The sequence below is a fragment of the Chromohalobacter canadensis genome (assembly GCF_029544075.1).
GTDB classification, from domain to species: Bacteria; Pseudomonadota; Gammaproteobacteria; order Pseudomonadales; family Halomonadaceae; genus Chromohalobacter; species Chromohalobacter canadensis_A.
In genome coordinates, this window is the sequence record NZ_JAJQJH010000003.1 from 1 (window position 1) to 222,222 (window position 222,222).

General features: G+C 59.9%; 244 protein-coding genes, 4 tRNA genes and 1 riboswitch (1 of these 249 only partly in view). Of the genes, 138 read left to right on the top strand and 110 right to left on the bottom strand.

What is annotated here, in order from left to right; all coding sequences use genetic code 11:
* Window positions 1–2 precede the first annotated feature (2 nt).
* The 8 genes from LUN51_RS06015 to LUN51_RS06050 all read left to right on the top strand — a co-directional run bounded on the left by LUN51_RS06015 (window position 3) and on the right by LUN51_RS06050 (window position 8,993).
* Window positions 3–77: transfer RNA gene (locus LUN51_RS06015), tRNA-His, on the top strand.
* Between the two features lie 33 nt (window positions 78–110).
* A tRNA-His gene (locus LUN51_RS06020) sits at window positions 111–185 on the top strand.
* A gap of 276 nt (window positions 186–461) precedes the next feature.
* Window positions 462–1,814, top strand: coding sequence for a trigger factor (gene tig, locus LUN51_RS06025; protein ID WP_040241501.1), 1,353 nt, complete (start codon window positions 462–464; stop codon window positions 1,812–1,814).
* Window positions 1,815–1,910: 96 nt separating this feature from the next.
* The gene (clpP, locus tag LUN51_RS06030) at window positions 1,911–2,531 is read left to right on the top strand and encodes an ATP-dependent Clp endopeptidase proteolytic subunit ClpP (protein ID WP_277810545.1); all 621 of its coding nucleotides are present in this window, start codon (window positions 1,911–1,913) and stop codon (window positions 2,529–2,531) included.
* A gap of 89 nt (window positions 2,532–2,620) precedes the next feature.
* Entirely contained in the window at window positions 2,621–3,901 is a 1,281-nt protein-coding gene (gene clpX / locus LUN51_RS06035) for an ATP-dependent Clp protease ATP-binding subunit ClpX (RefSeq protein ID WP_040241497.1), read from the top strand.
* 171 nt (window positions 3,902–4,072) lie between these two features.
* A complete protein-coding gene (gene lon / locus LUN51_RS06040; RefSeq protein WP_277810546.1) occupies window positions 4,073–6,481 on the top strand; it encodes an endopeptidase La in 2,409 nt (802 codons plus the stop codon).
* 176 nt (window positions 6,482–6,657) lie between these two features.
* Entirely contained in the window at window positions 6,658–6,930 is a 273-nt protein-coding gene (locus tag LUN51_RS06045) for an HU family DNA-binding protein (RefSeq protein ID WP_040241491.1), read from the top strand.
* 254 nt (window positions 6,931–7,184) lie between these two features.
* Window positions 7,185–8,993, top strand: a complete 1,809-nt coding sequence (locus LUN51_RS06050) for a SurA N-terminal domain-containing protein (protein WP_246894492.1) — start codon at window positions 7,185–7,187, stop codon at window positions 8,991–8,993.
* Between the two features lie 99 nt (window positions 8,994–9,092).
* On the opposite strand, the gene LUN51_RS06055 is transcribed toward LUN51_RS06050, so the two are convergent.
* The 8 genes from LUN51_RS06055 to LUN51_RS06090 form a co-directional block, all read right to left on the bottom strand.
* The gene (locus LUN51_RS06055; protein WP_246894493.1) at window positions 9,093–9,353 is read right to left on the bottom strand and encodes a YkgJ family cysteine cluster protein; all 261 of its coding nucleotides are present in this window, start codon (window positions 9,351–9,353) and stop codon (window positions 9,093–9,095) included.
* 48 nt (window positions 9,354–9,401) lie between these two features.
* On the bottom strand, window positions 9,402–10,241 hold the full coding sequence (locus LUN51_RS06060) for a 6-pyruvoyl trahydropterin synthase family protein (RefSeq protein ID WP_040241486.1): 840 nt from the start codon (window positions 10,239–10,241) through the stop codon (window positions 9,402–9,404).
* On the bottom strand, window positions 10,241–10,885 hold the full coding sequence (gene queE, locus LUN51_RS06065) for a 7-carboxy-7-deazaguanine synthase (RefSeq protein WP_040241483.1): 645 nt from the start codon (window positions 10,883–10,885) through the stop codon (window positions 10,241–10,243). Before queE ends, LUN51_RS06060 begins: the two co-directional genes overlap by 1 nt.
* On the bottom strand, window positions 10,885–11,640 hold the full coding sequence (gene queC, locus LUN51_RS06070) for a 7-cyano-7-deazaguanine synthase QueC (RefSeq protein WP_277810547.1): 756 nt from the start codon (window positions 11,638–11,640) through the stop codon (window positions 10,885–10,887). Before queC ends, queE begins: the two co-directional genes overlap by 1 nt.
* Before the next feature lie 132 nt (window positions 11,641–11,772).
* On the bottom strand, window positions 11,773–12,810 hold the full coding sequence (locus LUN51_RS06075) for an asparaginase (RefSeq protein ID WP_277810548.1): 1,038 nt from the start codon (window positions 12,808–12,810) through the stop codon (window positions 11,773–11,775).
* Between the two features lie 45 nt (window positions 12,811–12,855).
* Window positions 12,856–13,344, bottom strand: a complete 489-nt coding sequence (locus LUN51_RS06080) for a hypothetical protein (RefSeq protein ID WP_277810549.1) — start codon at window positions 13,342–13,344, stop codon at window positions 12,856–12,858.
* Window positions 13,345–13,374: 30 nt separating this feature from the next.
* Window positions 13,375–13,989 carry a CBS domain-containing protein gene (locus LUN51_RS06085; protein ID WP_277810550.1) on the bottom strand — a complete coding sequence of 205 codons (615 nt, stop codon included), beginning with the start codon at window positions 13,987–13,989 and terminating at the stop codon, window positions 13,375–13,377.
* A gap of 72 nt (window positions 13,990–14,061) precedes the next feature.
* Window positions 14,062–14,562, bottom strand: a complete 501-nt coding sequence (locus tag LUN51_RS06090; RefSeq protein ID WP_277810551.1) for a hypothetical protein — start codon at window positions 14,560–14,562, stop codon at window positions 14,062–14,064.
* A 248-nt stretch (window positions 14,563–14,810) separates the two neighbouring features.
* On the opposite strand from LUN51_RS06090, the gene fliD reads away from it, so the two are divergent.
* From fliD to LUN51_RS06205, 23 genes are all read left to right on the top strand, one after another.
* Entirely contained in the window at window positions 14,811–16,184 is a 1,374-nt protein-coding gene (gene fliD, locus LUN51_RS06095) for a flagellar filament capping protein FliD (protein WP_277810552.1), read from the top strand.
* Between the two features lie 10 nt (window positions 16,185–16,194).
* Window positions 16,195–16,593: a flagellar export chaperone FliS gene (fliS, locus tag LUN51_RS06100; RefSeq protein ID WP_246894496.1), complete on the top strand. Its 399-nt coding sequence runs from the start codon at window positions 16,195–16,197 to the stop codon at window positions 16,591–16,593.
* A 1-nt stretch (window position 16,594) separates the two neighbouring features.
* On the top strand, window positions 16,595–16,978 hold the full coding sequence (gene fliT / locus LUN51_RS06105) for a flagellar protein FliT (protein ID WP_246894497.1): 384 nt from the start codon (window positions 16,595–16,597) through the stop codon (window positions 16,976–16,978).
* Window positions 16,975–18,195 carry a flagellar hook-length control protein FliK gene (locus tag LUN51_RS06110; protein WP_246894498.1) on the top strand — a complete coding sequence of 407 codons (1,221 nt, stop codon included), beginning with the start codon at window positions 16,975–16,977 and terminating at the stop codon, window positions 18,193–18,195. The genes fliT and LUN51_RS06110 overlap by 4 nt, the downstream gene beginning before the upstream one ends.
* Window positions 18,188–18,496, top strand: a complete 309-nt coding sequence (locus tag LUN51_RS06115; RefSeq protein WP_246894499.1) for an EscU/YscU/HrcU family type III secretion system export apparatus switch protein — start codon at window positions 18,188–18,190, stop codon at window positions 18,494–18,496. The genes LUN51_RS06110 and LUN51_RS06115 overlap by 8 nt, the downstream gene beginning before the upstream one ends.
* A 342-nt stretch (window positions 18,497–18,838) precedes the next feature.
* Window positions 18,839–19,168: a flagellar transcriptional regulator FlhD gene (gene flhD, locus LUN51_RS06120; RefSeq protein ID WP_246894500.1), complete on the top strand. Its 330-nt coding sequence runs from the start codon at window positions 18,839–18,841 to the stop codon at window positions 19,166–19,168.
* Window positions 19,169–19,179: 11 nt separating this feature from the next.
* The gene (gene flhC, locus LUN51_RS06125) at window positions 19,180–19,791 is read left to right on the top strand and encodes a flagellar transcriptional regulator FlhC (RefSeq protein ID WP_246894501.1); all 612 of its coding nucleotides are present in this window, start codon (window positions 19,180–19,182) and stop codon (window positions 19,789–19,791) included.
* Window positions 19,792–19,947: 156 nt separating this feature from the next.
* A complete protein-coding gene (gene motA, locus LUN51_RS06130; RefSeq protein ID WP_040241460.1) occupies window positions 19,948–20,829 on the top strand; it encodes a flagellar motor stator protein MotA in 882 nt (293 codons plus the stop codon).
* 2 nt (window positions 20,830–20,831) lie between these two features.
* Window positions 20,832–21,827 (top strand): flagellar motor protein MotB, encoded by a 996-nt coding sequence (gene motB / locus LUN51_RS06135; protein ID WP_277810553.1) that lies wholly within the window; start codon window positions 20,832–20,834, stop codon window positions 21,825–21,827.
* A 24-nt stretch (window positions 21,828–21,851) separates the two neighbouring features.
* Window positions 21,852–24,029 carry a chemotaxis protein CheA gene (gene cheA / locus LUN51_RS06140; RefSeq protein ID WP_277810554.1) on the top strand — a complete coding sequence of 726 codons (2,178 nt, stop codon included), beginning with the start codon at window positions 21,852–21,854 and terminating at the stop codon, window positions 24,027–24,029.
* Window positions 24,026–24,520: a chemotaxis protein CheW gene (locus tag LUN51_RS06145; RefSeq protein ID WP_040241454.1), complete on the top strand. Its 495-nt coding sequence runs from the start codon at window positions 24,026–24,028 to the stop codon at window positions 24,518–24,520. The genes cheA and LUN51_RS06145 overlap by 4 nt, the downstream gene beginning before the upstream one ends.
* Before the next feature lie 69 nt (window positions 24,521–24,589).
* Window positions 24,590–26,806: a methyl-accepting chemotaxis protein gene (locus tag LUN51_RS06150; RefSeq protein ID WP_277810555.1), complete on the top strand. Its 2,217-nt coding sequence runs from the start codon at window positions 24,590–24,592 to the stop codon at window positions 26,804–26,806.
* The gene (locus LUN51_RS06155) at window positions 26,803–27,675 is read left to right on the top strand and encodes a CheR family methyltransferase (RefSeq protein WP_040241451.1); all 873 of its coding nucleotides are present in this window, start codon (window positions 26,803–26,805) and stop codon (window positions 27,673–27,675) included. The genes LUN51_RS06150 and LUN51_RS06155 overlap by 4 nt, the downstream gene beginning before the upstream one ends.
* 97 nt (window positions 27,676–27,772) lie before the next feature.
* The gene (locus LUN51_RS06160; RefSeq protein WP_075369674.1) at window positions 27,773–28,837 is read left to right on the top strand and encodes a protein-glutamate methylesterase/protein-glutamine glutaminase; all 1,065 of its coding nucleotides are present in this window, start codon (window positions 27,773–27,775) and stop codon (window positions 28,835–28,837) included.
* 76 nt (window positions 28,838–28,913) lie between these two features.
* A complete protein-coding gene (locus LUN51_RS06165; RefSeq protein ID WP_277810556.1) occupies window positions 28,914–30,620 on the top strand; it encodes a methyl-accepting chemotaxis protein in 1,707 nt (568 codons plus the stop codon).
* 114 nt (window positions 30,621–30,734) lie between these two features.
* Window positions 30,735–31,124: a chemotaxis response regulator CheY gene (cheY, locus tag LUN51_RS06170; RefSeq protein WP_075369676.1), complete on the top strand. Its 390-nt coding sequence runs from the start codon at window positions 30,735–30,737 to the stop codon at window positions 31,122–31,124.
* A 22-nt stretch (window positions 31,125–31,146) separates the two neighbouring features.
* On the top strand, window positions 31,147–31,836 hold the full coding sequence (gene cheZ / locus LUN51_RS06175; protein WP_261507178.1) for a protein phosphatase CheZ: 690 nt from the start codon (window positions 31,147–31,149) through the stop codon (window positions 31,834–31,836).
* A gap of 199 nt (window positions 31,837–32,035) precedes the next feature.
* Window positions 32,036–33,205 (top strand): flagellar biosynthesis protein FlhB, encoded by a 1,170-nt coding sequence (flhB, locus tag LUN51_RS06180; RefSeq protein ID WP_261507176.1) that lies wholly within the window; start codon window positions 32,036–32,038, stop codon window positions 33,203–33,205.
* On the top strand, window positions 33,202–35,286 hold the full coding sequence (flhA, locus tag LUN51_RS06185) for a flagellar biosynthesis protein FlhA (protein WP_277810557.1): 2,085 nt from the start codon (window positions 33,202–33,204) through the stop codon (window positions 35,284–35,286). Before flhB ends, flhA begins: the two co-directional genes overlap by 4 nt.
* Entirely contained in the window at window positions 35,283–37,484 is a 2,202-nt protein-coding gene (gene flhF / locus LUN51_RS06190; RefSeq protein ID WP_277810558.1) for a flagellar biosynthesis protein FlhF, read from the top strand. Before flhA ends, flhF begins: the two co-directional genes overlap by 4 nt.
* Window positions 37,485–37,491: 7 nt before the next feature.
* The gene (locus LUN51_RS06195; protein ID WP_277810559.1) at window positions 37,492–37,929 is read left to right on the top strand and encodes a hypothetical protein; all 438 of its coding nucleotides are present in this window, start codon (window positions 37,492–37,494) and stop codon (window positions 37,927–37,929) included.
* On the top strand, window positions 37,926–38,357 hold the full coding sequence (locus tag LUN51_RS06200) for a flagellar protein FlhE (RefSeq protein ID WP_277810560.1): 432 nt from the start codon (window positions 37,926–37,928) through the stop codon (window positions 38,355–38,357). Before LUN51_RS06195 ends, LUN51_RS06200 begins: the two co-directional genes overlap by 4 nt.
* 135 nt (window positions 38,358–38,492) lie before the next feature.
* On the top strand, window positions 38,493–39,191 hold the full coding sequence (locus tag LUN51_RS06205; RefSeq protein ID WP_097024068.1) for an RNA polymerase sigma factor FliA: 699 nt from the start codon (window positions 38,493–38,495) through the stop codon (window positions 39,189–39,191).
* A 3-nt stretch (window positions 39,192–39,194) separates the two neighbouring features.
* Here LUN51_RS06205 and LUN51_RS06210 read toward each other — a convergent pair whose 3' ends face one another.
* The 5 genes from LUN51_RS06210 to LUN51_RS06230 form a co-directional block, all read right to left on the bottom strand.
* Complete coding sequence (locus LUN51_RS06210; RefSeq protein ID WP_277810770.1) at window positions 39,195–40,265, bottom strand: sensor domain-containing diguanylate cyclase; 1,071 nt, start codon at window positions 40,263–40,265, stop codon at window positions 39,195–39,197.
* A complete protein-coding gene (locus LUN51_RS06215; RefSeq protein WP_277810561.1) occupies window positions 40,183–40,920 on the bottom strand; it encodes a GAF domain-containing protein in 738 nt (245 codons plus the stop codon). Before LUN51_RS06215 ends, LUN51_RS06210 begins: the two co-directional genes overlap by 83 nt.
* A 121-nt stretch (window positions 40,921–41,041) precedes the next feature.
* On the bottom strand, window positions 41,042–41,611 hold the full coding sequence (locus tag LUN51_RS06220) for a PqiC family protein (protein WP_277810562.1): 570 nt from the start codon (window positions 41,609–41,611) through the stop codon (window positions 41,042–41,044).
* Between the two features lie 74 nt (window positions 41,612–41,685).
* On the bottom strand, window positions 41,686–43,329 hold the full coding sequence (pqiB, locus tag LUN51_RS06225; RefSeq protein ID WP_261507164.1) for an intermembrane transport protein PqiB: 1,644 nt from the start codon (window positions 43,327–43,329) through the stop codon (window positions 41,686–41,688).
* On the bottom strand, window positions 43,322–44,704 hold the full coding sequence (locus LUN51_RS06230) for a PqiA/YebS family transporter subunit (protein ID WP_431355563.1): 1,383 nt from the start codon (window positions 44,702–44,704) through the stop codon (window positions 43,322–43,324). Before LUN51_RS06230 ends, pqiB begins: the two co-directional genes overlap by 8 nt.
* Before the next feature lie 235 nt (window positions 44,705–44,939).
* Here LUN51_RS06230 and LUN51_RS06235 point away from each other — a divergent pair, with 235 nt between their 5' ends.
* Complete coding sequence (locus LUN51_RS06235) at window positions 44,940–45,914, top strand: calcium/sodium antiporter (RefSeq protein WP_277810563.1); 975 nt, start codon at window positions 44,940–44,942, stop codon at window positions 45,912–45,914.
* A gap of 24 nt (window positions 45,915–45,938) precedes the next feature.
* Here the strand turns inward: LUN51_RS06235 and LUN51_RS06240 are convergent, their stop codons facing one another.
* The 3 genes from LUN51_RS06240 to LUN51_RS06250 are packed head-to-tail and all read right to left on the bottom strand — an operon-like array spanning window position 45,939 to window position 48,960.
* Entirely contained in the window at window positions 45,939–46,880 is a 942-nt protein-coding gene (locus tag LUN51_RS06240) for an ArsA family ATPase (protein WP_277810564.1), read from the bottom strand.
* 42 nt (window positions 46,881–46,922) lie between these two features.
* A complete protein-coding gene (locus tag LUN51_RS06245) occupies window positions 46,923–47,219 on the bottom strand; it encodes a cory-CC-star protein (protein WP_052444949.1) in 297 nt (98 codons plus the stop codon).
* Window positions 47,206–48,960 carry a carbon starvation CstA family protein gene (locus tag LUN51_RS06250; protein ID WP_277810565.1) on the bottom strand — a complete coding sequence of 585 codons (1,755 nt, stop codon included), beginning with the start codon at window positions 48,958–48,960 and terminating at the stop codon, window positions 47,206–47,208. The genes LUN51_RS06245 and LUN51_RS06250 overlap by 14 nt, the downstream gene beginning before the upstream one ends.
* Before the next feature lie 324 nt (window positions 48,961–49,284).
* Here LUN51_RS06250 and LUN51_RS06255 point away from each other — a divergent pair, with 324 nt between their 5' ends.
* The 4 genes from LUN51_RS06255 to cydC are packed head-to-tail and all read left to right on the top strand — an operon-like array spanning window position 49,285 to window position 55,136.
* Complete coding sequence (locus LUN51_RS06255; protein ID WP_277810566.1) at window positions 49,285–50,706, top strand: cytochrome ubiquinol oxidase subunit I; 1,422 nt, start codon at window positions 49,285–49,287, stop codon at window positions 50,704–50,706.
* Between the two features lie 3 nt (window positions 50,707–50,709).
* Entirely contained in the window at window positions 50,710–51,711 is a 1,002-nt protein-coding gene (cydB, locus tag LUN51_RS06260) for a cytochrome d ubiquinol oxidase subunit II (RefSeq protein ID WP_277810567.1), read from the top strand.
* Window positions 51,712–51,714: 3 nt separating this feature from the next.
* A complete protein-coding gene (gene cydD / locus LUN51_RS06265) occupies window positions 51,715–53,430 on the top strand; it encodes a thiol reductant ABC exporter subunit CydD (RefSeq protein WP_277810568.1) in 1,716 nt (571 codons plus the stop codon).
* A gap of 14 nt (window positions 53,431–53,444) precedes the next feature.
* Window positions 53,445–55,136: a thiol reductant ABC exporter subunit CydC gene (gene cydC / locus LUN51_RS06270; RefSeq protein ID WP_277810569.1), complete on the top strand. Its 1,692-nt coding sequence runs from the start codon at window positions 53,445–53,447 to the stop codon at window positions 55,134–55,136.
* 23 nt (window positions 55,137–55,159) lie between these two features.
* Here cydC and glpK read toward each other — a convergent pair whose 3' ends face one another.
* From glpK to glpD, 3 genes are all read right to left on the bottom strand, one after another.
* Entirely contained in the window at window positions 55,160–56,668 is a 1,509-nt protein-coding gene (gene glpK / locus LUN51_RS06275; protein ID WP_277810570.1) for a glycerol kinase GlpK, read from the bottom strand.
* A gap of 49 nt (window positions 56,669–56,717) precedes the next feature.
* Complete coding sequence (locus LUN51_RS06280; protein WP_261507143.1) at window positions 56,718–57,446, bottom strand: MIP/aquaporin family protein; 729 nt, start codon at window positions 57,444–57,446, stop codon at window positions 56,718–56,720.
* 180 nt (window positions 57,447–57,626) lie between these two features.
* Window positions 57,627–59,147 carry a glycerol-3-phosphate dehydrogenase gene (gene glpD, locus LUN51_RS06285; protein WP_277810571.1) on the bottom strand — a complete coding sequence of 507 codons (1,521 nt, stop codon included), beginning with the start codon at window positions 59,145–59,147 and terminating at the stop codon, window positions 57,627–57,629.
* 242 nt (window positions 59,148–59,389) lie between these two features.
* Here glpD and LUN51_RS06290 point away from each other — a divergent pair, with 242 nt between their 5' ends.
* Complete coding sequence (locus tag LUN51_RS06290) at window positions 59,390–59,521, top strand: hypothetical protein (RefSeq protein WP_277810572.1); 132 nt, start codon at window positions 59,390–59,392, stop codon at window positions 59,519–59,521.
* A gap of 13 nt (window positions 59,522–59,534) precedes the next feature.
* Here LUN51_RS06290 and LUN51_RS06295 read toward each other — a convergent pair whose 3' ends face one another.
* The 8 genes from LUN51_RS06295 to LUN51_RS06330 all read right to left on the bottom strand — a co-directional run bounded on the left by LUN51_RS06295 (window position 59,535) and on the right by LUN51_RS06330 (window position 66,789).
* Entirely contained in the window at window positions 59,535–61,280 is a 1,746-nt protein-coding gene (locus LUN51_RS06295; protein WP_277810573.1) for a SulP family inorganic anion transporter, read from the bottom strand.
* 231 nt (window positions 61,281–61,511) lie between these two features.
* A complete protein-coding gene (locus LUN51_RS06300) occupies window positions 61,512–61,886 on the bottom strand; it encodes a flagellar protein FlaG (RefSeq protein WP_277810574.1) in 375 nt (124 codons plus the stop codon).
* Between the two features lie 87 nt (window positions 61,887–61,973).
* Window positions 61,974–62,453, bottom strand: coding sequence for a hypothetical protein (locus tag LUN51_RS06305; RefSeq protein ID WP_277810575.1), 480 nt, complete (start codon window positions 62,451–62,453; stop codon window positions 61,974–61,976).
* A gap of 120 nt (window positions 62,454–62,573) precedes the next feature.
* Window positions 62,574–63,158, bottom strand: coding sequence for a hypothetical protein (locus tag LUN51_RS06310; RefSeq protein ID WP_277810576.1), 585 nt, complete (start codon window positions 63,156–63,158; stop codon window positions 62,574–62,576).
* A gap of 94 nt (window positions 63,159–63,252) precedes the next feature.
* A complete protein-coding gene (locus LUN51_RS06315) occupies window positions 63,253–63,603 on the bottom strand; it encodes a hypothetical protein (RefSeq protein ID WP_277810577.1) in 351 nt (116 codons plus the stop codon).
* A 196-nt stretch (window positions 63,604–63,799) separates the two neighbouring features.
* Window positions 63,800–65,530, bottom strand: a complete 1,731-nt coding sequence (locus LUN51_RS06320; RefSeq protein WP_277810578.1) for a PilZ domain-containing protein — start codon at window positions 65,528–65,530, stop codon at window positions 63,800–63,802.
* Between the two features lie 432 nt (window positions 65,531–65,962).
* Window positions 65,963–66,457: a type II toxin-antitoxin system YhaV family toxin gene (locus LUN51_RS06325; protein WP_277810579.1), complete on the bottom strand. Its 495-nt coding sequence runs from the start codon at window positions 66,455–66,457 to the stop codon at window positions 65,963–65,965.
* Window positions 66,454–66,789, bottom strand: coding sequence for a type II toxin-antitoxin system PrlF family antitoxin (locus LUN51_RS06330; RefSeq protein ID WP_277810580.1), 336 nt, complete (start codon window positions 66,787–66,789; stop codon window positions 66,454–66,456). Before LUN51_RS06330 ends, LUN51_RS06325 begins: the two co-directional genes overlap by 4 nt.
* A gap of 204 nt (window positions 66,790–66,993) precedes the next feature.
* On the opposite strand from LUN51_RS06330, the gene LUN51_RS06335 reads away from it, so the two are divergent.
* From LUN51_RS06335 to LUN51_RS17435, 5 genes are all read left to right on the top strand, one after another.
* A complete protein-coding gene (locus LUN51_RS06335; protein WP_277810581.1) occupies window positions 66,994–67,248 on the top strand; it encodes an AbrB/MazE/SpoVT family DNA-binding domain-containing protein in 255 nt (84 codons plus the stop codon).
* Window positions 67,248–67,580, top strand: coding sequence for a type II toxin-antitoxin system PemK/MazF family toxin (locus LUN51_RS06340; RefSeq protein ID WP_277810582.1), 333 nt, complete (start codon window positions 67,248–67,250; stop codon window positions 67,578–67,580). The genes LUN51_RS06335 and LUN51_RS06340 overlap by 1 nt, the downstream gene beginning before the upstream one ends.
* Before the next feature lie 252 nt (window positions 67,581–67,832).
* Entirely contained in the window at window positions 67,833–68,066 is a 234-nt protein-coding gene (locus LUN51_RS06345) for a DUF4258 domain-containing protein (RefSeq protein ID WP_277810583.1), read from the top strand.
* 2 nt (window positions 68,067–68,068) lie between these two features.
* The gene (locus LUN51_RS06350) at window positions 68,069–68,260 is read left to right on the top strand and encodes a DUF2283 domain-containing protein (protein WP_075368643.1); all 192 of its coding nucleotides are present in this window, start codon (window positions 68,069–68,071) and stop codon (window positions 68,258–68,260) included.
* A complete protein-coding gene (locus LUN51_RS17435) occupies window positions 68,250–68,567 on the top strand; it encodes an integrase core domain-containing protein (RefSeq protein WP_431355564.1) in 318 nt (105 codons plus the stop codon). The genes LUN51_RS06350 and LUN51_RS17435 overlap by 11 nt, the downstream gene beginning before the upstream one ends.
* 43 nt (window positions 68,568–68,610) lie before the next feature.
* Here the strand turns inward: LUN51_RS17435 and LUN51_RS06355 are convergent, their stop codons facing one another.
* The 5 genes from LUN51_RS06355 to LUN51_RS06375 form a co-directional block, all read right to left on the bottom strand.
* On the bottom strand, window positions 68,611–68,928 hold the full coding sequence (locus LUN51_RS06355) for a hypothetical protein (protein ID WP_277810584.1): 318 nt from the start codon (window positions 68,926–68,928) through the stop codon (window positions 68,611–68,613).
* A 14-nt stretch (window positions 68,929–68,942) separates the two neighbouring features.
* Window positions 68,943–69,632, bottom strand: a complete 690-nt coding sequence (locus LUN51_RS06360; RefSeq protein WP_277810585.1) for a hypothetical protein — start codon at window positions 69,630–69,632, stop codon at window positions 68,943–68,945.
* Between the two features lie 146 nt (window positions 69,633–69,778).
* Window positions 69,779–70,405 (bottom strand): adenylyl-sulfate kinase, encoded by a 627-nt coding sequence (gene cysC, locus LUN51_RS06365; protein WP_277810586.1) that lies wholly within the window; start codon window positions 70,403–70,405, stop codon window positions 69,779–69,781.
* A gap of 86 nt (window positions 70,406–70,491) precedes the next feature.
* Complete coding sequence (locus LUN51_RS06370; protein ID WP_277810587.1) at window positions 70,492–75,747, bottom strand: FkbM family methyltransferase; 5,256 nt, start codon at window positions 75,745–75,747, stop codon at window positions 70,492–70,494.
* A 192-nt stretch (window positions 75,748–75,939) separates the two neighbouring features.
* Window positions 75,940–77,214, bottom strand: coding sequence for a FliC/FljB family flagellin (locus LUN51_RS06375; RefSeq protein ID WP_277810588.1), 1,275 nt, complete (start codon window positions 77,212–77,214; stop codon window positions 75,940–75,942).
* Window positions 77,215–77,482: 268 nt separating this feature from the next.
* On the opposite strand from LUN51_RS06375, the gene LUN51_RS06380 reads away from it, so the two are divergent.
* From LUN51_RS06380 to LUN51_RS06415, 8 genes are all read left to right on the top strand, one after another.
* The gene (locus LUN51_RS06380) at window positions 77,483–77,725 is read left to right on the top strand and encodes a DUF2835 domain-containing protein (RefSeq protein WP_261507124.1); all 243 of its coding nucleotides are present in this window, start codon (window positions 77,483–77,485) and stop codon (window positions 77,723–77,725) included.
* Between the two features lie 82 nt (window positions 77,726–77,807).
* Window positions 77,808–78,086, top strand: a complete 279-nt coding sequence (locus tag LUN51_RS06385; protein WP_097023593.1) for a transcriptional regulator — start codon at window positions 77,808–77,810, stop codon at window positions 78,084–78,086.
* Entirely contained in the window at window positions 78,079–79,371 is a 1,293-nt protein-coding gene (locus tag LUN51_RS06390; RefSeq protein WP_277810589.1) for a type II toxin-antitoxin system HipA family toxin, read from the top strand. The genes LUN51_RS06385 and LUN51_RS06390 overlap by 8 nt, the downstream gene beginning before the upstream one ends.
* Window positions 79,372–79,707: 336 nt before the next feature.
* Window positions 79,708–81,213 (top strand): COG3014 family protein, encoded by a 1,506-nt coding sequence (locus LUN51_RS06395; RefSeq protein WP_277810590.1) that lies wholly within the window; start codon window positions 79,708–79,710, stop codon window positions 81,211–81,213.
* A 68-nt stretch (window positions 81,214–81,281) separates the two neighbouring features.
* On the top strand, window positions 81,282–81,884 hold the full coding sequence (lpoB, locus tag LUN51_RS06400; protein WP_277810591.1) for a penicillin-binding protein activator LpoB: 603 nt from the start codon (window positions 81,282–81,284) through the stop codon (window positions 81,882–81,884).
* 13 nt (window positions 81,885–81,897) lie between these two features.
* Window positions 81,898–83,433, top strand: a complete 1,536-nt coding sequence (locus LUN51_RS06405; protein WP_277810592.1) for a DUF6844 domain-containing protein — start codon at window positions 81,898–81,900, stop codon at window positions 83,431–83,433.
* The gene (locus LUN51_RS06410; RefSeq protein ID WP_277810593.1) at window positions 83,433–84,734 is read left to right on the top strand and encodes a CsgG/HfaB family protein; all 1,302 of its coding nucleotides are present in this window, start codon (window positions 83,433–83,435) and stop codon (window positions 84,732–84,734) included. The genes LUN51_RS06405 and LUN51_RS06410 overlap by 1 nt, the downstream gene beginning before the upstream one ends.
* Window positions 84,735–85,090: 356 nt before the next feature.
* Window positions 85,091–86,098 (top strand): adenosine deaminase, encoded by a 1,008-nt coding sequence (locus LUN51_RS06415; protein WP_431355565.1) that lies wholly within the window; start codon window positions 85,091–85,093, stop codon window positions 86,096–86,098.
* Window positions 86,099–86,724: 626 nt separating this feature from the next.
* Here the strand turns inward: LUN51_RS06415 and LUN51_RS06420 are convergent.
* From LUN51_RS06420 to flgA, 3 genes are all read right to left on the bottom strand, one after another.
* Window positions 86,725–87,177, bottom strand: coding sequence for a flagella synthesis protein FlgN (locus LUN51_RS06420; RefSeq protein ID WP_277810594.1), 453 nt, complete (start codon window positions 87,175–87,177; stop codon window positions 86,725–86,727).
* 64 nt (window positions 87,178–87,241) lie between these two features.
* Window positions 87,242–87,532 (bottom strand): flagellar biosynthesis anti-sigma factor FlgM, encoded by a 291-nt coding sequence (flgM, locus tag LUN51_RS06425; RefSeq protein WP_277810595.1) that lies wholly within the window; start codon window positions 87,530–87,532, stop codon window positions 87,242–87,244.
* A 138-nt stretch (window positions 87,533–87,670) separates the two neighbouring features.
* Window positions 87,671–88,399 carry a flagellar basal body P-ring formation chaperone FlgA gene (gene flgA, locus LUN51_RS06430; RefSeq protein ID WP_277810596.1) on the bottom strand — a complete coding sequence of 243 codons (729 nt, stop codon included), beginning with the start codon at window positions 88,397–88,399 and terminating at the stop codon, window positions 87,671–87,673.
* A gap of 217 nt (window positions 88,400–88,616) precedes the next feature.
* On the opposite strand from flgA, the gene flgB reads away from it, so the two are divergent.
* The 11 genes from flgB (at window position 88,617) to flgL (ending at window position 99,082) form a co-directional block, all read left to right on the top strand.
* Window positions 88,617–89,039: a flagellar basal body rod protein FlgB gene (gene flgB / locus LUN51_RS06435; RefSeq protein ID WP_075369200.1), complete on the top strand. Its 423-nt coding sequence runs from the start codon at window positions 88,617–88,619 to the stop codon at window positions 89,037–89,039.
* Window positions 89,040–89,045: 6 nt separating this feature from the next.
* Window positions 89,046–89,453 (top strand): flagellar basal body rod protein FlgC, encoded by a 408-nt coding sequence (flgC, locus tag LUN51_RS06440; RefSeq protein WP_277810597.1) that lies wholly within the window; start codon window positions 89,046–89,048, stop codon window positions 89,451–89,453.
* An 11-nt stretch (window positions 89,454–89,464) separates the two neighbouring features.
* On the top strand, window positions 89,465–90,172 hold the full coding sequence (locus LUN51_RS06445) for a flagellar hook assembly protein FlgD (RefSeq protein WP_277810598.1): 708 nt from the start codon (window positions 89,465–89,467) through the stop codon (window positions 90,170–90,172).
* A 52-nt stretch (window positions 90,173–90,224) separates the two neighbouring features.
* A complete protein-coding gene (locus tag LUN51_RS06450) occupies window positions 90,225–91,397 on the top strand; it encodes a flagellar hook protein FlgE (protein ID WP_277810599.1) in 1,173 nt (390 codons plus the stop codon).
* A 63-nt stretch (window positions 91,398–91,460) separates the two neighbouring features.
* Window positions 91,461–92,225, top strand: coding sequence for a flagellar basal body rod protein FlgF (locus LUN51_RS06455; protein WP_277810600.1), 765 nt, complete (start codon window positions 91,461–91,463; stop codon window positions 92,223–92,225).
* Window positions 92,226–92,280: 55 nt separating this feature from the next.
* Window positions 92,281–93,063, top strand: a complete 783-nt coding sequence (gene flgG / locus LUN51_RS06460; RefSeq protein ID WP_277810601.1) for a flagellar basal-body rod protein FlgG — start codon at window positions 92,281–92,283, stop codon at window positions 93,061–93,063.
* Window positions 93,064–93,119: 56 nt separating this feature from the next.
* Window positions 93,120–93,806: a flagellar basal body L-ring protein FlgH gene (locus tag LUN51_RS06465; protein ID WP_277810773.1), complete on the top strand. Its 687-nt coding sequence runs from the start codon at window positions 93,120–93,122 to the stop codon at window positions 93,804–93,806.
* Between the two features lie 17 nt (window positions 93,807–93,823).
* Window positions 93,824–94,933 (top strand): flagellar basal body P-ring protein FlgI, encoded by a 1,110-nt coding sequence (locus tag LUN51_RS06470; RefSeq protein ID WP_277810602.1) that lies wholly within the window; start codon window positions 93,824–93,826, stop codon window positions 94,931–94,933.
* Complete coding sequence (gene flgJ / locus LUN51_RS06475; protein ID WP_277810603.1) at window positions 94,933–96,012, top strand: flagellar assembly peptidoglycan hydrolase FlgJ; 1,080 nt, start codon at window positions 94,933–94,935, stop codon at window positions 96,010–96,012. Before LUN51_RS06470 ends, flgJ begins: the two co-directional genes overlap by 1 nt.
* A gap of 119 nt (window positions 96,013–96,131) precedes the next feature.
* Complete coding sequence (gene flgK / locus LUN51_RS06480) at window positions 96,132–97,751, top strand: flagellar hook-associated protein FlgK (RefSeq protein WP_277810604.1); 1,620 nt, start codon at window positions 96,132–96,134, stop codon at window positions 97,749–97,751.
* A 92-nt stretch (window positions 97,752–97,843) separates the two neighbouring features.
* Complete coding sequence (gene flgL, locus LUN51_RS06485) at window positions 97,844–99,082, top strand: flagellar hook-associated protein FlgL (RefSeq protein WP_277810605.1); 1,239 nt, start codon at window positions 97,844–97,846, stop codon at window positions 99,080–99,082.
* An 87-nt stretch (window positions 99,083–99,169) separates the two neighbouring features.
* Here flgL and fliR read toward each other — a convergent pair whose 3' ends face one another.
* From fliR to fliF, 13 genes are all read right to left on the bottom strand, one after another.
* Window positions 99,170–99,955 carry a flagellar biosynthetic protein FliR gene (gene fliR, locus LUN51_RS06490; RefSeq protein WP_277810606.1) on the bottom strand — a complete coding sequence of 262 codons (786 nt, stop codon included), beginning with the start codon at window positions 99,953–99,955 and terminating at the stop codon, window positions 99,170–99,172.
* A 6-nt stretch (window positions 99,956–99,961) separates the two neighbouring features.
* Window positions 99,962–100,231 carry a flagellar biosynthesis protein FliQ gene (fliQ, locus tag LUN51_RS06495; protein WP_097023610.1) on the bottom strand — a complete coding sequence of 90 codons (270 nt, stop codon included), beginning with the start codon at window positions 100,229–100,231 and terminating at the stop codon, window positions 99,962–99,964.
* A 64-nt stretch (window positions 100,232–100,295) separates the two neighbouring features.
* Window positions 100,296–101,030: a flagellar type III secretion system pore protein FliP gene (gene fliP / locus LUN51_RS06500; protein WP_245846457.1), complete on the bottom strand. Its 735-nt coding sequence runs from the start codon at window positions 101,028–101,030 to the stop codon at window positions 100,296–100,298.
* 38 nt (window positions 101,031–101,068) lie between these two features.
* The gene (fliO, locus tag LUN51_RS06505; RefSeq protein ID WP_277810607.1) at window positions 101,069–101,545 is read right to left on the bottom strand and encodes a flagellar biosynthetic protein FliO; all 477 of its coding nucleotides are present in this window, start codon (window positions 101,543–101,545) and stop codon (window positions 101,069–101,071) included.
* Window positions 101,542–102,117 (bottom strand): flagellar motor switch protein FliN, encoded by a 576-nt coding sequence (gene fliN / locus LUN51_RS06510; RefSeq protein ID WP_277810608.1) that lies wholly within the window; start codon window positions 102,115–102,117, stop codon window positions 101,542–101,544. The genes fliO and fliN overlap by 4 nt, the downstream gene beginning before the upstream one ends.
* Window positions 102,110–103,126, bottom strand: a complete 1,017-nt coding sequence (fliM, locus tag LUN51_RS06515) for a flagellar motor switch protein FliM (protein WP_097023613.1) — start codon at window positions 103,124–103,126, stop codon at window positions 102,110–102,112. Before fliM ends, fliN begins: the two co-directional genes overlap by 8 nt.
* 6 nt (window positions 103,127–103,132) lie before the next feature.
* A complete protein-coding gene (gene fliL / locus LUN51_RS06520) occupies window positions 103,133–103,606 on the bottom strand; it encodes a flagellar basal body-associated protein FliL (RefSeq protein WP_277810609.1) in 474 nt (157 codons plus the stop codon).
* A gap of 157 nt (window positions 103,607–103,763) precedes the next feature.
* A complete protein-coding gene (locus tag LUN51_RS06525; RefSeq protein ID WP_277810610.1) occupies window positions 103,764–105,152 on the bottom strand; it encodes a flagellar hook-length control protein FliK in 1,389 nt (462 codons plus the stop codon).
* Window positions 105,153–105,164: 12 nt separating this feature from the next.
* Complete coding sequence (gene fliJ, locus LUN51_RS06530; protein ID WP_277810611.1) at window positions 105,165–105,662, bottom strand: flagellar export protein FliJ; 498 nt, start codon at window positions 105,660–105,662, stop codon at window positions 105,165–105,167.
* A 34-nt stretch (window positions 105,663–105,696) separates the two neighbouring features.
* Window positions 105,697–107,103, bottom strand: a complete 1,407-nt coding sequence (gene fliI, locus LUN51_RS06535) for a flagellar protein export ATPase FliI (protein WP_277810612.1) — start codon at window positions 107,101–107,103, stop codon at window positions 105,697–105,699.
* Window positions 107,096–107,866 (bottom strand): flagellar assembly protein FliH, encoded by a 771-nt coding sequence (locus tag LUN51_RS06540; protein ID WP_277810613.1) that lies wholly within the window; start codon window positions 107,864–107,866, stop codon window positions 107,096–107,098. The genes fliI and LUN51_RS06540 overlap by 8 nt, the downstream gene beginning before the upstream one ends.
* On the bottom strand, window positions 107,859–108,854 hold the full coding sequence (gene fliG, locus LUN51_RS06545; RefSeq protein ID WP_277810614.1) for a flagellar motor switch protein FliG: 996 nt from the start codon (window positions 108,852–108,854) through the stop codon (window positions 107,859–107,861). The genes LUN51_RS06540 and fliG overlap by 8 nt, the downstream gene beginning before the upstream one ends.
* The gene (gene fliF, locus LUN51_RS06550; protein ID WP_277810615.1) at window positions 108,847–110,643 is read right to left on the bottom strand and encodes a flagellar basal-body MS-ring/collar protein FliF; all 1,797 of its coding nucleotides are present in this window, start codon (window positions 110,641–110,643) and stop codon (window positions 108,847–108,849) included. Before fliF ends, fliG begins: the two co-directional genes overlap by 8 nt.
* A 279-nt stretch (window positions 110,644–110,922) precedes the next feature.
* Between fliF and fliE the strand changes: the two genes are divergently transcribed.
* A complete protein-coding gene (gene fliE / locus LUN51_RS06555) occupies window positions 110,923–111,246 on the top strand; it encodes a flagellar hook-basal body complex protein FliE (RefSeq protein WP_277810616.1) in 324 nt (107 codons plus the stop codon).
* A gap of 104 nt (window positions 111,247–111,350) precedes the next feature.
* Here fliE and LUN51_RS06560 read toward each other — a convergent pair whose 3' ends face one another.
* A complete protein-coding gene (locus tag LUN51_RS06560; protein WP_277810617.1) occupies window positions 111,351–112,505 on the bottom strand; it encodes an NAD(P)/FAD-dependent oxidoreductase in 1,155 nt (384 codons plus the stop codon).
* Window positions 112,506–112,544: 39 nt separating this feature from the next.
* Window positions 112,545–113,492 carry an EamA family transporter RarD gene (rarD, locus tag LUN51_RS06565; RefSeq protein ID WP_277810618.1) on the bottom strand — a complete coding sequence of 316 codons (948 nt, stop codon included), beginning with the start codon at window positions 113,490–113,492 and terminating at the stop codon, window positions 112,545–112,547.
* A 121-nt stretch (window positions 113,493–113,613) separates the two neighbouring features.
* On the opposite strand from rarD, the gene LUN51_RS06570 reads away from it, so the two are divergent.
* Together LUN51_RS06570 and rsuA are read left to right on the top strand one after the other, a co-directional pair.
* Window positions 113,614–114,417: an amidohydrolase gene (locus tag LUN51_RS06570; RefSeq protein ID WP_277810619.1), complete on the top strand. Its 804-nt coding sequence runs from the start codon at window positions 113,614–113,616 to the stop codon at window positions 114,415–114,417.
* Window positions 114,418–114,426: 9 nt separating this feature from the next.
* The gene (gene rsuA / locus LUN51_RS06575) at window positions 114,427–115,134 is read left to right on the top strand and encodes a 16S rRNA pseudouridine(516) synthase RsuA (protein WP_277810620.1); all 708 of its coding nucleotides are present in this window, start codon (window positions 114,427–114,429) and stop codon (window positions 115,132–115,134) included.
* A gap of 76 nt (window positions 115,135–115,210) precedes the next feature.
* Here rsuA and LUN51_RS06580 read toward each other — a convergent pair whose 3' ends face one another.
* The 6 genes from LUN51_RS06580 to gloB all read right to left on the bottom strand — a co-directional run bounded on the left by LUN51_RS06580 (window position 115,211) and on the right by gloB (window position 123,064).
* Window positions 115,211–116,806: an ABC transporter ATP-binding protein gene (locus LUN51_RS06580; protein ID WP_277810621.1), complete on the bottom strand. Its 1,596-nt coding sequence runs from the start codon at window positions 116,804–116,806 to the stop codon at window positions 115,211–115,213.
* Window positions 116,796–117,899, bottom strand: a complete 1,104-nt coding sequence (locus LUN51_RS06585) for an ABC transporter permease (protein ID WP_277810622.1) — start codon at window positions 117,897–117,899, stop codon at window positions 116,796–116,798. Before LUN51_RS06585 ends, LUN51_RS06580 begins: the two co-directional genes overlap by 11 nt.
* Window positions 117,899–118,966 (bottom strand): microcin C ABC transporter permease YejB, encoded by a 1,068-nt coding sequence (locus LUN51_RS06590; protein ID WP_277810623.1) that lies wholly within the window; start codon window positions 118,964–118,966, stop codon window positions 117,899–117,901. The genes LUN51_RS06585 and LUN51_RS06590 overlap by 1 nt, the downstream gene beginning before the upstream one ends.
* A 10-nt stretch (window positions 118,967–118,976) precedes the next feature.
* A complete protein-coding gene (locus LUN51_RS06595) occupies window positions 118,977–120,812 on the bottom strand; it encodes an extracellular solute-binding protein (RefSeq protein ID WP_277810624.1) in 1,836 nt (611 codons plus the stop codon).
* A gap of 105 nt (window positions 120,813–120,917) precedes the next feature.
* Entirely contained in the window at window positions 120,918–122,249 is a 1,332-nt protein-coding gene (locus LUN51_RS06600; RefSeq protein ID WP_277810625.1) for a LysM peptidoglycan-binding domain-containing protein, read from the bottom strand.
* Between the two features lie 47 nt (window positions 122,250–122,296).
* Complete coding sequence (gene gloB, locus LUN51_RS06605) at window positions 122,297–123,064, bottom strand: hydroxyacylglutathione hydrolase (protein WP_097023631.1); 768 nt, start codon at window positions 123,062–123,064, stop codon at window positions 122,297–122,299.
* A 105-nt stretch (window positions 123,065–123,169) separates the two neighbouring features.
* Here gloB and LUN51_RS06610 point away from each other — a divergent pair, with 105 nt between their 5' ends.
* Genes LUN51_RS06610 through nudC form a run of 4 tightly spaced genes read left to right on the top strand, consistent with a single transcriptional unit; the run spans window position 123,170 to window position 126,016 of the window.
* Window positions 123,170–123,973: a methyltransferase domain-containing protein gene (locus tag LUN51_RS06610; protein ID WP_097023632.1), complete on the top strand. Its 804-nt coding sequence runs from the start codon at window positions 123,170–123,172 to the stop codon at window positions 123,971–123,973.
* Window positions 123,974–123,992: 19 nt separating this feature from the next.
* On the top strand, window positions 123,993–124,460 hold the full coding sequence (gene rnhA, locus LUN51_RS06615) for a ribonuclease HI (RefSeq protein WP_246922222.1): 468 nt from the start codon (window positions 123,993–123,995) through the stop codon (window positions 124,458–124,460).
* Between the two features lie 3 nt (window positions 124,461–124,463).
* Window positions 124,464–125,225 (top strand): DNA polymerase III subunit epsilon, encoded by a 762-nt coding sequence (dnaQ, locus tag LUN51_RS06620; protein ID WP_277810626.1) that lies wholly within the window; start codon window positions 124,464–124,466, stop codon window positions 125,223–125,225.
* Complete coding sequence (gene nudC, locus LUN51_RS06625; RefSeq protein ID WP_277810627.1) at window positions 125,222–126,016, top strand: NAD(+) diphosphatase; 795 nt, start codon at window positions 125,222–125,224, stop codon at window positions 126,014–126,016. Before dnaQ ends, nudC begins: the two co-directional genes overlap by 4 nt.
* 36 nt (window positions 126,017–126,052) lie before the next feature.
* On the opposite strand, the gene LUN51_RS06630 is transcribed toward nudC, so the two are convergent.
* Window positions 126,053–126,370: an SCP2 sterol-binding domain-containing protein gene (locus LUN51_RS06630; protein ID WP_277810628.1), complete on the bottom strand. Its 318-nt coding sequence runs from the start codon at window positions 126,368–126,370 to the stop codon at window positions 126,053–126,055.
* A 100-nt stretch (window positions 126,371–126,470) separates the two neighbouring features.
* Here LUN51_RS06630 and sohB point away from each other — a divergent pair, with 100 nt between their 5' ends.
* Window positions 126,471–127,523 (top strand): protease SohB, encoded by a 1,053-nt coding sequence (sohB, locus tag LUN51_RS06635; RefSeq protein ID WP_277810629.1) that lies wholly within the window; start codon window positions 126,471–126,473, stop codon window positions 127,521–127,523.
* 17 nt (window positions 127,524–127,540) lie between these two features.
* Here the strand turns inward: sohB and LUN51_RS06640 are convergent, their stop codons facing one another.
* Entirely contained in the window at window positions 127,541–127,864 is a 324-nt protein-coding gene (locus LUN51_RS06640; protein WP_246922011.1) for an ArsR/SmtB family transcription factor, read from the bottom strand.
* A gap of 494 nt (window positions 127,865–128,358) precedes the next feature.
* On the opposite strand from LUN51_RS06640, the gene LUN51_RS06645 reads away from it, so the two are divergent.
* Both LUN51_RS06645 and LUN51_RS06650 read left to right on the top strand, forming a co-directional pair.
* Window positions 128,359–129,033 carry a 7-cyano-7-deazaguanine/7-aminomethyl-7-deazaguanine transporter gene (locus tag LUN51_RS06645; protein ID WP_246922010.1) on the top strand — a complete coding sequence of 225 codons (675 nt, stop codon included), beginning with the start codon at window positions 128,359–128,361 and terminating at the stop codon, window positions 129,031–129,033.
* A gap of 51 nt (window positions 129,034–129,084) precedes the next feature.
* Window positions 129,085–129,852, top strand: coding sequence for an alpha/beta fold hydrolase (locus LUN51_RS06650; RefSeq protein WP_246922008.1), 768 nt, complete (start codon window positions 129,085–129,087; stop codon window positions 129,850–129,852).
* A gap of 52 nt (window positions 129,853–129,904) precedes the next feature.
* Here LUN51_RS06650 and LUN51_RS06655 read toward each other — a convergent pair whose 3' ends face one another.
* From LUN51_RS06655 to LUN51_RS06665, 3 genes are all read right to left on the bottom strand, one after another.
* Window positions 129,905–130,891: an ABC transporter substrate-binding protein gene (locus LUN51_RS06655; RefSeq protein ID WP_246922006.1), complete on the bottom strand. Its 987-nt coding sequence runs from the start codon at window positions 130,889–130,891 to the stop codon at window positions 129,905–129,907.
* A gap of 118 nt (window positions 130,892–131,009) precedes the next feature.
* Window positions 131,010–131,777 (bottom strand): ABC transporter permease, encoded by a 768-nt coding sequence (locus LUN51_RS06660; protein ID WP_246922005.1) that lies wholly within the window; start codon window positions 131,775–131,777, stop codon window positions 131,010–131,012.
* Window positions 131,774–132,535 carry an ABC transporter ATP-binding protein gene (locus LUN51_RS06665; protein WP_246922003.1) on the bottom strand — a complete coding sequence of 254 codons (762 nt, stop codon included), beginning with the start codon at window positions 132,533–132,535 and terminating at the stop codon, window positions 131,774–131,776. The genes LUN51_RS06660 and LUN51_RS06665 overlap by 4 nt, the downstream gene beginning before the upstream one ends.
* A 33-nt stretch (window positions 132,536–132,568) precedes the next feature.
* A riboswitch (TPP riboswitch) is annotated at window positions 132,569–132,673 on the bottom strand.
* Between the two features lie 85 nt (window positions 132,674–132,758).
* Here LUN51_RS06665 and LUN51_RS06670 point away from each other — a divergent pair.
* The 4 genes from LUN51_RS06670 to LUN51_RS06685 all read left to right on the top strand — a co-directional run bounded on the left by LUN51_RS06670 (window position 132,759) and on the right by LUN51_RS06685 (window position 136,420).
* Window positions 132,759–133,601 carry a hypothetical protein gene (locus LUN51_RS06670; protein ID WP_277810630.1) on the top strand — a complete coding sequence of 281 codons (843 nt, stop codon included), beginning with the start codon at window positions 132,759–132,761 and terminating at the stop codon, window positions 133,599–133,601.
* Between the two features lie 66 nt (window positions 133,602–133,667).
* Window positions 133,668–135,377 (top strand): potassium/proton antiporter, encoded by a 1,710-nt coding sequence (locus LUN51_RS06675; RefSeq protein WP_277810631.1) that lies wholly within the window; start codon window positions 133,668–133,670, stop codon window positions 135,375–135,377.
* A gap of 81 nt (window positions 135,378–135,458) precedes the next feature.
* Complete coding sequence (locus tag LUN51_RS06680) at window positions 135,459–135,710, top strand: zinc ribbon domain-containing protein (RefSeq protein ID WP_097023645.1); 252 nt, start codon at window positions 135,459–135,461, stop codon at window positions 135,708–135,710.
* A gap of 44 nt (window positions 135,711–135,754) precedes the next feature.
* Window positions 135,755–136,420, top strand: coding sequence for a metallophosphoesterase (locus tag LUN51_RS06685; RefSeq protein WP_277810632.1), 666 nt, complete (start codon window positions 135,755–135,757; stop codon window positions 136,418–136,420).
* 101 nt (window positions 136,421–136,521) lie between these two features.
* Here the strand turns inward: LUN51_RS06685 and LUN51_RS06690 are convergent.
* The 24 genes from LUN51_RS06690 to LUN51_RS06805 all read right to left on the bottom strand — a co-directional run bounded on the left by LUN51_RS06690 (window position 136,522) and on the right by LUN51_RS06805 (window position 150,281).
* Window positions 136,522–136,612, bottom strand: a tRNA-Ser gene (locus LUN51_RS06690).
* A gap of 288 nt (window positions 136,613–136,900) precedes the next feature.
* On the bottom strand, window positions 136,901–137,908 hold the full coding sequence (locus tag LUN51_RS06695) for a tyrosine-type recombinase/integrase (protein ID WP_277810633.1): 1,008 nt from the start codon (window positions 137,906–137,908) through the stop codon (window positions 136,901–136,903).
* On the bottom strand, window positions 137,905–138,129 hold the full coding sequence (locus tag LUN51_RS06700; RefSeq protein ID WP_277810634.1) for a DUF4224 domain-containing protein: 225 nt from the start codon (window positions 138,127–138,129) through the stop codon (window positions 137,905–137,907). The genes LUN51_RS06695 and LUN51_RS06700 overlap by 4 nt, the downstream gene beginning before the upstream one ends.
* Window positions 138,130–138,291: 162 nt before the next feature.
* Complete coding sequence (locus LUN51_RS06705) at window positions 138,292–138,462, bottom strand: hypothetical protein (RefSeq protein WP_277810635.1); 171 nt, start codon at window positions 138,460–138,462, stop codon at window positions 138,292–138,294.
* A complete protein-coding gene (locus LUN51_RS06710) occupies window positions 138,459–139,025 on the bottom strand; it encodes a hypothetical protein (RefSeq protein WP_277810636.1) in 567 nt (188 codons plus the stop codon). Before LUN51_RS06710 ends, LUN51_RS06705 begins: the two co-directional genes overlap by 4 nt.
* The gene (locus tag LUN51_RS06715) at window positions 139,022–139,348 is read right to left on the bottom strand and encodes a hypothetical protein (RefSeq protein WP_277810637.1); all 327 of its coding nucleotides are present in this window, start codon (window positions 139,346–139,348) and stop codon (window positions 139,022–139,024) included. The genes LUN51_RS06710 and LUN51_RS06715 overlap by 4 nt, the downstream gene beginning before the upstream one ends.
* 8 nt (window positions 139,349–139,356) lie before the next feature.
* A complete protein-coding gene (locus LUN51_RS06720; RefSeq protein WP_277810638.1) occupies window positions 139,357–141,054 on the bottom strand; it encodes a DNA cytosine methyltransferase in 1,698 nt (565 codons plus the stop codon).
* Window positions 141,055–141,062: 8 nt separating this feature from the next.
* Complete coding sequence (locus tag LUN51_RS06725) at window positions 141,063–141,314, bottom strand: glutaredoxin domain-containing protein (RefSeq protein ID WP_277810639.1); 252 nt, start codon at window positions 141,312–141,314, stop codon at window positions 141,063–141,065.
* Window positions 141,311–141,928, bottom strand: coding sequence for a hypothetical protein (locus tag LUN51_RS06730; RefSeq protein WP_277810640.1), 618 nt, complete (start codon window positions 141,926–141,928; stop codon window positions 141,311–141,313). The genes LUN51_RS06725 and LUN51_RS06730 overlap by 4 nt, the downstream gene beginning before the upstream one ends.
* A gap of 17 nt (window positions 141,929–141,945) precedes the next feature.
* A complete protein-coding gene (locus LUN51_RS06735) occupies window positions 141,946–142,881 on the bottom strand; it encodes a recombination-associated protein RdgC (RefSeq protein WP_277810641.1) in 936 nt (311 codons plus the stop codon).
* Between the two features lies 1 nt (window position 142,882).
* Window positions 142,883–143,119, bottom strand: coding sequence for a hypothetical protein (locus tag LUN51_RS06740; protein WP_277810642.1), 237 nt, complete (start codon window positions 143,117–143,119; stop codon window positions 142,883–142,885).
* The gene (locus LUN51_RS06745) at window positions 143,116–143,442 is read right to left on the bottom strand and encodes a hypothetical protein (RefSeq protein WP_277810643.1); all 327 of its coding nucleotides are present in this window, start codon (window positions 143,440–143,442) and stop codon (window positions 143,116–143,118) included. Before LUN51_RS06745 ends, LUN51_RS06740 begins: the two co-directional genes overlap by 4 nt.
* Before the next feature lie 10 nt (window positions 143,443–143,452).
* Window positions 143,453–143,716, bottom strand: a complete 264-nt coding sequence (locus LUN51_RS06750; RefSeq protein ID WP_277810644.1) for a hypothetical protein — start codon at window positions 143,714–143,716, stop codon at window positions 143,453–143,455.
* Window positions 143,717–143,886: 170 nt separating this feature from the next.
* A complete protein-coding gene (locus tag LUN51_RS06755; protein ID WP_277810645.1) occupies window positions 143,887–144,384 on the bottom strand; it encodes a single-stranded DNA-binding protein in 498 nt (165 codons plus the stop codon).
* A gap of 12 nt (window positions 144,385–144,396) precedes the next feature.
* Window positions 144,397–145,293 (bottom strand): hypothetical protein, encoded by an 897-nt coding sequence (locus LUN51_RS06760; RefSeq protein ID WP_277810646.1) that lies wholly within the window; start codon window positions 145,291–145,293, stop codon window positions 144,397–144,399.
* Window positions 145,286–146,053, bottom strand: a complete 768-nt coding sequence (locus tag LUN51_RS06765; RefSeq protein ID WP_277810647.1) for a Rad52/Rad22 family DNA repair protein — start codon at window positions 146,051–146,053, stop codon at window positions 145,286–145,288. Before LUN51_RS06765 ends, LUN51_RS06760 begins: the two co-directional genes overlap by 8 nt.
* A gap of 74 nt (window positions 146,054–146,127) precedes the next feature.
* Window positions 146,128–146,370 carry a hypothetical protein gene (locus LUN51_RS06770; protein WP_277810648.1) on the bottom strand — a complete coding sequence of 81 codons (243 nt, stop codon included), beginning with the start codon at window positions 146,368–146,370 and terminating at the stop codon, window positions 146,128–146,130.
* On the bottom strand, window positions 146,367–146,699 hold the full coding sequence (locus tag LUN51_RS06775; protein ID WP_277810649.1) for a hypothetical protein: 333 nt from the start codon (window positions 146,697–146,699) through the stop codon (window positions 146,367–146,369). The genes LUN51_RS06770 and LUN51_RS06775 overlap by 4 nt, the downstream gene beginning before the upstream one ends.
* A gap of 1 nt (window position 146,700) precedes the next feature.
* Window positions 146,701–146,931: a hypothetical protein gene (locus tag LUN51_RS06780; RefSeq protein ID WP_277810650.1), complete on the bottom strand. Its 231-nt coding sequence runs from the start codon at window positions 146,929–146,931 to the stop codon at window positions 146,701–146,703.
* Complete coding sequence (locus LUN51_RS06785; RefSeq protein WP_277810651.1) at window positions 146,928–147,155, bottom strand: hypothetical protein; 228 nt, start codon at window positions 147,153–147,155, stop codon at window positions 146,928–146,930. Before LUN51_RS06785 ends, LUN51_RS06780 begins: the two co-directional genes overlap by 4 nt.
* Before the next feature lie 157 nt (window positions 147,156–147,312).
* Window positions 147,313–147,453 (bottom strand): hypothetical protein, encoded by a 141-nt coding sequence (locus tag LUN51_RS06790; RefSeq protein ID WP_277810652.1) that lies wholly within the window; start codon window positions 147,451–147,453, stop codon window positions 147,313–147,315.
* 481 nt (window positions 147,454–147,934) lie between these two features.
* Window positions 147,935–148,252, bottom strand: coding sequence for a DUF551 domain-containing protein (locus LUN51_RS06795; protein WP_277810653.1), 318 nt, complete (start codon window positions 148,250–148,252; stop codon window positions 147,935–147,937).
* Between the two features lie 916 nt (window positions 148,253–149,168).
* Window positions 149,169–149,543 (bottom strand): hypothetical protein, encoded by a 375-nt coding sequence (locus LUN51_RS06800; protein ID WP_277810654.1) that lies wholly within the window; start codon window positions 149,541–149,543, stop codon window positions 149,169–149,171.
* A gap of 66 nt (window positions 149,544–149,609) precedes the next feature.
* Entirely contained in the window at window positions 149,610–150,281 is a 672-nt protein-coding gene (locus LUN51_RS06805; RefSeq protein ID WP_178998760.1) for a LexA family protein, read from the bottom strand.
* Between the two features lie 84 nt (window positions 150,282–150,365).
* Between LUN51_RS06805 and LUN51_RS06810 the strand changes: the two genes are divergently transcribed.
* The 48 genes from LUN51_RS06810 to LUN51_RS07040 all read left to right on the top strand — a co-directional run bounded on the left by LUN51_RS06810 (window position 150,366) and on the right by LUN51_RS07040 (window position 186,587).
* Window positions 150,366–150,545, top strand: coding sequence for a Cro/CI family transcriptional regulator (locus tag LUN51_RS06810; protein WP_178998759.1), 180 nt, complete (start codon window positions 150,366–150,368; stop codon window positions 150,543–150,545).
* Between the two features lie 57 nt (window positions 150,546–150,602).
* On the top strand, window positions 150,603–150,929 hold the full coding sequence (locus tag LUN51_RS06815; protein ID WP_277810655.1) for a hypothetical protein: 327 nt from the start codon (window positions 150,603–150,605) through the stop codon (window positions 150,927–150,929).
* A 19-nt stretch (window positions 150,930–150,948) separates the two neighbouring features.
* The gene (locus tag LUN51_RS06820; protein ID WP_277810656.1) at window positions 150,949–151,161 is read left to right on the top strand and encodes a hypothetical protein; all 213 of its coding nucleotides are present in this window, start codon (window positions 150,949–150,951) and stop codon (window positions 151,159–151,161) included.
* Between the two features lie 194 nt (window positions 151,162–151,355).
* Window positions 151,356–152,183: a replication protein gene (locus tag LUN51_RS06825; RefSeq protein ID WP_277810657.1), complete on the top strand. Its 828-nt coding sequence runs from the start codon at window positions 151,356–151,358 to the stop codon at window positions 152,181–152,183.
* Window positions 152,180–153,568 (top strand): replicative DNA helicase, encoded by a 1,389-nt coding sequence (dnaB, locus tag LUN51_RS06830; RefSeq protein WP_277810658.1) that lies wholly within the window; start codon window positions 152,180–152,182, stop codon window positions 153,566–153,568. Before LUN51_RS06825 ends, dnaB begins: the two co-directional genes overlap by 4 nt.
* A gap of 1 nt (window position 153,569) precedes the next feature.
* Window positions 153,570–153,785: a hypothetical protein gene (locus tag LUN51_RS06835; RefSeq protein WP_277810659.1), complete on the top strand. Its 216-nt coding sequence runs from the start codon at window positions 153,570–153,572 to the stop codon at window positions 153,783–153,785.
* A complete protein-coding gene (locus LUN51_RS06840) occupies window positions 153,785–154,093 on the top strand; it encodes a hypothetical protein (RefSeq protein WP_277810660.1) in 309 nt (102 codons plus the stop codon). Before LUN51_RS06835 ends, LUN51_RS06840 begins: the two co-directional genes overlap by 1 nt.
* A complete protein-coding gene (locus LUN51_RS06845; protein ID WP_277810661.1) occupies window positions 154,090–154,338 on the top strand; it encodes a hypothetical protein in 249 nt (82 codons plus the stop codon). Before LUN51_RS06840 ends, LUN51_RS06845 begins: the two co-directional genes overlap by 4 nt.
* Window positions 154,335–154,589: a Lar family restriction alleviation protein gene (locus LUN51_RS06850; RefSeq protein WP_277810662.1), complete on the top strand. Its 255-nt coding sequence runs from the start codon at window positions 154,335–154,337 to the stop codon at window positions 154,587–154,589. The genes LUN51_RS06845 and LUN51_RS06850 overlap by 4 nt, the downstream gene beginning before the upstream one ends.
* On the top strand, window positions 154,586–154,840 hold the full coding sequence (locus tag LUN51_RS06855) for a hypothetical protein (RefSeq protein WP_277810663.1): 255 nt from the start codon (window positions 154,586–154,588) through the stop codon (window positions 154,838–154,840). The genes LUN51_RS06850 and LUN51_RS06855 overlap by 4 nt, the downstream gene beginning before the upstream one ends.
* Window positions 154,837–155,085 carry a hypothetical protein gene (locus tag LUN51_RS06860; protein ID WP_277810664.1) on the top strand — a complete coding sequence of 83 codons (249 nt, stop codon included), beginning with the start codon at window positions 154,837–154,839 and terminating at the stop codon, window positions 155,083–155,085. The genes LUN51_RS06855 and LUN51_RS06860 overlap by 4 nt, the downstream gene beginning before the upstream one ends.
* Window positions 155,082–155,522: a recombination protein NinB gene (locus tag LUN51_RS06865; RefSeq protein WP_277810665.1), complete on the top strand. Its 441-nt coding sequence runs from the start codon at window positions 155,082–155,084 to the stop codon at window positions 155,520–155,522. The genes LUN51_RS06860 and LUN51_RS06865 overlap by 4 nt, the downstream gene beginning before the upstream one ends.
* Window positions 155,522–155,653, top strand: coding sequence for a hypothetical protein (locus LUN51_RS06870; protein WP_277810666.1), 132 nt, complete (start codon window positions 155,522–155,524; stop codon window positions 155,651–155,653). Before LUN51_RS06865 ends, LUN51_RS06870 begins: the two co-directional genes overlap by 1 nt.
* 47 nt (window positions 155,654–155,700) lie before the next feature.
* On the top strand, window positions 155,701–156,072 hold the full coding sequence (locus tag LUN51_RS06875) for a DUF968 domain-containing protein (RefSeq protein WP_277810667.1): 372 nt from the start codon (window positions 155,701–155,703) through the stop codon (window positions 156,070–156,072).
* Window positions 156,069–156,299 carry a DUF3310 domain-containing protein gene (locus tag LUN51_RS06880; RefSeq protein ID WP_277810668.1) on the top strand — a complete coding sequence of 77 codons (231 nt, stop codon included), beginning with the start codon at window positions 156,069–156,071 and terminating at the stop codon, window positions 156,297–156,299. Before LUN51_RS06875 ends, LUN51_RS06880 begins: the two co-directional genes overlap by 4 nt.
* On the top strand, window positions 156,296–156,478 hold the full coding sequence (locus LUN51_RS06885; protein ID WP_277810669.1) for a hypothetical protein: 183 nt from the start codon (window positions 156,296–156,298) through the stop codon (window positions 156,476–156,478). Before LUN51_RS06880 ends, LUN51_RS06885 begins: the two co-directional genes overlap by 4 nt.
* Window position 156,479: 1 nt before the next feature.
* A complete protein-coding gene (locus LUN51_RS06890) occupies window positions 156,480–156,860 on the top strand; it encodes a hypothetical protein (RefSeq protein ID WP_277810670.1) in 381 nt (126 codons plus the stop codon).
* Window positions 156,857–157,213: a hypothetical protein gene (locus LUN51_RS06895; protein WP_277810671.1), complete on the top strand. Its 357-nt coding sequence runs from the start codon at window positions 156,857–156,859 to the stop codon at window positions 157,211–157,213. The genes LUN51_RS06890 and LUN51_RS06895 overlap by 4 nt, the downstream gene beginning before the upstream one ends.
* A gap of 71 nt (window positions 157,214–157,284) precedes the next feature.
* Window positions 157,285–157,902, top strand: coding sequence for a hypothetical protein (locus LUN51_RS06900; RefSeq protein ID WP_277810672.1), 618 nt, complete (start codon window positions 157,285–157,287; stop codon window positions 157,900–157,902).
* 107 nt (window positions 157,903–158,009) lie between these two features.
* Window positions 158,010–158,468, top strand: coding sequence for a hypothetical protein (locus LUN51_RS06905; RefSeq protein WP_277810673.1), 459 nt, complete (start codon window positions 158,010–158,012; stop codon window positions 158,466–158,468).
* Complete coding sequence (locus tag LUN51_RS06910; RefSeq protein WP_277810674.1) at window positions 158,465–158,842, top strand: DUF1870 family protein; 378 nt, start codon at window positions 158,465–158,467, stop codon at window positions 158,840–158,842. The genes LUN51_RS06905 and LUN51_RS06910 overlap by 4 nt, the downstream gene beginning before the upstream one ends.
* 1 nt (window position 158,843) lies before the next feature.
* The gene (locus tag LUN51_RS06915) at window positions 158,844–159,407 is read left to right on the top strand and encodes a hypothetical protein (RefSeq protein WP_277810675.1); all 564 of its coding nucleotides are present in this window, start codon (window positions 158,844–158,846) and stop codon (window positions 159,405–159,407) included.
* A gap of 442 nt (window positions 159,408–159,849) precedes the next feature.
* Window positions 159,850–160,416 (top strand): glycoside hydrolase family 24 protein, encoded by a 567-nt coding sequence (locus tag LUN51_RS06920; RefSeq protein WP_277810676.1) that lies wholly within the window; start codon window positions 159,850–159,852, stop codon window positions 160,414–160,416.
* Window positions 160,417–160,487: 71 nt separating this feature from the next.
* On the top strand, window positions 160,488–160,736 hold the full coding sequence (locus LUN51_RS06925) for a hypothetical protein (RefSeq protein ID WP_178998744.1): 249 nt from the start codon (window positions 160,488–160,490) through the stop codon (window positions 160,734–160,736).
* Entirely contained in the window at window positions 160,736–161,323 is a 588-nt protein-coding gene (locus LUN51_RS06930) for a 3TM-type holin (RefSeq protein WP_277810677.1), read from the top strand. The genes LUN51_RS06925 and LUN51_RS06930 overlap by 1 nt, the downstream gene beginning before the upstream one ends.
* 33 nt (window positions 161,324–161,356) lie before the next feature.
* Window positions 161,357–161,629: a hypothetical protein gene (locus LUN51_RS06935; protein WP_277810678.1), complete on the top strand. Its 273-nt coding sequence runs from the start codon at window positions 161,357–161,359 to the stop codon at window positions 161,627–161,629.
* Window positions 161,630–161,748: 119 nt separating this feature from the next.
* Window positions 161,749–162,342: a hypothetical protein gene (locus tag LUN51_RS06940; RefSeq protein ID WP_277810679.1), complete on the top strand. Its 594-nt coding sequence runs from the start codon at window positions 161,749–161,751 to the stop codon at window positions 162,340–162,342.
* A complete protein-coding gene (locus LUN51_RS06945) occupies window positions 162,335–163,051 on the top strand; it encodes a terminase large subunit domain-containing protein (RefSeq protein ID WP_277810680.1) in 717 nt (238 codons plus the stop codon). Before LUN51_RS06940 ends, LUN51_RS06945 begins: the two co-directional genes overlap by 8 nt.
* Window positions 163,048–163,386 carry a hypothetical protein gene (locus tag LUN51_RS06950; protein WP_277810681.1) on the top strand — a complete coding sequence of 113 codons (339 nt, stop codon included), beginning with the start codon at window positions 163,048–163,050 and terminating at the stop codon, window positions 163,384–163,386. The genes LUN51_RS06945 and LUN51_RS06950 overlap by 4 nt, the downstream gene beginning before the upstream one ends.
* Window positions 163,383–163,577: a hypothetical protein gene (locus tag LUN51_RS06955; RefSeq protein ID WP_277810682.1), complete on the top strand. Its 195-nt coding sequence runs from the start codon at window positions 163,383–163,385 to the stop codon at window positions 163,575–163,577. The genes LUN51_RS06950 and LUN51_RS06955 overlap by 4 nt, the downstream gene beginning before the upstream one ends.
* Window positions 163,578–163,906: 329 nt before the next feature.
* The gene (locus tag LUN51_RS17440; protein ID WP_431355566.1) at window positions 163,907–164,218 is read left to right on the top strand and encodes an HNH endonuclease; all 312 of its coding nucleotides are present in this window, start codon (window positions 163,907–163,909) and stop codon (window positions 164,216–164,218) included.
* Window positions 164,146–164,868 carry a hypothetical protein gene (locus LUN51_RS06960; protein WP_277810683.1) on the top strand — a complete coding sequence of 241 codons (723 nt, stop codon included), beginning with the start codon at window positions 164,146–164,148 and terminating at the stop codon, window positions 164,866–164,868. Before LUN51_RS17440 ends, LUN51_RS06960 begins: the two co-directional genes overlap by 73 nt.
* A 1-nt stretch (window position 164,869) precedes the next feature.
* A complete protein-coding gene (locus LUN51_RS06965) occupies window positions 164,870–167,023 on the top strand; it encodes a portal protein (RefSeq protein ID WP_277810684.1) in 2,154 nt (717 codons plus the stop codon).
* Window positions 167,016–167,213, top strand: a complete 198-nt coding sequence (locus tag LUN51_RS06970; RefSeq protein ID WP_277810685.1) for a hypothetical protein — start codon at window positions 167,016–167,018, stop codon at window positions 167,211–167,213. Before LUN51_RS06965 ends, LUN51_RS06970 begins: the two co-directional genes overlap by 8 nt.
* Before the next feature lie 55 nt (window positions 167,214–167,268).
* Window positions 167,269–168,231 carry a hypothetical protein gene (locus tag LUN51_RS06975; protein WP_277810686.1) on the top strand — a complete coding sequence of 321 codons (963 nt, stop codon included), beginning with the start codon at window positions 167,269–167,271 and terminating at the stop codon, window positions 168,229–168,231.
* A 19-nt stretch (window positions 168,232–168,250) separates the two neighbouring features.
* Window positions 168,251–169,243, top strand: a complete 993-nt coding sequence (locus tag LUN51_RS06980; protein ID WP_277810687.1) for a N4-gp56 family major capsid protein — start codon at window positions 168,251–168,253, stop codon at window positions 169,241–169,243.
* A gap of 81 nt (window positions 169,244–169,324) precedes the next feature.
* Window positions 169,325–169,741 carry a hypothetical protein gene (locus LUN51_RS06985; RefSeq protein ID WP_277810688.1) on the top strand — a complete coding sequence of 139 codons (417 nt, stop codon included), beginning with the start codon at window positions 169,325–169,327 and terminating at the stop codon, window positions 169,739–169,741.
* Window position 169,742: 1 nt separating this feature from the next.
* Window positions 169,743–170,375, top strand: coding sequence for a hypothetical protein (locus LUN51_RS06990; RefSeq protein ID WP_277810689.1), 633 nt, complete (start codon window positions 169,743–169,745; stop codon window positions 170,373–170,375).
* Complete coding sequence (locus LUN51_RS06995; protein ID WP_277810690.1) at window positions 170,372–171,853, top strand: hypothetical protein; 1,482 nt, start codon at window positions 170,372–170,374, stop codon at window positions 171,851–171,853. The genes LUN51_RS06990 and LUN51_RS06995 overlap by 4 nt, the downstream gene beginning before the upstream one ends.
* Window positions 171,846–172,913: a hypothetical protein gene (locus tag LUN51_RS07000; protein WP_277810691.1), complete on the top strand. Its 1,068-nt coding sequence runs from the start codon at window positions 171,846–171,848 to the stop codon at window positions 172,911–172,913. The genes LUN51_RS06995 and LUN51_RS07000 overlap by 8 nt, the downstream gene beginning before the upstream one ends.
* On the top strand, window positions 172,910–173,470 hold the full coding sequence (locus LUN51_RS07005; RefSeq protein WP_277810692.1) for a hypothetical protein: 561 nt from the start codon (window positions 172,910–172,912) through the stop codon (window positions 173,468–173,470). The genes LUN51_RS07000 and LUN51_RS07005 overlap by 4 nt, the downstream gene beginning before the upstream one ends.
* Window positions 173,471–173,482: 12 nt before the next feature.
* The gene (locus tag LUN51_RS07010; RefSeq protein WP_277810693.1) at window positions 173,483–174,127 is read left to right on the top strand and encodes a hypothetical protein; all 645 of its coding nucleotides are present in this window, start codon (window positions 173,483–173,485) and stop codon (window positions 174,125–174,127) included.
* 34 nt (window positions 174,128–174,161) lie between these two features.
* Window positions 174,162–175,223 carry a hypothetical protein gene (locus tag LUN51_RS07015; RefSeq protein WP_277810694.1) on the top strand — a complete coding sequence of 354 codons (1,062 nt, stop codon included), beginning with the start codon at window positions 174,162–174,164 and terminating at the stop codon, window positions 175,221–175,223.
* An 8-nt stretch (window positions 175,224–175,231) separates the two neighbouring features.
* Entirely contained in the window at window positions 175,232–175,567 is a 336-nt protein-coding gene (locus tag LUN51_RS07020; protein WP_277810695.1) for a hypothetical protein, read from the top strand.
* A gap of 347 nt (window positions 175,568–175,914) precedes the next feature.
* Window positions 175,915–176,634 (top strand): hypothetical protein, encoded by a 720-nt coding sequence (locus tag LUN51_RS07025; protein WP_277810696.1) that lies wholly within the window; start codon window positions 175,915–175,917, stop codon window positions 176,632–176,634.
* A 23-nt stretch (window positions 176,635–176,657) separates the two neighbouring features.
* Window positions 176,658–177,281: a hypothetical protein gene (locus LUN51_RS07030; protein ID WP_277810697.1), complete on the top strand. Its 624-nt coding sequence runs from the start codon at window positions 176,658–176,660 to the stop codon at window positions 177,279–177,281.
* The gene (locus LUN51_RS07035) at window positions 177,281–178,261 is read left to right on the top strand and encodes a hypothetical protein (RefSeq protein ID WP_277810698.1); all 981 of its coding nucleotides are present in this window, start codon (window positions 177,281–177,283) and stop codon (window positions 178,259–178,261) included. Before LUN51_RS07030 ends, LUN51_RS07035 begins: the two co-directional genes overlap by 1 nt.
* Window positions 178,262–178,283: 22 nt before the next feature.
* Window positions 178,284–186,587, top strand: coding sequence for an LPD38 domain-containing protein (locus LUN51_RS07040; RefSeq protein WP_277810699.1), 8,304 nt, complete (start codon window positions 178,284–178,286; stop codon window positions 186,585–186,587).
* Here LUN51_RS07040 and LUN51_RS07045 read toward each other — a convergent pair whose 3' ends face one another.
* The 4 genes from LUN51_RS07045 to LUN51_RS07060 form a co-directional block, all read right to left on the bottom strand.
* Window positions 186,588–186,809, bottom strand: a complete 222-nt coding sequence (locus LUN51_RS07045) for a hypothetical protein (RefSeq protein WP_277810700.1) — start codon at window positions 186,807–186,809, stop codon at window positions 186,588–186,590.
* Window position 186,810: 1 nt separating this feature from the next.
* Window positions 186,811–187,407, bottom strand: coding sequence for a hypothetical protein (locus tag LUN51_RS07050; protein ID WP_277810701.1), 597 nt, complete (start codon window positions 187,405–187,407; stop codon window positions 186,811–186,813).
* A gap of 86 nt (window positions 187,408–187,493) precedes the next feature.
* Window positions 187,494–187,745: a hypothetical protein gene (locus LUN51_RS07055; protein ID WP_277810702.1), complete on the bottom strand. Its 252-nt coding sequence runs from the start codon at window positions 187,743–187,745 to the stop codon at window positions 187,494–187,496.
* Window positions 187,746–187,901: 156 nt separating this feature from the next.
* A tRNA-Ser gene (locus tag LUN51_RS07060) sits at window positions 187,902–187,991 on the bottom strand.
* Between the two features lie 170 nt (window positions 187,992–188,161).
* On the opposite strand from LUN51_RS07060, the gene LUN51_RS07065 reads away from it, so the two are divergent.
* The 6 genes from LUN51_RS07065 (at window position 188,162) to LUN51_RS07090 (ending at window position 191,670) form a co-directional block, all read left to right on the top strand.
* A complete protein-coding gene (locus LUN51_RS07065; protein WP_246921993.1) occupies window positions 188,162–188,833 on the top strand; it encodes a Bax inhibitor-1/YccA family protein in 672 nt (223 codons plus the stop codon).
* A gap of 729 nt (window positions 188,834–189,562) precedes the next feature.
* A complete protein-coding gene (tusD, locus tag LUN51_RS07070) occupies window positions 189,563–189,955 on the top strand; it encodes a sulfurtransferase complex subunit TusD (protein WP_277810703.1) in 393 nt (130 codons plus the stop codon).
* Window positions 189,956–189,991: 36 nt separating this feature from the next.
* A complete protein-coding gene (gene tusC, locus LUN51_RS07075) occupies window positions 189,992–190,372 on the top strand; it encodes a sulfurtransferase complex subunit TusC (RefSeq protein ID WP_277810704.1) in 381 nt (126 codons plus the stop codon).
* A gap of 53 nt (window positions 190,373–190,425) precedes the next feature.
* Complete coding sequence (gene tusB / locus LUN51_RS07080; RefSeq protein ID WP_246921984.1) at window positions 190,426–190,716, top strand: sulfurtransferase complex subunit TusB; 291 nt, start codon at window positions 190,426–190,428, stop codon at window positions 190,714–190,716.
* Complete coding sequence (locus LUN51_RS07085; protein WP_261507060.1) at window positions 190,716–191,069, top strand: TusE/DsrC/DsvC family sulfur relay protein; 354 nt, start codon at window positions 190,716–190,718, stop codon at window positions 191,067–191,069. Before tusB ends, LUN51_RS07085 begins: the two co-directional genes overlap by 1 nt.
* 46 nt (window positions 191,070–191,115) lie before the next feature.
* Entirely contained in the window at window positions 191,116–191,670 is a 555-nt protein-coding gene (locus LUN51_RS07090; RefSeq protein ID WP_277810705.1) for an ACP phosphodiesterase, read from the top strand.
* Window positions 191,671–191,688: 18 nt separating this feature from the next.
* Here the strand turns inward: LUN51_RS07090 and LUN51_RS07095 are convergent, their stop codons facing one another.
* The 11 genes from LUN51_RS07095 to LUN51_RS07145 all read right to left on the bottom strand — a co-directional run bounded on the left by LUN51_RS07095 (window position 191,689) and on the right by LUN51_RS07145 (window position 202,384).
* Window positions 191,689–192,879: a molybdopterin molybdotransferase MoeA gene (locus LUN51_RS07095; protein ID WP_277810706.1), complete on the bottom strand. Its 1,191-nt coding sequence runs from the start codon at window positions 192,877–192,879 to the stop codon at window positions 191,689–191,691.
* Complete coding sequence (moaB, locus tag LUN51_RS07100; protein ID WP_097023654.1) at window positions 192,872–193,396, bottom strand: molybdenum cofactor biosynthesis protein B; 525 nt, start codon at window positions 193,394–193,396, stop codon at window positions 192,872–192,874. The genes LUN51_RS07095 and moaB overlap by 8 nt, the downstream gene beginning before the upstream one ends.
* Window positions 193,393–193,713: a DUF1244 domain-containing protein gene (locus tag LUN51_RS07105; protein ID WP_246921980.1), complete on the bottom strand. Its 321-nt coding sequence runs from the start codon at window positions 193,711–193,713 to the stop codon at window positions 193,393–193,395. Before LUN51_RS07105 ends, moaB begins: the two co-directional genes overlap by 4 nt.
* A 115-nt stretch (window positions 193,714–193,828) precedes the next feature.
* Window positions 193,829–194,872, bottom strand: a complete 1,044-nt coding sequence (locus LUN51_RS07110) for a formate dehydrogenase subunit gamma (protein WP_261507053.1) — start codon at window positions 194,870–194,872, stop codon at window positions 193,829–193,831.
* An 11-nt stretch (window positions 194,873–194,883) separates the two neighbouring features.
* Window positions 194,884–195,534, bottom strand: a complete 651-nt coding sequence (fdh3B, locus tag LUN51_RS07115; protein ID WP_075369252.1) for a formate dehydrogenase FDH3 subunit beta — start codon at window positions 195,532–195,534, stop codon at window positions 194,884–194,886.
* Between the two features lie 58 nt (window positions 195,535–195,592).
* Window positions 195,593–198,454: a formate dehydrogenase subunit alpha gene (locus LUN51_RS07120; RefSeq protein WP_277810707.1), complete on the bottom strand. Its 2,862-nt coding sequence runs from the start codon at window positions 198,452–198,454 to the stop codon at window positions 195,593–195,595.
* 33 nt (window positions 198,455–198,487) lie between these two features.
* Window positions 198,488–198,706, bottom strand: a complete 219-nt coding sequence (locus LUN51_RS07125; protein ID WP_277810708.1) for a twin-arginine translocation pathway signal — start codon at window positions 198,704–198,706, stop codon at window positions 198,488–198,490.
* 63 nt (window positions 198,707–198,769) lie between these two features.
* Window positions 198,770–199,477: a TorD/DmsD family molecular chaperone gene (locus tag LUN51_RS07130; RefSeq protein WP_277810709.1), complete on the bottom strand. Its 708-nt coding sequence runs from the start codon at window positions 199,475–199,477 to the stop codon at window positions 198,770–198,772.
* 2 nt (window positions 199,478–199,479) lie between these two features.
* Window positions 199,480–201,138: a 4Fe-4S binding protein gene (locus LUN51_RS07135; protein WP_277810710.1), complete on the bottom strand. Its 1,659-nt coding sequence runs from the start codon at window positions 201,136–201,138 to the stop codon at window positions 199,480–199,482.
* Window positions 201,139–201,333: 195 nt separating this feature from the next.
* On the bottom strand, window positions 201,334–201,954 hold the full coding sequence (locus tag LUN51_RS07140) for a DUF3306 domain-containing protein (protein ID WP_277810711.1): 621 nt from the start codon (window positions 201,952–201,954) through the stop codon (window positions 201,334–201,336).
* Window positions 201,955–201,958: 4 nt separating this feature from the next.
* The gene (locus LUN51_RS07145; RefSeq protein ID WP_277810712.1) at window positions 201,959–202,384 is read right to left on the bottom strand and encodes a DUF3305 domain-containing protein; all 426 of its coding nucleotides are present in this window, start codon (window positions 202,382–202,384) and stop codon (window positions 201,959–201,961) included.
* Between the two features lie 159 nt (window positions 202,385–202,543).
* Between LUN51_RS07145 and LUN51_RS07150 the strand changes: the two genes are divergently transcribed.
* The 3 genes from LUN51_RS07150 (at window position 202,544) to LUN51_RS07160 (ending at window position 206,002) form a co-directional block, all read left to right on the top strand.
* The gene (locus LUN51_RS07150) at window positions 202,544–203,431 is read left to right on the top strand and encodes a formate dehydrogenase accessory sulfurtransferase FdhD (RefSeq protein WP_277810713.1); all 888 of its coding nucleotides are present in this window, start codon (window positions 202,544–202,546) and stop codon (window positions 203,429–203,431) included.
* Window positions 203,428–204,351, top strand: coding sequence for a helix-turn-helix transcriptional regulator (locus LUN51_RS07155; RefSeq protein ID WP_277810714.1), 924 nt, complete (start codon window positions 203,428–203,430; stop codon window positions 204,349–204,351). Before LUN51_RS07150 ends, LUN51_RS07155 begins: the two co-directional genes overlap by 4 nt.
* 202 nt (window positions 204,352–204,553) lie before the next feature.
* The gene (locus LUN51_RS07160) at window positions 204,554–206,002 is read left to right on the top strand and encodes an APC family permease (protein WP_277810715.1); all 1,449 of its coding nucleotides are present in this window, start codon (window positions 204,554–204,556) and stop codon (window positions 206,000–206,002) included.
* Window positions 206,003–206,064: 62 nt separating this feature from the next.
* Here the strand turns inward: LUN51_RS07160 and LUN51_RS07165 are convergent, their stop codons facing one another.
* Together LUN51_RS07165 and LUN51_RS07170 are read right to left on the bottom strand one after the other, a co-directional pair.
* Window positions 206,065–206,697: a helix-turn-helix domain-containing protein gene (locus LUN51_RS07165; protein WP_277810716.1), complete on the bottom strand. Its 633-nt coding sequence runs from the start codon at window positions 206,695–206,697 to the stop codon at window positions 206,065–206,067.
* Between the two features lie 84 nt (window positions 206,698–206,781).
* A complete protein-coding gene (locus LUN51_RS07170; RefSeq protein WP_277810717.1) occupies window positions 206,782–207,720 on the bottom strand; it encodes a histone deacetylase family protein in 939 nt (312 codons plus the stop codon).
* A 207-nt stretch (window positions 207,721–207,927) separates the two neighbouring features.
* Between LUN51_RS07170 and LUN51_RS07175 the strand changes: the two genes are divergently transcribed.
* The 4 genes from LUN51_RS07175 (at window position 207,928) to LUN51_RS07190 (ending at window position 214,068) form a co-directional block, all read left to right on the top strand.
* Window positions 207,928–210,675, top strand: coding sequence for a bifunctional acetate--CoA ligase family protein/GNAT family N-acetyltransferase (locus LUN51_RS07175; RefSeq protein ID WP_277810718.1), 2,748 nt, complete (start codon window positions 207,928–207,930; stop codon window positions 210,673–210,675).
* 350 nt (window positions 210,676–211,025) lie between these two features.
* Window positions 211,026–212,234, top strand: a complete 1,209-nt coding sequence (locus LUN51_RS07180; RefSeq protein WP_246895042.1) for a quaternary amine ABC transporter ATP-binding protein — start codon at window positions 211,026–211,028, stop codon at window positions 212,232–212,234.
* Complete coding sequence (locus tag LUN51_RS07185) at window positions 212,234–213,079, top strand: ABC transporter permease (RefSeq protein ID WP_277810719.1); 846 nt, start codon at window positions 212,234–212,236, stop codon at window positions 213,077–213,079. Before LUN51_RS07180 ends, LUN51_RS07185 begins: the two co-directional genes overlap by 1 nt.
* 104 nt (window positions 213,080–213,183) lie before the next feature.
* Window positions 213,184–214,068 carry a glycine betaine ABC transporter substrate-binding protein gene (locus LUN51_RS07190; RefSeq protein WP_277810720.1) on the top strand — a complete coding sequence of 295 codons (885 nt, stop codon included), beginning with the start codon at window positions 213,184–213,186 and terminating at the stop codon, window positions 214,066–214,068.
* 119 nt (window positions 214,069–214,187) lie between these two features.
* Here the strand turns inward: LUN51_RS07190 and pdxH are convergent, their stop codons facing one another.
* The 5 genes from pdxH to arsC all read right to left on the bottom strand — a co-directional run bounded on the left by pdxH (window position 214,188) and on the right by arsC (window position 217,730).
* Entirely contained in the window at window positions 214,188–214,835 is a 648-nt protein-coding gene (gene pdxH / locus LUN51_RS07195; RefSeq protein ID WP_261507020.1) for a pyridoxamine 5'-phosphate oxidase, read from the bottom strand.
* Window positions 214,836–215,061: 226 nt separating this feature from the next.
* Window positions 215,062–216,330 (bottom strand): hypothetical protein, encoded by a 1,269-nt coding sequence (locus LUN51_RS07200; protein WP_277810721.1) that lies wholly within the window; start codon window positions 216,328–216,330, stop codon window positions 215,062–215,064.
* A gap of 3 nt (window positions 216,331–216,333) precedes the next feature.
* Complete coding sequence (locus LUN51_RS07205) at window positions 216,334–216,729, bottom strand: DUF2069 domain-containing protein (protein ID WP_261507017.1); 396 nt, start codon at window positions 216,727–216,729, stop codon at window positions 216,334–216,336.
* A complete protein-coding gene (gene wrbA, locus LUN51_RS07210) occupies window positions 216,726–217,355 on the bottom strand; it encodes an NAD(P)H:quinone oxidoreductase (RefSeq protein WP_246895047.1) in 630 nt (209 codons plus the stop codon). Before wrbA ends, LUN51_RS07205 begins: the two co-directional genes overlap by 4 nt.
* A 27-nt stretch (window positions 217,356–217,382) precedes the next feature.
* On the bottom strand, window positions 217,383–217,730 hold the full coding sequence (gene arsC, locus LUN51_RS07215; protein ID WP_277810722.1) for an arsenate reductase (glutaredoxin): 348 nt from the start codon (window positions 217,728–217,730) through the stop codon (window positions 217,383–217,385).
* Between the two features lie 63 nt (window positions 217,731–217,793).
* Here arsC and LUN51_RS07220 point away from each other — a divergent pair, with 63 nt between their 5' ends.
* Window positions 217,794–219,014: a YihY family inner membrane protein gene (locus LUN51_RS07220; RefSeq protein WP_277810723.1), complete on the top strand. Its 1,221-nt coding sequence runs from the start codon at window positions 217,794–217,796 to the stop codon at window positions 219,012–219,014.
* 70 nt (window positions 219,015–219,084) lie between these two features.
* Here the strand turns inward: LUN51_RS07220 and LUN51_RS07225 are convergent, their stop codons facing one another.
* Window positions 219,085–219,510 carry a gamma-glutamylcyclotransferase family protein gene (locus LUN51_RS07225; protein ID WP_277810724.1) on the bottom strand — a complete coding sequence of 142 codons (426 nt, stop codon included), beginning with the start codon at window positions 219,508–219,510 and terminating at the stop codon, window positions 219,085–219,087.
* Window positions 219,511–219,660: 150 nt separating this feature from the next.
* Here LUN51_RS07225 and smrA point away from each other — a divergent pair, with 150 nt between their 5' ends.
* Complete coding sequence (gene smrA / locus LUN51_RS07230; RefSeq protein ID WP_277810725.1) at window positions 219,661–220,254, top strand: DNA endonuclease SmrA; 594 nt, start codon at window positions 219,661–219,663, stop codon at window positions 220,252–220,254.
* 83 nt (window positions 220,255–220,337) lie between these two features.
* On the opposite strand, the gene LUN51_RS07235 is transcribed toward smrA, so the two are convergent.
* Together LUN51_RS07235 and LUN51_RS07240 are read right to left on the bottom strand one after the other, a co-directional pair.
* Window positions 220,338–220,835, bottom strand: a complete 498-nt coding sequence (locus tag LUN51_RS07235; protein ID WP_277810726.1) for a DUF934 domain-containing protein — start codon at window positions 220,833–220,835, stop codon at window positions 220,338–220,340.
* Window positions 220,828–222,222, bottom strand: partial view of a nitrite/sulfite reductase gene (locus tag LUN51_RS07240; RefSeq protein ID WP_277810727.1) — the 3' portion only. It continues 258 nt past the right edge of the window; 1,395 of the gene's 1,653 nt are visible here — the last part of the coding sequence; the start codon falls outside the window, past its right edge; its stop codon occupies window positions 220,828–220,830. The genes LUN51_RS07235 and LUN51_RS07240 overlap by 8 nt, the downstream gene beginning before the upstream one ends.

Sequence of the window (222,222 nt, forward strand, 5' to 3'; positions counted from 1 at the left end):
TGGTGGATGTAGCTCAGTGGTAGAGCCCCGGATTGTGGCTCCGGTGGTCGTGGGTTCGATCCCCATCATCCACCCCACGCTTGAATAGGCTGCAACAAATCGTCGTCGTGGTGGATGTAGCTCAGTGGTAGAGCCCCGGATTGTGGCTCCGGTGGTCGTGGGTTCGATCCCCATCATCCACCCCAGCGATGGTTTCTTCCTTTTGTCCCCCGTGTTTGTTTCTCCCTTGGTATAATCTCCTTTTCGTGGTTCGCACTCCGCACGCATGTGCCGAGGTGCCTCGTTTGGCTTTCTTACGTCGTCACGATGACTATTCGCCCTTTTTTCGCGTTTTCTCCCTTGTAAGATGAGGCATACAGCCCCATAAACTTTGCAGTGCGCTTGCCAGCGCGAATGGGGATTCATAGAATCCTCGTCTTATACGTATTTTCAGAACGCCCCCAGTCGGTAGAGGATCATTCATGCAAGTTTCCGTTGAGTCGACTTCCCAGATCGAACGTCGTGTCACCGTCCAAGTGCCGGCTGCCGAAGTCGATCAAGCCGTGGCTACCCGTCTCCAGGAAACCGCCAAGAACGTGCGGCTGAACGGCTTTCGGCGTGGCAAGATTCCGCAGGCGGTCGTGCGTCAGCGTTTCGGCCAAGAAGTCCGCAACGAAGTGGTGGGCGAAATGATGCGCCAGCACTATGTGCAGGCGATCACTCAGGAAAGCCTCAACCCGGCGGGTTCTCCGCAGGTCGAGCCGACCGTCGACGAAGACGGTAAGGACCTGGAGTTCGTCGCGACCCTTGAGGTATATCCCGAGTTCGAGCTCAATACGATCGAAAACACCGAAATCGAGCGCCCACAGGCAGAGGTGACCGAAGCCGATGTCGATCAAATGATCGACACGCTGCGTTCACAGAATGCCGAGTGGGAAACGGTCGAGCGTGCCGCGGCCGATGGCGATCAGGTGACCGTCGATTTCCAAGGGTTCTTGGGTGATGAGCCGTTCGAAGGTGGCGCCGCCGAGGGCCATGAGCTGGAACTGGGGTCCAATAGCTTCATCCCCGGTTTCGAAGAGCAGCTGGTGGGTGCTCAGGCCGGTGACGATCTCGAGATCAAGGTGACCTTCCCTGAAGATTACCAGGCGGAACACCTGGCAGGTCAGGAAGCCACCTTCAAAGTGAAAGTACACAAGGTGGCCGGCAAGCAGCTGCCCGAAGTCGATGATGAGTTCATCAAGCGCTTCGGTATCGAAGAGGGCGGTGTCGCTGCCTTCCGTGCCGACGTGCAGAAGAACATGGAGCACGAGCTATCTCAGGCCGTGACCAATCGCGTCAAGCAGCAGGCGCTTGAAGCGTTGCAGCAGGCCAACGACATTCCGGTCCCGCAGTCATTGATTCAGCAGGAGACCGAGGGACTCAAACGCCAGGCCGCGCAGCAGTTCGGTTTGGGGGAAGACTTCGATGTTTCCCAACTGCCTGACGAGCTGTTCGCCGACCAGGCGAAGAAGCGCGTTCAGGTCGGTCTGCTGCTGGCCGAAGTCGTCAAGGTCAATGAACTCGACGCCAGCGACGACGAAATCAAGGCACGCGTCGAAGAGCTGGCGCAGCAGTATCAGCAGCCTGAGCAAGTGGTTGAGCATTACCTCAAAAACGAGGAAATGAAGAACCAGGTCAAATCCTCGGTTCTAGAAGACAAGGCGGTTGACAAGCTGCTGGAGCAAGCTCAGGTTAAGGACGTCGAGATGTCCTATGAGCAGGCTTTGCAAGCGGCACAACAGCAGCAAGAAGCAGATGATGAGGACGAAGCGCAGGAAGAGACCAGCGCCTAAGCGTTCTCCCGCGTGCCGTCGCAAGTGCCTGGACCCGGCTACGGCCGGGTCTCTAGTCACTGGAGCAATCAGTCACCGAATTAAGGAAGCCACGCAATGGGCAACGAGTTCGATATCAGCAACGCCGGCGGTTTGGTCCCCATGGTGGTGGAGCAAAGCGCGCGTGGCGAGCGGTCCTACGACATATACTCTCGCCTGCTCAAAGAGCGCGTTATCTTTCTGATTGGCCCGGTCGAGGACTATATGGCCAATCTGGTGGTGGCTCAGTTGTTGTTTCTCGAATCCGAGAACCCCGACAAGGACATCCACCTTTACATCAATTCGCCGGGCGGCTCTGTGACGGCAGGGATGTCTATCTATGACACCATGCAGTTCATCAAGCCTGATGTGTCTACCGTGTGTGTCGGCCAGGCCGCCAGCATGGGCGCTTTGCTGCTTGCCGGCGGCGCCGAGGGCAAGCGCTACTGCCTGCCGCACTCACGGATGATGATTCATCAACCGTTGGGCGGCTATCAGGGTCAGGCCGCGGATATCGAGATCCACACCAAGGAAATTCTAAACATCCGCCAGCAGCTCAACGAGATTCTCGCCAAGCATACCGGCCAGGATGTGGAAACGGTCGCACGAGATACGGATCGCGATAATTTCATGAACGGCGCCCAGGCGACCGAGTACGGCCTCATCGACGCCATGCTGGATAAGCGCCCTGTATCCTGATAGCGTTTAACCAAACATGGTAGCGATTAGCGGGACATGCATTTATTACCGGCGGTTCGTCAGGGCCGCCGCTATTACGAGGTACACGAATGGCTGACGGCAAAGGCAAAGACGAGAGCGGCAAATTGCTGTACTGCTCGTTCTGCGGCAAGAATCAGAACGAAGTGCGCAAGCTGATCGCGGGTCCTTCCGTCTACATCTGTGACGAATGTGTCGACCTATGCAACGACATCATTCGCGAAGAAGTGCTGGAGGCCGATGCCGAGGGCGATGACGAGCGCCTGCCGGCACCGCGCGAGATCCGTTATACATTGGATGATTATGTCATCGGGCAGGACCGTGCCAAGCGGGTGCTGTCGGTGGCAGTCTACAACCACTACAAGCGTCTTCGTGCTGATGTGAAGACCGACGATGTCGAACTCGGCAAGTCGAACATTCTCCTGATCGGCCCGACCGGTAGTGGTAAGACTTTGCTGGCCGAAACCATGGCCCGACTGCTTAACGTTCCGTTCACGATCGCTGATGCGACGACTCTCACCGAAGCCGGTTATGTGGGTGAAGACGTTGAGAACATCATCCAGAAGCTGCTGCAGAAGTGCGAGTACGATGTCGACAAGGCGCAGCGTGGGATCGTCTATATTGACGAGATCGACAAGATTTCGCGCAAGTCGGACAATCCCTCGATTACGCGCGATGTCTCCGGTGAAGGCGTCCAGCAGGCCCTACTAAAGCTGATCGAGGGCACGACAGCCTCGATACCGCCGCAGGGTGGTCGCAAGCACCCCCAGCAGGAATTCCTGCAGGTCGATACCAGCAACATGCTGTTCATCGTCGGCGGGGCGTTTGCAGGGCTGGAGAAAGTGATCCGTGACCGTATCGAGAAAGGTGGCATCGGCTTCAATGCGGAGGTGAAGAGCAAGGACTCCGAAAAATCGATGGGGGATGTCCTCGCTGGCGTTGAGCCTGAGGACCTAGTCAAGTTCGGCCTGATTCCTGAATTCGTGGGCCGTGTTCCGGTCATCGCGACGCTGACCGAACTCAGCGAAGAGGCCTTGATCCAGATCCTCACCGAGCCCAAGAACTCGCTGATCAAGCAGTATACGCACCTGTTTTACATGGAAGGTGTCGAGCTAGAGTTTCGCGAGGATGCTCTGCGGGCCGTGGCCCATAAGGCCATGGAACGCAATACTGGTGCGCGTGGCTTGCGTTCGATTCTCGAGTCCGTGCTGCTCGATACCATGTACGAGGTGCCATCGTTGGAGGATGTCACCAAGGTGGTCATCGACGCCTCGGTGATCACTGGGGACAGCGAACCACTACTGATTTATTCCCAGCAGGAAGAAAGCAAGGTGGCTGGCAAGGACGGTTGAACCTAGCTGAGTCACCGTGGGGGCCTAAGGGCCCCCTTTTCGTATGCGTCCCTGCCTTGAGCCATGAAACCGACGGGCTGCACGGTTGCATCATGCTGGATGCGCCCCCATTTCTCTGGCATTAGTGCCGTCTCGCGGCCCATCCACCGAATTTGTTGAGGAACGTCTGCGATGGAGCAGAACGCTGAACAGACCTTGAGTCTTCCCCTTTTGCCGCTGCGGGACGTGGTTGTCTATCCGCAGATGGTGATTCCGCTGTTCGTGGGGCGCGAGAAGTCGATTCGCGCACTCGAGACGGCCATGGAAAACGACAAGCGGATATTGCTCGTTGCCCAGCGTGAGGCCGGTCAGGACGACCCGGAATTCGGCGATCTCTTCGATGTCGGCACGGTGGCTGAAATCATGCAGCTACTGAAGTTGCCCGATGGTACCGTCAAGGTCTTGATCGAAGGCGATTACCGTGCCGATGTCCGCGATATTCATGAGAACGACGCAGGTTACGTCTCGGCCGAGGCTCTGCGCCGCGAAAGCGAGACGTTGACCGAACGCGAGCAGGAGTCGCTGGTGCGTGTGCTGCTCAACCAGTTCGAGCAGTACGTCAAGCTGTCCAAGAAGGTCCCTAACGAAGTCCTTAATTCGTTGTCCGGAATTGAGGATCCCAGTCGCTTGGTGGATACCATCTGTGCCCACCTGTCGCTCAAGATCGGCGACAAGCAGGAATTGCTCGAGATGGATCGTGTACGTGATCGCATCGAGCACCTCATGGCGCTGATCGAATCCGAGATCGATTTGCTGCAGGTGGAGAAGCGCATCCGCTCGCGCGTCAAGGATCAGATGGAGAAGTCGCAGCGCGAGTACTATCTCAACGAGCAAATGAAAGCCATCCAGAAAGAAATGGGTGAGCTTGAGAATGCGCCCAACGAGGCCGACAAGTACGAGCAACTGATCGAGTCCACGGGCATGCCCAAAGAAGCGGCTGAGAAGGCGCGTCAGGAACTGGGCAAGCTCAAGATGATGGCGCCGACCTCGGCCGAGGCGACGGTGGTGCGTTCGTACCTTGATTGGTTGGTGGCGGTGCCCTGGAAAAAGCGCTCACGTGTTAAGCACGACTTAGTGCATGCGCAGAAAGTGCTCGATGAAGACCACTATGGCCTGGAAGAGGTCAAGGAGCGGATCCTTGAGTATCTTGCCGTCCAGAAGCGCGTCAAGAAGCTCAAGGGACCGGTGCTCTGTTTGGTAGGCCCCCCGGGGGTCGGTAAAACTTCGTTGGGGCAATCGATCGCGCGGGCTACCAACCGGCGCTATGTGCGCCTGGCATTGGGCGGGATTCGCGATGAGTCGGAAATTCGTGGCCACCGGCGTACCTATATCGGCTCACTGCCGGGCAAGATGATTCAGCGCATGAGCAAGGCCGAAGTGCGCAACCCGCTTTTCCTGCTCGACGAGGTCGACAAGATCGGTATGGATCACCGTGGCGACCCATCGTCGGCTCTTCTCGAAGTACTCGACCCCGAGCAGAACAATAGCTTCAGCGATCATTATCTGGAGCTGGATTACGACCTGTCTGATGTCATGTTCATCTGCACCGCGAACTCGATGAACATTCCCGAGCCGCTGCTCGACCGCATGGAGATCATTCGTCTGCCCGGTTACACGGAAGACGAGAAGCTGGCGATTGCCAAGCGGTATCTGGTACCCAAGCAGCTTAAGGCCAATGGTCTCAAGGAGGAAGAGCTCAGCTTCTCCGACGAGTCGCTACTGGAGCTGGTGCGCTATTACACGCGTGAAGCGGGCGTACGCGAACTGGAGCGCCAAATCGCCAAGGTCAGCCGTAAGGTACTGCGCGAGCGTGTCGAAGCCGAGAAGCAGCAAGGCGCGCAAGGCCCTCAATTGCTTGCCGCATCGGATATCGAAGCCTACGCTGGCGTACGCCGCTTCAGCTATGGTCTGGCCGATCAGCAGGATCAGGTGGGGCGTGTCACTGGGCTTGCCTGGACATCGGTGGGCGGTGAGTTGCTCAATATCGAATCGGTGGTGTCCCCAGGCAAAGGACGGCTCAACAAGACGGGCTCGCTGGGTGATGTCATGAAGGAGTCCGTGGATGCCGCGCATACCGTGGTGCGGGCGCGTGCCAAAGCGCTGGACATCGATCCTGATCGTTTCGAGAAGGAAGACCTGCACATTCATGTGCCGGAAGGGGCGACACCCAAGGACGGACCCAGTGCTGGCGTCGCCATGGTCACTGCGATGGTCTCGGCATATACCGCTCGCCCGGTCCGTTGTGACGTGGCGATGACCGGTGAAGTCAACCTGCGTGGGGAGGTGATGCCGATCGGCGGTCTCAAGGAGAAATTGCTGGCGGCGCGACGCGGTGGTATAAAGACGGTGCTAATACCGGAAGAAAACCGCCGGGATCTCAAGGAAGTGCCGGACAATATCAAGGATGCGTTGGATATCCGGCCCGTTAAATGGATTGATGAAGTTCTCGATGCGGCGCTGGTCGGAAAGGCAGAGGTTGAAACCGGGGATTCCCTAGCGGAAACTAGTCAGCCTTCGCGTTCCAATATCAGTACGCATTGACAGAATTTAGCGACCATGTCGTGGTATGAACCCGCGCATGGCGCGGCTCGGCGCGAAGCTTTCTTGACAAGAGTTTCGTGGCATTGCTATAAATTCCAGCCTTTGTTGTGACGCTTCAGGAAGTGGAAGTTTCGCGCCGATTTCCAGTCATTACCGAAACAGTCAAGGGGTGAAGTGTGAACAAGTCCGAGCTGATCGAAGCCATTGCTGCATCTGCCGACATTCCCAAGGCGGCTGCAGGCCGTGCGCTCGATGCCATGGTTGAGACCGTCTCCGATAGTCTGAAAAAGGGTGATTCCGTTGCACTGGTTGGCTTCGGCACATTCTCCGTCAAGGAGCGTGCCGCGCGTACTGGTCGTAACCCTCAGACAGGTCAGACGATTGAAATCAGCGCCGCTAAGGTGCCGACGTTCAAGGCAGGTAAGGCGCTCAAGGATTCGGTCAACTAAGACCGGTCGAGCGGGACCGAGGTGGTCGTCATGAGCGCGACGCATGATGAAAGCCGTGTCTAAAGCGAGATGTCGTGTCGGTTCGGTCCAGCCAAAGAGGCGTATCGCGTAAGCGGTGCGCCTTTTTCATGCCGGTGGCTGTGCTGGTCATGCCGGTGGCCGTGCTGGTAGTGTGAGCCCATTTTGACCGGGACACACTCGATGCCGGTATAATCCCCGTTGGTTTCAAGAATCTCCATCACGTCGAGGCAAGCATGCTGCAACGAATTCGAGAGGGTTCCCAAGGGTGGGCCGCCAAAATGATCGTCGGCGCGATCATCGTGACGTTCGCACTCTTCGGGGCCGAGTCCCTGGTCGGGGTCTTCACCTCCGGCAGTAATGACGCCGCGACCGTGAACGGCGAATCGATCGGCAAGCGAGCGGTCGAGATGCAGGTCCAGCGTGCGATTCGTTCTGGGCAAGTACCGCCCGACCAAGAGCGCGAGCTACGCAAACAGGTCACCGACCAACTGATCTCTACGGAATTGCTGGATCAATACGCCGAGGAAGGGGGTATGCATCTCTCCGATGCCCAGATTGATCAGCTCATCGTCAGCCGTCCCGAGTTCCAGGATTCGGAAGGAAGCTTTTCCCAAGACGTCTTCTCCAACCGTCTTTCGCAAGCAGGCTACACGCCGTTGTCGTTTCGCAGGGAACTGCGCAGGGACATGAAGCGTCAGCAGCTTCAGCAAGGTTTGGCGTTGTCGACCTTTGTTCTACCTAGCGAAGCGAATCGCCTGCAGGCTCTCCAGAACCAGACGCGTGACTTCCGCTATGCTGCACTGACTGAGGAGGATCTCGATGCCCCGGTCGAGGTGGGCCAAGACGACATGCAGGCCTATTACGACGCGCATCAAGATCAATATCAACGGCCTGAGCAGGTCAAGGTCGCCTACGTCGTGCTGGATCAGCAAGAAGTGGCCCAAGATGTTGACGTCGATGAGCAGCAATTGCGAGACGCTTATGCAGAAGAGCGCCAGGACGCTCCTCGCGAAGTCGCACACATCATGGTCGATTACGGCGATGAGCGTTCTCGCGACGAAGCCATGACACGTATCGAGGAAGCTCAGAACAAGCTTGACGACGGTGCAGACTTTGCAGCGGTGGCGGCTGAATACTCTGACGACTCGGCCTCTGCGGACCAGGGCGGTGATCTCGGCGTGATCAATCGTGGTTTCTTGGGCGAAGCATTCGATAACGCCGCTTTCTCGCTGGGTGAAGGCGACGTGTCGTCGATCGTCGATGGCGGCGATGGCTTGCATCTTATCAAAGTCACCGACATCGATTTCCCCAGTTACGATGAAAGGCGCGATCAGCTCGCCGAGCAAGTGCGTCTCGACAACTCCAGTGATGCGTTTAACGAGCGCGTACAGGCGCTGGAAGACCAAAGCTATGCGGCAGAGGACTTACAGAGCGTTGCCGACGAGCTCGGTCTTGAGATGCAGACGAGCGACTGGGTCTCCAGAGACAGCGTCGATGGCGTACTCGCTGAGCCTGGTGTGATGGATGCCGCCTTCAGCGAGGATGTTCTGGAAAATGGCTATAACAGTGATGTGCTGGAACTCGACGACCAACGTCGTGCCGTGGTGCGTGTCACCAATCATCGTGACGCCACGACCTTGCCGCTCGATGAGGTGAAAGGCCAGGTGCGTGAAGCGACCCAGGCCGTCAAGACACGCGAAGCGCTTGCAGCCCGTGCCCAAGCATTGATCGAGGCGCTCAAGAAAGGGGAAACAGTGTCACTCGACTGGCAGAGCGTTGTAGATGCCACGCGCGACGGAAACGACGCGCCCGACGGCGTGCTGCGCCAGGCTTTCCGCTTACCGCATCCCGATCAGGGGAGCAGCTTCGGGCAAGCTCCTACCGATGAGGGGGTCGCCATCATCGAGTTGACCGACGTACGTGACGGCGATACCGGTGGCGCGAGTGACAGCACGCAAATGACCCAGCGGTTGCGTGCTCAGGCCGCGATCCAAGGCTTGACCGAGACATTGCGCGAAGAAGCTGATATCGAGCGTCATTGATCGACACCCACGGGTAAAGATAAAAAGCGCGACTCTAAGAGTCGCGCTTTTTTATTTGTACAGGATATTGCCTATAGATTGCCGATCAAGGCAAGAGGCTTAGCAAGACGTGCCAGTATGTCGTTCCAGATCCTCGAGAATGGTCAGCGCCTCTTCGCGACTATCGCCACAAACAGCGCGGTCGTAATCGAAGGAATGGCAAACGCTGGGCCGTCGAGGATCACCGAAAAGGCGGCAGCGATTATCTTCATCGAGTTGAGCGCAGCGCACGCCCGCCGGTTTGCCGTTGGGCATGCCGGGAATAGAAGAGCTGATAGTCGGCGCAATACAACACGCGCCGCAACCGACGCGGCAAGACATGGAGGTGTTCCGTATAGCAAATAATGGGGGGTGTGTTTGACGTCTCGGTCACGTTGACTCGGCGATGGCACCCTTGTCGATTCCCTCGAAAGCCTGCACGCGAATTCGGCTGTGCGTCTCTTCGGCGATCTTCTCCGCCAGCCATGCGGCGATATGTTCGATGGTCGTGGGCGTGGAGAGCAGATGGCAGCGCTCGCTGGGGAGTGTCAGATGAAAGCGCCCCTGATCGGCGCGATAGGCAACACTCAGCGTATCCAGAGACTCATCGCCTTGCGGCGCGAGATCTTCGTCGTGGATCAAGTAGGAGGCATCCAGTGACTGTGCCCATTGGCGCTCCAGTTCGGGAGCGCGTTGACCGTCCTGCCAGATATGCAGGCGCGAGCGGTGGCCGTGGGCGATACGCTGGCAATTGCCTGCATGGTGCTTGAGCCCATGGCTGTAAGTATAGGCAGCCGTCTCGATGTCTTCATCGCGCAAACGCAGGCGAATCGTCTCTACCTTGGCGGGTGGTCGACGGCTGAGTTCGGCGGAGAGGTGCGTGGCCAATTGCTCTGGGGTGATCTCTGACCAGGGCAGCAAGGTAAAGCTTTGACGTGGGCCCCGAAGCTCCATGGGGTAGGGGAATTGCGTGCGCAGGCAGAGCCCCTCAGTGCAGTCGAATACCTGGATCCCTGGTGCTTCGGTCGGTACTAGCAAGGTATGGTCCAGGCCCTCGTCGAGCCGTGATTTGATCCAGGGTTTAACCTCTCCGAAGTCGAACAGCATGCCATCGGAGCCCAGCTCACCATCGAGTTCGGCATCGACATGCCAGCTGGCGCCCATCAGACCGTGTGTGGGCGACCACAGCGACGCGTCGATGTGAGTGAGGTGATTGACGAAAAGGGTCATCAGTCGATTCCCGCGATCTTGTGGGTTTGCAGCGCGAGGCGCCACTGCGGATGATCAAGGCAGTAGGCGACGGTGTCCCGCATGGTCGTACCTTGTCCGCCGCGTGGCGCGAGATCCATCGGCTGCAGGAAGAAATGCCTGAAGGCGAGATGCGTGAAATGCTCGGGCATCGCATCAGACTGCGGAAACACCAGCTTCAGCTCATCGCCTTGAGTGATGCGTAACGTTGCGTCGCCTTTTGGGCTGACGCATAACCAATCGATGCCGCCGGGCGGTGGGAGCGTGCCATTGGTCTCGACGGCGATCTCGAAACCTTGAGCATGCATGGCCTCGATAAGTGGGGTGTCAAGCTGGAGCAGCGGCTCGCCGCCGGTAAATACCACATAGGGCACGGCGGCCTCTTGCGCGTGAGGCCAGAGGCTCATGAGATGCGCCGCCAAAGCTTGGGCATTCTCGAAACGTCCCCCGTTCTGCCCGTCGGTGCCGACGAAGTCGGTATCGCAAAAGCGGCAGTGGCTAGTGGCGCGGTCGCGTTCACGTCCCGACCAGAGGTTGCAGCCCGTGAAGCGGCAGAACACGCTCGCTCGCCCAGCGCGGGCGCCTTCGCCCTGGAGCGTATAGAAGGCTTCCTTGACGCTGTACATTACGACATCTTCTCCGGTGCGGCATAGGTCAGGGGATCATCGACTCCCTGCTCGGCGAAGGCCGCCAGACGTTCTCGGCAGCTACCGCATTGTCCGCAGGCGTACTCGCCTCCCAGGTAGCAGGTCCAGGTCTTGGCGTAATCGAGTCCCATTACCAGACCGTCGGCCAGGATGGCGCGCTTGCTGGCGTGCAAATAGGGGGCGGCGACGCGTACGGGATTGAAGTCGGCGATGGCCGCGACGTCATTCACCCGCTCGACGAATTCGGGACGGCAGTCGGGATACAGCACGTGATCGCCGCCGTGGGCGCCATAAAAGCAGACATTGGCCCCGATGTTGATGGCGTGACCGATGGCCAACGAGAGCAGGATCATGTTGCGATTGGGCACCACCGTGGCGGCCATGTTGTCGGCGTCGTAATCGCCTCCGGGCATGTCGCGATCGGCATCGGTAAGGGCGGAATTGCCGATCAGACCGTGAATGGCGCGAATGTCGACCACTTGATGGGCGACGCCCAGTTGCTGACAGACCCGGCTTGCGGTCTCGAGTTCACGCGAGTGACGCTGGCCGTAGTGGAACGACAAGGCGTGGACATCGAAGCCGGCCCGCAAGGCGCGATGCAGAACGGTATAGGAGTCCATTCCGCCGGAGTATATGACCACGGCCTTGGCGGTATCGTCGGGTGTGGTGAGCGCGGTCAGGGCGCTTGCCTCAGTGCCGGAGGGCTGAGGTGCATGGTGCGGTGTGTCGGTCATGAGATTTGTCCTGAGCGGAGAATTTGTAGCCTCTCGCAAGTGTCGTGACTCTTGCGAGAGGCACGCCCGGGATCCGGTCCGGACGAAGCGCGCACAGTGTAACCGGCGAACCCTTCACCGGCCAGCGTGGCATCAAGCCAGTGCGCTGCGCTCGCCGCATAACGAGGTCAGGAACTGGCGGCGGCGCTGGGCCTCGGGCAGCGATTGTGAGACCAGGTGGACGAGCTTGGTAAAGGCTGCTTCTGGCGTCATGTCGTCGCCAGCGAGCGCGCCGATATCCTTGAGCACATTGCCGCTGGCATATGTGCCTAGCGTCACGGGGCCGTGCGGGCATTGACTAATGACGGCAAGCAACATGCCACGGCTGCTGGCGGTAGCCAGTTCGCCTGCCAGAGCGTTGTTTTCAGGAATATTACCGCTACCCCAACTTTCGAGAACGGCGCCATGTATCGTGTCGTCGTCGAGCAACTGCGCGATCTGGCGTGCCTTAATGCCAGGCCACAATGGCAGGCGTATGACCGCCGACGTGGGTGCCAAGTCGGGGAGCTCGAAGCGTGGCGCGCCAGCGGGTGAAAGACATCGCGCGGCATAGAGGACCGGCTCGTCATCGATGATCTCGCCCAGCAGCGGCCAGTTGGGGGTGTGAAAGGCATCGAACGCTTGAGTATCCCATTTGCGGGTGCGGCAGCCGCGCATGAGTTTGCCGCCGAAGGCGATGGCGACTTCAGTGAGATCCGTCCGAGCAGCGAAACGTAGCGCCGTTTCGACGTTGTCGAGTGCATCGCTGTGGGGCGCTTCCAGCGGTTTCTGCGCCCCCGTGACAACGACGGGTTTGCCTAGGCCCTGTAATTGGAAGGCTAGGCTCGAAGCCGACCACGCCAACGTATCGGTGCCATGCAGCACCACAAAGCCGGCGTAGTCCGCATAGCGGTCGGCAATGTCACGTGCCAGGCGTTGCCAGTCGGCGGGCGTGGCGCTGCTCGAGTCGATGGGCGTCGTGTATTCGAGCATTTCAAAAGGTGGTATGGCATCGCGCCGGTACGCTGCGAGGTGCGTGAAGGCTTGGCGCAGACGCGCCTCGAAGTCGCTACCGGGGCGAAGTCCTTGAGGCCCATCGAACATGCCGAGGGTGCCGCCGGCATAAAGGACGAGAACGGTGTTGGAAGTCATGGTGTCACGGGTGTCCGGAAAGATATCGATATGGCGCGATGATAACTAGTCGTCGTCTCGTGCGGCCAGTGACCACCCATCGGCGTTGCGCGATGGCGTTGTCGAGGCGCTCGGGGTGGTGGTCTTTTCGCGTATCACAGCGACGTCTTCATGGCTGACGAAGCGCAATTTGCCGTCGTTGCGCTGGGGGTGAGAAATCAGTGGGCCCTGGAAGCGCCAGCAACGCTCGGGGACCCAGGAAACGTGGTAACGACGACCGGCGTACTCGGCTTCACGGTCATCGATCAAGCGTAATTCGTCGCGTAGCGGTAGCCATGCGAAAAGATTGGAGTGCAAGACCTCGTGGTGCTCACCGATGCGCACTGGCCCCACGAAAGTGCCGCGGCCCAATGCGCGTCGGCGACGCGACACTCGCTCCGTTCCCTCTGCCAGCCCCTTGCCGCAAAGATGCAAGGTCGTATCGTCGACTTGTTTGACGACCCAGATGGCAATGCCTTGTTGGCGAGACAGGCGATCTTGCAACCACTCGAGCATGCACAGCTCCTTCGACCGGTGGGGCGTGCGTTACAGATCGTGCCCGAGAATGACTTGGCAAATGGCGGCGAAGCTACGCGCTTCCGGTGGGTGATCGAGGTCGATCCCTAACGCCCGGCTGATATCTGAGGCCGACACCAAACCGCGTATGATCGGCCCCTCTTCTCCGGGCGCGGTAATCAGCAAGTGCTGGTCGCCGGATGCCTTGAGCGTCTCCACGAGATCTCCGACGCGTGCGGTTTCCAATTGTGCTAGTGACAGTGAGTGCAACTGCGCGCGCGGTGTCTGGATCATATCCACGGTGACTTCCTCGCGCGGCACGTCATGGTTCTGCATGGCGATGGTGATCTTGCGTCCTCCGACCAGTTCGCGGGCGTTGATGACACCGGTGAATCGCCCGTCCGAGCCCATCACCATGAGCAAGCGCACGCCTGCCTGCTTCATGGTGTTGAGGGCCTGTGAAATGGTATTGGAGGTCAAGATGGTCTGGGCGCGCTGAGTGCTGAAATCGGTCAAGAGCCGCGCCGCCGGGCTGTCTAGCGTCAGTTTGTGCTGGGTAGCGCGCGGCTGAGCGATGCCGGTGACGCTGTCGAGCTCCGACAGGGTCAGCGTGGAATAAAGGCGCGGGGAGGGAGATGTTGTCATGGTGAAGTGCCTCGCTTGCTGAGCCGCCAGGCCGTGTCGGCAATCGTGGGACGAGGCCTGGGCGACAAGGGTTCACATGTGTTGGCGAAGATCGCCACGTACACTGTCGAGAAACGTAATGAAATGGAGGTCTCTATCATCGTCCTGGCGGTCGATGCGGCACCCCATCTTCATGGTGCGTTTGACGAGAATTTCATCGTAAATATCCAGCGTGACCTTGAGCGCTGGCTTGTCGCCAGGTGTGAGGCTGCCATCTTCGAGTGTGAAACTTTCAAGCAGCGTCCCGCGTACGCGCGTAATACCGCCTTCTGAAAGCACGCGGCGTACGAAGAGCCAGCCTTCGCATGTCAGCCAGGTTTCATGGGGGCGCTGGCGTAGAAAGAGAGTACGGTAACAAGCGCCCTCGGAGGCACCTTTTTCCGCCATGCTGCGGTAGCCCTCGGCGACACGCGACGCCATTGCGCCTGACTCGGCCAGTTTGCGCACGGCAGCGTTATGTTCGCGATGGAGCTGGTCTTGACGTTGAAAGCGTTGCCAGCGTGCGTAGTCGGCGAAAAGTGATGTCGAGTCCATCGTGGCTGTGGCTCCTGGGGTCTATTCGAATTGCCTATCATGGCCCATCGAGGAGTGATATTGCCAGCGTCGACGGGCGTGCGAGACGCGTCGCCTTGCCTCAAGCCGTGCGAAATGATGACGAGTAAGGGCTAAAGTTTACGCCCCAGAGGCCGATGTATGAATAACGCTCGTAAAGTTAGTCTTTTCGGCGCTAGCGTCGACGAGCCTCATGGTAAAAAGATCAACCTATTCGCTGAGGGCATGTCATGCCAACGATTACTTCCCTGGGGGTTGGCTCGGGGCTGGATTTGAGTGGCTTGCTGGACGAACTGGAAGAGGCCGAAAGCGCGAAGCTAGAGCCGATCACAGAACAGAAGAAAAGCTACGAAGCCAAGCTGTCAGCCTTTGGCCGCCTGGAAAGCGCACTGGATTCGCTGCGTGAGTCGGCGACTGCGCTCAATGATCCCGAGACCTTCCAAGCGCTGAGCAGCAAAATGCAGGGTGATGCCGTCAGCGTGTCGACCGATAATACGGCTGTCCCGGGGCGTTACCAGGTTGAAGTCAGCGCCTTGGCCCGGTCACAGACGCTTGCTTCTGTGGGATTTGCAACAGAGGCCGAGCTCGACATCGGCGAGCTTTCTTTCAACGTTGGCGACGAGGCGTTTTCCATTACCCTCGACGATAGCAACAACACCTTGGAAGGCTTGCGGGACGCAATCAATGCAGAAGACGCCGGCATCAGCGCCTCGATTATCAACGATGGCAGCGATACCCCGCAGCGTCTGGTGCTGACGGCCACCGAGACGGGCGAAGCGAATCAAATCGCGATCTCCTCCGCAGAGGCCGGGTTGCAGGCGGCGTTCGGTTTTGACGCCGCCGCCCCCGAGGCCAGCGACATGCGTCAAACGGTGGCCGCACAGGATGCACAGTTGAGCGTGAATGGTATCGCCATCACCAGTGCGTCGAACCATGTCGAGGGGGCGCTGCAAGGGGTGACCTTCGACCTGCAGGCGACCAATGCAGGCGAGTCGGATGCGCTGACGCTCAGTCGCGACGACGGCGCGATCAAGGATTCCATCAATGATTTCGTCAAAGCCTACAATTCGCTGCAAGAGAGCATGTCGAGCTTGACGTCGTTTGATGCTGAGTCCGGAGTAGCAGGGGAGTTGCTCGGCAACTCCACCCTGCGAGGTGTGGAATCACAACTGCGCAATGCCATGGGGCATGTCGGGGACGGTGATTTTGCGTTGCTGTCCAACATGGGAATTTCCTTGGCGCTCGATGGAACGCTTGAGGTAGACGACGAGGCCTTGGACGAAGCGATCGAAGGCAATCTCGAAAGTGTCAGCGCGTTTTTCGTCGGCGATGAAGAAAGTGACGGATTCGCCGCCAGTCTGGACACGGTGTTGGGCAACCTGCTGGATGAGGGAGGAACGCTGGATACGGCTACCAGTGGTATCGATACCTCTATCGAACGTCTCGGCGAGCGTTATACCAGTATGCAAGCCTCCATTGATGCGACGGTAGATCGCTACCGCACACAATTCGCCGATCTGGACGCACTGGTATCGCAAATGAACTCGACGAGTTCTTATCTGACCCAGCAATTCGACAGCTTGAACGCACAAATGAACCAGTAGGGGAACTATCATGAATATGATGCGAGGCGCCCAGGCCTATGCCCGTGTTGGCGTCGAATCCGGGGTGATGTCGGCCAGTCCCCATCAGTTGATCGTGATGCTTTTCGACGGCGCGCAAGCCTCTATCCGGGCCGCTAAGATGCACATGGAGGATGGCAATATCTCTGCCAAGGGACAGGCAATTTCCAAGGCCTTGAATATCGTCAACAACGGGTTGGCGGCGGCGCTTGATCATGAGCGAGGCGGTGAACTCTCGGAGCGCTTGGGAAGTCTGTACGACTATATCGCGCGGTTACTGCTGAGAGCCAACTTGCGCAACGATCAAGCCGCGCTCGACGAGGCCGCGCATCTGTTGGAAGATATCGGTTCGGCCTGGCGCGAAATCGCCCCGCAAGTGGATGGATCGTGACATGAGCAAGGCGTCGGAGCGTCTGGACATCTATGAGAATATGCTCGAGCTTTCTCGGGCAATGCTCGAAAGCGCACGTCACCAAGAGTGGGATGCGCTGATCCAGCAGCGTGCCCGCTATGTGGCCGATGTCGAGACATTACGGCGCGCACCTCAAGGCGAACAGCTCAATGCGCAAGAGCGTCAGTATTGCGCACGCATGATCGAGGAAATTCTCGAGCACGATCACGCCATTCGTGACCAGCTCGATGCCCGCTGCGAGGAACTTACGCAATTGATCGGCAGCTCTCGGCGCCAACAAGCGGTGGTACGTGCCTATAATCAAGGGCAGGGCACGCTATCACAGCGCACGCGCCCCTCTCGGGGCACTGAAGGGCACACGTGAGTAGCATCACGCCCATTATCGACACGCTGCTCCATCAGGTGCTGGGACAGCGTATCGACGCGCCTCGAACGAGCGACCTGCCCGCACCGGTCAAGCCTGTGCTCTCTAGTAATGCCGTCGAATCATTGACCCGTGAAGGCGGCGGTTTTCAGCAGCGAGGCTCCTCACAAGCCGAGTTCATCTCGGCGCGTGCCTCGGCGCTTCTCGAATCTGGCGTGTCTTCAGGCAAGGCGGGAGAGCATACGGCGACGACGCCCGGTTCATCCACGACGCATTTCAGTACCGCCGCGCGCACCATTGCCGATGTGCTGGCGCGTTTTCCCGCGCCGCCGTCATCGATTACCTCTCCGCAGCCGTTACTCCAGGAGGGAGAGGCGTCGCCGAGGCTTCTAGCGTCTCAGTTACAGCAAAATATTCAACAAAGTGGCGTGTTCTACGAGTCGCATCTGGCGCGTTGGCTGAAGGGCGAATGGTCGACGGCTGCGTTGGCGCGCGAACCGCAGATGGCGTTGGCGCCGCGTATGTCGGCGGCAGCCGGTCTTGCCACGGCCGAAACGCCTCATGCGGCGCGTATGGGGGACGCGGGACCGCCCGCTTCACGTGCGGCTATGGCTGAGATGGCATCACCGGTCACGTTGACTTCCTTGCGCCCCGCGACCGCTGTCAATCGTTTCGCCGAGGCGCCCTTGCTCGCTCAGCAAGGCGCTTCTCCTGAAGTGCTGTCGGCGCGCGGGGAAATGCTGGGGAGCGAGCGGCGCCATTCCCTGGCGAGTTCCGTCTTGCAGCAAATCGGTACGGATCAAAGCGATACCTTGCAGTCTGTTGTCCGCCATCAACTAGAGATGTTGGTGACGCCGACACTACGTTGGGAAGGCATGCTGTGGCCGGGCATCATGCTAGCCATGACCCTGCAGCAATGGTCGGGAGGCGACGGCCAGGATGCCGACGGCCAGGAGCAATCGCCGGGGCATGACACATCGCCCTGGCATAGTGAGATGAATATTTCCTTGCCGCATCTCGGTGATGTGCATATCGCCATGACGCTGCGTGCCGAACAGGCCTCGTTGTCGATCTCGGCGCCTGAAGGGACGGCGTTGGAGCGCCTTTCTGAACAGGCGTCGGCGTTGCATGAGCGCCTGGATGCCCTAGGGGTACAGGCAGTGATCGACGTGCATCGTACGCCTGACAACGACCCAAGTGAGGAGCGTCATGAATGATACGCCCGACGAAAGGCGACGCGCCGTTGCGTTAGCCTATCAAGATCCCTCGGCGGCGCCTGTGGTGGTGGCCAAGGGGTACGGTGACCTGGCTGAACGTATTGTCTCGACGGCCAAGAATGATGGCATTTTCGTGCATGATGCCCCCGAGTTGGTGGCACTTTTGATGCAGGTCGATCTGGATTCTCAAATCCCGCCCATGCTGTATCAAGTCATTGCCGAACTGCTGGCCTGGGTCTATGACCTGGAGCGTGAAGAGGCGAGCTTGAATATCGAGTCAGGAACGCCCGCACGTCGTTGAATTGCGACGAAGGGATGCGGTTTATTGACGCACCTCGTGTTACATAGCTTGTTAATAATTAACCTGCTGTGGCAGGCCTTCAATCCACCGGCAACCCTTGCCGTTCGCGTGTTACCGCCCCTTGAGCATGGTCGATGCCGTACTAATGGGTGAGTAACCTCATTCCTTTTTTGTAAGTTTTTGTTGGTTTCCATGTAGGAGATGTTGAATCTTTTCATAGAAACGTCTCAAAATGATGCGACAGTAAGAATCGAGTCAGCCGAAAAAAGCAAAAAACTGGCTCATCGGAGAGAGGCCGCAGAAGCCTCCTTCGCCACAATAACGTCGTACGCAGGGAATTATATGGAAACCGATAGCCTTCTGGATGATATCCAAGATATCAACCTGTCCTACCTGCTGCTTACGCAGCGCATGATCAGCGAAGATCGCACCACTGCGCTCTTTCGTCTCAAGATGGACGACGAAATGGCGGATCTCATCGCTTCCTTGTCGATCAAGCAACTGACACAACTCGCGCGAACGAATCAACTGCTCTGCCGGCTTTGCTATGACGAGCCGGAGCAACTGCGCAAGCTGACCCACAATCAGCGGGAGCAGGGGTTGGGGCAGACGCATGCTGCCCTGTTGATGGCGAGCGCACATAACGAGTGCCCGTCCGTCTCTTCGAACTGAGGAGTATCGTCGTGAGCGAGAAAAGTCTAGTGGGCGAAATGCTGCAGGTGCAGCTCGCCATCGAATTGATCGATCTAGGGGCACGCCTACAGGTGCTCGAGACCGAGACGGATTTGAGCCGTGGGCGCTTGATCAAGCTCTATAAAGAAGTGCGCGGCATGTCGCCCCCCAAGGGCATGCTGCCGTTTTCGACTGACTGGTTCATTACCTGGATGCCGAACATCCACTCCTCGTTGTTTTACAACATTTACTGGAGTCTTCTCGAAGACTGCGGTTGCGAGCGAATGTCGGCCTTCGTCAAGGCTTTCAAGCTTTATCTAGAGCAAGTCAGCCTTGAAGCCGGGGAGCCGGTGCTGGGGTTGACGCGCGCCTGGACGCTCATTCGCTTCTTCGAAAGCGGCATGATGCAACTCTCGGCTTGCACCAGTTGCGGTGGCCAGTTCGTCGCCCACGCGTACAGTCCCGATCACGACTTCGTGTGTGGTATTTGTCAGCCGCCTTCGCGTGCTGGCAAGACACGCAAGAAACGTCAGGCCGAAGAGCGGGTGACAGTCCCGCGTCCTCAGCCTGTGTCGGCTTCTGAGGCGGATGGTATGACAGCGCGACGTCTCGTCGCTAGGTAGGCGTTTTCGTCTCTAGTGTCGTCGCGATTGCCGGGGTAACGACCGAAACCGGGAAGCGATACGCGCATTTCTGCGTTTTTTCATTCAAGGCGTGTCGCTTCCTGCCGATAGAGATATCAACGGGCCAGTCATGCATGCCGCTAGGAGCGTTCTGCTGTGTTGATTCTAATCGGCTATTTGGTTGTTATCGCATCGATCGGGGGCGGTTATACCCTCGTCGGGGGCCACTTCGGTGCGCTATTCCAGCCATCCGAAATTCTCATGATCGTCGGTGCCGCCGTAGGCGCCTTCATCGCCGCCAATAATGGCAAGGCGATCAAGGCTACCCTACGGACATTCTCGAAGCTCAGACGTACCAATAAGTACAACAAGACGATGTACATGGAGCTGATGGCATTACAGTACCGCTTGCTGGCCAAGGCACGGCGAGACGGCATGCTGGCCATCGAGCGCGACATCGATGCCCCTGAGGATAGTGCGATTTTTGCGGACTATCCGAAGATCTCCAATGACCCTCTGATCATGGCGTTTATCACTGACTACTTGCGCCTGATGGTGAGCGGCAATATGGATCCCTTTGAGATCGATACGCTCATGGAGCACGAGATCGACACCTTTCAGCACGAAGCGGAAATCCCCGTGCATTCCTTGCATAGTGTTGGCGATGGCTTGCCTGCGTTCGGCATCGTGGCAGCCGTCATGGGTGTGGTACATGCTCTGGGCGCGGCCGATCAAGGCGCCGCAGCGATGGGGCAAATGATCGCCCAGGCGCTGGTGGGGACTTTCCTGGGGATCTTGCTCGCGTACGGGTTCGTGCTTCCCGTTTCGCAACGTTTGCAGTTGCAAGTCACCGAAGCGATCAAGATGTTGCAGTGCGTCCGCGTGACACTCATGGCAAGTCTCAACGGCATGGCGCCGCAGTTGGCGGTAGAGTTCGGGCGTAAGGCACTGTTCATTGCCGAACGCCCCTCGTTTACCGAGCTCGAGGAGCACGTTCGAGCCGAGGGTAGTGCCACGCGCGGCACCGGGACGGGATAAGCATGAGCAGCGAGCGTCGCCCGATCATCGTCAAACGCAAGAAAGTGGTCAGCAAGGGACATCATGGCGGTAATTGGAAGATTGCCTACGCCGATTTCATGACCGCATTGATGGCGCTCTTTCTGGTGCTCTGGATTTTGTCGATGGTGCCTAAAAACGAGCTCAACCATATCGCCGAGTATTTCCGCACGCCTTTGGCGGTGGCAATGACAGGCGGCGACAAGTCGACAGCAAGTACCAGCGCGATCCCCGGTGGCGGAGCGGACCCCACTTTCTCTGAAGGCGAAGAGCGGCGCCTGGACATTCGCCAGCAATCCCGCCCCAGTGACGAGATGCGCCGTCTGAGGGTGCTTCGCGACCGTTTGGAACGCCAGGTCCGCGAAGATCCGAACCTGCGTCAGATGAGCTCGCAGTTGAGAACAGACTTCATTCCCGAGGGTCTGCGTATTCAACTCGTCGATACTGACAAGCGACCCATGTTCGAGTTGGGCAGTGCCCGTCTCGCTCCTTATATGCGTGATCTCTTGCAGGCTTTGGCGCCGGAGCTCAATACGGTCCCCAATGCGATTAGCCTCACCGGGCATACGGATGACCTGCGTTACGCCGGCGGCGAAGCTGGATACAGCAACTGGGAACTTTCCGCCGACCGGGCCAACGCGTCGCGTCGCACCCTGGTCGCGGCCGGGCTCGATTCCGGCAAACTGCTGCGTGTCGCAGGCATGGGGTCGCGCGTCAACCTGGAAGGTACAAAGCCCAGTGATGCTGTCAATCGGCGTATCAGCATCGTCGTGTTGTCGGAGCACGCCGCCGAGCAGATCCGCGATCAGGGCGAGGCAGGCTCGGCATCTCCTGAGGCGATAATCGGCAGTACAGGTGACACGCAGCGAGAAGGGTTGTCGCCGACGCAGGGCGCTGACTCATTAATGCGTAACGCACTCCCGCAAGTGTATGAACGCACCACTGGTGGCGGTGAAGGGCAAGATCAGCCATCGCCCTAACGATCACGATCACGTGGAACGAGCATGGATATAACAGAATTCTACGAGACCTTTTTCGAAGAGGCCGAAGAGCTACTGGGCGACATGGAGCGCCACCTGCTCGAGCTGGATCTCGACGAGCCGGATCCGGAGCAACTCAACGCCATTTTTCGTGCCGCGCATTCGATCAAGGGTGGCGCGGGCACCTTCGGATTCAGCGTGCTGCAAGAAACCACGCACATGCTCGAAAATCTGCTGGATTATGCCAGGCAGGGCGAGCTCATCTTGCGCACGGATATTGTCGACCTCTTTCTGGAAACCAAGGATATGCTTCACGACCAGCTTGATGCCTACCGCAATGGCGCCGAACCGGATCCGGAAGCCTATGCCCGCATTTGTCAGACGCTGAAAAAGCTAGCGCTGGAGGAGCTGGGGCATGGTGTGGGTAGCGAGCCCGAGGCCGACATCGCGCCCTCTGAGCAGGTGGCGGATGAAGCCGAAAACTCGGGTGCCGGGAGTACGGTTGGCGAGGGCGCGTCGGAGCATCAGGCACAGGAAAGTCAGGCCGCCGACGCCGATAGCGGCTGGTTGCGTGTCGTGCTTTTGAACGTATCCGACAAGGACCTTGAACTCCTTGTTGAGGAACTCGGAAACCTGGGCACCGTGAAAGAGCAGCACGGGGATGCCAAGCGTTATGAAGTGGTGCTGGAAAGCGCCTCGAGCCGCGACGATATCGAAGCAGTGATGTGCTTCATCGTCGAGCCTGAGCAACTAGACATCGCTGCGATCGCTGCCCCGACCGAAACGACACAGGAAGTTGCCGAGGCTGTCTCGGTGCCTACCGTGTCGCAGGGCGATGCATCGGCATCCGAGGCGCCCCCTGCCGAGCAGGCGAAGGCTCCCGCAGAAAAAGCACCGGCCCAGGCAGCGACCGACGACAAACCTGTGAATACGACGCCAGGGAACAAGGGCGGCGGTGCCAAGAAAAAGGCGGGCGGGGAATCGGCGACGATTCGCGTGCCGGTGGAAAAGGTCGATCAGATCATCAACCTTGTCGGTGAGCTGATCATTACCCAGTCCATGCTCGATCAAACCGCCAGTGAACTCGACGTGGCCGCGCATGGGCCGCTGGTCAATGGCATGAACCTGCTACAGCGCAACGCGCGTGACTTGCAGGAGTCGGTGATGTCGATCCGCATGGTGCCGATGGACTACGTGTTCAGTCGCTTTCCTCGCTTGGTGCGCGATCTTACCGGCAAGCTGGGCAAGGACATCGAGCTGGTCACTGAGGGCAAGTCCACTGAGCTCGACAAGAGCCTGACCGAGCGCATCATCGATCCTTTGACGCACCTCGTGCGCAATAGCCTCGACCATGGCATCGAGATGCCTGATGCGCGCGAGGCCGCCGGCAAACCGCGCACCGGCACACTGACGCTTTCCGCCCAACACCAGGGTGGCAACATCCTCATCGAAGTGAAGGACGATGGCGGCGGTCTCAACCGCGACAAGATCCTCGCCAAGGCGGCCCATAACGGGCTGACCGTTTCCGACAGCATGAGCGACGACGAGGTTTGGCAACTTATCTTCGCGGCGGGTTTTTCGACTGCCGATCAGGTCAGCGACGTCTCCGGTCGTGGCGTGGGCATGGATGTCGTCAAGCGCAATATCCAGGCCATGGGCGGCCACGTCGAGATTCAGTCCTGGCCCGGGAAAGGCACCACGACCCGCGTGGTATTGCCGCTGACTCTGGCCATCCTCGATGGCATGTCGATCAAGAGTGGGCCGGAAATCTTCATCCTGCCGCTCTCGGCAGTGCTCGAGTCACTACAGCCCAGTAACGATGATATCTACTCAATGGCGGGCAACGACAAGTTGCTCAAGGTGCGCGACGAGTACCTACCGCTGATCGCCTTGCACGATATCCTGCACATCGACGGCTCCGAGCAAGACCCGACCCAATGTATCGCGGTCATCCTGCAGGCCGAAGGGCGGCGCTATGCCTTGTTGGTCGACGATCTCGTCGGTCAGCAACAAGTGGTGGTCAAGAACCTCGAAACCAACTACCGCAAGGTGCCGGCTATCTCCGCAGCGACGATTCTCGGGGATGGCAGCGTGGCGCTGATTCTCGACGTCGCCGATGTCAACCGCTTGCACCGTCAGCGTGCCAATTCCCCCAAGCACGCCGAACTAACCGCATCACGCCAGGAGGACGTAGTTTCATGAGTGACATGACCCAGGCCGCCGAAGCGGCTATCGATACGCAAAGCCAGGAATACCTGGTGTTCTCGCTGGGTAGCGAGGAATACGCCGTCGATATCCTGAAAGTGCAGGAAATCCGTGGCTACGAAAACGTGACGCGCATCGCCAATGCCCCCGATTTCATCAAAGGTGTGACCAATTTGCGTGGCGTGATCGTGCCGATCGTCGATCTTCGCATCAAGTTCCATCTCGATAAGATCGAATACGAAGGACAGACCGTGGTGATCGTGGTCAACGTCGCCGACCGGATCGTGGGCATCGTGGTTGATGGGGTATCCGATGTCATGACGCTTACCTCCGACCAGATCAAGCCCGCGCCCGAGTTCGGTGAGACGTTATCCGCCGATTATCTCAGTGGCCTGGGCAGTCTTGAGGACCGCATGCTGGTCATCGTCGATATCGAGAAACTGCTGACCAGCGAGGAAATGGCATTGGTCGAGCAACAAGCACAATAACGCTGTCGCGAGGCGTCACGAGAAAACGCCAACGCCAACCAATAAAAACGAACACCAGGGAACCGTATCATGCGCAATAACCAGCCCGTTACTCAGCGCGAGCATGAGCTCTCGGATGAAGATTACCTGTTGTCCCGCACCAATTTGAAAGGGGTCGTCACCTACGCGAATCCGGCTTTCGTCGAGATCAGCGGCTTTAGCTATGAAGAGCTCGTGGGGGCGCCACACAATCTCGTACGTCATCCGGACATGCCGCCGGCGGCGTTCGAAAACCTTTGGGTCACTCTGAAGAAGGGAGAGATCTGGAGCGGGGTGATTAAGAACCGTTGCAAGAATGGTGATTTTTATTGGGTACATGCCACCGTGACGCCGATTTTCGAAGGCGGCGAGATCGTTGGCTATACCTCGGTGCGCGTCAAACCCACTGCCAAGGCCCGCGCCGATGCGGAGCGCACCTATGCGGCCATGTCGGCGGGCAAGCGTCGTGGGGTCAAGCTCGAGCGTGGCCAGATTCAGCATACCGGTGTCTTGGCTCGCCTCAAGGGCCTCAAGCTCAACACCTTCAAGGGCCGTCTAGTGACCATGATCGTCGCGGCGGTACTGATGCTGGCGGTCAGCAGTGTCCTATCCATGGTCAGCTTGCAGCGCGCCGGTGACAAGCTGCAGGCACTGTCCGAGCAGGGTCTGGAAGACGTCGCCCGTTTGCAGCAAATCGATCAATTGATGTCCAGCGGTCGAAACCTGGTCGACAAGCCCGTGAGCAACCCAATGTCGGGTGACATGGAGGCGGTAACGGCCGAGGCCGAAGGACTGATGACCAGGCTTTCCGAAACCTGGAGCGCGTATTACGACGGTCGTCCTGCCAATCATAGTGACGCCGCAGAAAGCTTCGATGCCTCCGTCCAGCGTTACTTGGACGATGGGTTGCGGGTGGTGTTGGATACCCTTAATTCTGGCGACTTCTATGAAGCTTATGTGGCCTACAACGATATTCTGGAAGGCGAACGTGATGAGGTTAGCGATCAGCTCAATAGCCTGGTCGCTGAAAAGCGCAACGATGCCATGAGCATGGCCCAAGAAGCGGCCGAGACGCAGCATGACATGCTGCTGTGGCAGGCAGGTGTCTTCATCTTCGGGCTCGTCATGCTGGTGGTGCTGGGGATCATTACGGTGCGCTCGACGCTGCGTCCGGTGCGCGAGGCCCTGGACTTTTCGCTACAGATTGCGGCCGGCAACCTCGGCGCCAGCCTCAAAGGCGGCAAGCAAGATGAAATTGGGCGCCTCACCCAGGCGCTGGATACCATGCGTCGCAGCCTTGGCAATATCGTCAAGGAGGTCAACGAAAACGTGGGCGTTGTGACACCGGCGACCCGTAACATTGCCGAAGGCAACGAAGATCTTTCTTCGCGGACCGAGCAGCAAGCCGCATCGCTTGCCCAGACGGCTTCCAGCATGGAAGAAATGACCGCCACCGTGAAACAGAACGCCGACAATGCGCGTCAGGCCAGCCAGCTCTCGAGCACGGCGAGCGAAACAGTACGGCAGAGCGGCGAGGTCATGGGGCAAGTGGTCAGCACCATGGGGCGCATCCGCGATAGTTCGCATGAAATGTCCGACATTATCGGGATGATCGACTCGATTGCCTTTCAGACCAATATCCTGGCCTTGAACGCTTCCGTCGAAGCCGCCCGCGCGGGTGAGCAGGGGCGTGGTTTCGCCGTCGTCGCCGGCGAGGTACGCAATTTGGCGAGTCGCAGTGCCCAGGCATCAAAGGAAATTCGTGCACTGATCGATAACTCCACGAAGGAGGTCGAAGGCGGTACCGATCTGGTACGCAAGGCCGAGGGCAGCATCGAAGAGGTCGTCAATTCGGTCACGCGTGTCAACGACATCATGAATGAGATCACTGCGGCGTCCGACGAACAGAGCAGCGGCATCGAGCAGATCAATCAGGCCATCACACAGATGGACGATGTCACTCAGCAGAATGCCCACCGCGTACAGCAGACGGCTTCGGTCGCTGCGGATCTCGAGTCCAGCGTCAACGAGCTGTCGCGCTCCGTGGCTGTCTTCCGCCTGGCCGGCAGTGGTGTCGAGACGGTGCGTCGCAACAAGAATTCGGCGAGTCTCGCCAAGCCGCAGGCATCCACAAGTTCTGGTGGCGATAAGCAGGCAACGTCACATTCAGCGCAGCGTCAGGAGACCTCGCTCGTGTCTCGGCGTCAGGAGTCGCAGGAGGCGGGCGCTCACCAGGCATCACATGAAGAAGAGTGGGAGTCCTTTTGAGCGAATTTCGCCAGTCTCCTGCGCCGCAGGAAGAACATCCTAGCTTGTTCGGAAGCGCCGATCGGGATCTGGAATTCACGGAGGCGGATTTCGATAAGATACGCACGCTCATTTATAAGCGCGCCGGCCTTGTGCTGGCGTCGCACAAGCGTGAGATGGCCTACAGCCGCTTGGCAAAGCGGTTGCGGCTGCACGGTATGCGCCGCTTCAGCGATTATCTGGCGCGTCTGGACCAGCATCCTGAGTCGCCAGAGTGGGAGGCATTCACCAACGCGCTGACGACGAACTTGACGTCTTTTTTCCGCGAGTCGCATCACTTCTCGCTGCTCGCGGAGCACGTTAAGCAAGCGACATCTCCCGTGCGTATCTGGTGTGCTGCGGCGTCGACGGGGGAAGAACCCTACTCATTGGCGATCACTCTGAGCGAGGCGCTGGGTAGCCGGGCCTCTCAGGCGCAGATCCTGGCTACCGATATCGATACTGACGCGCTGGACAAGGCGCGCAAGGGGATCTATGCGCTGGACCAGCTGGAGAAGGTTTCCGAAGCATGCCGTCGGCAGTTTTTCCTGCGGGGCAGTGGTGCACGCGCGGGGATGGCGAAGATTCGTCCCGAACTGGCCTCGATGATTGATTTTCAACCACTCAACCTGACTTCGGGCAGTTGGGCGGCGAAGGGACCATTCGATGCCATCTTTTGTCGTAACGTAATGATTTATTTCGATAAAGAAACACAGGCGCGCATTTTGGAGCGTTTCGCTCCGCTATTGAAATCCAATGGTCTGTTATTTACCGGCCATTCGGAAAATTTCTCCTACCTGACCGAGCGCTTCAAGCTGCGGGGGCAGACCGTGTACGAATTATCGCGCTGACCCTTCAGTGTTCATGCAACCGGCCGATAGATCATGCATATCGGTTCGCCGTGCCCGGTAGTGCGTCGGCGGTTTTCATGCGTAAGGAGTGGTGGCGTTGTCCTCGAACAAGATCAAGGTGCTATGTGTCGATGATTCGGCGCTGATTCGCGACCTGATGAGCAAGATCATCGATAGTCAGCCGGATATGGAGGTCGTTGCCACGGCGCCCGATCCCCTGGTGGCCAGGGATCTGATCAAACGGACCAATCCCGACGTGTTGACCCTGGATGTGGAAATGCCGCGCATGGACGGTCTCGATTTCCTCGAGCGTTTGATGCGTTTGCGTCCCATGCCGGTGCTGATGGTGTCCTCGCTGACCCAGAAGGGCTCAGAAATCACCCTGCGTGCCCTGGAACTCGGTGCGGTCGATTTCGTCGCCAAGCCGGAAATGGGCATCCGCGAAGGCATGCTTGAATACACTCAGATGATCGCCGACATGATCCGCGCGGCAGCACGCTCGCGTCCCAAAGCCGTGGCCAAGCAACCGCCGGCGAAGGATCAGGCACCGCTAAAGGCGCCGATCCTCTCGAGTGAGAAAATCATTATCATCGGGGCCTCGACGGGCGGCACCGAAGCCATCCGCCATGTGCTGGAGCCTCTACCAGCCAATAGCCCGGCGATCCTGGTAACCCAGCACATGCCGGGCGGCTTTACTAAATCCTTCGCGGAACGTCTCGACAAGCTATGCCGCATCTCGGTCAAGGAAGCGATGGATGGCGAGCGTGTTCTGCCTGGCCACGTCTATATCGCGCCGGGAGACTGGCACATGAAGCTTGCCCGTTCGGGGGCCAACTATGTCATTCGCCTGGATGATTCGCCGCCGGTCAATCGACATCGCCCGTCGGTGGATGTGTTGTTTCATTCCGCCGCGCAAAGCGCGGGGCGCAACGCCATCGGTGTGATTCTCACCGGCATGGGCAAAGACGGTGCAGCGGGCCTGCTCGAGATGCATCAGGCAGGCGCCTATACGATTGCCCAAGACGAAGAGAGCTGCGTGGTGTTCGGCATGCCGCGCGAAGCGGTCATCCTCGGTGGTGCTGCCGATACCATTGCACTTTCCGATATCCCTGCTGCTTTGATGAAACGCGCCGAAGCCTCGGGGCGCGCACAGCGGGTGTAAGACGCACGAACGAATTCGAAGAACAAGAAACGACTCATCATCTCAATCTATGCCAGGGAACTTGTCAGGAGACGACATGGGAAAAATACTCAACGACCTTTCGGTCAGGGCTAGCCTGACAATTGCGCTGACTATCATGGTCGTGATGATTGCGGTCATCAGCGCATTGGGGTTCTACTCCAACCAAAAAAGTGCCGAGACACTGGATACCATCGGTACTATTGGTTTCGAACAGACCAATACCGTCAACCGTGCCACCATGAACCTGATACGCGCGCGCGGTCTGCTGGCCAGTTACCGCAATGCGTTAGAGGCCGGGGATACCCAGCGTGAACAACAGCTTCAAGACGAGATCGAGGCTGCGATTCAAAACGCTAGCGCGCGCATCAGCCAGTTCGAAGACGTTGCCAAGACCGATACCGGTGAAGAATATGCGGCTCGTATCGGCGATGCCTTTGCTGCCTTTCACGAAGAGGTCGAACTAGAATTGAACGCCGGTCAGGATGCCGTGCGCACCGAGCAAGATCAGCGTATCAACCCGATGATGAATGCTCTCGACGATAGTGTGCGCGACTTCATCCAGTACGCCGAGACACGCGTCGACGACTCCATCGTGGCAGATGCGGATAACAGCCAGTTGATGGAAATCCTGTCGATCGTGCTGCTGATTCTCGCTGTCATCGTGGCGCTTCTGGTACGCATGGTGTTGGTCAAGTCCGTGGTCAAGCCATTGGACGAAGCGGTCGAGCATTGCGAGCACATCGCCAAGGGCGATCTCTCTCATCGCATCGCCGAACGTGGCAAAAACGAGATCGGGCGCTTGTTCGCCGCCATGCGCGACATGCAAAGCGGGCTGGTGGGGACGGTCACCTCCGTGCGTGAAGCCAGTGGCTCGATTCATGGTGGGGCCCGCGAAATTGCGTCGGGCAATGCCGACCTGTCCTCGCGGACCGAGCAGCAGGCCGCCTCGCTCGAGGAAACTGCCTCGAGCATGGAAGAGCTGACCTCTACCGTGCGTCAGAATGCCGACAATGCGCGGCAGGCGAGTGCCCTGGCCAGCGATGCCTCGAGCACTGCCGGGCGCGGCGGCGATGTCATGCAGGAAGTCACCACGACCATGCAGGGCATCACCGAAAGTTCCAAGCAGATCTCCGATATCATCGGCATGATCGATTCGATCGCCTTCCAGACCAACATTCTGGCGTTGAACGCCTCGGTCGAGGCAGCGCGTGCCGGTGAGCAGGGGCGTGGCTTTGCGGTGGTCGCTAGCGAAGTGCGTAACCTGGCCAGCCGCAGCGCCGAGGCCGCCAAGGAAATCAAGGGCTTGATTCATACCTCGACCACTCAGATCGAGCAGGGCTCCGAGCTGGTGGGCAACGCCGAAACCACGATGCGCGATGTCGTTCAGGCGGTGAAACGCGTCAGTGACATCATGGATGAGATCTCCGCAGCATCGCAGGAACAGAGCGATGGCATCGAGCAGGTCAGCCAGGCCGTGACGCAGATGGATCAGGTGACTCAGCAGAACGCTTCTCTCGTCCAGGAAGCATCGAGCGCGTCTGCGTCTCTGGAAGAGCAGGCGCAGCGCTTGGAAGATGTCGTCACCACTTTCCGTTTGCCGGGTGGCGCGTCACACCAGGCATTGCCGGGGGCACGTGCGCAGGCGACCAGATCGACGGCGTCCGCACCCACCACGACGTCCAAGTCTTCAGCGCAGGCGCATCATGCACCGTCGAAACGCACCTCTACGGCGCACGAAGAAAACGAGTGGGAAGAATTCTAGGCTCTTTTTGAAAAGAGCCTAAGCCATGCCGCCGAGGGGCGTGTTAAATGCGCCCCTTCAGAGCACCAGCTCGCGCAGTGAATGATTAGCCAGATTGAATGAATCGGAGGATGTATGGCAGATAAGAATATGAGCATTCTGGTCGTGGATGATTTCCCGACCATGCGGCGCATAGTGCGCAGTTTGCTCAAAGAACTGGGCTTCAATAACGTCGATGAAGCAGAAGACGGCCAGGAAGCGCTCAATAAGCTGCGTGCCGGTGGCTTCGAGTTCGTGGTCTCTGACTGGAACATGCCCAATCTCGATGGCCTCTCGATGCTCAAGGAGATCCGTCAGGACGATGCTCTGTCGGAACTGCCGGTGTTGATGGTCACAGCGGAAGCCAAGAAGGAAAATATCATCGCCGCCGCACAGGCCGGGGCGAATGGGTATGTCGTGAAGCCGTTCACCGCTGCGACGCTGGAAGAGAAGCTGGACAAGATTTTCGAGAAACTGGGCAAGTAAGTTCGCACGAGGAGGGCAGGCCATGAGCGGTGAAACGCAGCCGGAGAACAGTGCGGATGGCATCCCCGCTGACGATCTGATTCACAAGATCGGCAAGATGACGCGGATGCTCCACGAAAGCATGCGCGAGCTGGGGCTGGACAAGGAGATCGAAAAGGCGGCCGAAGCGATTCCCGACGCGCGGGATCGTCTTAGTTATGTCGCGGACATGACTGAGCAAGCGGCGGAGCGGTCTCTGAACGCCATTGATCAGGCACAGCCGATGCAAGAGCGTATGGAGTCGGGGGCCGAGAAGCTTGATCAACGCTGGGAAGAATGGTTCGCCGCGCCTGTCGAACTCGACGACGCGAAGGAGTTGGTAAAGGATACGCGTGACTTCCTGCGTGATGTGCCGATCCAGACCAAGGCAACCAATGCGCAGCTGCTAGAAATCATGATGGCCCAGGATTTCCAGGATCTGACTGGTCAGGTCATCAAGAAAATGATGGATGTCATTCGTGAGATCGAGCAGCAACTGGTGCAAGTGCTGATCGATACCGCTCCTGAGAGCCATGACAAGGAAGAGCTGCAGCAACTGGCTGACGAGCGTTCGCGTAAATCTCAGAAGGGCGATGATGATCTGCTCAACGGGCCGCAAGTCAAGCCCGAAGGCACCGATGTCGTCAATAACCAAGACCAGGTCGATGACCTCCTCGATAGCCTGGGCTTCTGATCCCTCCCTGCGCTGCCGGTGCTCCCCGGCAGCGTTTCAGCCTCACGTCCCCTGAATAGCATGGCTAAGTAGTCGCTATTCCAGTGATCGGCTATCCCGCGTTCCCGAGAAAATAGCCCGCATTCGATGAATGCGGTTGTTCGGCGCCTTGGTATCTGCCTTGGCGAAGGGTTTCTAGCGCCACGACGTCAGAGGGCCCATGGCCGAGGGTAGCGATAGCGACGAGGAAAAGACTGAAGACCCGACACCTCGACGACTCGACAAGGCGAAGGAAGACGGTGAGGTTGCGCGCTCGCGCGAACTGACCACCTTCATGCTATTGGCGGCGGGGGTGATGGCGCTATGGTCGCTGGGTGGCCACCTCTACGAGAGTTTAGGGGGGGTCATGGAGCAGTCATTCATGTTTTCACGCGCTGAAGCGTTCGATACCGCCGTACTGATGTCGCATGTCTGGGCGTTGGGCAAAAACACGCTGGTGTCCTTGTTGCCGTTGTTCCTCATCGTATCGGTCGTCGCGCTGGCAGCACCGGTAATGCTGGGTGGCTGGCTGCTGACGGCAAAGTCGTTGCAGCCCCAAATGTCCAAGCTCAATCCCTTGAAAGGATTGAAGCGCATGTTTTCATCGCAGGCGGTAGCGGAATTGGGCAAGGCCGTTGCCAAGTCGACGCTGGTGGGCGGTGTCGCCGTGATCTTTCTATGGTGGCATCGCGGCGACCTTCTGGGCTTGATGAACTTGCCGTTGAGCGAAGCTCTAGCGCGGGGTATGGAACTCGCCGCGCTGTGCCTGGCTTTCTGCGTAGCGACACTCATCGTGGTGGTGCTGATCGACGTGCCTTTCCAGTTGTGGAGCTTTACCAAGAAGCTCCGCATGACCAAGGACGAGATCAAGAAAGAGCACAAGGAAAGCGAGGGCGACCCCCAAGTGAAGGCTCGCATGCGAGCCCAGCAGCAATCCATGGCACGGCGGCGGATGATGGCCAAGGTGCCGGATGCGGATGTCATCGTGACCAACCCCACGCATTATGCTGTGGCGCTGATGTACGAGGGGAGCCAGATGGAAGCGCCGCGCGTCGTGGCCAAAGGGGCGGATATGGTCGCCACGCGCATTCGCGAGCTGGGCGAGGCGCATGGCGTGCCCTTGCTGGAGGCGCCGCCGTTGGCGCGTGCCCTGAACCAGCATGTGGACATCGATCAAGAAGTCCCCGCGAATCTGTATACCGCCGTGGCGGAGGTGCTGGCTTGGGCCTACCGCTTGAAACGTGTGCGCGAGGAAGGGGGTGACTGGCCGCAAACGCCAAATGACCTCCCCGTGCCCGACGAGTTAGATCCGTCTAGGCAAAACGTTGCCGATGCCAAGGACACACCATGAATGCGTTGAGTCAATTATGGGGCCGTCGCGAGTGGCTGAGCGATACCCGTTTAAAGGTCCTGGCTGGGCCCATATTGATCATCATGATCCTGTCCATGATGATCTTGCCGTTACCGGCGTTCGTATTGGACCTTCTGTTCACCTTCAACATTACCCTGGCCATCATGGTGCTGCTGGTCAGCATGTTTACGCAGAAGCCCCTCGATTTCGCGGCCTTCCCGGCGGTCTTGTTGTTTTCGACCCTATTGCGGTTGTCACTCAATGTGGCCTCCACGCGGGTGGTCCTGCTGGAAGGGCACGAAGGTGGCGATGCGGCCGGCAAGGTGATCGAGGCCTTCGGTGCCTTCTTGATCGGCGGTAACTTCGCTGTCGGCCTGGTCGTATTCATGATCCTGGTGGTGATCAACTTCATGGTTATCACCAAGGGTGCCGGCCGTATCGCCGAGGTCGGCGCACGCTTCACCCTGGACGCCATGCCCGGCAAGCAGATGGCCATCGATGCCGACCTCAACGCCGGCTTGATCGGTGAGGACGAAGCGCGGGCGCGGCGTCAGGAAACCTCTCAGGAAGCCGATTTCTACGGTTCCATGGACGGGGCCAGCAAGTTCGTGCGCGGTGATGCCATCGCCGGCATCATCATCATGATGATCAATTTGATCGGTGGTCTGGCGATCGGCATGGCGCAACATAGCCTGAGCTTTTCCGAAGCTGCCCATACCTATACCTTGCTGACCATCGGCGACGGGCTGGTGGCACAGATTCCGGCGCTGGTGATCTCGACTGCGGCGGGTGTCACCGTCTCGCGCGTCAACACCGATCAGGATGTCGGTCAGCAACTGATCAGCCAGCTCTTCAACAACCCGCAGGTCCTGATGCTGGCCGCAGGCGTCATGGGGCTGCTGGGTCTCGTGCCGGGGATGCCCAACCTGGTCTTCTTGCTGTTTACCGCGTTGCTCGGAGGGTTGGCGTGGTGGATGTGGCGTCGCAACCAGCAACAAGTCACCGAAGAGGCCTCTCCCCAGACACCGCCTCCTCAGCCCGAAGTGCCGGAGGCGAGCTGGGACGATGTGCAGCTCGTCGATACCTTGGGCCTCGAAGTCGGCCACCGTCTGATACCGCTCGTCGACCATCGCCAGAAGGGTGAGTTGCTGGGGCGTATCAAGAGCGTGCGCAAGAAATTCGCCCAGGATGTCGGCTTTTTGCCACCGGTGGTACACATCCGCGACAATCTCGAACTGGGGCCTTCGACCTATATCATCACGCTCAAGGGCGTCGAAGTAGGCCGCGCCGATGCGCATCCGGGACAATGGCTGGCCATCGACCCGGGGCAGGTATCGGGCAAGGTGGAAGGTACGCCGACCCAGGATCCCGCCTTTGGTCTGCCCGCCGTATGGATCGACGCCGCGCAGCGGGAACGCGCCCAGGTCTACGGCTATACCGTGGTCGACGCGAGTACCGTGGTGGCCACGCATCTCAACCACCTGTTGCATCGCCACGCCAATGACATGCTGGGGCGCCAGGAAGTACAGCAATTGCTCGACAAGATCGCCGCCGAGAACAAGTCTCTGGTCGAAGACGTGGTGCCCAAGCTGCTGACCCTGACCGCGATGCAGCGCATTCTACAGAACCTGCTCGCTGAGGAAGTCTCGATTCGCGATATGCGTACCATCCTCGATACGCTGGCCGAGCATGCGCCACAGCAAGCCGATCCCCATGAGTTGACCGCCATGGTGCGTGTGGCGCTGGGACGCTCGATTACCCAGCAGTGGTTCCCAGGGGACCAGGAGATGCATGTCATCGGCTTGGAAGCCAATCTCGAACAAGTTCTCACTCAGGCACTGAGCAATGGCGGTGGCCTGGAGCCTGGACTGGCCGACACCCTCATGGAGCAGTCGATGGCCGCCGTGGAGCGTCAGGAAGCGCGTGGCGAGCCGACGGTGCTGGTCGTCCAGCACGGTCTGCGTGCGTTGCTGGCCCGCTTCCTACGCCGCCGCATTACCCATCTAGTGGTGATGTCCAATGCCGAAATCCCCGATGACCGCACCTTGCGTGTCACCGCTACCGTCGGAGCCCGTTCATGAGCGTGATGCGTTTCCTCGGTGCTACCAGTCGCGATGCGATGCGACAGGTACGAGACGCGCTGGGGGATGATGCCCTGATCCTCTCCAACCGGCGCATGGATGACGGCGTCGAGGTCGTGGCCGTGGCCGAAGAGGCCCAGTCGTCAATGGTCGAGCAGGCCGAAGACGTGGCCGTGCCCGCGCAGGCTGGTACACCTTCCGCCGATGCGTCGCCCGCTCCGGGTCAGGATCGCCTGTACGCTGAAATGCAGGCCATGCGCGAACTGTTGATGTCGCATATTTCCGAGACACCTCGCCCGCGCAACGCCCGCCCCGGAGTGCGCGGGGTCTTGCGTCAGCGCTTGATCACCGCCGGCTTCAGCGCCCGTCTGGTACGCGAAATGCTCGAGACGCTGCCCGACGAACTCGCCGATGTCGATGCCGATGATCCGCGTTTGCTGGCCTGGAGCCGGCGTCAACTGGAGACCCGTCTCGAGGTGCTCGATGACGAGGCGACGATGCTCGAGGAGGGGGGAGTATTCGCCCTGGTGGGGCCGACCGGCGTGGGCAAGACCACCACCACCGCCAAGTTTGCGGCGCGTTACGTGATGCGCTTCGGCGGGGATGACGTGGCCCTGGTAACCACCGACGATTATCGTATCGGTGCGCATGAACAGTTGCGTATCTATGCCCGGCTGCTGGGTGTCGATGTGCATGCTGTACACCATGAAGATGACCTCGAAGGCTTGCTGTCGCGCCTTGAAGGCAAGCGCATGGTGATCGTCGATACCGTGGGCATGAGCCAGCGCGATCAACGCGTGACGGGGCAGATCGCGCGACTCGGCGGTGCCGCCCGGCCAGTGCGGCGTCTTTTGCTGCTGAATGCGGCCAGCCACGGCGATACGCTCGAAGAGGTTGTCGAGACCTATCAGCGAGCCTCGCGGGACGCCGGTGCGCCGCTTTATGGTTGCCTGTTGACCAAGGTCGATGAAGCGCCACGCCTGGGGGCCGCGCTGGATGTCGTGATGCGCCATCGGCTGCGCCTTTATTACGTCTTGCATGGTCAGCGCGTGCCCGAAGACATTCGCCTGGCCGAAGCGCCAGCATTATTGGACGAAGCGCTGGCGGTGGGGCAAGGCTCGCCGTTCACCTTCGATGAAGGTGTGCTCACCGAGATGTTGCGGCCCACGGCCTCCGGACAGGGCCTGCAAGCACTATCGCGGGATCTCTTGGCACAGCGCGATCAACTGGCGCGGGTGATGGAAACGCTGCAGCGCAGCGTACCGGGGGTGTCCTGGCTCGATGCCGCGTGGCGCCGTCGCGAGTCGCCACCTGCCATCCAGCAAACCTGGCTCGAAGAGCATTTGGCACCACCGTCGATGATCAAGGCATGGCATGGCGCCGAGGCGACCGGCCTGTGCTGGTCGGGAGGGAAGCCACGGGGAATGGACTGGGCGGCGCCGATGATACCGTTGGATGCCAACGGCGATGTCTTGCCGTTGGCCTGGCCTCTTCACCGTTGGCCGCCCTCGGATACGCAACGCCTGACCCTGGCGCGTCGTCATTTGGGCAGTCATTGGCATGTGTTCGCGCGGGTGCCCGATGCCGACGTCAGGCAACAGTTGCGCGAGTCGGACAGCCCCTGGCTGGCACGCACGCGGGTGCAGCAGCGCGTCTGGCATGCCGGTGAACGTCTGGCGATAGGCGAGCTGGTCGATCTAGCCGAACCCTGTGGCCAGCACACCTGCCGCCTGCGTGGCCGTGCGCGACGCGTGACGTTGTCGCGTTTGCCCGTGGCCTTGGCCGAGACCGATGCTGACAACCTGCAACTGTGGATTGCGACGAGTCATGATTCCGAGAGCGGGCGTCGGCGGGGTGTCTATCACTGGCTGGGACATGGAGGCGATGCGCTGGATATCGACATGCGCGCTTTCGTTTATCGCCAGCTCGAACAGGACGATCTGTCGCGGTTGATGCGCTCGGCGTGGCAACAGTTGGGGGCGTCGGCACCTCTGGATTGCGAGCTACGCGTCTACCTGGCAGCGCAACTGGCAGCTCTGGCGCTACGTATGGACTTGAGCGAGGACGGCTGGGCGGTGGATACGCGCCCGGTGGTGAAACGTCTCGCTGGTGAGCGAAAGCGGCGCAGCCCAGATACCCTGCTGCACGGGTTGATGCACTTGCTGACGGCGCATGCGGCGCTCTCACAGGCGGCTTGAGGTGACGATGAGTGATCAAGCGGCGGGATTGCGCGCCTATGCGAATCAGCGGCGCGACAAGGCGGCTCTGGTGACGATCGGTCATCCGACTCCTCAGGCAGTGACGGCGACCTGTGAACGCCTTGCGTCACTCAGTGGCCTTGCCTGGGAGACCCTGCCACTCGCCGTCGGCGAAGTCACCACTGCTCAGCGTTCCTCGCCGCATTGGGGTATCTGGGTTGCCGCCGGCGCAGAAGGCCTGCAGCGTGCTTATCGCGAACTCAAGCAATGGTCGCAGCGCGAACGCTTGCCACGTCTGCTGGTGATACGCGATCCAGCCAGCGGGGGGGATATGCCGCTTGGCAACTTGGTGGACACGGCACGCCGCTTCCTTGCAGTCGAACTTGTCGTCGACCCCGCCGAGTGGCTGGCGCAGACGCGACCATCAAGCGAGCGCCGGTCGTGAAATCCCTTGGCTGCATCCTGGCATTGCTGGCGGCGTTAGGCGCCACGCTGAGCATGGCGCCGTTCGCTCATGCCGTCGAGGCCGGCAGTTGGGCGGTGACATTGCCGCGTGGGCCGCTGCTGACGACACCGGGGCGTGACGAGCGAACAGCGCCCCTTCGTCCGCCCGCGTCTCACACGGTCGACGACGGCCGTATCACGCGGGTGTCCTGGCGTTACGCCACGAAAGAACCGAGCGATGTGCGGGCGTGGCTGTGCCATCCGCGTCGCTGTGTCGAAATGGCGACTCGTCGCGGGGGCACACAGGCCTTGGAGGGCCTTTCTGCCGAAGGGCCCTTTGTACTGCGCTTTCGGCGAGCCACCTCCCGGAACGCGCCGCGTGCAAGCGTGCGCATCGAGGATTTGCAACTGATCGTGAATTACCGCTGAGAAGAGGCGGTGAAGGCGAATTCGGGAAAAGGCTCATCAAGCGGGGGTTATTCCGGCCTTGGCTGGCGGCCCGGAAGCTCGATAATGTCAGTGGCGTCGCGTCGAGCGTCGACCCGAACATCCGAGGCGATAGAGATGTATACGGCACAGGGCAAAATCGATCAACGCGCACTGCTGGAGCAATACATGCCGCTCGTACGGCGTCATGCGCTGGCATTGCAGGTACGCTTACCGGCCAGTGTCGAGCTCGATGATTTGATTCAAGCCGGCATGGTGGGGTTACTCGACGCGCTGGAACGCTTCGATACCGCCCAAGGGGCGAGTTTTTCCACCTTCGCCAATCAGCGCGTGCGTGGCGCGATGATCGATGAGCTGCGCAGTCGCGACTGGATGCCACGTAGCGTGCGGCGTAGCGTGCGGGCACTGGATCAGGCGGTACACAAGCTCGAGCAGTCGTTGGGACGTTCCCCGGACGAGCGCGAGATCGCCAGTGCTCTGGATATGAGCGTCGAGGAATATCATCAGCTGCTGCTGGATGCCAATAACGGTTATCTGCTGGGCTTCGACGAGGTCGTATCCGAACTCGGTGAACCGCCGGCGGGAGAGACCGCGCCAGCGACTCCGCTCGATGCATTGCTCAAAGGCGATGCGCGCACCCATTTGGTCGAGGCCATCGAACAACTCCCCGAACGTGAAAAGCTATTGCTTGGGCTTTATTACCAGGAAGAGCTCAACCTCAAGGAAATCGGCGCCGTGCTCGGTGTCAGCGAATCGCGGGTATGCCAATTGCATAGCCAGGCGGTGGCACGTCTCAGAGGTAGGTTCGCGGCCTGAGGCTCATTCTTCCTCATCCGCGGCGGTGACGGGTAACGGCTGTAGCATGACCGTCCGGTTGCGACCGTATTCCTTGGCTTCGTAAAGCGCTGCGTCGGCACGCTCGAACATGGCCTCCGCGCTCAACGCCGGCTGATAATAGGTGGCGCCGATACTGATCGTCAGCGTCAATCGGCTGCCATCGGCGAGCCCGATAGGTGTCGCCGACACTGCATGCCGCATGCGCTCGGCGATATCTACGACGCGTGTGCCGGGGATCGCCATCAGGATGCAGAACTCTTCCCCACCGTAGCGTGCCACGGCATCGTCGTCGCGGAGTTGTTCGGCGAGACGGGCGGCAACGACTTTCAGCGCCTCATCGCCCAATTGATGCCCATGGGTATCGTTGATGTCCTTGAAATGGTCGATATCCGCGATCATCAACGCGAAGGGCTTGTCATGGCGTGCCTCGACCATGAACTCCTCGATGGCCTGTTCGAAGCCGAGTCGATTGAGCAATCCTGTCAGCGCATCCTGGCTGATCATTTCCTCGGCCTTGGCGAGCTTGCGCTTCACCGTATGCAGATGATCGAGGTAAGGGCGCCGGTCGCGTAACACCGCGATCAGTGAGGTGGCGTCGGTGTCCCGCATGGGCACCAGGGTGATCTCGACCGGTGTATCGTTATGCAGTGTCAGGTTGTGCCGCAGCGTGTCGCCTTGCTTGGCAAGATCCTGGCGGATGCGGCGCTGCAAAGCACGTCGATCGCTGGAAAGAAGCCACTGCGGCAATCGCGAGCCTTCGATGGCGCTACCTCGAGCGTCAATCAGGTGGCGCGCAGCAGTGTTCCATTCGTAGATATGCAAGCTCTCGAAATCGCACACCAGAACGCCGTCTGGCCAGCTATCGACCAGACTGCGCAAGCGTTGCAAGGCCCGGTGCGTGCTGACCAGCGTACTGCGGTCGCCGAGTTGAAGCGCCTCGAATCCCTGAAATGGGGGCAGGGAGTGGACTTCAAGTGGCACTTGCGTGTAAGGCGCCGTGGCGAAGTGATGTCCCTCGGGATGCGTGACGAGGTTGTTGAAGTCTGCCCCCACTACGCTGGGACCCTTGCCATTCAAGAGCTGCTGAGCGGCGGCATTGGCAATAATGCACGCGGCGGCGATCATCGAGCAGCACGATGCCTTCCGGCAAGTGATCGAGCAGTCGAGTATGGCGTTCGACCACGGCCTTGGCAGCCTCGTGTTGTTCGTCTATCTGACGCTGGTTGAGACGCAACGAGACCAGCCTGGCGAGATCGGTTAACCGTTGACGAGAAGGGGTGTCGAAGGCACGAGGTTGGGTGTCGAACAGGCATAGTGTGCCCAGTACATGCCCGTTCAGCGACAGAACCCTCTCGCCGGCAAAGGCGCGCAGAAACGGAGCGCCGGTCACCAGAGGATGCTTACGGAAAGCGGCGCTGCCATGAACGTCCTCGATGAAGAGCGCCGTATCATGATCCACGGTGAAGGCCGAGAAAGAATCCTCGCGTCGTGGCGGTGCGCCGAGATCACTCGAACGGGCCAGGCACCAGGTACGCTCGCGATCCACGACATTGATCATCACGCAGGGCATGTCGAAGAGCTCGCCGATCATGTGCACCAGACGGTCGAGCTCGGGATCCCGGGTAGCCTCATACATACCCAGACGGCTTAACGCGGCGATGCGCTCGGCTTCCTCGGCGTCGGCTTCCGGTATCCGTGAGAAGGTCATGGGAAAAGTATCTCATGGTAACAATGGCGGAAGCGATGATGGGGGCCGGGCCGGGTGAGTACAAGGATCATCGCGCTATAACCGCAGGTATGTTTATAACGCGGCGCACCACCAGGTCGTGTCAGTTCGTCTCCGCCGTGACGGCTACTTCTACCAGGGTATCGGCCAAGCGATCGCCGAGGGTACTCCAAGCCGCGCCCAGCGCCCTTACCAGCGCAGGATAGCCATCGTCTTCCAGCGGGCGCTCGATCTCAAAGGACTCGTGCGACAGTGTACGGTCATTGTCGTCACGGATGCGCCACTGGCCGCCGACCACGGCCATGCCGTCGTCGCGACCCTGGAAGCGGTCGACGTCGAGCTGGACATGCAGCGCCGGTGTGGGCGCCTCGGCGGACTGACCGCGACGCAGCACGTCGGCGTTGGGCAATGCCTGGCCGAGATGCTGGCGCATGCGTTCCTGCAACTGGCGATCTAAGGGTTCGGCCCATAGATGGTGGCGCGCCTGATGAATGCGAATGTCGTCGAGTTGCATGATGATGCCGTCGTCCTTCAGGTAGCTAGCCATGCGCGGCGGTGCGAGCGAGACGCTGCCCCTGAAGTCGCCGGCGACATCGGCGCTTTGCGTTTGACTGGGGAGTGTATAGCGGGACTGGTCGATACTCTGTCCGGCACAGCCGACCAGCATCGACATGAAAACTCCCAGCCCGGTGGCGAGAAGCCATGCCGGACGTTTCGGGCGTCGCATATGAGTGAAGGTCATCTCGATCATTGGCGTGGGGCCCTTGGTTGCGGATCTGGGGCGTCTTCGCTGTCGAAGATCAGAGCGTTGGGCTTCTCGCTTAGCGTGCGCGCCACAGGCTGCAGGTCGCGCATCAACGACTCGAGCCGCGAGAGCGTATCGTTGAGTTCACGATAACCCTGCGAGTCGGGGGAGAAACCATCCAACGTATCGCGGGTCTGGCGCAGGGTTTCGTTGAGATTGCCGGGCAGCTTGCGCGTGGCCGGGTCGTCGAGCAGCGCGTCCACCGAGTCGGCGATCTCGTTGACTTGCTGCATCGTGTTTTGCGTGGTCGCCAGCGTCTCGTTCAGTGAGTCGAGGACGGGCTCGATCTGCACGTCGTTGAGCTTGTCGAGCAGGTTCGAGACCTTTTCTTCGATCTGCGCGAGGCTGCCGGTGGTGGTCGGGAAGACCTTCTTGCCCTCGAACGTGAGCGGTTCGTAAGGCTCGGGATCGTCGTGGAAGTTCAAGTCCACGAAAAGCGCCCCGGTCAGCAGGTTACCTCGTTTGAGAGTCGCCCGCAGGCCGTTCTCGAACATGCCCTGGAGGCGCGCACGCCATTCATCGGCATCGAAATCCTGCATGGTGTTGTCGAAGCGCTGCGGCTCGATGCGAATCAATACGGGAATCGCAAAGCGGTCCAGGGCGTTGGGCTGCGGTGCCGCGAAACGCCATGGCACGGTTTCCACGGTACCGACGCGCACGCCGCGATATTCAACCGGGTCGCCGTGGCTCAGCCCGCGCACGGTATCGTCGACCAGTAGCACATAGTCGAGATAACGATCGAAGGTCCCTTCACGGGCGCTTTCCTCGTCGCCAAACAATTGATAGGTCGTCTCCGATTCGGCGGGCTGACCCATCTCCACGTCCTCGGGGACCCCGAAGGTCACGCCGCCGCCGATGAGCGATTCCATTGACCCGATATTGACCCGGAAGCCCTGCGAGTTCAGGCGCAGGTCGACCCCCGAGGATACCCAGAAGCGTGTGGTGTCGGTGACCAGCACATCATATGGCGACTGAATATAGAGGCGGTGACGCATTTCCTTCTCGTCGGGATCGAATTCGGTGTCTTCCACGCGTCCCACCGTGAAGCCTTGATAGGTGATCGGGTCGCCGGCGCTCAGTGAGCTGCCCACCTGGCTGACCAGGTTGATGCGGATTCCCGGGGCATCGGGGGGTGCGACCGGGGGCTGGTCGAGCACATCGAAGTCGCGTTGGGGCTCATCGCCGTGACCGGGCAGCAATTGAATGTAGGCGCCTGACAGTACGGTCCCCAGGCCGCTGATGCCTTCGCGATCGATGCGTGGCTTGACCACCCAGAAACGCGCATCGTCATTGAGCATGCGTTCGGTATCGGGCTGCATTCGCGCGGTGATGACGGTATGCGACATGTCGTCGGAGAGCGTTACTTCCTCGACGCGGCCGACCTCGACATTGCGTGTCTTGATCAACGTCTTGCCGGCTTCGATGCCTTCTGCGTTTTCCATTTGCAGCGTAATCGTGGGGCCGAGGCCGGAAAGATTGTCGTAAAGCATCCATAAGCCGATGAGGACTGCCACCAAAGGTACGATCCAGATCGGCGAGAGGCGTCGGCGATGTTGGCGTGTCGCGCGCTGTGGAGCTTCAGGCATCGTCGGATTCCTTGCGTGATGAAACGGTAGCGATACGTCGTGGCAGGCGGACGCGCCATGCGCGTCGAGGACGCTGAGGAAGATCGTCCCAGATCATACGGGGGTCGAAACTGTGGGCCGCCAACATGGTAATGATCACGACGCTGGCGAAGGAGAGGGCAGCAGGCCCAGGTTCGACCGAGATCAACTCGCCCGCACGGATCAGCGCAACGAGGATGGCGACCACGAACACATCCACCATCGACCAGCGGCCGATGAATTCGGTGATGCGATAGAGGCGCACACGGGTAACGTTGCTAAGCGGCTCACCGCGGTGGCGTACTGCGTAGCACAACCAGCCGAGCGCGAGAATCTTGCCGATGGGCACCACCACGCTGGCGGTGAAAATGATGACTGCGATGGGGATATCGCCGTGCTGCAGAAACAACATGACACCGCCGATGATGGTCGAGGGCGAGGTGTTGCCGAGCGAGGTTGTGCTCATGATCGGGTAAAGGTTCGCCGGGATATACATCACCACCGCAGCGAGCAGCAAGGCCAGCGTGCGCTGGCGGCTACCAGGTGTTCGCGCGTGGAGCGTTTCCCCGCAACGTCGACAGCGCCCACGCCCCTGCGCATCGAGACGATTGACCAGCCCACAGGTCGCGCATCCGCTCAAGCCTTGCGGTGTCGCGGGCTCACCCGAGCGGGCGCCTTCCGGGGCCAAGGGCTCGCTGGCTAGCGCGAACCACATCCAGTCGGTGTCGATGGACTGGGTGGTGAGTAGCAATAGCAGGGCGTAGGCGCAAAACGTCCAGAATGAGAGCCCCAGGCTGACATCGGCCATTCCTGCGACCTTGATGAGACTGACCAGCGCGGCGATGACGAAGACATCGGCCATCATCCACGGTGTCAAGTGTTTCAGAGCGCGGGCGATGCCACGTGAATAGGGAAGGACGCGGCGCCCGAGAAGTCCCAGCGAGAGCCAGATGACGCTAAAAAGGTAGACCGTGGGCAGGATGATTACGGTCAGCAGCACGCAAATCGCCACCAGCGGTTCATGGAAGCCGACCAGTGTCGAGGCGGTCTCGGTCAGCTCGATGCGGTTGGTGACGCCGCGCGCCTCGAAACTGATGAAGGGAAAAGCCACCGATAGCGTTAGCATGATCAAGGCGGCGACGGCGAGCGCCAGGCTACGCTCGGCAGGCTTGTCGTGACGCGTGGCCAGCGTATGTTCGCAACGCGGGCAGTCAGCCTTTTCTCTCGGCCGCAAGGGCGGTAGCGCCACTAGCAAATCGCATTCGTGACAGGCACGCAGACGTCGCCTTGAGTGGCGCGTCGTCGCCACGTCGCATGGCGAGTGATGAGGCGCTTGTGACGAAACGTTCTCTGCCAAACTCAGTCTCGCTCATAGGTTTGTGGTGCCGAATGATGCATGCACTATAGCAATTCGGTGCGACGATATTCCGACAGACTTTTGCCTGAAAAAATCAGGAGCGCGAACAGCGTACATTCACGAGCGTATGTTTGTCAGTAGCGTGCTCGGTGGATTGCGTTAGAATAGCGCGGCTTCGCGATAACATGCATGACACGACGACATTCAAGGACAACGACATTCAAGGAGAAGTATCGTGCTAATGGCCATCATTGCCGTAGCGTTGGGATTGGCGGTCCTGGTATGGAGCGCCGATCGATTCGTCGATGGTGCAGCGGCGACCTCGCGCCACCTGGGGTTACCGCCGCTGTTGATCGGTATGGTCATCATCGGCTTTGGCACCTCGGCGCCGGAATTGATGGTCTCAGGGCTTTCCGCCTGGCAAGGCAATCCCGGTCTCGCACTGGGTAACGCCTATGGCTCCAACATTGCCAATATCGGCTTGATCGTGGGCCTGGTGGCATTGCTCAGCCCGCTGACGATGCACTCCCAAGTGCTGCGTCAGGAGTTGCCACTATTGATGCTGGTGACGGTGGCATCGCTATGGTGCCTGCAGGACGGCGACATCTCGCGTTGGGACGCCGTATTGCTGTTGGCGATGCTGGCGGCGTTTCTGACCTATAGCGTCATGCGTGGACGCCAGAAGGGAAGCGACGCGCTAGCTGACAATACGACGGCTAATCTTGATGCTCAGGAGATGACACTCAAGCGTGCAATCACCTGGACCCTGGTGGGTCTGGTCATGCTGATCGCCAGTTCACGTTTGTTGGTGTGGGGTGCAGTGGATATTGCCTCGGCATTCGGGGTCAGCGATCTGATCATCGGCTTGACGGTGGTCGCCATCGGGACCTCGCTACCCGAGCTTGCCTCCTCAATCAGCGCGGTGCGCAAGAACGAGCATGATCTTGTCATCGGGAACGTGGTGGGTTCCAACCTCTTCAACACCCTCGCCGTGGTCGGGTTAGCGGGCATCATTGATCCGATCAATGTAGATAGTGCGGTACTCGTGCGGGATTGGCCGGTCATGGCAGGCCTGACCCTGGCGCTGACTGTGTTTGGCATCGGCTGGAAGGGCCAGGGGCGCATCAACCGTCTGGAAGCGGCCTTGTTATTGGCGACGTTTATCGCTTATACGGCATGGTTGGTCATGTCGGTCATCGGTGGGCGCTAGGTGAATCTGCGACAAGCAACTGGCTCAGGCGTGCGCATGCCAGGGCGAGAGGTCGCCAAGGGCTTCGCAGAGCGGGCGTAGGTCCTCGATCGAGGCGGGCGCGTGGGGCTGATGTTCGATGCGTATGCATAGGCGGTCCGCGAAGGATGTCTCGAGCTGCTCGATCCACGGGCGTTGTTCCTCGCGCCAATTGGCGAGCCACTGGCTATCGACCGTAGTGGGCAAGCATTTGTTGATGACGACGGCGCTGACATGTAGGCCGTTGGCTTCCAGCAGGTCACGGGTGCGCGCGGTTTCCAGCGCCGGTAGGCGTTCCGGGTTGGCGACCAAAATCATCGCCGAGTGCGCAGGGCAGGTCAGATGTTCGCGAGCGGCGGCGAGACGCCCTCGGCGACGCATCAGTACCTCCTGAATGGGGTCGTCGACCACCTCGCCGTCTCCCAGCCAGGCTTTGTAATCGCTGCGCACTTTATGGCGACGTTGCATCAAGCCGTCCACCCAGGCGCCCATGATCTCCGGCAGCGCGAGCAAACGCACGGTATGGCCGCCTGGCGCGGTGTCGAAGACCAAGCGGTCGTAGTGTTGCCCGGTATCGAGCAATAGGCCGACCAGCGCATCGAACAAGGCAGCTTCCTCGGTGCCCGGAGCATGGCGAGCCAAGTCGAGCTGGCGGAATACCGCTGCGCTGCGTTCGCCGCTCACCATGGGCTTGATGTTGGCCTTGACCTGGTCCAGATAGCGTTTCGTCTCATGATCGGGGTCGAGTTCGACGACATCCAGGCCAGGGCGCATGCGCGTTGGCGTCGGGCCGGGTTGGCGGCCGAATAGATCGGCCAGGTTGTGGGCGGGGTCGGTGGACACCAGCAGGGTGTTCCATCCGGCATCCGCGCAGCTTAGCGCGTAAGCGGTTGCACAGCTGGTTTTGCCGACGCCGCCCTTGCCGCCGAAAAAAAGGCTTTTGGCCATATCGGCTGTTTCTCCTCGGTTGTGCCACGCCATCGGCGTCGTTCAGCAACAGCGAAAACCATCCAGGGGCGAGCGGGGCATGCCCTGGCGCTTATGCCACTCGTGAAAGCGTTCGAGCATGTAGGGATAAAGCTCCAGGGTCATGTCGCCGACGGGGTTGGGGATCCCCATCATGTCGCAGAAGCACAGCAGCATGAAAAGATCTTCTTCATCCTGAAGTTCGCGGACGATCTCACGGCGGTGCTGAAGGCTCAGCACCGCGTCGTAGCCCTCGATGAGGCGTTTGATCCGCGTCCGCCAACCGGCGGACGCGGTCCGTTCGTCATCAGCGCGAGTCATCGGAACTCAACGACTCTTGGGAGACTGTCGGGCCCTGGCGGAAGCTGCGTGAGGCCTCGAGCAGGATCCATAGCGTGAACACCATGATCAAGCTGCCGAAGGTGAACAGCAGCAAGTTGCGGTCGGCATCGCCGAAGCCCGACCAGGTGAAGATCACTTGTTGGCCCATGGCCCACAGCGTCATGACCAGCAGGAATAGCATCGGCACCAGCGTGAAGACCACCGGGCGGCCCTGGCGTTTGAGCCACACCGAGACCAGCATCAGGGTGATACCGGCCAGCAACTGGTTGCTGGTGCCGAACAGTGGCCACAGCAGATAACCGCCCGAGCCGAAGCCATTGGGGCCTTCCGGCAGAATCACCAACGCCGCGCTGGTAATGACGGCGATGCTGGTCGCGACATGCTTGCGAGCGATCACTGGCATACCGTATTCGTTACCCAGTTCGGCGATGATGTAACGCATCAGACGTACGGCGGTATCCAGGGTGGTGGCGGCGAAGCTGACCACGATCACCGCGACCAGGGTCGAGCCCATGTGCTCGGGAATGCCGAGGTTGCCGGCGAGTTGTCCGGCGCCTTTCACGAAGGAACCGAGCCCGCTGGAACCGGCCGCCGAGAAGCTGGAATAGGTGGCGGTGAAATCCGCGCCGGACGCGAACAACGTGCCCACCGCGATGATCGCAATCATCGCCAGCATGCCTTCGCCCAGGGCACCGCCGTAACCGATGAAGCGAGCGTCGGTTTCCTTGTCGAGCTGCTTGGACGTGGTGCCCGAGGCGACCAGGCCATGGAAGCCTGAAATCGCCCCACAGGCGATGGTGATGAAGAGCAGCGGATACCAACTGACATCGGTTTCGCCGTTGACGCTGGGCGCGGTCATCTCCGGCGCCCCGACGAGCAGTCCCAGATACAGCAGCGCCAGGCCGACCACCAGCTGATGCGAGTTGATGTAGTCGCGCGGCTGCAACAGCTTCCAGACGGGGAGCGTCGAAGCGATATAGACATAGACCATCAACACCACGATCCACACCAAAAAGGCCATCGAAGTGGCATCGAAGCCGCCCGCCACCGCTGCGTCGGCGCCACCGAACCAACTGACCAAATCAACCTGCAGAATGGGCACCTCGCTGGCCAACAGCGCTGCGCCATACATGACGGCGAGGGCGATAACCGAGGGCAATAGCATCGAGCCCGAGTGACGATAGACGCGATAGCCGATCCACACTGCCAGAGGAATCTGGATGAACACTGACAGCACGCTGGCGGGGAAGGTGATGAACAGCTTGGCGATGACCCAGGCGAAGACCGCGTTGATCATCAAGACAAGGATCAGAATGATGAACAGAAACAGTAGCTTGGCGCGCTGGCCGATCAGCTTGTTGGCCAACGTGCCGATGGAATGGCCCTTGTGACGGTTGGACAGCACCACGGCACCAAAGTCATGCACGCCGGCGGCGAACACGGTGCCTAGCACGACCCATAAGATGGCCGGTAGCCAGCCCCAGTAGATGGCGATGGCCGGCCCCACGATGGGGGCTGCGCCCGCCACCGAGGTAAAGTGGTGCCCCCACAGGACCCACTTGTTGGTGGGGACATAGTCGACGCCATCTTGATAGGCGTGAGCGGGCGTTTGGAAGTCGAGGTCGAGACGGTAAATGCGTTCGGCGATGAACTTCGAGTAGAAGCGATAGCCCATCACGAAACACACGGCGCCGAAGATGGCGATCCAAATAGCGTTCATGAGTGATCCTTGTCGAGAGCGGTCGCGCCGGGCGCCGACCATGCTTTGTTGGTACGACTATCCTACCAAAGATGTATGGCATTCTCCGTTAGACGAACGACGCAGAATTAAATCGGCTGCGACATCGGCGCGCATGCGGCAATTTGCCTTGCGGCAACGCGACACATACGAAACCCCGCCACGGCGCTTTTTAAGTCTATATAAACCCTCTACGATGTAGGGGTATTGGAAACGAAACAAGAAGATCCAGGCGGCGGGCCTTTTTCGGCTATGACCACCTCTTTCCGATGACATTCCGACTACGTGGGCTTCAAGGAGTCAGCCATGGCGCTAGATCCGATTCTCCTGTCGCGATTGCAGTTTGCATTCGTGGTTTCTTTTCATGCCATCTTCCCGGTCTTCACGATCGGGCTTGCCTCCTATATCGCCGTGCTGCAGGGCCTTTACGTCACCACGGGGAACCGCGTCTGGGATCGCCTCGGCCTGTTCTGGACCAAGGTCTTCGCCGTGGTCTTTGGCATGGGCGTGGTGTCCGGCATCGTGATGGCGTTCCAGTTCGGGACCAACTGGAGCAACTTCTCGCAGATGGCGGCGAACTTCATTGGTCCGATGCTGAGTTACGAGGTAGTCACGGCGTTCTTCCTCGAAGCTGGCTTCCTGGGCGTATTGTTGTTCGGCCGACATCGTGTCTCGCCGGCGGTACACTTCTTCGCCGCGTTGATGGTGGCCGTGGGCACCTTCATCTCGGCGTTTTGGATCCTCGCTACCAACAGCTGGATGCAGACCCCAGACGGCTACGAGATCCGCGAGGGTGTGATCCATGTGACCTCTTGGTTCGATGCAATCTTCAACGCGTCCTTCCCGTACCGCTTCACGCACATGGCCCTGGCGGCATTCTTGACCGGTGGTTTCGTAGTGACCGGGGTCAGCGCCTGGTTCTTGCTGCGTGGTCGCGAGGTCGATGCCCACAAGCGTGCGCTATCGATGACGCTATGGCTCTTGCTGTTTCTGGCCCCGCTTCAAGCCTTCGTCGGCGACGAACATGGGCTCAACACCCTGGAGCATCAGCCGGAAAAGATCGCCGCGATGGAAGGCAACTGGGAAACCCAGTCGAACGTACCGCTGTTGCTGTTCGCGTTGCCGGATCGGGACCTGCAGGCCAACCGTTTCGAGATCGGCATTCCCAACGGCGCCAGCCTCATCTTGCGACACGACCCAGACGGCGTCGTCCCCGGGCTCGATCAAATCGACCGCGCGCAACAGCCGCCGGTGTGGATCACCTTCTATAGCTTCCGCGTGATGGTGGCATTAGGGCTCTTGATGATCGCCTTCGCCGTTGCCGGATTGGTGCTACGCAAGGGCGGGCGCGTGTATCGCAGTCGCTGGTTCTTGCGTGGACTGCAGGGCATGAGCCTGGCGCCGTTCGTGGCGGTGGTCGCGGGCTGGGTCGTGACCGAAACTGGGCGCTCGCCGTGGCTGATCTACGGCGTGCTCGACTACGCCGATGCCATCACGCCCTCGCTGAGTGGCGGTATGGTGCTGTTCACGCTGCTGGGCTATATCGCTGTCTATGCCGTGATCTTCATCGCCGGTGTCTATTACCTGTGCAAGGTAATCAATCAGGGCCTTGATGAGCACGACGATACAGAGGATTTGGATAGCCACGACCGCCCGGCGAGGCCCATGTCCGCCGCCCACGTGCCCTTCGATGATGCGCGCGACGACCGCGCCCCGAACAGGAGCTAAGCCATGGAAATGTTCGATCTCTCGTTGATCTGGGCCGTCATCATCGCCTTCGGCGTGATCATGTACGTGCTCATGGATGGTTTCGACCTAGGGCTGGGGATTCTGTTTCCCTTCGCCCCGGACGAAGATGCGCGTGACGTGATGATGAACTCCGTCGCGCCGGTATGGGACGGCAACGAGACGTGGCTGGTACTGGGGGGCGCCGGGCTGATCGGGGCCTTCCCGCTGGTTTATTCGATCCTGTTGCCGGCGATGTACATTGGGGTCTTCCTGATGTTGGCGGGCTTGATCTTTCGTGGCGTGGCCTTCGAATTCCGCTTCAAGTCGCGGCGCACGCGTAACTGGTGGAATGCCGCCTTTGCTGGTGGCTCCTTCGTGGCGGCCTTCGCCCAGGGCGCCGTGGTGGGGGCCTATATTGAAGGCTTCGAGACCGCCGACCGCGTGTTTACCGGGGGCGCGCTCGACTGGCTGACACCGTTTTCGGTGATCACCGGCCTGGGGCTGGTAGCCGGCTATGCGTTGCTCGGCGCGACTTGGCTAGTGCTCAAGTCCGAGGGCCATGTGCGTGATTGGGCACGTGGCCTGGTACCCAAGTTGCTCATCGGGGTCGTGGTCGTCTTCGCCATCGTTAGCCTGTGGACGCCGTGGATCGACCCGGGCGTCTGGGAACGCTGGTTCGACCACATGCAGGTGATCTGGCTGCTGCCGGCGCTGGCCTTGGCCTGCGTGATTGGCATCTATGCCGCTAACCGTAAGGGGCGTGAGCTGCTGGCATTCCTGCTCACCCTAGGCATGTTCATCTTCACCTACCTGGGGCTGCTGGTGAGTCGCTGGCCGTATGTCATTCCGCCTGACTACACCTTGTGGGATGCCGCTTCGGCACCTGAGTCGCAGTTCTTCCTGCTGATCGGCGTGCTGTTCGTGGTGCCCATCATTCTGACCTACACCGCCTGGTCGTACTGGGTATTCCGCGGCAAGGTGCGTGTCGGCGACGGGTATCACTGAGCCGTGTCTCGATCTCAAGCCCAAACCTCGGCGCGCGCGTCGCGCCAATGGCTGGCTGCGCAATCCCGTGAGGTGCGCGGCTGGCTGAGCCTCGCCATCGCCGCCGGTGTCATCGGCGGACTCGCGACACTAGCGCAACTGGGCCTGATGGCATGGTTGATCAGCGCTGTCGTGGTCCACGACACGGCCTTGGTGACGCTATGGCCCTATGCGGTGGCACTGGCTGGCGCGGTGATCGTGCGCGGGCTCGCGCAGTGGCTGCAGGAGACCAGCGGTTTGGAAGCCGGACTGCGCGTCAAGGCAGATGTGCGCGCACAGGTGCTCGATCAACTCGCGGCGCTGGGGCCGGTGCATCTCGCCGAGCGGCATAGCGCCGGGAGCACCGCGCAACTGGTCGATCAGGTCGAAGCGCTGGAAGGCTATATCGCGCGTTACGTGCCCCAGGCCACGCTGGCGGTGGTGCTGCCGCTGATCTTTCTCGGCGTGGCGTTCTCGCTGGACTGGCTGGCGGCGTCGTTCTTCCTGATTGCGGCGCCGCTGATTCCACTGTTCATGGCGTTGATCGGCATGGGCGCCCAGCGCCTCAACGAGCAGCAGTTCCAGGCCATGACGCGTCTCGCCGGGCATTTCCTCGACCGTGTGCGCGGGTTGACCACCTTGCAGCTGTTCGGTCGCACCCGTCAGGCCACCGAGGAGGTCACGGCGGTGGCCGACGACTACCGGCGGCGCAACATGAAAACGCTGCGCGTGGCGTTTCTCTCCTCGGCAGTGCTGGAGTTCTTCGCCTCGGTGTCGATTGCGGTGATCGCCATCTACATTGGCTTTGGGTTACTGGGCTATATCCAGTTCGGCCCCGCCGATCAACTGACACTGTTCAGCGGGTTGTTCCTGCTGTTCATGGCGCCGGATTTCTTCCAGCCGCTGCGCTTGTTGGCCCAGCATTATCATGACCGCGCCAGTGCTCTGGGGGCTGCCGAGGGCTTGCGCACACTGCTGTCGCAGACACCACCACAGGGCCCGCGAATGGAGTCTCTAGGCAGTGAGCTCGACGACACGGTGCCACTGCGGGCGCGCCTGACCGATGTCAGTGTGGCGCATGCCGGGCGCGGCCGGGTGTTGGGGCCGCTCGATTTCGTTATCACCGATGGCGAGGTGGTGGCGCTGGTCGGTCCCTCGGGCACCGGCAAGTCGACGTTGCTACAGGTGCTTGCCGGCTTCGTCGATGCCGAGTCGGGCGGGGTGGCGTTGCGTACGGAGACAAGCGTGGCTTGGCTCGATCAGCGTCCGTTCCTGATGCAGGGCACGCTGGCCGAGAATTTGCGCCTGGTCGCGCCCGATGCCAGTGACGACCGATTGCGCGAGGCGCTGATCGCGGCACAGCTCGGTGACTTGCTGAGTGCTTTGCCCGAAGGGCTCGACACGTCACTCGGGGAGCGTGGCCTGGGGCTTTCCGGCGGGCAGGCCAGCCGCCTGGCGCTGGCCCGGGTGTTTCTCAGTGATGCGCCGCTGGTGCTGCTCGACGAACCCACGGCCAGCCTCGACCCCGACAGCGAGCAACGCGTGATCGAGGGGCTGACGCAACTGGCCGCACAAGGCCGCACCCTGGTCATCGCCACACACCATCCCGCCGTGATGGGCATGGCCGACCGTGTGCTGCGTCTCGAGGCGGGTCAACTGCATTCACAGGATGCACCGGCATCGTCGGAGGCCTTGTCATGAAGGAGCCCACTAGCATGCAGGGATCCACTAGAAAGGCGCTAGGCCCATGGTTGCGCCTGATGGGCGAGCGGCGTGCACGCTTGCTGTTCGGGGCGTTGCTGATGCTGGCGACGCTGCTGTTCGCAATCGGGTTGCTGACGCTGTCGGGATGGTTCATCACCGCGACCGCGCTGACCGGGATGACACTCGCGGCGGGCGGTGCGGCGACATTGGATGTCTTCACGCCGGGTAGCGGCATTCGCTTCTTCGCCGTGGGACGCACCGCCGCACGTTACGCCGAGCGCCTCTATAACCACGATACCGTGCTGCGCCTGCTGGCGGATATTCGCGGGCGCACCTTTGCCGGCTTGTCACGGTTGTCGGGCCGTGAACTGGCGCGCTACCGCGCCGGTGAATGGCTCAACCGGCTGACCGCCGACATCGACGCGCTCGATAATCTCTATCTGCGCTTGTTGGCGCCGCCGTTGGTGGGACTGCTGGCGATCCTCGTGGTCGGCGGCATCCTGGCGTTGGCGATGCCCGCGCTCGGTGGCGTGTTGCTGGCGATCATGCTGCCGTTATGGGTGATCGTCACGCTGGGCATGGCGGTGGCGGGGCGTGGCCCTAGCGCGCGACGCGTCGAGACGCTGGAGCGCCTGCGCGTCCGCGCCCTGGAGCATCTACAGGGCTTGGCCGAGCTGCGCACCTTTGGCGTACTCGGCGCCCATCGGGAACGAGTGGAACGCGAGCAGCGGGCGTTGCTTGACGATCAGCGGCGTCTAGGCCGACGAGCCGCGCTGGGCAATGCGCTGGTTACCTTGACCGTGCAAGGTGCCGCCGTGGCGATACTCTGCTTGGCGCTGCTCGCATTCGCCGCAGGCAAACTCTCGGCGCCCGTGGCGAGCATGTTGCCACTGGCGGTGCTGGCGCTGAACGAAGGACTCGCCATGCTGCCGGGCGCATTCGTGCAATTGGGGGCCACGCGTACGGCCGCCGCGCGGCTCAATGCCGAAGCGGCGACGTCCCTGCGTGACGAGGCAGAGGGCTCCCTGACAAGTGCCGAGGCGCCTTCGATCACCTTCGAGGCGGTGACGCTGCGTTATCCGGGCATGGGCACCACGCCCGCGCTCGAAGACGTCAATCTGCACGTGGAGGCCGGCGAACGTGTCGCCGTGCTGGGCCCTTCGGGTAGCGGCAAGTCGAGCCTTGCTCAGCTCGTCGTCCACGCGTTCGACCCCGATGCGGGCAGCGTGCAGCTGGCAGGGCAGGATCTACGCAGCCTGGCGCCGCAGGCATTGCATTCTCGGCTCGCCTATCTGACCCAGCACACCGAGCTCTTTCATGCGTCGCTGCGTGACAATCTGCGCTTGGGATTGCCGGTCGATCACGGCCTGGAGGAAGCGGACGTCGAAAGTGCCCTGTGGCAGGCGCTATGGATCGTCGATCTGGATGACTGGGCGCGCGAACTGCCGCACGGGCTCGAGACCTGGGTCGGCGAAGCCGGGCGTCAGCTTTCCGGCGGGCAGGCACGCCGCGTGGCGCTGGCCCGGGTGATCCTCCGCGATGCACCGCTGGTATTGCTCGATGAACCGCTGGCGGGACTGGATGCCGCCACGGCGGTGACGGTGGCCGAACGTCTCGACACCTGGCTAGACGGGCGTACTGTGCTGATGTTCGCCCACCGCCGCGACGCCCTACCGCGCTGCGATAGGGCGTTAGTGCTTTAACTTATAAGCGCGGCAATGGCGTCTTATGAGGCGACATGAAAGCCCATGGTAGCTTTGACGGCATGCTTCCAACCCGCATAGAGCTCGTCGCGTTTTTCCACGCTCATCGCGGGTGTGAAGCGGCGGTCTATGGCCCATTGTTTGGCAATCTGTTCACGCGATTCCCAGAAGCCGAGTGCTAAGCCGGCCAGGTAAGCTGCGCCCAGCGCGGTGGTTTCATTGACCGCGCAACGCAGAACATCCACGCTCAGGATGTCGGCCTGAAACTGGGCGAGAAAATCGTTGGCGATGGCGCCACCGTCGGCACGCAGTTCGGTGAGATCGAGACCGGCATCGGCCTGCATGGCGTGGAGGACGTCCGCGCTTTGATAGGCCATGGATTCCACTGCCGCACGAATGAAATGTTCCTTACTCGTGCCGCGCGACAGGCCGAACATCGCGCCGCGTACGTTGGAGTCCCAGTAGGGCGCGCCCAAACCGGTGAACGCTGGTACGAGGTAGACGCCGTCGTTGTCGCCGGCGCGTTCGGCATAGGCTTCTGAATCGGAAGACTTGCCCAGCATGCGAAGGCCGTCGCGCAGCCACTGGATCACCGAGCCGGCCACGAACACACTGCCTTCCAGGGCGTATTCGAGCTGGCCGTCTATCTCCCAGGCGACGGTCGTGAGCAGGCCGTTTTCAGAAGCCGTGGCTTCCGGGCCGGTATTCATCAGCGTGAAGCAGCCCGTGCCATAGGTGTTCTTGGCCATACCGGGTTTGAAGCAGGCCTGGCCGAACAGGGCGGCTTGCTGGTCACCGGCCATGCCGGCGATCGGCAGTTCATTGCCGAAGAAATATTTCGGCAGCACCTTGCCATAGACTTCACTGCAGGATTTGACCTCGGGCAGCATCGATTCGGGCACGCCGAACAACTCAAGGAGTTCCGGATCCCATTGGCGATTGCGGATGTTGAACATCATCGTGCGCGACGCATTGGTAACGTCGGTGACATGCACTTCACCGCCGGTCAGGTTCCATACCAGCCAGGAATCGATAGTGCCAAACAGCAGGTCGCCGTTGTCGGCTTTTTCCTTGACGCCTTCGACATTATCGAAGATCCACTTGAGTTTGGTACCCGAGAAATACGCATCGATGACCAGCCCGGTTTTGTCGCGGACCATCTCCGCATGCCCGGCAGCCCGCAGCTCATCACAGATCTCGGCCGAATGACGTGATTGCCAGACGATGGCGTTATAGACCGGTTGACCGGTGTGCTTGTCCCAGACGACGGTGGTTTCGCGCTGGTTGGTGATGCCGATGCCGGCAATCTCCGAGACATCGACCTGGGTGTTGTTGATCACTTCGGTAAGCGTCGTCAGCACGCTGGTCATGATGTCGCGCGGGTTGTGCTCTACCCAGCCCGGCTGCGGGAAGATCTGCTCGAACTCGCGTTGGGCAATGCCGGCGATCTGACCGTCATGGTCGAACAGCATTGCGCGGGAACTGGTCGTGCCTTGGTCGATCGCGAGTACGTATTTCTTTTCATTGCTCATGGAAGGCCATTCCTCGTGCTTTTTGCGAAAAAATGATCAATCTGGACGGTTAGTAGGCGTAGGCAAAAAGTGCCGCCATAGCACTACCGATGACAGGGCCGACCACCGGAACCCAAGCATAGCGCCAGTCGTTAGGGCCCTTGTTCTGGATCGGCAATATGGCGTGGGCAATGCGCGGGCCGAGATCGCGCGCCGGATTGATGGCATAACCGGTGGGGCCGCCCAGCGAAGCCCCGATAGAGACCACCAATAATGCGACCGCCAAGGGCCCGAGGCCGGACGGCGTGTGGCCGAACATGATGATCACGAAGATCAGCACGAATGTGCCGATTATCTCGCTGATCAGATTCCAGCCATAGGATCGGATGGTCGGTGCCGTGGAAAAAGTGGCGAGTTTGATCGCGCCATCTTCGGTGCCATCGTACTGTTTTTTGTATGCCAGATAGCAAACGACAGCCCCCAGAAAACCACCGATGAACTCGGCCACAAAGTAGGTGATGGTCGTGACGAAATTGATCGGAATGCCATCGGCATATTCTTTGGCCGGGCCAATGAGTAAACCGAGAGTCACGGCTGGATTGAGGTGCGCACCGGTGTCGTAGGCAACGTACACACCGCAGAACACGGCAAGCCCCCAGCCGAAGAAGATCACGATGCCATCGCTGCCGTTACCGTTCGTCTTGTTCAGTAGAACGTTGGCCACCACACCGCAACCCAGTAGTGTCAGGAATGCCGTGCCAGCGATCTCGTGGACTAGTATCGTTTCTACAATTCCCATGGATATGCCCTGAAGTAATGAGTGTCACGGTTGGCTAAGGCGAGATACGAATGTCCTGCAACGTCGATGGGAATATGGGCAATGGGTTGGCGAGTCATTGTTTTCCTCCTTTTTTTGTTGTGCCACGCGTGTCGATGGCAGTTGTATTCGCGTCGTTCTTCACGACGGCTGGGTCCGTTCCTAAGTTTCTGGCTTGGCCTTGGTGGGCCGAGCGAAGGAACGGGTGAGGTAATCGGCGAGCCGTTGTTGTGCGCTCTCATCGAGACGCAGTCCCAGCTTGGATCGCCGCCAGAGAATGTCCTCGGCTGTGCGCGCCCATTCGTGATCGCACAGGTAATCGACTTCGGCGGCATACAAGTCGGCGCCAAAATGCTCACCTAGATCGTCCAGGCTTTTTGCATCACCGACGATGTTCGTGACCCGGGTGCCGTAGTTGAAGACCATGCGATTGGCCATGCCCAATGGAATGAAGGGGTGACTGGCTTGGAGCGATTCGAACAGGTGCTGTGGTTTCGCTTCTTCGCCGCCGGGTAGTGGGTGGCCGTGACCGGTCCAGGCTTTTTCCTGGTTGCCGAGTTCAGGTGCCAGTTGATCGACGGCGTCCTCGGCTAGACGTCGATAGGTCGTCAGCTTGCCGCCGAAGACGTTGAGCAGCACGGCGCCGCCGGATGTCTCGAGTTGAATGCGGTAATCGCGCGTGATCTCGCTGGCACTGTCCTCACGATCATCGAGCAGGGGACGAACGCCTGAATAGCTCCAGACGATATCGTCGGGACCGATAGGCTGTTCGAAATAGCGATTGGCCGACTCGCATAGATAACCGATTTCGTCCTTCTCGATAGCGATATCGCTGGGAGCGCCCTCATGCTCGATATCGGTCGTCCCGATGAGGGTGAAGTCGCCCTCGTAGGGAATGGCGAATACGATGCGGCCATCGGGTTGCTGGAAGATATAGGAGTAGCCGTGGTCGAACAGTTTGTTCACGACGATATGACTGCCCTTGATCAGGCGCAGCGAATACGTGTGATCCAACGAAGCGACTTCTTCGAGAAAACGCACGGCCCAGGGCCCGGCCGCATTGACCAGTCCGCGGGCGGCGACTTGCGTCGTTTCGCCCTCGGCGGTACGCAGGGTGATGGTCCATCCGTCGGTGCCGCGTACCGCCGCTTCGGCACGAGTACGCGTCATGATGCAGGCGCCACGGCTGGCTGCGTCCATGCAATTGAGCACCACCAGTCGCGCATCCTGAACCCAGGCGTCCGAGTAGACGAAGCCCTTGGTGAACTCGGATTTCAGTGGCGCCCCGGCCGGGTGGTCGGCGAACTTGATGCCATGCGAGCCCGCTAGCGTCTGGCGTCCACCGAGGTGGTCGTACATGAAAAGCCCGGTTCGAATCATCCAGGCCGGCCGCAGGTGCTTCTGGTGAGGCAGGATGAAACGCATCGGCCAGATGATGTGCGGCGCAGCCTTGAGCAGTATTTCGCGCTCGGAGAGGGCCTTGGCCACGAGCTTGAATTCGTACTGCTCGAGATAACGCAAGCCACCGTGGATCAGCTTGGTCGAAGCCGAAGACGTATGGCTGGCAAGATCATCCGCCTCGACGACTAGCACTGACAGTCCACGGCCTGCAGCATCACGCGCGATGCCTGCGCCGTTGATGCCGCCGCCGATGACAATCAGATCGTAGGTTTCGTTGCGCATGTTCGTATCCGCTCACCAGTGTTCGAGTTAGATCATTGTGGCGCGGATCCGAACATTTTTAATTAGGCAAAAAGTAGTAGAAGCTATTTCGCCCTATGGATGAGGCCGATCTCAGGGGCCGAAATGCCGGCCTGAGAAAGCCTCAACCCGTTCGTGGAAAGGGTTCGTCGGTGAAAAAGTGAAGCGGAGTGAAACTTTCGAGATTCGGATCAGAACATCACTGCCTGACTTGAAGCACTATCTTGTGGCCAGATTCGAAGTACGCCGCGCGGCGACCGGGCGTGGTCGCCACGGACGGCAAGATGATCGACGACTTCCTGTTCATCAATACGTCGCGCAGTGCCAACAGGGTGATGGCCCTGGTCGAGGCCTAGCTCTCGCCTAGACCTAGTCCTGGCGGGTGTCGCTATCCAGTGGCGTCACCACGGTGTCTTCGTCTCGCAGCGCTTCCCAGGCGTGATAGGTGCTGAGGAAGACGTCACCGGTAAGGTGATCGAGGAAGTCGCTGTGCTTGAGCTTGTCCATCACCGGGCCTTTCACTTCGGCGAGATGCAACTTGACCTGCGAGTCGTCGAGTCGGGAATTGATGGCTTCCAGGCTTTCCAGCGCCGAGGCGTCGATCAGGTTGACCGCCGAGCTGATCAATACCACATGCTTGAGTGCCGGACGTTCGGCGACCATGGCGTAGACGGTGTCCTCGAGATAGCGCGCGTTGGCGAAGTAAAGGCTCTCGTCGACGCGTAGCAGCGCCACGCGCGGGTCATTCTCGGTGGTGTAGCGCTCGACGTTGCGAAAGTGCTCGGTGCCGGGAACGCGGCCCACCAGCGCGCTGTGCGGACGACTGGTGGTGTAGAGAAACAGCGCCAGCGATAGCCCTACGCCGACCATCACGCCAACTTCAACGCCGCTGACGAAGGTCAGCACGATGGTCGCCAGCATGGCGGCGAAGTCACGCTTCGAGTAGTGCCAGGTACGCTTGAGGCCGTGCGCGTCGAGCAACGTGAAGGTCGAGACGATGATGCTGGCGGCGAGCGTGGCGATGGGCAGAAAGTGAATTAACGGCGTGAGATAGAGCGTCACCAGGGCCACGCCCAGTGCGGCGAAGCTGCCTGCGGCCGGTGTGCGCGCGCCAGCATCGAAGTTGATCACCGTACGCGACAGGCTGCCCGTTACCGGCATGCTGCTGCTCACGGCGGCGGCGATATTGCTGCCACCCAGCGCGAAGAGCTCCTGGTCGGGCGAGATGCGCTGGCGACGCTTGGCGGCCAGCATCTGTGCCAGCGACACCGATTCGATGAAACCCACCAGGCTGATCAGAAACGCCGGCATCAGCAGTGTGCTGATCAGGGTCGGGTCGAGCGAGGGCAACGCCAGCGGCGGTAGATGGCGCGGAATATCGCCGACCACGGCGACGCCGTGCGCTTCCAGATTGAATGCCCATACCAGCAGAGTCGAGATCATGGCAGCAATGATCGGCCCAGCCTTGGTGATGAAGCCACTCAGCGTGGCGGTCATGCCCAGGCGGCGCAGCGTGGGGCCGGCGCGGCGCATCACCATCAGAAACGCCAGTGAGCCGAGACCGATCAACGCCGTGAGTACGTTGAAATCCTCCCAATGCGCGACCAGGCCGGTGAGCTGTTCGATCAGCGTGAACCCGGACATCGTGATGCCCAGAAGATTGCCCAACTGGCTGGTGGCGATCAATACGCCCGAGGCGCTGAGCAGGCCGGAAACGACTGGATGGCTCAAGAAGTTGGCGAAGAAGCCCAGCCGGAAGATGCCCATCAGCATCAGCATGACGCCGGACAAGAACGCCAGTGTCGCGGCGGCCTCGCTGTAGGCGACGGTCCCCGTGGCGACGATGCCCGATAACGCCGCAGCCGTCATCAGGGCGACGATCGCCATTGGCCCCACTGCCAGCGTGCGGCTGGTGCCGAAGATGGTATACGCCACCAACGGCAGCATGCTGGCGTACAGGCCCGTCACCGCTGGAAGCCCGGCGAGCAGGGCATAGGCCAGCGCTTGCGGAATGACCATCAAGGTGACGATGACGGCGGCGAAGAGATCCTGGGATAGCGTGTGGCGATCATAGCTTGGCAGCCACTCGGCGATGGGAAAGTAACGCTTGAGCATCCGGGTCTCGTTGGTATGCAAGGAAGTCAGATTTTTGAGCGAAAAGATATAACGCTAGAAGTTTTTCTACTAGACGCTAATGGTGCGGTTTGCGGACTGTCTGTGCAAGTGCGGGGGCTGACTCAAGGTTTTGTTTATTGATGGGGTAGGGGAGAAAGGTATTACTGATGCAGACCTGCAAGCGCGACACCGTCGAAGCTATGCATGGCCTCTCGGTGCCGGCCTTCTTAATTACACTTCCCAGTCGACCAACCGGCCCTGGCGTTGCTCCAGGGTTTCGGCGATACGCAGCACTTCCTCGCTGGGAATCTGACGGATCAGTTCCTGGCTGTCGCGATCGACGATACGTGTCACGATCCGCCCCTCGTATTCCGAGAGCTCGAACTGGACGCTGTAGGCGCTCATGACTTCGTTGACGCGGTCAACGGGCTGGACGAGCTCGCTCATGGTCAAGGCCGAGGGCGCCGAGGCTCCCTGTACGTCATCGTCGGGTTGGATATGGGCCAAGGCCATGTCCAGTCGCTGGCGACCGCTCAGCGGGTTGGGTGTGATGTTGGCGGTGGCGGGACCGCTGTTGACGGGAAATTCAGGAATGTTCGACGACATATGCGTCCCCCTGCGTTGTTATCGCTTTTGTTGTTGAGCGTTGCAGCGCTCAGGTGGTTGAGGCTTAAAACATGGTAGCTCGCGGAATCATGTCATCATGTCGATGTTCGTGTGCCCGGCATCGTCGCCGACACCGATGCCGACGAAAAAAGCATGCCGAAAGTTGCTATCGCGCTTGTAAGCCTGGATCTTCTTGATGTCCTGATGCTTACCGAAGCTATTGGTACTTTTCTGCACTTCGATGGCGGCGAGGTTCTCGTGGGTTCCGCGATGATGGATGATGATGTCGGGGTAGGCGGTACGCGCATCTGTATCGGCGGTATTGGTCACGCTCGTCATATGGCGGGTGCGCTTGCAGGGGCCTGCCCAGCGATTGTATTCGCAATCGATATCCCAATCGGGAAATGCCTGTTGCAGATACATGGCCAAGCGGAAGGAGAGCGAACGCTCCGTCGCCGACGCCTTGAGCAGAGGGGCGTCGCGCTCGAGGAGTGTTTCGAGGGCGTGGTTCAGCTTCTCTTGAATACTGGTGTCGGATTCGGTGATGAATGTACCGATATGGGTCATCGGATGCCTCGCCTTGTTTTTCTTCGCTACCGTTAGCGTGATAAACGCCGATAATATCCTTGTTTAGCAGTTATCGGCCATGATAGACCAGACTTTAACGGCTTTTTTAATGCTGTAGTATTAAACGGAGCGAAACTCGGCATGTAGCTTACCGTCGCGGACCATTACATACGCCATATTGCGCTTGCCGGTATCATCTCGCCAGTCGATTTCATTGACCCCCGGTTTGAGCACCGACTCCGCCGCTGCGAGCGATGTCGCAGGTGTACCGTTGACCGACTCCACCACTGCGCCGATGGGCAAACGACTCTGTAGAGGACTCTCCGTCCCGATCTCGACTAATTGCAGGCCAGTCGCGGCGGCGCCCTCGACGGGGGCCTCGGCCCTCGAGCGCTGTGGTGTTGTAGAGCGAGAGGGGGCCTGGCGAGCGGGTTCCGGTCGTTCACTGCTCACCCGCGACGCGCTAGGTTGGCGGAGCTGCCAATGAGCAGAGGTGACCAGCAGCAATGTGCCGACCAGCAGTACGATGATGGCAATATTGGCAAAGAGCAACGCGGGCAAGTGGGCGCTGAATAGTGACGGTGCCTGGCGTTGAAATAGCAATATCTTGTACGTCGTGTACGGCAGGGTCGCCATGACCGCGCCCCATAGCACGGCGAGGAAGACTTGACTGCGCAGTAATGTCCGCATGGTGTCTAGCCACATTCAAAGAAGTTCAGCAGGTTTAACGCATCACAAGAAAAAATCAAGCATCCCCAGCCTAAAGTACGAACGAGCACAGGCAGTTTTCGTACAAAGCCTAGCGCGCATGCGCCTTAACCTGATCGTACAACAATCTTGCGTTATCCAGGGCAATGGCCTCGTTTTCATCCAACTGCAAGAGAGAACCGCCATTGCGGTCGTCGTTCTGGGCGGCGCGGATCACCGTCGCATGGCGGCGCGATACACTGGCGACATTCATGCGGATGGATAGCAGCATCAACTCGAAGCGGCGTTTTTGATCTTCGCGTCGGGCGCGCTCCTCGAAGGATTCGGTGGTTTCGATGAGCGACGCCAGGGTCGTATTGATCAACTTCTCGACCAGATCGAGGCGCGGCACGATCTCGTCATTCAGTTCATTGACGGTGATTTGGGTACGGGGAGAAGACATGACAACGCCTTGGTAGTAGAAGGCCACGAAATTACGATGACAAAAAGGGCCAGCCAAGCTGGCCCAAGGCTCGCCAGGGGCAAGCGTCATACACAGCGAGTGTCGGTATTCACAATGCGTCAAGGCGGTTGCGGTACCCACGAGAACCTTATCGGCCCATTCGCCCTGAGCTTTAATTCGCGTTGTTCTGCTTGATTCAATGCTTATGATCGACACGGAGATCGTTCGGGTTGACGATACTGACGAGCCGGCCTATCTGAATAAAATCATTGGATGAAAGGTACGTATCGATACGGGCATCGATGAACGCTAAATTCTTGACAACATGGACGTGGGTGGGCTTTCCCTTGCTGTCGATATCCATGACCCAGGCGAGAAATCCCCGGGAAAATTTGGCCAGGCTGCCGATTGGATACAAACCGTATTGCTGGATATAGTCGATAATGACGGCGTGCTCGTACTGCGTGTCATTTTCATGCACCCAGCGATAGGTATCCAACGGTGTACGCGGTGATACGTTATTGCGCTCGTGGGTGAGCTTATTGATCACCTTGATGACCGAGAGCTGCTTCACCAGTTCGGAAAGCTGATCACTCGTCTTGCCGGCGGGGTACCCGCTGCCGTCGAGCAGTTCGTTGGCGTTCTGGATGATATCCAGACATCCATCACTGGGTTGCCAGCCCAGTTCCGAGATCTTCTCGAGCAGTTTATCGACATGGCCAAGGAGTATCTCTTTTTGCTGCGGCGTCATGTTGGTCTTCAGCGAGGGCAACTTTTCGCTCATCAAAAGCGGCTTGCCCATCGTATGCATCAAAGTGCCCGCCACGGCCTCGCGCAAGTGCGGTGAATGCGGATCACGCGACGCGACCATATCCGCGAGACAGCCGGCCACCTGGATGGCATGCCGTACCCACTCCGGTTGATCGCGCAGGAAGGAAAGCGCGTACAACAGCTCCTTGCGATTCTGCCGGACGAGATAGAGCAACGAATCGGTACAGTCGTAAAGCGTCTCTTCGGGAAAGGCATTCCAGTTCTTGATGAAGATCAGCACGGCCTGAAGTTGGCGCGCGATGGTCCGCACGCCCTTGACCATCGGCGGGGCGTTGGGAGAGTCATTCGGCTTCTGGCTGGCATTTTTCAGAATGCTATCTTCCTTTTTCCGGGGGATGTAAACGGCCGACTGGCTGACACTGCGGCCATCGACGCCGGCCCGGTAAGCGGCCTCACGTTCAGACTCGGAAACGACATGGAACAGCACATTCTCCATGTCGCGCCCCACCTCGACGAATTGAATGCCCAGGGCCGCATGTCCCTCGCTACCGAAAGGGCGCATATGGCGTATGCGCCCTCGGGCGTAGAAATACTCGCCATTGGGAAACTCCAGCGTGACACTGGGCAGCACCTGGTTGACGTAAAGCGGCAGGCTGTCTTCCATGGCGATATCGATCATGCAGCCGCCGGTCGAGATATTGCGCAGCCGCCCCTTGATGGTCAACTCATTGGCGAACACCTCGAGCGTGGCACGCGCGTACATGCCCAGGATCAGAGGAATGCGCACCGCACCGCGTGTTTCCTCCGTGAACAATGCATCTGCCAGTTGGCACTTGATCTCGTAGGAATCGGCCTCCTTCTTGAGTGGCTGGGCCTTGATCTTCTCGAAATTGTAGATATCCGTGTCTTCCTCGTCGGATGACGCGGAGATCTCGACATCGAAGGACAAATACCCTTGGTAGATATACGACTCTATGTCGGCCTTTTCATCGGAGACACTAAGCTCAAAAGCCCCTGTGTCCATATCTAGGTTGAGGATCTTGCCCTGAAGCGGCTTGGTCGTTTTCTTGGAAAACACCGTGATGGTGTGCTCTTTGGCGATCAGAGCGCGAAGAACGCCCGCCAGGTGATTGCCTGAGTATTGGTGTGACAGCATACGCGTACCTATGAGTCCATTGCCGGGGCGATGTACGGGGTTTATTCGTTTTTATTGTAATAGCTTTATTTGATTTTAATCGTTCTTATAAGCGGTGCTTGCGCTGCCAGGCCGCATAGGATAGGTGCGCCGGAAGCGCTACCGATAACGACCATGGTTCCCTTATATCATAGATAGACAGGATGGGGAGTGGGGTAAATACGTATGCTCGGTGCGTGGCTGGAAACCGGCAAGATGCACGACAGAGACGATGAGCCGGGCCACGCTGCAAAGCCTGTTGAAAGGCGATCCATCGGTTACTATCGGCAGTTAATCGCAGCGAAGAGAACCTATCCGATGACGATTCTCTCTGGAAGGCTATTGAAGCGCAAATGCTAGCCGGGTAAGGCTTTCGTGGGAGGGAACTTGTTCCCGATGGTTTTTTGCCACCTTTTATCGTGACGCGTTCGAGCCCAACAGCGTTTGGATGCGTTCGCCGTCACTGCTAGCCGCTTCCCACAAGTCATCCCAGCTATCCGGTGGATTGCCGCTCTTAAGCATCTTGTGGAAGACAGCATAAGCGTCGTACTTGCTGCCATAGGCACGTTTGGTGGATTCGTCGTTGACCCAGGCATAGATGAGTATCCTGCTGGCGAGGTCGTAACGAAAGAATAGCCGGTACTGTTGGTAGAATTTTGCCCGTTGCCAATGGGTATGAGCTGTTCCGAGCGTGTTCCCCTGTCGATACTGTGGGCCTGATGGATCCTGTGGGATGTCGTGCAAGGCCAGTTTAACAATGGCTGCCAGACGTTTGGTGGCGGATTTGGCGCGGTATCCCTCCGGGTCTTTCGCTTGTAGCCGCTTCACCTTGTCGGTCAGCGCCTCGACCTGCGCCAGGAAGAGTGGATGTGCGTAGATCGTCCACCCGTTGATCACCAGAGGGCTCATGCGTCGTCATCGTCTTCTGGTAGTGCCTCATCGAGGTCTACCTCGATGCCTGACGTCAGGCGTTTAGCCTCAGAAAAGGTGCCAGCAGCGACAGGACGAATATTTTCCGGATGCGCCTGTAGATCGCGTTCCAGGAATGCCAGAAAGCTAGCCACCACGGGATCTTGGCTGGGCTCATCGCTGGCACGGGAGAGCACCACCTCCCCATTGGGGCGGACCGTGTAGTGAATCCGGTCGCGGCGCTTCAGCTTCAGTGCACGTCGAACCGATGCCGGTACAGTCGTCTGGTAGCGATCCGTCAGGGTGGAATCATCCTCAATGGCTGTGTTCATGATGGGTCTCCGCTCGTTGGCAACGCAGTGGTATATAGAAAAGGTAATGCAATTGCATTGCATGGTCAATATTCCCGTGCCGAACTGCGCTATACACCCTGTGCAACTCTGGAAGGCGCGCGTTGGGCAAGCGCTTGCGCCGTGTGTGCTGATAAGTTATATTTTTGTATAATTTGAGCGTATTGCTATGCGCAGGAGGTCTGTATGAGCACTACCAATCTTCGCCGTGTCGGCGGCTCTGTCATGATGTCAGTGCCGCGTACACTGCTCGATCAACTGAACCTTCACGAGGGCTCTCAAGTCGAGATCGAAGTCGACCACGGCCGCTTGATCGTGGAACCGGCCAAGCCACAATACTCCCTTGAGGAGCTGCTGGCCCAGTGCGATACCACGGCAGATATGTCTGCTGGCGAACGCGAGTGGCTGGAGGCCGACCCCGTCGGTCGTGAATTGCTGTAATGCGGCGCGGTGACATCTATCTCGTTTCGCTCAACCCCACTCGGGGTCATGAACAGCAAGGTATGCGTCCGGTGCTGATCGTGTCGCCGGATGCGTTCAATATCGCCATGGGCACGCCTTTGGTTGCGCCGATCACTAACGGTGGCGGCTTCGCTCGCTCCCGAGGCTTCACGGTGTCGCTGGCCGATGCAGGGACTACTACCACCGGTGTTGTCTTGTGTGGTCAGGTGCGGACCTTGGATATCGAGGCCCGTCAGGGGCGGCGGCTGGAGAGCATCCCGCGAGAGGTTATGGATGACGTGATAGCTAAGCTAGCGACTCTGGTTAGCTAAACCATACCGCCTGGCTTCAAGATGAAGATACCGTTGCGTATTTCAAGAAGCTTGCCGAGGAAAAAGATCTTCCATGTCAGAGTCTCATTCATCGAGAAATGCTAGCCGAGCACGGTTTTCGCGGGAGGGGACTCGTTCCCGGTGGGCTTGGACAGGTGGTAAATTGCTGGCTTCGTAATGCTCGACCAGAGGCAGTAGAATTATGGTCACCATACAATGAGGTGAACCTTGATGTTCTGTCGGCGATTCGGTTTGGATGTATATGTTACCCGGCATGCCCGTGAGCGTATGGCCCAGCGTGGTATGACAGAGGTGCTGCTCGGTGAGCTTCTGGAAACCGGCCAGATGCGCTATAAGGACGATACGCGGCTATGGATCGCCAAGGCTATGGAAGGGCGCAACGATAATTTGGTATGTGCCGCCGTGGTACTTGAAGATCGACTGGTCGTCAAAACCGTCATGCATCATTTTCAGTGGGAGGAATGACTATGCGCACTACGTACGATGAAGCTGACGATATCCTGGTTGTGCATCTTTCGGAGAAGGCCATTGCGAAGGAAGTCTCGCAAGATTGGAATACCCATGTCAGCTATGCGGAAGACGGCACTATCGTGGAAATTGTGATTTTGGACGCATCCAAGCAGGGCGCATGGCCTTTGTTGCGTAGCCATGCAGCCTAGCTTTGCGAACGAGTTTGCGTTCAGCAACCGTTGGCACTATCGCGCTGATAGCGGGCTCGTTGTCAGTAGCCACCAATATACGGGCACGGTCAAAGCCTATGGTCTCACGCTGGCGTTCACGACGCCGTATACACCGGAACAGAAGCGCTTCTTCCGCTCCTTGAAGGAGGAGTGCATCTGGCTTCACCGTTTCGAATCGCTGGCCAAAGCCAGGGTCGTGATCAATCGCTGGATCCGGCATTTTACAACGAAGAGTGGCCACATCAGTCTCTGGACTACGTGGCACCCTGAGCACACCCAGGATTAACGGTATAGGGTGTGCAGAAGCCAGGGGCCATTATAATACGAGGTTAATAAATAATAGCAGCGCCTATTAGGGTGCCGATTATTAAGCCTATCAATTGTGGACCTATGAGCCAAAAAGTTTTAGTTCCTAGAATGCTTAAGATACCCCCTGTTGTAAAAAAAGCATCTGGGTGTGTGAATCTTCTAATAGCATCTCCTGCTATGGCCCCACACCAACCACAAAGAGATCCTATGATAATAGCGAAAGTCTTTGTGAAGAAAGACGCGTAGGCTACTTCTGGCATTGTGTTGAAAAAGTTGACAAATATAGAGAATGCCAAAGAGGCACCTAGCCAAATGTACTTTACGTTTTTTTGCTGCATGTGGAAACCCTCCTTCAACCGCGTATTGCGTTTTTAAAAGCGACTTCAGAAACTTTGGTTTTGGCTTTTTTTAGCTCCTTGTTTATTAAGTGATTGGCGTCTTGAACGATACGGGGGTATAATTGCTGTGCTTTCTTGAAAGCTTCAAGTTCCTCTTTAGAGTTCAGGGCTCCTTGAGCAGACTTTGACGACCTGTTGACTTTTATTAAGGCGTCAATCTCTTTTGAATTGAATTTCTTTGAGTAAATTTTTGCGAATATATTTTCGAAGGCACTCCAGGAGAAACTTTCCTTTGTTGTATTCTTTACTTGGCTTATAGTGATGCTTGAATCGTCGTATTCTTTTAATAAGTTTTCCGAAAATCTGTCGACCAAGTTTTCGTATTGCTCCTTCATCCCAGAGACCTTTGCTAGCTCTTTAGCCTTCTTTGTATCGTCACCACATCCTGATAGAAAAAGTAGGAAAATAAATGCTAGAAATAAATGTTTAGTCATGTTTTGGCTAATGCCCTTGGCGGTGCTGTCGTTGGCGTTCAAATTCGCCTCCATACGGTTACAGATCGTCTGACCGGCAGCATCATCCGCAGTACTCTTGATCTTTAGCCCCGAGGAAAGGCGCTCAAGCGTTGAAGAAAACTGGCTGTTGGCGCGTCCCTGATGCTGTTGGGCCGTAAGGGAGAGCAGATTGGAGTTGATGACGGCCATGTCGTGTCCCTGAGCATGGAGGATGCGGTCGTTGTATCTAGTCGGTTATCGGCATGCGTAAAAGGAACTTTAGGTACTAATGATGTTTTTGGTGGCCGGAGGCGAAGAGAAGGTCGATCCGGCATCACTGCGCCGGATCGGGTTCGTTACGCCTCATCGTGTGGCTGCACATCTGGCTGGGGAAAGTAGCCGTGGCTTTGTAGGTAGTGGACGACCTGCGTTGCTGAATCTTCCGGTGCTATGTCGTCATTCACGATATGCAGTTCGGGCGCTTCGGGTGGCTCATAGGGGGAGTCGATCCCCGTAAAGTCCTTGATTTGCCCATCACGTGCGCGCCGATACAGGCCTTTGGGATCACGCTGCTCACAGGTGGCAAGCGGGGTATCGATGAACACCTCGACGAAGTCGCCTGTCGTCATTCGCTTCCGCACGGCATTGCGGTCGGTACGGAAGGGGGAGATGAAGGCCGCCAGCGTGATCATGCCGGCATCGACGAACAGCCGCGACATCTCACCAATGCGGCGGATGTTCTCAACTCTGTCCTGGTCGGAAAAACCGAGGTCCCGGTTCAAGCCATGGCGCACGTTGTCGCCATCAAGCAGATACGTGCGCTTACCCATCGCGTGCAGCTTTTCTTCCACTAGACCGGCGATGGTGGACTTGCCCGAACCGCTCAGCCCCGTGAACCACAACAGGCATGCCCTATGGCCGTTGAGTAGCTCACGGTGGGAGCGGTGGGTTTTATGTGAATGCCAAACAGGCGCTTTTACCATACCTGCATGCCTCGCAAAATTTGATTGTTTTCAAGTCGATCTCCCGGGTATTAATTTGGTTATAGGGAAGCCTGAATGATGAGATTTTACCTATCCTCGAAACCAATACTTTCTAAAAGGTCAAAATCTTCTTTGTAAATCCTATATATAAGGCCCCTTGTTTCATCGTTCAAGAATGAGGTTGAGCTTGCCATTACCCCTTCTTCTTTATATATCTTATTAAGCTCATGCGAACTTTTTGTGTGAGCATTTGTTATCATTTTTGACTCTACTGATGATGTGTTTACACGTTTCCCAAAAAAGTGAAAGGCAGCTTCCTCTCCAATGATAGACTTCATTTCGCTCAGCAAGTTTTTCATTAAAATGACGTGGCTGTATGTTATTGGTAGCAAATGGCTTTTTTGTGTATAGGCGTGAGGGTCAAGTAAAGTAAAGCTATTGGATAAGTAGTTTTCGAGGAAGAATTTGAAGGTGCAGTCTTCTGGATCTACTCCAGTAACTTTTTTGAAGTTTTTGAAGATGTCCTCGTGACCGCTCCTTTGTATGAATTTATTTTTATATAGAGAGGCAATTCTTTCATACGGGTCACGTAAAACTGCCACCTGAAATTCTGTGTTTCTGGCTTCCTCTAGGTTTTTTATTTTATGGTGTTTCAGCATTGTCTCTATAGGGTTTCTATCAGAGGGAAAGCTGTGATTTGAATAGTGTTTAAACAGCTCTTTAAAGGCTGAGCATGCATTTTTCCTTATATATGTGTAAGCTATTTTGCTTCCATTTATATCTAAATGAAAACTGGGGGATGATGGGGAGTCTGTGCTGCCCCTATTGTCAAATGTTAGGGTTTCTTTATTAGTAACGTAAGAAGGTGTGAGTTGTTTACTCTCTAAGAAGAGGTCAATATTGAGAATGCTATGACTAGGGATGCCTGATTTTTCTCGTATGCTAACTGCCTCCCAGTAAGAGTCAATTATATTCTTGCCAGCCTTGTACCACTCGTTCTCACTTACTCTAAAGCTAACTCTGTAGTTAGATTTTGAGATAGATCTTATGATGTCTCCAGCTTTTTTCTTTCTTTTTTCATTTCTTTTAGGATCGTCTGCTATATAATTTTGGAAGTGAAGCTGCACGTAAAGAGATGGGTAGATTCGTTCTTCTTGGAAAAAATTCATTGCATCTTCAAGGAAAAGTATCTCAGCCCCTTCTATGTCAAGCTTTATGAAGTCATGGCTGTTGATGCTCCATTCCTTAGCTTTCTCCCTGAAAGGGTGCTTTGTTGTTTTTTCAAAGTTATTAATTTTTCTTTTTTTGTTTCCCCTCTCTATGCTTCTAAAAATAGAGGCTCCTGGGTCTGCTACAGCTTTGTGGTAGAAGTTAACTTCACCATGAGTATCAGCAATAGCTATGTTACGAACGACATAGCTTGAGGTTTTCTGGTTTATGCTAAGGTTTTCTTCCAATATCTTTGCAGTGGTAGGTGACGCTTCTACGGCTAATACATCAACATTGTGCTGAAGCGCTAAGATAGAAAAAACCCCAATGTTAGAACCGATATCAACAAACCTTTTTACTTCTTTTTGGCTTAGCTTTTTTGAAAACAGGTCCACTATGTCGTATTCATTCCATTGCAGAAGTTCTTTTACAATGTACTTCGGAGTGCTTTTGGAGAACCTGATATCGGAAAGCAGGTGTCTGCCCACACCATGAGTCTCACTTTGAAAGTCTACATACTTCAAGTGCTGAATTGTTCTTTTTGTTTGGAAGGGGGAGAACTGTCCGTAGTGAGCGGATACTGCCCTTATTTTGTCATCATTTCCTTTTTTGGTAATGTTATAATGCCAAAGTCCTTTGCTATCTTTACTTGGCCACTCAACCAACTGAAAGTTATAGTCGGATCGTTTTGCTTTAGCACCATTAAGCGAGGCCATCCAGTACAGCCAAATGTCATCCGCATCGGGGCACAGTTCCATGAAAAGTTCTGATTTGGTAACGTCTTCATGGAAAACGTGCGGCGGGTACATAACGCCCCCGCAGCCTGTAGGTACAATAAAACCATCAGCGGCTTCTTCAGGCCCAACCTGCCACTTCCAGCTGTGATAAGGAGCAGGATTTCCTTTGTTGTTGAAGCGCATTTTATGCGCTCTATGTGCGGTGACGGTTTTGTAGCTGCCGTCCCAACTGTCCACTAGTTTTAGTAGCCAGTCCGGTTTGTAATAGATATCATCGTCTGCGGTGACGATAAAGCTGTCGGGGTATTCTTCTAGGGTTGGGATGATCTTTTTGTAAGAGCGAAGGTCTTTACAGAACCGGATGTTTAAGCCGTATTTCTCAAGCTCCAATACATTGTCTGGGATGTCATTTTTCTCGTGCTCTGCGATCCAAAGTATCAAGAGGTCTGGCTGTGTCTCTTGCAATAATAAACTGCGCAGTGTCAGGTGCAGGTTGTTAAAACGTGCTTTGTAAGATGTAAGAGAAACAATCAGGCGTTCTGGTAATACATGGTTGCTTGCTATCGGTTTTATCTTCTCTTCTTCAAGGTATGTGGTGACGTCCTGGATGTTTTCAAAGACTTTCTTTTCTTGACGTTCTAGCGCAAGCATCCCTTCTTCGTAAAGGTAACTCTGGGAGTTTTCTTTATTGGTGTTGTATAAAAGGCTATATACTACATCCTTCACACCAAACACCGTATGTAGTAGAAACCCGAGTCGAGTCTTCTGGTTATTGCTTAACGAGGCCATGCGTTCATGGCTGGGCAGCAAAAGCGCATCCGCGCTTGTCAGCTCGGTAGCCTGACGTTGTGCCTCCGGCACCTCCTCGGGGAGGTGGCTGCGGTGTTGCGGTTCGTGCAGCCGATAAAACCGAAAACCGTTTCGACTTGCCCAGTGTTGAATTTCCGCCAGGTTGGGTTGGCCCTTGTGCGTGGGCTGAAAGGCGATCTTCACCTGGATCAGCAGGGTGTCTTTCAGCGCTTGGGTACCGTTGTCGAGAATTGCGGTAGCGTCGTTCAGGTCGTCCAGTACCAGCCAGTCGATGTCGGGCAGGCCTTGGATACTATCGAGCGCGACGGTATTGAGAGGTAGTTGGGTAAGTACCTGGCTGCCTTGGCGAATGGCCTCGGGTTGGTGTTCATTGCCCAGCGGCGCCAGGGTGGCGCTTAACTTGGGATCGAGGCAGGCATGCAGTTGGCCTGGTTGGCCGTCGCCCAATGTGGTGTTGGGATAGTAGTGAACGCCTGTGTGCTGCTTGAGCGAGGTATCCAGTGCTTGGCTGCTGGGGTCCAAAGCGATGAGCTCTAGCGCTTCACGCTGTAGTAGTTGGCGAATGACCGCGCTTTCAAGCAACTGACCACCGTTGTCCACAGCGATGAGCTTGCCTTCGAATTGCCACTGAAATTCCGAGTCGTCCTCGGGCGCCTCGGCGTAATGGATCTCTACCGGGGCGTCTTCATCTTCGAAGCGGGCTTCGCCTTCCTTGTTGAACGTGAGGGCTGCCGGCGCCTTGTCATCACAGTAACGCTGCCAGATGGCGCGCATGGCATCGGTGAAATGCTGAGCGAAGCGTGGGCCGTCACACACCGGGGATTGTAACAACACGTCGCGTAGGTGCTGGCGAATGGTACCCAGGCTTTCCAGGTCGCTGGCAAGCTCGATCACGCGGGCATGGTATTTTTCCCAGCTGTTGACCACCAGCTCCGGCATGCCGGCATGGACGAGATGTGTCGCGCTATGGCGGCCGGCGAAGGTCGGGCCGGGGAGCGTGACCACGGGCACTCCCATGATGAATGACTCGCAGGTCGTTAACCCGCCCGAGTAAGGCCAGGGATCGAGGGCGATATCCGCACGGTTGTAGGCGTCAAGCATCTCATAGTTGCTGCCCGGCCCTTCGATGATCAACCGCTCACGGGCGATGCCCTCAGCTTCAAGTGTGGTATACAGGCGCTCGCAGAAGCTCTCGCTGGTATAAGGACGCCCCTTGAGCAGTAACCGAGAATCGGGTAGTTCATGCATGATGCCTGCCCATTGCTTGAGCGTGACATCGTTGAGTTTAGTAGGGTTGTTAAAGCACGCTAGGGTAATATAACCGTTTTGCTTGGCCGGGAGCGTACTAAGTGCCGGCAGCTGTTCGGGGGGGGCGAAGACGATGTAATCATCCGGCATGCGGATGAGTTTTTCGGTGTAGTACTCGTCTTCGCCTTCGGGCGTCTCGACATGATCGCTGATCAGGTAGTCGATGGCTTGCACGCCCGTGGTATTGATAAGCCCGCCTACCCACTTGACGATTAGCGGCGCCGGTTGCATGGCAACTGCGCGCATTCTTGACCCAGTGTTGTGGCCCGAGAGGTCGATAAGAATATCGATTTCGTCGTCGTGGATCTGCTTAACAAGTTCATCATCATCTAGGTGACGAATAGGTTGCCAATGCTGTGCACAATGCTGAATACGTTTGGTGACAACGTCGACGGCATCGCTGGTGGTATAGCAATAAAGCTCGAACTGCCCCTTGGGGAGGTTCTCCAAGCATCGAGTGGTCATCTTGCCCACGGGGTGTTTTCGAAAGCCATCCGACAGCAAACCGAGGCGTAGTGCTTGTGCTGAGGCCGCATTAGGACGCTCTGGCCGTGGTGGCACAAGATGGCTAGCTGGCGCGAAACGTTCTTCCCAAGATTTAGCGAAGGCCATGATCTCTTCACGCGAGATTCTTGGGTCGTAGTGTAACGCTGTCAGATGGTTGGAATACGGGATTGGGTGACGGCCTACTGTGTTCGCCTGCTTATAATAGTTATAGGACTCGTTCAGGCGTCCTAGATCTCTCAGCATGTTGCCGGCATTATTCCAGAACGAGAAATCTCGAGGCACCATCTCGGTTAAACGGCGGTAAAGCTCGAGTGCTTCTTCGTAGCGGAATAGGCCGCTGAGGGCACTGGCTAGCGTATCAATGCTGGGGATGTGCTGGGGCGAAGCTTCATAGGCTTGCTGTGCATATTCCAGGCCTTGCTGAAATTCACTGCGATCAATATGAAACTTGGCGAGCGTCACACGCGCGAGTACCAGTGTCGGGTTACGTGCCAGCGCATCGTGCAAATGATGCATAGCGTCTTGTGTGCGGTTTTGATGATAGGCGATATACCCGAGACAGGCTTGTTGGTCGGCGTTTTCTGAGCGCAAGCCGTGTGCCTGTTCGAGGGCATCTCTGGCGTTCTCCCAGTCCTTTTGTTCAGCGAGTAGGCGCCCTAGTGCCAACCAGGTATCAGGGTCTGTTGGGTGGCGCTGGGCCTGCTTGCGAGCCTGCGCCAGGGTAAGCGCATTGTTAGCGCTGGCGTGATGTTGATTGCGTTTCTTGGACATAGGGATCACATGCTGATGATGGTCAATACCACCACTATAAAGCGGAACGTAACTATCAAAGGAAGGAAAAGCCCCCTAGAGAGCAAGCTTTTGCGATGTTTGTGGCGGGGCATGATGCAGAAGCATAAAAAGCGGGCCCCCTTGGGGCCCGCTTCATTATTACCACGTAGATTGTCGCTGAAGACTGGTGGATTAGCCCAGCAGAGACAGGGCGTTCTGCGGCAGCTGGTTAGCCTGGGACAGCACGGAGGTGCCGGCCTGTTGCAGAATCTGGTTACGCGTCATGTTGGAGACCTCATCCGCGTAGTCGGCATCTTCGATGCGCGAGCGAGCAGAGGAGAGGTTTGTCTCGGTGGTGCTCAGGTTAGTGATGGCCGAGTCGAAGCGGTTCTGCAGTGCGCCGAGCTCAGAACGCTGGCTATCTACGCTGCTAATCGCAGAGTCTAGAGACGCCAATGGGTCCACACTAACTTCGTCACCAGCAGTTGCTTCACCACTTGTAGCGATAGACACCATATTGTAGGTACCATCACCATTGTCTTGTAGGTATTCACCGGTACCGTTGCCTTCGGAATCGTTAATCTCGGTAAGATCAGTGCTATCCAGGTTAGTAGCAGTGTCGAGAGTAACGTCGGCTTGTACACTATCAACTGAACCACTTTGGGTATCGACGTCAGCAGAATCAACAGCTGTGCTACTATCGAAAGTTAAGCCACTAGCGTCGCTTGTGTCGACATTATAGTAGTTGCCGTCATCCGCTAGCGCTACGTAACCAGAGCCATCCGATTTCTCGTAGATGTTGCCTTCAGCCGAAACAGCCGTTGCACCACCGGTGCTACTATCTGTCAGATCGGCAATATCGGCAGTGTCAAAGCTGGCAGTAACGCTGGCCTCACCGTCAGAAACAGTGCTGCCGAAGTCTTCCGAGTTAACTGTTTTGTCTGTGACGTTGAAATCACCCAGTCCCAGCGTCTCGGAGTTGACTTCCTGAAGGTTCATGGTGATGGTCTGGCCATCTTCTGAACCAACCTGAATGTCCATTTCCTGGTCTTTGGCGAGGACATTGACGCCGTTGAAGCTGGTCTCTTCGGAAATACGGTCGATCTCGCCGAGGCGCGCGTCGATCTCGTCCTGGATGGAGGACAGGTCGGAGGCGCTGTTGGTACCATTTTCCGCCTTAACCGTCAGCTCCCGCACGCGCTGCAGGTTGTCGTTAACCTGGTTCAGGGCGCCTTCGGTGGTCTGGGCGACAGAGATGCCGTCGTTGGCGTTGCTCTGCGCCTGGCCAAGGCCGTTGATCTGGCTGCTCATGCGGTTGGCGATGGCCTGGCCGGCAGCATCATCCGCAGCGCTATTGATCTTCAAGCCTGAGGAAAGACGCTCCATGGACGTGGACAGAGCGTTCTGTGACTGGCTCAGGTTCTGCTGGCCGATCATGGCCGTGATGTTCGTATTGATCACTGACATGTGATGTTCCTTCCTCTCTGTTTGGGCTCCATTGGCCTGCCGTCGGTAATTCCGGGGCTTGCCACAACGGCGCCGTTGGCCGTTACCTCATTTATCGGCGCAGGGGGGATTTGCTTTAGGATGAATTGCAAATTTTTTCATGGGCCGTCGCTGGGTATACTAAGGCGCTTCTTCTATCCCCTGTCTATGTACATGGTCTTGAAGGCACACCTGTGGCCTGCATGCACATAAATAGTCAGCCCTGGCCCGTTGGGAGCGCCTGCCTACCATGCCGTCGTTGGATATCATGCTCGATCTATCACTTGAGACGTGTCGCTACCATTACGAAGGCGCCATGCAAACCGTGATCGCCACCAGCGTGGATGGGCGCCGGGTGAGCTTCCCCGCCACGGCACTGCGCCGCATCGTCACGCCGGATGGCGCGCACGGTGTGTTTAGGTTGACGTTCAGTGAGGAGGGCAAGTTCATGTCGATGGTGGCGGTAAGGCGTTGGGAGGGGAGTGATACGTAAGCGCTATGATGGATATTATAGTATCTATAAAGGCGATAATTGTGCCACTATGGATAATATAGGGTCTTTTCTGGAGTGACTTATGCGACTGTCACTGAGCACGGCGGCGGACGTACAAGAGGAACTGGCACAGGCTGTGCGCGCTCGCCGCCGGGAATTTAAATGGTCTCGCCAGCGCCTGGCGGAACAAAGCGGCGTGCCGGCCCCCACGATCAAGAAATTCGAGACGACAGGGCAGATCTCGCTGCGCCAGTTTCTGCTGCTATGGCAGTGTGTCGACCGGCTGGAACGTGTCTCCGCACTAGCCGAGACGCCGACACAAACGCCCCGCAGCATCGAAGAGGTGCTTTCTGATGAGTGAGTTTCAGCCCGTGCGGCAACTGGAGGTCGTTCGCCGCTTGCAACAGGGCGGTGAATGTCGAGTCGGTATGCTGGCCCAGAACAGCAAGGGCGTGTTCTTCCAGTACGATGCTGCGTACATCGAGGACTACCACAGCCTGTCGCCTTTTCAGTTGCCTTTCGATACCCAGCTGCATCCGGCACCGGCGTCTCCTCATCATGGCGTTCACGGTCTTTTCGCGGATTCCCTGCCTGATGGATGGGGATTGATGCTCATGGATCGCGTTTTCCGACAACATGGCATAGCTCCAAGGCAAGTGACCGCGATGGATCGCCTGGCCTATGTCGGCGACCGAGGTATGGGGGCGCTGCGTTTTCGTCCGCTATCGCCTTACGTTCATCAGCAGGGCGATCATTGGGTTGATATCGGCCGACTGGGCGAAGAAGCCAGACAGTTGTTCGAAGGACAAACCGAAACGGTTCTTGAGGCGCTTGCTGAAGCGGGAAGTTCCGGTGGTGCGCGGCCGAAAGCGCAGCTTTATTTCGCATCGGATTCGTCAACGCACGCTAGTACCCAGCCACAGGAGGGCCTTTCACCTTGGCTGGTGAAATTCACGTCATCGTCGCTCTCGCTCGGTCATGAGGAAGGCCTTTGTGAGGCGGCTTATCTCTCGATGGCGGCAAGCGCGGGAATCGATGTGCCCGAATGGCGCTTGCTGACGCCTCCCGCTGCGTCGGCGGCGGAGGCTTGGCTCGCCACCAAACGGTTCGATTGCGCCACGGAGGATGGGCAAGGGCGCTATCACTTGCATAGTGCCTGTGGGTTGCTGGATGCGGATTTCCGCTTGCCATCACTGGACTACGAAGACTTGATAAAGGCGGGCCAGGTGCTATGCGGCAGCCCCCGGGTGGGCCAGGCGTTGTTTCGGCGGGCAATCTTCAATCTTCTTGCCGTCAATCAGGATGACCACAGCAAGAACTGGGCATTTCTCATGGGCGATGCGGGTCAATGGTCCTTGGCACCGTTTTATGATGTCACGTTTAGCCCGAGCCCTTTCGGAGAGCATGCCACGGCGTATTGCGGTCATGGTAAGCGGCCTCCGTGCCGGGTTGTACAACGGCTCGCCGAGCAAGCCGGGTTCGCTCGCTGGTCGCAGGCACGTCGCGTCATCGAAGAGGTGATGGAAGGTGTTCAGCAGTGGGGTCAGGTATCGGATGAGCTTGGCGTATCTCGCGACACGCGCCAGCTTATACAAAAGGCGCTGAATGACACCCATGGGTACGCAAAGACGCTTGTGGCCCATTGACTGTGCTTCCTAATCTAAGAAGGTACCGGTCAATCCGGTATGACCAAGACATCGTCGAAGCGTTTCGGACGACCGGCCCCGCCTGATTTCAGGTGGGGCTTTCTTCCCCCGATGTGCGCACAGCTGTTGCGCTCATGGCAATCTGTATGTGCCCAAGCCACTGACCGGCGACGTTTTTTCTCTCCCTAAAGGTAAAGTTTTATTAGCCCTTGCCGACATTTATAGGGGCGGTGCGTTATGCCGCCGCTGGGCGCGAGGTCTCCATGGCCTTGCGTCGCGATGAAATAAATGACGAATAACACGCCTGTGGCAACAGGCAGTAGGCAAGGGACTTTCATGAAAACGATAACGCGAGGGGTCGTGCTGGCGCTGCTGGCGGCGAGCGTGACGGGGTGCGCCTCGTACAAGCATCGCAATCAGATGGAGGCGTTCAATACGTCTTATGTGGCGGGGGATTATCAGGCGGCGATCGAGGCGATGGCGCCGTCTTCCCTGATGCCCGGCGAGCCCGACCAGGACGAGCAGGTACTGGAGCTGCTGCACCAGGCGGAGGCCTATCGCCTGGCGGGGGAGCCGCAAGCGGCCATCGATCTCTACGATCAAGCCGAGGCGGGCATGAAGCTCAACGACACCGACAACTTGGCCGAGAAAGGGGCGGAGAACGCCCTGGCGGTGCTGGTCAATGATGCCCAGCGGGATTACCGGCCGATGCTTGCCGAGGCGGTGCTGGTGAATACTTATAAAGGCCTGGCGTTCTTGCAGTTGGGTAACGATGCCAACGCGCGGGTTGAGTTCAACCGTGCCGATGATCGCACGCGGCGGGCGGTGGCTGCTTTCGCTGAGGAAATTGCCGAGCAAAAGGCGGCACTCGAGGAGCAAGCGGCGTCCGATGCCAACCGCGAGCAGCAAGCCATTCAGCAAAGCCTCGATAGCGAAGCGCTACACGAGAGCGTCGCCCAGCAATACGGGGCCCCCTCGCAGTGGGGTGTTTACCCTGAATTCATCGTGCCCTCGGCCACCTATCTGCATGGGTTGTACTTTCTCGCCAGTGGCGAAAGCGGTGACATCGACCGTGCCGCGACCTCGCTCTCGCGCGTGGCGGCGATGTCCCCCGAAAGTGAGCCGCTCGCCGCGGATGCCGAACTAGCGCAGGCGATTGCCAGCGGTGAGACGAGCCGTGAGCGCATGGGGCAACGGGTCTGGGTGGTCTATGAAAATGGCCTGGGCCCGGTCGCCGAGGAAAGGCGCCTTGATGTGCCGTTGCTGCTTTTTCATGGCAATACCCAAGCACCCGCCTATACAGGCATCGCCTTGCCCGACTATGCCGATCGCCACGCGGTGGGCGATGCGCTGTCGCTGGTCGATGCCCAGGGACAGCGTTACGCCCCCGAGTCGTTCGCCTCGATGGGCAAGGTCGTGCAGACCGAGATGCAGTCACGCTTTCCCGCCATTCTGGGGCGCTCGGTGGCCTCGGCGGTGGTGAAGGCGCTGATGCAAAACGAGGCGACCGAACGCCTGGGCGTGGCCGGCCAGTTGGGCTCAGCGGTGCTCACGGCGATGACCACGCAAGCCGACCTGCGTAGCTGGCAGGCGACGCCGGATCATTGGGAAGTGGCGCGTTTCGCGCGGCCGGCATCGGGAGAGTTGACGCTCGAGACACCGTCGGGGCCACTGGGTGATCTGAGCCTGCCGGATTGGCCCTACACCCTGGTGTATATCAAGCGCCCCAGTGCCCAAGGGCCGACCGAAGTGTCGTTGATCGACCTGCAAGGCGAACACGAAGGCACGCAATACCGTATGGATGGAACGGAAACCAGCTCGCTGGTGGCCGACGCCACCTGATTTTGAGGGAAGACGCCCCTCGCAGAGGGGCGCTTTCTAGCGTTATCTAACCTTTGAAGGAATGCTTGATGAAAACGTTGTTATGTCTTGTGAGTGTGGTCGCACTGGGATTGGCGGGGTGTGCGGCGCCGACGCGTTATGTCGACCCCGATAACGATCAAGGCGCGGTCTCGATGCAGCTCGATTACCGTGACTTTGCCAGCGCCGCCGACGAGGCGGTGGCCTCGATGCTGGCCAGCGGCGCGGTGGATAATCCCGCCGGCGGGCGTTATGTGCTGGTGGTGAGCCGCATCGTCAATGACACCATGCAGCGCCTGGATACCGACCAGCTGGTGAAGAAGATTCGGGTGCAGTTGCTGCGCTCCGGCCGTGTGGTGACGACCACGGCGGTGGGCATCGACGGGCCCGAGGATGAGATGAACCAGCTCACGCGCACATTGCGGGATTCCGAGGAGTTCGACCAGCGCGGAGTAGAAAAGAAGGGCACCTTGCAAGCGCCGGACCTGAGTCTTTCCGGCAAGATTCTCCAGCGCAATCGCCGCGTGGCGGATGAGCAGCAGGTGGAGTATTACATGCAGCTGACATTGACCGACCTGAGTAGCGGCTTGGCGCTGTGGGAAAACGAAACGCAAGTCATCAAGCGGGGCTCCGATGCCTCGGTGGCATGGTAAAAGGAGCCTTCTCATGAGCATGTTGTCGTCTACGTCACCGTATAAAGGATCGTACAAGCCGCTGGTCGCCGCCGTTGGCTTGGCCTGTTTGGCGCTGGCGCCGATGAGCGCGTTCGCGCAGTCGGATGATGCCGGTTCTGATACGACGTCCGGCTCGGCAGGCGCGCCCGAGGCGTCATCGCAGGAGGCGTCTGCGTCCACCGCGACACCCTCGACCGCAGATTCTTCCACCTCAGGTTCTTCCGCTACCACTTCCCAGGAAGAGTCGCCATCGCCGTTCATGGCGGTGGAAGAAGTGTCGAACAGCAACGAGCTGATCCAGCGCTTTCTCGAGCAGCGGGGCTGGCAGCAAGGGCCGCATGCCGGCAATCCGAGTGGTGGCAATCTGGTCGTGGCGACGGAGAGCATCGCGGCGGACCCATCGACGATCGAATTCAGCCAGGCGCGCTTGATCGCTACCGAAGAAGCCTTCCTCAAGGCGATGGGGGAGCTGGTCTCGCAGGATGCCGTGAACGTCGGCAAGACCATGGCAGACCGCTTCATGAAAGATGGCCTGCCCGAGGAAGTCAAAGACACCACTGGCTTGGACGCCTTGGGCGAGGCCGTGGCGAGTCGCCTGGCCGAGAGCTCGGTGCAGGCCCTCAACAAGGCCATCGAGGAGCTGGGTGGCGACCCCAGTCAGCTACCGCAGCTCAATATCGCCGAGCGAAAGCAACTGCTGTATGACGAGTTCGTGACCAGTACGACTTGGCAGGCGATGGGCCAGCTCTCGGGCGTTGGCGTTTTCGGGTTGGTGGAAGAAACCGGGGGCGATGGCCCGGTGAACAACGGTTCGGTAAGCATCGTCGTAGTGCAGTCGCCGCGCTTCAGCGAGTTGGGTCGCCAGCTGCGTAATGGCGGCGGGGCCCCTGCCCAGGCGTTGCCGGTGGCCTCGGTGATGGAGGATTTGCGCCCCATGCTTGATGCCGGCACGCCGATGCTGGGGCTGTTCGGTGTTCAACCGGTGGTCAAGGATGGGCGCTTTGGGTTGATGTCGTTCGGCATGAGTGCGCCGGCGCTGGTGCGCGGCACCATGGAAGAGTACGAGATTAACGCCGAGATGGAGGCAGCGCGCCAGAGCGCCAAGCTGATGGCGGATGGCTGGCTGGCGCAGTTCGCTACGATGACGGTGCAGGGCCAGAAGGAAAGCAGCAAGCGCAAGCTGCGCGAGCAGGTGCGGGAAACACGTGGCGATGGCACGTCGCGCATTCTGACCCAAGAAGGCATCGGCCGCATGGTGCGCAATGTCATGCGTTCGGAATCGCAGGCCAACCTGAAGGGCGTGCAGACCATCGGCCAATGGAGCACTCCCGATCCGCAGACCGGGCATCCGTATCTGGGTTACGTCAAATACTGGTCGCCGGGCACGGCAGCGAGTGCCGAGGCGCGCATGGAAGCGCGTAATAACCCGGGTAGCGATGGCGCGGCGTCCACGTCTGGCGCGTCTTCGGAAGATAGTACGACGACGCCCGAGAGTTCGCGTTCCACTGGCTCGTTCGGGGAATGGTAATGACGTACGCACAGGGAAGCGCATGGCGCGTGTGGCTGCTGATCGTCGCTGGCGCGCTGGCGTGGGCGATGCTGGCCGCGCCGGCGTGGGGCGGCGTCGAGATACGCCAGGTCGAGGCGAAATCAACGGGGGCCACGCGTGACGAGGCGATTTTCAATGCCTTGGGCGAGGCCGTGCGTCAGGTGCATGGCGCTAAAGTCGACGCCAGCCGCGAGATTCGTCGCTCCATGCAGCGTACCTCGGTGCGTGACGAGCAGGGGCATTCGACCACCGTCGAGCAGTCGTCGCGCTACGACAGCGGCACCCGCGTTGAAAGCCAGGGGCTGATCAGCGGCTATGAGGTGCTGGGCGTGTCGCCGGCCATGGGTGGCGGGCAAATGGCGCATCTTCGTGTGAAGGTGCCGGTCTACCGTGCGCCCGGCACGGCGGCGCAGTCCAATCGCCAGCGCTTGGCCGTTTACCCGGTGGAGATCGACGCTGACCGGTTGCGTCTGACCGGTGAGCGCCTGGCGCCGGGAGATGCTTCGCGGCGACTGACGCAGTCTCTGGTGCGGGCGTTTGTCGGCTCGCGGCGCTTCTCCGTGCTGGATCGTGACATGCGCGATGCCATCGAAGCCGAGCAGCGTTTCGTGGCCTCGGGGCAAGTCCCGCTTGAGCAAAAAGCCATGTTGGGGCGCAACCTGGGCGCAGACTATCTGGTCACGAGCCGCCTGACGGGAATGGACATGGCACTCAAAACAGTGACCAACCCGGTTTCCGGCGAGCGCTCCCAAGAAGCCACCGGCGCCGCGACGTTGGAAGCGCGGGTCGTCGTGCCGGCGACGGGCCAAGTCATGTGGAGCGAGACGCTGAATGTCTCGCTGGATGATCTGGGAATCGCGTCGAGTTCGGGGGATTTCACGCAGCAGGTGTTCGATGCCTTGGGGAGCGAGCTGACCTTCCGCGCGTTGAACGTGATCTACCCGCTGCGAGTCGTGGAAAGCAATGGCGATGAAATCGTGCTCAACCAGGGCGGCGCCATCGTCAAGGCCGGGCAGCGCTTCGGCGTGTTCGATATCGGCAAGCGTTACACCGATCCTTATCACGGCGAAAGCCTGGGCCCGCGCGAGAACTGGACGGCGGACGTCGAGATCACCCGGGTCACGGATAAGATCGCGCATGCACACATCATCAAAGGCCAAGTCGAAGGTGATGGCCAAGTGCTACGTCGCACCGCCACTGGAAAGGAAGCAAGAGAGTCGGAGCGCGCGGCCCAGCGCGGTACGCGTGAGAGCGTGTGCTTACCGATGGACCCGTGCTGAACGAGAACGGACGATACCCGCAACGCGCATGAAAACCGAGGCACCGCCTCGGTTTTTTATGCCGGGGCAGCTTGGGTGTTGTAACGGAACATGCAGGCTACCCACGATCGCGCCGAGGCGAAAGCGAAAGAAAAAACCACATCGAAAGATTCGCTCAGACCGCGTAAGTCTCGGCATAGGCCTGCGCCGGGCACTTAATCGGTCGTGCCAATACGTAGCGGAGCGTTGTTGTCAGATGGTCTAACGGTGCATCGCTGTCAGATGGTGGGCGTCGGTGGCCACGCATGGTGCCATTGGCATCCAGTTAATCCTTGATGCATCCTTGACCGAACGGACAGCATGAGGTGACAGACACGATGACGACGAGCGAAACGGCGATGACGACTTGGCTGCGCGAACTTCCCAAGGCGGAGTTGCATCTGCATATCGAAGGCACGCTGGAGCCGGAGCTGATGTTTGCCCTGGCGGATCGCAATGACGTGACGCTGCCATACGATTCGGTGGAGGCGGTGCGCGCGGCGTACGATTTCGAGGATCTGCCGTCGTTTCTGAATTTGTATTATCAAGGCATGGGTGTGCTGCATACGCAGGCGGATTTCTTCGACCTGGCGATGGCGTATTTTGCCCGCGCGCGGGAAGACGGTGTAGCGCATGTCGAGCTGTCGTTCGACCCGCAGGCGCATTTGGTGCGCGGCGTGCCGCTCGAGGCGCCGTTCGAGGGGTTGCTGGCGGCGTGCCGCGAGGCCGAGTCGCGTTATGGGATTTCCTCGGCACTGATCATGAGCTTTCTGCGCGATCGTGACCCCGCCGAGGCGTTGGAGGTGTTCGAACGAGCGGCGCCTTGGCATTCGGTGGTCGACGCGGTGGGGCTGGATAGCGCCGAGCGCGATCATCCCCCGGGGCGGTTCGCCAAGGTGTTCGCACGGGCGCGGGCGTTGGGCATTCCCGGCGTGGCGCATGCGGGGGAGGAAGGCCCTGCCACGTATATTCGCGAAGCGCTGGAGACGCTCGATGTGTGCCGGGTCGACCACGGCGTGCGTTGCCTGGAAGACGCCGACCTGGTGGCGACGCTGCGTGAGCGCCAAATACCCCTGACGGTGTGCCCGCTTTCCAACGTCAAGCTCAAAGTTACGCCCACGCTCACCGAGCACCCGCTGCCCGCCCTGCGCGAGGCGGGTTTGAACGTTACCCTCAACTCCGACGATCCCGCCTATTTCGGCGGCGGCATGCTGGATAACTACGTTGCCTGTCACGATGCCTTCGGCTGGACGCGAGATGACTTCATCGACATGACCTGCAATGCCGTGCAAGCCGCCTTCATGGCTGAGGAAAGGCGCGAGGCGCTGCTGGAACGGCTGGCTTGATTTCTAATACCAAACGTCTTTAACGAAAAAAGCCCCATCCAAACGGATGGGGCAAAGCTTTGTACGCAGAGAAGAGGCCGTTGGGATGCAGCTTCATCTCACTGCGTATACTACTCGGATATAGGCCATACCCTAACGATGAAATAGTGCCAATAATCTACGTTAATCTTTGTAAGTAGTTGTATTGCAGCGATGAAGACAACGTGGTGGTGGCGTGGGCGGTCGGCGCTGGTAGTGCGTGGTATGTCGCGGCCGGTGCAAAGGCGGCATGTGAGCGCGCGTTTGCTTTGTGGAGTCGGTGGGTAGCGCGAGGCGAATTAGCAGTAGGCTTAAGGCAACGGCGACAATGTCCATGGCAGCCCCCATTAGACGATGAGCATGCCGTTAGTATGGTTCAAGTCGTGAGGTTTCTCATGCCTGTACACACGGCGAGGGGGAGGAGACTTTAGGCATTGTCTGAAAACTGTCTGCGCTCGGCCATACTGCGTTAAAAATCAGCTCAAAATGCTCATTTACACCCCGTAAACTCCGCCTTTTCGCTGATTTTTGCCTTGTCTGACCTTCGCTCGTCGACTTTTCAGACAGCGCCTAGTAGTGCTTGGTACAGAGTGAGGTTGCCCGTAACGCTATACGCGGGAGCTGATGCGGTTGAGTCCCTTGTGGCGTGAGCGCCCGTCGGCTTCGTACATCGTGCTGCCTGCGGCTTCCTTCAGGAAGTTGAGCATGCGCTGGTTCTGTTCCATGCGGTTCATGGCCAGCAAGCCGTTGATGCGGTTGAGCTGGCGCGCTTCTTCACCGGTGCTGCGCAGCTGATGCCAGCTGTCTTGTCGCTGTACCTCGGTGGCAGCGCGCTCGGCGCTTTGACGGCTTTCGCCGTGGCCTTGTTCATGCAGGAGCCGGCGGCGTTCGGTGTCGAGCGTTTCCAGTTCAGCGGCGACCTGGGACTTCGCCTCGGCGAGGCGTTCCAGCTCGGGACCATCGACCTCGCCCTGGGACAAGGACTGCCGTTCCTCGCGCAGCAAGGTGACAAAGCGCTGCATGGCGTCGAGTTGGCGGTCCAGGGTTTCGGCGAGCGTCATAGTGGCGTCCCATCCATCCTTTGGTTTTGTGCCGGTGTTAGGCCGGCGTGTATTCGAACCGAGATTAGCGGGCCGACGTGTCGCCGAGCATGTCGCGGACACTGTCGATCAAGCCATCAGCGATCTTGCCGGTGTCGAGTTCCATCTGGCCATCGCTGATAGCCTGGCGGATCTCGTCGACACGAGCGGTGTCGATGTCCTGGCTGGTGTCAGCTTCATTGCTTTGACTCAGCGTGGTGGTGCTGGCCGGCGCATCGGCTTGCGCGGAGTCACCACCGCGAGGTGTGCGCTGGGCGGCGTCACTCTGCTCAGTCTGGGCGGCCTGAGTCGGCGGATGTAGGTTGGAAATTTTCACAATTGGGCTCTCTTGCAGCGCGGGCTTGTACCCTTTATCGGCCACGTTGATAAAAACTGTAGGGCACTGACTGCACCTTTTTGAATCAGGTGAGCCACTGCCACGCTGCCGGTATTGTAGCGTTTGTTGACGTGTCTATCAGTAACGGACTGCGAGTCTTCCGCGTGCATCCACCTGGCCTTGAAGTACGTCTCCATCCGGCATGCGGGCGCGGACCGAGTCGCCTTTGCCGCCATTGTTCAATGCTTCGCCTTCGCGCGTAACCGAAAAGCCCTCACCGCCTGCGATAAGCGTCACGGGCTCACCGCGATGAACGAGATAGGGCTGGCGAAGCCTATCGCTGCGCAAGGCCATGCCTTGGGCGAGGCGCTGGGTGACGACCTTGTCGATGGCCTGGCTTGGGTCATCAAGGGCATTGCGAGGGCGGCGCGAGACATCGGCGCGCTCCCAGTCGAGCATGTCGGCGCTCAGGCGCTCACCGCGTTTAAGGGCCGTGGCCGCCACTAAAAAGCGCACACTGGCGGAGACGGTGGCCTGCACATAGCGCACCCGCTCATCGTTGGTGCAACGTATGCCGACCATTACCCGTCCCTGCGGGACGCCTTCACGAGGTAGAAATGGCTGCGGCGAGCGGCATTCGGGAAGACGCGAGGTATCGCTTTTAAGCTCGACGTCGACATCGTCTCCCAGGGAGGCGGCCTGACTCATCAGGAAGTGTCGGGTGGCCTGGGCGATGGCGTCATCCGGCGTGGCTAGCGCTGCAGGCGTTGCCGCTATCGCAAGCAGGCCCAGCACGAGTCCGACCACCACGAGCCTGAATAGGCGCGCGAGGCAGAATGCCCGAGTTGCGTTGAGGATGCGCTGCATTGCCTGAGCCCTTGAGTGAGCCTGAATGAGTGCCGAGGCCGGTAACCCGATTCTAGAGGGACACAGCGCCAGGCAAAGGTGGAAATGGCGCTCAAATGTCGGCCTGTTTAGTCGTTTGCGGTGACGGCAGCGCGACTATTCTGCATCGTGCACATTTCCCCATGTCTAGCGAAGGGGAACGAACCGCGAAACGAACGCGATGACAGGGACACAGGGCATGATCGACAAGCTTTCAGGCTACCTGGACCACCACCAGGAGGCACTTAGCCTTCGCCACGAGCGCCAGAAGGTATTGGCCAATAATATCGCCAATGCCGATACGCCGAATTACAAGGCGCGCGATTTCGACTTCTCGGCGGAACTGGACCGCGCCATGGAATCCGGTGGGAGCGGCCGGGAGGGCGGCTTGTCGCTCGCCACGACCTCCGCGCGTCACATTCCCGCGCAGGCGTCGGGCGGCGGCGGTGTCCAAGATTTATTGTACCGCGTTCCTGAGCAGCCGAGCCTAGATGGCAACACCGTTGATATGGATCGCGAGCGCGCTGCGTTCGCCGACAATGCGGCGCGCTATCAGGCCAATACGACGATTTTGACTAGCAAAATCCAGGGCATCAAAGGTGCCATGCAGCCTGAAAGGTAAATAGCTATGTCCATGTTCAGTATTTTCGATATTTCCTCCTCGGCGATGAGTGCGCAGTCCCAGCGCATGAATGCCACCGCCAGCAACATGGCCAACGCCGATAGCGTGGCCGGTCCCGATGGCGAGCCGTATCGCGCCAAGCATGTGATGTTTCAGGCGCAGTCCCAGGGTGGCAGCGAGCTGGGCGGTGTGCGCGCGACCGAGGTGGTCGAGGACGATGCGCCACCGCGAATGGAATACCGCCCCGAGCATCCCCTGGCGGATGAAGAGGGCTACGTGGCCATGCCCAACGTCAATCCGGTCGATGAAATGGTCGACATGATCGCGGCATCGCGTTCCTACCAGGCCAACGTCGAGGTCATGAACACCAGTAAGTCACTGATGAGTCAGACGCTCACCATCGGACAAGGTTAACGGAGAGAAATATGGCTAGCTCGGTTATCGGCAGCAATACGCTTGCCACAATCAATGGTACGCCCAATGCCAATTCTGCGAACGAGACTCGCACCACGGGTGCAGAGTCCTCGGAGGATCTCAACGACCGCTTCATGACGTTGTTGATCACCCAGATGCAGAACCAAGATCCGACGAAGCCGATGGACAACTCGGACATGACGGCTCAGCTGGCACAGATCAACACCGTCAGTGGCATTCAGGAGCTCAACGACTCGCTGGGCGAGATCAACAATCAGATCGATGCCGGCAAGACGTTGCAAGCCTCATCGTTGATCGGCCAGGGCGTGATGGTGCCGGGCAGTACCGTGCGCGTGGGTGAAGGCGAAGATGGCAGTACCGTGGCCACGCCGCTGGGGGCCGAGCTGGAAACGGGCGCCGACGAGCTCGAGATCACCATCACCAATGGTTCCGGTCAGGTCGTCCATCAGAGTGTCGAGGAGAACGTGCCGGCGGGGGTGCAGGCCTTCGATTGGCCGGGCACGGGCATGGATGGCAATGCCGTGGCCGAGGGGGCCTATAACGTCGAGATGACGGCCAAGGTCGGCGGCGAAGAGGTTTCCGTCACGCCGCTAAATTACGCCATGGTACAGGGCGTGACCTCGGGCGAGAGCGGGCCGACCCTCGATTTGGGGACATCCGATAGCGTCGCCCTCGAAGACGTGCGCCAGATTCTTTGATCACGACTTACTCTTTGATGTTTCTACGACTTATATAACGCGGGAAGGGAAAATGGGCTTTTCACAATCATTGAGCGGGGTCAACGCGGCCTCCTCGCAGTTGGACACCATCGGCAATAATATCTCCAACTCGCAGACCGTCGGTTTCAAGAGCTCTTCGACACAGTTCGCGGATATCTACGCCAATAGCCAGGGGTTGGGCACGCGTGTTGCGGACACTGTGCAGAACTTTGGTACCGGCAGTCTGGAAACGACGGGGCGTAGTCTCGACCTGGCCATCGCCGGTGAGGGCTTCTTCCAGTTTTCTCAGAACGAGCAAATGGGCTATTCGCGTAACGGCCAGTTGACCATGAGCGCCGATGGCTATTTCGAGAATGCCCAGGGCGCGCGCCTGACCGACCAGCAAGGCGAACCGCTTCAGATTACCGAATTTAGCCAGGGGGCCCAAGAGACAGCTGGAGCCGACACTCAGTTCAACTTGAACGCTGAAGCAGATGAAATTGATCGTGCTACGGTCCCCTTTGATCAAGATGACAGCGACTCTTATTCCTACGTCACCAACGCTGGCACCGTGTACGACTCCTTGGGTGTCGCACACGATATGAGTCTTTATTACTCCAAGACCGGGACCAATACATGGAACGTACGAGCTGCGCTCGATGGTGAGATGGCTGCTGGTACTGGGGAAACGATAAATTTTAATACCAATGGGCAAATCCCAGATGGTGACGCGACGGCTTTCAACTTCGATTTTGGGGATTTAGGAAACGGTTCGGCTAATCCCTTCGATTTCGAGGTCGATTTGGCGGGAACTACCCAGTATGGCGAAGATTTCGAATTGAGGGACTTCGCTCAGGACGGTAATGCTTCCGGCACCTTCGTGGGCGTGGATATCACCGAAAACGGTGAGATCATGGCCAACTATTCCAATGGCAACAGTGGCGAAGTCGGCACCATCGGCATGGCCACCTTCCGCAACCCCGAAGGGCTGACACCGGAAGGCGACAACCTGTGGACGGCGACTGAAGAGTCCGGCGCAGCGCTGCTGGGGCAGGCTGGTGCTGGCCAGATCGGGAGTCTGGAATCGGGCACGGTGGAAGCCTCCAACGTGGACCTGACCCAAGAGCTGGTCGACATGATCATCGCCCAGCGCAACTTCCAGGCCAACAACAACGCCATCCAGACTCAGTCCGATATTCTGGAAACGGTTACCAACTTGCGTTAACGCCTAAGCCGGCCGGCCGTTTCGGCCGGCTTCATTCGTTGTGAGTCGAGCAGGACGATCAGCATGGATCGGATTATCTATACCGCCGGTAGCGGCGCCAGTCAGTCGATGAATCAGCAGGCGGTGGTCAGTCACAATCTTTCCAACGTCTCGACACCGGGGTTTCGCGCTGAGCTCGATGCGATGCGCGCGGTACCGGTAGAAGGCGATGGCCGCCTGGCGACACGTTCCACGGTGGCGGCGACGACGCCGGGTACGGATTTTTCACCGGGTAATATGAATGCGACGGGGCGGCGCCTGGATGTCGCCATGCAGGAAGATGCCTTCCTTGCCATTCAGGACCCGCAAGGTGGCGAGGCCTATACGAAGCGTGGCGACTTGCAGGTCAATGCGGATGGCATGTTGACCGTCAAGGGCGAGCCGGTCATGGGCGACAACAATGCGCCGGTAATGGTACCGCCAGATGCGGACTTCTCGATTGGCTCGGACGGCTCCATCAGTGTCATCCAGGCTGGTGCCAACCCCGATGAAATCGCGCAGGTGGGGCGTTTGAAGCTGGTTACACCGGACCAGCAGGCGTTGACGCGTGGCGACGATGGCTGGTTTCGCATGCCGCCGGGTGAGGATGCCGAAATAGCGGCACCGCAACCTCAAAACGAGGAGGCGCGCCTGCGGTCCGGGGTGCTGGAAGGCAGTAACGTCAGCGCCACGGACGCCATGGTCTCCATGATCGACGGCGCACGCCGCTACGATATGCAGATGAAGGTGATCGAGAGCGCCGACCAGAACGCGCAGCGCGCCAATAGCTTGTTGTCGATTCAAGCCTAACCGCGCCAACGAATTTCCGGCATCGCCCCGCGGTGCCCTCTAACAGGTAAGAGTCATGATTAGATCGCTGTCGACGGCCAAAACGGGGCTTGAATCCCAACAAGTCAAGCTCGATGTCATTTCCAACAACCTCGCCAACGTTTCGACCAATGGCTTCAAGCGCTCGCGGCCGGTGTTCGAGGATCTGCTCTACCAGAACGTGCGTCAGCCCGGTGCGCAGGCTTCGGCGGTGGATACGCTGCCTTCCGGCTTGCAGGTTGGTACCGGGGTGCGTCCGGTCGCCACCGAGCGTCTGCATACCCAGGGTGGTTTGCAGAACACCGATAATTCCAAGGACCTGGCCATCAATGGCGACGGTTTCTTCGCGGTACAGATGCCCGATGGTGGCACTTCGTATACCCGTGATGGCAGTTTCCAGATCGATGAGACCGGCCAGATGGTCACCGCCGGCGGTTATCCGCTCGATCCGCCCATCGTGATTCCCGAGAATGCGCTGTCGGTGTCGGTTTCCCAGGATGGCGTGGTTTCCGTGACCCAGCCCGGCGATACCGCGTCGCAGGAAGTGGGCCAGCTCATGGTGTCCAAGTTCATCAACCCCGCCGGCCTGCAGAGCATGGGCGAGAACCTTTATCAGGCAACCGATGCTTCCGGGCCGCGTAATGACTTGATTCCCGGCATGGAAGGCGCGGGCCGGTTGTATCAAGGCTACGTCGAAACCTCCAACGTCAATGTGGTGGAGGAGATGGTCAGTATGATCGAGACCCAGCGTGCCTATGAAATCAACAGCAAGGCGGTGGAAACCTCCGATCAGATGCTGTCGCGCCTGACGCAGCTGTGAGGAGTCGCGTCGTGACCGGAATGGACGTGGAAAGAGGGAAGAGCATGGGCGCACTGATGTCTGGACGCAGTGGGTTGGGCCTGTCGGTGCGCGTGCTATGCCTGCTCGTGCTGTTGATCATGAGCGGCTGTGCGCAGTTGCCGCATGAGTCGGTGGTGCCCGATACCGGCCCGGTGACCTATCCCGAATCGCCAATGTCACAGCCCAACGGGGCGATCTATCAGGCGCGCTACGGGTATCAACCGCTCTTCCAGGATCGGCGCCCGCGTCAGATTGGCGACATCATCACGATCACGATCAACGAAGATGTCAGCGCCAGCAAGGATTCTTCGGCCAATGCCAACCGCGAGGGCAGCATGGGGTTGGATCTGGAGACGATTCCCGACCTGATGAGCTTCCTCGAAGATTACGGTATGGATGTCTCGGGCGAAAACGACTTCGAGGGCACTGGCGGCGCGAGTGCCAGCAATACGTTCACCGGCACCCTGACGGCGACGGTGGTGGATATTCTGCCTAACGGTAATCTCAGTATCCGTGGGGAAAAGCGTATCGCCATCAATCAGGGCACCGAGTACATTCGCTTCTCTGGGGTTGTCGACCCTCGCTCGGTGACGACGCAGAATACCGTTCCCTCCGGGCAGGTGGCCGACGCGCGCATCGAATACGTGGGTGATGGCTACATCAATGAGGCGCAGCACATGGGTTGGCTCCAGCGTCTCTGGCTGAATATTGCGCCTTTCTGATGAGGATGAGATACGCCATGAGAAGTATGCTGCGTTGGATGGGCGTGCTGTTATTGTGTGGAGTCTGCGCCGCTCCCGCGCAGGCCGAGCGCATTCGCGACCTGGCGAGCTTTGCCGGGGTCCGCGAGAACCAGTTGGTGGGCTATGGTCTGGTCGTGGGGCTGGGTGGTACCGGCGACCAGACGACGCAGACGCCGTTCACGGGCCAGACGTTGATCAACATGCTGTCGCAGTTGGGCGTGAGCATTCCCGAAGGCACCAACATGCAGCTGCGTAACGTGGCTGCGGTCATGGTGACGGCGCAGTTGCCTCCCTTCGCGCGGCAGGGCCAGGAAATGGATATTACCGTTTCCTCGATGGGTAATGCCGACAGCCTGCGTGGCGGCACGCTGCTGATGACGCCGCTGCGGGGGGTGGATGGCAACGTCTACGCGATGGCACAGGGCAATTTGCTGGTTGGCGGCGTGGGCGCCCAGCAGGCCGGCAACAGTGTTCAGGTCAACCACACGGCGGCCGGACGGATCCCCGGTGGGGCCACGGTCGAGCAGGAAGTAGCCCTGCGCTTGGGGCGCGGTGACGGCACGCTGGATCTTTACCTCAATGAGTCTGACTTCACCACGGCGCAGCGCGTGGTCGAGGCCATCAACCAGGACTTCGGCACCCCCGTGGCGGCGGCGATGGACGGCCGCCTGATCCGCTTGAAATCACCCAGCGACAGTAATTCGCGCGTCAATTTCATGGCGCGTATCCAGAACCTGGATGTCACGCCCAACGAAGGCCCGGCCAAGGTCATCGTCAATTCGCGTACCGGCTCGGTGGTCCTCAATCGCGAAGTGACACTGGACCGCGCGGCGGTGGCGCACGGCAACCTCTCGGTGACCATCGATTCCACGCCGCAGGTCAGTCAGCCCAATCCTCTGAGCGAGGGCGATACCGTGGTGGTACCGGATGCGGATATTTCCATCCAACAAGAAGGCGGGGCGCTGCAAATGGTCAATACCAGCGCCGAGCTCATGGATGTCGTCAATGCCCTCAACGCGCTGGGCGCTTCACCCCAGGATTTGATGTCGATTCTGCAGGCGCTGAAGTCCGCGGGCGCGCTCAACGCGGAACTGGAGATCATCTGATGAGTGTCGATGGACTCAGCAATCAGTTCGCCCTCGATGTGCAGTCATTGTCGCGGCTCAAGCACACGGCCAGCAATTCACCCGAGAAGGGGCTTTCCCAGGCGGCGGATCAGTTCGAGGCCATGTTCCTGCAGATGATGCTCAAGAGCATGCGCGATGCGATTCCGCAGTCCGATCTGCTCAGCAGCAATGAGACCGATACCTATACTTCGATGCTCGACAAGCAATGGGCACAAAAGCTCTCGGGGAATATTGGGCTCTCGGACATGCTGGTCGAACAATTGCAGGGCAGGGGCATCGTCGGCCGCGATGACGACGTGACACGCAGCGACCTGATTGCCGGCATCCCGCGTGGTACACCACGGGTATTGAGCGATCCGGTCGTACCCAAGGATAACGCTGGGACGCAGGCATCCGACGCCTCATCTGCACGGTCGGCGATGTCGGACGTGGAGGAGAACCGCGAGGCACGGTCATCGGTGGCGGAGGCCGATACGGGCGATACACGTGCGGCGCCGCATGTCGAAGAATTCCTGTCGCGCTTGCGTGAGCCTGCCGAAGCGGCTGCTGAGGATAGCGGAGTGCCTGCGTCCTTGATCCTGGCGCAAGCGGCTTTGGAAACCGGCTGGGGTGAGCGCGAGATCCCTACCCGCGATGGTGGCAATAGTCATAACCTCTTCGGTATCAAGGCCAGTGACGGCTGGGACGGTGACGCCACGAGCATCATGACCACGGAATATGTCGATGGGCGTGCCCGTCAGCAAAGCGATGAATTCCGCGTTTACGACTCCTTCGAGGCCGCGTTCAAAGATTACGCCCAATTGATCGGTAACAACCCGCGTTACGCTGGCGTGGTCACCGCATCGACACCGGAGAACGCGGCGCGAGCCCTGCAGTCCGGCGGCTATGCTACTGACCCGAACTACGCCGATAAGGTGATCGACGTCATGGCGCAGATCGATGATGGTCTCGAGAGCGGCCCTGCGCTGGCCAGTGCCGCCGAGCGTTCTGGCACGCTCGGGGAGGCTGACAATACCGACCCCTATGGTGTGTCGCGCATGCCCACGGGCATTTTCTGAGCGCCCGCATGGATTTTTCCTCAAGTCGTGCGCTGTCTTGCCGATACAACAAGTAATCACTATTCGTCGTGCCGGCCTCCCGCGATAGCGTCCGGTACCCCTAGCCAGGAAAACGTGTCATGAGCATTTTCTCGATCGGCCTGAGTGGCCTTAGTGCGGCCCAGACAGCGTTGTCGACGACCAGCAATAACCTGAGCAATGTCTACACCGAGGGCTATAATCGCCAGTTGCCGATCCTCGGGGAAAGTTACAGCAATGGTTCGACGGGCACCGGGGTTTCGGTCGACGAAGTGCAGCGCCAGTTCAATAGCTACGTCACCGAGCAGTACAACGACGCCAATAGCCAGACAAGCGCTCTGGAAAGCTATCAGAGCCAGGTCTCGCAGATCGATAACCTGCTGGCTGATAGCGATGCGGGGCTTGCGCCCCTGATGCAAGACTTCTTCTCCAGCCTGGACGACCTCTCCGGCGCGGCATCCGATCCCGCAGCTCGCGAAGGTGTGTTGGGGTCGGCTTCGTCCATGGCGGCACAGTTTCGTTCGTTCGATTCTTACCTGGGGGACATGCGTAGCAGCCTCAATGGTCAGCTCGAAGGGACAGTGACTGACATCAACAACACCGCCACGCAGATCGCTTCGCTCAATGACCAGATCACCCAGGCGCGCGCCAAGTCCGGCGAAGAGCCCAACACGTTGCTCGACAAGCGCGACAAGCTGGTTTCCGATCTTAATGAACTGGTGGGCGCGGACCTGAACGTCCAGGATGGTGATAACTACAACATCAATCTGGAAAATGGCCAGCCGCTGGTCTCGGGCACCAGGAGCTATGACCTCGAAGCGGTGTCTTCCAGCGAAGACCCGTCGCGCACGGTGATCGGTTATCGCGATGCGGCGGGCAACGTCAATCAGATCGATGATAGCGCCTTCGAGAATGGCGAACTGGGTGGCTTGCTGTCGTTCCGCAGCGAAACGCTGGACAGCGTTCAGAACCAGCTCGGCCGCATGACAGCGGTGCTGGGTTCGGAATTCAACGCCGTGCATGAGGATGGCGTCGATCTCAACGGTGACGATGGCGAGGCCTTCTTCAACGTCGGTTCGCCGCGTGTGATGAGCAATAGCGAGAATGACGGTAACGGCGGGATCACCGCTGAATATGATGACGTCAACCAACTGACCTCGAGCGATTACCGGATTAGCTATTCGGGGGGAGAGTATCAAGCCGAGAAGCTATCGGACGGTGATACGACAACCTTGACGCCGGATGGTAGCGGTAATGTTCAGCTCGATGGCATGACATTGAATATCTCCGGTACTGCTCAAGAAGGCGACACCTTTATGCTGCAGCCCACGCGCACCGCCGCGCAGGACTTCGAAGTGGCGATCAGCGAAGGCTCGGAGATCGCCGCCGCGAGTAGTGAGGGCGGTAGCGGCAACAATGAAAACGCCCTGGCGCTACTCGACTTGCAGAGCGAAAAGATCGTCGGCGGCACATCGTCGGTCAGCGATGCCTACGCCTCCCTGGTCAATGACGTGGGTAACACCACCAACATCACGCAGGTCAATTTGGACGCGCAATCGGGGCTCACCGAGCAGCTGCGTGAGTATCAGCAGTCCGAGTCGGGCGTGAACCTGGATGAAGAGTACGCCAACCTGGTCCGTTATCAGCAGTATTACCAAGCCAATGCACGGGTCATCGACGTGGGTTCACAGGTGCTCGATTCGGTTCTGCAGTTGCGTTGATGCCGCTGATCGAGCGGCGCAGTGATGTTGGGTTTCGTTTCCGAAGACAATACGACGCTGGGTGAACACAGCGTGGTGACGAGGTAAGCAAAATGCGTATCAGCACCGTGACGATGTACGAGCAAGGCGTTTCGGCGATGAACCGTCAGCAAGCCGATTTCACGCAGGTCGGTCAGCAGATCGCCTCTGGGAAAAGTGTGGTGAATCCTTCCGACGACCCGCGCGCCGCTTCGCGGGCGGTGGGGGTGTCGCAGTCTTTGGCCGTTAATGAGCAGCAGGAAAGCAGTCGAACGAGTGCGCGTAACTCTCTTAGCCAAGAGGAAAGCGTCCTTAATAGCGTCAGCGATGCCATCGGTTCGGCCAAGTCAATGGTCGTGCAGGCCGGTAACGGTACCTTGAGCGACGCCGACCGCGAGTCGCTGGCCTCCGATCTCGAGGGGACTTATGAAACGCTGGTCGGACTAGGCAATACAACCGATGGTAATGGCACCTACCTGTTCAGCGGTTATCAGGACAACGCCAAGGCCTTCTCGCGCACCGATGCCGGCGACAACGTCGATACCATCAGTTACGAAGGCGATCAGGGCGTCAAGCAGCAGAAGATCGATTCCGAACGCTCGATGAACACCAGCGATACAGGCTCTGATGTGTTCATGAAATTCTCGTCGGGCAGCGAATATATCGCTGAAGCCGGTGAAGGCAATACGGGGAGTATGACCTTCTCGGGCCCGGATGTTCGTGATGCCACTGCCGCCGGTTACGGTGATGCCTACGAAATCGAGTTCGCTGAAAATGGCGCTGGTGATCTTGAATATACCGCTACCAATACCAACACCGGTGACTCAGTAACGGCTGAGTACACTGACGGTGAGACCATTGAATTCGGTGGCATGGCGTTGACGATGGAGGGCGAGCCGGCGGACGGCGATTCGCTGAGTGTCACGCAGGGTGGCGATATGAATGAGCAGCAGGCCAGCCTATTCAAGACCATCGGCGATACCATCAATGCCCTGCGTCAGCCCGTCGAGACTGACGCCGATCAGGCGGCACTGGACAACACCCTGTCCACCGCGAACCGCAAGCTGGATGCCTCGCTGGATAACGTGCTGACCACGCGGGCCTCGGTCGGCGCGCGCATGAACGAGCTGGACGCCCTGGACGACGTCGGCGGCAACCGCGAGATTGCCTACGAGCAGACGCGCTCCGATCTGGTCGACCTGGATTACAATTCGGCGATTTCCGATTATATGCTTAGCCAGGTAGGGCTGCAGGCGTCACAGAAATCGTTCGCCGATATTCAGCAGATGTCCTTGTTCCAGTATCTCAACTAGGGCATCGCTCGAACGTCATAGACCGTGCGGTAGCAAAACGCCACGTCCTTGCGGACGTGGCGTTTTACGTTCAGTCGGATACACAGCCTAGCCACCCGCTAGACGCTGCACCACTTCCTGCATCATGTGCAGACTGTCGCTGAAGACGATCTCCAGAAAGCGTAGCAGGTCCGGCATTAGCGTCATTAGCAGGACGAGGCCGGTGGTCAGGGTCATGGGGAAACCTATCGAGAAGATCGACAATTGCGGCGAGGCGCGGTTGAGCACGCCAAGTGTCAGGTTGATGATCAGTAGCGAGACGATCAAGGGCAATGCCAGAAGCACGCCGGATTTGAAAATTTCACCCCCCCAGTAGGCGATGAGCTCGCCGGCGCTACCATCCACTCTGGGGCCGCCGATCGGCAGGGTCTGGAATGAGTTGGCGAGTATCTCCAGCGTCATCAAATGCCCGTTGAGCGCCAGGAACATGAGCAGGGTGATCATCTGGAAGATGCGCGACAGCACCATGCTGTTGCCTACGCCCGGTGTGAAGAAGGTGGCAAAAGCCAGACCCATTTGCAGACCGATGAATTCGCCGGCGGCCTGTACCACCGCGATGGTCACGCGTAGAACCATCCCCATGGCGATCCCGATCAGCATTTCCTGCATGAGAATGCCGAGCGACGACACCGAAAAGATCGGCGTGTCGGGCATGGGCGGTAGCGTCGGTGCGATGACGACCGCCAGTAGTGCCCCCAGTATGATCGACACCTGGCGCGGTACGCCGTGCTGGTTCCATATCGGCGTCGCCGCGAGGAACGCCAGGATACGCACGAACGGCCAAAAGAACAGCGTCAGCCATCCATGCAATTGGTCGAACGTTACCTGAATCATGGATGTCTAGCTGACCATCGTGGGTAGGTTCTGAAACAACTCGCGGGTAAAGTCGACAATGGTTTGAATCAGCCACGGGCCTGCCACGATCAAGGCGGCGAAAACGCCCAGGATCTTGGGGATGAAGGTCAACGTCATCTCGTTGATCTGCGTAGCCGCTTGAAACAAGCTGACCAGCAGACCGATCAGCAAGGCCGTAATGAGTAGAGGGGCGGCGAGCATCAGCGTCACTTTCATGCCCTGATACGCCAGCCCCATGACCATTTCGGGTGTCATGGCAGCGTCTCCTTAATCTCGGTGGCAGGGGCGTCGTCGGTGTACGCTCATGCCGTATATCTGCCTACATATAGAAGCTTTCGGCCAGCGAACCGATGAGCAAATTCCAGCCGTCGACGAGCACGAATAGCATGAGCTTGAAGGGCAGGGAAATCGTCGCCGGTGGCACCATCATCATACCGAGTGCCATCAGCACACTGGCGACCACCAAGTCGATGATCAGAAACGGAATGAAGATACTGAAACCGATCTGAAATGCAGTCTTGAGCTCGCTGGTCATGAAGGCTGGTACCAGCAGGCTCATCGGGACATCCTCGGGACCCTGCATTTCACCGGCATCGGCCATGCGTGCGAAGAGCGCAAGGTCTGTTTCCCGGGTCTGGGCGAACATGAACTCGCGAAACGGTTGGCTGCCTTGCTCCATGGCTTGTTCGAGGCTGATCTGGTCCTCGGAGAAAGGCACCCACGCCTGCTCATGCACGCGATCCAGCACCGGTGACATGATGAAAAATGTCATGAACAACGCCAAGCCCAACAATACCTGGTTGGGCGGCGTCGACTGGGTGCCGATGGCGGTGCGCAGCAGGCTCAACACGATGATGATGCGGGTAAAGCACGTCATGCCGAGCAGCAGCGCCGGCAGGAAGGCCAGCGAACTGAGAAACAGTAGTGTCTGCAGGCTCAACGACCATTGCTGACCGCCGTCTCCCGTGGGCTCGGTGACAAGCCCCGGGATTTCCTGCCCCCAGCCCAGCGTTGGCCACGCCAGCAACAGCAATGCCAGGCCACGACGTAGCATGACGGCGACGTCTATCCGATTGAGCATGGCAGCGAGGTTCATCGATCGGATTCCTTGTCCGCAGTAGCGGCATCCTGAGATCGCGAGGAGGGTGAGTCTGGAGATTTGCGTCCGATATTCTGCGCTAGCGCCTGGCGAAAGCGCTGGGCGAAGCTGCCGCTAAGCGGTGCCGGGGACGCCGGTTCCGGCGTGTCACTCGCCTCGGCGGCCGGCATATCCTTGAGCAATGTGACTTGGTTGCCGCCGACGCCGAGTACCAGCCAGCGCCCGTCGATCTCGACGACGGTGACGCGCTCGCGTTGGCCGATAGCGGTATTGGACACCACCTTGACGTGCTGGGACGCGCGCAGGCGTCCCGGTGTCAGTCGGCGCAGCAGCCAGGCACACAGCAGTATGATGGCGACGATCAACGCCAACGAGAGGGTGGTCTTACCTATCCAGGCCATCCCCATTGCGGCGTCGCCGCCGCCGTCGAGCGAGACGGCCGCTTCGCGTGCGCTGTCGGCGACACTCATTTGTTCAGCTTTTTGACGCGTTCCGAGGGGGTGATGATTTCGGTGATGCGGATGCCGTACTTGTCATCCACGACCACGACTTCCCCCTGCGCGATCAGATAGCCGTTGATGAGAATGTCCATGGGTTCGCCGGCCAGGCCATCCAGTTCGATCACCGAGCCTTGGGCGAGCTCGAGCAACTGCTTGATGGTGATGCGCGTGCGTCCCAGCTCTACGCTGAGCTTGACCGGGATATCCATGATCAGTTCGAGGTCGCGCGGAGTCGTGCCGGATGCCCCCTCGTCGAGCTGCTTGAACACTTCATGATCGGCGTTTTGCGCTCGTGACGCGCTTTCGCCCGACGTGTCTTCAGCGCTTTCTTCTGCCTCGGTCGACTCCTGCTCGGCCATTGCCGCTGCCCACAGGTCTTCTTCCGCGTCGGCGGCGCTTTCATCGGTGTCCTTGGACACATCTTGCTCCGCCATGGAATCGGCGGTGCTTTCATCGGTGTCCTTGGACGCATCTTGCTCTGCCATGGCGTCGGCCCACTCGTCCTCGGTGCCTTTCTGATCGGGGTTCTTGGAATCAGTCATCTTTCGGATCCTTCGCTGCAACTTGGCTCGAGCCGTGTTCGATGAGGTGCCGAACGCGCAGTGCGCGTTGGGATTTTTGGCTGCCGTAATCGCACGTCATCACGGGAATACCGTCGACGCTGACATTCACTTCCTCGGGCAGTTCGATGGGGATGATGTCGCCCACCGACAGCTGAGTGATATCCCGCAGACGCAAGGGAATGTCGACGAAATTAGCGGTCAGCTCCACGTCCGAGTGGCGAATCTCGTGGGCCATACGCGCCTCCCACTGCTGCTCCTCGTCGGGATGCGTGTCGTGCAGAGGGCTGGCAAGCGTGTCGCGGATCGGCTCGATCATCGAGTAGGGAATGCAGATGTTGAACTCGCTGGAGAGATTGCCGACCTCGACGTGGAAGGTGCTGTTGACGACGATCTCGTTGGGCGAGTTGGTGATGTTGGCGAACTTCACCTGCAGTTCCGAACGTGTGTATTCGATATCCAGGGGATAAACCGATTTCCACGATTCGCTGTAGCCATCCAACGCCATCTTGAGCATGCGGTGGATGATGCGCTGTTCAGTGCGCGTGAACTCACGTCCCTCGGATTTGGTGAGGAAGCGTCCGTCGCCGCCGAACAAATTGTCGACCACCATGAAGACCAGGCTGGGCGGAAATACCACCAGCGCCGAGCCACGCAATGGTTTCATGGTGATCAGGTTGAGGTTGGTGGGCACCGGAAGGTTGCGCGAGAACTCGCTATAGCTTTGATAGCGAACGCTTTCCACTGTGATATCGGCGCTACGCCGCATCAGGTTGAAAAGCGCCACGCGGAACTGTCGGGCGAAGCGTTCGTTGATGATGTCCAGCGCATGGAGCCGCTCGCGTATAATGCGATGCTGCTTGGCGGGATCGAACGGACGCACCTTCCCCTTGCGCGAAGCATCTTCTTCCTTCGCGCCATCCTCGTCACCGCTCACGCCCTTTAGGAGCGCGTCGATCTCTTCCTGCGAGAGCAGATCGTCTTGGGACATGTCGTCTTATTGCACAATGAATTCGGAAAATAGCACGCCGGTGACGTCCAGGGGCGGCTGCGGCTCGGCCAACGGTTCGTCGAACAGCGTCAGAATCTGATTGGCAAGGCGTTGCTTGCCCTCGGGCTTGACGAGAGCCTCGGCCTCTTGGCTGGAAAGTAGCATCAGCAAGCGACTGCGTACCTCCGGCATGTATTGCTTGAGGACCTCTTTCGTCTTGTCGTCACCCACCTTCAAGGAGAGCCCGACATAGAGCAGGCGGTCGCTGTATTCGTCATGCTGCAAGTTGACCGTGAAAGGTTCGATCTTGACGAAAATCGGCGCTGGCGCCTCCTCCGGCTCGCTCGGCTCCTCGTTGGCCGATGCCTCCTGGCGCGAGTCCATGAGCAGGTAGACGCCAATGGAGCTGCCGACCGAGAACAGGACAATCAGGAGTCCTATTAGCCACAGAGATTTGCCGCGCTTGTTGGTTTTGGCCATCGTTTATGTCATTCGCTTCGGCGTAGATGAGTGGGCCGAGTATGGCGATAGGAAGCGCTATTCGATTGCTCGAATAGGAAGCTTCACGCACGCCACTTCGGGCTTTGTCGAAGCGCCCGCTGACAGACGCCTCTAATAGCGTTATCGGCAGCTAGGCTCAGGCATAAAGGTTAATGCCAGAAGATGTGACGTAGTGTAGAGACGTTTCGGTCAGACTCGGCATCTCGGCGGTGGCGTCACCGGCAGCGAACAGCCCGCCTTGGGCGTCACCTCGAGAGCCGGGTTGCCCTTGCTGCTCACCGGATTGCTGCTGGAACTGGTCTTGCTCACCGACGGAGGTCTCGCCCAGGGCGATGCCGCTATCGGCGAGGGCTTCACGCAATTGAGGGATCGCTGCTTCCAGGGCGTGACGCACGGCACCGTGAGCGGAGAAGAATTGCAGGTTGGCCTGCTGCTGATCGCCCATCTTGAGCGAGACGCTCAATGGACCTAGCTCGGCGGGGTGCAACCGCAATTCGACCTGTTGGTCACCGCGCTGTGCCATGCGCACTACCTGCTGACCGAGCGACTGTCCCCATTCGGCCATGCCGACCTGGGGCGTGAGTGTTGCGGTGGCGGATGCGCCGGCGGCGCTGGCTGCAGCACTGGCATTGGCGGCGGCACTGGCCGTGGCATTACCTGAGGTGGCGTTGTGGCCCAGATTGGTGAACAGCGATGAGTCACTGCCTTGTCGATCCAGTCCCTGCTGGGCGGTCAGTGTGTCGCCACGTTGTGCATCGGCGACGGCCTGAACCTGCTGAACCATAGTGGCACTGAAGGCTGCCGTCGGGGAGACCTGGCCGTTGCCTTGTGACGAGGCTTGGCCCGATGCGCTCTGTGCATTCTGCATCAGTTGGGCGAGGGACTGAGTGTCTTGGCCCTTACCTGTATTCGTGGCGGCGTTGGTTAGCCGGGCCATGAGGTCCTGGCGCGAGAGGGTATCGCCCGCACTGTCCTGCATGCCGCTGGCGGATTGCTGAATGAGCAGCATGCGCTGCTGGATGTCGTTGAGAGAAAGATCGCCACCTTGGCTGGCAAGCATGCCAGCACTGCCTTGAGCTTGCGCGGTGCCAGTGCCCGCCGTGTTCGCCGGCAGCTGTGCGGCGAGTAGTGCCGCCATAGCGTCATCGGCGAAGTTCGCATCATCGCCACCCAACGCTTGCTGTATTTCTCCCAGGCGTTGAGTGAGAGCCTCGAGCTGGCTTGCATCACCGTTTTCGAGCCAGTCGCTGAGCAGCTTGGCGTCATCGCTTTTTTGCATCAGCTCGTTGAGCGCTGCGACGAGATCGCTACTGCTACCGTCCTGGCTTGCGGTGTCCTTGGACAGCAACTGGGTGCCGGCATCGCTTTTGGCATCCGAGCCGCCACGGGCCTTGCCCAAGAGACTCGCGAACGGTGAGGCGCTGTCGTCGGCATTCTTGCCACCACGCGTCTCGCCCGCGTTGCCGAGGTTGGTCGCGGAGGCTTGATTACCGCCTTGAAGGTTGGTGAGCAGGGCAATATCCATGGGCATGCCTCGTCAAAAGCGGTTATTGGAATGCGTGGTGTTCGTCGAGGTGACGTCAAGACCACGGTCGTTTTCCTGCTGACGCGACATGCGCGCCGACATCTCATCGAAGAGCTGCTGTTCACGCCGCGTGGCGCGTGTCTGTTCGACCTGTTCGCGGCGTGACACCAGCGTATCGTAAGTATTGAGCTTGCGACGCTCACCTTGCCACGCTTGTTGCTGGCGATCGAGCTGGTGTTGCTGGTCGTTGAGCACCTTGCGCTGACTGGCGATGGCCTGGTCAAGGGAGGTCAGAAATTGCTGGTAATTGTGCCAGTTGGCGGGTTCGATGCCCTTTTCCATGCTTTCGTCGAGGCGCTGACGGTACTCGTGCCGATAGTTCAAGAGCTGATCCAGGCGCTGCTGCGTTTCCTGCAGGCTGCGACGGGAATGCCCTACAGACTGCGCTGCCTGATCGCAGGTTTCCTGCGCCAGTTCCTTGAGTGTGGAGAGCGGTGAGCGTGCGTTCATGAGAGCTCCTTACCGCGGTGCAGAGTGAATGACATCAGCGCGTCTCCGGGAATAGCGATGCCAGAGCGTCCAAGGTCGCGGTGACATCGGCTTGTTCGTAGATTCCCTGCTGGAGGAAACCCTCGAGACGTGGATAAAGGGCGACGGCGCGGTCGAGCTGCGGGTCGTGTCCCGCGGCGTAAGCACCGACGCTGATCAGGTCGCGATTGCGTTGATAACGTGAGAAAAGCTGCTTGAAGCGTTTCGCCCGGCGCTGGTGAGCGCCCTCGGTGATCTCGGTCATCGCGCGGCTGATCGAGGCTTCGATATCGATGGCGGGGTAGTGCCCGCTCTCCGCCAGGTCCCGCGAGAGCACGACGTGGCCATCGAGGATGGCGCGCGCGGCATCGGCGATGGGGTCCTGTTGGTCGTCACCTTCGGTCAGCACGGTATAGAAGGCGGTGATCGACCCGCCGCCAGGTTTACCGTTGCCGGCACGCTCGACGAGCCCTGGTAGACGCGCGAAGACAGACGGCGGATACCCTTTGGTGGCGGGCGGTTCGCCCACGGCCAGGGCGATCTCGCGCATGGCCATGGCGTAGCGTGTCAGAGAGTCCATGATCAACAGGACATTACGCCCTTCGTCGCGGAAGCCTTCGGCGATGCGTGTAGCGTAGGAGGCGCCTTGCAAGCGCTGCAGCGGCGAGACGTCGGCAGGCGCGGCGACGACCACGGCGCGCTCGCGCCCCTCGGCGCCCAGGATGTTCTCGATGAATTCCTTGACCTCGCGGCCACGTTCGCCGATCAGGCCGACGACGATGACATCGGCCTGGGTGTAGCGCGACATCATGCCGAGCAACACACTCTTGCCGACCCCGGAGCCTGCGAAAAGCCCCATGCGCTGACCGCGGCCGACGCTCAACAGGCCGTTGATGGCACGAATACCGACATCGATGACGGAGTTGATGGGCGCGCGGTCAAGCGGATTGATGGGCCGCGTGCTCAAGGGCGCGTGGGGCGCGTTCTCCAGTGAGCCCTTGCCGTCGAGCGCGCGACCGTTGCCGTCCAGCACGCGTCCGAGGAGTGCATCGCCGAGGGGAAAACGGCGCGCGCTGGCGGCATCGCGTTGGTTGCTGCCCAGCGTCAGCACACGCGCCCCCGGCACCAAGCCTTGGGTGTCGCCAAGCGGCATGAGAAACAGCCGATCACCGGCGAAGCCGACCACTTCGGCTTCGGCATAGTCGGTATGCCCATGCTGGGCGAGCTCCACCAGGCAAGCGCTGCCCAGCGGCAGGCGCAGGCCGGTCGCTTCGAGCACCAAGCCGGTGGCACGCACGATCTTGCCGTGGGGGCGGCGTGAATCCAGCCCCTCGATACGCTGCGCGACCTTACCCAGGGCGCGCTGCCAATGGGCGCCATGAGAGGTTGCGTTGTGCGTGTCGGCAAGGTGCGTCTCAGTCATCACCGGCCTCCGGTTCCGTTGCCGAGGAAGGTGCGACATGGCGCTTGCGACGCTGATTCAACGCGCTTTGCCAGCGGGTCTCGAGCGTGGCATCGAGCCCGCCGGTGGCGCTTTCGGCACGGCAACCGCCGCGTTGCAGCGAAGCGTCTTCGTGCAGCGTCCAGTGAGCCGCTTCGAGCTCGTTACCGACATGATCGTTGACCAGCGCCAGGTCGTCGGGGTGTAGCCACAACTGAGTGGGACCGTCGAGCACGGGCTCTTCGTGGAGTAGCTGGCGAACGAGCGTCACTACATGCTCAGGTGTGGCGATTAATGTCTCGTCGGCTAGATGCTTGCCGGTCAGCATGGCCAACTCGACGAGTTGGTCGGCGAGTTGGGTGTCCATTGTATCCAGCGCGGCACGGAACTCGCCGGCCAGTTGCCCGAGTGGGGCGAGGGCGTCGTCGAGCTGGCGCTTGGCTTCCTGATCGCCTGTCTCGCGCCCCTCTTGGAGGCCCTTTTCGTAACCGGCCTGGCGGCCTTCTTCGAAGCCGGCGTCGTAGCCTTCGCGATATGCTTTGTCGCGAGTCTGTTGGTGCAGTGCCTGGCGTTCTTCGATGAGCCGCTGACGCTGCTCGCGTCGGCGTTGCTCGAAGCGTTGCGCCCGGTCGAGCTGATCGCTGCCATCGCCACCGCCATGCGGCAGCTCATCCATACGCCAGAGGCGCCAGCGTTGGTCGTTCGGCGTATGAATGACGTCGTCGGATAGCGGCTTATCAGACATAACTGTCGTCACCTCCGCTCAATACGATGTCGCCGTTGTCGGCCAGGCGGCGCACGACCTGCAGGATCGCTTTCTGCTCGGTCTCGACCTGGGAAACGCGTACCGGGCCGCGTGCCTCGAGGTCCTCGCGCATCAGCGTGGCCGCACGTTGCGACATGTTTTGCGTGATCTTGTCGATCAGAGCTTCCTGGGCACCCTTGAGGGCCACGACCAGCGAGTTGGTATCGACTTCCTTGAGGATGAGCTGGATGCCGCGGTTGTCGATATCCAGCAGATTCTCGAACAGGAACATCTCGTCGATGATGCGCTGCGCGAGGTCGTCGTTGTGCGCCCGCACGGCGTCGATGACGACTTCTTCCTGGGACGAGTTCATCAGGTTGAGGATCTCGGCCGCAGTTCTTACGCCGCCCATCTTGCTGCGTTTGACGTTCTGGCCATCGAGCATGCTGCCGAGAACCTCGGTGAGCTCCTGCAACGCCGCCGGCTGCACGCCGCTGAAAGTGGCGATACGCAGCACGACGTCGTTGCGCAGCTTTTCATCGAGATGCTCGAGCACATCGGCGGCCAAGTTGCGATCCAGGTGGATGATGATGGTGGCAATAATCTGCGGGTGCTCGTCGCGGATCAGCTCGGTGACGGCCGTGCTTTCCATCAGGTTCAGCGCGTCGATGCCCGAGGCGGAGCCAGTCGTCTCGAGAATGTCCTCGATCACGCTATTGGCGCGCTCGCTGCCCAGCGCCTTGGTGAGCACGGTGCGTATGTGCTCGCTGCTGTGCAGGTTGACGGCGGAGAACTGGTCTATCTCGTCATGGAATTCGCGCAGGGCCTCTTCCATGTCCTCGTGCGAGATTTGGCTCAAGGAGGCCATCTCCAGGCTGATTTCCTGGACCTCTTTGTTGCTGAGGTACTTGAAGACCTCGGCGGCGCTGTCCTCGTCCAGCGAGAGCAGCAGAATTGCGCTTCGGCGAGCGCCACTCATTTTACTCATTGGAACCCATCCACCCTCTGACGATCATGGCGACGAGACGCGGGTCTTCCTGAGCGATCTCACGTACGTCACGGAGGTTTTGCTCGTAGCTGGCTGAGCGCCGCTCACGCCGCTTCTGTGGCGGCACCGGCGGTTCTTCCTCGGTGCCAGCTGTCTCGGCTTGAGTAGTCGCGTAAGCGTCGGCGCCACCCCCCGTACCGGCACCCGCGGTTGCGCCGGCGGGCATTGTAAAGGCGGGGCGTTCGGTCTGACGTTGGACCAGCGGGCGCAGCACCTTGAACCATAGGAACAGGGCGACGAGGCCGATCAGCAGGTATTTGCCCAGCGTGGCAGCCAATGACCACAGCAAGGTGGATTCCCACCATGGTGATTCGGGGGGCTGCTCATTGGCTTCGTCGAAGGGCGAATTGACGACCTCGAGCTGGTCGCCACGTGCTGCCGAGAAGCCCATGGCCTGCTGCACAAGGCTGCGGATGTTGGCAATCTCATCGTCGCTCAGTGGCACCCGCGTAGGATTGCCGTCCTCGTCGACGCCGTCGCGGTAATTGACCACGATGGCGGCATTGAGACGTTCGATGGCACCTACCTGGTGCTGAACGTGTTCGACCTGGTGATCGACCTCGTAATTGATGGTGTTGTCGCGGCTGGTGCGCCCCAGGGCGGCGTTTTCCTGGGTCGCGGCGTCTTCGCCATCCCCGCCCTGAGCGTTATCTTCTTGTGCATCGCCGTCTTCGCCATCCTCGTCTTCCTGCGGTGCGTTGATGGGAGACGGCGCGGTGCCGGGCGGCTGATTGCTCAATGCGCCAGGAATCCCCATGGCCAGGTCGGCATCGCCGCTGTAGGTGATGCTTGATTGCTCGCTACGTACGGCGGCTTCATTGGGCGGCTGGTTGGGGGAGTAGGTTTCGCTGGTGCCTTCACGCTTGGAAAAATCAAGTTGGGCGGAGACTTCGGCCTTGACGTTACTCGCGCCGACGATGGGCGCCAGAATCGATTCGATGCGCTCGGCATAGTTGCGCTCGACGCGGGAGACGTAATCCAGCTGCGTGCCGCTGAGTGCGTCGTTGCCATCACTGGCAGGGGAGAGCAGGCGGCCTTTTTGGTCGACTATGGAAATATCATCGGTCGCCAGCTCGGAAACGCTACTCGACACCAGGTGCATGATCGCCTGTACCTGACCCTCACCGAGAACGCGCCCGCGTTGCAGATCGAGCATGACGGAAGCGCTGGCGGGCTCACTCTCGCGTACGAACACTGAGGGCTTGGCCATGGCGAGGTGAACGCGAGCATGAGATACCGGGCCAAGGTCTTCGATGGTGCGCGAGAGTTCGCCCTCGAGCGCGCGCTGATAATTGACATGCTCGGCAAACTGACTGATGCCGAACGACTGCTCGTCCATCAGCTCATAGCCCACGCCGGAGGCTTCCGGCAGGCCTTGTTCGGCGAGCTGCATGCGTAGCTTATTAACTCGGTTGGCAGGTACTAGTAGCGCCTGACCGTTCTCACTGAACTCGTAGGGCACGCCCATGGTGTCGAGCTCGGCAACGATCTTCCCGCCATCTTCCTGGGTGAGCGTCGAGTAAAGCACGCGGTAATCGGGGGAGTTTGCCCACATCAAAAGCGCAGCAATGACCGCGACGCTCGCGGCGGCGGCGATAATCAGCGGTACGCGCGGGTTACTGCGGAGTCGTTCGACAAACGATTGGGCGTTGGCCGGGGCGGCGTTGCCTTGACGTTGTCCTGGCGTACCTTGGTTGGCCTCGGTCGAGGAGGATGCTGCTGTGCTCATGTCATCCTCCGGCAACGCCGGGGTAGGCACTGAAAAGGTCCAGCGGCAAGCATGGGGGTGTCCAACTCCAAAATTCTGCGCATCGTTTGACGCTCGTGAAGGCGCGATCGATACCGTCACGAGGCGTATGTGTGATGACGGCCATTATGTGGAGCTAAGAAAACCCTAAAGGGTGGAAAAGCCGATGTTTTAGGTCCCAATTGCAGATATGACGCAAGCTAGGTTGCTGATAGGGTTCATCAACGTATTCCAGAGCTGTTCGATCGGCGGAGAAAAGTCATGAGTGCACCGGCCATTTCCCAAGCGCTTCAGCAAATGCAGTCCATGGCCAACCAGGCGGGCCAGATGTCCGGGAGTCAGGTCAATACGGCGGTAGGTAGCGGTGGTTTCACCGGCGAGTTGCATAGTGCGATTTCGCGCATCAACAGTTTGAAGCAGACTGCCAATGCGCAGGCCGAAGCCTTTGAGGCGGGTGCGCCGGGTGTGGAGCTCAACGACGTAATGGTCGATATGCAAAAGGGCAGCATCGCCTTTGAGATGGGCAAGCAGGTACGCAACCGCGTGGTTACTGCCTATAAGGATGTCATGAATATGCAGGTGTGATGCGTTAGTGTGTCGCCCAGGCACCGCCATCCCCGGCGGTGCGACGCGTATTGGCTCTTCCCGTGAGCCGACGCCTACCTACCGATAACGCTACAAAACCTTACCTACCGATAACGCTGCAAGAAGCGCGTGTCGATGTAGCGCTTGAGCCGCAAGGCCAGGCGACCGCCTCGCCAGTGTTCTCCGTAAAGCGCCAACCCCTTGTCGTGCATGTCCACGATGGCCAGCGCCGTTGCCGGTGGGTGGTAATCGTGTAGAGGGGCGCCGTTTTGCAAGGCAACCAGATTCTGCAGCAGCACGGGTCCTTGGCGGACGCCTTCGATGCCGCGCTTGGGAAGGCTGTGATCGATCAGCGAGGCGCAGTCGCCGACGGCAAAGATCGTCGCGTGCTGTTCGCTCTGTAGCGTTGCCTTGATACGGATGCCGTTATCGTCGAGCGCCAGTGGCAGGTCGGCGACGCAGTACGCGGGTCGCAATCCCGTGGCGAGGACGATGTCGTCGGGAGGAACATCGAGGATGTCGAGCCATTCGGCGCCGCCGTCGAGCGCCACGCTGGGGTGCCAGTCGACGCCTAGACGCGAGAGCTGACGGCTGGCCCATCGGGACGCGGCATCCGGAGCGTCGGATATGAGGCGTGGGTGGCGTGTGACAAGCCGAACCTCGTTGGCGGCCCCGAGGCGTTGGCTCAGCCCTGCCAAATTGGCAGCCATTTCCACGCCGGAAGGCCCGCCGCCAACCACGACCATATGCAGAGCCCGGTGCTGCTGGGCGGCATTGAGCACATGCTGGCGCAGTGCGTCGAGGCGCTCGATAGGTTTAACGTGCCAGTAGCGTGCATTGCCCCAGGCGGGCACAGTCGCGCCGGTTGGGGTCGGCGGGACGACATCGCTGCCCACATTGAGTGAGAGTACATCGAAGTCGATATGGTGACCGTCGGCTAGGAAGACATGTTTGGTATGCACGTCGAGTGCCACGAAAGGCGCTGTGACATGCTCAATGCCATGGCGTGCGGTGAGGGCTGCGATGTTGAGGCTACAGGCATCACGTGGTGCGCCACTGAGCAGTCGTGCGGCCATGCCCGAATACCAGAAGCGTGTGGGGGCCACGAGTGTGATGCGATAGCCGGCGCGACGTAATGCGGTAGCATGTTTCAGCAGGTGAAGGTGCGCGTGACCGGCACCCACCAGCACCAGGTGCGTCGTCATGAAGGCGTGTTCCTTGGGCCAGTCGGCCGCCGCGCGACACGTCGGGGCGGTCATGTACTCACTCTAGACGATGTCGGTGCCGTGGCGCTTGTCTTACTTGGCGCCAGCGTGCCTGCCTTGCCAAGCGGAAAGCGAATAAAGCGCCAGCCCGAACCAGATGAGCACGAAGGTGATGAGTTGCAGGGTGCCTAATGGCTCGCGAAAGATTAGCAGTGCGATCAAGAATTGCAGAGTGGGGTTGATGTACATCAAGAACCCCACTGTCGACAGGCGCAGTCGGCGTGCAGCTCCGGCGAAGGCTAGCAACGGCAGGGCCGTTAGGGCGCCGCTCGCGATCAATAGCAGGGTGTTGTGGGCGGTACCACCAAAATGGGATAGACCGGCAATCTCGAACCAAGCCACGGCAAGTAAGCCGAGGGGCAGCAGTATCAGTGTCTCGACGAACAACCCCGAAAGGCCATCCAGGCTGACCTGCTTGCGCAGCAGGCCATAGGTGCCGAAGCTGAGAGCAAGAAAGATGCTGATCCAGGGTAGGCCGCCGAGACCCACCAGTTGAATACCGATGGCGACGACGGCGATGGCCACTGCGGCGCCCTGGAGGCGTGACATGCGCTCGCGCAAGACCAGCATGCCCAGTGCCACGTTGATCAGTGGCGTCATGAAATAACCGAGGCTGGCCTGGAGGACGTGGTGGGTCTCCACAGCGTAGATGTAGAGCCCCCAGTTGAAGCCGATGAGCAAGGCGCAACCGAGTACCCGCACCAGCAGGCGTGGCGCGCGCAAGGCGGCCATGACCGGTTGCCAGCGCCCCAGAACGGTGACCACGAGGACCAGAAACAGACACGCCCAGAGGATGCGGTGGGTAAGGATTTCCCAGGCGGGCACGCCATCGAAAAGCGCGAAAAAAAGCGGAAAGCAGCCCCATAGCGTATAGGCGATCACGCCGAATGCAACGCCCTTGGCAGCGTCTTTATCGGCGGCGGTCTTCGATGCGGAAGACGTGTCTTGCGTGGCACTTTCTCTGGCATTCTCTTGGGCCATGGGGACCTCAACGTGGGGCGATGATGCCGAACAGGCGAACGCTAATCTAACATGGACGAAAGGGGCTTGCCGCTGCCCTGAGCTGGCCTTCAGACTGAATCTTCAATCCGGGAGGTGTGTGATGAGCGAATTGCGTACGACGCTGGTGCAGGCCGACCTGCGCTGGGAAGATCCCCAAGCCAATTGCCGCTTGCTCGAGGAACGTCTGGGCACGCTCTCGTCCGAGGATACGGACTTGATCGTGCTGCCGGAAATGTTCGCCACGGGGTTCACCATGAACTCCCGCGAGATGGCCGAACCCATGGCGCAGAGCGCCACCGTTGGCTGGATGGTCGAACAAGCCCGCCAGCGTGGCTGTGTGGTGACCGGCAGCGTGGCCGTTGTCGAAGACGGAGAGTACTTCAACCGTCTCGTCTGGGCGCGCCCGGATGGCGATATCACGTATTACGACAAGCGCCACCTGTTCCGCATGGCCGGCGAGCACGAACGCTATGGCATGGGCAGCGAGCGCGTCATTGTCGAGCTCAAGGGATTTCGAATCCTGTTGAGTGTCTGCTACGACCTTCGGTTTCCCGTATGGCTGCGCCAGCAGCCCGCATCGGGCGAACATTTCGAGTATGATGCGCTGCTGTGCGTCGCCAACTGGCCCGCGCCTCGCCGTCAACCTTGGCGGACCCTGCTACAGGCACGTGCCGTCGAAAACCTCTGCTATGTAATCGGCGTCAACCGCGTGGGGGAAGATGCCAAGGGGTTGGCATACGCGGGCGACTCGATGCTCGTCGATTTCAAGGGCGAGCCCTTTATCGACGAGCCGCGCGATGTGCCTTTCATGCGTACCGGTCGTCTGGATCGCCAGGCGCTGAGTACGTTCCGTGACAAATTTCCGGCCTGGATGGACGCCGATCGCTTCCAGGTCGAGGAGTGAATTTCCTGCATGCGTCTCGACCGTTTTTTAAGTGAAAGTACCGAGCTGACGCGCTCGCTGGCCAAGAAAGCCCTGCACCGCGGCGAGGTCGAGGTGGATGGCGAAGTGATCAAGAATGCCGCCTTCAAGCTCGATCAAGAACAGGACGTGCGCTGGATGGGGGAGCCGTTGGCCTTGGTTGGTGTGCGGTATCTGATGCTCAACAAGCCCACGGGCTATGAATGCACGACACGGCCGGGACGCTACCCCTCGGTGGTCGAGCTGCTGGATGTCACCAAGCGCGATCGCCTGCATATCGCCGGGCGCCTGGATGTGGACACCACTGGGCTCGTGCTGATCACCGAGGACGGCCAATGGTCGCATCGACTGACATCCCCCAAGCGGCGCTGCGACAAGCATTATCTCGTGACTCTGGCACAGCCACTGAAGGACGGGGCGGAAGATCTCCTGGCAGCGGGATTGATGCTGGAGAGGGAAGACAAGCCGACATTGCCTGCGCGCCTTGAACGTCTGCCTGCGACGGACGAAGACGAGGTGGTTCAGGCGCGTCTGGTCATCCAAGAAGGCCGCTATCATCAGATCAAGCGCATGTTCGCGGCGCTGGGTAACGAGGTCGTGGCGCTGCATCGTGAACGGATCGGCGATATCGTCCTCGACTCAACGCTAGCCACGGGAGAGTGGCGGGAACTTACCGAGACGGAAATCGCCTCCATCTAGTTTATACCGTTATCTATTTTGTGCGCTTATCGCTTCTTAACCTGACGAGCCGCTAATAGGCTGACAAAAAAGTTCGTCAGGTGTCGAAATGCAATCCAGAGGCCTCGAGTAGACGCTTCGTATAAGGTTCTCGAGGCTGCCTGAGTAGCGTCTCGCAGTCGCCTTGCTCGACGATCTCGCCGTCCTTGAGCACCATGATGCGGTGCGCCATGGCGCGTACCACGGCGAGATCGTGGCTGATAAACAGGTAACTCAGCCCGCGTCGGGCCTGAAGGCCGCGTAGCAAGCTGATGAGCTGCTTCTGCACGCTGCGGTCGAGCGCTGAAGTCGGTTCGTCGAGCACGACAAGGTCGGGCTCGAGAATGAGGGCACGCGCCACGGCGATGCGTTGGCGCTGGCCGCCCGAGAACTCGTGCGGGTAACGTGCTGCGCAATTCGCCGGCAGGCCGACTTCCTCGAGTGTGGCGACGACCCGTTGCTCGACGTCCGCGTCGCTGAGTGTCGGATGGTGAAAGCGAAGCCCTTCGCTGACGATATCCATGACGGGCATGCGCGGCGAGAGCGAGCCGTAAGGATCCTGAAAGACGACTTGAAAGTGCCGCCGGCGGCGGCGTAGCGCGTTGCCACGTAATGTGTCCAGGCGTTCGCCATCGAAGAGGATCTTGCCGTCGGCGGCGGTCAGGCGTAGAAGCGCCAATGCCAGGGTGGTCTTGCCGGAGCCGGATTCCCCGACCAGGCCCAGGGTTTCGCCGCGCGCGAGGGTGATATCCAGTGGCTGGACGGCCACGAACGGGGCGGGACGGCGCCCGAACCAGGATTTGCTTCGCGCGAATGAGACGCCGAGGCTGCGTGCCTCGAGCAGCATCTCGCGTGTTTCCGGCAACGGCGCGGCATGGCCATCGGGGTTGGCGGCGAGCAGGTGTTGGGTATAGGCCGCGCGAGGGGCATCGAAGACGTGTGTGACACTGCCGCTTTCGACGAGCCTGCCATGCTGCATGACATGCACGCTGTCGGCATGCCGGCGCACCAGATTGAGATCGTGGGTGATGAACAGCATGGCCATGCCATTGGCGTCGCGTAACCGTGCCAGCAAGGCCAGAATTTCCTGCTGCACGGTGACGTCCAGCGCCGTGGTCGGTTCATCGGCAATGAGAAGCTGCGGTGCGTTGGCAATGGCCATGGCGATCACCACGCGTTGGCGTTGTCCACCCGAGAGCTGATGGGGATGCGCCTCAAGCAGTTCGTCGGGCCGCGGCAGTTGTACTTCCACCAGCAGTTCCCGGGCGCGCTGGCGAGCGGCACGGCCGCGCAAGCCTTGATGAAGACGCAGGGTTTCGCCGAGCTGTTTGCCGACCGTGTGCAAGGGGTTGAGCGAGGTCGTGGGCTCTTGGAACACGAAGCCGACTTGGCCACCGCGCAGCGTATTCCAGCGCCGCGGTGATAGACCTTCTAGGGACTGTCCGCAGAGCCAACGTCCGCCCTCGACGCGCGTGCCAGGCGGCAGCAGGTCGAGGGCGCCAAGGGCGGATACCGACTTGCCGGAGCCTGATTCGCCGACCAACGCCGCGGTTTCGCCACGGCGTATGGTGAGTGAGAGGTCCTCGACGACGCGCATGTCGCCGAAGGCGATGCGCAGGGCATCGAGTTCGAATACGACGTCGTCATTGGCCATGCGCGGTTCTCCCGGGTAGATCATCGGTATCGGCGGTCGTCGATGTGGCGGTGCTGGGCACGTGGCGCGGATCGAAGGCATCACGTAGTCCTTCGCCGATGAAGACCAGCAGCGAGAGCATGATTCCAAGACTCAGGAAGGCCGTGATACCAAGCCAGGGCGCCTGCAGGTTGTTCTTGCCCTGGGCGACCAGCTCGCCCAACGAGGGAGAGCCCGGCGGCAGGCCGAAGCCCAGGAAATCCAGCGCGGTGAGGGTGGTGATCGCCCCTGTGAACAGAAACGGGATGAACGTCAGGGTGGCGACCATAGCGTTGGGTAGCACATGGCGCCACATGATCAGCCGCGACGGCAGTCCCATGGCACGCGCCGCGCGTACGTACTCGAGATTGCGCGCGCGCAGGAATTCGGCGCGCACGATGTCGACCAGCCCCAGCCAGGAAAACAGCAGCATGATGCCCAGCAACCACCACAGGTTGGGCTGCACCAGGCTGGCGAGGATGATCAGCAGGAACAGTACCGGCATGCCCGACCAGATTTCGATGATGCGCTGCCCAATCAGGTCGACCTTGCCGCCGAAATAGCCTTGCACGCCCCCGAACAGGACGCCAAGCGCCATCGAGCCCACCGTCAGTACCACGGCGAAGACCACCGAGAGCCGGAAGCCATAGAGCACGCGGGCGAAGACGTCGCGGCCGTGGTCGTCGGTTCCCAACCAGTGACGTGCCGAGGGCGGCGAGGGTGCAGGCCCCGTCAGCTCGCGATCCAGCGTATCGTAGGAGAAGGGCACGGGGGGCCATAGCATCCAACCCTGCGAGGAGATGCTTTCCCGGACGACAGGGTCGCGGTAGTCGGCTGTCGTGGGGAGAAAACCGCCGAACTCGGTTTCGGGATAATCGAATACCACCGGGGCGTACCACTGGCCCTGGTAGTGCATGACGATGGGCTTGTCGTTGGCGACCAGTTCCGCGCCCAGACTGACGATCAGCAGCAGGACGAAGGCCCACAGCGACCACCAGGCGCGCCGGTTGCCGCGAAAGATCTGCCAGCGGCGGCGGGCGATGGGAGACGGTTGCGCGCGCTTGCGAAGTGTCATCATGCCTCCCGCGTCGCGAAGTCGATGCGAGGGTCGACCCACACATAGGTGAGATCCGAGATCAGCTTGAGCACCAATCCGATCAAGGTATAGAGATACAGCGTGCCGAAGATGACCGGATAGTCGCGCTGCATGACCGCCTCGAAGCCGAGCAACCCAAGGCCGTCCAGCGAGAAGATCACCTCGATCAATAGCGACCCGGTGAAGAAAATGCCCACCAGCGCCGAGGGGAGCCCCGCGATGATGATCAACATGGCGTTTCGGAACACGTGTCCGTAGAGCACACGGTGCTCGCTGGCGCCCTTGGCGCGTGCGGTGAGCACGTATTGTTTATGGATTTCGTCGAGGAAGCTGTTCTTGGTCAGCATGGTGAGCGTCGCGAAACTGCCGATGGCCGAGGCCAGCACGGGCAACGCGATGTGCCAGAAATAATCCTGGATCTTGCCCCACCAGGAGAGGTCGGCGAAGTCGGGCGAGGTCAGTCCGCGCAGCGGAAACCAGTCCAGATAGCTGCCGCCGGCGAATACCACGATCAGAAAGATGGCGAACAAGAACCCCGGCACGGCGTAGCCCACGATGATCAATCCCGAGGTCCAGACATCGAAGCGCGAGCCGTGGCGCAGGGCTTTGCGTATGCCCAGCGGAATCGAGATCGAGTACACCAATAGCGTCGTCCAGAGTCCCAGCGAGATCGAGACCGGCAGGCGTTCGACGATCAGGTCGATCACCGGCCGCCCGCGAAAGAAGCTATCGCCGAGATCGAAGGTGGCGTAATCGGCCAGCATGCCGAAGAACCGCTCCACGGGCGGCTTGTCGAAGCCGAACTGCTTTTCCAATGCTTCTTCGAGGCGTGGGTCGATGCCGCGTGCGTTGCGGGTATCGCCGCTGGATGTCTCGCCGCCGCCTTCCAGGCGCGTGCTGGCATTGCTGTCCATGCCCTCGAAGCGGGCCAGCATCTGGTCGATGGGGCCGCCCGGTGCCACCTGCACGATAATGAAGTTGAGCAGCAAGATGCCCAATAGGGTAGGGATCATCAGTAACAGGCGGCGTAGGATGTAATTAGCCACGATGTTGTCCTTAGCGTTCGCCGCGTTGACGTTGTTCTATACGGGACGCGCGCTGTGGATCGACCCACCAGCTCGATAGATCGAAGGTGTATTCGGGGAATGGCTGGGGGTAGCCGAACTTGTCCCATAGCGCCACGCGAGTGCCGTCGAGGTGCCATTGGGGAATGACGTAGAAGCCCCAGCGCAGTACCCGGTCGAGGGCACGCGCGGCGGTGTCCAATGCCTGCCGGCTGTCGGCGCGGATCAGGCTGTCGACCAGGCCGTCGATGGCGGGGCTCTGCAAGCCGATCAGGTTGCGGCTGCGCGGCGCGTCGGCGTAGTCGCTGGTCCAGAATTCGCGCTGTTCGTTACCTGGATTGGCGGACTGCGCGAAGCTGCCGAGGATCAGGTCGAAATCGAAGTTGCGCTGGCGCGTCAGGAACTGATTGACGTCGACCACGCGCAGGTTGGCCTCGATGCCGAGACGCTCGAGGTTTTGAATCAATGGTAGGGTCACGCGCTCGAACTGAGTGTCGTAGAGCAGAAATTCGAGGCGCAGCGGCTGTTGTGTCTCGCGGTTGACCAGCGTTCCATCGCGAACCTCATACCCGGCGTCGCGCAGCAGTCCCAGTGCCTTCTTCAGGCGTGCCCGCAAACCCTCGGGGCGTGATGCGGGCAGAGGGGCTTCAAAGACATCTTGCGGCAGGTGATCGCGATAGGGCGCGAGTAGCTCACGTTCGGCGTCGCTGGGCAGGCCGTTGGCTTCCATCTCGGAGCTCTCGAAGTAGCTATCGGTTTCTTCATAGGCGCCGTAGAAGAGGTGCGTGTTGAGCCAATCGAAGTCGGTGGCCAGGGTCAGCGCTTCGCGAACGCGGCGGTCCTGGAACTTCTCGCGTCGCAGGTTCATGACGAAGGCTTGCATCCCGGCGGGTTGCGCATCGGGGACGACCATGCGCTTGATGAAGCCTTCCTCTCGAGCGGGGGTGTCGTAAGCGGTGGCCCAGTTCTTGGCACTGCTTTCGCGGCGGAGGTCGAGATTGCCGGCCTTGAAGGCCTCCAGCGCCACGGTCTGATCCCGGTAGTAGTCATAGGCCAGCCGGTCGATATTGTGCCGCCCACGGTTGATGGGCAGATCGCGCCCCCAGTAATCCTCGACACGTTGATAGACGATGCGGCGTCCCGGCGAGAGGCTCTCGACCGCATAGGGACCGGACCCCAGCGGTTTGTCCAGCGTCGGTGAGGCGAAGTCGCGCGAGCTCCAGTAGTGTTTGGGCAGCACCGGAAGCTGGCCGAGGATCAATGGCAACTCGCGCGAATTGTTGTCGCTGAATTCGAAGCGCACGGTGTCGTCATCCAGCGCTTCGATCTTGTCGACATCGGCGTAGTAGGCGCGATAGAACGGCTGTCCCTCGTCGCGTAGCAGGCGAAAGCTGAATACGACGTCTTCTGCCGTCACGGGGTGGCCATCGTGAAAGCGCGCTTCGGGGCGCAAATCGATTTCCATCCAGTGGCGGTCAGGGTCGAGGCGGATGCCGCCCGCCAGTAGCCCATACATGGTGAAGGGCTCATCGGCGCTGGCTTCCATCAAGGTATCGTAGACGTGATTCAGGCCGTCAGCCGGATTGCCCTGAATGATGAAGGGGTTGGTCGAATCGAAGCTACCCTGTGCGGCTTGTCGCAATTCACCGCCCTTGGGGGCATCCGGATTGGTATAGGGCAGGTGCGAGAAGTCATCGCGCAGTGCAGGCGCGTCGTAGAGCGAGATCCCCGCGACGGTTGGCACGTCGGCGGCAGGCAATGCCAGCGCCGTGAGGCTAACCGCCCACAGACAAGACCCCAGCAGCCAGGTGCGAACGAACGAGGGCATCAATCGATTCCTTGAAGCAAGATGCGCAGAGGCCGGTGAAGCACCGGCCCGCTCGCTAGCCTACCCCAGCAGTGTCGCGCTGAGTAGAGGTATCGCTCAATGCGCTCAGCGAGAGGCCTGGCGCAAGGTCAAACGTTGCCCGGGTTGCAGATAATCGCTTTGATCGAGCTGGTTCCAGCGTGCCAGGTCGCCGACGCTGACGTCATGGCGCGCTGCGATACGCGACAGGCTGTCGCCCGGCTTGACCCTGACTTCGCGCGTGGCGTCGCCACTGGCCAGGCTGGGAGATTGGCCGGTGGAAGGGACCACCAGCGACTGCCCGATGCGCAATGAGTCGCCGCTGAGCGAATTCTGCTGACGTAACACGCTGATGGGAATGTCATGACGCGCGGCGATGCCGGAGAGGGTGTCGCCGCGTTTGACCACATAATGCGCCTTGGCCTGACGTTTCTCGGCGGGCAGCGTATCGAGCTTGGCAAGAAAGCGCTTGCGGCTGTCGGCGGGGATCACCAGTTTGGCGTTTTGATCGGGGCGTGTCGCTTCGCGTCGAAAGGCTGGGTTGAGGTCGCGCAGTCGCGCCTCGCTAACCCCGGCGAGCTGCGCGGCATCGGTCAGCGCGAGTTGGCCCTTGGCTTTTACTTGGGCAATGGTGGGGCGATCGGGGATGTCAGGCAGAGTGACCGCGTAGCGCTGCGGATCGGAAACCACCGCGGCCAACGCCAGCAGCTTGGGAACATAGTCCATGGTTTGATTGGGCAGTGAGAGGTGCCAGTAATCGATGGGCTTGCCTTGGGCGGCGGCCCTCTCACGCGCGCGGTTGACCGTCCCCGCGCCAGCATTGTAAGCCGCCAGGGCAAGTTCGAGATTACCCTCATACCATTGGTCGGCGAGTGTCTGCAGATAATCCAGAGCGGCGGCTGTCGAGGCGACGACATCGCGACGGCCGTCATACCACCATGTGTCGGTCAGGCCCATGGCCTCGCCAGTGCCCGGCATGAACTGCCATAGCCCTGAGGCGCCGCCGGGATGGGCGGCGGTGGGGTCGTAAGCGCTTTCGATGAACGGCAGCAATGCCAGTTCGGTGGGCATGTCGCGTGCTTCGAGCTGACGGGTGACCCAACGCAGCCAAGGACGCGCATTTTGGGCCATGGCCGAGACATATTCGGGATGCGCGGAAAAGTAGTCGAGCCACTCTTTGACGCGCGGATTCTCGATGTCGTGGGGCAATCCGAAACCGCTTTTAAGGCGTGTCCAGGCATCGGCTTGCGCGGCGCTTTGAAGCTCCAGCGCTTGCCAGAAGGTCCCGTGGTGCGCCGATGCAACCGTGTCGTCGCCGGTCGGTGAGCCGCTGGTCGCTAGCGCGGGCAGCGACAAAGGGATCAGAAAAAGACCTCCCGCCAAGCTCAGCGCTTGGCGGCGGATCGATCGAACGTGCATGGGAAGCGAACCTCTCGAGGGCATGACGTCAGTTGGGCATGGTATTGCTAGAAACGGTCTTTCCATTCGCGCAGTGTGGCGAAGGCGCTACTGGCGTCGTCGGCATTACCCTGTTCGGCCACTGCGCTGAGCAGGCCGGGTTGGTCGATGCGCAAGAAAGGATTGATCTGGCGCTCGGAGCCGATGTTAGTAGGCAGCGTGGGTCGCTCCAGCCGGCGTGCTTTTTCGCACTCCTCGAGGTAGGCGTCCCGCGTGGGGTTGTCGGGCTCTGCAGCCTGAGAGAAGCGCAGGTTGGCTAGCGTATATTCGTGACCCGCGAACACCATGGTGTCGTCGGGCAATGCCGCGAGGCGCTCAAGCGAGCGCTGCATCTGCGCAGGCGAGCCTTCGAACAAGCGTCCGCAACCGGCCGAGAACATCACGTCGCCACAAAACAGCAGCCCCGGCGTTCCGGGGGCGTAAAAGGCGATATGGTCGAGCGTGTGGCCGGGGACCGCGAGGACTTCGAAGCGCCGTCCCTGCACGCGGCATTCATCGTCGTCGCCCACGACTTCGTCAACGGAGGGAATGGCCGTGTTGTCGGGGCCGATCACGCGCGGCCCATAGCGTTTGACCAATGTTTCGATGCCGCCCGTGTGATCGTGGTGGTGGTGGGTGACCAAAATCGCCACCAGGTTCAGATTTTCACGCTCCAGGTATTCGATGACGGGTTGCGCGTCGCCGGGATCGACGATCGCTACCTTATCGCTGGCATCCTGACGGAGCAGCCAGATATAGTTGTCCTGGAACGCGGGAATTGGAATCACGGTCAACATAGTACGCTAGACCTCGGCAAACGTCGGAAACACGCCTGTCATCACGCCATGCACGACGGCGGACAGCAGCGTAAAATGCGACAACCTTGGGGGGAATGGGCCGTAGTGTCAAATTCGCATATGACAATGACGTTGGCGCAGGCCGTCCGCGAGGGGCGCCGCTTCTGGGGCTCCGAAGATGGCGTTGCGTTATGGCAGGCGCAGCGTGCGTGCCTGGGGCCTCTCTGCGAGTCGCACTTCGGATCTCACAGCTTGCAACTCGGTATGGCGTCACGGCTGACCGACATGTGCCCCATTCACCATGCGATGAGTTGGGCGCCGACGCGCGCCTTGGCTCAGGATGATGCCACCTTGGTGTGCGACCCCAGCACCTTGCCGCTTCCCGATGAAAGCCTCGATCTCGTGCTGGTGCATCATCTGTTGGAGGTGATGCCCAACGCGCATCATCTGGTGCGTGAGGCGGCACGGGTCACGCGCGATGATGGCTTGCTGGTGATGATGGGCTGGAATCCTTTCGGCGCCGATGCCCTGGGGCATTTGTCACCTGCCAGTCGGCGTCGTTGGCCCTGCAAGGGGCGCTGGCGGCGCAGCGGCCGGTTGCGGGAGTGGTTAGAGTTTGTCGATTTCGAGATCGACCGCGTAGACTACTGCGGCTTTCGCCTGCCTGGCGGGCATATTCACAACTTGGGGCTCGAAACGCTAGGACGCCGTTATAATCTTCCCTTTGGGGGATGTTATCTGATCGTGGCCCGGCGTAAGCAGATCCCTGTACAGCCGTTGCGCACCTTGCTGCGCCGCGATGCGATGGCGGGCAAATGGCTCGGCCCCGCTGCGCTTCATTGCGATCACGGCAGGCGCTCGGGCCGCGCCACGCACGCCCACGACGATAGGATGGCCGAGGTTGACTGATACTCCCACCGTGGGCGATATGCCCCATGTGACCATTTATACCGACGGCGCCTGTCGCGGTAACCCCGGGCCCGGCGGCTGGGGTGCGGTGCTGCGTTACGGCCAGCACGAGAAAACCCTTAATGGCGGCGAGGCCGAGACCACCAACAATCGCATGGAACTGACGGCCGCGATTCAGGCGCTGCGGATCTTGACGCGTTCCTGCGAGGTGGCGCTATGGACCGATTCCGAGTACCTGAGAAAGGGCATTACCGAGTGGGTCCATGGCTGGATCAAGCGTGGCTGGAAGACCGCTGCCAAGAAACCGGTCAAGAACGCCGAGTTGTGGCGTGAACTACTCGAGGAAGCCCAGCGCCATCGCATCGAATGGCACTGGGTAAAAGGACACAGTGGCCACGAAGGTAACGAACTGGCCGATACGCTCGCCAACGCCGCCACCGACGACGTGCAGGCGGCTCAGCGGCGGGCCATGGCAGGAGAAGAGTAAGCAATGCGTCAGATCGTACTGGACACCGAAACGACCGGCATCGATCCCAAGGAAGGGCATCGCCTGATCGAGATTGGGGCGGTGGAGGTAGTCAATCGCCGGTTGACCGGCAATAACTTCCATCAATACATCAATCCCGAACGCGATATCGACCCCGAGGCCGTGGAAATACACGGCATCACCAATGAACGCGTCGCCGACGAACCCGTGTTCGCGGATGTTGCCGATGCCTTTTGGGAATACATTCGCGGCGGCGAGCTGGTGATTCACAACGCGGCGTTTGACGTTGGCTTCATCGATCACGAATTCGGCCTGCTGCAGAATAAACGCGGTGGGCCGCGCCTGGGTCCGGTCGCGGATCACTGCGGTGTGCTCGATACGTTGGCCATGGCGCGTAAGTTGCATCCAGGGCAACGCAATAGCCTGGACGCGCTGTGCAAGCGCTATGCCATCGATAACGGTCGCCGAGTTCTCCACGGCGCGTTGCTGGATGCGGAAATCCTGTCCGATGTCTACCTGGCAATGACCGGGGGGCAGACGGCGCTTTCGCTAGCCGGCATCGACGGGGCCACTGGCGGCGGCGCGGAGGGAGCGAATAGCGTCAGTGGCATTCGGCGTGTGACACGGGAAGGCGTGACACTGGTGGTGGCGCGCCCCAGCGAGGCGGAACTGAGTGCGCATCGGGCCAAGCTCGATAGCATTCGCCAGGCGGCGGGTGAGTGTCATTGGGACGCGTTGGACGAGGCGCTGCAGGAGCTCAAATGACGGTCACTTCGGAACCGGCATTCGTGCGCGAGTTGCCCGGTGCGCAGACGCCGCGCTGGGGCTATTGGATTCGCTTCGGTGAGTCCGGCATCGCCCCGGGGGACGAGGACGGCATTCTTCAGTTGCCCGGCGAATGGCCGGAACAGGCCATGGCGCTGGGGATGTGGCGAGATTTGCCGGTGGCCATGGTGCATGAACAGGGGGATGCCAACTGGCCCCCGGCGCGCGATTGGTTGGCGAGACTCCCCGGCGCGCAAGCCGACCTGTTGGCCACGGCGCTACAAGTCAACGCCTGGTCGCGCGATCATCGCTTCTGCGGCCGCTGTGGCTCCCCGATGTCGCGGCTTACCCATGAATTCGCCATGCAGTGCCAGGCGTGTGGTCACCGCAGCTATCCGCGCATCTCGCCGTGCATCATCACGTTGGTGACCCATGGGCGGGATCTGTTGCTGGCGCGCAATGCGCGTTTTCCCGCGCGGCGTTATTCCACCCTGGCGGGGTTCATCGAGCCTGGGGAAACTGCCGAGAATGCCGTGCGTCGTGAAGTCCACGAGGAAGTCGGAGTCGACATCGGAAGGGTTCGTTTCTTTCGCAGCCAGTCATGGCCGTTTCCGCATTCGCTGATGCTGGGATTCTTCGCCGAGGCAGCCAGTCGGCGCATTCGCATCGATGGCGTGGAGATCGCCGATGCCGCTTGGTTCACGCCACGTCGTTTGCCGGAATTGCCCCCCAGCCACTCGATCTCGCGTCAGTTGATCGAGACGCATCTCAGCGCTGTGGCGATGCGCTGAGAGACGTCGTGGCCTGACAACATGGGGTGGGAGAGGCTAGCCGCTGGGAAAAAGGCTGGTGAGCTTGCTGGCCAGCATGACATTGCCGGTGGCCTTCAGCTTGCCGCTCATGAAGGCCTGCATGCCGTTGATCTCGCCGCTCATTACGCCTTTCAGAGTCTCGGTGTCGGTGGTCAGGCTGACGGAAGGGTCGTCGTGTTCGCCTTGCTGAACGTCCAAGGTGCCGTCCTGAATATGCAGGTAGTAGTCATCGGCATCGCTGATGTGGAACTGGAAGATATCATTCATGCCCCGGGCGGCGGCAGGATCGAAGCGCGACTGAAGTTTTTCGATGACGGTGCTGGCGTCGGCCATGATCGGTCACTCTATGGTGTTGGTGGAAACTCCAGCCTATTTCAAACAAATGTTTCATACAAGAGCTGCATTGGTTGTCATCCGAACATGAGGTAGCGACGTGATTGAATGGATAGCGGAATACGCTTTGTTTGCCGCCAAGTTGGCGACATTGGTAATCGCCTTGGGCGTACTGATCGTGCTGGTTGTATCCCTCAAGCAGCGGGCCAGCGGGCAAGGTGATGATAACCGTCTGCGCGTGGTGACCTTGAACGAGCGCCAACGGCGACGGCGTGAGTCGTTGCGCCTGGCTGGGATGTCGCCCGCCCGGCGGCGTCGCGCACAAAAGACGTTGCGCAAGCAGGAAAAGGCACGCCGCAAGGGAAAGGATGACGCATCTGACGAATCGCCATCACGGGTATGGGTGCTCGATTTCGATGGCGATCTCAAGGCATCGCGTACCCCGCAGCTGGCGGAACAGGTCTCGCTGTTGTTGGGCGAATTGCAGGCCGAGGATGAAGTGGTCGTGCGTCTCAGCTCAGGGGGTGGTCTGGTGCATGCCTATGGGCTTGCCGCTGCGCAACTCGACCGGCTGCGTGATGCCGGAGCCCATCTGACCGTGTGTGTCGATAAAGTCGCCGCCAGTGGCGGGTACATGATGGCGTGCTGCGCGCATCGTTTGATTGCGGCGCCGTTCGCTGTCATCGGATCGATCGGGGTAGTCGCGCAGGTGCCCAATGTGCATCGCCTGCTCAAGAAACACGATATCGATGTCGAGCTGCTCACGGCGGGGCGTTACAAGCGGACCTTGACCGTGCTCGGGGAAAATACCGACGAAGGACGCGCCAAGTTTCTCGACGATTTGCAGGAAACGCATGATCTCTTCAAGCGCTACGTCGGTGAGCGGCGTCCGGCGCTGGAAGTCGACAAGGTGGCGACCGGCGAAATCTGGTATGGCCGCCAGGCCCTCGAGGATGGCTTGATCGATGAGATTGCCACCAGCGACGGCTATCTCGCGGCGCGCATGAAGGAAGAAGCGCGGGTCCTGCATGTGACGCTGGAACCTCGCCATTCGCTGTTGCAGCGGGTCGGAGTCGGGGCGTCGATGGGGATCGAGCGTCTCGGGGATCGTGTCATGGAGCGTTTGGAAGCCAGCAGCTGGCAGCGGCGCTGAGCCGCTGCCAGGGCAGATTAGCGGGATTTACCGTAGAGCGCGACCAGCGAATCGATCACGGTGCGGGCCTCATCGCCCGCCAGTGAATAGTAGATGGTCTGCGAAGCACGGCGTGTGATTACCAGGTTCTCACGGCGCAGGATGGCGAGGTGCTGCGAGAGTGCCGACTGACTGAGGTTGAGCTTGCGATTCAGTTCGGTGACCGAAAGCTCTGCGTCGTCGAGCAGGCACAGGATGCGCAGGCGGTTTTCGTTGGCCATGGCCTTGAGTAGCGTCGTGCCTTTGTCGATGGCGCCGTAACCGGCGTCGATCAGGGCGGAGGCAGGCTGGAGCGGGCGCATATTGTCTCTCCTACATTGGGATTGGCGGTTGACTGCCGAAGGGCGAGGGATAGGCGCCCCGCGGCAAAGGGATGCTCGTGTGTCGAATGACCGTCTATGTCCGGGGTGTCCTTTCCTCTATTGGACAAGGGTCATTCCCTGTTACTCATTCTTGATTTAGTGAATCATCAATAACTTCGCCAGCCCTGTCCAAGGAAGCCTTCAACGGTATTTCATCGGTTAGAGTGCGACGTTATCGGCAGGCCGTGGAACGGGGCAGTGCGATGGCGCTTGCTGTCCCGTAAGGCACTGACGTAACGACGATAGTTCCTGTTCGTCTGCAGTATTCGACGATGGACGCGTTACCCCATGGCGAGAGCAGGCAAAGCGTCTCGCTGGTCGGCATCGGTGAAATCTTTTACAATCCCGCCGCTTTCGCTCGGCGCCTTTAGCGTCGTCCTGCCTTGAGGGTTCCCTTACCCCTCGGCCTCTTTCGGCAACTAAAAAGGTGGTACATGTTTGCCCTCGATTCTCGTCAGGCGCGCCGCTTGATGGGGTGGCTCGTGAGCTTCCACATCATTGTCATCGCGGCCAGCAATTACCTGGTGCAATTGCCGTTTTCGATGTTCGGCGTACACACTACTTGGGGAGCATTCAGTTTTCCCTTCATCTTTCTCGCCACCGACCTGACCGTGCGGTTGTTCGGGAAACGCCGGGCGCGCATGACCATCGCGCGCGTCATGCTGCCTGCCTTGCTGATTTCCTATGTGGTATCGGTGCTGTTTCAGGATGGCGCTTTTCAGGGAATCTCGGCGCTGGGAGATTGGAACCTGTTCGTGGGGCGTATCGCGCTGGCGAGTTTCATGGCCTATGTGCTAGGGCAGTTGCTGGACATTCACGTCTTCGATCGGATGCGGCGGCTGCGTGCCTGGTGGGTGGCGCCGGCGTTTTCGACGCTATTGGGTAACCTGGCCGATACCTTCGCGTTTTTTGCCATCGCCTTCTGGAATGGGCCCGATGCGTTCATGAGCGCACACTGGGTCGAAATCGCCTGGGTAGATTATGCCATCAAGCTGGGCGTCAGCCTGGCTTTCTTCCTGCCGTTGTATGGCGTGCTGCTGGGGGCGTTGACGCGCCGCCTGGCGCATGTCGCCGATGCCTCCGAACAGGTGTCGGGGCGCAATGCCTGAAACGCCTCTGGTACCATGCTGGCATGACTTGAATGGCTGACGAGGCGCATTGTGGAATTACATCATGTCGATACCGGTGGCGCCGGGCGCCCACTGGTGGTGTTGCACGGTTTGTTTGGAAGTGCGGACAACTGGCGTTCGCATATCAAGCGCTGGCAGGAAAGCCGTCGCGTGATCGCTGTCGATCTGCGCAACCACGGCAAATCTCCGCATGAGCCAGGCATGGACTATGCTACCCAGGCAGCGGATGTCGACGCCTTGCTGGATCGTCTAGCGGTCGACAGTTGCGATTTGCTGGGCCACTCGATGGGAGGCAAGGTTGCTATCACGTTGGCGCGTCAAGCCCCTGAGCGTGTCGCACGCTTGATCGTGGCCGACATCGCGCCGGTTGCTTATGAGCACGAACATGAAGCGATCTTCAAGGCGATGCGGGCCGTCGAACGGCAGCCACCTTCGAGCCGCAAGGAAGCCGACCGGATCATGGCGGAATTCGTCGAGACCCCGGCGACGCGGCAGTTCCTGGCGACCAATCTGATTCGTGGTGAGAATGCCACGCTGGTATGGCGCGTGGGACTCGACGAGATTGAGGAAGATTACGCGCATATCGTCGCGGAGCCGGACGGGCAAGGTGCCTATACGGGGTCGACGCTCGTGCTGCGTGGCGAACGTTCCGACTACGTTGGCGACGACGTCTTGCCGGCGGTCGAGTCGGTGTTGCCGGCGGCGCGTATCGAGACCATCCCCGATGCTGGGCATTGGCTGCATGCCGAGCAGCCCGAGGCGTTTCAGGAAGCCTTGGCACGCTTTCTAACGGTATGAGAGGGCGCACCGCCCCTGCGAGAAACGTTTCTCGCAGGGGCGGTGCTTGGGGTCAAGGCTGGCTGAGGTCGACGGCGAGGCGTGATAGCGGGCTCTTGGCCTTGATCTGGCCACGTTCGAGCAGGAACGATTCGAAGGTCTCGTAGCGACGCCCATCGAGAGTCGCAGGCCGCAAGGCGAAGCGTGGAATGGTGTTATACCAGGCTTTCTTGTTGACGGGTGTGTCCAGTGCCGGGTCAGAGGCCTTGAAGGCTTCCCAGCCCTCGTCGGGGTGGTTGATGATCCATGCCGTGGCTTCCTCGACGGCGGCCATGAATCGGGTATAAGCATCGCGATTCGCATCCAGGGTGTCGCGATTGGCGATGAAGATCAGTTCATCGTAGGTGGGGACGCCTTCTTCCTCGATATAGAAAGCTCGGCCCTTGACGCCTTCCTGCGCCATCTGTGCCAGTTCGAAATTGCGAAATGCACCGGTGACGGCATCGACCTTTTCGCCGATCAGTGCCGGTGTCAGCGCGAAATTGACGTTGACCATCTCGACGTCTTCCGGCGAAACGCCATTATGCTCGAGCATGGTGTCGATCAGCACTTTCTCGACGCCGCCCACCGAGTAGCCGATGCTTTTCCCGGCCAGGTCTTCCATGCTCTCGATATCGCTGTCGGCGCGCACCAGCGTGATGTTGAGCGGCGTTGCGATCAGGGTCCCCACGCGCACCAGCGGCAGGCCTTGGTCGACTTGTAGGTGCAGCTGAGGCTGATAGCTGATGGCCATATCGATCTTGCCAGCAGCGACCAGCTTGGGAGGGACGCTGGGATCGGCGGGCGACACCAGCTCCACGTCGAGCCCATGTTGCTCGAAGAAGCCGCGTTGCTGGGCGATGACCAGGGGAGCATGCGACGGGTTGGTGTACCAGTCGAGCATGACCTTCAGGGATGTCATCTTTGAGGTGTCGTCGTCATTCGCGGCCCATGCTGGGCCGGAAGCGATCACTACCAACGCAAGGCAAGCTCCCATGAGGCGTCGAGTCAAACGTAGCATGTGTTGTTCTCCTGCGGATCCCCCGCCCGTTGCAGTGTGGCGGGCATTATCGTTATCGCCGTGAAAGGCGGCGTATGGGGCATTGCCACGTGGTGGCGGACGCTGCCCCGGGCGGTTGTCAGCTAGTCGCGCCGGTGCGGTCTTCGTGCCATGGCATGAGGCGCCGCATCAAGGCGTCGGTGGTGAAGTAGAGCGCGACCCCGAAGGTGACGAGAATCAGTAGGGCGGCAAACATCAGGTCGACCTGCATGCGCGCGTTAGCATTGAGCATCAAATAACCCAAGCCCTGGCTGGAGCCGACCCATTCGCCTATCACTGCGCCGATGGGGGCGGCGCTGGCGGCCATGCGCATGCCGGATGCCAGCGCCGGTAAGGCGGCGGGCAGTTGGATGCGCAACAGCCGGCGACGACGGTCGGCTCCCAGTGTCTGGGCTAGATCCAGCCACCCTTGTGGCGTCTGACGCAGGCCGTCGTAGCATGTCGACGCGACCGGAAAATAAATGATCAACGTGGCCATGACGATTTTTGCGGTCATCCCATAACCCAGCCATAGCATGAGAATAGGTGCGAGGGCGAACAAGGGTACGGCTTGGCTGATCAGCAATATCGGCAGCAGGGTGCGCCGCAAGCCGTGAAAGCGCGCCAGGGCCAGCGCGGTGCCTAGCCCGCCGATGCACCCGATAAACAGCCCCGCGACAATCTCGATTACCGTGATACCGGCATGATGCCACAACAGTTGCTGGTGCGCCGCGAACGCTTGCATGACGGCCAGCGGTGAGGGCAAAACATAGCCGGGAACGCCGGTGATGACGACGAGCGCCTGCCACAGCCCGAGTATGCAGACAATCCCGAAAAGGGCGGGCCAGAAACGCTTGAGCACGCTCATGAGACGCTCCCATCGTCGGCATGAGGGGTGGCGTGAAGGCGCGCCACCAGCTGCGATTGCATGCGTTGTACATCGGGTGCGTCGAGCGCGCGGGGACGTTGCCCACCGGGAACCTCGAAGTCGCTCAACGCCGCTGGCTGACCGCCGAGTATCAGGATGCGATCGCTCAGGCGCAGGGCTTCGAGGGGATCGTGCGTCACCAGCAGCACAGTACGCCCGGCCAGCAGGCGTGCGGCGAGTTCATGCAATTCCAGGCGAGTGATGGCGTCGACGGCGGAAAAGGGCTCGTCCATCAAGACCACTGGGGCATCCTCGAAGAGTGTGCGTGCCAGCGCCACTCGCTGGCGCTCCCCGCCGGATAGCGTCTTGGGCCATTGTTCGGCCTTGTCGCTCAGGCCGACGTCGTCGAGCAGGGTCATCGCGTGCTGACGTTGCGCCGCCGTGGGACGCCCACGCAGCGCGGGACCAAGCAGGACGTTGTCGATGACCTTGCGCCAGGGAAGCAACTGATCTTGCTGGGCCATCCACGCCAGGCGGCCGGCCAACGGGCGCTGATCGTCGGTAGTGATGGTTACGGTGTGGGTATCGGGAATGGGTAGGTCGGCGATCATGCGCAGCAAGGAGCTTTTGCCGCTGCCGCTGCGGCCGAGCAGTCCCGTCCAGCTGCCTGCGGCGAAGGTGGCCGAAAGGCCATCGAACAGCCATTGTCCCGAAAAGGCGAGTCGCGCCTGGGACAGGGAAAAACCGAGGGACGTCATCAAGGCTCCATGAGTGGGGCGAAGGACGTGCCGACGGCACGCTCTGGTATTTCCTCCGCCGGTGCTAGCCGGATCAGGTTCCAGGGTTGCGCGTGGCGCTCTCAGCCCATTGCGTGATGGGCACCCCTATCCAGAGATGATTATTGTATCCTGATACGGTGGCGACTGCCCAGGCGTGGCGGGGGCCGCCGTCTCGCTATCGCTTGGGCTGTCAGGAGTGTGCATGTATCCCGATCCCGCATTGACGCATCGCGTCGAGGTCTTCACCGGTCATGCGCTTGCCCCCTTGCCACTGGCCTGGGATGACAGTGCCAATTGGTTGTGGCGAACGCGTGATGAGGCACCACAGTTGCTCAAGCTGGCACGAACGCACCCGGCCCAGGATCCATTCTGGCAGGGGTTGGAGCGTCTCTTCGGCTTTGACCGCTGGCGCTGTCCCGAGGCGCTGACGCGTTTGGTCGGTGCCTTGCCGACACAGTTGCCGCTCCCGCCATTACCGTTGACGTATCTGGGAGCACTGCACCAGACGCCGCTCTGGAGCCTGCCCTGGAGCGATGGTGCGTCGGCACGCATGGGAGAGGTGTTCGCTGAACTCTTGGGGAGTCAGTTGGGTCATCTGCACCGTGAAGCAGTATCGGGCTGGGGGCATCCTCTGGAGACGGTCTGGCCGCTATCGCAGTGGCCGCGACGGGCGCACGATTTTTTGAGATACCACCCACGCTGTGCCGATTGGGAGGCACTGCCTGACTTTCCCATACCGTCACGCGCTGTGTGGTGCCTGCCCGATTTGCGTGCCGATCAGTTCCTGTGCGGCGCCACCGGTTGGTTATGGAGCGACTGGGAGGCGCTGGTATGGGCGCCGCTCGAGTTCGATCTATGCGTGGCTGAGCTGCTCATTACGGGGGGCGCCGAGCGGGACGCCTTTGTCACCGCCTACCGGCGGCAGTCGCCGGACGTTACGCTTGGCGAGTATCGCCGGGGGATGCGTGCCCTTATCTGGGCCATGCGATTACAGGGCGATATCGACTGGCCTATCTTGCAATCGCATCCTGCCTGGTTGATGTAGGTGACAGCATGGCGCGTCGGGACATGGCATACTAGGCCCTTGAATTTAGGGAGATAGTCGTTAGTCGTGGATACCATCAACAGCCTTTTTCTGTTTTCGGGGTTTCTAATCGCGCTCAGCATCGTCGCGAGCCGTGTCTCGTCGCGCATCGGTGTGCCACTGTTGGTGCTGTTCCTGGGGTTGGGCATGATGGCCGGCGAGGAAGGTGTACTAGGCATCGAATTCGATGACTATTCACTGGCCTACCTGATTGGGCACCTGGCGCTGGCAATGATCCTCCTCGATGGCGGGTTGCGCACGCGGCTCAAGACGTTCCGTGTGGGTCTCAAACCGGCGCTGTGCCTGGCGACACTGGGGGTCTTCGTGACCAGTGGCCTCGTTGGCCTGATGGCGACCTGGATCTTCGATCTGTCCTGGGTGGAAGGCTTGCTGGTGGGGGCGATCGTTGGTTCCACGGACGCTGCCGCGGTCTTTTCGATGCTCAGCGGTCAGGGTGTGACGCTCAACGAGCGGGTGGGGGCGACGCTGGAGATCGAGTCGGGCACCAACGACCCGATGGCGATCTTTTTGACTATCACCCTGGCCGAAGTGCTGGTGAGCGGTGCCAGCGGTGTCGGGCATACACTGATGACATTCGTCTCGCAGTTCGGGTTGGGCTTGTTGGTCGGGGTTGGGGGCGGCTGGCTAGCTGCCAAGTTGCTGCGCTGGCTCGACCTGGCATCGGGACTCTATTCGCTACTGGCGCTGGCGTCGGGCTTTTTCATCTTTGGCTTGACCAGTGCGGCTGGCGGTAGCGGTTTCCTGGCGATTTATCTGGCTGGCTTGATGATCGGGAACCAGCCCGGGCGGCATCTTACGCATATTCTTCCGGTCCACGATGGCTTGGCTTGGCTGAGTCAGATCGGGCTTTTCCTGGTGCTGGGATTGTTGGTGACACCCAGTGAAATGATCGATTACGCCATACCGGGCGCTGTCTTGGCGTTGGGCCTGATTTTCGTGGCGCGTCCGTTGGCCGTACTGGTTTCGCTCAAGCCGTTCTTCAATTTCCGCTGGCGGGAGCTCGGCTTCATTTCCTGGGTCGGCTTGCGTGGGGCGGTGCCCATCGTGCTTGCCATCTTTCCGGTGATCGCCGGGGTCGAGAATGCGACGTTGTATTTCAACGTCGCATTCTTCGTGGTGCTGATGTCGTTGTTGATGCAGGGGGCCTCCCTGGCACGAGTGGCGCGTTGGATGCGCGTCGAAGTGCCGGCCGGGACAACGCCCAATCGCCGCGGGGCGCTTGGGGTGTTGCCGGAAAACGATTATGAGATGTTCGTCTACAAGGTCGAGAACGAAGCGCTTGAGGACGTGCCCATTCGCTTGCTGCGCTTCCCGTCAGGGGCCTTGATTTCCGGCCTGTTTCGCAAGCACACCATGCTGCATGCTAAAGGCAGTACGCGGTTGAAACTTGGTGATGTCATTTGCGTCATCGGACGCAGCGAAGATCTACCGGCGCTCAATCGATTGTTCAACGGAGATGCCACACTCAAGCGTGAGCGCGCCTTCTTCGGCACCTTTACATTGGATGGAGAAGCCGTCATGAGCGATGTGGCAGATGCTTATGGACTGACCTTGAGCGCCGGGGAGCAGAACATGACCCTGGGCGAATTCGTGTCGCTGCGTGTCGGCGGCCACCCCGTGGTAGGGGACGATGTCGATTGGCATGGCTTTCACTGGGTCGTCAATGCGGTGGAAGGTAATCGAGTGACTCGGGTTGGGTTGAGGCTTTATCACTGAGCCAGGAACTTGAAGGCAATAGCGCACAGCACGTTATCTTGTTCTACGCTGAGTAGATTGTTTTGTCCTGCGGAGTTTGTCATGTCCATGCCCCATCGGCGCCTCTATCGTTGTCGCGCTTGTCAGGTTGAAGTATTCATCCAGGCAACCCGACGGCCGCTGGAAGCCAGGTGCCCGGAATGCGCGGCGAGCGATTTCGAGAGCGTCGAGATGGCCGGGGCGCATCCGCGTGCCACCGTCGATGAACTGCTGGCGAAGGCGTTGGACCGCGAGGGCAGGGACTCTCGTGATGTTTTGCGGCACGTTGAAGAATCGGCGTGTCGTGATATTTAATCGCTCCGTGCGGTGTTTTGGCTAGTTGATAAGGAGCCGTTTGCGTGATTCAACGGCACGGTCCCAATGAGCACGGCCGCGACTTCATCGTCGGCGATATACATGGCCAGTTGGCGTTGCTTAATGACAGGTTGAGCGCAGTCGATTTCGATCGACAACGCGATAGACTGTTCAGCGTCGGGGATCTGATCGATCGTGGTGCCGATAGCCTGCAGTGCTTGTCTCTAGCCCTCGAACCTTGGTTCTACGCCGTGCGTGGCAATCACGAAATGCTGGCGCATGACGCGTTGCTGGGCGAAGAAAGAGGCAGTCTAAAAACCCGCGATGCCTGGATGATCAACGGAGGCACATGGGCCCTGGAGGCGGGGTTGGCCGAGGCACAGATGATGCTTCAGCAGGCTTTGCCATGCATGCCTTATGCGCGCGAAATAGCCGTCGCCGGCAAGCGTCTCGGCATTGTTCACGCCGAACCTCCCGCCGACTGGCGGGATGTCGTAACGCCTTCTCAGGACCTGCTTTGGGGAAGAACACGCATCCGGCGTGGTAACGAGACCCCGGTCAGCGGCATAGATGCCGTGGTGGTAGGACACACCATCGTGGAGCGCCCCTTGTGGCTGGGGAACGTCCACTACATCGACACCGGCGCCTTCACGACGGGGAGATTAACGCTCATTGAGGCGCGCTCGTTGATGAGTAGTGTCGAATCGTAGCTAATGTAGCAGTGCAATGTGACGACAGTGGGATGTAAAATCCCAAACGAAAACGCCCCGAGACCAGCAAGTTACTGAAATCTCAGGGCGCTTGGATGTAGTGGCGGAGGGACAGGGATTCGAACCCTGGGTAGGCTATTAACCTACGCCGGTTTTCGAGACCGGTACATTCAACCACTCTGCCATCCCTCCGGTTTAAGCCGCATACATTACCAGTGTGTGCTGAAGCGTCAATAGCTTTTATACGAAAAAACGCCCCGAGACCAGTAAGTTACTGAAACCTCAGGGCGCTTGGATGTGGTGGCGGAGGGACAGGGATTCGAACCCTGGGAAGGCGCAAACCTTCGCCGGTTTTCAAGACCGTACAATAAAGAGCGATTATCGCTTTAAAATCAATATGTTATCCCATGGCTCTATAACGGTAATGCGTTATAGATGGGCGTTTCCCGGCGTTAATGCCTCGATATTCGAGGCTTTGGGTTATAGGAAATCGTCGCTCTCAAGTTCCAGTGCTGTCACCGACAACACCTGTTTCTGTCGCAGGTAGATCTCGGTCGTGCGCTGGTCGCTATGCTGCAAATTAGTGGTGACGTCGATTCCTTGGCGCTCGGCATCGGTGGCGTGCTTGGCGCGCAGGTCGTGCTCGGTAAATCTTTCCCGCAAACCGCCTTCCTTTATGGCCTTGCGCATTCCCCACTGCCATCGGCTGTGAAACGCATCCTTGCTGTAGGCTTTGCCATATCGGTCGCAGAACAGGGTGGCGCCCTTGTGCTTGCTGTCGGCTTTCACCCAGGCGACGATCCGGCTTAGCTGATCGGTCCACGGTATCACGAATTGCTTGCGCGTCTTGCTGGCGCGCATGACGATCCCACTGGCCTGCAATTGATCCACGCGAAGAGTGAGGATGTCACGCTGGCGAAGCCCGGTAATGTACTTGAACATCGCATAATGGCGCACCCATGGTGTCGTGTATTTCAGGAAAGTGGCAAATTCCGCATCGGTGACATAGCGATCACGCGGCGCCACCTTGAGCTTTTCCACCGGCGCGGCCGGATTGTGCTCGTGGACGCCCCAACGCTGAGCGTACTTGAAGACGTGCTTGAGCAGGGCGAGCTCGTGATTGGCCTGCGTAGGGGATTGGGTGCCGCGTTTGTCCAAGTAGGCGTAGACGTGGTGCACCGTGATGTCCTCTGGCTCGCATTCAGCGAACACCAGGCGCAGACGTTTGAGCTCGTCACGATTGGACTTCCGTGTCGCCTCGCTTCCTTTCGCGGGAATGATCTCGGCTTCGTAGCGATCGAAGAGACGGCCCATGCCGGCCTTCGGGAAAAGACGGCCTTCCCATGCCTTGAACGCTTCCCTTGCTTCATCCTCATCGGTCCCGAGCTTGATCCAGGTCTTGCCGACCAATTTGGCTTGGCGGGCGTTGCACTTGTAACGCCAAGCTCCGTCCTTCCAGTAGACGCGCGGGATACCGATTTTGCTCACGATGCCAAGGCTCCAAGATTGGGTTCACGTTTTTTTTGATCAGACTGCGCCGTGCCGCATAGCACTTCTTCGACATGTCGGCGCCCGACCAGTGTTTCGCCGGCGGCGTTGAGCAGCCAGCGCACCCCCATTTCGTCGAGCTGCTGGCGCTGCTCTTTGCCTCGGCGTCGCCCGGTGAGTTGTTCGAGTTCGCCGGGCGTCAGAAATAGACTCGACTCCATGATCGCCTCCATATCTCAGGGCCTGAAAGGGCCGCACAGGGCCTACAAACAAGAAAACCGCCATCGGCGGTCGTGGTGATGCCTTGTTAATTTTTGGCGCCCTACCGTAGGGCGGGAAAAATTAACATGCCGATATTTCGGGCATATCGAATAATGCGACGATTACGGCTTGCGCTCGTCTTTTTGGTCGCTGACCGTCCCGACAATGCGCCCGCACTCCGCTTCCTCCATCACCTGAAGCCCCTCGATGAAGCCGTCGGCTTTGCCGACCTGATACCCTATTCGCAGACCAGCAACAATGGCGGCGGCGAGTAGCAAGGAAGTGGCTATCATGTGTCACCTCCCTCGGCCTGGCGGCGGTATTTATCGGCGCGAAGCAATAGCGCCCCGCGCTCTTCGCCCTTTCCGATCATCCCCGTTGGCCAGAATCTGCGCGCCATTTCTTCCAGCGCTTCCGCCTTCCACTGCGCTTTGAGGTGAGCGAGCGATTGGGTTGGCGTCTCTTTTAGCGCGCGCTTGGCATCGTCCGCATAATCCGGCGTCACTTCTCCATCGCGGGCGAGCTGGTGTAACACCGACTGACATGCTTCAAGTTCTCGCCGCAGATTCTCCACATGCGCCGCCAGAGCATCCCGCTCTTCCTTTGTCTTCTTGACGAGCTGCGGCTCGAACCCGGTCAGCTCGGTTGAGGATTCTTCTCCTAGTGCTTCCTGAACCGCACCCAGCGTCTCGCAAGCCTGGGCAAACATACGGCTGAGGCGATCTCGATCCTCGCCGAAAGACTCCAGCGTCTGGCACAGCCCCAATATGTGCTCTTTCTCGGTCGGCAGTATGTCCGGCTTGGCCGTCGCAAAGTTGTGGCTGTAGGCAATAGCCGTTTGATAGTCCGTGCTCATAAATCACGCCCCTCCACTGCGTTGACGACTCGCGTCGTTGTCTTGGTGCTCAGGTAGCCGTGCCGTAGCTGGACCTCGGTGGCCACGGTGCGCAGCACTTCCACCAATTTGCTGCGCTGCGTCTCGGTCTTTTTCAGCTTTGCCTCGGCATATTGCAGTTGCGTCGATAGCTGAAGCACCTGGCCTTCGAGCTTATCGTTTCTGCGGTTGGCGCCGTCCAGGCCGTCGAGCGCCACCGTTTTCTCTTGCTGCACTTCTTCCAGGCGCTGAGCGAGATTTTCGAACGCCTCGTCTTCTTCTCGGGTGACTGCGAGATCTGTCATGGATCCTCCTATGCCGCCTCCGGTGCGGCAGGCATGAACTTGCGTTCGTGAGTGAAATTGGCCTCGACGATGGCGCGGGCCAGCGGTGGGCAGACGCTGTTGCCGATGAGCCTGACTTGCGTGTACTTGGGAACCTTCTTGCCGCCGGCCTCGGCGAGCTGGTAGCTGGCGGGGAAGCCCTGGGCCATGGCCAACTCATGGGGCTGCAGCATCCGCATACCGATGTCGGTGATGACGTACTGCTCGCCCTCGATGGTCACGGTGACCAGCTGGAAGCGGTCCTTGGTGGTGACCGTTGGTGCCGGGTCGCGCAAGTCGCGGCCTGTCTCGCCCGAGCCACTGCCGTAGTAGGGCGCGAGGAACGCGGCCACGGCGGCGGCGTGTGTGCCGCCGGCGCATACGGTCGGCATCGGTTCGCGGATGTCTCGCCCGCCGCGCTCGCTGCCCTTGAGGTTGACCAGGTTGGCCGCGACCAGGGCGTTATGATCGGTGGCGGTGATCGTCGGTACCGGCCGGCGCAGGTCGTCACCGACGACGCCGGTGAAGTGTTTGGCGAGGAACGCCGAGACCAGGGCGCTCTTGCCGCCACCGCCCGCCGTAACTGTGCCGAGCGGATCATCGACACCGTGGCCAACACTGGCGCCGAACTGGCGGGAGATAGTCGCCGACACGATGCCCAGCGGTGCGCATCCGCCCGGGTTGACGCCTGGCCGGGTGACGTTGGCGTTGGCCGTGATGGTGTGCATCGGCTCGTCAGCACGGTGGCCGACTGCCCCGCTGCGAAACTTGGTGATGTGCGGCGCGACCACTGCGAAGCCAGGCGAGGTGGTGAGCGTCTGCATCGGCTCGTTGATGCCCTGGCCACGAAACGCCGAGTACCACGATGCGGTGTGGTTGCACTTCACGATGAACGGGTCGCCGCTCTCGATCACGTACCGCATCACCCCCTTGGCGATCCGCTTCATTGTGTTCTCGGCCAGCGGCCGGGGGCGGTCGAATATCGACTGGCAGGGTATCGACCAGTCGATGCACTCGGCCGCGGTGCGGTATGGCTTCATCTTGCCGCGCTTCACTGCGGGCGCTTCGGGCGCGGCGTGGGTCGGCTTAGGCCAGACGATGGGCAGGCCGTCTCGGCGTGCGATCAGGAACAGACGCTTGCGGATGGTCGGCGTGCCGTAGTCATGGGCGCGCAGCAGGCGCCAGTCAACGTCATACCCGTGACGCTTGAGCGCCCGGACGAATCCCCGGAAGGTCTGGCCCTTGCGCGCTGGGTCTGGCACCAACTGATCCTTGGCGTTCTTGACCAGAGGGCCCCAGTCCTGGAATTCCTCGACGTTCTCGAGGATGATTATCCGTGGCTTCACTTTCGCAGCCCACCGGGCGGCAACCCACGCCAGCCCGCGAACCGACTTCGATACCGGGCGCCCACCCTTGGCTTTGCTGTGGTGCCGGCAGTCTGGCGAGAACCAGGCCAGCCCGACCGGCATGCCCCGCGTCGCATTCTCGGGATCGATATCCCACACGTCAGCGACCGAGTGCTCGGTGTCAGGATGGTTGGCGGTGTGGACGGCGATGGCATCCGGGTCATGGTTGATGGCGAGATCAACAGGCCGGCCCAGGGCCTGTTCGATGCCTTCCGATGCACCGCCACCGCCCGCGAAGTTATCGACGACCAGCTCGTGGCCGAATAGGCTTAGATTGCTCATGCTGATTCCTATGCGTCCTTGAGTTGGCTCACCTTGAGCTGATTGATCTTGTCGGGCCGCAGGCCGCACCACTCGTCGATGAGTTCGCCGGCTTCGTTGCTGACCATGACGACTGGCAGTGAGCGGAATCCGCGCTCGCGGAACTCGGCGCGGTCGGCGTCGCTGATTGGGAATTCCTCGAAGGGAAGGCCAGCGCGCTCGAGGGCGCGCTTGGTGGTGGTGCAGTGCGTGCAGTTGGGGCCGGTGTAGACTGTGATCATGCGGCCTCGGCCTCCTTCGCCTTGTCGTACTCGCCTATGCCCCAGACGATGGCCCAGCAGCACCAGAGGTAGTGGAAGGTGTACTTTGTGCAGCGGACCTCGAAGAAGTCTGTGAACTCGAAGTCGTCGTGCTGGAATTCCATCGCGTTGCGCATGGCCACGGCTTCGAGGTCTGTTTCCTCAAGCACCTCGTCCTTTATTTCCGACCAGAGCTCGGCGGCGGCATCTTCGTCTAGCTCCTCGTCTTCGACGTAATCATCGAAGCGCTTGCGGATCTCGGCGCGGAACTCTGCCTCATCCCACTCCGTGCATATTTCGCGCGCCCCCTCGCTGCCTGCGCCGGCCTGCACTTTTTCCATCCAGTAGCCAGGGTTGATCCCGAACCGGTCGTCTTCGTCGCAAAAGAACCCGAACATGTCTCGCGTACGCGAGAACACGAAATCGCCCATATCGCCGGTGATCGCCAGGTAGCCCGGCCAAGTGGTGATGTTGAAGTGGTAGGCGCTGGAGCCGCCCCGCGAAAAGCGCAGGTGGCGGTACAGCCCGTCATCGTGCAGGACTTCCATTTCGTGGCTGGCGACGTCTTTCTGGAAGCGTTCGAGGATCGGGTGCATAAGTCTCTCCCTTTTCGTTATGGGCTGGTGGGCGCGGCCGGATCGGCCTCGCCACCTAGGCCGTCGATGAGCTGCTCGATGCACTCGCGCAGGGCGCCGGCCATGAGCACAAAGTCGCCCTCGAGACGCATGATCGGGTCGTCGTCCTCGACCTGCGAAGCTTCGTCGAGCAGGGCGTCGGCGAATCGGAGAGACTTGAGCGTGAGGTCGTCGTGCAGCATCGCGGTGACGCGTTCATCGATCTCGATCTGCAATCGTGTGACTTGGCGGCCCGACTCGAGCACGCTTTGCGTGTCGTCTGCGTCGATATCCACGCCGCTGGCGCTCCACTTGCCGTCGTCGCCCGGGTCCTCGAGGACGGCTTTCTCACCGATGCGCAGCCAGGAGGGGCGGCTCTCGGGGTGCTGTACCCAGTCCGTCATGGTTCGCGATGGAAGCTGGCGGACGGCAAGCGGCGTCACCTGGAGCGAGCCGAGGGACTGCCGCAGTAGGTCGAGAACGTCCTCGGCACGCGTGCGGCTGGCGGCGTTGACGGCGATGAGGGCGCGCTCGGTGTCCCACCACACATCGATGCGCTGTGTGCGCGTGAAAGCCCGGGGCAGAAACTCCTTGATGACCTGTTCCTTGATGGCCTGACGGTCGCGACGCGGCAAGGGGTGGCCTTCGGCAGCCTCGCGTTCGGCGGCGCGTTCCTCGACTTCCTCGCGGATTACCGAGGCGGGCAACAGGCGCTCCTGGCGCAGCAAAGTGAGCAGGCGGTGGCCTTGGATCTCATGGACGAGCTGCTGTCCGTGGCGCCCGGCTGGCGGATACCACCCCAGGCGGCGGGCTTCGCTGGATGACACCGGGCGATGAGTATGCTCAGCGAGTGCGGCTTCCAGGGTTTCGAGGGCGATGCCAGCGGCGGCCGCGTCGCCGTGCAGGCGGTAAAGGTGAATGTTCTTGAACCACATATCAGGCGTTCTCCTCGTCCAACAGCTTTACCTCGAGATCCGACATGTCGGTGAAATCCGGGTCGTTGCTCGAGTAGATGCAGTTGAGGACGTTGCTGTGCTGGATGATGGCGTTGACGGCTTGCACGAGATCGGCCTTGTCGTACCAGTCGTCGTTGACGATCGAAGTGGCGACATCCCTGAGTTCCTGGGCATCCCCGCTGATGTTCCGGCGCAAGCCGTTCATCGAGACTTTCATGCTGCGTTCTCCTGTCGTTTCTCGCATGCGATCAAGCCCTGTCGTTCCAGTTGGTGCAGGGCACCCATGTCATTCGGTGTCGCTCGCTCGAGCAGCTGGCCGTCGCGGCACCACCAGGTATTGATGCCTACCGCCACGTATTCGCCGCTTTCATAACGGCGCATGACGTAGCGCAGGTGCTGGCGGTTGCGCTCATCGGCGGAAAGCATGGCGCGCGTCTCGGCAAGCTCGTCGTGTAGCCGATCCAGGTTGCGGGCGCCCTGGGCAAGAAGGGTTTCCAACTCGTCGATGTCGGCCTGGATCGTTTCGGGATCTCGGTGCATGGCCGTCACCTCAGACGATGCGGCCGCTGGCGGAGTAGATGAGGCGGTCGATCAGCTCGAGGGTGCGCTCGTCTTTGCTCAGCACCCGCGCTTCATAGACCGCATCGAGCAGCTGGTCGAAGCTCTTGCCTTCGATGGGATCCCAGCTTGTCTCGATCAAAGAGGTCTGGCCGGCGGTATCCACTTCGCGGTTACGTGATTTCAGTTCACGCACCAGCTCTTCTGTGTCGAAGTCGTCCAGATCGACATCCACTTCGGCAGTGATTGTTGGCATTGGTCACTCCCCATTTTCTGCGTTGATGTGCCAGCGCACCGGTCAGGCATCAGTCGTCAAGTAATCCTTGACCACTGCACTGAATGAAAAGCCCCGCACGGTGGCGGGGCGATGGTTAAACAAAAAACCGGCGATGGCCGGGCGGGGAAGGGTGGTGCGCTGACTGCCGCCTAGAACGGTATGGAGTCGTCGAAGTCGTCGAAGTTGCCCGGATTCGGGGCACCGTAGCTGCCTTGGCCCTGGTTGGGCGGCTGCTGCTGAGTTCCTTGCTGGCCGCCTTGTGGCTGACCATAACCGCCACCTTGTTGCGGGGTATTCTGCTGGGGCTGACTGTAGCCACTTTGCTGCTGACCTTGCGGGCTCCCTGCTAGGCTGATTTCCTGAACCTTGAGTGTGACGGCGAATCCAGGCGAACCATCGCGCTTCTGGAACTCGCGGGTACCGATCTCGCCGGCTACCCACACCTGCTGACCCTTGACCAGATACTGGGTCAGGGCTGATTCGGCCCGCTTTCCCCAGATGCTGGCGTCCAGCCACAGGGTCGTCTTGTTGTCGCCATACCCGACATCAACGGCGACCGGGAAGCCGGCGACTGATGTGCCGCTCCCTGTCTGTCGTACCTCGGCGTTGCGCCCAATACGACCGAGGGCTGAGTAAATTCCTGACATGCTGCGCTCCTGCTATAGTGAGGCTGATAGGTCTGAGTGGGTGTGACGGATGTCGCCGCGCTGGATGGCGGATGCCACTTCTACGGCCTGGCTGGCGTCGAGGCCTGCAACCGTCTGTAGGTCCTCGAGCATTTCGCCATATGGGTCAGTAGCCGGCACGTCCTGCAGCTCATTGCCGAGCCCCTCCCAGTCGTCGGGATCTTCCTGGCTGAGCACGGTGCCACCGGCCGTGGTGACGTCACCGGAAGCTGGGGCGTCCGCCTCGGTCGGCGCCTGTGCGGCGCGCAAGCGTTCCAGCTCCGCCCGCTGACGCTCAAGCTCCGCACGCTCGGCTTCCATGCGCTCACGCTCGAGCGCGGCGGCGTGCTTATCGCGCAGCGATGCCAGCACTCGGGCCTTTTCGTCTTCGGATTCCTTGGTGATGTCGAAATAGCCTTCGGTGTCGATGGCATCGGCCGCGTCGATCAGGTCAGCCAGGCCCGATGAGTCCAGGCCCACAGCGGTGTCGAGGTAGCTGGTGACTTCCTTTGCTAGTCGCTCGCGCAACCGGGCGATGCGCTCTTGTTTTTCGCGCTCTTCTTTCTCATCTACTTCGCGCTTTGCTTCGCGGTGCGGTGACTCAAGCTGCTCAACTTCAGCTATCAGCCCCTTGGCTCGCTGGTTCACCAGCTCAATAAAATCGCGGTGCGGTTTGGTGATTGCGAGTCGAGCTTTGTCGGTCCCGGTGCGCATCTTGGTGAGCGCCTGAATCGCTTGCTTGCCGGTCTTGTAGCCCTCCTTGGCGGCGTAGTCCGGCACCGCACCGTACTTGGCTTTCAGCTCAGCCAGCTTTTGCTCGGCATTGTCGAGCTCGATCAGCTCGCTGGCGTAGGGCTGCGGGGTGGGGATGTTTTCGGCTGCGTTACCCATGGGTGGGCTCCTTTTCTTGGCGTTCAGCTTTAACTCGCGCGATGCCTTCATCGCGGGCCTTGTGGATCATGGAAATGCCCTTGGCGGGATCGACGCGCGCCACACTTGCGCGGTCGTTGATGCGCTGGAGCATGGTGTCGGCTGAGATTTCAATACTGCGCGGATGGGGGATCTTGTTGCGCAGCGTGTCGCATTCGCGCTTGAGCCAGTCGGCATAGTCGTCGCGGTACTTCTTGAGCTCAGCATCGAAGTCCTCTGCGTTCTCGAGCCGTGTCTCGGCCTCGCGCAACTGTCGATACCCAGCGTCGTCGAATAGGCCGGTATAGATGTCCGCCGCAAAGCCTAGCTGACTCAGGCACTTCTTCATCGCGTCAGTGACGGACTTCTTGGGCGCCTCGTTGTCGGTAATGAAACTTCCTTTGTTGGTCATGTAGACGGCCCGCGTGTGGCCGAAGTGCGTTACCTCGCCACGCTTTCCCTCCCATTCGTACCAAAGGGTAAGCTGGCAAGTGTGGGTTTGCTCATAGCCGATGACCTGCTCCTTGAGTAGCACCGGCGCGCCCTGGTCGAATCGATCAACGTCGATGCTGTAGCCCCACCCGATGCCCTGGGGTCCGAATAGCTTGGTGGCCAACTTGACCATGTGCATGGTGTCGATCGCGGAGATCTTCTGGCCATTAACCGTCGCTGGCTTTACCGCGTCGGTAGGCGTCTTTTCCACCTGAGCCCACAGCGCGAGGTGGTTGTTTTCCTGCGTCATGAGGTATGCTCTCCATGATTCATTTCGCGTGGATCATCCGGCCCGCCACCAGTTGTCCCTAGTGGTGGGCTTCTTTATTCTTGGTCCGGCCAACCTAGGTGCTGGCGAACGATGCTCTCTGCTCGATCCAGTAGCTCCTCGTCTTTGACGATGATGCTTTGCACCTTCCGGTAGCTACGGCCCTCGCCAACACCAAGGCTTATGCTCATCCCGTTGCTGCCAAAGGAAGTGCTGTACAGCTTGAAGGATTGCTGATCGAGCCAGCCCGGAAGTGCGCCAAGCCCTTTTTCGCTGCAGAGTATGAACGGCTTGCTCATGCCGCCTCCTTGCGCCCAGCCATCACAACCTGCGCATACTCCTGACACATGCCCGACGCCTCGTCATACGCAATGCGCCCGAGATCGGCATGGCCGCGCTCTCGATCTGCGATGTTGTGCGATAGGGACGCTTGATGGACCGCTGCCCAAAAATCCGCGCGTTCGCCAAGGCGCTCTTTCAGTGATTCTTGATCGCAGTGCGGGGCAACATCGTCGCCGCGCTCGATAACCTCAACGGCATCATCGATCAGGGCGCGATAGGCATCGTGTTCGGCGTTGCGGCGATCCAGCACGGTGAATGCAGCTGCCTCATGATTTTCGATAGCCATTTCATGCGCTCCAAATCTGCAAGTGAGCCGGCTTGGCGCCGTTGACGCGCTCGGCGTATTCCACCGCGCGCTTCCCGTTGCGCAGCTCTTCCGGCGTTGGCGCCTTATCATTTTCTCCACGCCGCGCGATCGGTATGCGCCGATAAACCGGGCGCTGGTGAGGATCAATGTCGATAACGCGCTTGTCTTCGTGTACGAGACGCGTCACAGCCCCTTCGTTGATTGCGATCATGATGTGCGCTCCAGTTCGCCAAGGAGGGCGTCGGCCATCCCGATGGACTGTTGGGCAAGTATCTCGGGTGAGTAGGGATGCTTGTAGGCGGCGGCTTCTATCATTGCCTGCATCGCCATGGCCGCGAAGTGCTCGCGCTTGGTGAGGCCGTGGTAAGCCGCTGCGGCGTGGCCATCGTAATCGAAGTCAACGAAAGGCATTGCCGGCATATCTGCGTTTTTCATGACGCTCTCCTCGAAACAGTGGTGATTGTCGGCTGGTCAATTCCTGCACGGTGCGCGGCCTTAAGCGCCTGACGCTTACTGCAGAAAGGCGATCCAGGCAGGTCAGGGCGCGGCGTCTGAATGCGCCCGCGCGGCTCGATGGCGATATATCTAGTGCTCATGTCTCGTATACCTCCCGTGTCTCGCGCTCGACGCGCCGCTGTTCGTGCCAGCGCTCGATGTCACGGCGGCGGGCGTAGATACTCGCGGCTTTTCGATCATCGTCGTTACGTTGCTGTTGTCGTGTAATAGGCTGCATACCAACCTCCTGAAATAAAAAAGCCCGCCGGAGAAGGGCGGGCGAAGGAGCCTTGCGGCTCACGCAGGGAATTAGGGATGCGATGGCCGGCAGCTCATTCCGGCTTGCGACTCTCTGGCATGATCGGCTGTAGAGCCGCGTGCGGGAACGCCAATTCACAGACACTGCTCATCGCTACTGAGCAACTCATCGCATCGGGGAGGGCTCGGTTACTGCGACTCCGCCTGCCTTTTCGGCGTGGCTTTCCGTCATTTCGCCGAACCCTCTCCGATGCCGCCTGTATTCCGGCCCAGGCGGAGGCGCTTGGCCGCACTGCGTAGCGGATCACGTGGTGCTCACTCTCGTGGCTGGACAACCGCCTTATGGTTAGCGGCGCAGGTCCTGCAAATCACAACCCAATCGCCCAGGTTGTCGAGCGTCTGGTAAGGCATCATGTCGCCGCCGTTTCTTACTTGGTCATCCCTTCCGCCGTTGTCATAGTTCAGGCTGGCGTCGTAAAAGGCTTTGCCTCCGCATACGTCACACAGCCGATAATCACTGAGCGCCATCTCTCCTCCTTCACGCCCTGCGGCGCGGTGCGGGGTGGTGCCGGTAGCGGCATCCAGTGGGTAATTCCGTTGTCATAGAAGCCTGATGAGTGCTGCCATTTGCTGAAGCCCTCGGCTGCCTCGTCATTGAAGTAACAGAGAGCGTCCTCCCAATCCGCTGGCGGCTTTCTCGTGTATAGCGTCGAGCATGCGGGGTATATGCCAGAAACTTCCGGCAGCCGCTCCTCGACGCTGATCCATCCGTTATCCATCCTGCTCTCCTGTCGTTGTGCATCCGAGAGGGCTGGCCGGTCGCCAATCCGACTTCGACTTACATGGCGTCTCGGGTTCTCGCAAGCAGCCGCACTGTTCGTGGTTCATCCCCTAGCCTTAGCGAGCCTGTCGATACCCTACCCAGTCGATTACCTACGCTTTGCGGGCATCATTCTCTGGTTACTCTCTCGACATCGCGCTTCTCCCTCAGGGCGCTCAATGCGTTTTCCCCTGATAGCTTTCAGCGCCGCAGCCCTCTCGGATGGCCCCTGATCTCGGCTCAGGGGTGGGCCTTTTTGCGTATTTCTGTCATTGCGCCCGCCTACAATCTCGCTCCGCGATGCGAGCCGTTGCGGCGCTCCCGACCTGCCTACTTCCCGGTGACGTTTTGGCCTTAGTGCCGGCAAGACGCGCTCAGCGCCAATAGTCGGCCTTTTCAACCTCAGCGGTCGCGGTTCCGCTGTCGTCATCAGGAAGAACAGCCAAATATCGAACATTTGCTGCCTCCTCTGAATCCCGAAAACGACTCACGGAATCGTCTTGAGGATACCCACCAGTTCTCGCCCTGGTGGGCCGGCGGCCGGTTACAGCGTCCGGCGACCTTGCGCGGGCTTGGTTATCGCCCTGGCCTGCATACACGCCACAATGCGACGCGCGGAATCTTTGCCAATATTTCGACAGCCTTGGCTTGGCGTGCTCCCAGCGACCTCTCGGAGATGCAATCCCCTACGGGCGGCTGGGGTTTTCATTGTTAAAGAGCATCGGCCTGGTAGGGCCGGGTATTGCGTCGTGCTGGTATTTACTTTAAGCATGCTTAAATCCGAGGTCAAGCGGTTCACTAAAATAATTTCAGAATGCTTAACTGTTGGCCACAAAAAACCCGCCTCGATGGGCGGGTTAAGAAGAGGTGGCGGGTTAGTTACAGCCGGCAATACCGCAGTTCGTGGTCCCTGAGTAGGGATTGCCGTTGGAGTCCATGCCGTTGTGATAGGTGGTGTCGCCGATCTGAGTGGATGTGCCACTCCACGAGTCGCCGTCGGCGCTCATGCCGTTATGGTAGGTAGTGTTGCCGATTCGCTGGCTGGTCTGGTTCCAGCTCGATCCCGTGCTGGAGTTATACCCCCTAGTATACGTCTGATTGCCAATCTTTTGAACGCTGTAGCTATTGCCAGACTGGGCGTCATAGCAGCTTTTGAAGTTGCCAGTACCGGTGCAGCCGGCGCTGGCTGTGGCGCTCATGATGGCAAGACTCACGCCCAGGGAGAGGGCGGCTAGCGTCTTCATGATCATGGTTGGTTCCCTTTGTTTGCTATTGCTTGACCCCGCTCTGTGTCGGGTTCATTCAATATAGCAGATTTAGCGCTGCCTCATTTCCATCTGGGCCATCACGACACCCTGAACCTTGCAATTGCCGTTGATCGTTATGTATGGATCCCTTAGCGCCGAGTTCACCGCCTTAAGCATGCGGCCAGCACCAGGATCTTCGATGTAGCGCTTAAACGTCGCCTCTCCGGTTTCGGTCATGATCGCAATCACGTCATCGCCAGACTCGGGCGGCACATCGGGATCGACGAAAATGATGCGACCAGGTGGATATTTGTCGAGCATGCTTTCGCCGACAACTTTGAGCGCGTAAGTGTTCGGGCCGCAATTCGGTGGCCTCGGGTACCAATTGGTGCTCTCGGGGTCGAGGTCTACGAAGCATATTTCAGTGAAGCTTCCCGCCTGTATCCAGGATATCTCGGGTACTTGGCTGAGCATTTCTGGACCGGGCGCCAACTCCTCAACTGAGTACTTCGCTGACGGCTCGTTGAGCTCAAGCATCTCCCCCTTCCCGTCAATGAGCCACGTGTAGGACACGCCTGTAGCCCTTGCCAGCTTGAGCAAGTTGTCAGCTTTCGGGGCGTTCGTATCGGCGTTCAGCCACTGCGTCACGGCCGATGGCGAGACCCCACACAGCTTGGCGATGGCAGACCTCGTCATGCCGCTGTTCTTGATGGCCAGTTCGATGCGTTCGGTGATTTTCATTTAAGCGAGCTTAAAACAGTGAGGGTTAAGCATGCTTGTAGATATGAATTCAGTATGCTTAAATTCGGCGAAAGGGAGGGGCTCATGAAAACCTCAGATGCAATTGAATATTTCGGCGGAAAGAAGATCGAGCTGGCGCGCGCGCTGGGACTTTCCCCATCAGCCATAACCCAGTGGGGCGACAGCGTCCCTGTGCGGCGCCAGTACGAGCTTGAACGTCTAACCAAGGGTGATCTCAAGGTCGCCGAGCCCGTCGCTGCATGATTTACCAGCCGCCTGCCTGTGAAGGCCGCGAGACCGCAACTGAAGAAGGACCTACACATGCTTTCGTACCTCACAGATCGCCGCCATAAGCCGGAGGAAGAGCAGCTCCGGAATTTGGTGAAGCCGCGCTTTACCGATGCCGAGATCGAGGAAATCGAGCAAGAGGCGGCAATGCATTTTGGCGGCAAGTTAGCGCCCGCCGTGCGCGAGTACGCATTACTCGGCATGGAAGTCGCTCGCCAGCGGCGTCAGAAATTGATTGAGCGCCTGGCCAGCGGCGCGCCGACCGATGAGGCCGATCGGCAAGAGCTGGCGCAATTGCTGGCTGGCATGGCCGAACGAAGCCTGACCGACACCAGTATCGACAAACGTGACACGGCCTAACAGGGCCAAGGAGTCCGCGATGATTGATCGCGAAACACTCAACCAGGCATTCGCGCTGATGTCTGACGACGCCCAGAACAACGCATGCAATGAAGCGGCGACGCGCGGCATGCCCGTCGCTGACGTGATGCTCGAGCGTTGCCTGGATGACGTGCAAGGGCAGCTCTATGCGCTGCGCACGAAGGGGCGTACGTCGCCTGAACTGAGAGTAGTGAAGGGCGGCCGGGCGTAAGTCCGGCTGTTTCGATAAGAGGGCCTAGCAGGTCTACCGGATACGAAAAACCCGCCTGATGGCTGGGGAGCCGGCGGGTTTCACGTCAAACAATCGAGGTAATTATGGCAAATGTCGCAGAGCTTGAACAGTACCGTGAGCGTCGTGATGACGCCCAATCGCCAGGGCCTGATAGGACTGGCAGGAGCATCCAAGTGGAGGACGGATTTACCCGGACGGCGAACGCTCTTGTGGAAGCCTTCGCGCGTTCGCCGCTAACCAGCCGGGAAGCGCGCGTGGTCCGTGTCGTCGAGCGCATGACCTATGGCTGGAATAAGCCCGAAGACTGGATCGCCGCTTCCGTTATTAGCGAGATGACCGGCATGTCCGAGGGTAAGTGCTCCGAGACGTTGAACGGGCTCATCCGTAAGCGGGTGCTGATCCGGAATGGCGGTGGGCGCTCTCCGGTGCGCATCAACAAGGATGTCGATCAGTGGGATTTCACCGCCCAGAAGAAGCGAGTTACCCCAAAACGGAAAGCCGATCCAGATTGGGGTAAGTCACCCCAAAATGGGGTATCTGAGTCACCCCAAAATGGGGATACACCGAAAGACAGGAAAGACATAACCCCTCCCTCTAACGAGGGAGAGCGTACCGGTGAACCGGAACGCGATTCGCCGAGCAACGAGAAGTCCAGCTCTAAGCTCCCCAATTGCCCACACGAGGAGATCCTCGACCTTTGGGCCGAGATCATGCCTGAAAAGCCTCAGCACTCCAAAAACCTCTGGCAGGGAACTGAGCGAGCCCGCCACCTGGCTGCGCGCTGGAAAGCCGGATTCACGATCAAGCACGAGCGCACTGGTAAACCGTTGTACACCACCCGCGAGGAAGGCATCGCCTGGTGGGGTAAGTTCTTCCGTTTCCTGCGCAAATCAGAATTTCTGATGAGCGATAACCACTGGTTCAAGCTGGCGTGGGCCGTAAAACGAGAAAACTTCGTAAAAATCATGGAGCTCTCTTATCACGACGGGGGTGAGGCATGAGCCTGTACAGCCATGAGGCCGAGCAGAGCGTCATCGGCGCCTGCCTGATGGAAAACGTCTTGATCGACCGTCTCGCCGACGTGATCACTCATCGCGATTTTGCCGCCCTGGAGCACGGGGTTATCTGGTCGGCGATGACGCGCCTGCGCAACGCTGGCCAAGCCGTGGATATCGTTACTGTCGATGAACGCCTGGAGCTTGACCATACCAGCGGCGACGTGGGCGGTCTTGCCTATCTGGCGGAGATTGCTCGGAATACGCCCAGCGCCAATAACGCGGCGACCTACGCCGAAATCGTTGCAGACCTGTCAGCACGGCGCCGGTTGCTGGATGAGCTGGTGTGCATCGATGGCATGGCGCGCGATAAGAATCGTCCGCTGTTGACTGTGGTCGATGACGCCCAGGGGCGCATGTCGCGGCTTATTCGTGCAGATGCCGACCAGGCGGGCCCGATGAGCAGCGAGTTAGGTGACATGCTCGATGAGATCGATCGTAAGTGGAGTGGCGAGCAAGATGCGATGGGTTTGTCGTTCGGCTTGAAAGATCTGGACCGCCGCACGATGGGTATGCATCCGGGGCAGCTGATCCTCGTCGGCGGCCGTCCTGCGTCGGGCAAAACGGCTTTCGCACTTAACATTCTTCGCGCTTGTTGCGTTCAGGGTCAGAAGCCAGCGGTGATTTTCTCAATGGAGATGGACCGTAGGGCGTTACGCAACCGCATGGCGGCTGCCATTGGAAACCTGCCGCTGCAGGCGATACGCGACCCTCGCACCCACATGAATGATGAGCACTGGCCGAAGCTGGCCCTGTCTGTGCAATCCCTCAAGGACGCTCCCCTAATCGTCGATGACCGTGCCGGCATGACGCCGAGCCAGCTCCGTGGCGCGGCTAAGCGTTGGCGGGATCACTACGGCGAACTTGGCGTCGTCATGGTCGATTACATGCAACTGATGCGGCCTGATGGAAAGCATGGCAGCCGCGAACAGGAAGTTTCCGAGATGAGTCGCTCCATGAAGTTACTGGCCAAGGAGCTAGGTTGCCCTGTCGTGGCACTCTCGCAGCTCAACCGTGGACTGGAGAGCCGCTCTGACAAACGCCCGATGATGTCCGACCTCCGCGAGTCAGGGTCTCTAGAGCAGGACGCCGACCTGATTTTATTCCTCTACCGCAACGAGGTTTACCACCCGGAAGACACGCTCACCCAAGGCGTGGCCGAAATCATCATCGGAAAACAGCGCGAAGGCGATATCGGAACGGTTTACGCCCAGGCGAAATTGGCGAATGCCAGGTTCGATGACCTGGACCACGAGACTGTCGGGCAGATGATAGACGCCTCCAAACCTCAACCCAAGCCGGGGAAGCGCTCGGCCATGGCGGATATATGACATGAGCATTCCAGCCACCAGCGTATTCAAGCCACGGGAACTCGAGGCGCTGAGGCGCCAAGGCATCGTTCCGCTTCGTTATTTCTTCTCCACCGGCGAGGTTCTGGTTGAAATTGATGGCCAGCCGCATGGAGTTGATGTGGATTTTCTCCGTCGCCGAGCGAATCCCGGCGTATGGAACCGCGTCGTCAACTGGTTGATTGGGAGGGCTGCTTAATGGGAACCGTTACCGAGCTGACACCGCGCCGAAACCGGCGCCTGGACAACCCGAAAAGCCAACTGGGGCGCGTCTACCTGGTGATGCGAGACGCCCCAGGCTGGCTACAACTCCATGAAATCGGCGACGCCATCCTCGAGCGCTTCGAGCGTATGGATAGCCATGCCGCGATCTCGGCACGGCTCCGCGAGCTGCGTGGCCACGGTGTGACGATTGCCAGTCGAGAGGCGCCGGGCGCCGTGGGTACTAGGCCCCACCAGTACCTAATGATGTCGGGCAGCGGCGACGACTCAGGGGGTGCTGCGTGATGAAACCCATCCCGACAAACTGCCGCCGCCGCTCATCGTTCACCGATGACGCCGATCACGCATTGCGCATGGCCGAGGATCGCGCGGAGATAGCTGGACGTCGCTACGGCATTTTCTCCGCCGGCCTGGGCCGCTACCGCGTCGCCCGCGTTGCCGGCAATCCGGCTGGGGCGCTGGAGATCGTGACGCCCTCATGGAGCTATGACGCCGAATATCGCAATCAGAAAACAGGGGAGGCGGCGTGAACAAAGATGGATTTCTACCGTGCCCTTTTTGCGGTGACGCTCTGGTCGCTGCGGAAGCTACAGAGGTTGGCTTCCGGGCAAAATGCTTGAGCTGCATTGCGAAGTCCGATGTTCATCCAAGCATCGCGAACGCCAAGCACGCATGGAATAAGCGATCAAGCGCCAAAGAAAAAGAATCCTATCGTCTCGGCTGGAAGGAATGCCGCAAGGCAATGATGGACGCAACGACGAATGCTCGAGGTGACGCATGACCAACGTAACCCAATTCCCGGCCCGCGAATTCGACCTGCCGATGGAGGTGCTGGGCGTCCTGATGCGCCAGGCCGAGCCAACGGTGCATGAGATCGCGCACGACATCGCGATGAACCACAAATACCAAATGGATAGCGCCGATTTCGCTGTGGCTCTCAACCGCTTGCGCGACCTGGGCTACGAAATCCTCGAGCACGACGACCCGGACGGCGTGCGTTATGAGCTGGTGCAGCCGGAGGGGGCGGCATGAAACTAACCGCTTATGAACTGGGCCGCAAACGCCCGACTGACGCCTTGAAACAAACGCCGCGCATGACAGACCCGGAGTGGCGCCGTGAGTTGCTAGAGCGGGCGCGCGATGTCCTTGGCAGCTATACCGCCATCACTCAAAAGACCGGTGTTCCATCGTCAAGCATCAGTCGTTGGAAAAGTGGTAATCGCCCCATTCCTGATCGCTACATACCGCTGCTGATCGAAGTCGTGGAGGGCCCATGAGCAAGGAACTTCTCATCGACGTCAGCAACAGCGAGGAAATCGAGTTCGCCATCGCCCGCGCCAAGCATGCCATCAGCAAGGGATTAGAGCGCGCCCCAATTCAGATCGCACTGCGGCACAAGCAAGCCCGGCGCACAACCGACCAAAATCGTTTGCTGTGGGCCATTCTTCGCGACGTTGCTGAGCAGGTCGAATGGTACGGCCAGCACCTTACAAGCGAGGAATGGAAGGATGTATTCACAGTCTCTCTCAAGCGTCAAAAGGTCGTTCCGGGTATCGATGGTGGATTCATCATGGTCGGTGGCCGCACCTCGAAAATGACCAAACAGGAGTTCTCCGATCTGGTCGAGCTCATTAATGCATTCGGCAATGACCATGGCGTGCGCTGGAGCGATCCGGCGCTGAAGGCCTACGAGCAGATCAAGGAGGCCGCGTAATGGGTGAGTGCGAAAAGTGTGGCGATCAAGCTATTGGCTTCAACGATGACGGCGACCTGCTTTGCGAAGACTGCATTTTCGAGCAGACGTGCGAGGAACTATTCGGCGACGAGTGGGGTGGCGACGAATGAAACGGTCAGCGATCCAGCGCAAATCCCCGCTACGCGCCAAGTCGCCCATGAAGCGCAAGCTGGCGCAGAGAGCGAAAAAGAACGCGCAGAGAGGCGCAGAGAGCCGCTTCCGCTCACCGGACTATCTGGCATGGGTCCGCACTCTGCCGTGTTGCGCCTGCGGCGTTTCACCGTGTGACGCACACCACATGGTCGGCATGTACGGCGTCGGCGGCATGGGGCTGAAAGCCGAGGACAGCATGGCAATGCCATTGTGCCGGGCGTGCCATATGGAGCTGCATCGCGAGCCGGGCTGGCTACAACACCAGCCCCGCTGGCTGCGCCACACGATTGCGCTGGGCATGCAGGAATTCGGCGGCGAAATCCATCAAGCGCTGCGCGAGGCGCTGGCATTTATTAATGAGCGAGAAGCGGCATGAGCGATTCAGTTCACCAGCCTGACCACTATCAGAGCGATGACGGCATTGAGTGCATTGATGCAATCCGGGCCGCACTGGGTCGTGAAGGATTCATCGCTCATTGCCGAGGCACGGCAATCAAGTATGCGTGGCGTAGCGGTAAAAAGGCCGAGCACGCTGAGGATTTGCGCAAGGCGTGCGTCTATCTGGAATGGGCGGCCAAGGCCATGGAGGAGAGCGGCCAATGAAAACCATCTCATCTCAGGCCGGCACGCGACTAGCGAAGGCAAAGGCGGCGCTCGATCAGGCCGAGGCGGAAAACGACGGAGAGGGCATGGCTATTGCCGGATACGATTTCGACCAAGCGGCGCGCGCGGTGGCTGACGAGCTAATCGCTGACAACCACCACTCGGTAGAGGGCGACTGACATGCAGCTATTCGTCGAATTCCTCGGGCCGTCTACGAACGCGATCTACAGCGGTACGCATTGGAGCAAGCGCAAAAAGGCTAAAGACGAGGCTTGTATGGCCACTCTGGCGGCGGTTCGCGCCGCTGGCGTCCATCCGGTTACGGGGCGAGTTGATCTAGTGTTTCGCCCTCGGCTGGGCAAGGGAGTCCGCCGCCGGGATACCAGCAACGCCAGTATGACGGCCAAGCTCCTTGAGGATGCACTGGTCAAGGCTGGCGTCCTCGCCGACGACACCGAGGCCCATGTTCGACGGGTAATCCTTGAACCGGCGGAGATCGATCGACAAGCGAAAACAGGTACTTATATCGAGATCATTCGAGTCGAGGATGAAGCGGCATGAAAGCGACTGAGAAGAAACCGACACCCGTCTGGGTCTATGTGTTTGCGTACAGCCTACACGCTGCCATCTGGTCCCATCCGGTTATCGAAGGCGGGCTGCACAATCTGACCGCTTTCTACCTGTGGTGCTGCGCGATAACCATCCTGGCTGTAGCGATTTTCGCCCTGTTTAGTGAAGACAAGCCGAGTCCATACAAAAATCCGCCACGCTGGCTTAATTGGGTCACGCGGGGAGTTAGCTATGGCGGACTCATATGGCTGGTCTTCCACGGATACTTCGTTCTGCCGGCCATTCTGCTGTCCGCCGGGCTGGTCATGATGATAGTTCACCGGCGCTCCAAAGAGGCGGAATAGCAGGGCAATAGGCAACGAATGCAACGCTGAATGAAACAGTGAAACGAAACAGGGCAACAGAAGGCAACGGCATGAGATACGTATCAGCGCGGCAGATGATCTTCGATGCATACCAGGCCCAGCACGGCAGCGTCATGGCGGGGGCGTCGGAGATAGCGCGGCTCGGCGCCCAGATTCAGCACACGAAACGCAACAACAACGACTGGCGTATCGTGAATGGGCTCGAGGCCGGGGCGGTGATCGGCGCCGTTGAGTCATTGCCGCCGCATTTGCACGCAACGGCGCTGTACCTGTTCGGCCCGTTTATGCGTGATGAGCTCGACGAGATTCGGGAAACGGTGGAGATCGCATTGTATCGCCAGGTGCTGGCCAGCGGAGTCCGACTGCCAGGGCAGGGCAGCGGCCGACCGACTGCCGACATGCACAACACGCTGCGTTATCTATGCGGCGCTGCGCTGTATCACCACGGGCAGGTGACATGGCCATATCAGCGCCAGGGGCTACAGACGCCGCGTGCCGTGCAGCGCTGGATGTCCGACGAGTACGGTGTCGAGATTGATACACGATTCTGGTCCCGCCGGGATCGGGCAACGTGGGGTGACGTCTGGGAGCATGCACTGCGCATCGTCGATAGCTGGGAGTGCGAGTGCCTGGCGCCGGTGGCGGCGCTGGTAGCAGTGGCGGCTTAGACGAAGGTCGGAGTAAATTCTTTCTTGACCTGTTCGTAATCGCGAACTAGGATTCATATCACAGGGTTCGAGATCGGCTCGACCCGCCTCTAAAGAGAGACGCCACGATGAAACTAATTCACACCAGTCCCGCCGCAATCACCGAGATCAACAGCTTTGGCCGCTTCGGCGAGTTCCTGTTCTTCTCTGCGGACGAATACGTGATGACCGCTGGCGAGCATGTCACCTACAGCATCGAAATCGGCGACGATGAAGTCATTGAAGCTGGCCTCCTTTTCTATCACGGCGATGCCGAGAAGCTGGATAACCTGGTGAAAGCCGTCATGGACCTGACCGGCTGCGACGAAGACACCGCCGAGGAGCTTATCTCTCAGCGTGAAGACGTTCATAGCATCGACTGCAACATCGAACCAGAAGACCTCGCTGACACCTCTTGGGAAATCCAGCGCATCACTGGTGAAGCTGCCGCCGTTCTCGGTTATCGCGGAGTCGAGATGGAAGACGAGCAGGGCACCGCTTACCTCATCAACATGAAAGGCCGCGAAGCCGAGCTGGAGGTCGCATGAACGGGAAAGAACTCCAAGCGCTGCGCAAGTTCCTGATGCTGGACGTGCGCGAGGCCGCTGAAATCATCGGCAAGGTATCTCCGCGCAGTTGGCAATATTGGGAATCAGGCCGCAGCTCGGTGCCGGATGATGTCGAGGACAAGATGAATGGCGCCTTGACGCTTCGGCAGAGCATCATCGACCGCCTTGAGCAAGACATCGAAGAGCACGGCGGCAATCCTCAGGACGAGCATGGGGATCGGCTCAAGGTTCCGTATTACCACGCCCTGAGCGAATTTCAGGCAGATCACCCCGACCAAGGCACGCTCCCATGGCGAGCTCATCAATCTGCCGTGGCTGAGTTGTATGCAAATAATTTGATTGGGCTGAGCTAAAATGGGCAAGCGTTATGGGTGGACAGAGAAATGCGAGGCACTGCTTGGCTCGGCGCCAGATCATATCGTGGCGGATAAAATTGGGGCCACAAAAGCCCAGGTGAAGTTCCGACGGAGGACGCTTGGCATCCCGGCATTTAGCTCTAGAGGGAAAAAGAATAATTGGTCTAGTGGCGCCATTGCTGCGCTGGGGAAGCTCCCCGACTCTGCCATTTCTCGACGTTATGGCATTCCAGAAGCGAGCGTGCAGCGAAAGCGAACCGAGCTCAGCATTCCCGCTTTCCGCGACGTGAAATCCTCTCTTAAGCCGCGATGCATGCCATGGGAGGATGCGAAGCACCTTCCTCAGCCAGAGTTCTTCAAAGAGCTGTCCCGAGTATGGGAAAGCAAATTTGGCCTTCCGTTAACGTACAAAGATCTGTCTGAGCTTACTTACTGGAGCGTGAGCCGCTTTCAGAAATGGTTCACATCGGGTAGTGCTCAGCAAAAATTACAACTCCCTGTCCGCCACCATCTCTATGTATCCGTGGCTTTAGAGACTAATGCCAGTCGTAGTGACGAGTAACTCTCCCTTGCCACCTGCATCATTTTCGCCTACTCTACACCCACTATCGATTTCTGCGCCCTGGCTTACGAGCCGGGGCGTTTTCGTATGTATCTGTATTGGAAAGGGCTCGGCTGGTCAGGGAAACCCAGTCGAGGCAACGCACAGTTGCGCGGCGAACCAGGAGCACCCACCGAGCCCTCTCCAATGCGGTGAATGCGCAGGCTGATGCGCCCCAGACCCAAGAAGGGTCCCACCAGCAAGCACACTCTGCCGCGATGCAGAGAGGAATCAGGGGCTGGACCTGATCAGGGTGGCGGCGCCCACAGGCGCTTAAACGAACCTATGGTGTATGGAATGCCGGAGATCAGCACCGGCCACCGCATCCCTATCCTAAGGCCCTGCCGGTTCCCGGCGGGGCCTTCCTGTTTCTCTCACGCCGTGAGGCGCCGGAGACCTTTTTATGCCACGCATTACCCCCGACGCTGCCGGCGGCCGGAACGTCTGCGCGTTCCTGGACATGCTCGCGCTGTCCGAGATCGGTGCAGCAATGCTGGCGCTATCCGATGACGGCTATGACGTCTTGGTCGGCTCACGTCCGAAAGCGATGCGGCTGTTCGATGATTATTCCGATCATCCGCTGCCCACTGACGACATGTCTATCGAGTACGCCTCAGGGGTGTGGTCCACGGCAGCCGGCCGCTACCAGATCCTTAACACCTACTGGCCGCACTATAAGCGCCAGCTAGGCCTGGCCGACTTCGGGCCGGTGAACCAGGACCGCTACGCTCTCCAGCAGATCAAGGAGCAGCGGGCGCTGCCACTGATTCAGGCAGGGCGATTCATCGACGCCATCGAACGCTGCGCCAACATTTGGGCCAGTCTTCCGGGTGCCGGATACAACCAGCACGAGCATGACCTCAAGACGTTGGCAAACGCCTACGCAGATGCCGGCGGGCAATTCGCTGGCAAAGCCCGAGATTGGTACGACCGAGTCGTCAAAACCCCTTCGACCCATGGAGGCGCCTGATGCCATGGCGAAACGGTCCCGGATTCATCCAAGAGCTGCTGCTGCTATTCGGCACAGCGGGAGTAGTCGCGATGGGCATGATCGCTAAGATCGCTGCCGAAGTGCGCGACGGCAAGCGTGACAAGTTCCTGAGCGCAAAACTCTGGCTCGAATTCCCGGCAGTCCTGGTTATGACGTTGGTGGCAACCGGCATAAACGTCTGGTTTGGGCTGGATGGCTGGGTCGGCAATGCCGTAGCGGTCGTGTGCGGATGGTCAGGCCCGCGCGCCATTGACGCAATGATCGGGGCGATTGCTGATCGCGTCCGGGGAGGCCGGTGATGGACTGGAAAGACGCGGTAGGCGAGGTGGCGAAATATGCCCCGTCAGTGGCGACGGCGCTCGGTGGGCCGCCGGCAGGCGGTATCACCAAAGGAGCGACGGACTTCGTGACAGGGCTTCTCGGTATTGATGACTCGCCGGGAGCCCTTGTCGGCGCTACGCAGGACCCCGACAAGCGTGCCGAGCTCGTCCGGATCAACAACGAGCACAAGGCCAGGCTGGAGCGGATGCGCTTCGATGCCCAAGCGGCCGACGCCGCTGAGAAGACCGCTCGCCTGGCAGAGACGCAGAAAACCATGCGCTCCGAGCTTGATAGCGACAGCATGCTCAAGTCGGGATGGCGCGGCTTCATTGGATGGGTGTTTGGCGTTTCGCTGTTAGGGGTGATGGCGTCCATCGTTTACAACATGTTCACGAGTGACGCCAGCCCCGTAGAGCTTCTACAGCAGGCCGTCATGGTGCTCGGCATCATGGCCACCGTCCTGGGCATAGATATCAATCGCGTGGGCAGGGAGCGACTGGTATCAAAAGGAGTCAGTAGCCCCACGTTCATGGACGCGGTCAAGACCCGTGTGGCCGGCAAGTAAGACAAGATCGAAATACCAGCAATGGAGATGATTATGGCCATATACCGCAGAAAGCCTGTCTTGGTTGAGGCCTCCCAATGGTTTTCCCATGGCGACCATCGCGCCGTTAGACGCCATGCCAATAGTGGCGCCCTTCGCAGCTATGCGGCTGAAAACGGGTTGGAGCCCGAACGGCTTGGAGGTCTCGAAACATCGGAAGGCATCCAAATTATCCACCCCGGCGACTGGATTGTCACCGACTCTGAAGGCGAGCACGACGCGCTAACGCCTGGCGAGTTCGTGGCCGCCTATGAGCCGGCGGATTGACCGAACCCCCGAAAGGGGCAGGGCACTGTCGTGAGATAGAGCCCGCCTTTTCACGCGGCACGCCGTGAGGCGCCCGCACCCTACATGAGGCCGCACGCCGCGAGGCGTCCGGATACGAGATGGCAGCACGATTCGACTGGGAGGCAATCAAAGCTGATTACCGGACCGGCCGGTATTCGCTGCAGCAGCTCTCCGACATGCATGGGCCCAACAAGGCCTCGATCAGCAAGCGCGCAACGCGGGATGGCTGGGAGAAAGACCTGTCCCAGGCTGTGCGCCAGCGCACGCGCGAGAAGGTGTCTCGGTCCCATATCGACACGTCCGCGCGTGAGGCGCTAGACAAGAGCGACGACGAGATCGTCGAGGAAGCGGCAACGCTCAATGCGGCCGTTTCCCAGGGGCACCGCAAGCACCTGGAACGCTGGCGAAACCTGGAAGGCAAGTACGCCGACCTGCTCACAGAGCAGTTGGAGCGCGGCACCATGACGGTGCAGCTCAAAAACGGCGACCTGGCCGAAATCGACGTACCGCTCGACTACATCGGCAAAGCCATGTCGAACGGCACGACGGCACTGGAGAAGATCGTCAAGCTCGAGCGCCAGTCATACGGCATGGACGAAGAGGGCGATGACGAGCCGCCTGAGCGCAGCCTGACCGACGAAGAAATCGATGCCAAGATCGCCGATCTAAAGAAGAAGGTGGGCGGTGAGTGACGATAACCGTTCCGCCAAGCTGGCGCTGCTGCATGCGTTGGAAGAGAAAGCCCGTCGCCGCAAGTACAACCTGATCGACGAACTGTTCCCCGAAGAGGGGGATCTCAGCCGCCACGATTACCCGCGCCACATGGAGTTCTTCCGTGCCGGCGCCGTCCACCGCGAGCGGCTGTTCCTCGCTGCCAACCGCGTGGGCAAGACCATTGCCGGTGGTGCCGAGTACACCTACCACCTGACCGGGCGTTATCCCGACTGGTGGGAAGGACGGCGCTGGGATCGGCCGATTGAGGCGCTCGCCGCCGGGGATACGGCGCAAACCACGCTCGACATCATCCAGCACAAGCTGCTCGGCGGCCCCAAGGGCACTGACGACTGGGGCTCTGGCCTCATTCCTCGCCACCTGATTGGGCCCGTCATCCCCGCTCGGGGCGTGACTGGGCTTTTCGCCGAGATCGCAGTGAAGCACGTCAGCGGTGGGTGGTCGCGGCTCAAGCTGCGCAGCTACGACCAGGGGCGGCGGATATTCCAGGGCACCGAGCTCGACATCGCATGGATGGACGAAGAAGTCCCGTATGACGTCTACGAGGAATCGTTGATCCGCACCATGACCACTCAGGGGCTGATCATGCTGACGTTCACGCCACTTCAGGGCCTGACGCCGCTGGTGGTGTCGTTCCTCGAGTCCAAACACGAACAGGAGCCGGTATGACCGATCGCGAATTGCTGGAGCGGGCGGCGAAGGTTGCAGGCCTTTCCCATCTCACCGAGTGGTCGGAGAACATTCGCGACCACGATAGCCCTCATTGCGGAACCTCTGCACTCCATGCCGCCGGTGTTGGCGGTGAATGTCGGTCATGGAATCCGCTCGAAGACGACGGCGACGCGCTGCGTCTAGCGGTGAGGCTAGGCCTTGTGATGGTGTGCGCCATGCCTGAAGGCCAGCATGATGGCTGCAGTTCCGATATCGAAGAAGAGACCCCTAATGCCGTAAAGCGGCGCGACATTGTCCGCGCCGCTGCTGTAATGGCTACGGAGGCCGAATGACCGAGACCCTATCCACCGCCTATCAGAATGGCCGCACCACGAGCATTGCCAAGCGCCTGGCTGACACCGTTCGCGAGCGCGGCATCAAGCGCGGCATGCTGTCTGTGGGCATTGCACGGCGCGTCGATTCGAAGGCAAAGATCGGTGACCGCATGATCATCGCCGGCGCCGAATTCACGGTGAAGCAATGAGCCAGCTCAGAGAGGTCGCCAAGCCGAGGATACCTGAAAGAAAAGCCTGCGGAGGATGTGCCCAAGACCTTCCCTCAGATGCTTTTACTCAGCACAGGTATACCACTAGGCAAGGCAAGCGGAGTTTGCGCCTGGACTCGCAGTGCAAGCGCTGCCGGAAACTAGCCAGGAGGAAGCGCCGAGAGCGTGACGAGGTTAGGGAGCGAGACAGGCTGTACTGCCAGAAGTGGCACCGAGAAAACAAGGACCGCCGGAAGGCCTATGTCCAGCAGTACCGATCATCTCAGCGTGTTCGACGTATGCGCTCGAAATGCCAGCGCATGCGGAAGATGAAGATCAAGGCCTCCGCGACAGACCTGAATGATCAGCAAATACAGCAGATCAGCCATATCTACGAACAGGCGACGCTGCTTCAGCAAAAGTTGAGGGCGTGCGTGGTCTGTGACGACGACTTGGAACTACAGGTGCACGTCGATCACATCATCCCGTTGGCGAAGGGCGGCAGGCATGTACCCGACAACCTGCAAATCCTTTCCGGTCGGGAGAATATCGATAAAGGCGTGAATCTATGTCTCGATACACCGTCCAGGCAGGCTGGAATAGCGTCCCGCACCTCTCCGAACAAGACAAGGCCGACCTGATGACCTCGCTCTCACCGCACCAAGTCAAGGCGCGCTCCGAAGGCGTGCCCAGCCTGGGCGCCGGGGCGATCTTCCCGGTACCCGAGGAAGACATCGTCATCGATCCGTTCCAGCTACCCGAGTGGTGGCCACGGATTTACGGCCTCGACGTCGGCTGGAAGAAAACGGCCGCGATCTGGGGCGCATGGGATCGAGACACCGACACGCTCTATCTCAACAGCGAGCACTACCGGGGCATGGCCGAGCCCAGCGTGCACGCCAAATCGATTCGCATGCGGGGTGAATGGATACCCGGCGTTATCGATACCGCCGCCCACGGCTCAAGCCAGGCCGACGGCAAGCAGCTCATGACGCTGTATCAGGACGAAGGCCTGCACCTGAACGACGCCAACAAAGCCGTCGAGGCGGGGCTGCTGGCCATGCTCGACCGGCTCAGCACGGGACGGCTCAAGGTATTCAGCACGCTCCAGCACTGGCTCGCCGAGTACCGACTCTACCGGCGCAACGAGAAAGGTCACATCGTCAAAGAGAACGACCACCTGATGGACGCCACGCGCTACCTGAACATGGGACTCCATCACGCCATCACGCGCCCCGTTGATCGCTCCAACATGCCCACCATGCCTGGCGACATGACCACAGGATACTGAGATGCAGAACGAAGCGACTGTCGAGATGACAGACGATGTCGAGGCTGAAGAGGCCGAGCAGCAGCGTCTCGAAGAGCTACTGACCAGCCTGGGCGGCAAGCTACACGGCCTAGCCGGCGAGCAGGTGGCGGCCCGTCAGCAGTTGGAAACCCGCTGGCTGACCGACCTACGTCAGTACCACGGCGAATACACGCCGGATGAACTGGCCCGCATGCGCGAGGCCGGCACGTCGAGCGTCTACGTCAACATCACGCGCAACAAGACCCGCGCCGCCATCGCTCGCCTCTCGGACATGCTGCTGCCCAACGACGACCGTAACTGGGGTATCAAGCCGACCCCTGAGCCGCAGCTCTCGGTGATGTCGAACAGCGGCGAGCAAGAACAGCAGGACCAGGCGCGTGAGATCCGCGAAGAGGCCGAGCAGAAAGCCCGGTCGATGCAGTCAGCAATTGACGATGACTTCACCGAGGCGCGCTACAACAGCAAGGCCCGCGACGTGATCGGCGATAGCTGCTTGCTCGGCACTGGTGTGATGAAAGGACCGGTGGTGGTCAATCGCCAACGGCGCGCCTGGCGGGAAGATCCTAACTCCGGCATGCATGTCATGGAGGTCCAGGAGGAATACCGCGCCGGGCTCGAGCGCGTCGAGACCTGGGACTTTTTCCCCGATATGTCGGCCGCGACGATGGACGAGGCCGAATTCGTATTCGAGCGCAAGCTGCTCAACAAGAAGCAGATGCGCGAACTCGCCGAGCTTCCCGGCGTGATCGACTCTCAGCTGCGAAAGGCGCTGGAGAGCGACCCCGACGGCCATCACATCAGCAACGACCGTCGCGACGAGCTGCGCGCCATCACCGGCGTGGACACCGTCACCAACGGTAAGCGCTGGGAGCTGTGGGAATACTGGGGCCCGCTGGACAAGGACGAGCTGATCGCCGCCGGCGTTGAAATCGACGAGGACCCGCTTACCGAGTACAGCGGCTGCGTGCTGTTCGTCGGCGAGCATGTCATCAAAGCCGCCATCAATCCGCTGGACAGCGGCGACCTGCCGTACAGCGTACATAACTGGGAAGAAGATCCGTCGAGCATCTTCGGCTTTGGCGTGCCGTTCCTGATGCGCAACCCGCAGAAGGTGGCATCCAGTGCATGGCGCATGATCATGGACAACGCCGGCCTCTCGGCGGGGCCGCAGATCGTCATCGATAAGACTGCCGTCAAGCCCGAGGACGGTAGCTGGAAGATGTCGCCGCGCAAAGTGTGGCTCAGCACCGGCCGGGTGCCACTCAACCAGGCCTTCTACGCCTACAACATACCGTCGAATCAGGCCGCCCTATACAGCATCTTCCAAAGCGCTCAGCAACTCGCCGACACCGAAACCAACCTGCCGCTACTTCTGCAGGGCGAGGGTGCGAGTGGCGGCCCGGGATCGCAGACCGCATCCGGCATGCAGATGCTGATGAACAACTCGAACATCGTGCTGCGCAGCGCGGTGAAGAACTTCGACGACGGCATCACCGAGCCGCTGGTCCGCCGTTTCTACGACTGGCACATGGCGTACAGCGAGCGCAACGAGATCAAGGGCGATTTCAACATCGTGGCCCGAGGCTCAAGCGTGCTGATCGCTCGGCAGGACCAGCAAGAGAAGCTGCTCGCTCTCGCTCAGATCGCCGCCTCCAATCCCGAATTTGCTCGGTCCACTGAATGGCAGGGGCTGTACCGCGAGATCGTACGCTCGATGTCGGTGCCGGCGGATAACGTGCTCAAGGATGAGGAAACCGTCAAGCAGGAGAAGAAAGAGCAGGGCGAACAGACGCCCCCCGAACTACAAATCAAAATGGCCGAGCATCAGCTCAAGCAGCAGCAGTTCGAGCTCGAGAAGCAAAAAGCCCAGTGGGAAGCGCAGAACGCCCAACAGAAGCAGCAGTTCGAGCAGCAGCTCAAGACCGCCGAGCTCCAGCAGGACCGCGAGGTGAAGCTCGCCGAACTGGCGCTCAAGCAGGAGCTGACCATGGCCCAGCTTCAGGCCAAGCTCGGCATCGACACCGCCAAGATTCAGACAGAACGCGAGAAGGCCGCCGCCGAGCTGACGGACAACCAAAACAGCCGCGCGGCCAAAGAAGAGAACATGGAAATGGGCTACGACACCTATGGCTAGCATCGACACGCGCAGTGACACATGGCGGCAGATAGAGCAATGGGCCGTCGATGAGCGCCAGATGCTGGTCGATCAGTTGATCGCCGGCTCTGCCAACGACGACCGGGTACGCGGCCGCATCGACCAGATCGACGAACTACTCGGCCAGGCCAGAGAGCCCAGTCCCACGATAACCAGCCCCACTTACTGAACCAGCCCGCCGCCGTGCGGGCTTTTTTACGACCAGCCGATCGGGAGATCCGCTAATGGCAACTGAGCAAACACCGGCCCCTGAGCAGCAGGCGCCGGCGGATAACGAAGCCGCCCAGCCCGAAGACGATTTCGAGGCGATGTTCGCCGAATACTCTGGCAGTCAGCCCGCTGACGACACCGCCGAGCAGGAAGGCGGCGAGACGGGCGCCGAGAGCGAAACAGCCGAGGGCGGCGAGGAAGAACGCCAGGCTCAGGCCGAGCAGGAAGAAGAGCTCACGCCGCGCGAGAAGGAGCTACAGGCTCAACTCGACCGGCTGCAGCAGAGCGAGGCCAGCCAGCGCGGCCGGGTCGGCGCACTGCAACGCCAGATCAACGAATTCAAGCGCAACCAGGGCGGTCAGCAGCGCCCCGCGCAAGGCGGCCAGCAGGCCAGCCAACCGAGCAACTCGTCCGGGGAACAGCAAGAAGCGGACCAGAAGCAGGCCATGGCGGAAGCCGCTGGGTCTGACGACTGGGAATCGCTCAAGCAGGATTTCCCGGACATCGCCCGCGCGGTCGAGGCCCGTCTCGAAGGGGACCGGCAAGAGACAGCGCGGCTCCAGCAGGAGGTCGCAGACCTGCGATCAACTGTGCAGCCCATGCAAGAGCAGGCCCATGAGCAGTACCTCGGCAGTCAGAAGCGCGCCCTCGAGGCCCGCCACTCCGACTGGAAAGAGGTGGTGAATGCGCCCGCGTTTCAACAGTGGCTGCAGCAACAGCCGGCAAGCATTTCATCTCTGTTTGAATCCGAGGACGCCGCCGAAGCCGCCGCGTTACTGGATCTCTACAAGAGCACGAATCCGCCGACTGGCAGTTACTCCGCGCAAGGCAATGCCCAAGCAGAGGCCGAGCGCGAGAAGCGCCAACAGCGCCTAGCCGGTGCCGTCACGCCCCAGCGGCGCGGCGCGGCCAAGCGCGATGCCGTTCCCGATGACTGGGAGGGGCAATTCAACCACTTCGCAAAATCCAAACGCTAAGACCGTGAGGTACTGAGCAATGCCGAATACTACTTACGGCGACATCTCCCAGCGCACCGCCGCCTGGGCCGCCACTGACCAACTGAATCACGCCGAGCCCATCCTGGTGCTCTCCAAGTTCGGCCAGTCCAAGCCGCTGCCGAAGAACAAGGCCGATACGGTCAAGTTCCGCCGCCCGGTGCCGTTCGACGTGCTGAATACTCCGCTCGCCGAAGGTGTGACGCCGACCGCGCAGCAGATGAACTACGAGGACGTTACTGTCCAGATCAAGCAGTGGGGCGCGGTGGTCGAGATCACTGACATCGTTGCCGACCTGGCCGAGGATCCGGTCCTGTCCGACGCCAACGAGCTGTGCGGCGAGCAAGCGGCCGAGACTGTCGAACTGCAGACCTGGGGCGCGATCCGTGCCGGCACCAACGTCTTCTACGCCGATGGCGCCTCGCGTTCCGAGGTGGCCTCGCCGGTGTCGCTATCCAAGCAGCGCGCCGTGACCCGGAGCATCAAGGGTAACCGCGCCAAGAAGATTACCAGCATGGTCAGCGCGTCGCCGAACTATGCCACCGAGCCGGTCGATGCTGCGTTCATCGCGTTCGCGCATACCGATCTCGAGGCGGACATCCGCGACATGGTCGGCTTCACGCCTACCGAGAAGTACGGCTCCATGAAGGCGCTGCCCCACGAGATCGGCAAGGTTGAGGATGTGCGCTATATCCTCAGCCCGGTGCTGACCAAGTGGGCCGATGCCGGTGCTGCGGCGTCCGGCACGATCTCCACCTCCGGTACCAATGCCGACGTTTACCCCATCGTCTACGTGGGCAAGGAGTTCTACGGGCTCATCCCGCTCAAGGGTGCCAATGCCATCAAGCCGTCGGTGATCAACCCCAGCACCATCTCCAAGGATGACCCGCTGGGCCAGCGTGGCTACGTCGGTTGGAAGACCTATTTCGTGGCCAAGATCCTTAACGAAGGGTGGGGTGCGCGTCTCGAGGTGGCCGCCTCCGACCTGGCCTGATCCGTAGAACAGTGACAGCAATGACCGAAGCCCGCCACTCGGCGGGCTTTCTACTTTCTGACATGCCGTGAGGTATCTCCCGTGAGCGACACCAATACTGCTGAAATGAACCGCGAACAACTTGAAGAAGCCGCCAAGGCGCTCGACCTCAAGTTCCAGGCCAACACCAAAGACGATACGCTGCGTGCCAAGATTGACCAGGCCCTCGGCGCACCTGCTGAACCTGCCGCAAGTGGCACATCGCTGCCTAGCGCCCCGGGTGAAACCAAGAAGGCCAAGCGCTACCGCATCATCATCGCCACCAACGACCAGGACAAGCAACCGGTTCAGGTGGGCGTGAACGGGCGCATGTACGTGATCAAGCGCGGCGAGGAAGTCACCGTTCCCGCGAGCGTGGTCAGCGTCCTCAGCGATGCCGTCCAGCATATCTACGACCCCAAGACCATGAAGGAATCGAAGGTGCTCGCCTACCCGTTCCAGGTGATGGGCGAGGCCTGATATGACCTTCCTCGAACTCTGCCAACGGCTGCGCCAGGAGGTGGGCGCGGCCGGTACCGGGCCGGCGGCGGTCACCGGCCAGCATGGCGAGATGCAACGCCTGATTGGCTGGGTGCAGCAAGCCTGGCGCGAGATCCAGGCCGAGCAGCAGGAATGGCGATTCGCCTGGGCCGAGGGCGAGGTCGAGCTGTCTGCGGGTTTCCGCGATTACTCTTTGCCGGCCGACTTCGACCGCTGGGTCGAGGACTCGCTTTACATCGGCGATGATCGCTTGCGCGTTCTGAATTACGACGACTTCCGTCACCGCTATCGGGAACCTGCCGACGAGCAGCCCATCAGCGCCGCGACGATCCTGCCTGACATGACGATGCGGCTCAGCCGTGCGCCGACCACAGACGCCACGTTGACGTTCGAGTATTACCGCACGCCGCAGGAGCTGACCAATGCCAGCGACGTACCTCGCATGCCCGCCCGCTACCACCTGCTGATCGTCTATCGCGCGATGATCCAGTACGGGCTGTACGAGAACGCGCCCGAGGTGGTTCAGCAAGGAAACAGCAATGCAAGCCGGATGATGCGGGACTTGATGCAGAGCGAGCTGGGAGAGATTGAACTGCCAGGAGCGTTAGCATGAGCAAGTCGGCCTATATCCGCCTTGGCGGTGGCATCGACCTGGTCACGCCGCCCGAGCAGCTTCCGCCCGGGGCCGCTATCTACGCCGTGAACTACGAGTGCCCGGTCACCGGCGGCTACCGGCGCATCGACGGCTATACCCAGCTCGGCCCGTCCGTGCCCGGCGAGGGGCCGTTGCTCGGCGTGGTGACGTTCAATGACCGTGAGCTGGCCGTGCGCAAGGATGTCGGTGCCGAAACTGCAACGCTGTATCGGCTCAACGCCGCGGGCGATACCTGGGAGGTGGTCGGTACCGCCGGGGCGCTTCACAACGGCCGCCACGAGTTCGTCGAGGGCAATGTCTACGCCACCGAAGGCGGGCGAGCGCTCTACGGCGTGGGCGGCGGCAAGCCGTTCGAGCTCAAGGCAAGCGACGACACCTTTACCGAACTGGCAGATGCGATGGCCGGCGCCAAGTACATCGCGCTGCACGCCAATGCGCTGGCCCTGGGCTATTCGCCGGGCAGCCTGCAGCTATCCACGATCGGCGACCCCGCCAACTGGGACGCCGCCACCGGCAGCGCCACCGAGATCGGCACCGGCCAGACCTTGACCGGCATCCTGCCCGGCACTGGCGGCGTGCTACACATCATGTGTCGCGACAGCATCAAAACGCTCTATGGGACATCGAGTGCCGACTGGCAGCTCAAGACCACGGTGCCCAACAGTGGCGCCAGGCCGTACAGCGCACAGTCGTTGATGCAGCCCTATTTCATCGCCGAGCGCGGCATCGCCAGCCTTCAGGCCACTCAGCAGTACGGCGACTTCCGGCCCATGCAGCCGGGCGCCAAGGTCGAGCCGCTGTTCAGCGAGCAGGGCTATGCGACCCGCGTGGTGGCCACGGCGATCAGCAAGAAGAAAGCCCAGTACCGCATCTGGTTCGACGACGGTACCGGCGTCTACATGAGCCCTGCTGGCATCACCACGGTGCGATTCCCCGACCAGGTGGCTGTCGCCCATACCGGCGAGCTTTCAAACGGCGAGGAACAGCTGCTGATCGGCGACGACGCCGGCTTCGTCTACCGCCTGGGCAACGGCGCGACCTCGTTCAGCGGCGCAGACATCGAGGCCTTCCTGACGCTGGCCTACAGCGATCTCGATGCCCCCAACGTGCGCAAGCGGTTCCGCCGCGTGTTCTGGGATCTACGCTCGGGCACCAACGCCAACGTCTCGATCAAACCGGACCTCGACTACGGCGGCACCGAGTCCGCCTCAGCGCGCCGGGAGTTTCTTGAATTCCTGGTGGGCGGTGGGTTGTGGGACGTCGCCCAGTGGGGCGAGTTCAGCTGGTCCGTGCCCTCGCTCGGCCAAGAACCGATGGATGTCACCGGCACCGGCGTGTCGATCAACTTTGCCATTTATTCCGTGGGCAGCGACCCCAGCCATGAGCTGCTGGGCTATGACCTGCATTTCGACGTAAGGAGGCGCCGTCGTGGCTAACCCGTATTACAGCAATGCCGATCCGGGAAAGCGCTTCCAGCCCGGCACTACCGTCAAGGGTGGTGATGTCGATGGCAAGTTCGACGAGACCCAGGCTGGATTCGACGGCGCCTACGCGGATACCCAGCGTGCGATCAAGCTGCTTTCCGAGGAGGGCGTCAGCCAGGAGATCGTCGCCAGCGCACTGCAACGGCGATCCAAGGTGGTCGGGTTTGATGTCGACGGCAAGTTGTCGTTGCTGGCCGGCTTCACCTGGCGCGGCAACTGGGCCGCCGACACTGAGTATTTCGTCAACGACGTTGTCGTCACTCCCAGCTCTGGCAACTGGTACATCGCCCAGGAGCGTCACACCTCAGGCGCGACGTTCAGCGTCACCTATTGGTCCCTCGGCCTGGATTACGCCGCCGTCACGGCGCTGTTACGCACCGACGTGCGCGATCTCGTCGAAGCCGACCTGCAACCGCTGGTCACCGCTGCTGATGAATCGGAGCAAGCGGCGGCGCAGAGCGCTACCCGAGCCCAGGAATGGGCCGAGAGCCCCGACGAGGTGGAGCCCGGCAAGCGATCGTCGAAGTATTGGGCAGAACAAGCAGAGGAGACAGTGACCGGCGACACGCCGATCACGTCGCTAAAGCCCGGCACGCTCACCGCGCCCAAGGACTACGTCAGCACAGACGGCGCGGGGGCGCTGGTTCGGCGCAATCTCGCGACGGACGTGAGCGAACAGCTCACCGCAGGCGACGCGTCGGCATCACTGAGTCGCTACGACCTCGCCAGCGTGGCCACCACCGACACGCTAGATCTGTCTCTACGACAGGTATTCCGCGTCGATGCCTCGGCCGCCCGTACGCTGGCCTTTGCCAACGCGCCGGGCACCGACAGGGCGATGACCGTGGTGGTGCATATCACTGGCAACAGTGCGGTGACATGGCCGACGGAGTTGGGATCAGCGTCAGTCTGGGATGCGGGTGAGGTTCCGACGCTGGGCGACAACGAGACCAGGGTGGTGGCTATCTGGGATGGCCTAGAGTGGTCGGCTTTCGTGAGGGTGGCGAAATGATTGAAGCGCTTTTGTCAGGAGGCATGAAAGGGATGAAAGTAAAAAAGAACAGAAGTTTTGAAAAATTTTGGGATTACAGTGAGACGGGCTATTTTAATGTTGGCTATCCTTCTGATTTTAATATAGATAAAACTGTTTTGCTGGTTGAAAATGGCACCTCCAACTCATCAAGGAGCAACGCAAATGCGGTTTTAAGGGATTACCGAGATGGCGCCGATAATGTGTCTTTTTTTCATGGCTACGATCAGGCTTATGCGTATGCAAAAGTTACGTTTGTTGAAATAGACAAAGATGTTGAACATATAGTTCTTCCGAAGGATGGGTATAACTATATGTCGCCTGTGCCCGAGATGGTGGGCAGGGACCCTGACAAAACTCTCGTATTAGTTAAGGCTTTTGGCCCTTACTTCTTCTCAGGGGGTTATGATACAGGCGGGCCTTTTGCCCCTGTTGGCTATTGGTCTGGCAGTGATTACGTTGTATCTCGTGGCCTTGATGCGTCTCAAACCGGCGTTTCAAATGACAGCGACATACTGTTACAGGTAATTAGTCTCTAGAGAGGGCGATCAATGTTTTTACGTTTAAGTGATGGTCGCATAGTGGGCTTGCAAGCCATTCTCAGCGAAAATGGCTCTACGTCTCTCCCGCGCAATCCTGGCAACGAGACCCTAACGTTGCTCGGCTACGCCCGCATCCAGCCGACACCCCGCCCCGACGGCGATGTCGTGACGCAGGGCAAGCCCGAGCAGCGTGATGACGGCAAGTGGTATCAGACGTGGGACGTACGCGAGTTCACGCCGGAGGAACGCGCCGAGCGGCTGGAGCAAGCCAAGGCAGAGGCCTTGCGTGATCTCAACGCCGCGTACACCGCCACCGTGCAGCCGCTGGTGCGCTCATACCCTGAGACCGAGCAACAGACTTGGCTCGCTCAGGAAGACGAAGCCCAGGCCTACCAGGCGTGGATCGACGGCGGGCGCACCGGCGATGCACCGGCAACGCCGAAGCTCGACCGCATCCTCGCAGGCCGTAACGGCGCCGATGGCACCGAGACGATCGAGGAGCTGGTCGGCAAGGTGCTCAGGAACGCTGAGGCGTTCGCCCAGGCGCTCGACCTGATGGGCGTGCGTCACCGCAGCGAGCGGCTGATCAATGCCGCCGAGACGGTGGACGACGTGCGGGCCGTGACGTGGGAGAGCCTGACCACCCCTGATTAACCCCTTCCTACCCGGCAAACCGTGAGGGTTTCCCATGGCAGCATTCGATACGCAAGACTATCTGGTCAATAAAGCCGCGCAGCTGAACAAGACCGGCCAGGACGGCAAGAACAACTGGACCGTGGCTGATGTCAAGAAGGCCTTCAATAAATCCGGGCTATCAGCCCAAGAGCACTACGACCAGTACGGCAAAAAGGAAGGTATAGCCACCACGTCTAAAACTTCTTCACCCTCGATGGTTACTCCGGTCTTCGATGCTGATGCGTATCTGAAGAACAAGACAGAGCAGCTCAATGTGACTAACTATCAAGGGAGGACCGACTGGACTTCTGGTCAAACGGCCCAGGCCTTCAGTGACGCCGGACTAACTGCGCAAGAGCATTATGACCGCTATGGTGCTGACGAAGGCATCCTCCCATACGCCGAGGCGCAACCCGTGTCGGTCAGTTCTTCCGCGCCGCAGTCCACCGTCTCGCCCAACCAGACCAGCCAGTACCAGCTCGAGCAGATGCTCGCCAGTGATTCGCCATTGATGCAGCGCGCCGCCACTCAGGGCCAGCAGCAAGCCAATCAACGCGGTCTTCTCAACTCAAGCATGGCTGCTGAGGCGTCTCAGGGCGCGATGATCGACCGCGCAACGCCACTGGCGCAGCAGGATGCCCAGACCTACTTTCAGAACAGCCAGGCCAACACCGATCGCCAGCAGCAGGCGTTCATGTCGAACCTGCAATACCAGCAAAATCTCGGGCTCAACGAACAGCAATTCGGCTTCGATACCCAGAAGCTGGCTCAGCAATACGGCTACGATTCTGCGCTTTCCGAGCAGTCCGCGAATCAGGCGCTCGACAACCTGTATGCAACATCAACCGCCAACGCTTGGGGCGTCTATGCCAACAACGTGACCGACTTGGTTGGGCAATCGGCGTCGGCGATCAATCAGATTCAGATGAACCCGGACATCACTGAAGATAATAAGGCCAGCATGATCGAGCAGATCCTGGAGATGCGCGATACCGACTTGGAGTTTCAGCAAGATCTGTATGGGAGTTTGTCGAGCTACATGACGAACACAGGCGTTTTTCCCAGCATCGCATGAGGTGAAGTATGGACTTTAGCAGCATTGGAAATGCCGTCGATTCTGCCGCCGAGGCGACGAGTGGACTGTTCGATAGCGTGGCAACGTACACGACCAACGCCTTCGACTGGCTCGACAACAATCCCACGGCGGCCAACGTCATCGGGGGGCTCGCCAGCGGGGCGGCGTCCTACTATGCCGACCAACAGGCTCAAGAGGCGCGGTTCGATTTCGAGCGAGACATGTATGAGCGCCAGCGTGAAGATCAGATGGTGAATCCCGGCACGATCGAAGGTTACGGCTCACACGTTGGGCAAGCGAAAAAAGGGCTGTTGACCAACGGCATGATCGCTGGAGGTGAGTAATGGGCTGGGCAGGGTCTGCAACTGGCGGCGGCTATGGCGGTGGTGGAAGCGATAATGACAGCGATGGCGGCGGCTCATCGAGCGGGAATGGCAACTCAGGCGGCGGCTACTCAGGCGGCTTTGGCTCGGAAGCTGATACCGGCGGAACGGCAGGAGGTGGCGGTAGTACGTCAAACTCAAGCGGCGGTGGCGGTGGATATTCCAGCGGCTTCGGCGCTGAAGTCGATACAGGCGGTATATCAAGAGGCCGGGGCAGTCGCTCGTCACGTTCGACACCAGGGCAAAGCGTTACCGGCGGCAGCATTGCCAGCATGGACGCTATGGCGGCTCAAGCCGAGCGATCCTTCATGGATAGCGTGGACACTGTGTCGGCCGGGCTATCCACCGACCTGGGCGAGAACCCGCAGGCGGATGAAGCTGCAAGCCGACTCGATACCATTACTCGAAAAACCGGCGTCAGTTTCGACACAGCGCTGGATACGCTGGGAGACGAAGGCGTTACGGGCATGGTGTCCGGGACGCCTCAACAGGCCGACAATGCAACGTTCGGCCTCGCTCAGCGCGCATCCCGACCGAGCGGCTTGCTGTCCAACGCCATCGATATCGCAAGCACGGCTCTGGGCCCGGTGGGGACGTTTGCCAATGTGGCTGCGCAATCGACCCTGGGTGGCTACAAAGCGGCCGATACACTCGGGGCGCTCAATGACCAGTACGGCACCAGCTTCGATGATAGCCTTGGCGCCAATATCGGACGCCATGCCGCGGCGAATACACTCGGCACTGTGGCCACCATGGGGCTGTCGAGTGCGGGCGGACGCCTGGGTGCCAGTGCATTGGGCGTGCCAGGCGCTGCCGCAGGCAGCCTGGCAGGCGGCAATCTTGGATCCGTCGTGGGTGATCAGGCTCTGGCCAGTACCGATGGCGATTTATCGTCGAAGGACGCGTCACAAGGCGGACAGCGCCCCAGTGGTTTGCTATCGTCACAAGTCACTAGCTCAGCTTCGCCCCGTTACGGCGCTGCCGATTTCGACGGTTACGCGAGCTACGCTGAATCCTTCTTTGGATAATCCTCGCCGGGAGGCGACACAATATGGCAGGACTCCTTTCCCAGGGTGCGTCCCAGCGCCCGCAGCAGCCCCGGCAGCAAGCGCAAGGGCAGCCACCCCAACCTGAGCCTAGGGCTCCCCAACCCTCACAACCACAAGCGGGTCGCCAGCCCCAGCAAGGTGATCCGCGCACCGACACCGACCCCCAGGCCGGTCAGCAGCAGTACAACACGCTGGTCGAGTCAATGCTGCGCTACCTTTATGACAAAGGTGCACAGCAGGTGGAGCGCGCCCTGACGCAGGGCGATGACATCGTGCAGCGCATGGCAACGGTGATCAGCACCATCATGCTGACGCACTATCACGCCCTGGCCGCCGACGGTAAGACCGTTCCTCCCGGCGTCATGTTTCAGGCCGGCATGGAGCTATCCAAGGCAGTGGGCGAAATGGCTGTGGAAATGGGGCGGCTGTCTGCGAATGAGGGCGAGCCCATCGAGGCCGCGTTTATGGGCGCGATCGGGCGATTCGGACAGCTCATTCAAGATGGCGCAATGACGCAAGAGCAGCGTCAGCGCTACGCCCAATTGATCCGCGCCATGCGTCAGATCAAGCAAGATGCGGGTGGGCAAACACCACCCCGCAATGCCCAACCCCAAGGAGGTGCGTGATGGCTGGTTTGCTAGGGGCCGTGGCCGGCGCCATTGGTGGGGCAGGTGCCGCCGTTCAGGAGAACGCGCGGTCCGAGATTCAGAAACGCAAGGAACAGGCGTTACTCGACCTGCGCAACCGGTACGCCATGGAGCGCCAGGACGACCAGCAGACGTTCACGGCGAGCCAGAACGAACAGGACCGCAGCTTTCGTGCCGAGCAAAGCCAGGCCGACCGTCAACAACGGCGAGAACTCGCCGAAATGCAAGAGGCAGGCGCTAGTTCGCGAAGTGCCAACGGGGCATGGACGGTCATGCCCACCGAGAATGGCGGCTATACGCGTTTCAATACTGCGACCGGCGAAACGTCGTCGCTACCCGAGGGCGTCGATTATGGTGCCATGGCAGATGGCAAGCTCGGCGCGCGTGAAGAGCTCATGTTCAAGCAGTACGGCGATCAGATAAAGCAGATCGATAAGGCACTGACTGAGGACGCCGCCATGCTGAGCGATGCGCGCCGCGGCGAACTCAAAGCCGAGCGTAACCGTCTGGCGAACCAGCAGCGCCAGATCATCGGCATGGAAACGCAAACCCCTGACCTGGTGTCGCGTCTCGAGGCCTCGTTGGAAGAGCCCGCAGATGACACCTCGGGCCAACCTCGGGACTTCGATTCGGCGCTCGGTGGCGTTAAAGAACAACGTGAAAGCGAACAACAAGCCCGAGATGATGAGGCGCGCGCCGAAGCGCTGGAGACGGAAGTCGATCAGATCGTCAACGATGCACAGGGGCTTTTTGGCCAGCGCAGTGGCCTGCTGGGGCGCAATGCTCGAAGCCTGACCACCAGCGACGATGAGAAGAATCAGCGTGCTCAAGAGCTGGTAGCCCGGATGCGCGAGCTCTATGACGATCCTGCGTTGTCCAATTTTCAGCGTCAGCGCCTGACGCGCCAGATCAACCAAATGGCCGAAGCCGGTGCGCCGGTGTTCGATACCCAGCAATAAAGCCAGTCGGGAGACTCGCTGAATGGCCCTTCTTGAAGATCTTCGCGCGGCAAGCCCGCGCCTGCAATCCGCCTCCGACGAGCAACTTCTTAACGTGCTGGCTCAACAGCCGGAGTACCAAGGGCTGTCCGATGGCGAACTGAAAGCCGTGGCATATGGCCAGGACGGGGCGCCGGAAGAAAATGAGCCCGGTTTCGGCGCCGGTGTGGCGGCAGGCGTTGACCAGCTTCAGGCGATGGGCGGCGGTCTGCTCATGGCGGCGGGCGAGAAGGCGGGCAGTGAAGATGCCTATGAAGCCGGCAAGGGCATTTACGACCGCAATATGGAAGAGGCCCAGGAGAACGCGCTGGGCTATGGCTTCACCGACCTTTTCAGCGATCCCGATACCAGCTCATGGCAGTGGGCTAAGTACACGGCGGGCAACCTGTTGCCCACCATGGCCACCGCTGCTGCCGGTGGGGGTGTAGGCGGTGTTGGTGCGCGCATGCTGGCCGGCTCGGTTGCTAAACGTGCCGCGACCCAGGCCGGCCAAGCCATCGGGGCGTATGGTGCATCCGCCGGCATGGAAACCGGTGCGATCATGGGCGAGACCGACGATGCGGATGTGGCGCTTGCGCACGGCTCAGTGGCTGGCGCCCTGGATGCACTTCCGATCATGCGTGCACTGCGCAAGGTGGGCGGAAACGAACTCGCCGATAAAGCGGCTAGCGAGATTTCTGATAGCGCGCTGTCTAGCCTCAAGCAGAAAGCCGGGCAGTCACTCAAGGGCGCCACTGGAAAAGGGGCGCTGACTCAGGCATTGGCCGAAACATCGACCGAGGGGCTTCAAACGCTCATCGAGCAGCATGCTAATTACTGGGTGGATAATAACGGCGAATCGCTGCTTTCCAATCTTGGTGAAGCCAACTGGAAAGAAATCGTCGATGCGTCTGCCGCTGGGGCCCTAGGTGGCGGTGTAATGGGCGCGCCCGCTGGCCTTGCTGAACGTGGCCAGGCACGTCGCGCCCTGAGCAACATGCCTGATGGTTCTCAGTCCGCAGAAGCAGGGGCAACAGAACAAGGCCCGGACGGCGATCCCGATCCATCGGTCTTCGACAACGCCAACGTCAGCCAGCAGGAATATCGTGACTCTTGGGCAGAATACGACACACCGCCTGCGCAGCGCGCCCAGCGGCGCAAGGAGCAGGCGATTGCCGAGGCACGCCAGCAGACAGCCGATGCCGGTGGTGACGCGCTACAACAGGCGCAGGCCGCCCAGCAAGCTGAGCAGATGGCCGAAGGCGTCAACCAGGAAGAGCAAGCCGCCGAAGCGCCTCGACAAAGTGCCGAGATTGGCAACCGCATTCAGCTCGCCATGAACGCCGCCGAGGACATGGAGCCCCTGGCTAATGGCACGGAGCAGGGTAAAACCCGGCTGCGCAACATGAACGCCGTACTGCAACGGGCAGAATCCGCCTATGCCGACGGCAATATCGAACTCGCCAACCGGCTGACCGGACGCGCCGAGATGATTGGGCGCAACCTAACCCAATCGCTCAACCGCCAGGGCAGCCGAGAGCGCCCGGCGACCGGCACATGGGAGCGTGCCGCGCCGTTCGGCGGACGCCTTGGGCAAGATTCCGCTGGCCGCCTCAACGCCCCGGACGACGTTATCTACGGCGAAGGCCCCACGGCCGACACTACCCAATATGACGCGCAGGCTCGCAGCGTGCGCCGCGACGAACGCATGCAGGCACAGCGGCAAGGCGCCGAGCGCATGCGCGCCAACGTGGCCGAGCAGCGCCCGCAAATCCCTGACCAGGGTATCGTCTACGGCGACGGGCCTATCGCCGGCAATGCCAACACCGGCATGGATCAGCCCGTGCAGCGCCCTCGCTTCACTGATACGGGCGCGCGCGGCAACGCCGAAAGCCAGCGTGCCGAAATGGAGCGCCAGGCCCAGCGCGTGGCCGAGCTGGAGCGCACGCGAGGCCCGAGCGAAACCACCTACTTGCCGGAAAACACGCCGATCCAAACGCGCTACCGCGTCATGGATGCCGCCGAGCTGACGCCTTCCAATACGCCAGACGGCCAGGTCAACGCCCGTTATCCGCGTGAATTGCAGCCGCGCGACCGCACAAATGCCAATAGCCAGGTGCAGGTGCGCAACATCGCGGCCAACCTCAATCCCGAGCGCCTGGGGCGTAGCACTGATGCCGCTACCGGCGCGCCTATCGTGGGACCGGATGGTGTGGTCGAGTCAGGCAACGGGCGCACCATGGCTATCAGCCAGGCCTATGAGCAGGGCAATGCCGATGGGTATCGACAGCACGTCATGCGCCAAGCGCGAGACATGGGCATGGACACCGAGGCGGTGGCCGCCATGGATCGCCCCGTGCTGGTTCGTGAACGCTCCACCAACGTTGATCGCGCCGACTTCGCGCGCCGTGCCAACGAATCCACCGTGGCCGGCATGACGGCCTACGAGCAGGCACAGGCGGACGCCGACGCGCTGACGACCGATGACATTCAGCGTTGGGCGCCTGACCAGTCTGGCGACCCGCTGGCAGCCAGCAATCGTGACTTCATGCGCCGGTTTGTCCAGCAGTTGGGCAACAACGAGGCCGCGCGCTACACCACCCGTGACGGCCAAGCCAGCCCCGAACTCGGACAACGCATGCAGCGCGCCGTGTTCGCCAAAGCCTACCGTGACAGCGACATGGTGGAGATGGTCACCGAGCAGGGCGACGCCATGCGCAACCTGTCCGCCGCTCTCCAGGTGGCAGCACCGGATATCGCCTTGGCGCGAGACACCGGCAACCAGGACGCACTGACCACCACCGACACGATCAACGATGCCGTGCGCATCGTGCGCCGCGCGCGCCAGAACGGTGTCGCCATTCGTGAGCTGGTCAACCAGGGCGATGCCTTCAGCCAGTCGCCGTCACCGCTGACAGCGGACCTCGCGCTCTTCATGAATGCCAACATGCGCTCGCGCCAGGCACTGGCCGACGCCATGCGCTACATTGGTCAGGCGACACGCCAACGGGCGGAAGGCGCGCGCAATGGCGCGCTTTTCGAAGACACCACCACCAATCGAGACGTGATCGATGAAGGATTCCGCCAAGCCGACACACCGCAACGAAGCGCTACGCCCGATGTTTCAGGACGCGATCGCGAAGGCGAGTCAGCACAATCGCCTGATCGTGCCGAAGGGGCTCAGGCCGGGCAGCAAGACGAAGCGGTAGACGACGCCCCGCTACTCGACACCTACACCGAGCAGGACATCGCCGAGCGCGAACGGGCACGGCAGCAGGCAGAGCAGAAGGGCGCCGACCAGCGCCAACGAGAAGCCCAGCGCGCGCAGGCTGATACCGAAGCGAACGACTTTCGTTTGGCGGGCAGCAACCGCCCGGCTGACGTGGCCACCGCCGGTGGGCAGCAAGACCTCACGGATGCTGAGACGTCACCGCGCAACGGCCAGTCTCGCGAGGACCGCATCGAGGACTTCGGCGAGAAGATCGGCGGCGCACGGAAAGACCAGGCGCGCCAGATCCTGTCCGGTCTGAATGACGAGGCCGATACGTCCTCGACGTTGAGCGAGGCATTCCCGGCGCCCAACTACTCCAAGCTCGTCGAGGAAGGCACTGACCCACGCGCGGCGGCACTGGTTGCCGTACTGCGCGCCAGCATCCCTTCCAAGCCGCGCCGTGGTCTCCGCCTTCAGCAGTGGGTGAAGGGACTGAACAGTGCACGTGAGATGGCTCGCCAAGTGCTGGATGGCTCGATGGACATCGATGCCGCCTTTCAGGCGCCCGCGTCTCGCCGTTATCGGCAGCTCGAGGGCGCACTACGAACCGCCGAGATCATCGCACCCCTCAAGCCCAGCCTGTATACCAAGGCGGCCAAGTGGCGCGTCGATGCCGAGGCCGGCTTCACGCTCTACAACGGGCAGCCATTCAATCCCAATCAGACCGTGTACATGCTCAAGGATCCGCGCGGCCGCGACACTGGCGTGTGGGAGACAGACTTTGAGCAGATGCGTAGCAAGGCAGCCAATGTCATCACGCGAGCGGTAGAGAATGATGGCAGCAAGCCGCGCAGTCGCCAGACCAAGATCGATGTCTACCGCGACACGCGCACGGGGGAGCGCTTCCTGGGCTTCAAGAACCGGAGCACGACCATCCGCCTGCGCAGCGGATTCGAGAGCGTGAAAGAGGCCGTTGACTACCTCGATGGCCACCGCGACGAGCTGCAGGCGCAGATCGACAGCATGCGCCGCGGCCCGCGTATGCGCCGTGGTGAAAACTCCCCGCGCATTGGCGACGAGGTGCGCGACGGCGACGTGACCCCTGAGCAGTTCCAGGAAGCGTTCGGCTTTCGGGGCGTGGAGTTCGGCAATTATGTCGAGGGCCAGCGTCGGCAGGCTGACCTCAACCAGGCGCATGATGCCCTGATGGACCTTGCGACCACGCTGGGCGTACCGCCTCACGCCTTGTCGCTGGATGGCACTCTGGGACTGGCCTTCGGCGCCCGAGGCAAAGGAGGGCGTGGCGCGCCAGTCGCGCACTACGAATCGGGGCGTGTCGTCATCAACCTGACCAAGACGGAAGGGCCGGGCAGCCTTGCGCATGAGTGGTTCCACGCCCTGGACAACTTCATCCCCGGCGGACAGGGTGCGCGCAACTACCAGACCGACCTGACGACTGACGGGCCGGCGCGTGTCGAGCTTGCCGAGCGGTGGCGGGAAATGCGCAAGGCGCTGAAGGATAGCGGCTTCGAGAAGCGGTCCAAGGAATTCGACGTGCCGCGTTCCAAGCCTTATTACGGCACCCCTATCGAAATGGCGGCCAGGGCATTCGAGCGTTACACCCGCGACAAGATGATGGCGGAAGGCAACCGCAACGACTACCTGGTCAATATCGACAAGGAGGGCGGCGCGTATCCGACCGATGCAGAAATGCGCACCATCAAGCCAGCCCTCGACCGGTTACTCGGCACTCTGGAGCATCGCGATACCACGCGTGGCGTTGAGCTCTATGCTATGAGCGCGGGAGGCGAAGCCCTACGCCCCGCGCCCCGCGCGGAAGATATTCGCCAGGCACTGAAAGGCAATCCCGAGCTTTCAGAAGTGAATGTCATCCAATCATCATCGGAGCTACCGCCTGAGGCCCTGCTGGGCATGTTGCTGCGTGATGTGAATCCTCAGGAAGTAGCCGCTATGTACAACGGAGGCGATCTTTATGTCATCGCCGATAATGTGGATAGCACGCAAGAAGCTGTTCGATATGCAGTTCATGAAGCGGTGGGCCACAAAGGCATACGCGCCGTGCTCGGCGAAGATCTCGACCCCGTCATGCGCCAGCTCTACAAAACGCTGCCGCTCAGCAAGAAAGGTCGCGAGGCACTGAACGAGGTGCTTGAGAGCTACTCTTTCCTCGATCGCAACAACGCCAATGATCAGATCACCATCGGCCAAGAGATGGTGGCTCACCTGCTGGAGAAGGGCTATCGGCCCAAGGCCTGGCAGCGTGCCGTGGCGAAGATTCGCGAACTACTGCGACGCGCCTTCCCGGGGGTGGGATGGACCTACACCGACGTGCTGGCCCTGGGCGAGCGCAGCCGCGATTATCTGCGTCGGCAGCAGGCTGAGCGGCAGGGCGAAGATGTCCAGCTCTACAGCCTGCGCGGCAAGCAGCGCTATGCGTTTGAAACCCAGTTCGATGACTTCACCGACGCCGACCGCGATGCAGCGGCGAAGATCGGCGCCCGCACACCTCCGCAGCGCGCGATGGAATGGTTCAAGGAGAAAGCAGACCGCGCGTCGCTCAAGATCCGGCAGGGCATGGTGGACCGCTACGCCGCTTTCCGCGAGATGGATGAACAGCTTTACGGCGAATCGGCCATGGGCGAGAACATCCAGCGCTCGAGCTGGGTGCTGGCGCGCATGAGCAACGCTGCCAATGGCGCGCTTCATGCCATGCTCCATAATGGCCGCATCCGTCTCGATCCTGAGGAGAAAATCATCCAGCTTCAGGAAGGCGACGCCAAAGGCCTAGGCGAGGTGTTAGGTCGTCTCGGCAGTGCCGCCGAAATCGAGCGTTTCATGGGCTGGATCGCGGGGAATCGCGCGGCGCGCCTGGCCGAAGAGGGCCGGGAAAACCTGTTCGACGCGGGCGATATCGGCGCCATGAAGGACTGGAATCGCGGCACGTTGGATGATGGTCGCAGCCGCGATGCCGTCTACCAGGAGGTATTTGCCGAGTTTCAGCAATATCGCGACGACGTGCTGGCCGTAGCCGAGCAGAGCGGCATCATCTCCAAGGAGCAGCGCGAGATGTGGGCCGAGGAGTTCTATGTGCCGTTCTATCGCCTGTCCGAGGACAACGGCGGCTCCACGGGGCAGCTCGCCACCAATGGGCTATCGCGTCAACAGGCATATAAGAAGCTCAAGGGTGGGACGGATAACCTCAACGACCTACTTCAGAACACGATGATGAACTTCCACCACCTGATGGATGCCAGCCTGAAGAACCAGGCCGCGTCCCAGGCGGTGGAGAACGCCAAGGCCATGGGCATGGCCGAGGTCGTGCCGGAGAGCAACCGCGATACGACCACGAGCACCTTCGTCATGGAGAACGGCAAGAAGGTCTTCTACCAGATCGACGATCCGTTGGTGTTCGAGGCACTGACCGCGCTTGCTCACCCTGGCATGAACAGCAGCATCATGAAGGTCATGCGCGGCTTCAAGCGCGTATTCACCAACCTGACCACCACCACGCCGCAATTCATGGTCGCCAACCTGATTCGCGACTCGCTGCAGGCGACGGCCACCAACAACGTCTCGAAGAACGCCTTCAAGAACGTGATCAACGGTGCCGGCGCTTACCGTGACCAACGGCTGCGCGCCCAGATGCTGGCCAGCGGGGCCAGTTTCCGCTTCGGCCATTTGTACGGCAACAACCCGGACGAACTGCGTTCACAGCTCACGCGCAACATGCGTGACGCCAAGATCGTGGATGGCCCATCGGGCGTGCCTGACGCGCTGCGTGCTGGCTGGGCGTGGTGGAACGACGTCAACGACGCCACGGAGAACGTCAATCGTGCCGCTATCTATTCGCAAAACCGCGAGGGCGGCGAGCTGCGTGCGGCATTCGAATCACGCGATCTTATCGACTTCAGCGCCCATGGTGCATGGCCTGCCGTGCGCGTCCTGATCGACATCGTGCCGTTCTTGAACGCGCGCATTCAGGGCCTGGACAAGATCTATCGCTCGGGCGTCAAGCCTGGCGCCAGCGTCATGGCTGAAGCTTTCGGAAAGGGCAAGGCCGGAGTGCGCGACAAGCAGGCCGCCGCGCGATTCTGGACCGTGGCCGGGACGCTGACAGCGGCCACCATCGCCCTGTACCTGCACAATCGGGATGACGAGGAATACCAGAAGCTCGAGGACTGGCAGAAGGACACCTACTGGTTCTTCCGCGTCGGCGACCAGGGGTTCTTCATTCCAAAGCCATTCGAGGTCGGGGCGATTGCCACCATGGCGGAGCGCATCACCGAGCAATTTGCCGACGACGAGGCGACGGGCAAACTGTTTAGTCAGCGCATGATCCACATGGTGACGGACACCTTCAGCTTCTCGCCAGTGCCGCAGATGATGCAGCCGGCCCTGGACGTGTACGCCAACTATGACGCCTTCACAGGGCGCCCCATCGAATCCATGGGCATGGAGCGCCTATCTCCAGAGCTGCGCAAGCGCTCGAGCACGTCGAAGGCAGCGGAATGGATCAGCGGCGCACTGAACAGCACCCTCGGCGCCGTCGGCAGCGCGGACACCAACCCGTTCGCGCTGTCTCCCGTCCAGGTGGACCACCTGATCGGGGGCTACCTGGGGCAAGTTGGCACTTGGGCGGCATCGTCCGGCGACGTGGCGTGGCGTGTAGCCACCGGCAAGGAGAGTCCGGCGCAACACTGGTATGAATACCAGCCGGTGCGTCGCTTCTACCAGAACCTGGGAAACGAGGACCGTTACACCAAGTACGGCACGATCTTCTACGAAGGGCTGCGCGAGGCAAGTCGCGCGTATTCGGACATGAAAGAGCTGCGCGAGATGAACCAGCTCGAGGAAGCGGCCGAACTGGCCGAGTCCAAGCGCGACATGCTAGCCCTGCGCAAGCCGCTCAACCGTGCCCAGTCCCGGATGAATACCCTTAACAAGCGTATCGACCTGATTCGTAGATCAAACGTCGACGGCGAGCTCAAGCGTCAGCGCATCGACCGCCTGCGTGCAATCAAGAATCAGATCCAGCAGACATTGGCCGGACGCATCACGCAGGCGCGCAGCAACTGATCAACGCCGAACGGCGCCCACTCCCAGCAGGAAGAGGGCGCCGAACAGCAGCATAGGCACGTTGGCCAACAGCGCGATAATCAACACGAGCCCAGGGAGGCCGAGGTAGCTCACCATCAGCCAGCCTTGCACGTTCTGCCAATCCTTCGGCATGCCGATCATAACCAGTAGGCCGAGAATCGGCAGGATGAAGGCCAGGCCGAAAATGGTTCCGGTATCCATATTACCTCAAGCCAAAGGCGTGGTAGGCGCGATTCAGTTGGGCGCGAAAATCGCTTTCGGTGAAGGCGCCCAGCTCGTCACAACTGATGCCCTCGGTATAGGTGCCGACGAAACGCTTATCCGCTCGCTGCGAAAGCACCTGCAGGTCGGTGGTCGTCGCGCACTTCGCTGCGCCGTCAGGGACGAGAGAAGAATCTGCCGCCACCTGTGTCATACGACCTTTGCGGAATAGGTAGGTGACACGATGATCGCTGACGAATTCATAGCCATCGGAGTGCTCGGGAGGTAAGAAGCGCGAGCGCGACGTCAGGCGTTCGAAGAGCGCCGTCATAACGCGCGCATCGCCACTGCCATCCGACCAGCCAAAGCCATGCGACGTGCGTGTCGTACCACCTTGCTCGCTGGCCTTTGTGTAGTCTTCATGTGCTTTTTCGGAAAAGCCTGACTGGTAAACGAAACCCTTTGGGGAAGGGATTTCCGAGACCGGATAGCCCGGTGCCAGAACGGCATCATTCTTATGTCGTGGTTGATCAGCGCCAGGTTGCATGCCTGCACACCCCGCCAACAAAGCAAGGCTGGCAATCGCCATCTTCTTCATGTGTAGCCCCTTCTTAATGAGACGCCCCTCACTCTAGCGTGGAGCGAAGCGCACCGCGAGGGCCTGCCAAACGCAGAGGCGTCACATCACTTGCCCAAGCTCTCGCCAACCAGCTCTAGGATGGCTTCGCGGTGCTGATCCCATACCGACTCGGGAATCTCATCAGCCAGGCGCGCAGGCATCTCGCCGCAGGTCTCCCATATTTCCTCGCATTCCGAGCGTGGCAGTCCGTAGGAAGCCTTTCTCATCCTGTAGCGTACATTGATCCTGACGAACAGGCCGCTTTCCAGGCGCTGGATGCCATAGCTGATACCTCGGAAGTGGATTGGGTCTGGCATGATTCGCTCGCACCTTGGTCTGAAAACAAGCGTTTATGCACCGGGACGGCGAATATTCTATAACGGGGATCGTTATAGACGTTATAGGAAGCGGGGATTTTGAGAGGCGGGAACGAAAAAGGGAACCAGCTAAGTAGCTGATTCCCTTTTAGAATTTGGCGGAGGGACAGGGATTCGAACCCTGGGAAGGCGCAAACCTTCGCCGGTTTTCAAGACCGGTGCATTCAACCGCTCTGCCATCCCTCCGGCTTACGGCGGTGTATACTACCAGTATTCATTGAGTCGTCAAGACTTTTTGTGCTTTCAATGAGTTAAAACAACGGTAGGGCGTTGAATATCCATCTTGCAGTGGGAACTCAAGCGGGGCATCCTAGGTCTTACCTTATGTTTTCAGCGCCACCGAGGAGAGAAATCCCATGGCACACCGTACTTCTCAGATTGCCGGTCAGCAGACGCGATCGGAAATCAGTACTAACAAGGTGTTGCGTAACACCTATATGCTCCTGGCCATGACGCTGTTGTTCTCCGCTGTGACGGCGGGAACCGCGATGGCCATGGGCATCGGGCAGATGAATATCTTCATCTTCCTGATTGGCGCCTACGGCTTGATGTTCCTGGTTCACAAGACCGCGAATTCGGCGGCGGGCATCTTGTCGATTTTTGCGTTCACAGGCTTCATGGGATTCACGTTGGGGCCGATGTTGAGCCTTTACCTGTCATTGCCCAATGGGCCGCAACTGGTGATGACTGCACTGGGAATGACGGGGGCGACTTTCATCGGGCTGTCGGCCGTGGCCTTGATTACCCGCAAGGATTTCAGCTTCCTGGGTAACTTCATGATCGCCGGGGCGATCGTGTTGGTACTGGCGATGGTCGCGGCGATGATCTTTAACATTACCGCGCTGGCGTTGGCCGTCTCCGCTGGCTTCGTGCTGTTTTCATCGGCTGCGATACTGTACCAGACCAGCGAGATCATCCATCGCGCAGGGGAAACCAACTACATCTTGGCGACCATCACCCTGTTCGTATCGATCTACAACCTGTTCGTTAGTCTGTTGTCCCTTCTGGGCTTCATGTCCAACGATTGATCCGACACGTGGCGCTGCGGCGCCTGTTTGTCGAAGGCCCGCACCCCGAGAGGTGCGGGCCTTTTGTGTAGGGAGGGTTTATCCTCTCCAAAATTGCAGCAGGGGCTCGGCAAGCCCGTGCCAGCGGGTATAGAAGATCGCGCGTCGGCGAGCATTGGCGAGATCCTCGGTGTCATATATGTCATGACGAAGGTGCAGGTCATGACGAAGGAGTGCCAGACAGCCTATCTCGCAATGAGGCCTTGGACCTGAGGTAGTCGCTCGGTCGCAGTGGGTGCTCGACAGCGTGGCTGAAACGTCCTTGTCGGCCGTCTTCAGCGTCGCTGGCGAGCGCTTGGTCGGGGAAAGCAGGGCAACGGTCATGATCGTAACCTCCACGAATCAGTGGGTGTGCCGGTACATTACGACACATACACTTTCAATTTAGCCGGATTTCGTAACGGCTAAAGAAGATTCGCACAAACCGTGACGGCGCTCATATTAGCCGCTTCCCGTTGCGGTACGGCATAAAAAAAGCCGCCTGAGAAGGCGGCCAAGGTTGGGGATATCAACAGATCGTATCGCTAGCTAAGGACGTGCTATACGTTAGCTTGTTAAAAATATACTCGCTAACATGATTGGCGTCAATGATCGTTTGATGCCATGCCGCGTGCCTATCCATTATTTGCCTGACCTCGCTACGTCGAGGACAATCGCGTCATTCAACACGTCCGTGATGGGAGACTCTCGATGCGTTACGCGTTACTCGTACTGGGGGGCCCGTACAGCGATCAGGCAGCGCACTCCGCCTTGCGTTTCGCGCATGCCGCCATTGCGCGGGGGCATAGCGTCGATACCGTGTTCTTCTATCACGACGGGGTTCACAACGCCGCACACCTCGCGGCGCCGCCGCAGGATGAACCGCACCTTGTCGATGCCTGGCGCGACTTGCAGCGTATGCATGGAACCGCCTTGCAGGTCTGTGTGGCGGCGGCGCTGCGTCGTGGCTTGCTCGATGCCCGTGAGGCCGAGCGTCATGGCAAGAGCGGGGCGAGTCTCGAGCCTCCCTTCGAGTTGACGGGGCTGGGGCAGTTACTCGACATCAGCCAGACGCACGAGCGGCTGATTACCTTCGCGCCCTGAATTTGGCGTTTCTCATTTATGTCACGGGGAGCTGTCATGTCCGAGATAACCGAGGTACCGCACGGCGATCTTCTGGTGATGTTGCGCCATGCGCCGCACGGCGGTTTATGGCTACGCGAGGCTCTCGATCTAGCATTGGTGGGTGCGGCTTTCGGCCAGTCCGTCTCGTTGTTGCTGATGGGGGACGGCGTCTGGGCATTGCTCCAGGGACAAGGCCCGGGCCCGCTGGGACAGAAGGGCTCCCACAGCACCTTCGAGATGCTGGAGATGTATGATATAGAGCGTTTGTATATCGATTCCGACTCGCTCGAGGAGCGTGGTTTAATCCGCGACGATCTGCTCTTGCCGGTGATTGAAGTTCCGACGTCGGAACTCTCGACGGTGCTTGCCGGCCACCGCCAAATCTTCAATTTCTGAACGCTGCCCGTACTGAACGCCAGTTGGATAGCGCTGTTAGGAGACACCTGCGAATGTTGTTGCACTTGCTCAATCGTGCCCCGAGTTCGAGTTCCGTTCATCAGGACGTATTGCGCGCGATGGGGGAGGAAGATGCGTTGATGCTGATCGAAGATGGCGTGTTTGGCGCGGTAAGTGCACAGGTACAACATTTTCCCGGACTGGAAGGGCGCTTGTTCGCCCTGCGCGAGGATCTGGAGTCGCGCGGTCTGGCGGGGCGCTGCGATGCGCGCGTGATCATCGTCGACATGGATGGTTTCGTCGCCTTGACTGAGGACGCACAACGCACGGTGAGCTGGTTCTGATGGCGACCACACAAGCGACACGTTATATCACGGTGGAAGATCGAGAAATCGGGCTCGACCCCGAGGGGTTCGTGGTCGATATGACGGCCTGGACGCCGGCTGTCGCCGAGGCGCTGGCCGCCGAGGAAGGCCGAGAACTGACGCCTGAACATTGGGAAGTTCTCGAGGTGTTGCGGGCTTTCTATGCGCGTTACGAAAACGCCCCGGCGATGCGGCCCTTGGTCAAGGCCGTCAGCCAGGCGCTGGGGCCCGATAAAGGGCGCTCCCTGCACTTGATGCGGTTGTTCCCCGATAGCCCGGCCAAGGTGGGCGCGCGCCTGGCGGGATTGCCCAAACCAACCAACTGTCTTTAAGAACTGTCTTTAAAGACTGTCTTGAAGCATTACCTCTAGGCCTTCGATGAACTTTCTTGCACATGCCTGGCTGGCACGTGGCGGCAACGACGCTTTCCTGTACGGTAACTTGATCGCCGATGGTGTCAAAGGCGATCCTGACGGCGATTGGGCGGCGGATATCGCGCGGGGTATTCGTCATCATCGCCGCGTGGATGCCTGGGTTGACGACCATGCCGTGATCCGTGGCGTGCGAGAGCGCGCGCCACGCCCTCAGCGGCGTGTGGTGGGTATCGCGCTGGACCTGGTGTGGGATCACTTCGTGGCGCGCGATCACGCCGATGCCGCCTTGATCGCGCGTTGCTACCGAGTTCTGGGGAAACAAGGTTCGGCCCCGAATCGCCTGGCGCCGATGATTCCCGCCCTGATCGAAGATGATTGGTTGAGTCGTTACGCTGATTTCGACTTTACTTGCCAAGCGATCGCGGGCCTCGGGCGTCGCTTGAGCGGACCCAATCGCCTGGCCGAGCTGGTGCCTTGGTTGCGCACCGACTACCCCGCACTAGAGCACGACTTCCATGTCCTCTGGCCGGCGCTCAATAAAGCGTTGAGCGCTGACTAGGCCTCGTTTTCAGTGGTATTAATCCGTTAGCCATAAGCATTCCACACGCCCGCCCTCGTTGAGGGTGGTGTGTTCGGGTACGACCGCCAGGGCATCGGCCTCGAGGCAGGAGGACAGCACGGCCGAGTTCTGATCGGCGAAGGCGTGGGCGACGATGCCTTCGACGGTGAATTCGAGCCCCACGCGCATGTAGTGGCGACGTGCTTGCGTGTGCGTGGTGAAGGCTGCACGCGCCCACAGGCGGGGTAGCATGGCCATGCGTGGGCAACCCAGCAGGGCTCCCATGAGGGGGCGGAGATATACCCAGGCGCCGACAAAGCAGGACACGGGGTTTCCGGGTAGGCCTACTAACCGCGCCTGACCGATGCGTCCCAGCGCCAGGGGCTTGCCGGGGCGCATGGCCAACTGCCAGAGATCTAGCTGACCCAGTGATTCCAGCGCGTGCTTGACGTGGTCTTCTTCGCCGACGCTTACGCCACCAGTGGTGACGATGACATCGGCGCGTTCGGAGGCCTCGCGCAGGAGACGTTGGGTTGTCGCGAAATCGTCGGCGACGTGCTTACGCATGACCAGCTCGGCGCCGAAACGTTCGAGCAGGCGTGACAGCATGGGGCGGTTGGAGTTGTGGATCTGTCCCGGCGCGAGCGATTGACCGGGCTCGATGATTTCATCACCGGTGGAGAGTAGCGCCACGCGTGGGCGACGATACACCCCGACCTGAGTGATGCCCTGGCCGGCCAGATGCCCCAAAGCGGCCGCCTCGAGCCGGGTACCTGCTTCCAGGAGTGGGGTGTCGGCTCGTACGTCGCGCCCACGGCGGCGAACGTTATCGCCCAGCGTGATGTCGCCGGGAATATAAGCCTGGGCGTCTTGCGCTTCCACGCGCTCTTGCATGATCACTGTGTCGGCGCCCGGCGGAATTTCACCGCCGGTGAAGATACGTGCGCAGGTGCCCGGTGCGAGCGAATCGGGCGCGTGGCCGGCGGCGATGCGCTGGCTGATGGGCAACCACTGGCCGGCATCGGCCTGGCGCAGTGCATAGCCATCCATGGCGCTGTTGTCGGCGGGCGGTACGTCAAGGCGGGCGGTGACCGATTCTGCCAGCACGCGGCCCGCCGCTGCCTCGCAATCGATTCGTTCGACCTCTCCCGCCTTCACGTCCTTCAGCAGTGCCTCCAGCGCGCTTTCGACGCTTTGTAACTCAGCCATGCTGACCTCTCCCGGGGATCACGAGATTGGCAAAGTTGCAGGGTTTGTGACGGCTATCGAGCTGTTCGTGAAGGATGCCGTCCCAGGCGGTACGACATGCCCCGGTGGAGCCGGGGAGGCAGAACACCACGGTGGCGTTGGCTAGGCCGCCGAGGCAGCGGCTCTGCACGGTGGAGCTGCCGATTTCCTGCCACGAGAGATGGCGAAACAGTTCACCGAAACCTTCTATGTGCTTGTCGAGCAACACCTCGACCGCCTCGGGGGTGGAGTCACGTCCGGTGAAGCCCGTTCCGCCGGTGGTGACGATGACCTGCACCGCCTCATCGGCAATCCATTGGGCGACGACCGCTCGGATACGATAGACGTCATCCGCGACGATACGCTTTTCGACCAGCTCGTGGCCGTCGCTCTTGAGGCGTTCGACCAGGGCATCGCCGGACCGGTCGGTCGCTTCGGTGCGTGTGTCGGAGACGGTCAGCACTGCGATCTTGAGAGGAATGAAGGCGGCCTCGCTCATGCCTGGGTGTCCTTCTTGCGCTGCTGGCGGGCATCCAGCGCCTCGAGTTGTTCGGGCGTGGCAGGGGCCTGATAGAGTTCCTTCCATTCGCTATAGGGCATGCCGTAGACGTATTCGCGGGCTGTGTCGTAGTCGAGCTCGACTCCCCGCTGCTCGGCGGCGGCCACCAGCCATTTGGACAGGCAGTTGCGGCAGAAGTCGGCCAGGATCATCAGGTCGATATTCTGCACGTCCTTGTTGGCGTCGAGGTGATCGAGTAGTTGGCGAAAGGCGGCCGCCTCGAGTTCGGTGCGCGTGGCAGTGTCGATGTTGTGCATGGGAAAGCCTCCTCGCTGGGTATGTCATCATGAGATGGCATTAGCATAACAAAGAGCGACACCGCCCGGGGGCGGTGTCGTCTCGCTTGCGGTGTTTCAGCGCTCGTGATGGCGTTCAATTGGGTCGGTGTGCCGTTGCCGTGTCGTCGCCGACGGGCGGGTCGCTTTGCTGAGGCTGGCCGGCGTTGTCCTTGACCTCCTCGTACCACAGGTTGTGGTGCTGCTTGGCCCAGGTTTCGTCGACATAGCCGGTGGCCATGCCTTCCAACGCGCCCTCGGTGCCCAAGGTGCCGATATAGATATGCCCGAGCGCCACGGTCATCAGGATCAACGACGTCACGCCGTGGAACATGTTGGCCCACTGCATGTTGTCGCGGGTCTGGCCGAAGATGGGGAAGTCGAGCACGAAGCCACTGACGACGACCAGCATGCCGACGCTGGCGAGCAGCCAGAACCAGACCTTTTCGCCAGCATTGGCGAAACCGGCATCGGGGTGCTTGTCGCCAACCATGCCGCCGCCTTGCTTGAACCACTCCCAGTCATGCTTCTTGGGCAGGTTGACCTTGAGCCACTTGGCAAGAATGACGATGAGCAGGATACCGAAGACGGGCCCCGCGTAGTTGTGGATTAGCTTGGAGCCCATGATCATGTTGGCCCAGAAGACATCGCCGAAGACATGCCTGAATACGAACTTGCCATACAGCAGGTTCAAGCCGGTCAGCGATAGGGCGATGAATAGCGTCGCCACGGTCCAGTGCAACGAGCGCTCGAAAGCGGTCCAGCGCAGGATCTTGCGTCCCGTACGCTCATGATCGAGGTCGTTGCGCCCGACAACCAGGTAGAAAATCACGAGAACCGTCAGCATGCCGCCGATGGCGATAAGGCCGGCGGGCGAAACCCACTCGTTGCGGATTTGACGCCAGGTCTCACCGCTGGGGTTGATCAGGTTATACGTCGAATCATGACGGGAATCGATGAAGTTCTCGCCACTCTTGACCTGCCGCCAGGTGTCGGCATCCACCGTGCCGACCGCTTGACCTATTTCCTCGTCGGGCTCAGCCGCCGATGTGGGTGGGGCCAGGCTGGCGGCCAACACCGCCAGCAATAGCACCGCACCGATCATACGCAGCCGCCACAGGCATTGCATGAGTGTGTGCATTAGCTTTCTCCTCACCCTTCACGTGTGGCGCGGGTGGCGTCGTAGGCCATCTCGTCGAGATTGGCCGAGACGTCCGGGCCCGACATTTGCGCCTTCTCGACGGACGACCAGCCACCGTCTTCATGGCCGCGATAAACCACACGCTGACGGAAGATGTCGGAAATGGTCTGGGCATCACCGGCCAACAGCGCCTTGGTGGAGCACATCTCGGCGCACAGTGGCAGCTTGCCTTCAGCGATGCGGTTGGCGCCGTACTTCTCGTATTCCTCTTCCTTGGTCTCGGCGGGGCCGCCGGCGCAGAAGGTGCACTTGTCCATCTTGCCGCGCTCGCCGAAGGCTTCTTCCTTGGGAAACTGCGGTGCGCCGAAGGGGCAGGCGTAGAGGCAGTAGCCGCAGCCGATGCAGATGTCCTTGTCGTGCAGGACGATGCCGTCATCGGTCTTGTAGAAACAGTCGGTCGGACAAACCGCCATGCACGGCGCGTCGTCGCAGTGCATACAGGCCACCGAGATCGAGACCTCGGAGGGCTTGCCGTCGTCCAGGGTGACCACGCGACGACGCTGGATGCCCCAGTCGGTCTCGTTGGCGTTCTTGCAGGCCGTGACGCAGCCGTTGCATTCGATGCAGCGTTCGGCGTCGCACAGGAATTTCATTTGAGCCATGGTGTTCTCCTCTTGCCGATGAGGCACGTGGCCTCATCAGTGTTTCAAGCATCGTCGGTCAGGCGGAGGCTTTCTCGATCCGGCACAGGGTGCACTTGGTTTCCTGCATTTGCGTCACTATGTCGTAACCGTAAGTGGTCGCGGTGTTGGCGGCCTCGCCGAGTACATAGGGCCGTGCACCTTCGGGGTACTTGTCTGCCAGGCTCTCGCCTTGGAAGATGCCTCCGAAATGGAAGGGCATGAACGCCACGTCGCGCGCCACGCGCGGGGTCACCATGGCCTTGACTTTGACCTTGCCGCCCTCCGGCCCGTGAACCCAGACCATGTCGTCGTTCTTGATGCCCAGGTCGTTGGCCTGTGCTGGGTTGATCTCGACGAACATTTCCTGTTGAAGCTCGGCGAGCCATGACATGGAGCGGGTTTCCTCGCCGCCGCCCTCGTACTCGACCAAGCGTCCCGAGGTCAGAATGATCGGGAAATCCTGGCTGAAGTCTTGCTCTTGAATTGAGCGATAGAGAGTCGGCAGGCGATAGAATGACGCCACGTCGTCCCAGGTCGGATATTCCTCCACCAGGTCGCGCCGGCTGGTATAGAGCGGTTCGCGATGCTTGGGTACCTCGTCGGGGAAGGTCCACACACGGCAACGTGCCTTGGCGTTGCCGAAGGGCGCGCAACCATGCTCGATGGCCACGCGCTGAATCCCGCCGGAAAGATCGGTTTTCCAGTTCTTGCCTTCCGCCGCAGTTTTTTCTTCGGCGGTGAGATCATCCCACCAGCCCAATTCCTTGAGCATGTCGGCGGTGAACTCGGGGTAACCGTCGTTGAGCTCGGAGCCTTCACTTGCGACGCCGTCGGCGAGTAGATCCTCGCCATCGTGTTCGACGCCGAAGCGGGCCCGAAACGTAAGGCCACCTTCTTTAACGGACTTGCTCATATCGTAGAGCAGGGGCGTGCCGGGATGGTTGAACTCGGGCGTTCCCCAGCAGGGCCAGGGCAAACCGTAGAAATCACCATCGGCGGGGCCGCCTTCAGCTTTCAACGTATCGAAGTTGAAAGTGTGCCAATTCTTCTGGTGTTCTTTGAGGCGTTCGGGACTTTGCCCGGTATAGCCCACGGTCCACATGCCGGCGTTGATCTCGCGCAGCACGTCCTCGATCACCGGACGGCCATTCTCGATGGTGTAGTTGCGCGTGAACTCGTCGCCGAAGCCGAGTTTCTTGGCCATGAGGTACATGATCTCGTGATCGGGCTTGGAGTCGAACATCGGTTCGACGACCTGATCGCGCCACTGCAGAGAACGATTGGTGGCGGTCACGCTACCCGTGGTTTCGAACTGCGTGGCCGCGGGCAGCAGGTATACGCCGTCCGTGCGATCGTGCATGACGGCGGCGACGGTGGGGTAGGGATCGACCACGACCATCAATTCGAGCTGACTCATGGCCTTTTTCATTTCCGGGCCACGGGTCTGAGAGTTGACCGCGTGCCCCCAGTAGAACATCGCCTTGAGGCTGGTGCGCTGGGCGATATCCTCGTCATTTTCCAGAACCCCATCTATCCACCGCGAGACGGTGATGCCATTGGAGTTCATGGGCAGGCTACCGTTGTATTCGGTCTGGTCGAAACGGTTCTTGATCCACTCGTAATCGACATTCCATATCTTGGCCCAGTGCTTCCAGGCACCTTCGGTAAGACCGTAATATCCAGGGAGTGAATGCGACATCAACCCTAGATCGGTAGCGCCCTGCACGTTGTCGTGGCCACGGAAGATATTGGCTCCACCGCCGGAAACGCCGATATTGCCCAGCGCCAGCTCGAGAATGCAGTACGCGCGGGTGTTGTTATTACCGGTGGTGTGCTGGGTACCGCCCATGCACCACACCACGCAGCCGGGACGGTTTTCGCTGATGCGCTTGGCGACATCGTACATGTCGGCCTCGCCGACGCCAGTGATGCGCTCGACCACGTCCGGCGGGAACTCGGCGACTTCGCGGCGTACTTCTTCCATGCCGAACACACGCTGATCGATGAACTGCTGGTCTTCCCAGCCATTCTCGAAGATATGCCAGAGCAGGCCCCAAATGTAGGCCACGTCGGACCCCGGCCGCAGGCGCACGTACTTGTTGGCCTTGGCAGCGGTCCGCGTGAATCGTGGGTCGACGACGATGATCTGCGCGTGGCTACGTTCCTTGGCATGCAGAATGTGCTGCATAGCGACTGGGTGCGCTTCGCTGGGGTTGGAGCCGATGAACAGGATCGACTTGCTGAAGTGCATGTCGTTGAGCGAGTTGGTCATCGCCCCGTAACCCCAGGTATTGGCCACACCGGCGACGGTGGTGGAGTGGCAGATGCGTGCCTGGTGATCGGTGTTGTTGGTGCCCCACAAGGCTGCCAGCTTACGCATCAAGTAGGCTTGTTCGTTATTGAACTTGGCCGATCCTAGCCAATAAATGCTGTCGGGACCGTGTTGTTCGCTCAGCTCCAGCACCTTGTCACCGATTTCCTCGATGGCCTGATCCCATTCGAGGCGCTGCCACTTGCCGTCGACCAGCTTCATCGGGTACTTCAGGCGCCGCGTGGAATGGCCGTGCTCACGTAGCGAAGCACCCTTGGCGCAATGCGCGCCGCGGTTGATCGGGTGGTCGAACGCGGGCTCTTGCTTGGTCCAGACGCCTTCCTGTACCTCGGCGTAGACGCCACACCCCACCGAGCAGTGAGAGCAGATGGTGCGCTTGGTTTCGACGGGAGCATCGGAATACGCCGTCTTTTCCTTGGCGTTGGCGGCCTGCATCATGCCATGGCCCATGAAGCCGGCAGCGGCGAGGCCACCCGTCGCCACACCACTGCGTTGCAGGAATTGCCGGCGGCTGATGCCCAGCCCACCCTGGCCGGTGGGTTGGGAGGATTTTCGAGTCAATCGCATGGTTATGTCCTCAGTTCCGGTTCTCTCGACCGTTTAGTCGCGCAAGGTGGCGTAGAAGGCCTTGACGTGATCGGTTTCGCGATACGTCGTTTCGCCGGCATCGGTGTCTTTTTCTTCATCTGACTGTGCTTGTGCCAAGGTGACATGGCCGACGGCCACGGCTGCACCCGCAGCGACCGTGCCCAGTCCGATGTTGCGCAAGAAGTGGCGCCGGGCGGGGTTGTTCGACGTTTTATTGTTCGACTCTTTCATGGGGCGACTCCTGTGGTCACTGAGCACCGTGATATTGCCGTCAGGCAGCGTCATGGGTGCAGGTCATGAGTGGGTGTCCCCTTCACTGTGCTTGGTTCCTTCACTGAGCTTAGTGGGGGTTGGCGAAAACGTGACGACTTGCGCGTCGGGGTCGCTCTGCAACTGGTTATCCTCGCGGGAGAAAAAGGCCTCCCCCAGCGCCCCGACGCTGGCATAGAACGGGTCTTCGACCTGGGCCAGGTCACGCATGAAACGTAGCGCCCAAGGGCTCAGGTGGCGTTTGAAAAAGGCTGCCTGTGCCTCGGCATGGGATTCGATGAGCATGGCCATGACTTCGCACATCGCCGAGAAATGATCCTCGGGCTCCTTGACGTGTGCGGCGCGCTCGTAGCCCAGGTGCTTGAGGTCGTGGCGCAGGGCCACTAACGGCATTTCCATCAGCGATCCGGTCAGGTACCAGGAGGCATACGGCACGAGTTGCCCCTGGATGACCCCAACCAGCAAGCCGAAATGCACATCGTGCAGCGTGCCGGGATGCGCGTGCTGGGCGGCCAGTGACAATGAGGCCCAGTGCCGCTTGAGTGCCGAGCTCTCGTCGTCGGGTTCGAGCGCGGAGAGAAAGTCGAGGAGCTCGGCATTGGGCGCCTCGCGCACCAGGCGGGCCAGCAATAGATAAACATCGGCGCGCAAGGCGTTGCGCTCTTCGAGAGCCGCAGAAAGCGACGCGGGCGTATCGGTTGAGTGCGTGTCGGTATGCTCGGATGTGGTCATGGTCATACCTTGAGCTGAGCGTTGGGGTCACGCGCCATGTCGTGCCAGATATCCTTGACGCGGCAGTCTTCGCACATTTCCAGTCGCTTGATGGCGTCGCCGGCGAAATAGGGATGATCGGCGAGTTTCTGCTTGATCGAGGCGATGGTGCTGGCGGTGGCAAAGGGCTTGCCGCAACTGATGCATTCGAATGGCGCCTCTTCCTTGACCGTCGCGACGTGGTTGCGGGTCTCTGGAGCGGCCATGAAACCGGGGTGCAGCGCTATGACTTGTTCGGGGCATGCGGTTTCGCAAAGCCCGCACTGCACACAGGCACTTTCTTGAAAGTTGAGAGCCGGTGATTGACCGGGGCTGCTGAGTGCCTGGGTGGGGCAGACCGCCACGCAAGCCATGCACAGCGTGCAGTTGTCGGTATCGATGTCGAGGGTGCCGAAAGGTGCACCCGCCGGCATGGCGACACGCGTCTCACGGGGCGTGCCGTGCGCGGCAAGGAAATCGAGAATGGCGTTGAGTGCCTCGCGCTTAGCGTGTGGGCGCTTCGTCTCCAGCCGTTCGCCGAGGGGTGGCAAGATCGGCAGTGCGTCGCGTGTGGCGATATCGCCTGCATCAATCAGGCTCAGGCGCCGAGGGTCGTGGCCCAGCGACTCGAGCATGGTAATGGCCTGTGCATGCTGGTCGCGTACCAGGCTCGCCAGTGACGGCGGCAGGGCATCATGCATGACGATGCGCACCTCGGCGGCGCCCCGGGCAATGGCGCCGAGCCAGTGATCCAGCCCCGCCGCGCCGATTTCCTCGAGGGGAACGTCTAGTACATGGCCCGCTGCTTCGGTGGTTTCGCTGGCTTGGGTTTCTTGATCGAGAAAACGCACCACCGCCGTATCGCCGCCTTCGGCTTGGTAGGTAGCAAGCAGACGCGCAATGTAATCGTCGAGGCTCTCCGGTGTGGGCAATGCATAACGAATGGCCCCGGTAGGGCAGACGCTGGTGCAACTGCCCGCACCGTGACAACGGAATGGGTCGATGACGATTTCCTGCTTGACACTCGAGATGGCGTCGGCGGGGCAGATATCGAGGCAGCGGGTGCAGCCGCTTTGGCCACGCCCGGCATGGGCGCATAGATCACTTTCGATCTGAAAGTAGCGCGGTTTTTCGAACTCGCCGATGCACGCCTGAAGATCCTGAATGGCCTGCGCGAGGGGTGTCGCTTGTGTAACGCGATGATACCCCGGCGGCGGCAATTCGTACTCCAACAGTGCCGGTGTGCCGAGATCGAGGATGGCATCGAAATGATCGCGTCCGAGGCTGGCCTGTGAAAGGGACTCACCGCCGTCGCGGGAGGTCAGATGAAATGCGCCCAGGTAACCTTCCAGGTGGGGGTCGGCGCAGGCGATATAGTGCGCATTGGTGATGTCGGATGCCTCGTAAACGTCATCCTGCGTCGCGATCAATGTCACACTGGCGAGCTCGCTGTCCACGAGCTGGTGGGCCGCCCGGTGGATCGCGTCCGCAGGGCCCACGATGGCGACATGGCCGTGACTTACGTAGCTCACGGTGGGCGGGGCGAGGTTCTGCGGCCATGATACCTGCTGCAGGGCAGCCTCACGGGCGGCTACATTACGTGCGTCGTCATTCAACGCGCGCGTATCGATGAACTGGGGCATGTCACCTCATCAACTTGTCGGTCTTGCCACGGGTCTTTGAATCTTGTCGTGCCAATCGTGTGGCATCGCGTCTCGGTCTTTGCCGAGCTTTATATAATGTTATGACTGCAGGTTAGATACCCGTTCTCGTCGCAAACGAAGGGCTTGCCGGGCAAGATACGGGAGTACTTGTGCAGCATTGAACTCCCCGGTGGGTCAACTTGACGCACCCGAGCGCCCAGATGGGTCATTTGGTGGCTTTTCTTCTGGCGGTCCTACCTCTTCTGACAGGCCTACCTCTTCCGGGCGGGATGTCTGCACGGCTTCAGAAGCGTCGTCTTTATCCTCTTCGGGGGGCATCTCGGATTGCAGTGCCGCCGCGTCGTCATGCTGTTCCGAGTCTTGGGACTCCGGCGCGTTTTCCTGGCGCAGCCATTGGCGCATGCGTGCACTGACCTCAGGCATCATTCGCATCAATTGCGAATAGTCCTCGTCGTAATCGTCGAGACCGTCGCGCACGTTGTAGTTGCCGACCTTGAACATGCGGCGCAGAGCGCGGCGCTTGAGGAGTTCCCCGACCCCCGGCAGCATGAAGGCTCGGAAATCGTCCCCGGCGCCGAGTTGTTCTGGTTCGGGGAGTTGCTCGTCCAATGGCCGATGCGGGTCGTAACCGGGGATCAAGGTCGCAGCGCGCGATGGCGTTTCGTTCGCTTCGCTCTGGGCAGGCGCGTGTGCCCGTTCCGATAGGGGGACCGTTGTTTCTTCGCTCGCTTTATCGAACGATGATGTGTCGCCGTGATCGCGTTTGCGCTGTGACCAGCGTTGCATGAAGCTCATGAAATCACTCCTGACTGGCGCGCCCGGCGCCTGCGCGTTTCTTCTTGCGGCCACCTTCGACACGTTCGCCATGACGCGCCAGGTAAGCTTCGATCCAGGCCTGTATCGCTAAAGGCATGGGGGTGTCGAGGACTTGGGTGTCACCATCCATCCAGTTGGCCGCGACTTCTTGGCTCGCGGTCAGTTCTCGCGGCGCGGGACCGTCGTCGGTCGTTTCGCAGCGCACGAACAGGCGGGGATGTTGGGAATTCAGGTTGAAACGATAGGCGGTACGTTCGGTGAGAAAGAGTGTCAGCGGCAGGACATGGGAGCCGCGATCATGGCACCCCATGTCTGCGATGTACCAGGCTAGGGACGTGAAGCCCTTGACCTCCTGGCGCTGGAAGGCCAGCTCGAGGCTTAAGTGTCTCAGATTATCGTCGGCCGCCATGATGGTTGCCTCCCTGTGAGATGAAACATGGCACGCTATGTCTGAATCATATAGCAAGCCGCGTGCCTGATAGTCCGGAAAATGCGTCATCGCCGTATATTTCCCTTGGGCATGCGTATCGCGCTTTGGGTATCCTGTCGCCACAAGAAGGAGGTGAGTATGTCCAATGTAGTGCTGAGTCGGGCGCGTATGCCGACAACGCTCGAGATCGCAGTGACTGACGAGTACGGTCAGCGTCGTCAGCAGGCGATCGCTGCCGAGCGCGCCTTGACGGTGTACTTGAACCGTCAGGAGATCGTCACCCTGATGACGCTGGGTGCTGAACCGGAAGCGCTGGTGCTGGGCTATCTGCGTAACCAGGGACTCTTGGCGCGTGCCGAGGATGTCGAAGCACTGCAGGTCGACTGGGACGTCGAGGCCGCCGCGGTCGTGACACGCGCCTTGCCTGAAGATCTTGACGCGCGCCTGGCTCAGCGAACCGTGACCACCGGCTGTGGGCAGGGAACGGTCTTCGGACGCCTACTCGATGCCACCGATCTGCAACCGCTACCGTGCGCACCGTTATCCCAGGCGGTGCTGTATCGCATGCTCGACAACCTGGGGCAGTTCAACGAGACCTATCGCAATGCCGGAGCCGTGCATGGCTGCGCGCTATGCCGTCAGGATTGCGTGCTGGGCTTCGTGGAAGACGTGGGGCGCCATAATGCGGTGGATACGCTGGCCGGTCGTCAATGGCTGGCGGCATTGGGAGAAGGTGTGCCGGAGGACACCGAACTGGCGACGGCGGATATTTTCTATACCACGGGGCGCCTGACGTCCGAAATGGTGCTCAAGGTCGCGCAGATGGGGATCAGCGTGCTGGTCTCGCGTTCGGGCATGACGCAGAAAGGCGTGGAGCTGGCGCAGCGTTTCGGCGTGCTGCTGGTGGCGCGGGCCAAGGGGCGCCATTTTCAGGTCGTCGACGAACAGGCGCGCCTGGTGCTGGATGCCATGCCGGCGCCACGCCCGGGGGACAAAGCGGTATCTCGGCATAAGGGCACCTTATGAGCGATTCATCCTCTACGTCGCCGTTTCTCAACGTGCATCAGGTCGCCGAGCTTCTGCATCTCAACGAGAAGAAGGTTTATCAGTTGGCCAGCGATGGCGCCATTCCCTCTACCAAGGTGACCGGTAAATGGCTATTCCCTCGACGCTTGGTCGAGCAGTGGATCCTCGAGTCCTGTCATCATGGGGTGCTGGCCGATCGTCTGATGGTGACCGGCAGTGACGACCCATTGCTCTCTGCGCTGATCATGCGACTCAATCAGCAGCAGCAAGGGCATGCTTTCTATGGTTATAGCGTGACCGGGACGCAACTGGGTTTGTCGCTGCTCTCGCAAGGCCGTGCCGATGTGTGTGCCATTCATTGGGGGCGGGCCGAGGAGAGCGAGTTGCGCCATCCCGCCTTGGTGAGAAGCCATAGCGGCTATCGTCATTGGGTGCTGGTGCGGCTGTTCCGCCGCAGCCAGGGGTTGATCATCCGGCCCGAGGACCGACACCAGCCTCACGACCCCTCGGGGCTTTTCGGTGCCAATCGGCGCTGGGCGATCCGCCAGGAAGGGGCAGGATCGCAGCGCTTCCTCAAGGAATGGTTGGCGGGGCATCAGTTACGACTCGATCAGCTTAACACCCAGGTCGTCGCGTATAGCGAGCGCGAGGTTGCTTCGCTCATCGCGCGTCACGAAGCCGATATCGGCCCGGGAACGCTGTCGGCGGCCAATGAATTCGGTTTAGGCTTCATTCCCATCACCGAGGAGGCGTTCGATCTGGTGACGCCGCGTAACGTGTATTTCCGGTCGCTATTGCAACAGATGTTCGATTATCTACACAGTGCCGCCGGCTTAACTCTGGCCCAGTCACTGGGCGGCTACACGCTCGAGGAATGCGGCAAGTTGTTGTGGCGGGGGGACGACGTCCAGCATACCTAGCCTCTCTACTGTGCTTATCGTCATGGCGTGGAAAAAACGGACATTGCTTCGTGTCCTGGGTTGTCTCGGTTCCCGTGGTCCATTATCTTCCCCGATTGGTGTGCATTATATGAAACAAATGCTGCTTTCTGGACGCAAGATACCTGCACTCTAAACATAAGTGCATTCTCAACAATACCGCTTTCAATAAACGAGTATCGTGATGAATCGAACAACGACTTCCCATGGGGCAAGTGAACTGACGCGCGTGCTGGCGCGCAAGGATGTGCTCGCATTGGCGTTCGGCGCCATGGTCGGGTGGGGCTGGATCGTCATGACCGGCAACTGGATCCAGTCGGCAGGAAGTCTAGGGGCCATCCTGGCCTTTGTCATCGGCGGCATTGCCATCGTGTTGGTGGGCTTGACGTACGCTGAGCTGGCCTCAGCCATGCCTCAGGTCGGCGGCGAACACGTATACAGTTATCACGCTTTAGGGCATTTCGCCTCGTTTCTCTGCACTTGGAGCATCGTGCTGGGCTACATGAGCGTGGTGTCGTTTGAGGCAGTGGCGTTGCCCACGGTGTTCGAGAATCTGTTCCCCGGTTATGCCGTTGGCCATCTGTGGACGATTGCCGGCTGGGAGGTCGAAGCTACCTGGGTGACAGTTGGCGTTATTGGCTCATTGGTCATGATGGCGATCAATTACATCGGTATTCGTACGGCGGCGCTGGTGCAAAAGCTGGTGACTGTGCTGATTCTGGTCGTGGGAGTAATGTTTATTACGGGCGCACTCTTCACCGGCGAGGCCGTCCACATGGAGCCGTTGTTCAACGTCGAGAACGGTCTTGTGGGCGGCATCATGACGGTCATGATCATGGTACCGTTCATGTTCGTGGGCTTCGACGTGATTCCCCAGGCGGCGGAGGAAATCAATTTGCCGTTTCGCGATATCGGCAAGGTGCTGATGATCTCGGTCATCTTGGCGGTATTCTGGTATGCATTGATCATTCTGGGCACATCGCTGATGCTAGACCCGGAGGCGCTGGAAGGGTCCACGCTGGCGGTGCCGGATGCCATGCAGGCCGTCTTCTCGGCGCCCTGGGCCGGCAAGTTAATGGTGCTGGCGGGGATCGCGGGCATCATCACGAGCTGGAACGCCTTTTACATCGGCGGCTCCCGTGCCGTTTATGCCTTGGCGCACGCGGGTATGCTGCCGGCGTTTCTGGGCAAGTTGCATCCGCGCTACAAGACGCCCAGCAACGCGGTGGTCATGATCGGGGCGGTGTCGTGCCTGGCGCCGTTCTTCGGCCGTCCGATGCTGGTCTGGCTCGTCGATGCCGGGGGATTGGGCATCGTCATTGCATATCTCTTCGTGGCGCTGTCGTTTGTGGTGATGCGTTATAAGAACGCTGATATGTCGCGTCCCTTCAAAGTGCCTTATGGCAAGTTGGTCGGCATCGTTGCGGTGGCGTTGTCGTTGGGGATGGTGAGTCTCTATTTACCGGGCAGCCCCTCGGCGTTGTTGCCGATTGAGTGGGTCGTCTTCGGAGCCTGGATGCTGCTGGGGCTGGCGATGTATCTATGGTCGCGCAAGCGCTACGGGGTGGCATACAGCGATCGCATGATGGCACGCGAACTATCCGGTGATAGTGCGGTGAAAGACATCGACTGAATGTCGCCGAGTGCGACGTGTAGCGATGACAAGACGCCCGGCTCAAGGCCGGGCGTCTTGCGTTACGCGTTCTCGCCGCGCGTGCATACGGAGAGCACTACGGCGTCTGATTCGCTGACCGACACCAGGGCATGGCCCATGTCGCTGTCGAAATAGATACTGTCGCCGTGGGTCAGGCGCAGCGGTTCATAGAACTCGGTGTATAGCAGGATATCGCCGTCGAGCACCATCAGGAATTCCTCGCCGTCATGGCGTACCCACTCTTGGAATTCATCGAAGCTACGGGCGCGAACGATGGTTTTGAAGGGAATCATCCGCTTCTGTGCCAGCTGCCACGATAACAGCTCATGCTCATAGGTAGGCGTGGGGTGTTGTTGGCCTTCGCCGACACGTGTCAGGTCTCGGCGACCGAGTGTATGTGACTGCGGCTTGGGCGGCGTCAGCAGTTGCGGCAGATCGATTCCGAGGCCGCCGATAAGTTTCTGCACGGCGCTGAAGGTTGGCGAGATCTGATCGTTCTCGATCTTGGATAGCGTCGAACGCGCTAAGCCGGTACGTTGGCTGACATCTTCCAAGGTCCAGTGGTTGGACAGGCGAATTTCCTTGAGGCGCTCACCCAGACGTAGCGGCTCGACGAACGCTTTGCGTCCAGAGGCGATGCGCAGGGCGGCGTCGCTATCGGTTTGGGTAGCCATGAGCTCCACAATAGGAAATAAAGTTTCCGTTAGGATACCACAGCCCAATGGGCGCGGGGCGAGTCGGACGTCGTTCGGAGGCGCTCACGGGTCGCCTAGAGGAAAGCCCAGTAGCGCCTTGAGATGTGCCTCGACACTGGTCCCCAAAGCATCCAGATGGTAGCCCCCCTCGAGTACCGATACTAAGCGTCCTTCGGCGTATACACGGGCGATATCCAGGGCGAGCTGCGTTACCCAGAAGTAATCGGGCTCGAGGAGGTTAAGGTCCGCCATGGGGTCGTCGCGGTGCGCATCGAAGCCCGCCGAAAGCATGATCAACTGTGGTTTGAAGGCTTGCAGGGCGGGAAGCCAATGTGTTTCCACGCCGCGTCGGAACGCTGTGCCGTCGCTGCCGGCCATCAAGGGCGTGTTGACGATGTTGTCCCATGTGCCGTTCATATAGCGCCAAGGGTAGAAGGGCGTTTGGAAGCTCGAGCAGACTAGAACGCCGGGGTCGTCCTTGAAGATATCGACCGTGCCGTTGCCCTGGTGGACGTCGAAATCCAGCACGGCGATGCGCTCGACGCCATAACGCTGGCGGGCATGGGCCACCCCGATGGCGACGTTGTTATAGAAGCAAAAGCCCATCGCTGAGCTGCGCTCGGCATGATGCCCGGGGGGGCGCACGGCGCAGAAGACGTTATCCGCCTGGTGACGAAAGACCTGGTCCACGCCACGTACGACCGCGCCGGCGGCGACACGTGCGGCGGCCAGCGTGCCTTGGTTCATGTGGGTCTCGCCGTCCAGTTCGCTCAAGCCTTCCTGTGGGGCGTGAGCCTCGAGCATCTCCAGATACTGCGGACAATGCGCAAGGGCGAGCGTCTGCGCTTTTACCGGCTGCGCTTCGGATTGCATGGTATGCGTCAAGACACCGCTCAAGGCCAAGCGTGCGCGTATGGCTTCAAGGCGCTTGGGGCTCTCGGGATGGTTCGGCCCCATGAAATGCTGCATGCAATCGGGGTGGGTGATATACGCAGTGATCATGGGAACTCCATCCAGAGGATGTCTATCGGCTGAGACGATGGGCGCATGCTGTCCGCGGAGGACCTTAAGGCCTGATAGGATGTGAGAACAGTGCCTATAGGTCGAACGATGCCACGTCACTGCGGCCATGACGAGAGGCCTGCGTTGAGTTTAGGCCGCCTGGGCGGTTGGTGAGCGGCAAAGTCGGATCAAGCGGGAGAGATTGCTGTGGGAACGCGTTTTCTGCGTCACTTCTTCGAGCCACATAGCGTGGCAGTAATCGGCGCTTCGGAAAAGCCGCATTCAATGGGCGGTATGGTGCTTGGCAATCTGCTTGAGGCGGGATTTTCCGGCACTCTTTGGGCGGTGAACCCGCGCGGTTATGACACGGTCTACGGCGTCACCTGCGTAAAGCGTATTGCGGATTTGCCCGCCGTGCCGGATCTGGCGATCCTCTGCAATCCGGTAGAAGGCGTGCCGCGGAGCATCGAGGCACTGGGCAAGTTGGGCGCGCGCGCGGCCTTGGTGCTGTCGGGGGGCTCATATCTCGACGATCGAACACAGGATGGCGGTTCGCTTCGAGAGCGTATGCTCAAGGCTGCGCTGCGCTCGGGAATCCGCGTGTTGGGGCCGGAGTGTCTGGGGATCGTGGTGCCCGGCAGCAAGCTCAACGCCACGTATGCCAGCCAGCCGATCAAGGCGGGACGTGTCGCCTATCTAGGGCAGTCGGGGATGCTCGGCAATGCCATGATCGACTGGGCCGCGGGCCGCGACATCGGCTTTTCGCATTTGGTGACATTGGGCGACAGCGTTGACGTGATGCTGTCCGACCTAATGGATTACATCAACCAATACTCGCCGACACGTGCCTTGCTGCTGCATCTGGAACGAGTACACGATGCGCAGCATTTCATGACTGCGTTGCGTGATGCCTCACGACACCGGTTGGTGTTGGCAATCAAGAGCGGACGCTCGGTTCAGTCGACACTCACCCATGAACCGCAGACGCCAGGGATCGATAATCGCGACGTGGTGTTTGATGCAGCGCTGGCGCGCGCAGGGGTCGTGCGCGTGGATGATTCCGATGAGTTGTTCGATGCATTGGAAACACTGACGCGCATGCGTCCGTTGCGTGGTGACCGCTTGGCCATCGTGGCGAATGGTCTGGGACCGGCGCTCTTGGCGATCGACAAGCTGGTGATCGCGGGGGGCAAGCTGGCGGAATTAACCGACGTTACCCGCGATGCACTGGTGCAGGGGGAGTTCGATGTCAGCTTGCCGGGGCGTAACCCTGTCGATTTGGGCGGTAACGCCTCGCCTGAGCGGTTCGTCGATGCGTTGGAAATTGTGGCGGCCGATGCCAACGTGGACGCCGTACTGGTGGTACACGCACCGACTCGTCTGGCGCCTTCCAAAATGACGGCCGAGGCGTTGATCGCCAACCGCAAACGCTTCAAACGCAACCTGCTTACCAGTTGGATGGGGCTCGAGGAAGCGCTCAAGGCACGCCATGAGTGCAATTTGGCGGGTATCCCCACCTATATCTCCCCAGAGAAAGCGGTCAAGGCTTTCATGCACATGGTCGACTATCAGCGTGTGCAGACGCTCCTGCAGGAAACGCCGCCAAGCTTGCCTTTTACCACACAACCCGACATTCGCGCCCGCTGCCATCGGTTGATCGCCTCGGCCAAGCAGCGTGAACGTGATCGCCTGACACATCAGGAAACCGCCGAGGTACTGGCCGCCTATGGCATACCGTCGGCACCGAGCAAGTATGTCTTCGGCCCCGAGGAAGCGCTTCAAGCGGCGCGGGACATCGAAGGTCCCATGGCACTGAAGATCGTGCATGCAAATAACTGCGTGCCGTTTCGCTACCGCAAGCACCCCCATAAGCTCTCTGCGGGCTTGCTGCAAGACCTCGAGACACCGGAGCAGGTGGCCGATGGTGTGCGGCGCCTGGGGGACAAAGTCCGCGAAAAATTCCCCGAAAGCCCAATTTTCAGCTATTGCCTGCAACGTATGCAGCGCGGCAAGGCGTCGATGCAGCTCTGTGCGGGCATTACGCGTGACCCGGTGTTCGGTCCGATCATTGTCTTCGGTATTGGCGGTTACAAGATCAATGTGCTGGCGGATCGTCAGGTGGCCTTGCCGCCCCTGAACATGACCCTGGCCAATGAGTTGGTATCGCGTACGCACGCGTACCGCCTGATCCGTGAGCACGCCGCCGACCCCGAACAAGACGTCGAGCGCCTTTGCGAATTACTAGTCAAGCTCTCGCAGATGGCGTCGGATTTGCCTGAACTCCAGGGGTTGGAGCTCAATCCGCTATTGCTCAACCGCGATGGTGTCGTGGCGGTGGACTTTGCCATGGACCTGGGGCAGCCCGCGCGTCATGCGATCATGCCGTACCCCGAGGAACTTCGTGAATGGCGGGCGTTGGGCAATGGCATGGATGTCGAAGTGCGCCCGATTCGGGGGGAGGACGCGCCGCTGATTACGCTATTCCACGAGCAGCTCTCCGAAGAAAGCATTCGATTTCGTTATTTCCACCACAAGGCGGATCTGACCCAGCGCGACTTGGCCGTACTGGCACAGATCAATTACGACCGTCAAATGGCCTTCATCGCCGAGCATGCGCGACCCGATGGCAGTAAGGAAATGCTGGGTGTAGTGCGTGTGTGGAACGATCCGGACAACATCCGCACGGAATTTTCCGTGATCATTCGCGATGATCTCCACGGGCATGGCCTCGGTAGCCTGCTAATGGAAAAGATGATCCGTTACTGCAAGGGCCTCGGCATCCTCGAGATGGTCGGCACGGTGATGCTCGACAATCAGCCTATGCGCGCATTGCTGAAACACCTGGGCTTCAGTTTCCGCTATAACATGGAAGAACAGGTGGTCGAGGCCTCCTTGCGGCTCAACGAGCCAAGCAACGATTGGCAGCGTCACCGTCTGGAGAGTTCGACGGACTAAGGCTTCTTGGCTTATTCCCCGATGTCGCGGTGAAGCCGTTGAAGGTCGGCTTCGTCGCTTGTAGAGCTCGGCGATCGAGTATGATCGAGGCGCCTGGCGGCGCGTGCCGGGTTATTGAACCATGGATCAATCATCAGCTGTTTTTATTTGAAGCAATATCAATAAGTAGGTATGATTCGATACGAAACATAACGAAATTTTATCTTCATGATCATCTCTTATCATCTCCATGACCATAATAAGAGCCAGGAGACTGACCCGCCAGATACTCACAACGTGACAACGTGACATTGCTGAGCGCTCTTGCTTCGCAAGGGCATGGCGACGACTTGACCAAAGCAGGCAAGCCTATGACTGAAACAGACGAAACCAATATCAAGATTCAGGTGCGCGGCCTGAGCAAGGTGTTTGGCTCCCAGCCTAAGAAAGCACTCGAGCTGCGTAACCAAGGGAAAAAGCGTCCCGAGATTCTTGAAAAAACCGGCCAGACCCTGGGTCTTTCCAATATCGACTTCGATGTACGTGAAGGTGAGCTTCTCGTCATTATGGGTCTGTCGGGCTCCGGGAAATCGACGTTGATTCGCTGTCTCAATCGCCTCATCGAGCCCACCGAGGGCGATATCGTGATCGATGGTCAGAACATTCCCAAGCTCAGTGAGAAAGAGCTGCTGGAGTGCCGCCGCCGTCACTTCTCGATGGTTTTCCAGAATTTCGCGTTGTTTCCGCATAAAACCGTGCAGGAAAACGCAGAATATGGCCTTGAGGTTCGCGGCATCGAGAAAAAGTCTCGCGTGGAAAGCGCTCGTAACTCACTCAAGCAGGTAGGCCTGGACGGCTGGGAAGATGCTTACCCGAGCCAGCTTTCCGGGGGCATGCAGCAGCGTGTCGGCCTGGCCCGTGCGTTGGCTAACGATTCTACCGTGATGCTGATGGATGAGGCATTTTCGGCACTCGATCCGCTGATCCGCAAAGATATGCAGCAGGAACTGATCGAGCTGCAGCATCGTATGAAGAAGACCACGATCTTCATCACCCACGATCTTGATGAAGCGATCAGCATCGGGGATCGCATCATCCTTCTCAAGGATGGTGAAGTCGTTCAGATGGGGACGCCCGAAGATATCCTGACGCGGCCCGCTGACGATTATGTGGCACGCTTCGTCGAGGGCGTGGATATGTCGCGCATCTTCACGGCAAACAGTGCCATGCGTTCTGTGCGTGCCACGGCGCGTGATAGCGACGGCCCGCGCACCGTGTTGCGCAAAATGAGCGACAACGGACTCGACTCCATCTACGTCATCGGTCGTGACCGCACCTTGCTGGGCATCGTAAATGTCGACGACGTCGATGCCGCGGCCAAGGCTGGCAAGGACACGATCAACGAGTTGATCCAGAACGACTTCCCGAAGGCCGGTCCGGATGAACCGATGAACAATCTCTTTGCCATGTTTAACGATAAAAGCTATCCGATCGCCATCGTCGACGACAACCAGCGTCTATTGGGGGTGGTCGTGAAAGGTGCGGTACTCGAAAAACTGGCTGAAGCGGGAGAGCACTGATGGCGATTGATATTCCACGCATTCCCCTCGGCGATGGCATCGAGGGTGGTCTCGATTTTCTAACATCCCATTATTCCATGGTGACGCGAGGCATCTCACGTGTCACACAGAGTGGGATCACGGTACTCAACGATGGGTTAATGTGGCTGCCCGAGTGGGCACTCATGGCGATCATTGCACTGATCTGCTGGCGGGTTGCCAACTTGCGCCTAGGGATTGGCGCGGTGTTGGGACTGGCCTTGATCTGGAACCTTGGGCTTTGGGACCCGATGATCGAGACCTTGACGCTGGTGGTGATCGCCACCTTTGTTGCGGTAGTCATTGCCATGCCACTTGGGGTGCTCGCGGCCATTTCGGATCGCTTCTATAGTGTCATCATGCCGGTTCTGGATTTCATGCAGACCATGCCGGCTTTCGTTTACCTGATTCCGGCCATTCCGTTTTTCGGTATTGGGTCAGTGTCGGCTATTTTTGCCACGGTGATCTTTTCGATGCCGCCGGCGATACGCTTCACTACGCTGGGTATTCGACAGGTGCCCAAGGACTTGATAGAGGCGGCGGATGCGTTCGGTGCCACGCGTAGTCAGAAGCTGATCAAGATTCAGTTTCCGCTGTCCTTGCCGACGATCATGGCCGGCATCAATCAGACGATCATGCTAGCGTTGTCGATGGTCGTTATCGCGGCAATGATCGGGGCCGATGGCCTGGGCAGCGAAGTGTGGCGCGCCATCCAGCGTCTGCGTCCTGGCGATGGTTTCGAAGCAGGTATTGCTGTAGTGATCCTCGCCATGTTGCTGGATCGCATTACGCAGGCGCTTCGCAAGCCGAAAAAGAAAGCTAGCTAAGAAGCAAGGCGTAACAAAACGCCATGTATCGAGCATATGCTCGAAAAGGAACGGCTGCGGCCGTTCCGGCAGGATCTCCCATCAATAAGAGAAGGGGAAAAACGATGACACGCACTCCATTGACGAAAGCCGTACGCTATGGCGCCATCATGATGGCCGCCGGTGCAGGGCTCAATGCGGGCATCGCGCAAGCGCAGGACAGCAAGGGTGATATCACGCTCGCCTATGTCGAGTGGTCTTCCGAAGTGGCCTCCACCAACGTGGTGCGAGCGGTGCTCGAAGAGCAGGGCTACAACGTGGAAATGTCCTCACTGTCTGCCGCAGCGATGTGGCAAGCCGTAGCGTATGGTGATGCCGATGGCATGGTGGCGGCATGGTTGCCTTCCACGCATGAACAGTACCTGAATGAGGTGGGCGACAAGGTCGAGAACCTGGGGCCGAACCTTCAAGGTACCAAGCTGGGGCTTGTTGCTCCCTCTTATACCGATATCTCATCTATTGATGAACTCGATGACAAAGCGGATATGGTCAACGACGAGATCGTGGGCATTGATCCGGGTGCCGGTCTGATGAATCTGACCGAAAAGGTTATCGAAGAATACGATCTAGGTGACGCCATCAACCTGCAATCGGGCAGTGGCGCTACTATGACGGCGGCGCTGGATAGTGCCATCAAGAACGACGAGGACATCGTCGTCGCCGGTTGGACACCGCACTGGATGTTCGCACGCTGGGACCTTAAGTATCTGGACGATCCCAAGAACGTCTACGGTGGTGCCGAGCACATCAACACCGTCGTGCGCCAAGGGCTGAAGGAGGATATGCCGGAAGCCTATGCCATTCTCGATAACTTCGAGTGGACGCCGGAGCAGATGGGCGAAGTGATGCTCATGAATCAGGAAGAAGATTCCGATCCGTACGAAAACGCCAAGAAGTGGGTTGACGAGAACCCCGAAGTCGTCGATGAGTGGGTAAACGGCGACAGCTGATAGGCGCTACTTACGACACTATTTGTCGAAGAGTGTTGAAGCAGACGCCCGGTCCTTAGTGGACCGGGCGTTTTGCATGGTGGGCTCGCTGACGTGCTGGATGGGGGCAAGCCTTGAGATTAAGGCGCCAAGCGCGTTTTGCTCCAGGCTGAATCCTGCTCGTGATGGCGATAGCGAATACGATCATGGAGACGATTGGATTGGCCTTGCCAGAACTCCAGAATATATGGCCTAACACGATAGCCACCCCAGTGAGGGGGACGCTCGACGCTTTGATCGGAATAGACCTGTTCGAAGCGTTGCTTGCGTTCTTCCAGCCATTCGCGGTCGGGAATTTCCACGCTTTGCTGGGAAATCCACGCGCCTAGCTGGCTGTCCCGAGGGCGGCTGGCGAAATACTCATCCGAGATGTTGGCCTCGGCTTTTTCCACGCGCCCCTCGATACGTACCTGCCGGTGTAGTGTGGGCCACCAGAACACCAGGGCAGCATGAGGGACATTCGCCAGCTCACTACCCTTGTGGCTTTGGTAGTTGGTGAAGAACACGAACCCTTGCTCGTCGAAATGCTTGAGCAATACCACGCGGGCATGAGGGAGCCCTTGGCTATCGACGGTGGCCAACGTCATGGCATTGGGATCTTGAGGTTCATGCTCGCGGGCGGCCGAGAACCAGGTCTGAAACAAGTCTATGGGCGATGCCGGCGTGTGCGCGTCGGAGAGTGTCTCGCCGGCGTAATCGCGTCGCAGGTCAGCGATATCGTAATTCATGGTCTTCCTCTCCTAAGTGTGCATCCATCTTTATTAGGCGGCGGTATTCGGCGGACATTCCCGATGAATGCTGGCATATCCAGGCGAATACGGTGATACCCATCAGGATAGCGCTCTAGGCGGTCGAGATAGGTAAAAGTCGTCATGTCGATGGCAAGACCTCAACCACTATTATGCGCGTATGCGCGCGCGAAGCATGAACGTCATCCTTAATACAGCGTGAGGGTCAGGGTGTCTGCCACCAGGCATACAAGGCAAATACCGCGCCACACGCCAGCCAGCCGAGTACCGCATAGGGCAAGTTCCAACGCATCATGTCCCGGGACTTGATACCGTAGCGCACGCATAGCGCGAGGTTACTGCCTGACAAAGGACTACAGCCGGTCCCCAGCGCCCAACTCATGAGAAACAGCATGCCCAGCAAAGTCGGATCCGGTTCCAGAGGTTGCACGAGCGGCGCGATCGTGGCGATGCCGACAAGCGGGTGAATACCCACGAACGCCAATATCACCAGAATACCTTGCGTGATCCAGGCGGCGAAACTCCCGAAATGATCAAGCGGAAGAAACTGTCGATCCGGTGTACTGGCCAGCAGGGCAGCGAGACCGCTCGAGATGAGCCCAGCGGCGAGAAACAACGCGAATTGGGGCCCCAGGCGCGGCAACCCATCGTTGAGCTGTTTATGCAATCGCTCACGGCGCTCGCGCGAGGGGACCAGCAGCGTCGCGAACAGCGGCGATACGATGCTGATGATCAAGGGGATAGATAAGCTTGGCCAGATGAGGTGTGTCACGATGACGCTTAGCGCCAGTACGCTGGGTAATACAAGACTGCTCTTGCCGAGGGGGTAACCGATGAATTCACTGGGCAGGCGCAGCGCATCGATTGCCACCAGCGCTAGCAGGAGCACCGATGCTAGAAGCCCCCACGGGAGCAATGCTAGGAAGTCGATTCCCGGTGCATAGGTCAGGGCGACCCCCATGGCGACGAAGAATGGCGACCAGGCCGCCGCTGCCGGGAAGGCGCGTCCCAGGACGATCGCCTGTTGGCGTGTCAAGCGTCCTTGGCGCTGCATGCGATCTCCGAACAGAAACAGTACGGAAAGATTGATGACCGCCCCGAAGAGGTGAACGCCCAGCAATGTGCCCCAGAAGCTGCCGGCCCGTTGGTCCTTTGTATCGTCATCGTTAAGCGGGCGCGCCATGGAGAGAAAGCTGACGCCGGCGAACATCATCAGCAAGGGTTGATTGACGCTGAGTCCGGAAGCCAGCGAGGCCGGCGTCTCGCGCCATAGAGCGACGCCCCAGATGATCACTCCGGCGAGGCCCAGCCATGTGGCTTGCCGTCGGGAGGCCCGTGGCAGTTGCAAACTCAGTCGCAACGTCGCGAGCCATCCCAGAATCGCGGCTGGCCATAACGGCAGGTGGAGCAACGAGCAAGCGATACTGACCACGAGCATCGCAAGGATGAGGCAACTCGACGGGCGTAGCGGCATTCCTCAGCCTGTCAGCTGTTGCCGGCGCCAGCGCGCGTACGCGGCGGCGCTGACGAACAAGACGAGGGCTGCGAGTGTTTCCAGTGTCCCCCATGCCAGCCGACCCGGTAGCTGGGCGATCATCAGCCCCTGCAAGATATACAGCAGGCTGACGAACGCTAGCATGACGTGTCCACGCGGGCGTCTGGTGATAATAGGGGGTAGGAAGAGCACCAGTGGCAAGAGGCGGACGGCGATCGGCATCAGGCCGATCTGGCCACTGGCATGCAGTTGCCAACCGCCGAGAATCTGCAAGATAGCCAGTGCCGCCAAGCCGCCCCAGACGCCCCGACGTGCCTGTGTCGTGACATATGCTAAGCCGTGGCGTGTCGCCAGTTGATCGAGCTGTTGACGCATCATTTGGCCTCATGAAGCGAGCGCATTGCCAGGGCGAGACGCCCTAACCGCTCACCCTGGGCGCGAGCCAGCGCTATTTCGTCGTCATCCAGGGGGCGATCTGCTTGTGCGCCGGCTAGGTGGCTCGTGCCATAGGGGGTACCGCCGGATTGCGTTGTCAGCAAGCGCGTCTCGCGATAGGGCACGCCTGCGTAGACCATGCCGTGATGCAGAAGTGGGATTAGCATTGTCAATAGTGTGGCTTCCTGACCGCCGTGCAGGCTGGCCGTGGAGGTGAACGCAGTGGCGGGTTTGTCGGCGAGTACGCCGTTCATCCAAAGCTCGCTGGTGGTATCCAAAAAGTATTTGAGGGGCGAGGCCATGTTACCAAACCGTGTGGGACTGCCTAGCGCCAGACCATAGCAGTGGCGGAGATCGTCTAAGGTTGCGTAGACGGCCCCCTCAGCGGGAATTTCCGGGTCGACCGCTTCGCATGTCGTGGAAACGGGGGGAACGGTACGTAACCGTGCCGCGATGCCGGAGATACTTTCCACGCCGGCGGCGAGCTGCTCCGCCATCTCTCGCGTGGCGCCATTCCGTGAATAGAACAGTACGAGTACATAGGGTGTTGCATAAGCAGGGCGAGTCATGGGAGGCCTCGTGTCGTGGGACATCGATCATTCGATCAAGTCGAGAAGAGCTTCCGGGGGACGACCGATGCGGGCACGTGTGCCATCGTCGAGTATCGGACGTTGCATAAGCCGAGGATTGTCGGCGATGGCCTGCAAGCGTTCCTCGTCGCTGGGATCTTTAAGCGCCAAGTCTTTCCATTGGGCTTCGTTGGTGCGAACCAGGGCCGGCACGCCGTTTTCGAGCCGCTGTGCGAGACTACGGAGGTGCGTGATATCGAGTGGATCATCGAGATAGCGATGAACGCTGACATCAACACGCCGGGCCTCGAGCAGGGCCAGAGCCTCTCGCGACTTGGAGCAGCGTGGGTTGTGGTAAAGTGTAAAAGTCGTCATGCCTTAACTCCGGCAGATGGGGGCGACGAATCAAATAATTAGCCAAGCATTGTAGAGTGCCACATGCGACGCCCACAACTCCTCGACCGCCGCTGGCCCGCCCTCATCCTGCGTAGCCTGCGTGAACTGATACAGCGTTTCGATGCTCACGATGGGCTCAAGACTGCCTCGGCGTTGACCTATACCACCTTGTTCGCCGTGGTTCCTTTCATGACTGTCGTTTATGCGATGCTGTCGGCCATTCCCAGTTTTCAAGGCATCAACGAACAACTTCAGAGCCTGATCTTCAGCCAATTCGTGCCCGCCACGGGCTCGGCACTGGTCGAGCATCTGCGTGACTTCTCGCGCCAGGCACGTAGCCTGACGTTGATCGGGCTGATCTTCCTGTTGGTGACGGCCGTCCTGATGATGGTCACCGTCGAAAGGGCATTCAACACGATTTGGCATGTTTCGCGCAGTCGGCGGGGGGTGTCCAGCTTTCTGTTGTATTGGGCAGTGCTGACGCTTGGTCCGCTGTTGGTCGGTTCCGGGTTTCTGCTGTCTTCCTATCTGGCGTCATTGACGCTGGTGCGTGGCGCCGCTGATGTGCTGGGCGGGCCGGCGACCTTCCTGCGCCTGTTGCCGCTGACGCTGAGTTTCACGGCATTTGTCTTCATCTATATGGCAGTCCCCAATTGCCGCGTTCGGTTTCGGCATGCCGTGGCCGGGGCAGGGATGGCGGCATTGGCGCTGGAGCTTGCCAAGGGTGCCTTTTCGCTTTATGTCACCTATTTCCCTTCCTATCAGGTGATTTACGGCACCTTCGCGGCCGTTCCCTTGTTCTTGATATGGGTGTTCCTGTCTTGGGCGATCGTGTTGGTAGGGGCCGAGCTGGCCGCTTGGCTGAGCGAGCGGCGGCGTGTCGAATGGCGCTATTGGCCGCCGTTCTGGCAAGCCTTGGGCGTAGTGTCTCGACTTCACGAAGCGCATCAGCATGGACGATCGATTGCTGCTCGAGAATTGACGATGTGGCTGGGGCTGCGGTACACGGAAGTGATGACGCCTCTGGAAAAGCTGGGGATCGCCGCTCAGCTCGATAATGATCGTTGGATGCTGGGGCGCGACTTGGGCGCGCTGACGCTCTGGGAGTTTCAGCGCGCCATGCCATGGCCGGTGCCACTCGGCGAGAATGCGCCGGCGAGTGAAATGGCCCTTGTGCATGCTGCACTCCAGGAAGCCGAAGACCACCGCCAGAAAGTGTTGACGCAGCCCATGGAATGTCTACTGCACCCACCTCGAGAATGAAAGGAGCCTTCATTGAAGGTACTTTTATACCGTTATCTATTATGCATAGAAAATATAAAAACTAAGCTTCTCACAAGCGTTGATAGGCCCAAGCGCTTTGTCCGTTATCGAGCTTGACGTTGACACGTCGATAACGCTCCCCCAAGTGTTCGTAACGATCCAAACGTTGGAGCTCATCGCTTGTGACCGAAAGGGTATATCCATCGACCTGCTCATTCGGTGCCGGTGAAATATCCAGCTCATCTCGGGTATAACCTCGGAGCGTAGCGGGTGTTGCGGTACCGGCACGTCCCATGACCAGCCAGCGGATCGGGGCATAACGTAGAGTGCCGTAGACGAACACCGTATGATGCTCAAGGCGACGATCAATGATCGGCGGGTGGGCGGGCGCTTCATAGCCATAGGGGCTCTGGAAGGTGTACCAGAGATAGCTGAATCCGAGGGCGATAGCGATCACGGCGAGAAGCCCGATTCTATAGACCCAGCGCATTGGCATCCCCCAAGTTCTTGAAGCAGCGATGCTGCGGACGAGTGAGGAGGCACCCGCGTTTACGCTTGCCGCCAAGGGCGGGGAGTGTGGCATTATCTCGTTAGCTTGGGAACCGTCGAGGCTTCCCGAGATTGTAGGCCATAGGAGAGCAAGCCAATGAGCCAGCACATGCGGGACGATCTATTTCGGCAGGCGTTAGGGGAAGACGTCCAGCCCTTGACTAAAGGCCGCGACAAGGCGGACGTTGAACATTCACCCTCCGCTCCTTCTGAGGCTCAATTGGCTCGCCGTGCTCAGGCTGAGGCCGATGACAAGGAGAGCAACTTCTTATCCGATGAATTCGTCGATCTGCTTGGGCCGGCCGACCCTATCGAGTATCGCCGGGATGGTATTCAGATCGGCGTGCTCGAACGGTTGCGTCATGGCGGCTATGCCCCGGAGGCGTATTTGCACGTGCAGAAAAGGCCGCTTGAGGTGTGCCGCCGCGAATTGTTTCGGTTCATACGAGACGCGCGAGAGCATGATCTGCGCTGTGTATTGATCGTGCATGGTCGCAGCAAGGAAGCCGAAGGGCAGGCGAATATCGTACGCTCGTACATCGGTAAATGGCTGGCGCAATTCGACGACGTACAGGCTTATGTCTCGGCGCATAAAAGCCACGGCGGTTTGGGTGCCACCTATGCCATGTTGCGGAAGTCGGAGCGTGCCCGCGCCAGAAATCGCGAACGCCAGCAGAAACGGCGGGGGTAGTTCTCTATCTTGGATGATAAAGCGGGGGAGAAGGCCGACGTCGTTCTCATGTGAATCGCACGTCGGCCAGTACCTGCTCAGTGTCAGGCGCTTTCGCGCATACGCCGTCTGAACAAGGGTTCCGGCGTGTCGGTGCCGGGCTGATAGCTGAGGCTGAACGTATCCAGAGCGTTGAGCGCATCTTCGACGACTTGATCCTCGCGTAGCAGGAAGGCATCGAAGCCGCAGCGCGACATGTAATACAGCTGATCGATCAAGACATCCCCAACCGCGCGAATCTGACCCCGGTACCCATGGCGCTCCCGCAGCTGACGCGCGATGCTATAGCCACGGCCATCGGTGAACTTGGGAAAATCGATCGCGATCAGCGGCGCATCGAGTAGTTGCTCGGCGAGCTCGAGGGTGAGCTCGGTATCGCTGGCCAGCAGCGGTGCGACGTCATCGCCGGGCGCTTCTTGCCACTCCACCAGCGGGAGGATGACACGCCCGTTCTCGGGGCGTGATGCATCTTCTTCGCAAAGTACCCATTCATCGTCCTGGATGCGGCGATCGGCAATCAGGGTGCGTGGCTGATCAGGCATAGACATGCTCCTTGAAGGGCTTCAAGCCGATGCGGCGATACGTATCGAGGAAGGTTTCGTCGGCCGTGCGCTCCCCGACGTAGACCTTCAGCAGCTTATCGATCACGTCGGTCACATCTTCACGGTAGAAGGAGGGGCCGAGAATCTTGCCCAGCGACGATTCGTTGCCCTGACTGCCGCCCAGCGAGATCTGATAGTACTCCTCGCCTTTCTTGTCGACGCCGAGAATGCCGATATGTCCCACGTGGTGGTGTCCGCAAGCATTCATGCAGCCGGAGATGTTGAGCTCCAGCGGCCCCAGATCATACAGAAAGTCGAGGTTTTCGAAGCGTTCCTGAATTTCCTGGGCGACCGGGATCGACTTGGCATTGGCCAGTGAGCAGTAATCGCCACCGGGGCAGCAGATCAGATCGGCCAGCGTGCCCACGGTGGGGTTGGCCATGCCCAGCGTCTCGAGTCGTTGCCAGAGGTCTTCCATGCGATCCACCGGCACATCGGTCAGCACCAGATTTTGCTCGTGCGTGACGCGCAGCTCGCCATAACTGAATTCGTCGGCCAGGTCCGCGACGGCGGCCATGTCTTCGGAGGTCACGTCGCCGGGCGAATGATCGTGACGCTTGAGCGATAGCGTTACGGCCTTGTAACCGGGGACCTTGTGGTCGGTGACATTGTTGGTCACAAAGCGGGCAAAGGCACGGTTTTCCCCGCGCAGGTGCTCATAAGCCTGAATGGCGTCCTCGGCGACATCACGACGGGGCGGCTCGACAAAGTGGCCGCTCACGGCGGAGATCGCCTCGTCGGTCAGCGTTTGGGGGCCATCCTTGAGATGCGCCCATTCCGCCTCGGCACGACGCCGGAACTCGTCGATGCCCAGTGCTTTGACCAGAATCTTGATGCGCGCCTTGAACTTGTTGTCGCGTCGACCGTATTGGTTGTAGACGCGCAGGATCGCTTCGAGATACGTCAGCAGGTGTTGCCACGGCAGGTCTTCGCACATCACGCTGCCGATCATCGGGGTGCGGCCCAGACCGCCGCCAGCAAGTACCTTGACGCGCACTTCGCCGGCTTCGTTGCGCCAGAAGCGCAGGCCTACGTCGTGCACCTGGATGGCGGCGCGGTCTTCTTCGGCACCGGTCACAGCGATCTTGAACTTGCGTGGCAGGTAAGCGAACTCGGGGTGGAAGGTCGACCACTGACGAATGAGTTCGCACCAAGGGCGCGGATCGACATCTTCGTCGCTGGCGATGCCGGAGAACTGATCGGTCGTGGTGTTGCGGATATCGTTACCGCTGGTCTGGATGGCATGCATCTGCACGCTAGCCAGGTCGGCCAGGATGTCCGGTACGTCCTCGAGTTTCGGCCAGTTCAGTTGCAGATTGGTGCGTGT

Bases quoted from the DNA above. Each gene is read 5' to 3' on its own strand.
- LUN51_RS06920 (WP_277810676.1), top strand. From the start codon at position 159,850: ATGCCACGCATTACCCCCGACGCTGCCGGCGGCCGGAACGTCTGCGCG.
- cheY (WP_075369676.1), top strand. From the start codon at position 30,735: ATGGCAGATAAGAATATGAGCATTCTGGTCGTGGATGATTTCCCGACC.
- LUN51_RS06970 (WP_277810685.1), top strand. From the start codon at position 167,016: ATGGCTAGCATCGACACGCGCAGTGACACATGGCGGCAGATAGAGCAA.
- LUN51_RS06310 (WP_277810576.1), bottom strand. From the start codon at position 63,158: ATGTGGCTAGACACCATGCGGACATTACTGCGCAGTCAAGTCTTCCTC.
- LUN51_RS07015 (WP_277810694.1), top strand. From the start codon at position 174,162: ATGGCAGCATTCGATACGCAAGACTATCTGGTCAATAAAGCCGCGCAG.
- LUN51_RS06925 (WP_178998744.1), top strand. From the start codon at position 160,488: ATGGGCATGATCGCTAAGATCGCTGCCGAAGTGCGCGACGGCAAGCGT.
- clpP (WP_277810545.1), top strand. From the start codon at position 1,911: ATGGGCAACGAGTTCGATATCAGCAACGCCGGCGGTTTGGTCCCCATG.
- fliQ (WP_097023610.1), bottom strand. From the start codon at position 100,231: ATGACACCCGAAATGGTCATGGGGCTGGCGTATCAGGGCATGAAAGTG.
- LUN51_RS07220 (WP_277810723.1), top strand. From the start codon at position 217,794: ATGCGACGCCCACAACTCCTCGACCGCCGCTGGCCCGCCCTCATCCTG.
- LUN51_RS06755 (WP_277810645.1), bottom strand. From the start codon at position 144,384: ATGTCAGGAATTTACTCAGCCCTCGGTCGTATTGGGCGCAACGCCGAG.
- LUN51_RS07055 (WP_277810702.1), bottom strand. From the start codon at position 187,745: ATGCCAGACCCAATCCACTTCCGAGGTATCAGCTATGGCATCCAGCGC.
- flgK (WP_277810604.1), top strand. From the start codon at position 96,132: ATGAGCATTTTCTCGATCGGCCTGAGTGGCCTTAGTGCGGCCCAGACA.
- fliE (WP_277810616.1), top strand. From the start codon at position 110,923: ATGAGTGCACCGGCCATTTCCCAAGCGCTTCAGCAAATGCAGTCCATG.
- LUN51_RS06905 (WP_277810673.1), top strand. From the start codon at position 158,010: ATGAAACTAATTCACACCAGTCCCGCCGCAATCACCGAGATCAACAGC.
- LUN51_RS06445 (WP_277810598.1), top strand. From the start codon at position 89,465: ATGGCTAGCTCGGTTATCGGCAGCAATACGCTTGCCACAATCAATGGT.
- LUN51_RS06410 (WP_277810593.1), top strand. From the start codon at position 83,433: ATGACGTACGCACAGGGAAGCGCATGGCGCGTGTGGCTGCTGATCGTC.
- flhD (WP_246894500.1), top strand. From the start codon at position 18,839: ATGGAAACCGATAGCCTTCTGGATGATATCCAAGATATCAACCTGTCC.
- lon (WP_277810546.1), top strand. From the start codon at position 4,073: ATGGAGCAGAACGCTGAACAGACCTTGAGTCTTCCCCTTTTGCCGCTG.
- LUN51_RS07145 (WP_277810712.1), bottom strand. From the start codon at position 202,384: ATGGCGGCCGACGATAATCTGAGACACTTAAGCCTCGAGCTGGCCTTC.
- LUN51_RS06390 (WP_277810589.1), top strand. From the start codon at position 78,079: ATGAGTGAGTTTCAGCCCGTGCGGCAACTGGAGGTCGTTCGCCGCTTG.
- flgG (WP_277810601.1), top strand. From the start codon at position 92,281: ATGATTAGATCGCTGTCGACGGCCAAAACGGGGCTTGAATCCCAACAA.
- LUN51_RS06890 (WP_277810670.1), top strand. From the start codon at position 156,480: ATGCAGCTATTCGTCGAATTCCTCGGGCCGTCTACGAACGCGATCTAC.
- LUN51_RS07185 (WP_277810719.1), top strand. From the start codon at position 212,234: ATGGCGATTGATATTCCACGCATTCCCCTCGGCGATGGCATCGAGGGT.
- LUN51_RS06280 (WP_261507143.1), bottom strand. From the start codon at position 57,446: ATGGGAATTGTAGAAACGATACTAGTCCACGAGATCGCTGGCACGGCA.
- LUN51_RS07135 (WP_277810710.1), bottom strand. From the start codon at position 201,138: ATGCCCCAGTTCATCGATACGCGCGCGTTGAATGACGACGCACGTAAT.
- LUN51_RS06885 (WP_277810669.1), top strand. From the start codon at position 156,296: ATGAAAACCATCTCATCTCAGGCCGGCACGCGACTAGCGAAGGCAAAG.
- LUN51_RS06470 (WP_277810602.1), top strand. From the start codon at position 93,824: ATGAGAAGTATGCTGCGTTGGATGGGCGTGCTGTTATTGTGTGGAGTC.
- LUN51_RS06805 (WP_178998760.1), bottom strand. From the start codon at position 150,281: ATGAAAATCACCGAACGCATCGAACTGGCCATCAAGAACAGCGGCATG.
- tusD (WP_277810703.1), top strand. From the start codon at position 189,563: ATGCGTTACGCGTTACTCGTACTGGGGGGCCCGTACAGCGATCAGGCA.
- LUN51_RS06940 (WP_277810679.1), top strand. From the start codon at position 161,749: ATGGCAGCACGATTCGACTGGGAGGCAATCAAAGCTGATTACCGGACC.
- LUN51_RS07125 (WP_277810708.1), bottom strand. From the start codon at position 198,706: ATGAAAGAGTCGAACAATAAAACGTCGAACAACCCCGCCCGGCGCCAC.
- flgB (WP_075369200.1), top strand. From the start codon at position 88,617: ATGATCGACAAGCTTTCAGGCTACCTGGACCACCACCAGGAGGCACTT.
- LUN51_RS07130 (WP_277810709.1), bottom strand. From the start codon at position 199,477: ATGACCACATCCGAGCATACCGACACGCACTCAACCGATACGCCCGCG.
- LUN51_RS07120 (WP_277810707.1), bottom strand. From the start codon at position 198,454: ATGCGATTGACTCGAAAATCCTCCCAACCCACCGGCCAGGGTGGGCTG.
- LUN51_RS06315 (WP_277810577.1), bottom strand. From the start codon at position 63,603: ATGTCTTCTCCCCGTACCCAAATCACCGTCAATGAACTGAATGACGAG.
- flgC (WP_277810597.1), top strand. From the start codon at position 89,046: ATGTCCATGTTCAGTATTTTCGATATTTCCTCCTCGGCGATGAGTGCG.
- flgJ (WP_277810603.1), top strand. From the start codon at position 94,933: ATGAGTGTCGATGGACTCAGCAATCAGTTCGCCCTCGATGTGCAGTCA.
- LUN51_RS06405 (WP_277810592.1), top strand. From the start codon at position 81,898: ATGAGCATGTTGTCGTCTACGTCACCGTATAAAGGATCGTACAAGCCG.
- LUN51_RS06355 (WP_277810584.1), bottom strand. From the start codon at position 68,928: ATGCAGCAAAAAAACGTAAAGTACATTTGGCTAGGTGCCTCTTTGGCA.
- flhF (WP_277810558.1), top strand. From the start codon at position 35,283: ATGAGCGTGATGCGTTTCCTCGGTGCTACCAGTCGCGATGCGATGCGA.
- LUN51_RS06700 (WP_277810634.1), bottom strand. From the start codon at position 138,129: ATGGAGTCGAGTCTATTTCTGACGCCCGGCGAACTCGAACAACTCACC.
- LUN51_RS07110 (WP_261507053.1), bottom strand. From the start codon at position 194,872: ATGCACACACTCATGCAATGCCTGTGGCGGCTGCGTATGATCGGTGCG.
- LUN51_RS06750 (WP_277810644.1), bottom strand. From the start codon at position 143,716: ATGCCAACAATCACTGCCGAAGTGGATGTCGATCTGGACGACTTCGAC.
- dnaB (WP_277810658.1), top strand. From the start codon at position 152,180: ATGAGCCTGTACAGCCATGAGGCCGAGCAGAGCGTCATCGGCGCCTGC.
- LUN51_RS06415 (WP_431355565.1), top strand. From the start codon at position 85,091: ATGACGACGAGCGAAACGGCGATGACGACTTGGCTGCGCGAACTTCCC.
- fliN (WP_277810608.1), bottom strand. From the start codon at position 102,117: ATGACTGATTCCAAGAACCCCGATCAGAAAGGCACCGAGGACGAGTGG.
- rsuA (WP_277810620.1), top strand. From the start codon at position 114,427: ATGCGTCTCGACCGTTTTTTAAGTGAAAGTACCGAGCTGACGCGCTCG.
- glpD (WP_277810571.1), bottom strand. From the start codon at position 59,147: ATGCGCAACGAAACCTACGATCTGATTGTCATCGGCGGCGGCATCAAC.
- LUN51_RS06255 (WP_277810566.1), top strand. From the start codon at position 49,285: ATGGCGCTAGATCCGATTCTCCTGTCGCGATTGCAGTTTGCATTCGTG.
- tusB (WP_246921984.1), top strand. From the start codon at position 190,426: ATGTTGTTGCACTTGCTCAATCGTGCCCCGAGTTCGAGTTCCGTTCAT.
- queE (WP_040241483.1), bottom strand. From the start codon at position 10,885: ATGTACAGCGTCAAGGAAGCCTTCTATACGCTCCAGGGCGAAGGCGCC.
- LUN51_RS06735 (WP_277810641.1), bottom strand. From the start codon at position 142,881: ATGTGGTTCAAGAACATTCACCTTTACCGCCTGCACGGCGACGCGGCC.
- LUN51_RS06915 (WP_277810675.1), top strand. From the start codon at position 158,844: ATGGGCAAGCGTTATGGGTGGACAGAGAAATGCGAGGCACTGCTTGGC.
- fliI (WP_277810612.1), bottom strand. From the start codon at position 107,103: ATGACTGAGACGCACCTTGCCGACACGCACAACGCAACCTCTCATGGC.
- LUN51_RS07155 (WP_277810714.1), top strand. From the start codon at position 203,428: ATGAGCGATTCATCCTCTACGTCGCCGTTTCTCAACGTGCATCAGGTC.
- LUN51_RS06810 (WP_178998759.1), top strand. From the start codon at position 150,366: ATGAAAACCTCAGATGCAATTGAATATTTCGGCGGAAAGAAGATCGAG.
- LUN51_RS06205 (WP_097024068.1), top strand. From the start codon at position 38,493: ATGTATACGGCACAGGGCAAAATCGATCAACGCGCACTGCTGGAGCAA.
- LUN51_RS06580 (WP_277810621.1), bottom strand. From the start codon at position 116,806: ATGGCCAATGACGACGTCGTATTCGAACTCGATGCCCTGCGCATCGCC.
- tig (WP_040241501.1), top strand. From the start codon at position 462: ATGCAAGTTTCCGTTGAGTCGACTTCCCAGATCGAACGTCGTGTCACC.
- LUN51_RS06630 (WP_277810628.1), bottom strand. From the start codon at position 126,370: ATGGCCGACGCCAGCACCGTCATCGAAAAACTTCAGTCGCGCTTCGAT.
- LUN51_RS06080 (WP_277810549.1), bottom strand. From the start codon at position 13,344: ATGCTCGAGTGGTTGCAAGATCGCCTGTCTCGCCAACAAGGCATTGCC.
- dnaQ (WP_277810626.1), top strand. From the start codon at position 124,464: ATGCGTCAGATCGTACTGGACACCGAAACGACCGGCATCGATCCCAAG.
- LUN51_RS06145 (WP_040241454.1), top strand. From the start codon at position 24,026: ATGAGTGACATGACCCAGGCCGCCGAAGCGGCTATCGATACGCAAAGC.
- LUN51_RS06305 (WP_277810575.1), bottom strand. From the start codon at position 62,453: ATGACCCATATCGGTACATTCATCACCGAATCCGACACCAGTATTCAA.
- LUN51_RS06600 (WP_277810625.1), bottom strand. From the start codon at position 122,249: ATGCACGTTCGATCGATCCGCCGCCAAGCGCTGAGCTTGGCGGGAGGT.
- LUN51_RS07235 (WP_277810726.1), bottom strand. From the start codon at position 220,835: ATGCCTGATCAGCCACGCACCCTGATTGCCGATCGCCGCATCCAGGAC.
- LUN51_RS06665 (WP_246922003.1), bottom strand. From the start codon at position 132,535: ATGACGTCCCTCGGTTTTTCCCTGTCCCAGGCGCGACTCGCCTTTTCG.
- smrA (WP_277810725.1), top strand. From the start codon at position 219,661: ATGAGCCAGCACATGCGGGACGATCTATTTCGGCAGGCGTTAGGGGAA.
- LUN51_RS17440 (WP_431355566.1), top strand. From the start codon at position 163,907: ATGAAGATCAAGGCCTCCGCGACAGACCTGAATGATCAGCAAATACAG.
- LUN51_RS06385 (WP_097023593.1), top strand. From the start codon at position 77,808: ATGCGACTGTCACTGAGCACGGCGGCGGACGTACAAGAGGAACTGGCA.
- LUN51_RS06165 (WP_277810556.1), top strand. From the start codon at position 28,914: ATGGGAAAAATACTCAACGACCTTTCGGTCAGGGCTAGCCTGACAATT.
- LUN51_RS06910 (WP_277810674.1), top strand. From the start codon at position 158,465: ATGAACGGGAAAGAACTCCAAGCGCTGCGCAAGTTCCTGATGCTGGAC.
- LUN51_RS06220 (WP_277810562.1), bottom strand. From the start codon at position 41,611: ATGTCGATGCTGGTCGGCTGTGCCGGACAGAGTATCGACCAGTCCCGC.
- LUN51_RS06770 (WP_277810648.1), bottom strand. From the start codon at position 146,370: ATGAGCAAGCCGTTCATACTCTGCAGCGAAAAAGGGCTTGGCGCACTT.
- LUN51_RS06115 (WP_246894499.1), top strand. From the start codon at position 18,188: ATGAATGATACGCCCGACGAAAGGCGACGCGCCGTTGCGTTAGCCTAT.
- LUN51_RS06245 (WP_052444949.1), bottom strand. From the start codon at position 47,219: ATGACTCGCGCTGATGACGAACGGACCGCGTCCGCCGGTTGGCGGACG.
- LUN51_RS06900 (WP_277810672.1), top strand. From the start codon at position 157,285: ATGAGATACGTATCAGCGCGGCAGATGATCTTCGATGCATACCAGGCC.
- LUN51_RS07200 (WP_277810721.1), bottom strand. From the start codon at position 216,330: ATGCCGCTACGCCCGTCGAGTTGCCTCATCCTTGCGATGCTCGTGGTC.
- LUN51_RS06820 (WP_277810656.1), top strand. From the start codon at position 150,949: ATGATTGATCGCGAAACACTCAACCAGGCATTCGCGCTGATGTCTGAC.
- LUN51_RS06420 (WP_277810594.1), bottom strand. From the start codon at position 87,177: ATGACGCTCGCCGAAACCCTGGACCGCCAACTCGACGCCATGCAGCGC.
- LUN51_RS06050 (WP_246894492.1), top strand. From the start codon at position 7,185: ATGCTGCAACGAATTCGAGAGGGTTCCCAAGGGTGGGCCGCCAAAATG.
- flhB (WP_261507176.1), top strand. From the start codon at position 32,036: ATGGCCGAGGGTAGCGATAGCGACGAGGAAAAGACTGAAGACCCGACA.
- fliR (WP_277810606.1), bottom strand. From the start codon at position 99,955: ATGATTCAGGTAACGTTCGACCAATTGCATGGATGGCTGACGCTGTTC.
- LUN51_RS07225 (WP_277810724.1), bottom strand. From the start codon at position 219,510: ATGCCAATGCGCTGGGTCTATAGAATCGGGCTTCTCGCCGTGATCGCT.
- LUN51_RS06060 (WP_040241486.1), bottom strand. From the start codon at position 10,241: ATGACCCTTTTCGTCAATCACCTCACTCACATCGACGCGTCGCTGTGG.
- fliO (WP_277810607.1), bottom strand. From the start codon at position 101,545: ATGAGTGTCGCCGACAGCGCACGCGAAGCGGCCGTCTCGCTCGACGGC.
- rarD (WP_277810618.1), bottom strand. From the start codon at position 113,492: ATGGCCCAAGAGAATGCCAGAGAAAGTGCCACGCAAGACACGTCTTCC.
- LUN51_RS06870 (WP_277810666.1), top strand. From the start codon at position 155,522: ATGGGTGAGTGCGAAAAGTGTGGCGATCAAGCTATTGGCTTCAACGAT.
- LUN51_RS06585 (WP_277810622.1), bottom strand. From the start codon at position 117,899: ATGACACTTCGCAAGCGCGCGCAACCGTCTCCCATCGCCCGCCGCCGC.
- LUN51_RS06450 (WP_277810599.1), top strand. From the start codon at position 90,225: ATGGGCTTTTCACAATCATTGAGCGGGGTCAACGCGGCCTCCTCGCAG.
- LUN51_RS07165 (WP_277810716.1), bottom strand. From the start codon at position 206,697: ATGGCTACCCAAACCGATAGCGACGCCGCCCTGCGCATCGCCTCTGGA.
- LUN51_RS06975 (WP_277810686.1), top strand. From the start codon at position 167,269: ATGGCAACTGAGCAAACACCGGCCCCTGAGCAGCAGGCGCCGGCGGAT.
- lpoB (WP_277810591.1), top strand. From the start codon at position 81,282: ATGAAAACGTTGTTATGTCTTGTGAGTGTGGTCGCACTGGGATTGGCG.
- LUN51_RS06250 (WP_277810565.1), bottom strand. From the start codon at position 48,960: ATGAACGCTATTTGGATCGCCATCTTCGGCGCCGTGTGTTTCGTGATG.
- LUN51_RS06855 (WP_277810663.1), top strand. From the start codon at position 154,586: ATGACCAACGTAACCCAATTCCCGGCCCGCGAATTCGACCTGCCGATG.
- LUN51_RS06560 (WP_277810617.1), bottom strand. From the start codon at position 112,505: ATGACCGCCCCGACGTGTCGCGCGGCGGCCGACTGGCCCAAGGAACAC.
- LUN51_RS07180 (WP_246895042.1), top strand. From the start codon at position 211,026: ATGACTGAAACAGACGAAACCAATATCAAGATTCAGGTGCGCGGCCTG.
- LUN51_RS06815 (WP_277810655.1), top strand. From the start codon at position 150,603: ATGCTTTCGTACCTCACAGATCGCCGCCATAAGCCGGAGGAAGAGCAG.
- LUN51_RS07035 (WP_277810698.1), top strand. From the start codon at position 177,281: ATGGCTGGTTTGCTAGGGGCCGTGGCCGGCGCCATTGGTGGGGCAGGT.
- LUN51_RS06780 (WP_277810650.1), bottom strand. From the start codon at position 146,931: ATGATCGCAATCAACGAAGGGGCTGTGACGCGTCTCGTACACGAAGAC.
- LUN51_RS17435 (WP_431355564.1), top strand. From the start codon at position 68,250: ATGCAGCCTAGCTTTGCGAACGAGTTTGCGTTCAGCAACCGTTGGCAC.
- LUN51_RS06350 (WP_075368643.1), top strand. From the start codon at position 68,069: ATGCGCACTACGTACGATGAAGCTGACGATATCCTGGTTGTGCATCTT.
- flgA (WP_277810596.1), bottom strand. From the start codon at position 88,399: ATGCAGCGCATCCTCAACGCAACTCGGGCATTCTGCCTCGCGCGCCTA.
- fliG (WP_277810614.1), bottom strand. From the start codon at position 108,854: ATGAGTAAAATGAGTGGCGCTCGCCGAAGCGCAATTCTGCTGCTCTCG.
- LUN51_RS07050 (WP_277810701.1), bottom strand. From the start codon at position 187,407: ATGAAGAAGATGGCGATTGCCAGCCTTGCTTTGTTGGCGGGGTGTGCA.
- LUN51_RS06740 (WP_277810642.1), bottom strand. From the start codon at position 143,119: ATGAAAGTCTCGATGAACGGCTTGCGCCGGAACATCAGCGGGGATGCC.
- LUN51_RS06380 (WP_261507124.1), top strand. From the start codon at position 77,483: ATGCCGTCGTTGGATATCATGCTCGATCTATCACTTGAGACGTGTCGC.
- LUN51_RS06395 (WP_277810590.1), top strand. From the start codon at position 79,708: ATGAAAACGATAACGCGAGGGGTCGTGCTGGCGCTGCTGGCGGCGAGC.
- LUN51_RS06645 (WP_246922010.1), top strand. From the start codon at position 128,359: ATGTTTGCCCTCGATTCTCGTCAGGCGCGCCGCTTGATGGGGTGGCTC.
- LUN51_RS07205 (WP_261507017.1), bottom strand. From the start codon at position 216,729: ATGATGCGTCAACAGCTCGATCAACTGGCGACACGCCACGGCTTAGCA.
- LUN51_RS06090 (WP_277810551.1), bottom strand. From the start codon at position 14,562: ATGGACTCGACATCACTTTTCGCCGACTACGCACGCTGGCAACGCTTT.
- LUN51_RS06465 (WP_277810773.1), top strand. From the start codon at position 93,120: ATGTCTGGACGCAGTGGGTTGGGCCTGTCGGTGCGCGTGCTATGCCTG.
- glpK (WP_277810570.1), bottom strand. From the start codon at position 56,668: ATGAGCAATGAAAAGAAATACGTACTCGCGATCGACCAAGGCACGACC.
- clpX (WP_040241497.1), top strand. From the start codon at position 2,621: ATGGCTGACGGCAAAGGCAAAGACGAGAGCGGCAAATTGCTGTACTGC.
- LUN51_RS06455 (WP_277810600.1), top strand. From the start codon at position 91,461: ATGGATCGGATTATCTATACCGCCGGTAGCGGCGCCAGTCAGTCGATG.
- LUN51_RS06540 (WP_277810613.1), bottom strand. From the start codon at position 107,866: ATGTCTGATAAGCCGCTATCCGACGACGTCATTCATACGCCGAACGAC.
- LUN51_RS07140 (WP_277810711.1), bottom strand. From the start codon at position 201,954: ATGAGCTTCATGCAACGCTGGTCACAGCGCAAACGCGATCACGGCGAC.
- flgL (WP_277810605.1), top strand. From the start codon at position 97,844: ATGCGTATCAGCACCGTGACGATGTACGAGCAAGGCGTTTCGGCGATG.
- LUN51_RS06860 (WP_277810664.1), top strand. From the start codon at position 154,837: ATGAAACTAACCGCTTATGAACTGGGCCGCAAACGCCCGACTGACGCC.
- LUN51_RS06660 (WP_246922005.1), bottom strand. From the start codon at position 131,777: ATGAGCGTGCTCAAGCGTTTCTGGCCCGCCCTTTTCGGGATTGTCTGC.
- cheA (WP_277810554.1), top strand. From the start codon at position 21,852: ATGGATATAACAGAATTCTACGAGACCTTTTTCGAAGAGGCCGAAGAG.
- LUN51_RS06370 (WP_277810587.1), bottom strand. From the start codon at position 75,747: ATGTCCAAGAAACGCAATCAACATCACGCCAGCGCTAACAATGCGCTT.
- queC (WP_277810547.1), bottom strand. From the start codon at position 11,640: ATGACCGACACACCGCACCATGCACCTCAGCCCTCCGGCACTGAGGCA.
- LUN51_RS06525 (WP_277810610.1), bottom strand. From the start codon at position 105,152: ATGGATATTGCCCTGCTCACCAACCTTCAAGGCGGTAATCAAGCCTCC.
- LUN51_RS06325 (WP_277810579.1), bottom strand. From the start codon at position 66,457: ATGAGCCCTCTGGTGATCAACGGGTGGACGATCTACGCACATCCACTC.
- LUN51_RS06875 (WP_277810667.1), top strand. From the start codon at position 155,701: ATGAAGCGCAAGCTGGCGCAGAGAGCGAAAAAGAACGCGCAGAGAGGC.
- LUN51_RS07040 (WP_277810699.1), top strand. From the start codon at position 178,284: ATGGCCCTTCTTGAAGATCTTCGCGCGGCAAGCCCGCGCCTGCAATCC.
- fliJ (WP_277810611.1), bottom strand. From the start codon at position 105,662: ATGAACGCACGCTCACCGCTCTCCACACTCAAGGAACTGGCGCAGGAA.
- LUN51_RS06655 (WP_246922006.1), bottom strand. From the start codon at position 130,891: ATGCTACGTTTGACTCGACGCCTCATGGGAGCTTGCCTTGCGTTGGTA.
- LUN51_RS06240 (WP_277810564.1), bottom strand. From the start codon at position 46,880: ATGGCCAAAAGCCTTTTTTTCGGCGGCAAGGGCGGCGTCGGCAAAACC.
- LUN51_RS06055 (WP_246894493.1), bottom strand. From the start codon at position 9,353: ATGTCTTGCCGCGTCGGTTGCGGCGCGTGTTGTATTGCGCCGACTATC.
- LUN51_RS06990 (WP_277810689.1), top strand. From the start codon at position 169,743: ATGACCTTCCTCGAACTCTGCCAACGGCTGCGCCAGGAGGTGGGCGCG.
- LUN51_RS06995 (WP_277810690.1), top strand. From the start codon at position 170,372: ATGAGCAAGTCGGCCTATATCCGCCTTGGCGGTGGCATCGACCTGGTC.
- LUN51_RS06375 (WP_277810588.1), bottom strand. From the start codon at position 77,214: ATGTCAGTGATCAATACGAACATCACGGCCATGATCGGCCAGCAGAAC.
- LUN51_RS06075 (WP_277810548.1), bottom strand. From the start codon at position 12,810: ATGACTTCCAACACCGTTCTCGTCCTTTATGCCGGCGGCACCCTCGGC.
- fliM (WP_097023613.1), bottom strand. From the start codon at position 103,126: ATGTCCCAAGACGATCTGCTCTCGCAGGAAGAGATCGACGCGCTCCTA.
- LUN51_RS06775 (WP_277810649.1), bottom strand. From the start codon at position 146,699: ATGGCTATCGAAAATCATGAGGCAGCTGCATTCACCGTGCTGGATCGC.
- LUN51_RS06765 (WP_277810647.1), bottom strand. From the start codon at position 146,053: ATGACGCAGGAAAACAACCACCTCGCGCTGTGGGCTCAGGTGGAAAAG.
- LUN51_RS06840 (WP_277810660.1), top strand. From the start codon at position 153,785: ATGGGAACCGTTACCGAGCTGACACCGCGCCGAAACCGGCGCCTGGAC.
- fliL (WP_277810609.1), bottom strand. From the start codon at position 103,606: ATGGCCAAAACCAACAAGCGCGGCAAATCTCTGTGGCTAATAGGACTC.
- LUN51_RS06360 (WP_277810585.1), bottom strand. From the start codon at position 69,632: ATGGCCGTCATCAACTCCAATCTGCTCTCCCTTACGGCCCAACAGCAT.
- LUN51_RS06680 (WP_097023645.1), top strand. From the start codon at position 135,459: ATGTCCATGCCCCATCGGCGCCTCTATCGTTGTCGCGCTTGTCAGGTT.
- cysC (WP_277810586.1), bottom strand. From the start codon at position 70,405: ATGGTAAAAGCGCCTGTTTGGCATTCACATAAAACCCACCGCTCCCAC.
- moaB (WP_097023654.1), bottom strand. From the start codon at position 193,396: ATGAGCGAGGCCGCCTTCATTCCTCTCAAGATCGCAGTGCTGACCGTC.
- cydB (WP_277810567.1), top strand. From the start codon at position 50,710: ATGGAAATGTTCGATCTCTCGTTGATCTGGGCCGTCATCATCGCCTTC.
- LUN51_RS07065 (WP_246921993.1), top strand. From the start codon at position 188,162: ATGGCACACCGTACTTCTCAGATTGCCGGTCAGCAGACGCGATCGGAA.
- LUN51_RS06895 (WP_277810671.1), top strand. From the start codon at position 156,857: ATGAAAGCGACTGAGAAGAAACCGACACCCGTCTGGGTCTATGTGTTT.
- arsC (WP_277810722.1), bottom strand. From the start codon at position 217,730: ATGACGACTTTTACACTTTACCACAACCCACGCTGCTCCAAGTCGCGA.
- LUN51_RS06715 (WP_277810637.1), bottom strand. From the start codon at position 139,348: ATGACAGATCTCGCAGTCACCCGAGAAGAAGACGAGGCGTTCGAAAAT.
- fliP (WP_245846457.1), bottom strand. From the start codon at position 101,030: ATGCTACGTCGTGGCCTGGCATTGCTGTTGCTGGCGTGGCCAACGCTG.
- LUN51_RS06195 (WP_277810559.1), top strand. From the start codon at position 37,492: ATGAGTGATCAAGCGGCGGGATTGCGCGCCTATGCGAATCAGCGGCGC.
- LUN51_RS06150 (WP_277810555.1), top strand. From the start codon at position 24,590: ATGCGCAATAACCAGCCCGTTACTCAGCGCGAGCATGAGCTCTCGGAT.
- LUN51_RS07005 (WP_277810692.1), top strand. From the start codon at position 172,910: ATGATTGAAGCGCTTTTGTCAGGAGGCATGAAAGGGATGAAAGTAAAA.
- gloB (WP_097023631.1), bottom strand. From the start codon at position 123,064: ATGTTGACCGTGATTCCAATTCCCGCGTTCCAGGACAACTATATCTGG.
- LUN51_RS06980 (WP_277810687.1), top strand. From the start codon at position 168,251: ATGCCGAATACTACTTACGGCGACATCTCCCAGCGCACCGCCGCCTGG.
- LUN51_RS07090 (WP_277810705.1), top strand. From the start codon at position 191,116: ATGAACTTTCTTGCACATGCCTGGCTGGCACGTGGCGGCAACGACGCT.
- LUN51_RS06330 (WP_277810580.1), bottom strand. From the start codon at position 66,789: ATGAACACAGCCATTGAGGATGATTCCACCCTGACGGATCGCTACCAG.
- nudC (WP_277810627.1), top strand. From the start codon at position 125,222: ATGACGGTCACTTCGGAACCGGCATTCGTGCGCGAGTTGCCCGGTGCG.
- LUN51_RS07030 (WP_277810697.1), top strand. From the start codon at position 176,658: ATGGCAGGACTCCTTTCCCAGGGTGCGTCCCAGCGCCCGCAGCAGCCC.
- fliF (WP_277810615.1), bottom strand. From the start codon at position 110,643: ATGAGCACAGCAGCATCCTCCTCGACCGAGGCCAACCAAGGTACGCCA.
- LUN51_RS06320 (WP_277810578.1), bottom strand. From the start codon at position 65,530: ATGCTGTCACACCAATACTCAGGCAATCACCTGGCGGGCGTTCTTCGC.
- LUN51_RS07025 (WP_277810696.1), top strand. From the start codon at position 175,915: ATGGATAGCGTGGACACTGTGTCGGCCGGGCTATCCACCGACCTGGGC.
- LUN51_RS06760 (WP_277810646.1), bottom strand. From the start codon at position 145,293: ATGGGTAACGCAGCCGAAAACATCCCCACCCCGCAGCCCTACGCCAGC.
- LUN51_RS07105 (WP_246921980.1), bottom strand. From the start codon at position 193,713: ATGCACAACATCGACACTGCCACGCGCACCGAACTCGAGGCGGCCGCC.
- LUN51_RS06725 (WP_277810639.1), bottom strand. From the start codon at position 141,314: ATGATCACAGTCTACACCGGCCCCAACTGCACGCACTGCACCACCACC.
- LUN51_RS06935 (WP_277810678.1), top strand. From the start codon at position 161,357: ATGGCCATATACCGCAGAAAGCCTGTCTTGGTTGAGGCCTCCCAATGG.
- fliT (WP_246894497.1), top strand. From the start codon at position 16,595: ATGAGCAAGGCGTCGGAGCGTCTGGACATCTATGAGAATATGCTCGAG.
- LUN51_RS06720 (WP_277810638.1), bottom strand. From the start codon at position 141,054: ATGAGCAATCTAAGCCTATTCGGCCACGAGCTGGTCGTCGATAACTTC.
- pdxH (WP_261507020.1), bottom strand. From the start codon at position 214,835: ATGAATTACGATATCGCTGACCTGCGACGCGATTACGCCGGCGAGACA.
- LUN51_RS07095 (WP_277810706.1), bottom strand. From the start codon at position 192,879: ATGGCTGAGTTACAAAGCGTCGAAAGCGCGCTGGAGGCACTGCTGAAG.
- flhA (WP_277810557.1), top strand. From the start codon at position 33,202: ATGAATGCGTTGAGTCAATTATGGGGCCGTCGCGAGTGGCTGAGCGAT.
- LUN51_RS06930 (WP_277810677.1), top strand. From the start codon at position 160,736: ATGGACTGGAAAGACGCGGTAGGCGAGGTGGCGAAATATGCCCCGTCA.
- LUN51_RS06865 (WP_277810665.1), top strand. From the start codon at position 155,082: ATGAGCAAGGAACTTCTCATCGACGTCAGCAACAGCGAGGAAATCGAG.
- LUN51_RS07190 (WP_277810720.1), top strand. From the start codon at position 213,184: ATGACACGCACTCCATTGACGAAAGCCGTACGCTATGGCGCCATCATG.
- LUN51_RS07010 (WP_277810693.1), top strand. From the start codon at position 173,483: ATGTTTTTACGTTTAAGTGATGGTCGCATAGTGGGCTTGCAAGCCATT.
- LUN51_RS06335 (WP_277810581.1), top strand. From the start codon at position 66,994: ATGAGCACTACCAATCTTCGCCGTGTCGGCGGCTCTGTCATGATGTCA.
- LUN51_RS06710 (WP_277810636.1), bottom strand. From the start codon at position 139,025: ATGAGCACGGACTATCAAACGGCTATTGCCTACAGCCACAACTTTGCG.
- LUN51_RS06295 (WP_277810573.1), bottom strand. From the start codon at position 61,280: ATGCTCAAGCGTTACTTTCCCATCGCCGAGTGGCTGCCAAGCTATGAT.
- LUN51_RS06790 (WP_277810652.1), bottom strand. From the start codon at position 147,453: ATGCAGCCTATTACACGACAACAGCAACGTAACGACGATGATCGAAAA.
- LUN51_RS06965 (WP_277810684.1), top strand. From the start codon at position 164,870: ATGCAGAACGAAGCGACTGTCGAGATGACAGACGATGTCGAGGCTGAA.
- LUN51_RS07045 (WP_277810700.1), bottom strand. From the start codon at position 186,809: ATGGATACCGGAACCATTTTCGGCCTGGCCTTCATCCTGCCGATTCTC.
- LUN51_RS07085 (WP_261507060.1), top strand. From the start codon at position 190,716: ATGGCGACCACACAAGCGACACGTTATATCACGGTGGAAGATCGAGAA.
- LUN51_RS06730 (WP_277810640.1), bottom strand. From the start codon at position 141,928: ATGCACCCGATCCTCGAACGCTTCCAGAAAGACGTCGCCAGCCACGAA.
- LUN51_RS06795 (WP_277810653.1), bottom strand. From the start codon at position 148,252: ATGGATAACGGATGGATCAGCGTCGAGGAGCGGCTGCCGGAAGTTTCT.
- LUN51_RS06955 (WP_277810682.1), top strand. From the start codon at position 163,383: ATGACCGAGACCCTATCCACCGCCTATCAGAATGGCCGCACCACGAGC.
- fliD (WP_277810552.1), top strand. From the start codon at position 14,811: ATGCCAACGATTACTTCCCTGGGGGTTGGCTCGGGGCTGGATTTGAGT.
- LUN51_RS06800 (WP_277810654.1), bottom strand. From the start codon at position 149,543: ATGATCATGAAGACGCTAGCCGCCCTCTCCCTGGGCGTGAGTCTTGCC.
- fliS (WP_246894496.1), top strand. From the start codon at position 16,195: ATGAATATGATGCGAGGCGCCCAGGCCTATGCCCGTGTTGGCGTCGAA.
- LUN51_RS06705 (WP_277810635.1), bottom strand. From the start codon at position 138,462: ATGATAGCCACTTCCTTGCTACTCGCCGCCGCCATTGTTGCTGGTCTG.
- LUN51_RS06340 (WP_277810582.1), top strand. From the start codon at position 67,248: ATGCGGCGCGGTGACATCTATCTCGTTTCGCTCAACCCCACTCGGGGT.
- LUN51_RS06085 (WP_277810550.1), bottom strand. From the start codon at position 13,989: ATGACAACATCTCCCTCCCCGCGCCTTTATTCCACGCTGACCCTGTCG.
- LUN51_RS06880 (WP_277810668.1), top strand. From the start codon at position 156,069: ATGAGCGATTCAGTTCACCAGCCTGACCACTATCAGAGCGATGACGGC.
- LUN51_RS07150 (WP_277810713.1), top strand. From the start codon at position 202,544: ATGTCCAATGTAGTGCTGAGTCGGGCGCGTATGCCGACAACGCTCGAG.
- LUN51_RS06785 (WP_277810651.1), bottom strand. From the start codon at position 147,155: ATGAAAAACGCAGATATGCCGGCAATGCCTTTCGTTGACTTCGATTAC.
- wrbA (WP_246895047.1), bottom strand. From the start codon at position 217,355: ATGACTCGCCCTGCTTATGCAACACCCTATGTACTCGTACTGTTCTAT.
- LUN51_RS06960 (WP_277810683.1), top strand. From the start codon at position 164,146: ATGTCTCGATACACCGTCCAGGCAGGCTGGAATAGCGTCCCGCACCTC.
- motB (WP_277810553.1), top strand. From the start codon at position 20,832: ATGAGCAGCGAGCGTCGCCCGATCATCGTCAAACGCAAGAAAGTGGTC.
- LUN51_RS06670 (WP_277810630.1), top strand. From the start codon at position 132,759: ATGTATCCCGATCCCGCATTGACGCATCGCGTCGAGGTCTTCACCGGT.
- LUN51_RS06835 (WP_277810659.1), top strand. From the start codon at position 153,570: ATGAGCATTCCAGCCACCAGCGTATTCAAGCCACGGGAACTCGAGGCG.
- LUN51_RS06640 (WP_246922011.1), bottom strand. From the start codon at position 127,864: ATGCGCCCGCTCCAGCCTGCCTCCGCCCTGATCGACGCCGGTTACGGC.
- LUN51_RS07020 (WP_277810695.1), top strand. From the start codon at position 175,232: ATGGACTTTAGCAGCATTGGAAATGCCGTCGATTCTGCCGCCGAGGCG.
- LUN51_RS06950 (WP_277810681.1), top strand. From the start codon at position 163,048: ATGACCGATCGCGAATTGCTGGAGCGGGCGGCGAAGGTTGCAGGCCTT.
- tusC (WP_277810704.1), top strand. From the start codon at position 189,992: ATGTCCGAGATAACCGAGGTACCGCACGGCGATCTTCTGGTGATGTTG.
- LUN51_RS06215 (WP_277810561.1), bottom strand. From the start codon at position 40,920: ATGACCTTCTCACGGATACCGGAAGCCGACGCCGAGGAAGCCGAGCGC.
- LUN51_RS06300 (WP_277810574.1), bottom strand. From the start codon at position 61,886: ATGTCGTCGAACATTCCTGAATTTCCCGTCAACAGCGGTCCCGCCACC.
- LUN51_RS06745 (WP_277810643.1), bottom strand. From the start codon at position 143,442: ATGCACCGAGATCCCGAAACGATCCAGGCCGACATCGACGAGTTGGAA.
- fdh3B (WP_075369252.1), bottom strand. From the start codon at position 195,534: ATGGCTCAAATGAAATTCCTGTGCGACGCCGAACGCTGCATCGAATGC.
- pqiB (WP_261507164.1), bottom strand. From the start codon at position 43,329: ATGCCTGAAGCTCCACAGCGCGCGACACGCCAACATCGCCGACGCCTC.
- rnhA (WP_246922222.1), top strand. From the start codon at position 123,993: ATGCCCCATGTGACCATTTATACCGACGGCGCCTGTCGCGGTAACCCC.
- cheZ (WP_261507178.1), top strand. From the start codon at position 31,147: ATGAGCGGTGAAACGCAGCCGGAGAACAGTGCGGATGGCATCCCCGCT.
- cydC (WP_277810569.1), top strand. From the start codon at position 53,445: ATGCAGGGATCCACTAGAAAGGCGCTAGGCCCATGGTTGCGCCTGATG.
- LUN51_RS06570 (WP_277810619.1), top strand. From the start codon at position 113,614: ATGAGCGAATTGCGTACGACGCTGGTGCAGGCCGACCTGCGCTGGGAA.
- LUN51_RS07160 (WP_277810715.1), top strand. From the start codon at position 204,554: ATGAATCGAACAACGACTTCCCATGGGGCAAGTGAACTGACGCGCGTG.
- LUN51_RS07170 (WP_277810717.1), bottom strand. From the start codon at position 207,720: ATGATCACTGCGTATATCACCCACCCCGATTGCATGCAGCATTTCATG.
- LUN51_RS06595 (WP_277810624.1), bottom strand. From the start codon at position 120,812: ATGCCCTCGTTCGTTCGCACCTGGCTGCTGGGGTCTTGTCTGTGGGCG.